Source organism: Oceanobacillus aidingensis, from assembly GCF_042654105.1.
GTDB classification, from domain to species: domain Bacteria; phylum Bacillota; class Bacilli; order Bacillales; family Amphibacillaceae; genus Oceanobacillus; species Oceanobacillus oncorhynchi.
In genome coordinates this window covers 1-230,686 of the sequence record NZ_JBHSFT010000010.1, presented here as the reverse complement: position 1 = coordinate 230,686, position 230,686 = coordinate 1, and the positions used below count along the sequence as shown (strand labels likewise).

The window sequence follows — 230,686 nt, the reverse complement described above, 5'->3', positions numbered from 1 at the left end:
CCCCGTGTGTTTTAAAAATACGGTTTGTTCTTCCTCATCAAGAATAATGTCTTCAGCGTTTATTTTGTTGAGCAAGGATGCAATGGTTTTTGGCGAGGGAACATTCGCATCTTCAAATCCAATGCGCCAAGCTTGAACAAGAGGGCCGATGGTAATGTTTAACGCACTGTCTGCCGGAGTGCTGTGTTTCTTTCCGATTTTGATCAATTGGTACAAGCTCGGATTAACCTTTACCGGTTTTATCCCTGCATTTTGGTTTACTTCCATCAGCTCTGAGCTTGCATCGTGCGCACTAAAACGTTTCTCGTATTCTGTTAATCGAAGAATCAATTCATCCAAAATAAAATCTGCATAGTCATGCTGAACAGATAATTGGATAATTGTCCCCATCCTATGTATTTCACGTGTTTGCATTGTCATACTTGTCACCCTTTTGCATTAAGATACGTTGAATAGACGAAAGGATACCTATCAGAAAATAGCTTCGGTTTTCATGAAGAATCATTCTGCAGCATCGTCTATAAATCAAATAAAGGTTTGAGACAGCACTTGAAAAAGAGGCCGTGTTGACCTCTTTTCCATGAACAATCTTTAGCTTTTAACCGTTGCTCCAGCTACGGTATCTACTTTTGAAGTCGCCCCGGATACCGCATCGACACCGCCTCCGGTTAATTGCTGGCCAGTTTGCTCTAAATACCAATCAATGATTGGCTGTATATCTTGGACATATTCGTTGATGCCAATATAATAATCCTCATCATCACGTACTGCCTGATAGCTGTGGACAACAAATTTATCTGGTCCATGAGTAGGAACCTGCGTCCTTACGACATCCTGTTTTCCGGTACGTAATTGCTGAATGACCCAGGAAACGCCGCTAAATACTCTTTCCGGGTGACATTCTGCTAATGGACTTCCCACTTGTTCCGGTCTGCGTCCTGCCAGCATATCTTCTTTTTCCATGTTGTGGTTATAGTATAAGAATTGGTTATTGCTATCTGCATAAGTCAATTCGGCAGGCATGGAATTCAAGAAATGATTGAGCTGATTGACTGTTAAAAGCCCGCGATTTAATTTAACATACGTATTGCCTTCCACGGCCTGTGTTGCTTCAGCAGCCTGTTCAAGCCAGTCATCGGCGGACATATCGATGCCTTCCACTGTCGTATCAATTGCTCCGGTAGCATATAAATCCTCTGTATCGGATACATCCTGCATTCCTTCAGGTGCATGGATAACCTTGACCACATTGATAAAACGGATAAATTTCTTGATACACGTTTCTAAGAATTGAGCTGTCTGCGCATCTTTCAGGTTTTCGTCTTCATCAAATGCATCATAGACTTCCCCTAATAGAAATTCATTACCTGGCATAACGATAGCATTTACTCCAGGTGCATCTAATATTTGCCGCAAATGTAACTGAGACCGTGAAGATCCCTGGACATCATAAGAAGCTCCCACAATCATCACCGGTTTTTCATCAAGCGGATGTATTTTAAACGATAACCATTCTAAGACACTCTGTAATGCGGATGGAATAGAGTGGTTATATTCCGGTGTAGCAATAATCACGCCATCTGCCTGCATAATTTTATTATTTAAATTTTGAATCACTTCACTATTGGTTTGATCATCTGATTGGTTAAACATTGGGACATCCTTAATATCCAGTACTTCCACATCAACTAATTTCTTGAAATTTTTTGCGATAAAGTTTAATAATATGCGATTATAAGAAAATTCAGCATTTGATCCTACGATTCCAACAAGTTTCATCAATATACCCCCTAGTAATTAATTGGTCTCCCACGAGAAGTTTGCTGCTTGTTTCTGGTGCGTTTCATTTGCGTTGACTAATTGATTGGTGATATCCACAAAATGTATAAAATCATTAAAAATTTGTTCAAGTTCTTCTATTTTTTGTTGGTCTTTTAACGTGCCATTATCATCAAAAGCCTGTAACGAATAACCAATCAAAAATTCAGAGCTTGGCATAATGCGTGCTTTCAATTCAGGCGCATCCAGCATTTGCCGCAAATGACTTTGTGCACGGGAAGAGCCTAATCTTCCATAGGAAGCTCCAGTAAGCATAACAGGCTTATCAATTAATGCCTGATTTGTATAAGATAACCATTCTAACGTGCTTTTTAAAATGGCTGGTACGGAATGGTTATATTCCGGTGAACTGATAATCACGCCATCTGCTTCTCTGATTTTATCCGCAAGTTTTTGTACTTCCTGAGGTGCTGTCTTGTCTTCCGGCTTATTAAAAGCAGGTAAATGTTTAATTTCGAAAATTTCAATGTCAGCTTGATCTGCAAAATGTTTTTGAATAAATTGCAGTAAAATACGATTCGTAGAATAATCCGAATTTGTTCCTAGAATACTTAGAAATTTTTTCATTTTATTGCTCCTTTCTTATTTAGAAAAAAGAATGTGAAGTATATCACAATTTAATTATAATATGTTTTAGCAAGAAATACAAGGGGATGTGAGGAAATGTTTTAAATTATAAGATTTATTTTAAAAGTGTAATAGATAGTGCTAAGATAATGTATAAAATAATATTTAGAATGGTTGTAATGGCTCGTATTATAATTTATTGAGAACGCTTTCTTTAATCCGGTCATTTTTCCGTTTATATGTAGATAGAAAACATTATAGTTTTGATATACCCTTCCTTTTTATTTTGAAACACTATGGGGGCATTTCATAAAATTAAAATCAACAGGAGCAGGATACAAGGGGAGGGAACATGAATAAAGCTTCACTTTATAATAAAAGCATTATAATTATCAATATTTATCAACTTGTGAAAAGAGGTTCTGATTGCTAAAATTAGTTCAATAGTTTGCAAGCATACTTTTTATAGAAATAAATGATATATATTTGTGTGTGTGAATGGTTGTTCTTAATTTAACGATTAAATTAGTTCTACATAAAGGCGATGTAATACAAGGAGTGAATTTGTTGCAGATTAGAAAAGCAAGTAAGAAAGATATAAAGTCCATAGCTAAAGTTTACGTTGATGGCTGGAAAACTACATATAAAGGTTTCGTACCGGGTAATTATTTGGAAAGTTTAACATACAGGAAAGCAGAGCAAAAATGGATGTCATTTTTAAGTAGTGAAAATAATCCTTTTATTTATATAGCAGTTAATGAAGATGGAAAAACAATAGGCTTTGCAGCAGGAAAAGGTTTGGATAGCGACAAATTTGACGGAGAGCTATACGCGCTTTATTTATTGCAAGAGAGTAGAGGATTAGGGACAGGAAAGCAGCTGGTTTCAGCCATTGCTAAGCATTTCACAGAACAAGGCATGAATTCGATGATGGTATGGGTGATGGAACAAAATAGATCCGGGCTTGGTTTCTACGAACGTATGGGAGCCAAGGCGTATCTTCGCAGGAAAAATGAAGTCGGAGGAATGCTGGTAGAGGATGTAGCTTATGGCTGGGAAGATGTTTCGGCATTATGCAGAGAGGGATAACACGATATCTTGTCAGGAAAAATTGCCTGATTCGATAGGTGTGAAATTCTTGGTGTTTAAACAAAAGGAGAATCAAAATGGAAGTAGTATATATTGCAGGCGGATGCCTATGGGGAGTACAAGCTTTTATAAAAACATTACCTGGAGTTACGTTTACAGAAGCGGGAAGAGCGAATGGAACAAGTTACACACTTGAGGGGGACTATGATGGGTATGCCGAGTGTGTAAAAACAGGCTTTGATCCGGAGGTTGTAACAATTAGAGAATTAATGGGATATTTTTTTGAAATCATTGATCCATACAGTTTAAATAAACAGGGGCAGGATATTGGCGAGAAATATAGAACAGGAGTATATAGTGAAAATCCGGAGCATTTAAAAGAGGCGAAAACGTTTCTTGAGAATAGAAATGATTATGACCGAATCGTGGTTGAAGTCTTGCCTCTTACCAACTATGTGAGAAGTGCAGCGGAGCATCAAGACAGGCTGGATAGATGTCCGAATGATTATTGCCATATTCCAGAAGAAATGTTAAGTAAATATAAATAAGGGAAAGGACTTAAATATGGTTTTCGGTCTCCGTTGGATGGTACGCTAAATAGGGACGAGGCGTTTTTTAGAGAACTTAGAATACAAATAGGATGATAAAGGGTGTGGAATGATGAAAGCAATTATTTTTGATTTTGACGGGACGCTTGCTGATACATTACCGGTTTGTTTCTATGCGTTTCAAGCTGTGTTTAAGGAATTTGACAATAAGGAGGTCACCTCCGATGAAGTAAAGGCGATGTTTGGTCCTTCTGAAACAGGAATCATCAAAGAAAATCTCCTGGACTCTAATCAGGATAAAGCAATTGAATTATATTATGAAAAATATAATGAAAAGCATCGAGAGCTTGTTGTTGAAAATGAGGAAATAAATGATTTGCTCCGGTTTTTAAAAAAAGAAGGATATCAATTAGGGATTGTAACAGGGAAAGCAAGAAGAAGTCTGATTATATCTTTAGATTGTCTTCAAATGAATGATTTGTTTGATGTAATCATAACAGGTGATGATGTTACGATGCCCAAGCCTCATCCAGAGGGATTAAACAAGGCATTGGTAAAGCTGCACATAAAAAACACGGAGGCTGTATTTTTAGGGGATAGCGATGCGGATATTCAGGCCGGTAAACAAGCAGACGTAAATACAATCGGAGTACAATGGCTGCCAAATTATCAAACGTTAGAATTTCGTGTTCAACCAGACCTGCTGCTAAACAACGTGAATGAATTTCTGGAATGGTTAAAAAAATGAAGAAAGGGATGATTGTTAATTAGTTTCTATTTAACAATGTGGTTATTTATTTTTAGAAGGAGGAGTGCTGAAAATGACAAACAATCGTTTTGAAGAAGTTTATTCTCAAGGGAAAATGAAGAATACGAAGATTATTCGTGATAATGAGAATGGTGTTTTGTATATGCTGCATCAAGAAGGCTATGGAGCAGGGCTGACTGTTATGGTGGATCAGGAAGGTAACCCCTTAGTGGACAAGGAATTTAATTAGAATAGAAATGATTATAATCGTATGGTGGTTGAAGTCTTGCCGCATACAAATTACGTAAGAAGCGCTGAGGAACTTCAAGAGAGATTAAGCAGGCGCCCAAATAACTATTGTCATATTCCAAAAGAAATATGAAATAAATATAAGGGTTAAACTCTGAATTTTTTCCTTACTATTTTCTGAGGAACAAAAGGCACGCTTCTCCATTCGTAATTAGAATAAGCAAGCGTGCTTTTTAAATAGATTTGGCAAAACTGGAAATGGTTTCTCTCTGAGCTGCCAAACAAAAAATAATCTAAGAGGTGTTTGAATACTATTCGCTTTTTGGTTATTCCATTTATCACGATTGGCAAACAATCAACTTATAATCATCATGATAACTACAATAAACAGAAGAACTAAATAGATTTTGGAAAAGAGTTTATCAGATAATTTTTGAGCCCAGGATCTGCCGATAGGCACTCCAATAAATCCGCCGAGGGTAAATCCAATAAGCGCAGGTATGTATATGAATCCTATCGTTGATGAAGGCATCGCATCTATCTTCAATCCTGTAACTAAATAAGCGAAAGCTCCTACGATAGCAATCGGCAGACCTAATGGAGTAGCCAAAGCTACAGCATGTATCATGCGCATCCCTCTATTTCTGAGATAAGGAATGGTCATTGTGCTTCCGCCAATACCTAATAGAGTGGAAAGAAATCCAATGCCTATCCCGATAAAAGAAGCGGAACGCTGCTTAGGCAGACGAAATGCTTGTTCTTCGATTTCTCTTGTGAACGATTTTTTTAGCATGTTCGAAATCAAGACATAAATTAATAGGCCGATAAATGCATACCTGAGAAAATCGCTCTCAATGTAGACTGCAAGCACGCCGCCTATTAAAGAACCTATTGCAATATATCCTGCTAATCGTTTAAAGACAGACCATGTCACATTGCCTTTTTTGGCATGGTTATATGTTGAATTAAATGAATTTATAATCATAACCGCTAATGATGTACCAATCGCAGTATGCATTAAATACTCGCTTGGAATGGAATCGGGTAAAAATGCAAATAAGATTGGTACGACGACGATTCCGCCTCCAAAACCAAACATGCTTGATAGCACACCAATTAAAATACCGATTAATGAAAACATTAAAAATGAAAATCCCACTAACAATCATCTCTCTTTACTTATATTCATTTGGATTATTTCTTAGATTCTATTAAATCACAAATTGAATGGTGTTACCATAAGGCATTGTGTTGTCTGACCAGTTCAAACTTCACCGGCTATTTGTGCTTTTGTATTTTTGTCCGTGTTCGATAGCGCAAGAGAAAGGATGATGAATACGTAGAAAATAACAAACTAACCACTTGTACTCTATGCAAATCAGCAATTCATGCCTGATAAAGGGGCAAGGAATCCTTCTGCACTCATCCCTCCCGATTTTTCATAATTGGAATGCCTGTGTTAATATTTAGTATTAGAGAGCAATGTTCATCCTTGCTGACACGTTATTAAACTATCAATTAACATGCGCCAATTCACTCTTTTGTAAAGCTGTATTATCGGAGAAAGGAAGTTTTTAAATGAAAAATAATACTAAATTTTTAATGGGCATGTTAGCATTTGTATTTGTTATATTGACTGCTTGTGGAAATGTAACAGAGGATTCGGATGCGGAGTCCAATCGCCTGTCATCAGATAATGATGTGATGCAAAACGAAAATGACAATTTACCTGGACAAGAAAGTACACAAGATTCATCTCCTATCGACCCAGAAACAGAAACCGATTCTTTTTCAGATTGGAAAGGAAAAAGCCAAGATGAATCAGCGGAGGAACAGAGCCAGGAAGAGCCTTTGGAAGAATATGTTCCCAATGAAGATGATGTTGTATACAAAAATAATGAGTTGAAAAATAAAGATATCCTTGAAGCGTTTATGGAGACTGCGGGAGAAAATGGACAGGATAATGAAAGTGAAATCAGAGTGGTGAAGGACGAAGGGACTCAAGGTGTACTTATATATGATTTGAAATCCGGATATGAAGAAAGTGTTGATCAGGCATGGATTATGGTTTATTCAGATTTGAGCCACTACAGAGCCTCAGATGATGAAGTGCAGGATGTTTTTAATACGAATCAGCAATGCGGATATATGTCAAAAGATGAAATAGAAGGAAAGTATAAATTACATGAATGTAGAACCCATTGGGAATACAGGTTACTTCCCACTGGAGAAGATAATGAAATGGAGTGACTGTTGCTTCATTATCTCCTCTCAACAAAAAGGCCGAAGCATGTTAGCTTCGGCCTTTTTGTTGAGAGAATGGATTGTATACTTGATGCGCACGCTTGAATTTTTTAGCTTATAATACTTCCTGTGTCTATTTATTTATGCTTCCCAAAACTCCTTGGTGAACAAAAATTGTATCTCATCCAGTAAGGTTAATTTAATGGTCTTTCAATTATCGGAGGTTATTGTTGAAGAACTTAAGCCTAATTCTTTATTTGAAATACGAAGGAGACAGGTTTTTTGAACTTTTTTTCAACTTGTTATGAGTATAATACAGGTAAATGAATTAAATAACTGATTTTTTTGATTTTTCGATACTATTATCTTGACAGCCCTAAAGATAGCATGTAGATTTTAAGTAAAGGGAGGGATGAAAGATGACCAATTATGACAAAGCAAAGAAAAAGATAGACAAAAGAAAAGAAATGCGGACTCAAGAAATCTCCGAAATGATTGACGAAGGCGGTTTAGGAGCTGATAGATATTATGATGTTATAAAAGGCTCTTCCCCGACTGAGAAAGAAATAAAATCAACGAAAAAATACCAAAAATGATAAAACGAAACTTTACTCAGTGGGAGTTTTTCGATGTACAACTCTTTACGATCGGACGAATAACCACAGTCCCACAACCCTAGAACGTCGCTAACTTAATCTGTTTCCTTCATACTCCCACTGCATTAGCCCTAAGTGATTCAGGGAGTTAGCTCACCTGAACTTCCGCCTAAATAAAGTTTCTTTTACGGACGATTCTCTGTGATAAAGAAGATTAAAAAAGAGAAAAAAAGGTCACTTACATTATAACCCCGAATTATTCATACCTGTAGATTAGAGATACAAACGAAAATTTGTAGTTTATGATTTCTATTTTAAGCGAAAAAAGCTAAAATATCGTAGGAAGCTGGAGGTAAATAGTATTCACAAGAAAAAACAACCGTTTTTGGACAGATCTATCCCTTGGTCTTCCAAGGAATAAAAAGTTTCTTTTTACAATCACTCCAACTGAAGCTATAGTAAAGAGGTATTTGAATGCAAGTCAAAGCAATTCAAAAACGAGACAAGCTTGGCTGAGAAGCAAGTGCATCTTTTCCCATGATTTGCGTAAATACCGGATGGTGCATCAGGACATCTGCTGCATCCTCTTCTGCATATCCAGCGATGATTTGATAGATTTTTTGACGAAGTAAATCTTTATTCGCATACATGTAGCAGCGCCGTTCATTGGTAAGCTGTAAATATTATTCTGCCAAGGCCGCAGAGAATCCGATTTTTTCATCCAATTCACGGAAAATCATTTCACCAGTATCAGAGGATAATTCGCCTCCATCAAGAGATAGTTTTATTTTATGATTAAAATCAAGTGTGATTTGCGGTAAAGCAGCCATTATTAGAACCCTTTCTATTGGTTATTTGCTGGTACTTTTAACCTTAATAGAAACGGGTTCTTTTTCATTTATTTGATGCAGCTTATAACTGTCACAATTACTTGGGAGGTATGAGATAACAAGCTATTTAGATTTTTTTGAATTGTTGATTGTTTTCGAGCCTTCGTAAAAATCCTGTCAACGCCATGTTCTGTAAATGACGTATGGAAGAAAGCATCTTTTGCAGGAAGATTGTATCATTTCCGAATCCCGCGACGTCTTTCTATCATAAAATAACATCAGGGGTTTCAGGCAAAATCTGTCCGCCATCTATAACAAGTGACTGACCGGTAATATATTTTGCTTCTTCTGATGCAAAGAAAGAAACTGTTGTTCCGATGTCTTCTGGGTCTCCTAATCGTTTCATTGGAACAGCTTCCGCACCTTTTTCACTTAACACGCCCAGTTCCTTTTTTAAGGTTTCAGTAGCAATCATTCCAGGTTGAACCGCATTAACCGTAACGCCATATGGTGCATACTCTAAAGCCGCATTACGCATAAATCCAAGAATCCCTGCTTTGGTTGCCCCATAGATCGAACCGCCCGGATATCCGGTAATATCACCCGTGATTGATGATGTCAGGATGACTCGGCCGTAATTTTGCTTCTTCATCGCTTCTAATACCGGTTTGGCAGTGAAGAACATTCCTTTCAAGTTAATGCTTTGAATTTTATCCCAATCGTCTTCTGTCATGTCTGCAATGGATACATCCGGGTAGATACCTGTATTCGCAGCCAGAATATCGATTCTTTCATGTTTTTTTAATATATCCTGAACAACCCGTTCCGCATTATTTTTGTCCGTCACGTCTAATTTATGAAATTCACCACTCACTTCTGCAGCCACTTTCTTCCCTGCTTCTTCATCGATGTCACAGATCATAACGGTTGCTCCAGCTTTTGCTAACGTCTTCACAATTCCTTTACCAATCCCATTTGCTCCACCGGTGACCATAGCGATTCTACGAGTTAAATCAAACATTATATCCCTGCCTTTCAGAATTCAGAATTATTTATAATTATAGATTATCAAGAAACATCGAAAAACTCCATGATTGTGCATACAATACTAGCCTATAACAAATTTGATATGGAACATAAAAACCCTTGTATTCCTAGGGTGTCAAACTAATGAGGATTACTTAACTGCTCTTCAATTGCTTTATATTTCAAATTATTTGATTCTCTTATTCACTAGCAAATAACACCCACTAATCACCAGATGCTAGGCTTACATAAATAAGTAGTTCAGTGTAAACTGAATGTACAGAATTAATTGTAAAGGATTCTTAAACGGGGGAGTATAACTGGTTATAAAATATTAAATTTAGGGGAAATGAGCATGAGACAAATAGAAGCAATCTTTTTAGATCGTGATGGAACAATTGGCGGGGATGACACAGTTCATTATCCAGGTGAATTTGAACTCTTTCCATACGTAGGGAAGGAAATCAAGAGATTAAAACAAGACAATATAAAAATTTTTTCGTTTACAAATCAACCCGGAATTTCAAATGGTTTAGCCGAAAGACAGGATTTCGTACAGGAATTAAAAGATTTTGGTTTCAATGATGTATATATATGCCCGCATAGACATGACGAAGGGTGTTCCTGCAGAAAGCCGAATACAGGTATGTTAATCGAAGCACAGCAAAAACACGAATTGACGCTTGAAAACTGTGTCGTTGTAGGAGACCGATGGAGTAATATAGTTGCCGCAGCAAAGGTGGGAAGTATTAAAATCCTTGTTAAAACTGGGGCTGGAAAGTCTTCCCTAAATGAGCATTTCGATAAATTAAATGATGTAAACATTGATTACATAGCTAATGATTTTAAAGACGCTATAAGTTGGTTGTATCGTAATTTTATTTTAAGCAATAGATTATGAAGTTTATTTCATAAAAGGGCATGATTGTTTAACAATGATAAGCAGTAAATGTGCAACCTTTTCACAAAAAGGAATCTACAAAAAAGAGCTTCCTAAAAGTTAAAATTGTATCTACTGCACATAAAGTTATCATTTCTCAACAGCGGGACTATACTTCTGTTGATATTTTTCTATAACCTTATTTATGTATTTATATATAGTATAAATCTAAGTACGATTCATTTCTATGCAATGGATGAAATCAAATTATTAATTTTTAAGGCTCTTCACCAAAATCTATGGGTGACATAGTAGCTATTAATTTCAATTTATATATTATTGGTTTAGGCGGTAAATATAATCCTGCTAGCCCAGAACCAGATAAATCCTATGGAATTTGGTTTTCAGCTATCGCCATTTTTAATGTACTTGTCATAGTATCTGCTTTTGTGCAGTTGAGGGTAAGAAAAATATGGCTTTTTTTAATAACGATAATAGGTTTAATTGTTTTTTTAATCTACTTTTTACCACAGATTGTGCTTTATTTGGAGAGTTTATTTTAAAGTGGATAATTAATAGTACTGAATCGGATTTGATTTGTAAAACAAATGGGATACCATGTAAGAATAAAGAAGTACTATCTTGTTTTTGACTTTTAAAGTTAGAGAATAAAACTTTTAATATTTTCCCATACAAATTGCTGATAAAATTAAACGTATGAATAAAGTAGTGCAGTAAAAAACACGCTTCTCATTCTGAATTAGAATAAGTAAGCGTGTTTTGGTATAACCAATGATGGAGCCTACGGGAATCGAACCCGTATTATTTGACTGCCAGTCAAACGTAATCCCATTATACCAAGGCCCCGAAATATTTTAATGAAGTATGAGAGGTTAAATACGATTGAAGTATTTACATCTGAATTATACTGCCATTGTTAAATATAAAATAGGTGGAAAATATATCAACAAATAGTATTATATACTTTTCGCAGACTTGCATCAAGTTTTTTTGTTCTATTTGCATCCTGTTTTTTAACGGGACAAATTTGTCCATTGTTTCTGAAAAAATAACATAAAGCACACCAATCCGTATTGGAGAATTTAAAGAGGAGGTTCTATGTATGGCGAATGACGTTATTTTTAATAAGATAGCTATTATGGAAAGATGCCTTATCCGCGTGAAAGAGGTTTATAATGATAATACAGAGAATTTAAAAGATTTCACAAAGCAGGACGCTATTATTCTGAATATCCAAAGGGCATGTGAAGCAGCTCTCCAGCTGGCAATGCATATTGTTTCTGATGAGAGATTAGGATTGCCGCAATCGAGTGAGGATGCTTTTGATAGATTACTGGAAGAAGATATAATTAGTCAAAGGACTGTAATCCGGTTAAGAGAAATAATAGAATTTAAAAATAGTGCAGTTCGTCATTATCCATCATCGTTGAATCTTGATAGGATGAAATCAGTTATAGAGAATCACTTAGATGAATTTACTGCTTATAAAAAAGAAATTCTAAACTATCTACATAAAAGTAACTATTAAAAATACAAGTAAATAAAGTGGTCGAGAAGAATAAGCTTTCTGTTATCAGAAGGCTTATTTATTTGTAATCTTTACTCCTTAAAATCTTGAATGAATAGAAGAACAACCTCCTATTGATTTGTGATAAAATAGATAGACGCTGTTGAAAGCTGGCAGCAAAAAGTGATAAGCCGATTAAGAAACAGAGGAGAATCCAATTTGAATAAAAAAGATATTGCCGATATAAAAAAACAATTCAAAGTAAATAATGATTTATTAAAGATACAGGATATTTTCAATGTATATATCATGAAAGAATCGAGTGAAATCTATCATTATGAAAGTACGCCGTTTGAAATGCTGGAGGATGAACAGAAAGATTTGTTTATGGCGAATTTTAAGAAGGTGCTGACGGGGCAGCTGGATCAAAAATTGTTTGAATTGAAATTCCAGCGTGATGTGGAAGACAGCAGCCAGCTTATTCTTCATAAGGGAATGCTCTCAAATGATACTGGGGAATGGAAGGAGCAGATGCTCGAGCTGGTAGCAAAAATGCTGAAGGATAAACAGTATGAAATGGATATTGTTATTACGTTTATCCATGGAGAGTATGCAAAGCCTACGAAGCGGAGTAATGAAGAATCGGAGGAAAGCAGCAGGGACAGAGTGTATTCCAGTCCATTTATCTTATGCAGCATCAACAAAACAATGGACCCGAAAAAAGAACTGCTTTTTGATTATGTGGAGAAGGAATTTAAATATCATTTTGTGGTGGATCCAGTGATTAATTTAAAACAGCCTATCGGCGGGTTCTTATTCCCTGCTTTTACCGGCGGGGCTGCGGATGTGAACCATGTTCTTTATTCCGCTTCGAAACCGTATGAGCTCGATTATCATTTTATTGAGGAAGTGCTGAACGCGGAGGAAGCAATGACCGCAGAGGACGATAAAATCGTGTTTGAGGAAATTGTTAAGGATGTAGCAGGAGAGCAGATCAATACGACGACATTGGCGAATGTATATGATGAGATTCAGCGTGTGGTGGAAGAAAATGAAGAGCCGGATGCGCCAATGTTAGATTATAAGGATGTAGAGAAGGTGCTGACAAGCAGCGGTGTACAGGATATTGATCCGGATAAAGTAGAGTCTGCTTTTAAAAAGGTTATTGATGATGAAAAGTATGAGCTGAAAGCAACCAGTGTAGTTCCGAAGTATACGTCTAAATCCATTAAAATCAAAACAAAAGTGGCTGACCTTAAAGTATGTCCGCAGGATCTGCGCTATCTTCGCCAGACAACGCTTGACGGTAAGCTTTGTTTAATGATTGAAGTGGAAGAAAACACAGTGATTGAAGGGTTTGAAATGATTCCGGAAGCTATCTTTAATAGAGTGGAAGACGAGGAATAATATAGTAAAGTCTCTTAGTCGAAATAAGGCTGGGAGGCTTTTTAAGAGACTTAGCAAGCTTATTATATTTGTTGCATTTACAACAATAGTCAGTTATTTTACAATAGTAGCAATCATATTTTTTAACAGGATGCAAACAGAGGCAGAGAGGGGAAACTCAGGTGACTTATAAAATCGTAACAGAAGAACAGGATTTACAGAAGGTTTTTGAGATTAGAAAAGAAATCTTCGTAAAGGAGCAGGAAGTGTCCGAAGACGAGGAGTTTGATGCATTTGATTCGCTGGATGCGGACTGCAATCATATTTTAGTATATTACGATAACAAGCCTGTAGGAACAGGAAGAGTGAGAGCGGTAGAAGAAGTCGGGAAGCTGGAACGAATTTGTATTTTAAAGCCTTATCGTAAGTATGGGCTTGGCAAGGTAATTGTGCAGTCTTTAGAAGAGATTGTTTTACAAAAAGGATTAACCCGCGCAAAGCTGCATGGTCAGACGCATGCGGAAGGATTTTATCACAAATTGGGATATGAAACGGTGTCAGATGAATTTTTAGAAGATGGTATTCCGCATTATTTGATGGTGAAGCAGTTTAATTAAAGCATTACATATAACGTCACAACGGATAAGGAGGAGCCATGCAGCCTAAATTAGAAAACAAAGGGGTTATTATTGTTACGCTGGCAACAGGATTTTTATTAACATTCTGCCAGTTCCTATTGATTACGTCTTACCCGGCGATTATGCGGGAATTTCAGATTAATGCCACGGAAGTACAGTGGCTGACGACGATTTATTTATTAACAACCATAGTATTTATCCCGTTGACGGGCTATTTATCTAACCGATTTTCAACCAAAGCGCTTTTAGTATTTGCATTGCTTTGCATGGCTGCCGGTCTTATTGTTGGCGCTTTTTCGCAAAGCTTTATCCAATTGATTCTTGCCAGAGCGATTCAGGCGGTTGGAACTGGCGTCATATTGCCCGTGATTCAAACGATTTTAATTACCGTATTTCCGAAAGAAAGAAGAGGGTTCGCACTTGGACTGCTGGGCGGCGTCATTAATGTCGCTCCGGCAAGTGCGCCGTCTTTGACCGGGATGATTATTGATGTTTTCCATTGGCGCATCCTTCATTGGTTTATGCTGCCATTGGTGCTGATACTTTTGCTGTTAGCGGTTTTCTATATGAAGGATGTATTGAAAAAACAGGCAGCAAGGCTGGATATTCTCTCTGTGATTCTTTCGGCAGGGGCTTTTTCTTTGTTTATTATTAGTATCAGTAATATTAGTGTTGCCGGCATGGACCTGTATCTCGTTATTTTGCCATTTTGTATCAGTGCTGTTTTTTTATATCTTTTTATCCAGCGGCAATTAGCAGATGACGTGCCTGTGCTGAATGTGCGTTTGTTTCAGAACCGCACATTTCTGTTGGCTGTGGTGCTTATATTTATGGATATGATGCTCTTATTATCGGCAGAGACGATTTTGCCGATGTTTGCGCAGAACGTCTTAGAAACGAGCGCCTTTCTATCTGGATTTTTATTAGTGCCAGGCACGATTCTGCTTTGTATTGTCTCTGTTATTTCGGGAAATTTATATGATCGGTATGGCGGAAGGATTTTAGCTGTTATCGGTTTTGCTTTTACGCTTGTGTCCTTAGTACTGATGACAATGCTAAGCATCGACAGCTCTCCATTTTTGATTATGATTTATTTCTGCTTTTTTATGACCGGATTTGGTTTGTCGCTGATGCCGCTAGTTTCTGTCAGTGTCAATGTATTGGATGAAAAGGAAATGGCTCATAATTCAGCGATTGTTAATACCGTGCGTCAATTGGGAATGGCTTTTGGCGTGGTGATTCTGACAACCGTTATTAGTGTAACGACTGCTGTCATGGATGCACCGGAGCGGACAGGAACCTATTGGGGGACGACGTATGCATTTATGATGATGGCTGTGACGGCATTGCTTGGTGTGCTGCTGTCCATGCGGATAAAGGAGAAAATAGAATAGCGGAGCAGCGGTAAAAAGCAGAAATGTTGAATGGAAGACATTTCTGCTTTTTAATTATTTGTAGAAGTTTTTAAACTGGAAAAAGGAACGTGTTTAACATGAAATTAAGTGTACTAGATCAATCTCCAATTTCCATGGGGGAAACGTCAGAAGCGGCATTACAGCATACGCTGGAGCTGGCAAAATGGACGGAGGAGCTTGGGTATCACCGCTATTGGGTGGCAGAGCATCATAATACGAATGGGCTGTCGATTTCTGCTCCAGAAATTGTGATGACGAGAATCGCTTCTGTTACAAGCCGTATTCGTGTCGGCTCAGGCGGTATTTTGCTGCCGCAGTACAGTGCGTATAAAGTCGCTGAGATTGGCAAAACATTAGCGGCGTTTTTTCCTGATAGAATTGATCTTGGCATTGGAAATTCGCCGGGAGGTTCTCCACAGACCAGGGCTGCGCTGACAGATAATCAAAATCGGAGTTTAGCTGAATTTCCGAGACAGGCTGCTGATTTACAGGGGTTTTTGCATAATTCCCTCCCGCGGGACCATGATTTTCGTTTAGTAAAGGCCACTCCGCGTGTGAATCAGGTACCGCCGCTTTGGATACTCGGGTTATCCGCGCGAAGTGCAAACTATGCAGCAGAACTGGGAACAGGATTTATTTTTGGCCATTTTATCAATCCGGAAAAAGGTGTGAAGGCGCTCCAAACGTATCGGGAAAATTTTACACCATCTGTCAGTATGGAAAATCCGCAATCTATCGTATGTATTTTTATAGTCTGTGCAGAAACAGAAGAAGAGGCGGAGGAGCATGCGCTGACACAGGATAAATGGTTATTAAATGTCAGTAAAGGATTAGGAACGAAAGTAACGTCTAGCGAGGCTGTTCACCGTGATATGGATAAACTGAGTGCAGAAGATAGAGAGATAATCCAAAAGAACAGGGAAAGATGTATTATCGGTACACCGGAAACAGTGAAACAACAGTTATTGGAACTGCAGGAGAAATACCAGACGGACGAGTTTATGGTCATTAATAATACATTTGATTTTGAAGCAAAGAAAAAATCCTATCGTCTGTTGGCAGAAGCAATGCTTTAAACTAGTAATGAAATAATAGGAAGTGGAACAAGGATTTGTTATGTCTGTGATCTAATTGAAATTGCTGCCAGTTTACAGTTGATAGGAATTTGATTATAGTAAGAAAGAAAATAATCTTTTCAGAATGGTTAGGAGCTTTTAGTATGAAGAGAAAAGAATGGACGGATAAACGTTACAAAACTGCCAACCGGGAAGCTTGGACCGGTGTAGCGCTTGTGATTTTTAATTTTATCTGGTGGTTTGGATTTGCTTATGGACTTGGAAGCAAATCTCCAGAATCCTATCAGTACATATTTGGTTTCCCGGCTTGGTTTTTCTTCAGCTGCATTCTTGGATTTGTCGTGATGATGCTGTTAACGGTATTTGTTGTTAAATTCTTTTTTAAAGATATGTCTTTAGAAGCCGAAGAGGAATAAACAAAGTATGTCTTATTTTGAGATCAAGGGAGTTTAACCATGAATTGGGAAGCTGTTTTACCACTATTTATATTTATTGCGATTATTTTTATGATAGGAATTTGGGCTGGCAAATTTGTCAGCCGCTCTGATTCGTTTTTACAGGAATATTTTCTGGGCGGCAGAAGTCTTGGCGGCTTTATTTTGGCGATGACACTGGTAACAACCTATGGAAGCGCGAGCAGCTTCTTGAGCGGCCCGGGAACAGCCTATAATGAAGGGCTTGGCTGGGTGCTGCTATCGATGACACAGCTGGCAACGGGTTACTTTGTCTTGATGGTGCTCGGCAAGCGTTTTGCGATTGTCACCAGAAAATATAAAGCCGTTACAATCGTTGATTTTTTAAAGGAAAGATACCAATCCAAATGGGTTGTGATTCTTTCTGCGGCCAGTATTTTGATTTTCCTGTTTTCGGCGATGTCGGCACAATGGATTGGCGGGGCACGCCTGGTTCAATCCTTGACAGGGATTCCATATTTTACGGCGTTATGTATTTTTTCAATAGCTGTTTTAGTATATGTTGTCGTTGGCGGCTTTCGCGCAGTAGCGATTACAGATGGTATCCAAGGTATTATTATGTTTATAGGTACACTTATTTTACTTATAGCCGTAATTATAGCAGGAGGCGGTGTATCTCAGATTATGCATGATCTGTCTGTGGAGAATCCCAATTTGATTACACCATTCGGTGCAGATGGAAGTTTAACCCCTGCTTACGTTTCCTCCTTCTGGATATTGGTCGGTGTCGGGGTTGTTGCCTTACCGCAGATTGCGGTTCGTGCGATGTCTTATAAAAATACAAAGGCGCTGCATCGAGGCATTATTATTAGTACCTTCGTAGTCGGTTTTATTATGCTGAATATGCATTTAATTGGAGTGTTTGGAAGGACTGTACTTCCCGGTATCGAAATCGGTGATACCGTGATGCCGGAATTAGCACAAGCCGTTTTACCGGGCTGGGTTGCCGGAATTGTTCTAGCAGCTCCGATGGCGGCGATTATGACGACGGTTAACTCGCTGCTGTTAATGGTAAGCTCGACGATTGTAAAGGATGTTTATCTAAACTATATCCGTCCTGATGCGAATGATAAGACGATTCGCAAATGGAGTATGGGTGCTACCGCGTTAATAGGAATCATTGTTGTATTGATGTCACTTCAGCCGCCTGATTTGATTATCTGGCTGAATTTATTCTCCATGGGCGGGTTGGAGGCTGCTTTTATCTGGCCGATTATCCTCGGGCTTTATTGGAGAAGGGGAACCAAGCATGGAGCAATTGCTTCGATACTCACCGGTGTACTCAGTTATATTATTTTTGAAACATTTTATCCGCAGCCGTTTGGGATGCATTCTGTGGTGACTTCTATGCTGCTGGCTTTGATTGCATTTGTTTCAGGAAGCTTATTATATGAAAAAGAAGCTATATCAAGCTGAAATCGTATATCTGCAGACAGGGTTTGGTTTATACTAGAGGAGAAGACGCTTCTCCCTGTTTTTAGCTGGAGAAGTTTATCAGACAGTGTCGGAGGTGGGTTATTGTGAAAAAACAGCGGCATGATGCACTGAAGCCATTATCACATCACCATCATCATGCATTAGTACAAGCAATGGAATTAAAGCAGGCCGGTACAGAAAAGACCGATAAATCCTTAGGCGAATCCATTAGAGGTCTTATTGACTATTGGGAAAAGGATGCCGTCCTTCATTTCCGGGATGAGGAAGAGGTTCTGCTGCCGCTTTATGAGGTCTATGCTGAAAAAACGGAAATCGAATTGATGAAAGAAATGCTTTATCAGCACATGCAAATCCGCAGTTTCGTTTATGCGATACGTGAAAACAGAGAGGCCCCATATGAAAAAATGAATCAGCTTGGGGAGCTGTTAGAGAAAAATGTCCGGTTTGAGGAGAGAGAAATCTTTCCAGTTATTGAAGAAGCTGTTCCAGGTAAATACCTGCATCAGGTGTATGGAAAGTTTCATCGTGATTCCTACAGCGGTTTTTAAATAAGAGAAGGAATGCTGATGGAAGGGAGCTTATCCTGCCATCAGCATTTTTCTATTTAGAGAGTTTGATTTGTATAACATAGGGCAGGAATCACACGTTTTCATCTAAAACATAAAGTAATCATAAAACAAATCCATAAATAAACGGAACTGGAAGAATGTTTAATAAATCGATTAAAGGTGAATATAGTAATAAAGTCACTATTAAGGAGAGGCGATTTGATGGATTATTTAAATATAGACCATTTAAAAAGAATTGCAACATGGGGGAAAATTGTTGGAGCGGCATCCATTATCATGGGGGCAATTTCGATTGTTTTAACTTTAACGGTTGATCCGAGCATGATTCTTTCTGGTATTATTTCTATTATAACTGGCTATCTCTTTTATCAAACAGGCGTAGAGGCTTCTAATATTATAGCTTCAGACGATTTTACAGCAGGCAATGTGAATGAGTTATTAAATAAGTATGGAAAATTATTGCTGATTATGGGGATTTTAACAATTATTTCGTTAGTCGTGCTTATTCCATTGATTATTGTATTAATCTCTCTTTGATTTAAAAATAAGGTATTTGTTGAAAAAGCTGATGGAAGAATAACGGCTATCTTCCATCAGCTTTTTTTAGATGTTCTTAGCTAATTCGATAAAATAGTCGAGACTATTCGGATTAATCAGAGAGCCTCGATTAATAACGGCTTCTGCATCCTGACCCATCAAGATTTTCTTAACGGGAATTTCGACTTTCTTTCCATTTAAAGTTTTTGGAAGTTCTTTTACTTCATAAATATGGGTCGGAACATGCCTTGGGGAGCAATGTGTCCGCAGCTGCTGATTAATTTCCTGTTTAATGGTCTCGCTTAATGCTTCGCCGACTTTCATTACAATAAATAAGGGGGTAATCGAATCGCCGTTTCCTTTTGGTAAATCAACCATTAAACTGTCTTCAACAGCGGTAACATAATCCGTGACTCGATATATTTCACTCGTTCCAATTCGGATGCCGCCCCGATTGATTGTTGCGTCTGATCTGCCGTAAATGATAGCTGTATTTCGATTTGTCAGTTTGATATAGTCTCCATGGCACCAGACGCCGGGGAAGGTATCGAAATAGCTGTGGTACATCCGCAGCCCGGAGTCATCGTTCCAGAAATAAATCGGCATGCTTGGAAATGGAGCGGTCAAGACAAGCTCGCCAATCTCATTTGTAATCGAATTTCCGTCTTCATCAAAGCTTTCAATTTTCGCTCCCAGTCCTGCACACTGAATCTCTCCGGCATAAACAGGCTGAATAGGGCAGCCGAGTAAAAATGCGGTGCAAACATCCGTCCCGCCGCTTGCCGAAGCAACCCAGATATCATTTTTGACATGTGTATAGCACCATCGAAATCCTTCTGGAGAAAGCGGCGAGCCTGTTGAACTGATATTTCTTAAAGAAGATAGATCAAATTCGCTTTTCGGCGATACATTATCGTTCATACAAGCTGTGATAAAGCTGGCGCTTGTGCCAAATACATTCATTTTTGTCCGCTCGGCAAGCCGCCATAAAACCTGTTTATCCGGATAAGCAGGGCTGCCGTCATACAAGATAATGGTAGAGCCTGTTAATAATCCGCCGACAAGGAAATTCCACATCATCCAGCCGGTTGTAGTAAACCAGAAGAAGCGGGAGCCGGGGCTTAAATCCAAGTGCAGGTGGAGAGCCTTCAAATGCTCCAATAGAATACCGCCTTGACTGTGCACAATAGGCTTCGGTTTGCCGGTTGTTCCAGAGGAATAGAGTATCCAGAGCGGATCGTTAAAGGCAACAGGTGTATACGACATTTCCAGTTTTTCTTGATGCGCTGTTGCAATATCCCAGGAAATCGGCTGTATACAGTCACCGAAATCTGCCTGCTTGTTTAAGTAAGGAATAGTAATCGTTGTTTTTAAAGAAGGAAGCGCAGATTGCAGCTCCTTGACTACATCTAATCTATTAAATTTCTTGCCGTTATACGTATAGCCATCGACCGTAATCATCGCCTTTGGCTCGATTTGCTGGAAACGCTCCATCACGCTCTGGGTTCCAAAGTCAGGAGAAGCGCTGGACCAGATAGCTCCTAAGCTTGCCGTTGCAAGGAAAGCAACCACCGTTTCATAGATATTTGGCGCATAGCAGGCTACCCTGTCTCCCTTTTCAATTCCTTGCTTTTCCAATGTTTTTTGAAGCGCAGCTGTGTCCTGATATAGTTTCTCCCAAGAAATTTCCTGCAGCTCCCGATTTTCCGATGTATGAATAATAGCAGGGCTTGTTAATGTTTTATTCCGGAATACATGCTCTGTGTAATTGAGGCTTGCTTCGGGAAACCATTTTGTTCCGATGATTTGATTGCCGGAACGCACCGTTTGATAAGGCTGGTGCGACTGGATATTGAAATATTCCCAAATAGATTCCCAGAATGTATCGAGATCCTCCACAGACCATTTCCATAAATGATAGTAATCTTTAGTCTGGATATGTTTATATTCTTGTAACCAAGTACGATAAGAAGTAATATTTGCCTGTTCCACTTGTGTTTTACTTGGTTCAAAAAGCAGCGTACCTTCTTGTGTATCCATTCGTTATGTCCCCCTTCAAGTACTCCGATACTACTATTATAGGAAAACGCTTTCTATACGTAAAGGAATTGAAATGGAAAATATATGTTTTACAGCAAAGAGAAAAATATAAAACGATCAGCAGTGAAGCGTGTAGCTTACAGGAGAAAAGAATATATATTAATGATATGTATCGTCTGTTCCATTTAGATATGAAAAAACTAATCCAGAGCATAGCTCTGAATTAGTTTAGATTCATCTGTGAAAGCATCCTATTTTGATTTTGCTGCCTGCGTCATTTGGTGCCAGACAGAGCCTTTTGCTTTTTCGCCGCCTTGAATACGCTCTAAAGCTAGTTGTATTTGCATGCGTACTTCAAACTCTGGTTCCTCAGCAGATGCTTCTTCAAGAGCAGGAATAGCAGATTCATCGCCCGCCTCATATAAATACATTGCTCCGCGCCAACGGACGATCCGGCTTTTGTCCTTTAATGTTTCAATCATGTTTGGAATCGCCTCTGTAAAGCCCAGGTCTGAAATACAGTCACCGGCTGTTCGACGGACATTCACGGCTTTATCAGCCAAAGCTTCATATAGCAATGGCAAAGCAGCTTTATCCTCCAGCATGCCTAAATAAGCAGTGGCCAAACGACGGATTGATGCTTTTTCATCGTGAATCGCTTTTTCTAAAAGGGCAAGATCGTCCAAGGTCGGATCCAGACGATCCAGTGCTGCATAACGTTCCCGCCAATCCGGGTTATCCAGTTTTTCAATCGGAACATGCTGATAGTAGTTTGTGGCTTTGCTTGTATTTCCATCAGTTTGTAAAGCTAATTTCACAAGGGTATCCAGTCTTTCCTGGTTATAGCTTGCCTTTAACTCTTCTATAACATCCTGACCGATTTCATCCATATTGCCGTAGCGAGGGTGCTGTTCTTCCCATTTTCGGTCCATGATGACATTTTCAGAAGCGGGAGAGGCTTCCATTACGGCTTTGGAAAAACGCTCTGGCAGTCCGTAGCGTTCCTCTTTATCTCCTTCTTCCAGCTTTACCTGCATTGGAATCCCTAAAAATGTTTGAATGAAAACATGAATTTCGCCAAATGTTTCCAAAAGTGCTTCTGCATCAGCAGATAATTCATCGGCCTGGTTAAAAGCTTCGTTTGTTCCCAATACATTCCGGACCTTTGGCAAAAGCTCCTCCCAGGGTGTCTTCGGATTTCGGGCCAAAGCAATAAAATCGACGACACGATAGATGTTTTTGACCCCATCCAAAGCAAAAAGCTTCTGCACATACTCCGGAGCTTGAGCTAAATCGTCCTTGTTACTGTAATTATACGTTTCGTCGGGAGGAAGCGTCTCGTTCACATTGATTTTCATAGAATGCGGACTCGGTGTCGGTTCTATAGAAACAATTTTCATTTGTATACTCCCTTAACGCTGATATTCTTCCATCACTTTAATCAGTTCACGGAGATAATCCGGTAAATCAGGCGGTCTTCTGCTTGAAACAAGGTGACCGTCCGAAACAGCCGGTTCATCAACCCATGTCGCTCCGGCATTGGTCATATCATCCTTGATTCCAGGTGTACTGGTTACGGTTTTACCCTCTAAAATATTGGCAGAAATTAATACCCAGCCGGCATGACAAATTTGGCCAATAGGCTTTTTCTGCTCATTCATATGCTGAACGAACCTGATAACCTCCGGGAAACGACGCAATTTATCTGGAGCCCACCCGCCGGGTACCAGGATAGCATCATAGTCTTCTGGATTCACTTCGGAAAAGGCATAATCTGATTCAGCAGGAACACCGTATTTTCCAATGTATTTTTGATTGGCAGCTTGTCCGACTAAATCTACCTGAGCGCCTTCTTCACGCAGACGGTGAACGGGATACCATAGTTCCAGATCTTCAAAGTCATGATCAACAAGTGCGATAACTTTTTGGTTTTGTAAACGCAAAATAATCCCTCCATTCTTTATAGAAATAGTTTAACAGACTGGCGTAAAAATAACGATTCCGACGACTTTTAACGGAGCTGAAGCCAAGAAAAAGCCATCACCTCGGTTTAACAAGGAAATGGCTTTGGAATACGTATTATTTTAAAGCGTCCTGTACAGAAACATAATCATAATTTAAATCATTGGCAACTGCTTCATTTGTTACATGCCCATTCATTACATTCACACCGCTGGCGATTGGAGCGCTATTTTGAATCGCATGCTCGACGCCTTGTTTCGCAATATTGACTGCATATGGCACGGTTACATTTGTCAGTCCGACCGTTGCAGTGCGTGGAACAGCTCCCGGGATATTGGCAACAGCATAATGAAGGACGTCATGTTTGACATAGATTGGATCTTGATGTGTAGTAGGATGGTCAACGGTTTCAAAGTTACCGCCCTGGTCAATTGCTACATCCACAATGACACTGCCCGGCTGCATCGCTTGAATCATTTCTTCTGATACAAGCTTTGGCGCTTTTCTGCCTGGAATCAATACCGACCCGATAACGAGATCCGAATCTGTGACAGCTTCTTCAATATTTAGCGGGTTTGACATTAATGTTTGAATGCTCGAACCAAAAATTTCTTCTAATTCGCGAAGACGCTGCGGGTTTAAATCAATAATCGTAACGTCCGCTCCAAGACCAATTGCTACGCGCGCTGCGTTCGTGCCAACAACACCGCCGCCGATAACCGTTACTTTTCCTCGTTTGACCCCGGGAATACCGCCAAGTAAAATGCCTTTGCCGCCTTCTGATTTCTCTAAATATTGGGCGCCAATCTGCGTAGCCATACGTCCGGCGACTTCACTCATCGGTGTCAGAAGCGGGAGAGCGTTACCTACAACAATGGTTTCATAGGCGATTGCTGTAACTTCTTTCGCGACAAGCTCTTCCGTTAATCTTGCATCAGCAGCTAAATGAAGATAGGTGAATAATACTAACCCCTTCCGGAAATAACGGTACTCTGATTCCAGCGGTTCTTTTACCTTCATTATCATATCAGACCGTTCCCATACCTCCGAGGCCTCTGCGATAATCTCTGCTCCGGCCTGCTTGTATTCTTCGTCTGTAAAGCCGCTTCCCAAACCGGCTTCTTTTTCAATTAGAATCGTTTGCCCGGATTGAACAAGGTTCACTACTCCGGCTGGTGTCATGGCAACACGGTTTTCATTGTTTTTTATCTCTCTAGGTACCCCAATAATCATGTTATTCGCCCCTTTGTTTATCATTTTATACTTATAATGGTAACGCTTTCTTTGTGAGAATTCATTATGAAAATAAATGAATTGAGTCCAAAACGTTTGTGTATTTACACAAATCCTAGGATTTTTCCAGCTTGTCAGCTAATAACTCTAAATAAACCGCTACTTTCTGATGCGGATTTTTTAAATCAAGATTGCTAATTTCATGAATACGTTTTAAACGATAATTCATGGTATTTGGATGGATAAACAACTCTTTTGCTGTACGATGTACGTTGGAGTCATGCTCCAAAAATTTTTCTAAGGTGTACAATAAATTACTTTGCTGGCGCTGATCATATTGCTGCAGACGTTGAATGTATTTATTTGTATGACGCCGCTTATGACGATGTTCTTTTAATACGTCTATCCACTGAAAAACGCCTAGGTCTTCATAAAGAAAACAAGAAGACAGTTCATCGGGAAACTGCTTTTGCAGGGAATTTGTCTGAAGCGCTTCCTCGTAAGCCCTCGTCATATCTTTTGCAGAACCGTAAATTTGGCTTCCTGCACCGCGCATGGAGGTCAATTGCAGCTGTGTGCTTATTTTTTCCTGAAACTGCTCAATAAACTGATAAATTTTATCGGATGTATCATCCGTCTTCCATAATCGTACCAATAAGATAAAATCTTGATCATCAAATAAACGGAAAATCGTATTCACCTGCATGACCGTTTCTGAAAGGTAGGAAGCGTGCTTTTCAATCTGCGGTGTGATTGCATCTTCAAAATGAAAAACAATGATAGCAAGGCCATCCTGCAGCTTTATATTAAATTGTTTTTCGTAGGATTGAATCGTGCTGGCGCTGACAAAATCTGCTGTTAACAGCTGCCAGAAAAAGTCTTTATAAGCTTGTTCTGTATTTCTTCGGCCAGGCAGCTTCTGCAGGATAAACTTTTTCACCTGCCGGGTAGCTTCACTTAGAATTTCCAAATCATCCTTACTATATTCATTTTCACCTGTATGTGCCCAGATAAAACCTAAAATTTCGTTTTTCTTCCAGATGGATATAGCAATCCGGTTTCCAAGTCCAATTTCTTTGATTTCGGGAATAATGACTGGCTGATTACTATCAATCAGCTTGGGCATTGCTCCGTTTTTCCATAAACCGTTAATAACTTTATCAGGGACTTTTCGATTCATGATGGTGCCGATTCGTGCTTCATCAATATTTTCGGTATGTTTACTATATGCAAGAACATAATGATTCGCATCCTCAATGGTAATAGGACATGACAATACCTCGCTGATTGTATCGGCAAGCTCGTCTAAAGATGAAAAAGGCTGCTTTAATGTTGCTATTTTATTTTTTGCGATATGAGATGAGTTCATAAAGTACACCCCTTTATAAAGATATGGTCTAAATAGAAAATGCATTATTTTGAATAAATTTAATAATTGGTATACTTGCTTTTTATTAGTAGGATAGACTATCATTTTCCATAAGTAATCTTTTTTTATATACTGGTTATAAGTATATACATACTTTCATTTTAGTATATACACAAAAAGATTTCATCTGATACTTATAAGATAAAAAGAACAGAGGGGGAAGCACATGAAAAAACTAATGAAAATCTTTGTAATTGCAAGCGCATTCATAGGGGTGATCGTAGGCGCCGGGTTTGCATCCGGCCAGGAAGTGCTGCAGTACTTTACAAGCTTTGGTACAGTGGGAATTCTGGCTGCATTTGTTTCTACAGTGTTTTTTGCATATGTTGGAATGATGCTGGTCTGGTTAGGGAGCAAGGCACAGACAACTTCTTATAATGATGTTATCTATAAAATCAGCCATTTTAAAATCATTGAAAAAATCACTCGTATTAACCTGATTGGGGTAATAGTAGATGCTGTATTAGTATTTACGCTATTCGGCGTAGGGGTAGTAATGATTGCTGGAGCTGGAGCGAACCTGAATCAGCAGTTTGGGCTGCCTCATGTTGCAGGAGCGATTTTAATGACAGTATTGGTACTGCTGACAGGTATGCTGAAAGTGGATAAAGTGGTTGCTGTAATCAGCAGTATTACACCGTTTTTGATTTTATTTGTTATCGTTATCTCTATCTACAGCTTTTTTACAATGGATGGATCTTTAGCTGAATTAAATAGTACGGCAAAGAGCCATGGACCGAATTTTCCAAATTGGTTTGTTGCAGGCTTAAACTATGCTACCTTTAACACTTCTGTTGGCGCGGCGATGTCCATTGTTATGGGGGGAGCAGTGAAAGATAGAAAAACAGCAGCCATTGGCGGGTTAGTAGGCGGACTGGGACTGGGTGTATTAATTCTTCTTAGTTATTTCGCGATTTTTGCTAAAATTGAAGAGGTCGGAAATTTTGAGATGCCAATGTTGGGGATTGTAAATAATATTTCACCAGTGCTAGGTATTATCATGGCACTTGTACTTTTTGGAATGATTTTTAACACAGCAATTAGTATGTTCTTTGCGTTTGTTACCAGGTTTGCAAAAGTAGAAACGAAAAAATTTAATATATTATTAGCTATCACCCTGGTAGCAGGCTTTATACTTAGCTTTGTCGGTTTTACCGATTTAGTCTCTAAATTTTATTCGCTGATTGGCTATATGGGACTGGTACTGATTGTTGTACTGATTATTACACCATTTAGAATGAAGAATATTGATTTTGATGATAAATGATGCATCATACAGTGTGAAGTAACAGGAAATGTAAGGTGAAATGTAGTGCCGGTCATAGGAATTGGGTGTAAATCGCCTCATTTCCGCTGACTGGCATTTTTAAAGAATAGGAAAGTTATAAAAAAGCTGAAGATAGCCGCTCCAACGGTTTTCATGGGGTGAGTAATCACAACCCCAGAAAAACACTACGCTTTCCATGGGCCCCGAGCTCATCTCCTTTAAAGAAGACTTGCTGATTGGCAAGCCGGCAGGCGCAGACAGAAGCATAGTCGCACTTATGCCCTGCGGGTGAAAAGAAGACTTGCTGATTGGCAAGCCGTCAGGCGCAGACAGAAGCATAGTCGCACTTATGTCCCGATGGTAAAAAAGAAGTTCGCTTTTTTCTGCGGGGTATTCACACTGGGATTGACTGGGATTGGGGCAGCAATTACTTGTCCCATCAAAAAGCGTCGCTAGAATTAGCTTCTTTTCTCTGTAAGAAAGCAAATAAAACATAATTCTTCTTAGATGGGAGCGGAGGGAAGTCGACTCCTGCGGGAAAAGCAACAGCTGAAGACCCCGCAGGAAGCGGTTTTCTTCCGAGGAGGCCAAAGCGTTGCCCGCGGAAAGCGACTTCCCGCAGCGGACATCTCTTCGGCGAGAACACCGATGTTTTAAAGACTAAGCGGTGTTCTTGGCTTTTCTAACATTTACACAATATTAAATGGGAGAAACAACTGCAGATTAGTGGAAAAAATTTTTAAGCTTCGATACGATTCCTTTTGACGGATTGCTGTTTTTTTCTTCTTCATCTTCTTTTTCTTTGGGAGCTGGTTTTTCCTCAATATCTTTAAGGGAAATTTGGTCTATATCTACAGCATAAGGATAGGTGAGCACTAAACCGATCTCTGTATCATTCTCCTGGTTGCTTACCGTAGTATGTGGAATAGAAAAGCGGTCAGCGAGTGCTTTTTCTTCTTTTAAAAATGAATATGAAATATTTCCGTTCAATAAGATTTTTGCCTTCGGATGCTGTTTTAATTGGCGCTCTAATTCAGCGAGCCCTTTATTAGACATCACCTCTCCAATGGTTAAAACAAAGGCAACGCGTTCACGAAAGGTGCCAAGATACATTTTCCGTTCACTTTCATTGGGCAGACACGTTCCATACATTCCTTCTTGAAGGTAATCATCTACATTCTTTTTGCTCATTCGATTTCATCCTTTTAATCTATTTTCAATTGCTGTGCGGTTTGCATCAGCAATTATTACATAATCATTATTCTCCATCTAATGTACCCTATTGTTGAATATCAAGCAAAGAAAATCATTCCTATTTCCTATTTTCTTAAGAGGGTGGATTGGAAAGTAAAAATGAAATATCTGATAAAATCATACGGAGACGTATATTTAAATGTTAAAATAAGAGTATAGTGTGTTTCAATTATTTTGTGGAAGTGAGGGATTATTATGCAGTTGCACTCTAGAAAAACGATGAAGCTTCATCATGGGATTTCACTTATCGATGGTTTTGATTTTGGTGTAAGCGGCAGAACAGGAGCTTATGTCATGGAAGCAGATGAACTTACGATTATTGAGACGGGACCGAGCCCTTCTGTACCGTATATTAAAAAAGGATTAGAAGAATTAGGATATACTTTTGCGGATGTAAAACATATTATTGTTACACATGTTCATTTAGATCACGCTGGCGGCGCAGGACGTTTATTATCGCTTTGTCCGAATGCGCTTTTATACGTTCATCCAAAGGGGAAGAGACATCTTGTTGATCCTAAAAAGCTGGCTGCTGGAGCACGCGCAATTTACGGCGAGCGTTTTTCCGAATTATATGATCCCATTATTCCTGCTGATGAGGAAAGGGTGGTGGAGAAAACAGAAGGAGATACGCTGCAGCTTGAGGAAGGCCGCATCTTAGAATTCTGGGATACACCAGGCCACGCCAGACATCATCTGGGAATCTATGATCCTATAAGTAATGGGATGTTTACTGGGGATACGGCCGGAATTCAATATGAACAACTATTTCCGCATGGGTTGAACTTCTTTTTACCATCTACATCTCCCAATCACTTTGATCCGGAGGCAATGAGGCATTCTTTACAAAGGTTCCGTGAGAAACAATTAGATTATATCTTTTTTGGACATTTTGGAGGAACAGATTTAGTAGAAGAAGTTCTCGAGCAGGCAGAAGCATGGCTGGATATCTTTGTGAGAGAAGGGGAAGCTGCAGTTGCAGAAGGACAAAGCTATGATGAAATTGCCGACCGATTGTTGAAATATGTACAAACCGAGCTTCGTGAGCAGGGGATTGCTGATGACCATGAGGTTTATCAGATGATTAATGTTGATTTACAATTAAGTGCCCTTGGGATGGTAGATTATTTTCAGAAACAATAAACGGGAAGCGGATGCTTCCATATTTATATAATATTCCTTGAATGATAAAAACGAAAAGGAAGCACAAGCTGGTTCCTTTTCGTTTTTCAGGAAAGAGAGGTAGGGTGAGAATGCGAAAAAAACTGCGTATCATTACTGTTTTTTTGTTTGGTCTAATCATTGGACTATTTTTAATACCAGAAATATTTCAGACGTTCGACATTTCCTTTTTCTCCTTTTTTGATTAAACATGGATTGGGTTTATCTGCTGTTAAGATTTATTTCCAGACTCACTGGGCAATGGTCGCTGCCAAGTGTATAACGGTGAATCTCCATGTTTTCCAGATATTTTTCTAATGGACTGGAAACAATCACATAATCAATACGCCAGCCGATGTTTCTTTCACGAATTGTTTTCATATAAGACCACCACGTGAAAATATCATCGCGTTCAGGATAGAAGAAGCGTAAGGTATCTGTAAAACCATTGGCCAGAATCCGTGTCATTTTATCCCGTTCCTCTTGCGTAAATCCTGAATTGCCATGGTTTGTTTTATCATTTTTCAAATCGATTTCCTGATGGGCTACGTTTAAATCTCCGCAATAAATAACGGCTTTTTTCGAATCAAGCTCCTGCAAATAATCAAACATCTTATCTTCCCATTCCAAACGCTCTTCCAGCCGGGTTAAATCTCGCTTTGAGTTCGGCGTATAGACATTGACGAGGTAAAAGTCAGGGTATTCTAATGTGATTATTCTTCCTTCAGGCTCTATCTCGCCTTCTTGAAACCCGTAAGAAACATGAAGCGGCTCATGCTTGGTAAAAATTGCTGTTCCTGAATAACCTTTTCTTTCCGCGTAATTCCAATATTGATAATATCCTTCTAAATCCAACTCAATTTGTCCTGCCTGCAGCTTTGTTTCCTGTAAACAGAAAAAATCTGCATCTATATCATGAAAGAAATCCAAGAACCCTTTACGAACGCAGGCCCGGATTCCATTGACGTTCCATGTAACTAACTTCATTTTGAAAATCTTCCTTCCTGTTAACATCATTCTGATAGCCATTCTACCATATTTGTCTGAAAAAGGGATTGCTTTTGTATGGAGAGAACCGGCTGTTTCACGATGGGTGTTGAAGCGTCGAACAAAATAACACCGAGTATACTTTTATATATTTCCTTTGCTGATGTCAGGTAAATATGAAAAATATCTCTTTTTAAGAAAGAGTCCAGTTTGAAATAAAGAAATACAATCCACCATACATAAAAAATTTAAATTTAACAAAGAAAAGAGTTGTCTTTCTTCTGTATTATGCATATAATACACTTACAAGATGTACTAGTGTATTAATACAGTATACACGAAAGCATGACAAGAATGAGGTGAGAAATTGGATGGATATCCGATTTGATAAACGTGAAGCTGTGTATATTCAAGTGATCAGGTATTTCAAAGAACAGATTGCAATTGGAGAATTAAAGTCTGGTCAGGAAATTCCTTCACGCAGAGAATTAGCACAGCGATTAAAAATAAACCCGAATACTGTGCAGCGAGCTTATAAGGAAATGGAGGAGGAAGGCTTGATATATACGGATGGAAATAAACCAAGTATGATTACAAAGGAAACGGGCCGCATAAAAGAAATTCGTGAAAGTTTAATTGACGAAGCAATTGATCAATTTGTAGATCGTATCACCTCTTTGCAAATTCCAAAAGAACAGGTTTTTGACCTTGTCCAGTCAAAATTAAATGAGCTTGGCAGGGAGGATGAAGAGAAGCATGATTAAATTGACCAATATAGAGAAAAGGTATGGAAGAAAAAAGATACTAAATGGAGTTACTTTTGAGGCAGATAAAGGCCAGATTACCTGTTTAATTGGAATCAACGGTGCGGGGAAAACGACTATTCTTCAATCGATTATGGGACTGACTCCTTACCAAAAAGGCGAGATTACCATTGATGGGGAGAAGCTGTCTCCAAAGATGCTGGAGAAAATAACATATATCCCAGATACAATGACGCTTTTGCCTAAAATGCGGATTAAGGATGCTTTTCAATTTATGGATGATTTCTATCAAAATTGGAATGGGGAGCGGGCAAAAGAGATTTTAGAATTTTTTAAGCTGAAAGAGGATGAACGTATTTCCCAATTATCAAAAGGGAATACAGCGAAAGTGAATCTATTGATGGGATTGGCGATGGAGGCAGATTATATTCTAATGGATGAACCTTTCTCTGGTATCGATATCTTCAGCAGAGAACAGATTGCCGATGTGTTTTCCAGTCATCTGGTAGAAGACCGCGGTGTTATCATCACAACACATGAAATCAGTGATATCGAGCATTTAATTGATAAGGCAGTCTTACTGGCTGATGGAGCGGTGAAAAAAGAATTTATGACGGAGCAGGTAAGAGAAGAAGAGGGTAAATCTGTTATCGATGTGATGAGGGAGGTATATCAGGGATGAAGCTTTTTGGAAAACTGGTAAACTTTGAATTTAGACGGTTTTTACCGATTTATATTATGCTGCTTGCAGCTGTGTTTTTGCTGCAGGCTGCCGGGGTGCTGTATTATGCATTTATGGTGAAATCGGAAATTACCGAGAGTGTCATGAAGCTTGGAATACCTAAAGAGCAATTTCTTCAAGATAATGGTTATGTATCGATAGGGAATATATTGTCGAGTTTTCTGTTTACACTGCCTATTGTCATCGCTGCAGTGACGATATTTATTTATGTTTTATTTATCTGGTATCGGGATTGGCTGGGCAAGAACACGTTTATTTACCGCCTGCTGATGCTTCCGGTGAAACGTATTCAGTTGTTCTTTTCCAAATTGGCGGCGATTCTGATTTTCGTTTTTGGTCTGATTGCTTATCAAGTAGCTGTCCTCCCGGCGTTACAGGTGATATTAAAGCTGATTATTCCGGTTGATTACCGGTTGGATTTAACGATTCAAGGGATGATTAGAAGCTTTTATTATTTAAAATTCCTGCTTCCGGAGAAATTTATTGATTTTGTGATTAATTACGGTTTTGGAACAGCTTTTGTCATTATATTATTTACCATGATTTTGATTGAACGCAGCTACCGTTTTAAAGGTGTATTTATGGCGATTTTTTATGGGATAGGGGCTCTGATTCTGGTCTTTTCTCCATATATTTTGCAGATAATCGTAAAAGGATATTTTTATGAGACGGAGCTTTTATGGATGCAATTTGCTATAGCAATTATCCTTTCCGCAGTATCGGTTTTCTTTAGTAATCATTTGTTAAATAGAAAGATAAGGGTGTGATAGAGATGGATCATTTAAAACGCTATTCGATTATATATATTGCATTCCTTTTCATTTCGGTTATCCTTATCAGTTTTTATGTAATGGATGAAGAAACGCTTGATTTTAAATGGAAAACCGTATCTGGAGATGAAGCTGTTATGAAGGATGTTACGATACTTGGAGATGGGCAAAGTAGTCCCGGCATGGCTTCGTATTACAGTGTGGTGTCAGAACCTTTTCAGTTATCTGTGGATGAATCTAAGCGGATAGATCAATCAAGGGAATCATATTATGGCTGGTATTATTCTGACTTACAAATAGAAAAATATGTGAAAGAGTATAAAAGCTTTATGCGCGGGAAAAACCAATGGAGTGAGAATTTCGCGGAAACAGATAATCAGCTTATTTATGTAGATGGAAATGAAAACAACTGGGATATGAATGAACAGAATCATATTGGCGTAGAAATACTTGATAAAGAAACAGAAAACGTCAGCTCATTCGAACTGGCTGTCGAGGATCAGCAAATCTATGGTGTAAGCTCTATAACTGCTGATAATCATAATAAGTTATACGTCCAATTATATATGGAAGGACAGTATGATGAAATAACAGATGTGTATACGGATGAAAATGGGATTCTTGTGATAGATTTAAATAATCAAACCATAGAGGATATAAGGTTTCCACAAAGGGACATGGAGTCTAAAGAAGGAATAGAACCCTCTTTAACCTATCAGGACAGCGGTCTGATCAATGGAGAAATGCATTATCTCTATACGTATGATGAATATAAAGTCGATCAGAATGGTGTTTACGTAGGGGATTCTCCGCTTAAATATGAACTGCGTTTATACAATGTAGAGCAAGACAGTTTCCAATCCATTGATCTTCAGGAAGCAAACTTTTATGGGGGAGATTTTTTTAGAATTTATGATGGTACTGTTTATGCAGGGATGCTCCAAGGGGAAAATTACTCGTTAACAAAGTTCGATGAGAATTTAGAAGAACAAGAAACCGTTTTTGAAGAAAATGTGTTTGATGCGGAAATGGAAATAGGGCAAGAAGAGGTATATCCATTAACAGATGTTCATAATGGTTATTTCTATGTTGTATTTCCTGCTTATTCTACACTGACAGTGGCGGATATTTCCATCAATGTATTTGATTTGGAAACAGGGGAAAATGTGTATCAGGGCATCATTCAAGCAGCGGAATCTATGAAACAATATCAGTATTTTGATTTGTATCAGATGGAATTTGAGGATAAGTAAAGATAAAAAGGAGCTGTCGCAAAATGCATATTATGCATTTGCTGACAGCTCCTTTTTCTATATGAGATTGCTCGTTTTAAGATTTGTTATTTTATTTTTGGTGATAAAAGGAAAATAGTTCGATTTTTAACGCACTTAAATAAGCCTCGCCTTTTTTTAAATTTTTTAAGCGGTCTTTAATGGATGATAATAAAGATTCAGGCGATCAACTTGGATTTTTGTATGTATTTTATTAAGATTATAACCAAATGCCAGAATCAATAGCTCGTTTCGTACATTACCTGTTCCTCGCGTACGAAACTTCTTCAGTTGGTAATCTTCTTTCAACACGCCGAATGTTCCTTCCACTTGAATGGAACGATTCATACGGTACAGCGTGCCTGTTTCTGTTAGAATATTTTCTTGCGCTGTTTCCCGGTAAGCCAGAAATTCCTTGGCTACATGCAGTTGGCGATTCCCTTTGGCTTTCGTACATTTTTCTTTCAGCGGGCACCCTGTACAGTCTTCACTTTCGTACACAGTTACTTGAGATTGGTAACCGGTCTGCGAGGTTCGCGTGTAGTTTCGAATGGCATGTAATTGCTGGTCATTGGCGCAGGTATAGGTATCTGTGCCTTTGTCATAAGCCATGTTTTCCCGATATTTGATATCCTTTTTGAAAGAAGCTTTTTTCTTGCGCTCATGATTTTGTGGTTTGATATAGGCCGTTTGCTTTTGTTCCTTTAAATAAACGTAATTTTCTTCGCTTTCATATCCGGAATCTGCGACGATATGGCGATACGTGAAAGGAAGATGCTCCTTTAGATACTGAAGGAACGGAATCAAGGTAGTTGTGTCGTTCCGATCGGAAAACACATTGATCCCAACGATAAATTCCGCATCCACGGCAGTCTGGACATTGTAAGCTGGTTTGAGTTGGCCATTCCGCATATGATCGTCTTTCATCCGCATAAACGTGGCATCATGGTCTGTTTTGGAATAGCTGTTTCGTTTCTCTCCCATAATTTCGGAAGCATCGTATTGTTCTTTGCGCTGAAGCATTTCCTTTACTTGTTCATGGTAACGTTGAAGGACATTTTTTCTTTTCCCTTTGCCATATACAAACGTGATGTTCTCTTCTACTTGTATTTTCTCCAGGAAAACAAGCACTTTTTTCAAATCTTTTAAAAACGTCTCATAGGGGCTTGTGAAGAGCTGACAGTACGCCGTATTGATCTGTTCCAGAAGGACTTGCCATTTGGCGTACATCTTAGCTTCATGTTTGGTGATTGCCTTTTTCCATACGAAAGAATACCGATTGGCATACGCTTCGATTTTTGTGCCATCGATATAGAGTGTTTCTCCGGTAATGGCTTTTTGTTCGTAGAGCCACACGACTTGTTGGAAGAAGAGCTGTTCCATCACGGTATCGGTCAGATATTTTTGCTTGAATCGACTGATGGTCGCATGGTCAGGAGCTGCATATCCCTGAAGAAGCCAACGAAAATTGATATCCCGGCGGCAAGCTTTTTCTATCCCCCGGGAAGAATAGATTTTTTGGGAAGCTGCGTAGGTAATGACTTTAAATAGAATGACTGGATCGACTGCCGGTTTTCTCCCTTTTGGAGAGTATGCCTGTAATAGTTCTCTATAATCCATCCTTTCACATAAGAGGCAGTGGAGCCGGACCGAATCATCCATCGGAATCATTTCTTCCACGTCCATCGGTAAATATAATTGATAGTTAGCGGAAGTTTGCGTATAATTGAATTGTATTATTTGTTTATTAGTCATAAGTTAATAATACACGAGAGCAGACCCTTTGTGGTCTGCTTTTTTTGTGTATACAAAAAACTGTTGCACGCTCAGTTTCCTGATTGTGCAACAGCCCCTTTTTATTAAGTAGGAGAGTCATATTTTTTAGCAAAAAGACTGCAACTGCCGCCATCTTGGTTCCAGTCATTATTGAATTAGATCAGCTTGTACTTCATTTATCTAAAAAAACAGGAGCTGTATGTGGCGTACAGCTCCCTCAAGGCATGGGTTGTTGTGATGGTTTGAATCAATGACAACGTTGTCTAGATTCTAATATAGTTTATGCTATAAAGAAATGGTTGTCTCGACACTTATATCAATGCAAACATACATTTATTGCAATGGAGCAGTCAAAAAGCGCCCGATTTGATTGTTTGCTCCATCATGGAGAGAGAAAACGTCGATAAAGATCCAGATTCACTTGATCACGTAGAAGCCCCAAAACACCTGATAAATAAAGTTTCATTTTATCGTACGGTTTCGCCGATCAATTCTTTGATTTCCGTTTGCTTTCCTTCCGCAAATAAGTGGACGATTTTACTACCGACAATGACACCGTCACAATAAGCGGCTAACGATTTTGCCTGTTCTGGATTAGAAATGCCAAATCCGGCTAAGACGGGAACGCTGCTTAAAGCGGTTAGTTTCTTCAAGTAGTCCAATGTATTTTTATCATGCTGCTGACGCTCTCCGGTTGTTCCGTTCACGGAAACAGCATATAGAAAACCTTCTGAGTCCTGTGCAATTTTCTCCAGACGCTCATCCGGGCTGGTCATCGCAGCTAAACGGATAAAGGCAATGGATTGATTAGATAGCGCAGCTGCAATATCTTCTTCCTCTTCCATTGGAATATCTGGAATAATAATTCCATCTACCCCCGCAGTATCACAGTGTTTGGCGAATTGCTCGTAGCCGTAGTTCCAAATAGGATTAATATAGGTCATCAAAATAATTGGAATGTTTCGTGATTCTTTTTGTTTTCTGACCTCATCAAGAACCAGCTTTAGCGTGGTTCCTTCCTGTAATGCACGCAGTCCGGCATCCTGAATTACAGGACCATCAGCTACTGGGTCAGAAAAAGGAATACCTAATTCAATTGCAGACGCACCGCATTCTTCCAGGAATTGAATGCGTTCATTGATTTGGTTGATTCCTCCGTCACCAGCCATCATATAAGGAATGAACAGAGGCTTTCCTGTTGCTTTTAATTCATTTAATGTATTTTCTAGTTTATGCTTCCCCATCGGAATTCTCCTCCAGCTTTGCTTTGACTTGTTCTACATCTTTGTCTCCGCGTCCGGACAGACAGATAACTAACGATTGCTCCGAAGACATTTCTTTTGCAAGCTTACATGCATAGGCAACAGCATGTGCGCTCTCCAGAGCAGGAATAATTCCTTCTAATTTTGCAAGCAGCTGAAAGGCTTCCAATGCTTCCTCATCTGTAATGGAAGGGTAGTTTACCCGGCCAGTATCATGCAAGTGGCTGTGTTCCGGTCCAATACCTGGATAGTCTAATCCGGCAGAGATAGAGGCAGCTTCTTGAATTTGGCCTGCTTCATCCTGCAATAAATAAGTAAACGTGCCATGCAGCATGCCTGGAGAACCGCCTGTTAGGGTAGCTGCGTGCTCATTGGTAGTAACGCCTTTTCCTGCAGCTTCGACACCATACAAAGCAACTTCCTTATCATCGACAAAAGGATAGAACATCCCCATGGCGTTGCTGCCGCCGCCAACGCAAGCTACGACTGCGTCTGGAAGCTTTCCTTGTTTCTCAAGGCTTTGCTGTTTTGTTTCTGCGCCGATCACTGATTGAAAGTCTCGTACAATACGAGGGAAAGGGTGCGGGCCTACTACAGAGCCGATAATATAATGAGTGTCGTGGACATTATTCACCCAATAGCGCAATGCTTCATTCACTGCATCCTTTAAGGTTGCACTGCCTTGAGAGACTCCGACCACTTTTGCACCTAACAGCTCCATACGAAAAACGTTAAGCTTCTGTCGCTTGATATCTTCTGCGCCCATAAAAACGATGCACTCTAAACCAAGCAGAGAACAGACAGTTGCTGTAGCTACGCCATGCTGTCCGGCTCCGGTTTCAGCGACGACTTTCTTTTTACCCATTCGTAAAGTCAGAAGCGCCTGGCCAATCGTGTTATTAATTTTATGTGCTCCAGTATGGTTAAGATCTTCCCGCTTCAGATAGATTTTTGGGCCGCCTAGATGCTTGCTTAATTGTTCTGCTTCATATAGCGGAGTTGTTCTGCCAATGTATTCTGTCAGATAATTATTTAATTCCTCCTGAAAAGAAGGGTCATTTTTTGCTGCTTCATAAGCTTCTTCAAGCTCTAAGACAGCTGGCATAAGTAATTCCGGCACATATCTGCCGCCGAATTTACCGTATTTTCCTGATTTGTCTGGGAACGTATATGATTGCATGTTATCGATTCCTTTCTACAGTTGTTCGTTTTGCTTCCTGAATAAAAGCTTTTATTTTATCTGGGTCTTTCCTTCCATCCGTTTCCACGCCGCTGGAAACATCCACGGCAATCGGTTTTACCTGCTGAATGGCTTCAGCGACATTTTCCGGTGTCAGTCCGCCAGCTAAAATGAGCCGTTCAGAAAACGTATTTCCTTTTAATGTCGACCAGTTAAATGTAACCCCGTTTCCTCCATGTGCATGGGGCAGGGGAGGACTATCCATCAGCAGGTAAGCAGCATCATATTGCGCTGCTTGTTTAACACCTTCTTCTGTGCCAGGAAGTGATTTAATAACAGGAAAGGTAAAGCTGCTGACAGCTTCAGGAGATTCTTCTCCATGCAGCTGTATAAAATCGAGTCCCGTCTCCCGAGCAATTTTTTCTATTTCCTGCTTATCTTTGTTGACGAAAACACCGACACTTTTTACGTGTTCCGGCAATGCTGCGATAATGTTGGCTGCTTGTTCCACGGATACTTCCCGTTTGCTTTTGGCAAAAACAAAGCCTAAAAAATCTGCTCCGGCCTCGACAGCTGCTTCTGCTGTCTCCGGAGATGTGATTCCACAGATTTTGACAAGCATATCAGGAAGCTCCTTTCGTGGAAGAGAGGGGCACCTGCAAGGCCTGCATGTCTGATTCCACATGATTGGAGCGCATTAATGTTTCCCCGACCAAAATCGTATTAGCCCCGGCATCTCTTGCCAGTTCGGCATCCTCTTTCGTACGCATCCCGCTTTCAGAGATAATGGTAAGCTCTCCTTTATCGATTTGCTGAACAAGCTCCGCCGTTGTTTGTAAATCGACTTCAAAGGTTTTTAAATTACGGTTGTTGATTCCGATAATTTTCGGATTCACTGTCAGGGCGTCCTTTAATTCATCCGCATTATGCACCTCGCAGAGCACTTCCAGCCCTTGCTCTGTTGCATAGTTGTAAAGACGCTGGAATCGTTCGAGCGGCAGAGCAGCAAGAATTAATAAGATAATGGAAGCTCCTGCATTTTTCGCATCGTCAATTTGTATTTCATCAATCATAAAATCCTTACAGAGAACAGGGACGGAGACCGCTTCACTTACTGCTTTGAGATCATCTAATGAACCGTGAAAAAAACTTTCATCGGTTAAAACAGAAATAGCAGCCGCCCCAGACTGTTCATATTGCTTTGCCTGTTTCAGTATATCGACGTCCATTTGAATCGCCCCTTTGGAAGGGGAAGCCCGTTTGATTTCAGCAATAATTGATATATGATCAGCTGCTTGAACATTTTGATGGAGAGAGTAAATTGGATTTTTTCGCGTATGCTTTCCGGCTGCTTGTAATTTACGTTCCGCAACCTCCTGCTTTTTCTTATCAATAATTTTTTCTAAAAACGTCATTTATACCACCTCTTGTTTTGCTTCCTGGCTATAGTCGACCAATGTATCTAATTTTGCTTTGGCATTTCCAGAGAATACGCTGTGACTGGCAATTTCCATCCCATCCTTCACGGAATCGACACGTCCGATGGCGAATAAAGCAATCGCTGTATTAAATAGAACGGTATCCAGATAAGCTCCAGGTTCTCCATTTAATACAGAGAGCAAAATTTCTGCATTCCGTTTTGCATCGCCGCCTTCAATCTCTTGGTTGGTATAGACGGAAAGACCGACCTCTTCCGGATGGATGCTGCCTGCTTTTAATTCATTATTCTCCAGTAAAATATAGTTGTTTTCCCCCTGCAGAGAGGCTTCATCCATTCCACCCGCTCCATGAATAACTAACGCACGCTTCCGGCCGAGCGTTTGCAGAGATTTTGCTACAATCGGCAAGGCATCATTTGAATACACGCCAACCAGCTGAGAATGCAAAGCAACCGGATTGGTTAACGGGCCGACCAAATTAAAAATGGTTGGCGTCCGAAGCTTCTGACGTACACCGGCAATCTGCTTCAATGTAGGATGAACATGCTGGGCGAATAAAAAGGCGATTTGATTTTCCTGCAGCATATATTTCATTTGCGACTTGGTTAAATCAAGCGAAACACCAAGCTCTTCTAATACATCAGCACTTCCAGTCTGGCTGGAGATTCGACGGTTTCCGTGCTTTGCAACTGTAACGCCGGCGCCGGCTAAGACAAATGCTGCACAGGTGCTGATATTGAAGCTGTTTGATCTGTCTCCTCCTGTTCCGCAGTTGTCCATTGCGGGAAGCTCCAACTCAAATTGAAAAGGAGAATTGGTATGGATTACTTCTGCTAAGCCGGCCAGTTCTTCTGCTGTCGGCTGCTTCATTTTTAAAGCTACTAAAATAGCGGAAAGCTCTGTATCGGAAACTTCCTCCTGGAAACAAGCATTAAATAATGCCTTTGTTTCTTCAAATGATAAGTCTGTTCCTTCAAGTAATTGATTAAAATGCGGTTTCATTGGGGTACCTCCTCCTTTTGATTCGTCAATTTCTCAACAAAGTGAGAAATAATCTGTTTTCCATCCAGTGTTCCAATCGATTCCGGATGGAATTGCAGTCCGTAAACAGGATATGTCTGATGGGTCACGCCCATAATTTCATCATCATCTAAAGCTGTTGCAGTGATACGCAGTTCGGATGGTACCGCGATATGCTCCGCTGCAAGAGAGTGGTATCGCATGACTTCAACCGGGTTGCTGAGCCCTTGGAACAGCCCGGAGTCATCATGGTGAATCAGCGATGTTTTTCCGTGCTTAATGGTAGATGCCTGAATAACTCTGCCGCCGAGCGCTTCCATGATTACTTGATGCCCTAAGCAGATTCCCAGTATCGGCAGTTTTTTATAAAAAGCCTGCACAATCTGGATGCAATTTCCGGCGTCCTTTGGAGAACCCGGTCCAGGCGAGATAATAATGGCTTTTGGTTCTAATTTTTCAATGGTTTTGACAGTCACTTCATCATTGCGAATCACTTCAACATGTACACCGCATTCGGAAACATATTGGTACAGGTTATATGTGAAAGAATCATAATTATCAATTAATAGAATCAAGTTCAGGCACCTCCATAAATGATCTTCCTTTGTTAATGGTTTCCATATATTCATTGAATGGAACGGAATCATATACAAGACCGGCTCCAGATTGAAAATAAGCTTTGTAGTTCTTGATAACAATCGAGCGGATAGCGAGTGCAATATGCACATCATGTTCAAAGTTGATAAAACCGATTCCGCCGGCATAAGGACCGCGCTTTACGGTTTCCAGTTCATTAATGATTTGCATTGCCCTGATTTTCGGTGCGCCCGATACGGTTCCGGCTGGCAGACAGGAGATAAGTGCGTCAATTCCTGAATAATCCTGGCGCAAGGTTCCGGTTACTTCGGAAACAATATGCATTACATGCTGGTAACGCTCAATCGTCATATAAACGGGAATCTCAATACTGCCGACTTCACAGACACGGCCTAGATCATTTCTGCTTAAGTCGACTAACATCCGGTGTTCTGCCCGTTCTTTTTCATCGGCAAGCAGTTCCTCTGCGAGTGCCTGATCCTCCAACTCGTTCTGTCCGCGTTTTCTTGTTCCGGCAATCGGATTGGTGACAACGTGGCTACCCTTGGTTTCTATCAAGCTTTCTGGAGAAGCCCCGAGTACGGTGTAATCTTGAAAATCAATGTAAAACATGTAAGGGGAGGCATTATGTCTCCTTAATTGTTCGTAAAAAGAAAGACCAAACTCTCTCTCATTTTCCACCTCTCTTGAAAAACGCTGGGATAAAACAACCTGAAAAATTTCCCCTTTTTGCAAATAATCCTTTGCAATCTGCACGTTCTCTTCAAATTTCTGCTGATCCATTTCCGGTATAAAAGCATATGTCTGCGGAACAGGAAGTTCGGTTCTTCTTGCCTGATCAACATACTGTTTCAGCCTTTGAATACGCTGTTCGCGATTTTCTTCTGTTCCGCTGTTCCGGTCTATCGCAACAAAGTGCAGTTTGTTTTCCTCGTGGTCAAAAATAATTGTATCTTCAAAAAGCATGAAATGAATATCCGGCATATTCCGGTCATCAAATGGTGCTGGACCGATATCTTCAAAAGCCTGAATCGTATCATAGCCAATATAACCAATCGCTCCGCCATAGAAGGGAAGGGAAAGAGATAAATCAAGCGTCGGCATCGTTTCTTGTAAGAAATGCAATGCGTGCTGATGAACAACCAGCGGTTCTACATGGGAAGCACTGATTAGCGTTGTTTCTTTTCCACGCCCAATGATTTCTTGATAAGGATGAAGGCCGATAAAGGAATAGCGTCCTTTTTCTTCATGTGGAAAGCTGCTTTCCAACAGATATTTTTTTGCTTTCGGCAAGCTTTGAAAAACCTGAATAGGGATTAATCCATCGATGGAATACGTTTGATGCGTTACCTGTGCCGTCATGATTTCTCTCTCCTTTATAGTTGAAAATTCTGTAAATCATATTTAAGAAATAAAAAAGTCCTCTATAAACACAGTTATGTGCTTATAGAGGACGATAGGGCCGCGGTGCCACCTCTGTTAGAAAGATTCATCTTTCCATCTTTATCAGGTACAGGAAATGTCCGATACCCTATCCGTGTAACGTCGGAAATACGTTTTTTCCTACTCCATTTGCCAGCGGGCATTTTTCGGAAAAACACTCTGAAGTCCATTCAATAATTCCTGCATACTGATATTCCACCAAGCTATCAGCTCTCTGTTATGCATGAAAAATTATTTACTACTCTTCATCATCGTTTGTAATATATTGTCTCATAAAAATCAAAAAGGCCCCTCATCCATATATAAAAGGACGAGGGACCGTGGTACCACCTTTATTAGCTGACGTGCAGCTCACTCTAAAAGAAGATTACTATCTTCTAAGTTTCCATAACGAGAAACGATTCCGCCAAAGCCTACTCCGATATTGTTTCGGTTTGGAGCTCCGAAGTCCATTCATTACAAGGATACTCACTGATTCACAGCAGCCATCAGCTCTCTTTAGAGTTCACCTGTAATTACTCTTCTTCATCAACGCCACTTCATTTAATTGATTGAAATCTATACTAAACGAAAGGACAGGGAGTTGTCAATAGATTTATAGAAAAAAGGTGAAATTATCTGATTTTCCTATCCTTCAAATACTTCAAATTTATCTGCCAATGGGATACGTTCTTTCTCTTCGGGTACTTCGTCAAAGTAACCCATGTGAATAAAACCGGCAATTTTTTCGTTTTCCTTCACACCGAGAATGTCTTTTACTTTTTCATCATAGATATGCGGATTTGTTTTCCAGACAATACCTAGCTTTTCTTCCCATGCCAGCAGCCAAAAATTCTGGATCATTGCGGAAACAGCACCAAAGTTCTCATCCCATTGTTTGGGGATATCGGAGGTTTCCATAATGACGACTAGAATAGCATTTGGCTCGTTCAGATAATTTTCTCGATTTTCCTGTCTTTCTTCAGGATATGTAGATGCAATTTTTTTGGCAAAGCTGGGAAGGTGATCCTTGTCAACGAACAGAAAGCGCCAAGGCTGTCTCATTCCATGGGTAGGGGCCCAGATTGATTCCTCTAATAATTGCATAACTGTTTCTTTGGTCACTTTTTTATTATTATATCCTGTTTTGACAGCACGGCGTTCCCGAATTAATCTTGCAAGTTCTGTTCTACTCATGAAATAAACTCCTATACAATTTAATTGATAATTATTATCAATTAAATTGTACCGAATTTATAAAATTTTTGCAAATGAATTTTTAACCGTGTGTTTAAAGAACCGCCAGTATTTCTAAAAATAATTACAGTTCGCCTAAAAATAATAACGACTATTTTACCATTTGTCCAATGAATTGGAATATTGTAAATTTTATAATATTAAATAGGTGTTTAAAATTCAGCAGATATACGTTTTACTCATTTTTATTTTACCTCACACTATCTTTGCCCTCTATAAAATCGGCGCGAATTCTAATAACTCGACTTTCATACCTAAAAATAAGCATATATATCTTGCTATTCCAGGGGGAACGTGTTCTCCATTATCATGCTTGCATTTTGGTGAAATATCCGGCCTTTTTGGAATTGGTGATGGTGCATAGCTCCGCTCCGGCCAACCACTCCGCTTTCCATGGAGACGGCTTCAGCTAACTTGAAAAGAAACCCGCTTTTCAAGTGGATCTTCAGCTCGCCCTGTTCCCATAGGAGTCTGCGTGGTTGGCCTGCGCTCTGATAGGGTTCTACAGCGAATGAAAGAAATAAGATTTTAATGAGCTGAATGAAATAGTAGCTTTCGTCTGAACAACCCAATCATGACAGGATGGATATGAAATACAGGGAATCGCTTCGAAGCACAGAAAGTAATCTTGGTCGAACATTTTACCATACAGCATGAAAAATATGTTCTATCTGATTAAACTTCTGTTTGGTGAGTTGTTTTTTCACGTATAGAATACCCTACTAGCGGAGGCGGACCGGTGCTTTACACTTCGCCTTCTATATCTTTGTCAAGGGGGTTATCGAAGGAACAATCAACTCCTGTTTCTATAGAAATGACGTTACTTTTTAGGTGCGAAAGTTGAGTTAATAATTAGTTTTTAGAAAAACCCCTGCTTTTGTTGAAATGGTAATTTACTGAGAGCTTGCCACATAAGTATATAATAACTTTCTATTTTAATTAATCTTTTTTGAAATGTATTTTAAAGGAGGTTTGTTTCTTGAGTGATTTATTAAAGAATTTTATATCTGGCGAGGTGCTTACAGCGAATTTTGAGGAAACAAAACCAAGCTTTAACTCCCAAGAGGCATTGGATGAAGCGAATCGCTGCTTATATTGTTATGATGCGCCTTGTATTACTGCATGTCCGACAGGGATTGATATTCCGGGATTTATTAAAAAAATTGCTTCTGGGAACTTGAAGGGCTCTGCAACAACAATTATGGATTCCAATCCGGTTGGAGCTAGCTGCGCCCGAGTCTGCCCGACAGAAGAATTATGTGAAGGAGCTTGTGTCCTGAATGACGCTACGAAGCCCATTCCTATTGGGGATTTGCAGCGATTTGCGACAGATTGGGCAATTAAAAATGAAGCGGTTCTCTTTCAAGCTGGCAAAAAGAATGGAAAAACAGTCGCTGTCGTTGGAAGCGGTCCTGCTGGCTTATCAACAGCCCGCGAATTAGCCCGGCTAGGCTATACAGTAACTATTTTTGAAGCAAAAAGGGAAGCGGGAGGGTTAGATACATTTGGAATTGTTCCCTTTCGTTTGCCTAAGGATATCTCCTTCTGGGAAGTAGAGCAAGTGAGAAATTTAGGTGTAGAAATACGAACGAATACGGAAATTGGCAAGGATATTTTCCCGGCGGATCTTATTGATCAATATGATGCAGTGGTGCTTGCTGTTGGAATGTCCAAAGTTCCAATGCTTGGAATAGAAGGGGAAGAATTAGAGGGGAACTTCGATGCCATTGATTTAGTGGAAAGATCAAAAAATGGGAATTATCCAGAGGATTTTATCGGAAAGCGTGTTGCGGTCATCGGGGCAGGAAATACAGCGATTGATGGAGCTACGACATCAGTCAGACTTGGCGCGGATAACGTAAAGATACTTTACCGCAGAACGGAAGCGGAAATGACTGCTTATGATTTTGAATACGAGTTTGCCAAACAGGAGGGCGTGGAATTTAGATGGCTTACCAATCCGAAACGTCTTATCGGTGATGAAAATGGTCATGTAACACAAATGGAGTGCGTACAAATGGAATTACAAGAGACTGGGAAGGATGGAAGGCCTCGGCCAGTGGAAATTGAAGGATCTGAATTCTTAATGGATATTGATATCGTAGTGAAGGCTATCGGACAAACGAGGCATCAGGGAATCATTGAGGCCTTTGGTCTGGAGCATAGTGGAGGCGTTGTGAAGGTTGATCCAGAAACGTTTATAACGTCTCATCCCAAAGTATATGCTGCAGGAGATGTGATTTTTGGAAAAGGAATTGGAGAAGCAATGGTGGTGACGGCTGCCCAGCAGGGGAAGGATACAGCGCTGGCGGTCCATGAGCGTTTCAAGCAATCTGTAACAGAAAGAACTTAAAAGATATTTCAAGATTAGGAGGATGAAAATGGCTGATATACGTATTGATTTCGCTGGAATCAAATCACCTAATCCGTACTGGCTGGCATCTGCGCCCCCGACCAATACCGGGTATCAAGTACAGCGTGCCTTTGAAGCTGGGTGGGGAGGAGCAGTATGGAAAACATTGGGTGAGCCTATATTAAATGTCACCTCCCGCTTTGGTGCAAGTCACTTTAACGGGCAGCGGGTTGCCGGTTTTAACAATATAGAGCTGATTTCCGATCGTCCATTGGAGGAAAACTTAAAGGAAATCTATGAAACGAAAAAGTTATATCCAGACCGGGTAATTATTGCTTCTTTAATGGTAGAACCCGAGCGGGAAAAATGGCATGAAATTGTAAAGAGAGTGCAGGATGTTGGAGTGGATGGGTTTGAATTAAATCTTGGCTGTCCTCATGGGATGTCTGAAAGAGGGATGGGTGCAGCTGTTGGTCAGCATCCGGATCTGGTAGAAAGAACTACGATGTATGCCAAAGAAGCGGCAGAGGTTCCGGTTATCACGAAGCTCACGCCAAATATTACGGACATAACAGCAACCGCAAAAGCTGCTGCTCGGGGCGGGGCAGATGCCATCAGCTTAATTAATACAATCAATAGTTTGATAGGGGTAGATTTAGATACTTGGAACACGGTTCCAAATGTGAATGGAAAAGGAGCGCATGGCGGGTATTGCGGACCGGCAGTGAAGCCGATTGCCTTAAATATGGTCGGAGAATGCGCAAGAAATCCGGAAGTTAATATTCCGATATCCGGAATTGGCGGGATTTCTACGTGGCAGGATACCGTGGAATTTATGCTGATGGGAGCCGGCGGTGTGCAAGTATGTACCGCAGCAATGCATCATGGATTTCGGATTATTGAGGATTTAACAGAGGGGCTGGAAAATTATTTAGATGAAAAAGGGATAGATGCTTTAAGCGACATCATCGGAAAATCTGTGGAAAAGTACACAGACTGGAGCAATCTGGATTTAAATCATAAAGTGGTGGCCCGTATTAACAATGATGTCTGCATTAATTGTAATAAATGCCATATTGCCTGTGAAGATACGTCTCATCAGTGTATCGACATGCTTACAGATAAAGATGGAAATGCTATTTTACGTGTAAGAGAGGAGGACTGTGTCGGGTGTAATCTATGTTCGATTGTTTGTCCGGTAGAGGGAGCAATCGACATGATTGATTTGACACCAACGGAACCGCCGATGTCCTGGAATGACCGCCAGGCAGCAATTCATATGCTTGAGAAACGCTAATTGCGAGACTTTAGATTTTTACTGGAGGAATCGAAAATGAAAAAAATTATTAAAAATGGAACGATTGTTACAGCAGCAGACATATATCAAGCGGATGTGTTGATTGAAGATGAAAAAGTGAAAGCGATTGGACAGGATTTAAGTGATGTGTATGCAGAAGTTATTGATGCAACAGGACTTTACGTTTTTCCTGGAGGCATTGATCCGCATACGCACATGGAAATGCCATTTGGCGGTACAGTAACAAAAGATGATTATGAAAGTGGAACCATTGCTGCTGCGCATGGCGGGACAACAACAATCATTGACTTTTGCTTAACAGAGAAGGGAAAAACATTAAAAAATGCTCTGGAAATTTGGCATGCCAAATCAGAAGGCAGGGCAGTAATCGACTATGGATTTCATTTGCAAATCGTGGAAGCAAACGAACAGATTTTACAGGAGATTCCTGCGGTTATTGAAGAGGAGGGAGTTACTTCCTTTAAAGTATTTATGGCTTATAAAAATGTTTTGCAAGCAGATGATGAAACACTTTTTCAAACCTTAGTAACTGCTAGAGACCACGGTGGATTAGTAATGGTGCATGCTGAGAATGGGGACGTAATTGAACATTTAACGCAAGAAGCATTAAAAGCAGGGAATACCGATCCAATCTATCATGCGTTGACCCGCCCGCCAGAACTGGAGGGGGAAGCCACGGGCCGGGCAGCAAAACTGACTGCGCTGGCTGATTCCCAATTATATGTTGTGCATGTCACCTGTAAAGAAGCGGTAGAGCAAATTGCGGAAGCCAGAAGTAAGGGATTCTCTGTTTATGGGGAAACCTGTCCGCAATATTTGGTACTGGACCAAACCTATTTGGAAAAGCCTGATTTTGAAGGAGCAAAATATGTGTGGTCTCCGCCATTACGTGATAAATCCAATCAGGAAGTGCTGTGGAATGCTCTGAAAAGCGGGGAGCTGCAAACGATAGGCTCCGACCATTGTGCATTTGACTTTGATGGACAAAAGGATTTAGGAAAAGGTGACTTTACCAAGATTCCAAATGGCGGACCATTCGTTGAGGACCGCTTTAGTATTCTATTTTCAGAAGGTGTGAAAAAAGGACGCATTTCTATGAATCAATTTGTAGACATGGTGTCAACGCAAGCAGCGAAACTGTTTGGTTTATTTCCGCAAAAGGGAACGATTGCTCCCGGCACAGATGCAGATATCGTGTTATTCGATCCAAATGTGGAGCGTACGATATCCGCAGGTACACATCATTCCGCCGTTGATTATAGCGCTTTAGAGGGAATGAAGGTAACTGGGCAGCCTGTTACCGTTTTATCGCGCGGGGAGTATGTCATTAAGGATAAAGAGCTGGTTGCTAAACCAGGAGCAGGCAAGTTCTTAAAACGAGCTAAATTTGATTCTGCGCATACGAACAAGCAGGAAACAGCACCTAGAAGTTAATATAAACAATCCATAGCTGCTTGCGGAATGAGAGGGATGAAGCGGCTTTTTGGATTCATCAAAGAGGAGAGAGGCGATTGCATTGCAGGGAAAGGATAAAAGTAATTCCTACTTAAAGTCTCCAGATTTACTTCCGGTGAAGCATGGTGAGCGAAAGATTGGGGTAATGGGATTTTTTGCGATGTGGATAGGAATGGCCATCCTGCTGGCAACTTTTGATATTGGTGCTTCAGGCATCCAGGGTATATCGCTGCCATGGGTGGTTTTAGCTACGTTGATTGGATGTATAGCAATTGGAGCGTTTATTACCATTATTGGTGATATCGGTGTAGAGCATGGTATTTCCTTCCCGGTTTATATGAGGGCGCCGTTTGGAACGGTAGGGACGCATATTCCTTCTTTAACGAGAGCAGTCACGGCATCGTTTTGGTTCGGGATTAACACCTATTTCGGTGCAACAGCGATTAATGCAATACTGCATACGATGTTTGCCGGATTTGATAATTGGCTGTTATGTTACCTTGTTTTTGCGCTTGTCCAGCTTATCAATACTGCTTCCGGCATCAAATGGGTAGAACGCTTTGCAGATGTAGCTGCGCCAATTATTATTGTCATGTCTTTAATTATTTACCAAACACTAAATGCAGATATTCAGGCACAAGGGGCAGATGTCTGGGCCTGGGTAGCAAGTCCGGTAACCGGGGGAGCTGCATTCACGGCATTTATGGTGGTGCTTTTCGCTAATATGGGATTCTGGGCAACACTGGGCTGCGATATCCCGACCATCTCCCGTCATTTCAAAGCTCCTAAGTATGAAAGAAATTGGTTTAAACGGAATAAAACAACCTTAATCGGCAGTCTCGTCGCTCTTCCTCTTACAGAAGCATTTATGATTATGATTGGTGCTGCAGCATTTATTGTTGCCGGGACTTCGAATCCAGTTACAGCACTGCAGGATACCGCATCTGGGTGGATGCTTGCTATGTTGCTTTTCATGATTGTGTTGACACAGTGGTCCACGAATACAGCTGCAAATGTATTACCTGCTGCTGCTGTTTTCTCTAATGTCTTAGGTCCAAAAGTTTCCCATGCAGTTGCTGTTTTTGTTGCCGGCATTGTCGGTACGGTCATTCAGCCTTGGAGCGTCTATGAAATACTCACGCAGGTTCTCTTGATTATTGGCGCCGTTTTATCCTCGGTCAGCGGTATCCTGTTTGCAGATTACTATTTACTCCGGAAACGACGAGTGAATGTTCCTGACTTATATAAAAATAGGGGCCAATATCGCTTTCATGGCGGCGTGAACATCGTTGGTTTTATTTCCTGGGCTGTTGGCGGCGCTGTTGCTTTAATCTTTATGAATTATTCGTTTATTGTCGGCTTTATAGTTGCTGCAGCAGTTTACTATGTGCTGACGAAATATTGGTACTTCCACAAATTCCCGCAAGCAGAGATTACGGATCCGGATGATGAAAAATATTTGGGGATTACCGTCGGCAGAGATTGGTCGTTAGATGAGGATGCAGAAAAGGATGAAACAGCTGCCAAATAACAGAATGATGGAAAGGGCGAGGAGGTTATTCAGTGTCAAGTTATCAAGAATTTCTACAGGAAAAACAGCTTGTTGATGCGTGGATGAAAAATAATTATAAAATCAAGTCCATTGTCGGGACATTGGACGGTGATAGGGTGGAGTTGGAAAAAGAGAGCGTGCCAGAAAAACAGTCCATCCTGCTAGAGAACGCTGACAGCAGAAAATATATCACGACATTACTGATCAAACATCAGCTGCAAGAACAATAAACGCAGGAGGAGATACAGTGGAAAAACAAAAAATATCCATTCATGGGGAGAGGCTGAAACAAACCATTGAAGATTTTGCAGATTTCGGGAGAACGGAAAATAATGGCGTAACCCGATTGGCATTATCCGACACGGATATAAAAGTGAGAGACCATTTTAAAACGGTCTGTGAAGAACTTGGTCTGACTGTGAAATGGGACGATATGGGAAACATCTATGCAACACTGGAAGGGAGGGAAAATGATAAGCCTCCGGTCGTGATTGGGTCTCATTTAGATTCCGTGGAAAAAGGCGGCAGGTTTGATGGTGTATTAGGTGTTTTAACTGGGCTTGAGGTAGTAAGAACCCTGGTCGAAAGAAATATCAGACCACAGGTTCCGGTAGTTGTGGCGAATATTACAAATGAAGAAGGTGCAAGGTTTGAACCTTCGTTAATGTCCTCGGGAGTCATGTCTGGGAAGTTTGATAAGGGCAACATGCTCCGGTCGGTCGATAAAAACGGGATAACCTTTGCAGAAGCTTTAAAAGAAAGCGGATATGAAGGAAGGAAAGAAAACCGCTTAACAGAGGCAGAAGCTTTTTTAGAGCTGCATATTGAACAAGGTCCAGTATTAGAAAGTGAATCCATTGATATCGGTGTTGTGGAGTGTGTGGTGGGGATGTGCTGCTATGAAATTGAGGTAATTGGTGATTCTGATCACGCAGGAACTACGCCCATGTCCATGAGAAAAGACAGCTTATTTGCTTCTAATAATCTGATTAATGAAATACGGGAGAAAATGAGTAAACTGGATAATGATCTCGTTTACACGATTGGCCGAATGAATGTGAGCCCGAATATCCATACAGTTATCCCGAATAAAGTAATTTTCACGCTGGAGGCACGGCATAAAGAAGCGGCTGTAATCAGCCAAGTGGAAGAAATCATTCAAGGGTTAGCGGAAACGGAGGCCAAAGAAAAATGTGATGTCACAGTAAAGAAGCTTTGGGACCGTGATACCGTATGGTTTAATAACAAATTAGTGGACGCTTTAGAGAAGTCCTGTAAATCCCTGAACTGCTCCTATAAACGGATGGCAAGCGGTGCAGGGCATGATGCACAATTTATTGCGACCTATCTGCCGGCTGCCATGATTTTTGTACCAAGCGTTAACGGAAAAAGCCATGCCGAAGATGAATTGACTGCATGGGAAGATTGTGAACGAGGGGTAAACGTGGTTTTGCAGACTGTTTTGGATTTAACAATGAATTAGATAATAACAAAAACAGGTAAAGGGGTTCTTCCTATACCTGTTTTTGTTATTATCATTTATTTTTACAAGGGATGAAATTGTCCGGATACCCCATCAACAATGAAATCCGACGATTCATCTCTTTCATTCCAAACCACCCAGTAAGGACGATAAAATCTTTGTTGCTGTTCTCTCTTTAGTTCTGGAAATGAAATCATTCTCATTTTTAAAGATAAGGAACGATAGATAAATGATTCAGAAATGGAAGTGCAATCCTCCAAGGAGTACATTTCGGGCATCTGCTGCTCTTTTGAAATTTCAATCGCTTTCCATTTCGGCTTATAATCAATGAGCGATCCCTTGCCGCTAATCGAATCAATGGCACATCCTACTTTTTCATTTAAGGGGAGGAAAAGGCGTTTAGCTTTTACGTTATAACAAAAATAATAATAAGGATAGTAGACGATACGTTCTGCGATAAAATTAGCATGAGGGTGTAGCCTCTTAAAACTTGATTCAATTTGTTCTTTATTAAATTCGACAGATTGTGTTAACACGTTAGCACTCAAGCTATCTACCCCTCTAACCTTAAACCGATTTCAGGTTCTGTTTCGATATCTTTATCCTTTTTTCTCTCAACGGAATTTGTATTATCCTGGTTTTGGATAAACTTAGAAATATTACGTGCTTCCGGTGCAAGGTCTTCAAAAATCCCTTTTTCCAGATTTTTTGGAATCTCCTTACTTTGCTTGGCTAAATCATATGCCTCCAGAATAGGATCGGAAGGAGGAGTGCCAAATTGATTTCCAACAAACATTGCGATGAGAGAAGCAATTAAGCCGGCTAAAAATGGATGTAATCCGCTTGCATTTTGTAAGGCGAACAGCTCCCAAACAATGTTTATTATGGAGCCGCTGATCATAGCACAAAGGATTCCTATTTTATTAGCTTTTCTTGAATAGACGGAAGCAACAAAGGGGACAAGGAATGTATTTCCCAGCACACCAAAGGCAAACACAACAAGAGCAAATACGGTTGGAGGTTCATAAGTTGCAACAATAATACCGATAATGCCTCCAAATAAAATGCATAGTCTGGATACCAAAAGCAATTGCTTATGACTGGCTTTTTTATTGATAAAACGATGATAAACATCCCGTGAAAGTGTCGTACCTGCTTGCATCAGCAGGGAATCACAGGTAGACATAATTGCCGCCATGATGGCTGAAAGTAATATGGCTGCCAATATACCTGGGAAGAATATATATACCAGTTCTGGAATAACCATTTCGGGATCCGATACAACAGGCATAATTACAATAGCTGATAAACCTAAAATATACGGTGTAAATGTGAACAACTGATTAAAGGCAGCAGACCAAATAATTGCATTTTTTGTTGTATTTGCATTTTGCATCGACATATGTCTTACCGTGACATGTGGAAGTCCCATGTAGCCAATGGCATAGATAAGTACAGCTCCTATAATCACTCCCCACTGGCCATAATAAATCAAGTCTTTCCCCCAAATACTTAAATAAGTCGGGTCAATCGCCGCCAATTGTTCATTCAGGCCTGACAGGCCGCCAACCTTTGGCAAGACCATAATACCAATAGCCGTAACTCCAATTAGCATAATAATTCCCTGAATGAAACCACTAACGGCCACAGCAAGATAGCCGCCAGCCACAGTATAGATAACAATAACCCCTACACCAAGAATAAGTGCCCACTCATACGGAAATCCTGACATTGCCGATAATGCTTTACCGGCAGCAATAAACTGGGCAAATGCATAAGCGAAAAGAAATATGATTGCGATAATTGCACCGTAAACGCGTATTCCAAAGCTTTCAAAACGTTTCTCCAAGTATTCGATTGGTGAGAGTGCCCCGAGAAGCTGAGATAATCGTCTCATCCGTTTCCCCAGTACAGATAAATTGACAATAGATCCGCCGGCATCTCCAATGGCATACCATAATGCATGCCAGCCCTCTTGAAAGGCTTGAGCGGGTCCGCCCATAAACATAAAACCGCTCATAGATGTACTCTGCATACTTATTGCAGTGACAGGAGCTCCGATTTTTCGGTTGCCTAATAAATAATGATCAGCAGATGCAGAAGCACTCCTGGTAAAATATAAACCAATCCCAAGCATTCCCAACAGATAGGTGAAAAAAATGATAATATCCAAATTCATTTCATAACCAGTCCCTTCTGTTAACGTCTTATACTTTATTCATTATGATTTTCGCGTTTTTCGTCGCGCCGCAATTTAAAATACATAACCAGAGCCAGCGTAACCCATATGAAAGGCCATGGCAGCATTAATAATACGGTTTCTAGAGGTAAATTAAACATAGACTCACCGCCCTTTTTAGATTGTTTGTTATTTTCCAAAATTAACGTAGTTTAATTTGACTATAAAGAAACTGCTAAATTACCACAATCAGCAAAATGTCAAACGGGTACTAGCGTTATTTTACAAAGTGTCTATGAATTAGATAGGAATCCCTTAAAAGCAATTTAACGCAATATAACTGACTGTGAGCTTTCCGCATGAAGAGAAGGAAAAAGTCAGTTTTAAGCGGGAGCGGGGCAGCCGGTAACGCTCCGATAGTTTAATATTATTCCGCTGGGATTTCTTTTCATCTCATATTTAATGAAGTTTCCTTTTATCAAAGTTCTTTTATATTGGGATACGCTTCCTCCAGCGATGTCCAATTCAATAGATAATAAGCGCTTAATGCCAGTTCGATTGCTTGCCGGTTGATGGGCTCTGCAAGGTTAGTTCTTAGTAACTCTTCAATTTTTTCTAAACGGTGATACAAGGTTTGCCGTACAATATATAATTTGTTAGCGGTTTCTTTTTTGGAGCCCATACATTTCAGATATACAGAAAGCGTGGAAAGCAGATCCGTTTTCATTGTTTTATCATATTGCAAAAGTGCTCCTAAATAATCCTGCACATATACTTCCAGCTTGTTGCTGTTATACATTTCAATCAATAAGCGATAAACACCGATTTCTTCATAAAAATATGTCTCGATTAATTTAGCATTTTGAATGAGTATCGCATCCTTTGCTTCTTTATAACTGATAGGAGAAGTATCGTAATCAAGGTGGATATTACTGATTCCAAAAGTATATGGATTACCATTAAAACTGTCTTTTTGTTGCATATGCTTTAGTTCATTAATAATATCTGTCAATCGATTCATATCTTTTGGGGCATTCTTCTGCTTATAGAAGGCAGCGATAACAGCCGTTTCATTCCGGCCAACAGATACAGCAGGAATAAACCCGTTTTTTCTAAACAGGGAGCGAATGATCATCGCTTGCTGCAGCTTGGCTTCCTCCCAATTATCTTCTTTATTGGTGATATTATAGGTGTTCGTGTCAATCAGAAATAATCGATAAAATAAGTTCTTTGCCGGAGAAGGCAATATTTTTTGGATTTCACTATCATCAATGTCTTTTCCCCTTAACATCCTTCTGACAATCTCTTCTTCTTGATTTTGCTTCCGTTCTTCTATCGTTTTATTCCGAAGCATAATTTGTGCGATTGCCAGGGCTGCCCGATCAATGATAGAGAATGAGAATTTATCTAATGTGTCAGGGGCTATCTGTAAACATAAATATCCCCAGGTATGTCCGAGACCTTTAACAGGAAAAATGGTGTAATCATCCTTGTCCAGTTTACAGCCTGTATAGGGGCTTGGCATCTTGGCATGTTTGATTCGCGTTTTCATCAACTGTGTTTGCTCTTTCATCTTTGGAGGATAGTAATCAGCTTTTGAGTCGAATGATACAAATAAGACCGGTACATTAAAATATGCATATAGTTCTTTTAAAATAGTTAAGGTTCCATTTGGCAATAAGGAAAGTTCATTAAATTTTTCTGAAAAATGATAGAGTTGGCTCAGCATATGGTGATGATGATTAATGATGACGGTGTGAAGATCTTGGGTGATGTCAACGAATTTAACAATTTCGTTGAAGATAATGAAAGGTAAGTCATGATCATTGCCGTATTGAATAATTTCAGGTGCGATTTCTTTAACATGGGTGCCTAGTTCAATGCATATTCCTGCGACATTCTTATTTAGCAATTTGTCCAAGTGGGGAAGGCCTTCTGGAGAGTCAAATTTCACCCCGGAGCCTGTCGTCAGGATTAATTCACCTCCGTTAATGAAAGATTCCATATCTCCGCTTTCCAGTATATGTGTCCATTTAATTTCACGATGTAATCCGTTTTTGCCGGCAACTACGACGGCATGTTGGAATAAATCCCTGGAAAGAACATCCTTTACTTGAATACTCCATTTCTCCATTTATATGAGCCCCCCTCATTTCGTTAAAGCAGAACGTAAAATGATTGACATTTTGTAAAATGAAAAATAAATGAATTGGTTATAGAATAAACTATGTAATATACCTAATATTATGTCAAGTTCAAAAATTTCAGATATGAATCTATGCTGTTTGACCAAATTGTTTTAATTATTTGAAGTACAGAAAGGAGAAGATGGGATGGAATCTGTGCAGAAGAAACAATCTTTAGTGGAAAGAGATCGTCAGAATGTTTGGCATCATATTTCGCCGTATAGCGAAAAAAATCCGCCAATGGTCGTGGAAGAGGGGAAGGGCTCCTGGATTACAGATCATCAAGGAAAACGGTATTTAGACGGAATGTCCGGGCTTTTTTGTGTCAATGTAGGATATGGTCGGGAAGAGTTAGCACAAGCTGCGTATGAACAAATCAAGAAAATGGCTTATGTGCCAATGACACAAAGCCATGGTCCTGCCATTGAGCTGGCGGAAAAAGTAAATGAAATGCTTGGCGGGGACTATGTGATTTTTTATTCCAATAGTGGTTCCGATGCGAATGAAGTAGCTTTCAAAATGGCTCGTCAATATCACCAGCAAAAGGGAGAGGGCACCCGCTATAAAGTGATTTCACGCTATCGTGCCTATCATGGCAGCTCGGCTGGAGCGTTGTCAGCAACAGGTCAAGCATTGAGAAAATATAAATACGAGCCGCTTACTTCCGGATTTTTACATGTTGCTCCACCTGATAATTATCGTAAACCAGAAGGCATGTCTATAGAGGATTATAATATAGCGCGAGCGAGAGAATTAGAAGAAACGATTATTTGGGAGCAGAAGGAGACAATTGCAGCAGTCATTATGGAACCGCTGATTACAGGAGGCGGTGTACTGGTTCCAGATCCTGTTTATGTAGAAAAGGTGCAAGAGGTTTGTAACCGTCACGGCGTCCTGCTTATTATCGATGAGGTTATCTGCGGCTTTGGCCGTACAGGAAAAGCTTTTGGACATCAGCATTTTAATATAAAACCGGATATGGTTACCATGGCAAAAGGGCTTACGAGTGCTTATCTTCCATTATCGATTACAGCTGTTCGAAAAGACATCTATGAAAAATTTAAGGATGGTAAAGAAAATAGTCATTTTCGTCATGTAAATACATTTGGCGGTAATCCCGCTGCATGTGCTTTGGCATTAAAAAACATTGAAATTATGGAAAAAGAAAATTTATTTAACCGTTCAGCGGAAGCAGGGAATCGTCTTTTAAACGGTCTGGATGATCTTCGAAATCTTGACTTTGTAGGTGATATCCGCGGTTTAGGCTTGATTATCGGCATAGAAATCGTTGAAGATAAGCTTACCAAAAAGCCTGCCTCCCCAGAATGTGTAGGAGGATTGATTGCTGCTTGCAAGGCAAATGGATTAATCATTGGGAAAAACGGTGATACCGTCGCCGGGCATAATAATATTTTGACACTCAGCCCGCCATTGTCCAGTACGGATGATGATTTTGATTTTATAATTAACGTCTTGAAAAAAGTATTTCATGAAAAAGTAAATTAATGTTTTTTAAATAAGGAACGAAAGCTTATTACCTAAGAATAAGCATATATATCCTGCTATTCCGGGATGAACATCTTCTAATGGAGAATATTGATTAAAATATCGGGAGGGTTTCAGGTGACTCAAACAAAAGTAAACGAATTAAAAAACTATGTTGGAGGAAGGTGGATGGAAGCAAAGACAGATAAAACGGCACCTGTCTATAATCCGGCAACTGGAGAGACAATAGCAAATGTACCTATCTCGACGCAAGAGGATGTGGAACATGCAATCCAGGCTGCTCACAAAGCTTTTGAAACATGGAAGGACGTGGCTGTACCTAAACGGTCAAGAATCCTATTTAAATATCAGCAATTACTCGTTGCCAATTGGGAGGAGCTGGCAAAATTAATTACCATTGAAAATGGAAAAAGCTATACGGAAGCGTATGGGGAAGTGCAGCGAGGGATTGAAAACGTAGAATTCGCTGCCGGAGCTCCTTCCCTCATGATGGGAGAGCAGCTTCCATCGATTGCCACCGACTTGGAATCTGGTGTGTATCGTTATCCAATTGGTGTTATTGCTGGAATCACTCCTTTTAATTTTCCAATGATGGTGCCGTGCTGGATGTTCCCAATGGCCATTGCAACTGGAAATACGTTTGTCATGAAGCCGTCAGAGCGTACACCACTTTTAGCGAATCGGTTAGCAGAATTACTGGAAGAAGCGGGGTTGCCTGCTGGCGTATTTAACATCGTTCATGGTGCTCATGATGTAGTAAACGGTTTATTAGATCACAAACAGGTAGCAGCGATTTCTTTTGTTGGATCCCAGCCTGTAGCAGAATATGTCTACAAGCGCGGAACGGATAATCTGAAGCGTGTGCAAGCACTTGCTGGTGCAAAAAACCATTCCATTGTATTACGTGATGCGAATTTAGAAAATGCATCGACCCAAATCATGAATGCAGCATTTGGTTCTGCAGGGGAACGGTGTATGGCCGCATCTGTGGTAGCTGTTGAGGAATCTGTTGCAGATGCGTTTATCGCACGTCTCACTCAAAAAGCCAATGAAATTAAAATTGGCAATGGCCTGGACGAAGGGGTTTTCCTGGGTCCAGTCATTCGCGAACAGCATAAAGAGCGGACATTAAATTATATTGAAACGGGAGAAAAGGAAGGAGCAAAGCTGATTCGTGACGGCAGAAAAGACGAAGCTGTAAAACAAAAAGGCTATTTTGTAGGCCCAACCATTTTTGATTATGTCACATCGGAAATGAATATTTGGAAAGAAGAGATCTTTGCACCCGTATTATCAATTGCTCGTGTAAACGATCTGGATGATGCGATAGCTTTAACGAATCAATCACGCTTTGCGAATGGCGCTTGTATTTTTACAAGAGACGGCGGAAAGGTTCGGCAGTTCCGTGAAACAATTGATGCTGGAATGCTTGGCGTCAATATCGGTGTGCCTGCCCCAATGGCATTCTTCCCATTCTCTGGCTGGAAAGACTCTTTCTACGGAGATTTGCATGCGAATGGAAAAGATGGGCTGCAATTTTATACGAGGAAAAAAGTGATTACGACGAAGTGGATTTGACATTCTCTATAGTATATGGAGGAGCTTATCATGATGGCTATTGGTAAGCTCCTTTTTCATTACTTCCGGTTGCGTTTTTTTTGCAAAAAAGATAAAACAGGATCGATAAATAAGAAAAGAAGAAGCAGGTACATGATTGCCAATTCCGGAAGTTCCATCACATATAAAGGATTCAGCGATCGGATAGCGGGGAGTTCATATCCTTTGATAAAATCAATACCTAAGGAAATTCCCGCTAATAAGATGAACATAAACAGAGAAATACCAAGGATTTTCACTTCTATCACTCTCCAATCAGTTCTTTAAACAGTTTTCTATCCATACCTGCTTACTTTTTCCTGTTCTTGATAAAGGCAATGCAAAGAAGGAAGACAGGAATAATAATTTGAAAAGGAAGCTGCGTATAGAGCGGAAATATCTTTAATCCTTCTTCAATATGTTCGGAGTAATTGCTCGCAATAATCATGGATGTAAATAAAACAGTTATTCCAAGCGGGTAAGCCAGCTTCGAGGGTTCTTTGATGTTAAATAAGCTTGCTGTTCCTATAAGGGCACAGTATGTATATACCGCTACTTTGAAAAAACCTCCAATAATCAGAGCAAGAATAAAGATAACGTCCAGCCGTTCTAAAAATCCTCCGACTTGAATAGACTGAATGGTCGTTAATAGAGGGAAGAGGGAACGCTCAATAAGCGGAACGCCGAGAACGCTGATATTCAAAATCGTGGTAAATGCGAGAGCGACACCAGTTATGCTGATTGCCGCCACTCCTGTTTTTCCCAGTTTTTTTGATTGATTTAAATAGGGGAATATCATTGTAAATACGATAATTTCACCAAAGGGAACATAGAGCGTTTCTGTAAAGACCGTTTTTAAAATTTTTGGCGAATCCTCCAAAGCCGGTCTTAAATTGGAGATATCGATTAAGCCTGATATAGCAATAAGAAGAAATAGAAAGAATGCCAGCATAAGCATGACGACAAAAAGCAGTTCTCCTGTTCTGGCAACGACCTCGATTCCTTTATATATCGTGTAAATAACCACCAGAATCATCAGAGCACTCGCAACGAATAGAGGAGTTTCTGGAAAGGCAAAAGAAAGCAGCATGACACCAAATTCCCGTAATACTCTCGCAGCCGAATATAAAAAGAAGAGGATATACAGGAATGCCAATGTTCGTCCTAAAACCTTGCCAATCAGCTTTTCTGTATAGTCCGTCAGCAAGAGTGAAGGATAATACAGATAAAGCGCCCGATAGATAAAAAATAAGAAGATACTTATCGCCGTCGCGATAAGAATCGCTAACCAGCTGTCTCGGCCTGCTCTCATCGCAAGTGGAATCAGCAGCGAATTGCTTAGCTGAAATAAAATCATAACGATAAACAATTGGCTTGTGCTGATTTTTGCCTTTTCCATAAACGAATTCCCTCCTTTTTATTCGCTTTTCTTATTCAAATCAAAAAGATACGGATTGTTTCGCATCCCAGTACGGCGAATAAAGGCTTCCACTGTCACATCGACGTCCAATGCAGGAAAATACACATCTTGCCACTCTTTTTCAAACTGTTGCCACACCTTGGGTTCGGAATGATGCAGCTTTTCACCAAAGCCGAAGATATCCGTTTTGGTTTTCTGTGCTTCCTCAATTGCAGCTTTGGCCTCTGCCTGAATTTTCTGCTGCAATGCTCCCTCAATCCGGAATAATACATGCGGGTTAGTTATATCGACTGGCACCTCTATCACTCGGAGGTCTCCTTCAGCACGGATATGGACGGAAATCGCCGGTTTCCCATCCTTTATTTTTGTCGCTACATTTGTTTTTTGGCGTACTACCTTGTAGGAGATGGCATCTTCATGATTCTCCCAATCAATGTTTACAGGTGCCTGCCGAATTTGATCTAATACCCAAAGTGTTCCTTCACTCTTTTCGCCATCAATCCAATTAACCAGTTTGCCTTCTTTGAAAACGCCCATGCCATTTACTTTAATGGTTGCTGATCCATCTGATGATTGCAGTTGTTCCATCGTTTTCGCTTTTTCAATATCACCCTCCACAGAGAAACCGCTGACCAAAGGCTCTTTTCCTGTCGAAACAGCTGCATTGATGAATTTCTGGAGATTGGTGGCTATATTTTCTCCATACAGTTCTTCAGTGAATTCTAAGGACTTAATTGCTTTTTCAGCAGGGACCTGATCAATCGCCGTTAAAACTTGAACGAACTCACCCGCCTTCACATCCCGGCTAATCACTATCTTCGTCGTTGTCCGAAACTCAATACCCCGCTCCATCGCATCTAAAATAGAGGAAAGCCCTTCTTCTCTGGCAAGCTCTTCGCTGATGACCAGCAGACTGGTATGTGCAAAATAGAGGTCTCTTGAAACAATGGTGGATGCCCGATCAGCTACCTCCAGCGGATTGTCTCCTGTTGCTGTATAGGTGGCAATACTTGGATTTTTCCCGGATGCTCCTCCTTGAAGCGCCCCGGGCACGTTCATTGGATTGATTAGTTGAAATGTGCCAACATATGTGCCATCTTCCTTTTTATCAAGCGCATAAGCCGAGACAATCGCTAATTCTTTTAATTCGATACTGCTCCAACATCCAGAAAGGAAAGGGAGGCAGGCTGCCATGAAAAAAGGAATTATCCATTTACGACTCATTTTTATCTCCTTCTTTCGTCTCCGCTCTCATCATTCCCCGTTTTATCGGAGGCAGAGGTTTTTGATCCGTACCCTGGCGAACTCGATTTTGAGGATTTAAGGACTTCGGTCTTTCGTTGAATGACCATATCGGACCGCGCATAATGGAATCCTTCAAGCTTTTCGGTATCAATGGTGCAAATGGTGCCATATAGGGGATCCCGAATGAACGCAAGCTGACGAGATGAACAATCAGCATAATCAATCCAAGGATGATTCCATAAAACCCGGCAATCGCTGCACCCAGCATAAATGCAAAGCGGAGTAAACGGGCTGAAATAGCGATGTCATAATTTGGAGTAGCTAAACTGGCAATGGCTGTAGTTGCCACGACAATGACCATTGCGGGAGAGACGATTCCGGCCTGAATGACCCCTTGCCCGATAACAAGTGCTCCGACAATCGAGATGGTCGCACTGATTTTGTTCGGCATCCTTAAGCCGGCTTCCCGAAGAATCTCAAAAGTGACTTCCATTATCAGCGCTTCAACAATCGCAGGAAAAGGTACGGATTCCGTCTGTGAGGCAATAATAACAAGCAGGTCTGTTGGAATCATTTCCTGATGAAAGGTGGTAACTGCTACATAAAAAGCAGGGCCTATTAATGAAATCAAAAACATGAAAACGCGCAGCATCCGAATCAAAGTACTAATTGGGAAGCGCACGTAATAGTCTTCCGGTGTTTGAAAAAATTGAATCATAATAGCAGGAACAATCAACACATGGGGGGTTCCGTTGACAAAAATAGCCACCCTGCCCTCCAAAAGGTTTCCGGCAACCGCATCCGGCCTTTCCGTATGAGTAACTGTTGGGAACAGCCCTGAACTTTCATCTTCAATCACCTGTTCAATATAGCCTGAATCAAGGATGGCATCGAGATCGACCCGTCCCAAGCGTTGGCGGACCTCTTTCACTATGTCTTCATCAACTATCCCGTTGATATACATAATCGATAGGTCTGTATTCGTCTGCTTCCCGAGATTCATGGATTCTACCCATAAATTCGGGTTTTTGATAATTCGGCGCACGAGCGCAGTATTCGTGTTAATGGATTCCGTAAATCCCTCTTTGGATCCGCGTAACGTTATTTCGGAATCAGACTGTTCAACGGGACGCCTTTCTCCGCCTCTGGTACTGGCAATCAGCGCTTCGTTTTTTCCATCCAGGAGAATTACTGTGTCACCAGATAGCAGCGATTGAAATAAGGTATCCCAATCGCTAACCGTTTCTAAACTGCCAACCGCAACTACTTTTTCGGTGAAAACGGTAAAAAGATCTTCGTCCTGTAATTTTTCCTGCACGCTATCTTCCATTGTCTGCACCAAAAACTCATTTATCGTAGGATTGTCCACCAGCCCGTCCACGTGAATGATTGCAGCAGATACCTTAGGATCGTGACTAATAGCAAGCGTGCGGATAATGATATCAGGGCTGTTGCCTGTTTTTTGTTTGATGAAGTTCAGGTTTTCAGTAATCGAAGTGTCTATGCTTTTTTGGGTATCGCTTGCTGAATCTGGAATTTGCTCTTTATAATGCATCTTTTTTCGTAATTTACGATAGGACATAGCACAGAACACCTCGTTGTTGGGATTATCCCTAATTTGTTCAGATAATTACTTTTTATGCATGAAATAGACTCTGATATTTAAGTGAGAGATGTTGTTTGGAAATGAGGAAGCAATGTTCTTTAAAGTCTTGTCTAAAAGCTTTATCACGGAGAACCGTCCGACAACTCCCACTGAGTGAAGTTTCATTTTATAAATTATACTTCGGTGATAGTTGATAAAAAGAAGATAGAATGAAACTTTATCAGCTTAATTTAAGTAATACATAATAAATGTATTTCTAAACTGCGTGAAAAAAGAAATTGAAGTTCCATAGCAAAATTCAGATATAATCGGAATAATAAAGGAGACATGAGGATGAAACAACTCTATATAAAGCAAAAAGTATTTAGTTTAAATGAAAAGTTTAGCGTAAAGAATCAGGATGAAAAAGATGTTTATTACGTAGAAGGAAGTTTTATGAAAATTCCCAAAACTTTCTCCATTAAGAATGATACTGGAGAGGAAGTAGCGCTTATAACGAAAAAAACGCTCAGCTTTTTACCGAAGTTTTTTGTGGAGGTAAATGGAAAGGAAGTGTTAGCAATCAAGAAGGGGCTTTCCTTTTTCAAAGCGCGTTATACCATTGATGCGGCAGGGATTGAAGTGCGCGGGAATTGGTGGGACATGAACTTTCAGGTATATCAGCACGGTGAAATCATCGGGGAAGTGAGCAAAGAGTGGTTTAGTTGGGGAGACAGCTATAAGGTGCAAGTTGTTAAGGAAGAGATGGAAACCAGCATGATTGCACTGGTTGTCGCCATTGATTGTGTGAAGGCTGACGAAAAAGGAGCTGCTTCTGCTTCGTCGTTCACGAACTGAAGTTTCAAATTTTGCTCAATGCATAAATAAACTCCCCTCGATTAATCAGAGGAGAGTTTATCCAAATACTGCTTACAGCTTGATATTTATCTTTTCTTTCTGTTTGATTAAGTTAACAACTGCATTGAAAGCCTCGTCTAAATCATCGGCATAGATATGCATTTGTTTGTCTTCTGGATAGTGGTGGAGCGTATGCTCATATCTGGGATCGTAATAATATTCCAGCAGGAGCGCTACAGCGGATGGGAAATTACCCTGCTCCAAGTCCTCCGCTATTTGTTTCGCTACAGGGGTGTGAATATGCTTCCGTATTCGCCCGAAGGCTTCGATTATTTGCGCTTGATGCTCTTCAGGATTGTATTCACGTAATATATTTTCAATTCGTTTCTCTAAAGGCAAATGGATAAACAGCTGCATACTGGCTTCTTTTGTTTCATGTAAAGACAAAGGCAGTGTCGCCTTGCCGATACGTTTGCTTTCTCCTTCCAATAGAACAAAAGGCGCTTGGTCATAGCGTTCCATTTCTTGGACTAATAAAGACTCGAATGTTTTTTGATTATTCGGTTCCAGTCCAATTTGGCCAAAGATAGACCCTCGGTGGTTTGCCATTTCTTCTAAATCAAGCACAGGATAGCCATGCTGCTTTAACCTGTGCAGCAAAATAGTTTTTCCGGATCCGGTATAACCATTCAGCACGTACATATTGGGAGAAAACGGCTGCTGCTCTAACTTGTTTACCACCCATTGTCTGTAAGAGCGAATGCCGCCATTCAATCTGGAAACCTGTTGACCCATTAAATCGACAACGGTGGCAGCGGTTTTACTGCGCATGCCGCCGCGCCAGCAATAAACAATCTTTTCTTTCCCAAGAGATTGAAACTGGGCAATAAATTCCGGCAGCTTGATAGAGAAGATTTCTAGCCCTTTTTCCTTTGCTGCTTCAGGGCCGACTTGTTTATAAACCGTGCCTACTTCAACGCGCTCTTCATTATCAAAAACAGGAATATTGATGCTTCCTGGAATACGAAATGCAGCAAATTCCTGTGGAGAGCGCACATCAACTAAGCAAATAGTCTCTTCTTTTTGTTTTTTTAATAAATCAAGTAACTCTATATCCTGAAACATTTTTTCACTTCCTAATAAACGAATTATTCTTCAACCGTGATATGTCCATTTTTCTTATCAGTGACGCGGCCAATTATTGCTGCCTCGATATTTTTATCCTGCAGATCCGAAAGTAATTTTTCTGCGTCTGCTTCTTTTACAGCAGCCAGCAAGCCTCCGGAGGTAACTGCATCACATAGTATCCACTGGTCAATCTGATCCAGTGATTCCGTAAAGGTAACATCTTCTTTTAAATAGTTAAAGTTATTCTTCGTACCGCCTGGCACAGCACCGCTTTCGGCAAGCTCTTTCACTCTTGGCAAAACAGGTACGTGCTGATTTGAGATTTGGATTTCGACGTTGCTTCCTTTTGCCATTTCCGAAGCATGTCCAAGCAAGCCAAATCCGGTAACATCGGTACAAGCATGTATTTCATAGTTGTCCATTGTTTCCGCAGCCGTTTTATTCAATGCTGCCATGACGTTAGTTACCCGGTCAATTTCTGATTCCTGTAACAAGCCTCTCTTAATCGAAGTCGTTAAAATCCCTACACCAATTGGTTTGGTTAAAATAAGCACATCACCGGGCTTTGCACCGCTATTTGTACGGATTTTATCAGGATGGATTGTTCCAGTAACAGCCAATCCGAATTTTGGTTCTTTATCATCGATGGAATGACCGCCGACTAAAGCTACGCCAGCTTCTTTCAGCTTGCTGTCTGCGCCCTCTAAGATACGGGAAAGAATCTGTTTATCTAAATCAGCAATTGGAAAAGCAACAATATTCAATGCTGTAATCGGCTTTCCGCCCATTGCGTAGACATCGCTGATCGCATTTGCAGCGGCAATTTGCCCGAAAGAATAGGGGTCGTCTACAATGGGAGTGAAGAAGTCGAGTGTCTGAACAATGGCTGTGTCGTCATTTAATTTGTAAACTCCTGCATCATCGCTGGTATCCAAGCCGACTAATAGATTAGGATTATCCGTCGCAGGGGAGAGGGTTTGTAAAACCTGCCGTAAATCAGCCGGTCCGATTTTACATCCGCATCCGCCCTTAGAAGATAAAGCGGTTAGTTTTATAGACTCATTATTATTCACGTAATCAACCCTTCTATATTTCATTTTCCATATCTATGTTAACATATCATAGGAAAAGGAATGTTTTGTGGAGTTTAGAAGCGAATAGTTACTTTCATTCTTATCATCCTGTTCACCGATATGATACGATAAAGTGTATATGAAATGGAGGGGACGATGTAATGGAAAATAAAAAGATACCTGCATGGTTTAAGGCAGATATCTTATTTAGTGTGCTAAAGGTATTTGTGTTACTTTTGTTTATGATATTTGTTCTGTCCAGCAATATGGCAATTGGTTCTGTCTATCTGTTTGTGGCTGTTTTTTCTATTTTGTCGCTGGTGCACTTAATTACGATATATAAAACTGCCGGGAAGATGCGGATTCTTTTGATTATTGAAATGCTGCTTATTCCTTCTCTTTTTGTCTTGATTATCCTTATATTTTAAAAATAAGTAATACGCTTGCAGGTTATTTGATAAAGAGCCACCCTGGAAAACTGCTTTCCAGGGTGGCTCCATCTTTTTATTCAGCTTGTTCTTCATAGTACTCTTCCAGTGTAATCCCTTGTTCGGTTATATACTTCGCCGTTTTTTCACCGACATAGCGAAGATGCCAAGGCTCGTATTGGTATCCGGTAATATCTTCTTTACCCTCAGGGAAACGGATAATAAAGCCATATTCCGGAGCATTTTCAGCAAGCCACTGTCCTTCCTCTGTCTCACCAAATGCTTCTACTAACTCTAAATTGACTTCTGCACTGGTAACATCCATCGCCAGTCCAGTTTGATGCTCACTTTCTCCGGGACGTGCACTGTAGGTATTTGCATAATCCTCCCCATTCTGTGCGGCATTCGCTGCAAAGATATCGTCCTGCCGGTCATAAGAGCGGTAGCCGGATTGGGCAAACATTTCTAATCCCGCTTCTTCAGCACCTTCAAATAATTCCTCTAAGGCATGTGCAGCGTTCTCGCGCAGATATTTTTTAGGTAAGTCCTCTGTGAAAGGAAAGGGCACATCTGGTACAATCAAGTCTTCAGGGATATAATCATCCGGAAGTGCAAAGCTTTTATTCACCAGTGATAATTCATCGTATGGATTACCGACAACTTCTGTTCCAGCTTCTGTCACTTCAAGTTCTTCGGGGGGAGGAGCTAAGCCCTCTCCCGGCTCAATACTTTTTTCGTTTTCATAATAAAGCAGTAACTCTTCTCTTGTTGCTTTATCATAGACACCGGAAATAGCTATGTCATCTGTTTGCAATTGAAAATCTGTTATAGCCCAAGTAAGCTCTTCATCAAATTCATCTGTTGCTTCTAAATCATAACCGATGGCATTTAGTGCTTGCTTTAATTGTAATACAGCATCATCTGTATCAAATTTCTGCAGCACCGCATCAGGCGGCTCTGTTTCTTCTTGTTCTGGTTCTTCCGTCTGTTGTCCTTCTGCTTGCTTATCATCTGTATCCTTTTGCTCTTCAGGTGCTGTTTGTTCCGATGCCGGAGCATCTTCCTGTGATGGGGATGACTCCTGTGGTCCGCAGCCAATCAGTACAAAGCAAATCGCTGAAAGGATAATCCAACTAACTCCTTGCATATCATGATAACTCCTTGCTTTTAATAGAATGAAACTCAAACACTATGATCTGCTAACTAATTTTGAAGTGTAGAGTTATTTTATAAAAAATAATTGCAGGTGATCAGTAACGAGAATGGTTTTCCAATCTGTTTTGAGGTATATGATAACTCGAAAAAAGATGAAAACAATCAGCAGGCTGATTCCCATAATCCTGAAATGATGCAGTATAAATTCTGCTTATTAAACAGTGAACGTAGGCTGCATTTCAATATATATTATATGATGTATGGAAGTGAAAAAGAAAGGAAAGTGAAGAAATAATTTCAGGAAAAAGAACAATAAAAAAACAAGAACCAGTGAAATTGGCTCTTGTTTTTCATCTTATTATGCTTTTTTTTCTGCGAATAAACGGCTGATTTCAACAATCGTTTTTGCTGCTTTTTCCATATTATCGATAGAAATATACTCAAACTTGCCATGGAAATTTTCGCCGCCAGTGAACAGGTTCGGTGTCGGTAATCCCATAAATGAAATTTGTGAACCGTCTGTACCGCCGCGGACTGGATGAATAACCGGTTTAATATCAAGATTGTTCATTGCCTGATCAGCAATATCTACAATATGTTTTACCGGTTCAATTTTTTCACGCATATTATAATATTGATCATTCATTTCTAACTCTACAGCATTCTCTCCATATGCGTTCCTGATTTCTTCTACGTACTTTTTAAGGGTGTCTTTGCGTGTTTCAAATTTTTCCCGGTCATGGTCGCGGACAATGTAATAGACTGTTGATTTTTCTACATCGCCTTCTACAGAAATAAGATGATAGAAGCCTTCGTATCCTTCTGTATGCTCGGGAGATTCTTTATAAGGAAATTTATTAATAAATTGCGCAGCCATCTTTCCTGCATTCACCATTTTGTTTTTCGCTGTTCCCGGATGAACACTGTTTCCGTAAAACGTCACTCTGGCAGCTGCGGCATTAAAGCTTTCATACTGTAATTCACCTAAAGGGCCGCCATCCACGGTGTACGCATAGTCACAGCCGAAGCGTTCTACATCAAATTTATGCGGCCCGCGTCCAATTTCTTCATCAGGAGTAAAAGCAATACGGATTTTTCCATGCTCGATTTCCGGATGATGAATGAGGTATTCCATGGCAGTCATGATTTCAGCAATGCCTGCCTTATCATCCGCTCCAAGTAAAGTTGTACCGTCAGTCACCATTAGCTGGTGCCCCTCATAATTAGAAAGCTCAGGGAAGTCTTTTGGAGAAAGGGTGACTTGTAAATCTTCATTCAATACAATATCCCCGCCCTTATAATCGATTACCTTAGGAGCCACCCCTTTGCCGGTAAAGTCTGTTGCTGTATCGACATGTGCCAAGAAGCCAATCGCCGGGATATCCTTATCCGTATTCGCCGGCAATGTAGCCATTAAATAACCATTTTCATCATAAGATACTTCTTCCAGTCCAACTTCCTTCAGCTCATTCTCCAATAGCTTAATCAAATCCCGCTGACCTGGAGTGGAAGGGGTGGCTTGAGAATGCATATCCGATTGGGTATCTATTTTTGCATAGGTTTCTAAACGCTTGATTAATTGTTCTTTCATCAAAATGGCTCCTTCTAAATAAATTTTTGATTGTTCCTTTGAAGCGAAAATTTCTGCTATTCTAATTTTACAACGCTTTGTATATTTTACCATACTCAACACAAAAACCGTATTCATGCGTGTCCAAAAAGTAACGTATAAAGCTTTAAAACAGTAAAAGTATCTGGACGTGGACATGTTTAACAGAGTTTAAGAATACCCTTTATGAAGCTCAATTATTAATTTCTGCAGAAAATTTTTTCTGTTAAAATAAATAAGGAATGATATGATTAGAAAAATAGCATATGGGAGGGTTAGATTTTGAGAAACATCATTAGCGTAGAGAGATTAAAGAAACGTTTACCGCAAAATAATGTCGTTATTGTAGATGTACGATTTGATTTAATGGATGCTGATGCTGGGCGAAAAGCTTATTTACACGGGCATTTACCTGGTGCTGTCTATATGGATTTAAATAGAGATTTATCCGGCAAAGCAGGTAAGCATGGCGGAAATCACCCTTTACCCGATTGGGATTTATTCGCAAATAAACTTGGAAAACTAGGTATCTCCAATGAGACAACGGTTGTTGTGTATGATCAGGGAAATGATATGTTCGCTCCTCGATTTTGGTGGCTGCTTGATTATTTAGGTCATGAGAAGGTATACCTTCTTGATGGCGGATTGGACAGGTGGGTCGCAGAGGGAGGCGAACTGACATCAACGGTTCCCAATCTTCAGCCGACCATCTTTCGCAGAAACGAGAAGGAAAATCGCTATGTTGATATGGAGGAGGTCAAGGAAAAACTTGAATCTGAAGAAACAACGATTATCGATTCCAGAGCACCTGCAAGATATTTAGGTGACGAGGAACCGATGTATGCTCGTGCAGGGCATATTCCGGGAGCGGTCAATTATTTTTGGAAGGGTGTTTTAAAAGAGAACGGTACTTGGAAAAACGAGGAACAGTTAAGAGAGCATTTTTCCAAATTAGATAAAGATGCGGAGATTATCGTTTCTTGTGGTTCCGGTGTTTCGGCATGCCCAAATATTCTGGCTCTGGATAATGCCGGTTTTAAAAATGTGAAGCTTTATCCAGGCAGCTTCAGCGATTGGATTTCGTATGAAAAGAATGAAGTCGCTATTGGTGAGGAAGATGAATAAGGAACGTTGTGCCTGGGTCAGTGAAGAGCCTGTCTATATCGCATATCACGATGAAGAATGGGGACGGCCTGTTTTTCAGGATGATCGCTATTTATTTGAAATGCTGACATTAGAAGGGGCACAGGCAGGACTAAGCTGGATTACAATTTTAAAACGCCGGGAACATTACCGCCGGGCTTTTGACAACTTTGAAGCCGATATTATTGCTGCTTATTCAAATGAAAAAGTAGAAGCATTGATGCAGGATGAAGGAATTATCCGGAACAGGCGTAAAATTGAATCTGTCATTAAAAATGCAAAGGCCTTCCAGCAGATTCAAAAAGAATTTGGTTCATTCGATGATTATATCTGGAGCTTTGTTGACAGAGAACCAATTGTGAACCATTGGGAACGGCATGAGGATGTGCCTGCTCAAACAGATTTGTCAAAACAGCTAAGCAAGGATTTGAAAAAGAGAGGATTTTCCTTTGTAGGACCGGTGATTTGTTACTCTTTTATGCAAGCGACAGGTATGGTAAATGACCATACTAAAAGTTGTTTTTTGAGTGGGTGAAGAGCCAGCTGACCGGGTATTTTTATAAGCGAATCGTATCCTTATCATAGAACCAAGCACATTCCTTTGTTTTATCTGCCTGTTATTGTAAACTAAAAAATGCATTAGGGACTATTGTGAAACAAACAGAGATAAAATCATTTACAGGAGGTCATCCAGGAATATGAATTACATTACACTTAATAATGGCTTAGAAATGCCGCAGCTTGGTTTCGGCGTCTGGAAGGTAGAAAATGAAAAAGCTATCCCTGCTGTGGAGCATGCATTAAAATCAAATTATCGTTCCATTGATACAGCAAAAGTTTATGGGAATGAAGAAGGCGTTGGACAAGCAATTGCAAACAGCGGTGTCCCTCGTGAAGAAATCTTTCTTACAACAAAGGTGTGGAATGCAGATCATGGTTATGATGAAACCTTAAAAGCTTTTGATGCAAGCTTAGAAAGACTGGGTACAGACTATGTGGACCTTTATTTGATTCACTGGCCGACCCCGGAGCATGATCAATATATCGATACGTATAAAGCGTTGGAAAAAATCTATAAAGACGGCAAAGCAAAAGCGATTGGCGTCTGTAATTTTGAAATAGAGCATTTAGAACGTTTACTAGACGAATGTGAGGTTGTACCGGCTGTAAATCAGGTAGAGTGCCACCCATACTTGCAACAGAAAGAATTGCGTGCCTTTTGTAAAGAGAAAGGTATTTATGTAGAAGCATACAGCCCTCTCATGAATGGAAAAGATGTCTTAAAAGATGAAGCGCTAAAACAAATTGCTGAGAACAAAGAGAAAACCATTGCGCAAGTTATTCTGCGCTGGCACTTACAGTCTGATTTGATTGTCATTCCAAAATCAGTAACACCTTCTCGTATCGAAGCTAACCTGGATGTGTTTGATTTTGAATTAAACGAAGAAGAAAGAAAAACAATCGATGCGCTGGATCGTAATATTCGCAGCGGATGGCATCCGAATGAAATGAATTCACGTTAACAAACTACAATTAAAAAACACCTTCTTTCATTTATTTAAAGAGAGAAGGTGTTTCCTTTATTATTTGAAAAAACGTTTAACAGCCTGTTCAAACTCTTTAAAATAAGAAGGAATCTCATCCGGAGATAAATGAGCATACATTTCTTCTGCGATAGCCTCGTTGTACCATTTTTGCTGCTTGTACCCGGCGTTAAAGTTCTTCCAGATATCATCGCCGAGCTGTTGATGCTCTTTTTCCAATTCTAAAAGATTATCTAATTTATCCGCAATAATCAGATATTTCACTTCCTTTGGAGCATCTTTTAAATGTTCCACTGTCGCTTTTTTTCTGTCCCACCAAGACTTTGATTTATCCTCCGTATGAGAAGCAACAAGGTCAGCAATTTCTTTTCCGAACTGACGTTCAATGTCCTCGATGCTGACATTGGTATCCTCAACAACATCATGCAAGTATCCGGCGCTGATTAAATCATCGGAACAGCCTTCTTTTTCTAGACGTTCTGCAACACGAACAGGATGGGTTATGTACGGTTCATTTGAATTTTTACGTGCTTGACCTTGATGTGCTTTTGAGGCAAAAGCTTTTGCATTATCTCTTTTCATTATATCCTCCTAAAAACTTAAATAAGTAGTCCTATTATAACAGAAAATACAGATATCAACTGAATTTTTTCTTAATGAAGGACAAATGAACGTGAACTTTTGAAACAGCATCATTTGCCTTTCAATTATTGCAGGAAACAAGTACACTAGATGTAAAGATAACGAAGGAAATTAAAAAATCACACCTATATTTATTTAAAAAGCAGGGGGACGAATAATTGAAAATGCCTTTACTCTCTGCAAAAAATAGTTTGATAATTTGAGATAAGCGAGGGACATTCATGGAAAAAGGAATTAACCAACGTAAAACAGAACATATCCGCCTTTGTCTGGAAGGAGACGTAGAGGGTGTAAATAAATCTACAGGATTGGAAGGCATTCACTTTCTTCATAATGCTTTGCCGGAAATTGATTTTGCTGATATTTCATTGAGAACATCATTTTTAGGCAAAGCGCTGCAGGCGCCATTTCTAGTCAGTTCCATGACTGGCGGATCTGAACTGGCGACCACAATCAATCAAAATTTGGCTAGAGCGGCAGAACAAAAAGGCTGGGCACTGGCAATTGGTTCGACAAGAGCATTTTTAGAAAGTGAGCAGCATAAGGATTCTTTCCTTATTCGCAGACAGGCGCCAACTGTGCCATTAATCGTAAACATTGGCGCTGTCCAATTAAATTATGGCTATGGAGCAGAGGAATGCCAGCGTATTATTGATAAGACAGAGGCTGATTCCATCGTTCTTCATTTAAATTCATTGCAGGAAGCTGTGCAGGACGGCGGCGATTTGAATTTCAAAGATTTACTGCCAAAAATTGAACAGGTTTGTAAACAGGTGGAAGCGCCAGTAGGGGTCAAGGAAGTAGGATTCGGCATTGACGGGGAAGCTGCCAAAAGATTGTATGATGCGGGCATCTCTTATATTGATGTTGCTGGAGCGGGCGGAACCTCCTGGAGCCAGGTGGAAAAGCTGCGCTCGAAGGACCCATTAAAGCGGGCAGCTGCGGAAGCATTTAATAACTGGGGAAATCCGACCAAGGATTGTCTGGTCACTGTACGCAGTGAGCTTCCTGAAGCGCCTTTAGTTGCCAGCGGAGGCATGAAAACAGGCGTGGATGCTGCGAAGGCAATTACGATTGGGGCAGATATTATCGGGTATGCCAGACATCTGCTCCAGGCAGCCACAGAATCAGCAGAAGCCGTTGTTCAGACAATGGACCAATTGGAATTAGAGCTGAAGATGACGATGTTTGGCGTTGGCGCAGCCGATTTAAATGAACTAAAAAATACAAAGCGTGTATCCATTAATGGAAAATCGCTGTTAGATGCATAATTTGCAAGCTAGAAGGTGTGGAGAATTCCACGCCTTTTTATTTTAGGTCCCGGAAATATACCCTGCTTCCCGTGACCCCTGAGTTCATCTCCTTTAAAGAAGACTTAGCGATTGGCAAGCCGAGAGGCGTAGACAGAGCTAAAGTCGCACTTATGCGCCAAGGGTAAAAAAAGAAATTCACTTTTTTCCTGTTGGATCTTCACCCTGGGACTGCGATTACCAATGTTGTCAGGTTAGTGAATTTTCTTAAATACTCAACTTTCGCACCTAAGAATAAGCAAATATATCTTGCTATTCCAAGATGAACATGTTCTTCATTACCATGCTTGCATTTTGGTGAAATATCCGGCCTTTTTGAAATTGATGATGGTGCATAGCTCTGCTCCGGCCAACCACGCCGCTTTCCGACGTACAAATGTTTTCGATGGGACGAGTAATCGCAACCCCAGGAGTCACGGGTTTAGCCTGCAAACCACTTAGAAGTCTGCGTGGTTGGCCTGCGCTCTGATAGGATTCTACAGCGAATGAAAGAAATAAGATTTTAATGAGCTGAATGAAATAGCAGCTTTCGTCTGAACAATCCAATCATAACAGTATGGATATGAAATACAGGGAGTCGCTTCCATGCACAGAAAGTAATCTTGACGGAACATTTTACCATACAGCAAGAACACCGATGCTTAAAGGCCAAGTGACGTTTTAGAAGAAATAATTGGCTATAAAAATGTTTAATGTGTTTTGAAAAGGGAAAAGTCCTTATAAAATGACCCTTACAGCTACTTACACTACGGAAAAAGGAGGCATTTTAATGGTTTGGACAATGAATGATTATCCAAGTTCAATGAAAAACCTAGAAAAACCTGTCCGTAAAAAGGCCATTGATATCGCAAATTCAATGCTGGATGATGGCTATAAGGAGAACAGGGCAATTCCAATAGCTACGGAGCAGGCTAAAGAATGGTATAAGAACGCGGATAAAGAAGAAATTCAAAGCTATGAAAAAGGCGGAAAACCGACCCAGCGCTCAAAGGAAGGAAAAGAAAAAACAAATAATCCGGAGCGGCTGGAGGAGGGAGAGGAAGTCTATAAGCAGGAAGAAGGATGGGCTGTCGGCTCTTCCGGTTCCAGTCAGGCAAGTGAACGATTTGATACAAAAGAGGAAGCGGTGAAAAGAGCGAAAGACATTGCTAAAAATAAAGGAACCTCCCTGACGGTTTATCGTGCAGATGGGACGGTTGAAGAGACTCGCAAATATGACTAAAGAAGGAATGCAGATTACTTTGTTCCCAGGTTTCCTTATGCTAAAATAAGTGAGGAAATTGAGGTGAAGATAAATGAAAGTTGAAATTTGGTCTGATTTTGTATGTCCTTTTTGTTATATCGGAAAACGCCGGTTTGAACATGCCTTGGAAAAATTCACACATCGTGAACAAGTAGCAGTTCAGTTTAGAAGCTACCAGCTTGATCCGGATGCACAGCATCTTCCGGGAAAGAACTTCGCAGAAACTTTTTCTGAGCTGAAGGGAATGTCTTTAGAACAAGTATATGAAATGAATAAACAGGTAGCGGAGCAGGCAGCAGAAGTAGGCTTGACCTACCGCTTTGATACGATGAAATACGGGAATACATTTGACGCGCATCGAGTTGCTAAATTAGCTGCCGAGAATGGAAAGGAAGCGGAACTGACAGAACGTTTTTTTCAAGCCTATTTTACTGATTCCGAACAGTTGAGTGATAAAAAGACACTGATTCAGTTAGCGGAAGAAGTGGGTTTGGAGAGAGTGTGTGTTGAAAATGTATTGGACAGCTGTAAATTCCGTAATAAAGTCAATGAAGATATAGATTTGGCAAAGCAGCTTGGTGTCCAGGGCGTTCCTTTCTTTGTTTTTAATGAAAAATATGCCGTGTCCGGTGCACAGCCAGAAGAAGCTTTTACACAGGTACTTGAAAAGGTGTGGCAGGAAGAACAGGAAACGCCTGTTTTGCAATCATTGAACCCAAATGAGAATAAAACCTCCTATTGTACAGGTGATGGTTGTGAGAAAAAATAAACGTAGTAATCTATTCCATATATACCTGTAAATGAATGGGAGTACCCTGATTGAACGAACTATTATCAATAAATTTGACGAAAAATTGAACAGAATAATCAAAAAAACTGCCGGAAACGGCAGTTTTTTTGATTATCGTCATATTTACATAAATCAGCCATTGACGATGGCTGAAAATTTGATATACTAGGTATTGTTGTCTAATTGATAATGAATATCATTCTTATTTAGAACAATTAGAACTTGATAATAATTATTATCTAGATTAATTTAAGTAAAATTTCAGGATAAGAAAGGTTGATGTATTTTTGGTGGAAATGCCTTATATTTAATGAAGCTTTACACTTAACTACATTAGCTATCCTTTTTTCACATACTTCTATTTTATTATTTAATACTTAAAGAAAGTAGGGCGATGACATGATTGATATTAAAGGATTGACAAAGAAATATGGGAATAAATCTATCGTAAATGATATATCGGTTCAAATTCAGCCTAATAAAATTACATCGTTTATCGGACCAAACGGTGCAGGGAAATCAACGCTGCTTTCCATGGTAAGCCGTTTGCTTGATGCAGACACAGGAGATGTATTACTGGACCAAAACAATGTAAAGAATATGAAATCAAATGAATTTGCGAAGCGCATTGCCATTTTAAGACAAGCGAATTTTTTCACTGTGAAACTGACGATTCGCCAATTAGTATCCTTTGGCCGTTATCCTTATTCGAAAGGCCGTTTAAATGAAGAAGATAATCGGATTGTCGATCAAGCCATTGAATATTTGAATTTAACAGATATCCAGCATAAATTCTTAGATGAGCTGTCTGGCGGTCAAAAGCAACGTGCGTTTATTTCCATGGTTATTGCCCAAGACACGGAATATATTTTATTGGATGAGCCGTTGAATAATTTGGATATGAAGCATTCTGTACAGATTATGAAAATATTACGCAAGCTTGTCGATGAGCTGGGGAAAACAGTTGTGATTGTATTGCATGATATTAACTTTGCTTCGGTTTATTCAGATCAGATTGTAGCTTTAAAAGAGGGGCGCCTGGTAAAAAACGGTCCGACACATGAAATCATTAATTCAGAAGCATTAAACGAAATCTATGATATGCATATTCCGGTCCATATGCAAAACGGCTGTCGTTTTTGTGTATACTTTGACTCACATATAAGTAAAAGCGGCTAATTGTTTAAACCCTATATATGATGGGTAAATCCAATAATTGCTTTCTTAAAAATGTCCAAACCTTATGCTTTCTCAATGAATATATCTTTGCTAGTATAACTTAACTTGAGCAGGTGCAGCTGCTTGAAAACGATTGATTTGATCCATGCGTACTCCTTTTGTCAGGAGTACGCATGTCGATGATGTTGAAACATCGTTTTTCAACCAAATAGTTTCACATTCTCATGAAAATCGTGTTTAAGCGGTTTCTTTCCATTGTTTAAGTAATTATTCTCATCTGGATTGTCGCAATTGCAGTTGAGAATAAAACGAGAATAATGGAATTTTTAATTGGTGATAATCGTACAAGAGATAAGATTAAAAAATACAGTTGACAATGTTTTTTTATTTGATATACTTTAAACAAGCTAATTGAGATTGATTATCATTATCAATGTGTTAGGTTATATCAATGCACTATAGTAAAACAGGAATTATTTTTTTAAATCAAGCGCAAAATATAATGCGGGTATTGATTTAATCAATCCAATAGTCTGCTCATCAAAAAAATATACATAGGGGAAGAGGTAGGAGAAATGAGAAAATCAAACTTTTTTAAGTCAACGTTTATTATAGCAATATTCGCAATTTTTGCTTTGGTGTTGGCTGCTTGCTCCGATTCAGGCAGTGAAAACGAAGAAGCCGATGACCAAGGAAATGAGTCTGCTGAAACGGAGGGTTCTTCTGAAGATGCAACGGTTGAAATTACGGATGCTCACGGAACCGTTGAAGTTCCAGTAAATCCAGAGAACGTGGTAGCTTTAGATAATAGAACGTTTGAAACATTATCTGATTGGGGAGTTGAATTAGCTGCTGCTCCAAGAGATTTAATACCTGAGGATATACCTTATGCAAGTGATGAATCAATTGAAAATATAGGAAACCATCGTGAACCAAACCTTGAACTTATCGCAGCTGCAGATCCTGATCTTGTTATTGTGGGCCAAAGGTTTGGAGGATTTTATGAAGATATAAAAGAATTAGTGCCAGATGCAGCAGTTATTGATCTTAATTTTGATGTTTCTGAGGAAGCTGACACCCCCGGAGAAAATTTAGAGAACGGATTTAAAGATATTACAATCTCTCTTGGACAAATTTTTGATAAAAACGAAGAAGCTGAACAATTAATAGCTGATTTTGAACAATCCATTGAAGATGCTAAATCAGCTTATAACGGGACAGATACAATCATGAGTGTTATAGTATCTGGAGGAGATATTAATTTTGCAGCTCCTCATTCCGGCCGGGTTTGGGGCCCATTATATGATATTTTCGATTGGACACCGGCGTTAGAAATTGATCAAGCTTCTGCAGATCACCAAGGTGATGATGTTTCTGTTGAGGCTATTGCAGAAACCGATCCTGATTGGCTTTTCGTCATGGACCGTGATGCTGCTGTATCATCTGAAGAAGAAGCAAGTCCTGCTCAAGATGTAATCGATAATGCACCTGCTCTTCAAAACACAAAAGCTGTTTCTGAAGGACAAATCGTTTATGCACCGGCAGACACGTATACAAATGAATCTATACAAACATTTACTAAATTATTTGAAGATCTTGCAGAAACTTTAGCAGAGTAATTTAGAGGGGTATAACTATAGTGCTTAAAAATACAAAACAAAAAATGTTTGGGGCTGGGAATTCTCAGCCCCTGCATTCTAATCATCAAAAAATATGGACAAAGCCTTTTATATTAGCAATCCTCATTGTTATTATTTTAGGCGTTATTTCCATGTCTGTCGGAGTTTATGACATACGGGGACGCGAAGATGGAATGGATATGTTTTTCATTACCCGTATCCCAAGGACAGCTGCACTCATGCTTACTGGGGCTGCAATGGCAATGTCTGGACTCGTCATGCAGCTTATTACACAGAATCGTTTAGTTGAACCTACCACAACAGGAACGATTGAATGGGCAGGCTTGGGGTTGGTTTTCGTTTATTTATTAATTCCCGCACCATCTTTAGTTGAAAGAATGACTGGAGCAATCATTTTTTCCTTTATAGGAACGATGGTTTTCTTTTTGTTTTTGAGAAGAGTTAAACTTCGTTCGTCTTTAATTGTTCCGATTATTGGGATTATGCTTGGCGCAGTTATTTCAGCAGTTTCCACGTTTGTCGGGCTCGTTTTTCAAATGTCACAAAGTGTTGAAACCTGGTTTGTAGGTTCTTTTGCATCGATTCAGGTTGGAAGATATGAATATTTATGGCTGATTGTTGTAGTTACTTTTCTTATTTTTATCTATGCTAATAGACTGACACTAGCTGGATTAGGGGAGGATGTTACAAAAAGCCTTGGAGTAAGTTATAATACAATTGTTCTTGTTGGTACGGCTCTTATTGCTGTTGCAGTTGGAATTGTTGCCGCTGTTATTGGAAACTTACCATTTTTAGGTTTGATTGTACCAAATATTGTTTCCATGTTTAGAGGCGATGATTTAAGAAGTAACCTGCCATGGGTATGTGTGTCCGGAATGGCGGCTCTAACCGCCGCTGATATTATATCCCGCACCGTTATCATGCCATTTGAAGTACCTGTATCCTTGATACTTGGAACGGTGGGCGCAGTTGTATTTATTGTTATTTTATTAAGAAGAAGGAGGCTGGGATAACGAATTGGAATATACTAATGAAAAAAATGTCAAAATGAATTCTAGCCTTCTTAAAAATGATAAACCATCTAAAGCTTTTCGTTCTAAAAAGGAGGAAAGACGTTATTGGATACTGTTGATAACGCTTATTGGATTAGGTATTCTTTCTTCGTATGGACTTTTAGTTTATAATAACCCGGTTCCAGTAGACTCCCCTTCCTTTATCCCAGTTGCTAAAAGAAGAATGGTAGCTATTGTTTCCATGATTATTGCTGCAGTTTGTCAGAGTCTGGCGACCGTTGCATTCCAATCGATTACGAATAATCGGGTGATCACTCCTTCGCTTTTAGGATTTGAAGCACTTTACTCCACAATACATACGAGTACCATGTTTTTCTTTGGTACCACGGCATTTATAGGTTATATGGGTACTGGATCGTTTTTATTTCAAGTAGCTATTATGGTCGCGATGTGTTTGATACTGTATGGGTGGTTACTTTCCGGAAAGTATGGAAATTTACAACTTATGCTTTTGGTCGGTATCATTATTGGAACAGGACTAAGGTCTTTATCAACGTTTATGAGAAAACTGCTTGCGCCTTCCGAGTTTGATATTTTACAGGCAAAGCTGTTTGGATCTGTTAATAATGCGGATGCAGCATATTTTCCGATTGCGATTCCGATTGTCATCATCGTAGCAGTTCTTCTTCTTGCGTATTCTAAGCGATTGAATGTATTATCGCTCGGAAAAGAGATTTCTAGTTCATTAGGATTGAATCATAAATTTAGTATCATTTATGTTCTTGTACTAGTTTCTATTTTAATGTCCATCTCAACGGCTTTAGTTGGACCGCTTACTTTCTTTGGTTTTTTGGTTGCAACGTTGAGTTATCAGTTAGCACAGACGTATGACCACAGATATATTTTTCCTATGGCTCTTGCTATTGGTTTCTTGGTATTAACTGGTGCATATTTTATTATGAACCATGTATTTAATGCGCAGGGCGTCGTTTCCATTATTATTGAAATTGCTGGCGGGCTAACATTTTTAATTATTATCTTAAAGAGAAAGACGTTATGATAAATAAATTTAAGTTTATTCATATTTTATATCCTCAAACTTGTTAAAAGCAGTATGTGATTGCATTCAACAGGTTTGAGGATTTTTTGTGCGGTCTGTCTATGGGGACATTCTATAAATAGAACTTTTTGGTAAAAAATGCTCTCTTTTCTTATTTTAATTTTTAGAAAATGTAGATAGTACAAATAAAGGTAGTATAATAAATAATATAGTAAACGCTTACCATAGGAGGTGATTATAATCATAAACCGGTTAAACCAAGTAAATCTACTCACCAAGATTCTTGTACTTATTATTGGACTAATCTTATTTGTAACCATATTACTAACGGCTTTTTACAGCTATATGGAAGTAGAAATGACGGAGGAGGAAATTGGTGAACAAGCTTTACAAACAGCGCAAATGGTAGCAAATATACCTTCCATTCGTGAAGGTTTTTCACAAGCATCACCTGAGGAAACGATACAGCCGATCGCTGAAGAAATGAGGAAATTAACAGGGGCTGAATTTATTGTTATCGGAAATACGGAAGGGATTCGTTATTCTCATCCGGATCAGGATAAGCTGGGCAAAAACATGGTAGGAGGCGATAATGATGCGGCGCTTATAGATGGTGAATCCTATGTTTCGCGCGCAGAAGGAAGTCTGGGACCATCTTTAAGGGGAAAGACACCTGTCTGGAATTATGAAGGTGACATTGTTGGTGTTGTTTCTGTCGGATATATGATAAAAGATATTAATGCAACGATTTTATCAAATATTAAAAAATTAATTCTGCCTTCTGTCATTGTACTATTTGTGGGAACAATCGGCGGACTGCTGCTGACTCGAAATATTCGCGGTCAATTAATGGGATTTGAACCTCATAAAATAACTTCTTTGTATCGTGAGAGGAATGCTATTCTTTCAGCGATTCACGAGGGAATGATTGCAGTTAATGAAGATGGAGTCATTCAATTAATGAACCAATCTGCTGAGAAATTGCTCAGCGGCAAGCAAAAGGCATTTTTTAATCAGCCAATTTCAAAAGTTCTGCCCGAGCTTCCATTATCCTCACTGATTAAAAACGGACAAGTATGCCGTAATAAGCAAGTGGAAGTAAATGATCGGCATATCATATTTAATATGGTTCCCATTTATAATCAGAACCAAGTAAGGGGGGCTGTATTAAGTTTTCGTGATAAAACAGAATTGAAAGAAATCATTGATACCTTAGGAGAAGTAAGAAGTTATTCCGAAGAACTCAGAGCACAGACGCATGAATATACGAACCGGCTTTATGTACTTTCAGGGATGCTCCAGCTTGGAAATTTTGAAGAAGCAATTGAATTGATTCAAAAAGAGACACAGACGGTAGAAACGCAAAATAAAATCGTATACGACCAAATCAGCGATAAAACGATACAGGCTATTTTATTAGGAAAGATAGGGAAAGCCTCCGAGTTAAAAATTAATTTCCTGATTGATGATTATAGTTCCCTGTCCGAAATGGCAGATTATATTGAACCGACAAATTTGATTACTATTTTAGGCAATGTGATTGATAACGCTCTGGATGCTGTGAGAGAGACAGAAAACGGAACGGTCCAGTTTTTCTCAACGGATATCGGTCATGACTATATTTTTGAAGTAGCTGATAATGGAGTTGGAATTGGTAAAAAAGATATCCATCGTATTTTTCACCGCAGATTCTCCACAAAGGATAAAACAACGCGCGGGTATGGATTAGCTATGGTTAAGGAAACAATTGAAAATCTAAACGGCAGAATTGAAGTCAAAAGTAATCTGGCTGAGGGAACCATTTTCACCATATTTATTCCCAAGCAACAGGCGAAAAAGACGGGGTGATGAATGTATGATACAAACGCTGATAGTAGAAGATGATTATCGTATCGCTGAGATTCACAGTGAATTCATCGAACATCTCGACAATGTAAAATTGGTTGGCAAAGCATTAAATGGAAAAGAAGCAATTGGATTTGCAGAAAAATATCCAATTGATCTGGTAATTCTGGATCTCTATATTCCAGATATTTCAGGCTTGGAGATTTTAGAGGAATTACGAAAAATCCAAGGAGAAATTGATGCCATTATTATTTCAGCTGCATCCGAAAAAAATATGATTCAGCGGACAGTTCGTAAGGGTGTTTTTGATTATATGATTAAGCCGATTAAACAGGAGAGGCTCATTGAGTCCATTAAACGCTACCAGTTATTTAATGAGCGTTTTAGTAATGAGGAGACGGTTAATCAGCATTTTTTAGATAATCATTTTGGGTTAAAAGGAAGTATAGAAATAGAAGCGCAGCGGACACCAAAAGGAATTGATCCTTTAACCTTAAATAAAATTAAAAAAAAGATTGATCAAACTAAAGAAGGAGTAGCAGCAGAGAAAATGGGAGAGCACATAGGTGTTTCCCGCACAACAGCCCGGCGTTATCTGGAATATCTTACTTCTTTGGGAGAAATAAAGGCAGACTTGGCATATGGGGCTGTTGGCAGACCGGAGCGCAGATATTATCGGTTATAAAACAAAACTTCACTTAAGCTGAAGTTTTACGGCAGTTTATATGAAAAAAATTGCAGGGCAGCTTCCTCTGCAATTTTTTTCTTTTTAAAACAAATGGATAGCGTGAACGAAATGAACAAAATAAACAGAAAGAAATCATTGTGATTAATTTTGAAAACGTTTACATAAATGTGATGCATCCTCTATAGTGTTTTTAAGACAGAAAATAAATTCATAAAAGGGGAGAAAGAAGAATGAAAAAGTTGTTACTTATTGCCTTATTCTTTTTTATTATCGTACTAGCTGCTTGTGGAAACAGTGATGATGCAGATGCTGGCGAATCAGGTGATTCAGGAGAAGGCGGAAGCTGGGAGCCGGAAGAAAGCATAGAAATTGTGGCACCGGCCGGAGCAGGGGGCGGCTGGGATACGACTGCGAGAATGGTTGCTAAAGTATTGGGTGAAGAAGGAATGATTGAAGAGAATATCGGTGTTGTGAATAAAACTGGCGGCGGCGGAGCTGTAGGATGGTCCTATATCGCTAATTATGAAGGAGATCCGCATAAGTTATTTGTTGCCTCCCCGCCGATTATATTGATTCCATTGAATGGGCAATCGGAATACGGTCATGAAGACTTTACACCGCTATCGAATCTAATTGCTGATTATGGCGCATTTGCAGTTCGGGAAGATGCGGAATGGGATGATTTAAATGATCTGTTCGAGGATATGAAAGAGGATCCGGAAAGTGTAACCGTTGTTGGTGAATCAGCTCCGGGAAGTATGGATCATATCCAATTTGTACAGATTGCAAAAGCTGCAGGGGTAGATATAACAAAAATCAGATATGTTTCTGCGCAAGATGGAGAATCACTTACGCAATTGCTGAATGGCAGTGTCGATGTATATTCTACAGGGATGGCTGAGACGGTAGAGCAAGTAAAGGCAGACAATATTAAAGTACTGGGTATTACTGCTCCTGAAAGATTAGAAGGAGAGGTTATCGAGGATTTCCCAACGGCAATAGAACAAGGAATTGATGAAACGTTTGTTAACTGGAGAGGCTTCTTTGGACCTCCAGGAATGGATGAAGCTTCGATTGCTTATTATGAGGATAAATTTAAGGAGTTGAGTGATTCAGAAGCATTCGCAGAGATTCGCGACCAGTTTGGCTGGGATGAAGAATACATGGGGCATGAGGAATACAAGGCATTCTTGGATGAACAAAAAGAACAGGTGCAAGTATTGTTAGATGATTTAGGTTTAAATAACGAATAAGATGCGCAAAGCCAATGATTCGGTATCCATCTGTTTCATTGGCTTTGCCGCCAATTAATTGGATTTGAGGTGATTGCATTGTTAAAGTCAATAAACAGCCGGGTAAGTCTGGTGTTGCTCGTTATTGCTATTGTCTATTTGATTTTCTCGTATCAGCTGCCGTCCTACGCTTATACGGAGGTAGATGCGGATGTTATTCCAAAAGCCTTGGGGTGGCTGTTAGTCTTTTTAGCAATATTATTATTTTTTTCAAAGGATAATGAGACAGAAGCGCAGCGACAAAAAAGAAATATACCTAAAAAAGAAATCGGGATGCTTCTCGGCGTTGGCGCACTCATATTTATATATATTTTCCTTTTAGAAATACTCGGGTTTATTTTGGTATCAGCACTTTTTATTTTTTTCTGTTCGCTGTTTTTAGGGTATAGAAGCCATATCGTTAATGGTATTGTCTCTATTGCATTTTCGGCTTTTATTTATTTTGTTTTTACTTCGCTATTACAGATATCTTTACCATCAGGAATCTTACCTTTATAAAGAGGGAGGGGAAATTTTATGGGAGCTATGGAAGGAATGTTAACAGGGTTACAAACAGCATTTAGTTTGCAAAGTATTTTTTTCGTTATGATAGGGGTATTTATTGGAACGTTTATCGGGATGCTGCCTGGTTTAGGTCCAATTAGTGCAATAGCTGTGATGATACCAATTACATTTGGAATGGACCCGACGGTTGCATTGATTATGATGGCAGGTGTTTATTACGGAGCCATTTTTGGAGGGTCTACATCATCTATTTTATTAAATGCTCCAGGTGTATCCGGAACGGTAGCTACTTCCTTTGACGGATATCCAATGGCGCAGCGCGGAGAAGCAGGGAAAGCTTTAGCGATAGCGGCGATAGCATCGTTTGTCGGCGGAACGGTGAGTGTTGTGCTGCTTATGCTGCTGGCTCCGATGCTTGCAAGCGTGGCTATTTCCTTCTCTCCGGCAGCTTATTTCGCTTTGATGCTGTTGGGATTGACTGCGATTTCGAGCTTATCTGAAGGCTCGACAATAAAAGCATTAATTTCTGCTGTAGCTGGTTTTATGGTCGTCACGGTAGGAATAGATGCTCAATCTGGAACGCAGCGGTTTACATTTGAGAATACAAATTTATTAGACGGTCTTGACTTCTTAGTAATTGCGCTTGGGTTATTTGCTTTGGCAGAAGTGTGTACGTTGATATTAAATAGAAAAGATAAATCGATTCAAAATGCACATAAAATCGGCAGTTTGAAATTAAGCAAACAGGATTGGAAGGATATGACCGGGCCCATGTCCAGGCATTCTATTATCGGGTTTATCCTGGGAGTGCTTCCTGGTGCAGGAGCAACGATTGCATCATTTATTTCCTATATTACGGAAAAAAGAATCTCTAAAAATCCAGAAGAATTTGGAAAGGGTTCTGTCAAAGGATTAGCCGCTCCGGAAACATCCAATAATGCTGCAACCAGCGGCGCATTTGTACCGCTGTTAAGCTTGGGGATTCCTGGATCTGGAACAACAGCTGTATTATTAGGCGCTTTCTTAGTACTGGGCGTACAGCCTGGACCACTATTGATGACCGATCAGCCTGATATATTTTGGGGGGTCATCGTCAGTATGTATATTGGCAATATCTTTTTGCTTATACTGAATTTACCGTTAATTCCTTACATAGCAAAGATATTAATGGTGCCCCGACCGCTGCTGATTTCATTGGTTGTTATGTTTAGTATGATTGGCGTTTATGCAATCAGCTTCAATACGTTCGATTTATACATGCTGCTGCTATTTGGCGTCATCGGATTTTTAATGCGGTTATTTTCATTTCCTGCGCCGCCATTTATATTGGCATTTATCCTGGGAGGAATGCTGGAGCAATCCTTCCGTCAATCGATGACGATATCGAATGGAAGTTTGTCTATTTTCTTTCAAGACCCGATTGCTCTCAGTATTTTAGCAGTAGCGGCATTATCTTTATTCATTCCATTGATTTCAAAAGTTAGAAAAGGAAAGAAAAATAATTAAAAACCGGTTCTGCTTCATATTATATTTCCGGGTCAACCTAAGCAAGAGCAGCGTAAAATCCTGCTCTTGCTTATTTTAAAGAATAAAAAAAGTCAGACAGACTCATACTGTTATAGAACTGTAACAAAAATTAATGCTTGAAAACTTGAAACAGGGAAAGCATGTATGATTGAATGGAACATGACAAATCAAAAAAGCGAGGGATGTTTCAATGAAGAAACTGTCACTAACAATATTGATGATAATCACCATGCTTCTAGCAGCATGCGGAAATGATGATAACGAAGGCGAGCAAGAAGGCGCTGAACAAGGACAAGAGCAGCAAGAACAGGGAGAAGAGCAAGCCGCACCGCAAGAGCCGGATCCGGTAGAATTCTCTGATGATGAATTTTTAGATAAAGAGGAACCAGTTGTTGTTGTAAATGGAGAAGAAGTGAATGGAGCAGCGTATAACGCAGCTTATTCTCTAGTAAAATCAATGTCTGCTCAATACGGTCAGGATGTTTCAGATTTAGAAGCAGTACAGGATCAAACGATTGATTATCTTGTAGAACAAGAGCTTATTATGCAAGAAGCAGAAGATGCCGGTATCGAGGTAAGTGATGAAGAAGTGCAAGAAGAAGTAGATGCGGCGAAAGAAAGCGGCGGAGAAGAAGGCTTTCAACAATCACTGGAGCAGTTAAATTTAACAGAAGAACAATTTGCACAGCAGCTCAGATTTGATTTAGCAACACAGCAATATATGGAAGAAGAAGTAGATACAGAAGTAACAGATGAAGAAGTGCAGGAAATGTATGATCAGTTATCTGCACAAATGGGTGACCAGGAAATGCAAGACCTGGATGAAATTAGAGATGATGTGGAACAAATGGTTATCCAGAACAAACAGCAGGAAGCTTATACCAATAAAGTAGATGAATTAAAAGAATCTGCTGAGATAGAGGAACAAATTTAAAACTTTCTAAAGATGAAGCAATTTATTTTTAGAAAGCAGCAGAGAGAATTTTTTCTGGGAAGGATCGTCAGGGTCGGCGAATGATTGCCTGATACCAGACAGGATGAACCTTTACAGAAGAAAAAAATCTCATGAATAAAAAAGGAAGTGATTCTCCAAAGGGAGAGCACTTCCTTTTTTTCTTATAAAAAGCTGCTGATAGCATCTACTAAACTGTACGTACCGAGAAAGAAAACAACCGCAGTAACCAGACCGCCAATGATATTTAACCATAATGGATTTACGTATTTCCCCATTGCATTTTTCCTGTTCACAACTACCATGATGAAAACTGCAATAAGCGGCAGGATGATTCCATTTAATGCTTGTGCGACAAGCAATACTTCTAGAGGTTCAAAACCAATTGCAGAAGTGATAATTCCTAAAATAATGACGACACTAAAGACCGTTTTATATTTCTTATTAGCAAATCCGCCTTCCCATCTCATAAAGCTGCTTACAGTCACCGCAGCGCCCATAGGAGAAGCAATAGCAGATGAAAAACCGGCTGCAAAGAGACCGATACTAACAAATATTGGAGCTAAATCTCCCATCAGGGGCTCTAATGGGGAAGCAAGCTGTACCACGCTTGTCACCTCTGTACCTTGGATTAATGCACCAGCTGTAATTAATATTGCTGCGGTAATAATACCGCCCACTGTAATGGAAAGGATGGTATCTGTTCTTACTGCTTTTAAATCCTTTACATTGTTCCATTTCTCACTCACTGTAGAAGCATGAATAAAGAAGTTATAGGGAACAACGGTAGTACCAATTAAAGCAATAATCATCAGAATAGATCCGTCTGGAATCGATGGAATAAATGCTCCGTCAAGAACGTGGAGAACGTCAGGTCCGGCGACAAACATCGTGGTAATAAAGGTGATACTCATAATAACGATTAAAAAAATCATGACTTTTTCAATAAATTTATAACCGCCAAGTAAATTGAGCATTAAAATAATAATTCCGATAATTGGCGCAACATAATTTTCAGAGATGCCGGTTAAGTAAGAAACACCTAGAGAGGTTCCTAATAAATCTCCGCTTATGTATGCGGCACAGCCTACACAAACCGCAATAAGGACAATCCATACGGATGCGAATTTTAGAATTTGATTCTGGAATAATTCGCGAATGTTTTCTCCTAAGCCCTGTTTTGTTACAATTCCAATTCTGGCTACCATTTCCTGCAGGAAAATCGTCGCTATAATGGAGAAAATAACTGCCCATAATAAAGCAAAACCAAATCCTGCCCCTGCTCTTGTCGCAGTCGTTACTGTACCGGGGCCGATAAAAGATGCTGTAATGATAGCACCCGGTCCAATGATTTTGAGCTTCTCAACTAATTTTGATTGCGCCAAGTAAAACGCCTCCTTTGTATGATAAGCAGGAAGGGGAAGCTCCCTTTTCCTGCTTACTTGGCTTGCCCGCCATGAACATGACCGGCCAATACATACAGCACGGCTGTCGATACAAAATGTGCTGAATTTTGATTGAAATCCTGCTGCGGATAGACCTCTACAAAATCCATCCCGCAAAGGCCGCGTTTAGCAAATTCATAAATCATTGTCAGAAGCTCATAGGAAGTCAATCCATTTCCGTCCACTGGTCCGCCCGGATTGAAAGCAAAATCAAGCACATCACTGCAAATCGTCAAATAAACAACATCAACGTCCTTGGAAGCCATCTTATAGATTTCATTTGCATATTTCTTTAAATCACTTTGCTCGCGGATGTCATTGATGGTTATCGTTACAGCGCCGGCTTCATTTGCATGCTTGCCTGTTTCCGGTTTATTACGCGGGCCTTTGATTCCTGTATGAATCAAGCTTTCGTTACGTACACCTTCCGTTTCATATAAGCGCATAAAAGGGGTGCTTCTGGCGAACTTATCTCCTTCATGATGCGGCATATTATCATAATGGGAATCAAGGTGAATAATACCTACTTTTTTGCCTGTGTTGGTCAGGCCTTTTACAATCGGATAAGTAATACCGTGGTCTCCGCCAAGTCCGACTAGAAACTTCCCGCTTTTCCACAGATTTTCTGCAAAGTCCTCAATTCGATTCATGGTTTCCGGTACATCATGAGGAACGATGCTGACATCGCCGACATCGCCTAAACTTAGATGGTCTTCTACATTGATATGGTCTAATTCCGGCAGATATGTACTGTATCTGGCAGAGGATAAACGAATTTGCTTTGGACCAAGCTCACAGCCCGTATAATCTCCCCATGTACAGGCGCCTTCCCAAGGTACGCCATAGATTAGTACATCGGTATCAGGATTCTTTTGGTTTGTCAGATTTCTCGCTCCTAACAGCGGCGGTGTATTGCCATAAATATTTGTGCTCATTATCATTCTCCTTTTTTGAATAGAATTCGTTTTATCTGTTAATTCTTAAACAATCATAGAAAATAGATTGTTTATCAAGCCACCGGAATAAGGACAGATTTAAAAATATTCCTTATTTTATATATACACTTCTGAAAAATATATAAACCTTAATTTTCGCTATATAAAAAGCCATTAGAGGATTTCCTCTAACGGCTTTCCATGAACCTATTCTGCTTGGTTAAAATAAATACCTTATTTTTCAATAATGTAATCTATAGCGTGTAATAGCTTCGTCATCTGTTCCTTTGTCCCAATGGAAATCCGTAAATAGTTTTCCAGCTTTGGTTTATTAAAATAGCGGATTAGGAAGCCGGCCTGCTTCAGCTCCATAAACAGTTTCTCAGCCTCTATCCCTGCCGGTGAAGCAAGCACAAAATTGGCTTGAGAAGGAAGGACATGGAAGTCTCTTTTCTCTAATTCCTGCCGAAAGTACTCTCTCGTTTTAATAATTTCGTTTCTCGTTTTTTCAAAATAAGCAGTATCCCGGAATGCTTCCATAGCGCCGGCAATGGCTAACCGGTCAATCGTATAGGAATTAAACGAATCTTTTACCCGCGTTAATCCGTCAATCAGATCTTTATGACCCATCGCCATACCTACACGGAGGCCGGCAAGCGAACGGGATTTAGACAGGGTTTGTATAACAAGTAAATTCGGATAGCTGTCTATCAGGGAAGCAGCTGATGCTTTAGCAAAGTCAACGTATGCTTCATCCACAATCACAATCTGATCAGGATTATTTTTTAAGATTTCTTCTATCGCTTCCAGCTCCATGTATAAGCTGGTCGGTGCGTTCGGATTGGGAAAAATAACGCCGCCTTCTGCGTTAAAGAGTGATGGGGGAGAGATGGTGAAATCATCCTCCAACGCCACTTCCTCTACATCCAGCTGATAAAGCTTTGCATATACAGGGTAGAAGCTGTAGGTGATATCTGGGTATTTAATGGCCTTCCCAGGTTCAAAAAAAGTCATAAAACTAAGCGCAAGCACTTCATCGGAACCATTGCCGATAAAAACCTGTTCTTTTTTTAATCCATAGCAGCCTCCAATTTCCTCTCTGAGATTATCGACAGCAGGGGAAGGGTAAAGCTGCAATTTCGTCCTTGCCTCCTCCTCAATCGCTGCAATAACGTTTGGAGAGGGGGGAAAAGGGTTTTCATTCGTATTTAATTTAATAATGGATGAATCATCTAATTGTTCCCCGGGAATATAAGGTTCCAGCTGTTCGATTAAAGGATTCCAAAATCTACTCACGGTGCTGTCCCTCTTTTTCAATATGGCGTTCGTTCAATATTTTTTTAATATCTTTGGAACTTACGCCTTGCTCCTCCATTAAAACAAGGGAGTGATACAATAAATCAGCTAGCTCATTGGTTAATTCCTCTTTATCATTATTTTTTGCGCCGATAACGACCTCCGTCGACTCTTCACCGATTTTTTTAAGAATCTTATCTAATCCTTTATTAAACAGGTACGTTGTATAAGCGCCTTCCTGCGGGTTTTCTTTACGGTCTTTGATTTTGTCGGTCAGCTCATTAACGATAGAGAATAACGGTTTTTCTGTTTCAGATAAGGTTGTTTCAAAGCAGGTCGTTGTGCCTTTATGGCAGGCAGGGCCAAGCGGCTGTACCTGGACAACTAAAGCGTCCTGATCACAATCCACTGAAATGTTTTTGACTATCTGCTTATTTCCGGAAGTTTCCCCTTTATTCCAGAGCTCCTTACGGCTGCGGGAATAGAACCAGGTTTCCCCGGTTTCTAATGTTTTTACTAAAGCAACCTCGTTCATATAAGCTAAAGTCAATACTTTTCCCGTTGCGTAATCCTGAACAATAGCCGGAACGAGTCCATTTTCATCGTATTTGATTGAAATCTCCATTATGCTTTCCTCCTCATTGGTATTCCTTGTGAGGATAAATATTCTTTTAATTCCGGAATAGGAATCTCCTCGTAATGAAAGACAGATGCAGCAAGTGCAGCATCGATACCTTCTGCAAAAACTTCTGAGAAATGCTCTATTTTACCTGCGCCGCCGCTGGCAATCACAGGGATATTGACGGCATCTGCAATTTTCTTGGTTAATTCGATTTGAAAGCCATTTTTTTCACCGTCTGCATCCATGGCATTGACAACCAGCTCGCCTGCCCCGAGTACTTCTCCGCGTTTCGCCCATTCCACTGCATCTATCCCGGTATCTTTTCTTCCGCCGTTAATAAATACATGGAACGCACCATCTGCTGTTCTTTTTGCATCAATCGAGAGCACGATACATTGACTGCCAAACTTATCAGAGGACTCCTTAATTAATTCTGGACGCTGCACAGCTGCACTGTTTACCGAAACTTTATCCGCGCCGGCATGAAGCACACTGTGAATATCCTGGGTGGTACGGATACCGCCGCCGACCATAAAAGGGATAGCAATTTCGCGTGCAACTTGTTCAACGACATCCAGAAAAATGTTTCGCTCTTCGTTGGAGGCAGTAATATCGTAAAAAACAAGTTCATCTGCTCCTTCACGGTTATAGCGGGCAGCCAATTCCACCGGATTAGCAACGTCCTTGATGTCCTGAAATTTCTTACCTTTAACGACCCGGCCTTTATCTACATCCAGACAGGGGATAATGCGTTTAGCGAGCATGATTGTCCTCCTCTACAACGTCTTCCAGTTGAATAGTACCATCATATAGCGCTTTTCCAATAATTGCCCCGTAAAGGTCAAGTGCCTGAAGGCTGGCAACATCCTCTTTTCGGGAAACCCCGCCGGAAGCAATGATATTCATATTGGTTGCTTCCTGCATCGCTTTCAGCTCCTCCAGATTCGGTCCGCGCAGCATGCCATCCTTTAAAATATCCGTATATACAATCGTTGTTAAGCCGGCTGCTTCTAATTCCTTCGCAAGGTCAGCAGCTTTTTTATCGCTATTTTTTGTCCAGCCATCTGTTGCAATATAACCATTCCGAGCATCGAGAGAAACTGCGATTTTATCTCCATATAATTGAATTGCTTTAGTGAGCATGTCCCAATCAGTGATTGCAGAGGTGCCGAGGATAACCCGGGCAGCACCGCCTTCCACGTACTCTCTAATCGTGTCCAGGGAGCGGATACCGCCGCCGACTTCAACAGGAATGGATAATGCCTGAATGGTTTTAAGGATAATTTCTTTATTTTGGGGGTCTCCTGTTTTAGCTCCGTCTAAATCGACCATGTGGAGGAAGGTGCCGCCTGCTTCCTGCCATCTTTTGGCTGTGTCCACCGGGGAGTCATTATAGGTTGTCTGCTGATTATAATCGCCCTGCTTTAAGCGGACACAGTTGCCATCTTTCACATCAATTGCTGGAAAAATGATCATGAAATCATCTCCTCATAATTTTTCAATAATGCAATACCGATATCCCCGCTTTTTTCCGGGTGAAATTGCATTCCTGTTATATTTTTATCCTGCACGATTGCTGGTACGCGTCCGCCATAATCGGCACTGGCGACCAATGTTTTTTCTTCCAGTTCATCAATTGCATAGGAATGGACGAAATAAACATATGGATTTTCTCCGAGCTGATGTAATAAGCGCTGAGGCTGATTGGATTGCAGGATATTCCAGCCCATATGCGGCACTTTGACCCTGTCTGAAATACGTTTTACCGAACCGGATAGAAGACCAAGTCCTGTACATCCGCCATTTTCTTCGCTGAATTCATAGAAAAGCTGCATCCCAAGACAGATGCCTAAAATTGGCTTGCCGCTTGCCGCTTCTTTTTTCAAAATCGTATCTAATTTGTAGCGCTGTAATGCTTCCATCGCATCCTTGAAGGCGCCGACGCCTGGAAGAATAATGGAATCCGCCTGATGGATTTCTTCCGGATCCATGGTCAATTTAGAGTTTTTCCCTAATTTATCTAATGCAAATTGCAGGCTTTTAATATTTCCTGCACCGTAGTCAATAATGGCAATCATATCCCAGCCTCCTTTTAATCTTATAGGCTTCCTTTCGTAGAAGGAACACCCTTTATGGTCGGGTCAATGGATACCGCTTCACGAATTGCTCTGCCCAATCCTTTGAAGATGGATTCAATCATATGATGTGTATTGGTTCCGTATAAAACTTCCACATGAAGGGTCACCTTGGCATGGCTGGTGAAGCCAATCAGAAACTCTTCCACTAATTCGGTATCGAAATTCCCGACTTTGTCCTTTAACCCGTCTACACGATAAACTAAAAAGGAGCGGCCGCTGATATCGATGGAAATGGAGGAAAGAGATTCATCCATTGGTGTTGTTGCTGTTGCATAGCGTTTAATGCTTTCCTTTGTTCCTAATGCTTCATTAAATGCCTGACCAAGCACAATGCCGATGTCTTCTACCGTATGATGCTGGTCTACCTCTAAATCTCCGTCACATGCGACCTGCAAATCTAATCCGCCGTGTTTGGTAAAGAGAGTCAGCATATGATCTAAAAAGCCGACCCCTGTTTTTAATTCTGATTTTCCTTCTCCATCTACGTTAAGAGCAAGGGATATATTCGTTTCTTTGGTTTGCCGTTCTTTTTCAGCTTGACGCATCGTTGTTCTCCTTTCGAATTCGAATTGCATTGGCGTGGCCGGTTAAGCCTTCCGCTTCAGCAATTGTGATAATGGTATCAGCATAATCCAGCAGCCGTTCCTTTGAATAATGAATGGTGCTCGATTTTTTCATGAAGTCATACACACCGAGCGGGGAGGAAAAGCGAGCGGTCCCATTTGTCGGCAGCGTATGGTTAGGGCCAGCAAAATAGTCACCTAAAGGTTCGCTGGAATACGGACCGATAAAAATAGCTCCAGCATGCTTAATTTTCTCCACTTGTTCTTCCGCATTATTTCCCATTAATTGCAGATGCTCCGGAGCAATCGTGTTAATTAATTCGATTGCTTGTGCTTCATCCTCGCAGATAATAATTTTTCCGTTTGTCTGAATCGATTCACGGATAATAGCTGCCCGCTCCAGTAAAGGAATTTGCCGCTCAACCTCTTTTTGTACTTTCTCTGCATAAGCAGCATCTGTTGTCACACAAATTGAGGCAGCATCCTCTGCATGTTCCGCCTGGGATAATAAATCAGCGGCAACGTAGGAAGGAGGGACGGTATTATCAGCAAAGGCACAAATCTCACTTGGACCTGCAATCATATCAATGGCAACATCGCCAAACACCCATTTTTTCGCACGGGCGACAAATGCATTCCCGGGTCCAACGATTTTGTCAGCTTTAGGGAGACTCTCTGTTCCATAGGCCAGAGCAGCAACAGCCTGAGCGCCGCCAATTTTGAATACCTGATCCGCACCGGCGATTTTTGCTGCTGTCAGTACAACAGGATCAATCGTTCCGTCGGGGCGGGGAGGGGTTGTAATCACAACCTGCTCGACACCGGCAACGACAGCTGGAATCACATCCATTAATACCGTGGAAGGATAGCTTGCTTTTCCTCCGGGAACGTAGACTCCGACACGCTCCAGCGGGGTTATTTTTTGACCAAGACGAATGCCGGGCTGCGGGCTGAACTGAAAACCTTCTTCTTTGGTTCGTCGCTGGTACTGGCGAATGTTTTCCGCAGCTTCTGTTAATGCTTGAAAGAGAGCTGGCTGTTCAGATTTTACTTTATCAAAGGCAATATTCCATTCCTCATCAGAAACGAGCAAGGAGGATAAATCAGCTTTATCAAATTTTTTAGTATATGCAAACGCTGCTTCATCACCGTGCTCCTGTACAGCACGGATAATTTCCAAAACCTGCTCATCTAAATTTCGCTGCATCAGCTGTGTTGCTTTTTCAGTATTTACTGCATTTTGTTTATATGTTTCATAACGGAGAATTTGCATTTTTCTCAATCACAACCTGTTCCAATTTTTTTAGTACATCTTGAATTTCTTTTGAACGTGTTACGAAGCTTGCTTTATTCACAATAAATTTTGTACTGATGGTTTCGATATCTGCTAATACCTCTAATCCATTTTCATGCAGGGTGTTTCCTGTCTCGACAATATCAACGATGTAATCCGCAAGTCCAATTAATGGCGCCAGCTCAACGGATCCATTGAGATGTACGGTCTCAATTGTCTGATTACGTTTGTCAAAAAATTTCTTGGCAATATTCGGATATTTGGTGCCAATCGTTAACGACTGATTATCAGGTAGAGAGACTCCTTTTTTTCCGGCGACAGAGAATTTACATTTTCCAATCCCTAAATCAAGAATTTCATAAACATCTGCTTCTGTTTCAATAATATTATCTCTGCCGACAATCCCGATATCCGCAGCGCCTTTTTCAACATAAATCGGAACATCCATCCCTTTTAAAAAGATTAACCGTAATGTCTTATCTTTATTAAAAAAAACGAGCTTACGGGTTTTTTCATGAAACCCTTCAAAATGGATTCCTGCTGCTTCTAGTAAATCAATCGATTGCTTTGCAGGGCGGCCTTTGGCTAAAGCGATAGTTACTGGCTGCATCATTTAACGTCCTTTCTAAAATACCAATCTAGTAATTCCTGATTTGTCTTAAACACTGCTGCTTCTTTTTGTTTACTATATACTATCTCTTCGGATTTTACGAGTATCTCCGGTGAATCAGAGCGATTTTCCTTTTTATCGAACGCCTTTACAATGACTGTCTGATTTGCTTCCCGGAACAATTCGGCGAGTTGAAAAGCATGCTGGCGTTCAGAAGCTTCATAACGAAGCTGGATTATCTCAGCTTCTGTAAAGATGCCAGGGAGCAGGTCAACAAGCAAATCAACCTCAAAAGCAAAGCCGATTGCCGGCGTTTCCTGATGAAAGGAGCGGGTTAAATAATCATAGCGTCCTCCCATCATAATGGGCTGGCCAAGCCCCTCCGCAAAGCCCTGAAAGATAATGCCGGAATAATAATTCATATGGTTGATCAGGCCAAGGTTGATCGAAATATAGGAATCCACCTGATAATCCTGGAGAAGCTGGTACACTCTTGATACATAGTCCAGTTCTTCACGCATCTTGTCTGATGAGATAATATTCTCCGCTTCATCGATAACAAAGCTTGCATCTCCGTATAACATTGGAATTTTACGAAGCTTTTCAATTAAGGCAGCCTCCAGTCCCAAGTCTTTTAAAAAGGGAACAATCTCCGAGATGTTTTTCGACTGAATATATTGATCCAGTTCTTTCTGCTGCATGGCGTCCAGGTCAGCCTCGCGTAATAATTCTTTATAAAAAGCAGCATGACCAATTTCTATTTTAAAAGAAGGAATCTCTAATTCTTTTAAGCTGGTTACAGCTAATGCAATCAGCTCTGCATCAGCTTCCGGCGTACGTTCTCCAAATAGCTCTACACCTGCTTGTGTGCGGGAGCGTTCTTCTGTCGTGGAACGGAAAATATCCAGCACATAGGAGAGGCGTCCGGTTGCTACTTCCTCCTGCAAATTGGTATAATGTCTGGCAATCGGGATGGTTGCATCCGGCCGCAGTACGAGCACTTTTCCAGAAGGGTCGATCAGCTTCAGCATATCGGCTGTATTGACGGTCCCTTGAACATCGTTATATAAATCATAATTTTCAAAAACGGGTGTCTCCACCTGCTGATATCCAAATTTAGAAAAGCGGCCGGTTAATGTATGGATAACATGACGTTTTTTTGAAAATTGTTTCGGGTAAAACATGTTATGAAGCAGTTGTTTATTTCTCATAAAATTCTCCTTCGTATTCAACACTTTATCAATTTAATGCTTTATCTAATTAAAGTTATTTAGTATTATAGTAATGTTCAGAAAAAAAGTCAATGAAAGGAGCATAACTTTTATGTACGATTTTCATATGCATTCAAGCTTTTCGGCAGATTGTGAGGCAGAGATGGAGGAGATGGTTCAGGAAGCAATAAACAAAGGGATGGAGGAAATTGCGTTCACCGAGCATTTAGATGTGGACTACCCGGATAAGGAGTGGGATTTTAGCTTTGATACAGAAGCTTATCAAAAAAAATTAGAAGGGCTGCGGGAGAAGTATCAGGACAGGATTAAAATCCGCAAGGGAATTGAGGTAGGTGTGCAGCCGCATGTGCTTAAGGAAACTTCCGATTTTATTGAACGGCTGGATCCGGAATTTATCATTTGTTCCATGCACTCTGCGAATAAACAGGATTTGCATTCCGGTGAATTTTTTGAAGATAGAACCGTAGATGAAGCATATCGTATTTATTTTGAAGAGTACTATGAATGCCTGAAAAATTTTAAAAACTATCATATTTTAGGCCATCTTGATTTAGTCAGCAGATATGCCTCTGGGGGCTGGGAGCATGTGCCGCAGGATATTATGGAAGAAATATTAAAACTGGTTATTTCAGAAGGCAAGGGAATCGAATTAAACACATCCGGCTATAAATATGGCATGAATGCACCGCTGCCAAGTAAAAATTTATTGCGCTTATACCGTAAGCTTGGCGGAGAAATTATCACATTAGGTTCTGATGCGCACCGTCCGGAAGAGATTGCTGCTCATTTTGAAGAGGCTAAAGAGATATTAACAGATTGCGGTTTTTCTTATATATGCAGTATGAATGAAGACGAGGTCCAATATCACTCCATAAAATAAAAAGGCAATTCAGCGGGGGTGGCTGCAAGTAGAACTAATTGGTCGTTACTGACTGTTAGAACTTCCGCAATGAAACACCGTATTTCTTGGTTTAGGAGTCGGGATTCTTACAGTCAGTTACACTGCGTAAATTAATGACGCTTTTTCAACACTTCTATTGAACATGTAACCGTTTTAACAGAAATGTGTTACGATAATAGTAGGAATATAATACGAAATAGGGAGGAATAGGGATGAGTATGAATGTATTAGTAGCTTATGACGGCTCCGACCTTAGTAAAAAAGCAATAGAAGAAGCCAAAGAGCAGGTGAAACTTGCTGAAGATGCCGTTGTACATGTTGTTACCGTAATCTCCAATGGAGGGCCAACGGTGAATGCCGCTCTTGCCCGCACTTTTATGAATGATTTGGCAGAGGAAGCGCGCCCTGCCATCCAAGAAGTATATAATGATCTGGAAGCGGATGGGATAACATGTGAAACAGAGGTTTTGATAGATTATTCTTTCCGTAATCCGGGTTATAAAGTAATTGAATATGCCAAAGAGAAGGAAATAGATTTAATCGTTATAGGAAGCCGGGGGCTTGGCGGAGTAGGAAGGCTTCTTCTTGGCAGTGTCAGTACGCAAATCGTTCATCAGGCAGCGTGTAAAGTGCTTGTTGTGAAATAAAGGATAAATAAAAGTCTCAAGCTCCCAGGATATTTGTTCGTGGGAGCTTGAGACTTTTATTTATAAGGGTTGAATCAGGTTTCAGGCCATTTTTGCCCAAACGATTAGTGGAAGCAGAAATCATATCATTCGATCAGCGTAGTATGGCAGCATATTTTCATGTCTATGAAGAATAGTACCTTAAAAAAATCACTTGACCACTAAAAGGCATCTATGTATAATTTTAATCGTAATCGTTACGAAACGTAATCATTACGCATTATGGAAGGAGTGTTTTTTATGAAGAAGTTTTGGCAATTAGGAATTATATTAGGCTTAATTAGTTTCCTGTTTATAGCTGGCTGTCAGTCCGGAAATGAAGAAGCAGATAATCAAGATGAAGGGACAGCCAGCCAGGAAGAGCCAGAAGGAAATCATGAAGAAGAAGAGCATAACCATGATTATGATGACGAAGCGGTTTCCTTCGAGGATGTGCCGGAAAATATCGAAATTGAAGGGTTATCCGACCATTACCATACAGGCGATGTTTTTAAATTAGAGGCAGTAACAGAAGAGGAAGATTTGGATCATTGGCACTGGTACATACGTGATTCTGCTGAAGAGGAATGGACGGTGGCAGAAGATCAATACGGGGATTCTTATATGGGTGATGCAGAAGTAGATGGACAGGAAGTTCTTGCGGTTCTTTACGATGATGATCATAATCCAGTTGCCAAGTCTCCGGTTACAGAAATTACGATTGACGACCATGAAGGCGAGGATCATGAGCATGAAGATGGTGAGGAAGGCGATCATGACCACGATCATGAGCATGAAGATGACGACCATCATCATTAATCATATTATGAATAGAGGGCAATAAAGACTTATAAGCAGAAATGAATTATCGGACGGGATATTTTTATGAACGGATTGCCCAATAATGATTGAAAGCAAATAGAATGCTGTTTAAAAAGCAGATTCTATTTGCTTTCTTTTTATAGATACCCATGGCGGAGGAATGAACAGAGGGCTTCCTGCAGGTACTTATTTTTCAATCATTATTTTCTTAAAATTTGTATTTTAATTCCTGATAAAAAATATGCCAATGAAGTAAAAAAATAAACACATAAAGTAGAAGAAATGGTGTTCCAGCAAAGGAAGGATGTTATAATAGCTATGTACTTCAGAGCATGAGATGTACTTAGATTTACAACAGAAATTGAGGGAAATAAATGAGAAAGAAGATTGCAGGTATTGTCCTGGGTCTCCTGGTTATCTGCGCCATTGCAACAGGTATTTATTTTTACCAGAACGATGAAACGCAAGCAGAGGAGTATACCGGTGCACCGACGATTTTTATACATGGTTATAAAGGAACGGAGAATTCATTTGGTCATATGCTTGACCGTTTTGAAAATATGTACCAATGGGGAAATAAAGGATTTATCTACTATGTGACAGAGAACGGAGATATTGTCGATTATAACTTAAATAACGGGAGATATGCGCCCATGTTTGTACAGATTGTTTTAGAGGATAATCGTGCAAGCTTTGAGGAAAGTACAGAATGGATTGCGGCAGTGCTTCTTCATCTAAAGGAAAATTATCGAGTGGAGGAAGTTAACCTGGTCGGACATTCTATGGGCGGTATTCTTGCTGTGAAATATACGATGGAATATGCAAGGAATGACTATCCATCTGTTAATAAACTTGTAGCCATCGGCAGTCCATTTGATGGTATTTATAATGAAAGATATTTTGAAATTCATCAAGATGCAGCTGCAGAAGATTTGAAACCCGATTCGCATGCGATAAATATGCTGCAGCAGAATATGTTTCCTGCGGATGTGGATGTTTACAGCATTGCCAGTACAGGTGATTCCGTTGCTGTTCCGGAAAGTGTGAAGGCACTGAGGAGTATGATACCCGAACAAAATTTCAAAGAGACGATTATTGATGACCCGCAGCTGACACACAGTGCCCTGCACGAAAGTATGCAAATTGATAAATTGATTCATAGCTTTTTGTGGCAAGATTAAAGTGAATCAACTACAATGGTATAGGATTGATTTATCAAATGATCTTACTTCAGTTATGCGGAAATGCTCAACTGGAGTAAGATGAATGCCTGTTTTTAACAAAGTAGGAAAAGAATGAGAATATAAAGGTCAAATAGAGAAAAGATTTTGACAAATTAAAGGAATGATAGCATGAATAAATACCATCATCTTTATGATCAATTAATTCAACATACGAAAAAAGAGAATGTATTGATGAATGAGCCGATTAGAGAACATACGTATACGAAATTAGGCGGGGAAGCGGATTTTTACATTACTCCGTCCACTTACGAGGAAGTGCAGGCGATTATTCGCTTTGCTAATCAGGAAAATGTCCCATTTACAATGCTTGGAAATGGTTCTAATCTGATTGTGAAGGATGGCGGCATCCGCGGGATCGTTATGAACCTGCAGCAGCTGTCAGCTATTTGGAGAGAAGAAGATAAAGTTATCTCTCAGAGCGGAGCAAGAATTATTGATGCTTCCCGTTTTGCTTTAAATGAAGAGCTTGCCGGTTTAGAGTTTGCCTGCGGTATTCCAGGTTCCGTCGGCGGAGCGCTATATATGAATGCAGGTGCATATGGCGGAGAAATTAAAGATGCGCTGGAAAGTACGGTAGTTGCGACAAAGGACGGCGAACTGCTGACATTAACAGCAGAGCAATTAGATCTCAGCTATCGCACAAGTAACATCCCGGACAACGGTTATATTGTGTTGGAAGCAACATTCGCGTTAAAGCCCGGGAACAAAGAAGAAATTAAAGAAATGATGGATGATCTTACATATAAAAGAGAATCCAAACAGCCGCTCGAGTACCCGTCTTGCGGCAGTGTGTTCAAACGCCCGCCCGGTTTTTTTGCCGGTAAGCTGATCCAAGACTGTAATCTTCAAGGGAAGCAAATTGGCGGAGCAGAAGTCTCCACAAAGCATGCCGGTTTTATTGTAAATAAACAAAATGCAACGGCTTCCGAATATATTTCCTTAATTCAATTTGTTCAAGCGACGGTAAAAGAGAAATTTGATGTGCAGTTAGAGCGGGAAGTGCGGATTATTGGCGAGGATGTGGAAGGATAGCCTCATGGCACAGGTTCTGGCTGTGATAGAGGATGGCTGGGATAAAAAGAAAATTTGACATGCCTTTTATCTATTCTTATAATATGAAGTGTTATTTTAAACTTCAGGCAGAGGTTCTTAGCTTAAACCCTCTATAAAAAACTAAGGACAACTTGCGATTATCAAGCCGTGTTCCTTGGGAGCACGGCTTTTTCTATGTGAGGAAGTTTTGAACTGCAAGGTAATAGAAAATAACTGATTTCTGTTATCGTAATATATCTAAAGGAGGTGACGAGTATGGCAGGAAGAAGTGAGAAGGATCTTCAAGGAATTGAATTGCTGGGGAATAAAGAAACGAAATATGCGTTTGATTATACACCTGAGATTTTAGAAACATTTGATAATCAGCATCCAAATCGTGATTATTTTGTGAAATTAAACTGTCCGGAATTTACAACGCTTTGTCCGATAACGAATCAGCCGGATTTTGGGACGATTTATATCAGCTATATTCCAGATATCAAAATGGTAGAGAGTAAGTCTTTAAAATTATATTTATTCAGTTTCCGGAATCATGGTGACTTCCATGAGGACTGTGTCAATATTATTATGAACGATTTAATTGAGCTGATGGATCCGCGTTATATTGAAGTAAGAGGAAAGTTTACGCCCCGCGGAGGTATTTCCATCGACCCGTATTGCAATTATGGAAAAGCGGGGACAAAATTTGAAAAGATGGCAGAAAACCGGTTAATGCAGCATGATATGTATCCGGAAAAGATTGATAATCGATAGAGGGAAACTAAGATCCTTGCACCTTTGAAGAGAAGGGAACAGGAGAATGTATATTTATTTCACTGCCGTTTTTGTCGGCCTATTATTATTATCGAATATTTTGTCGGTTAAATTATTTGAAATGGGAAGTATTGTATTGCCCGCTGCAGCGATTGTATATGTGATTACTTATTTGATGACGGATGTCATTGGGGAAGTTTATGGAAAAAAGGCAGCTCGGAGAACGGTCCAGGCTGGTTTTCTCACACAGGTGCTTGCCATGGTATTTATTTATATTTCCATTCAGCTTCCGCCGGCTGCCGATTTCCAATCACAGGCTGCCTTTGAAGAGATTTTTAATGGGAGCTTCCGGATAATTTTAGCAAGCCTGGTTTCTTATTTTGTCAGCCAGCACCTGGATGTTTCCATTTTTCATACGTTAAAACAGCGGCATGGAAGGAAAAAGCTGTGGCTGCGTAATAATTTATCAACGATGACGAGCCAGCTCTTTGATACCGTCCTATTTATTACGATTGCTTTTTGGGGCGTTGTCCCGACATCTGTTTTACTGGGAATGATTGTCTCGCAATATATTTGGAAGTTTACCGTTGCAGCGGTTGATACACCATTTGCGTATCTGCTTGTCCGCTGGGCGCGAAAATATGAAGAAAAACATCAGTCGGAGTTATTGAAAGCTTCCTGATGAAGGAGAGGAAGTTTCATAAATTCTTATTTTGCATAACAGGAAAAAACCAGTCAATCCGGCTGGTTTTTTTAATACATTCGTAATATACGAAATCCTTTGCTCCCCTAAGAGCCTTTTCCTCTTATATTATTGCCTTTACGGAATATTTTTCCTTTAAATTATAAGTGAAACTTCAAAATTAAAATATTGATAGGTAACCCATTTGAACCCGTTTAACCAGAAACATAAAATATCTATAAAAACCTCAGCCGAAGCTAAACATGGCTGGGGAGGATTAAATATTTTTCGCTCACCCTCTAAAACGCTGCAAAAAGGATTGAACACGAGGGTTCTCTGAATGCTCGATGACCTCACTTGCTGCACCTTGCTCTGCGATAACCCCTTCATCTAAAAAGAGTACCTTATCCGCTATATCCAGGGCGAAGTTCATTTCATGCGTGACAAGAACCATCGCCATATCATCATTTTCTGCAATATCACGAATAACATTTAGCACCTCTCCGACCAGCTCCGGGTCAAGTGCAGAGGTAACCTCATCAAATAACATGATTTTAGGACGCATCACAAGGGCACGGGCCATGGCTACCCGCTGTTTTTGTCCGCCTGAAAGCTGACTTGGATAATTATCCAGTTTACTCCCGAGTCCTACACGCTCCAGCATTTCTATCGAGCGCTTTTTTACTTCGTTTTTTACTTCGTTTTTCACATGCATAGGCGCTGTCATACAATTTTCTAAAATCGTCATATGCGGAAATAGATTGAAATGCTGAAATACCATTCCAATCTCACCGCGAATAGAGCGCAGATGATTTTCATTCGCATGCATCCATTTTCCGTTCTTCTCCATTTTCCACAAATTGCGGCCGTCTACGATAATGTCTCCAGATGTTGGCTGCTCTAATGTCATCAGCATCCGGATAATTGTTGTTTTCCCTGATCCGCTTGGACCAATGACAGCGACTTTTTCACCTGGATATATATCTAAATCAATCCCCTTCAATATCTCCACATTCCCAAAGGATTTATGAACATTTTGATAGGTAACGATAGGTTCTGGCATTATTGTATTGCTCCTTTGCACGCATTTTTTATTTCAACTTACTAAAAAAGAAACTTCTATCATAAAGAGATTTCCGAGTGATTCTCCGTGATAAACTTTAATAACATACATACTAGAGTTTATACTAAGTCCCAATATGGTACAAGCAAAGGGGAGTAAGTGGTTTCTTATATTGGAGGCGCAGTAACTTACAGCAAAATAGAAATTAATTGAAAAGGCATGCATAGTTTAATAGGATAGAATATAAGAAAAGATGATGGAGGTATATTATGGGGTCCTATATCGCAGTAATTGCTATTTCGGTCATTGTGGTTGCAATGGTTATTATTTTATCCTTGGTTACATTATCAAAAGGGTATGGCTATAAGCATAAAATAGATCCGCTTCCTGGTGAAGAGGAGAAGAAGAATAGCGACGGTAACGGCAATGAGGAGAATCAGAAAGAAGAAAAGAAATAAGGTTATCTAGGAGAAAGCCATGAAGAGTATGGGATTATTTATGATTGCAGCATGTGCAGCTGCCGGTGTTTTATTTACTGTCTGTTCGCTGTATTCTACAAACCAAGTAATTTATGTAGCAATGGATGGAAACGATCAAAATGAAGGTACATTGGAGTCTCCCTTTCAGACAATTGCTAAAGCCAGCTCGGAAGCGGAGGCGGGCGCTACTGTATATATTCGGGAAGGGACGTATAAGGAGCCGCTGATCGTCCAGCACAGCGGCACGAGGCACAAGCCAATCTCCTTTCAAGCGTTTGAAGGGGAAGAAGTTATTATGGACGGCGAGAGTTTGAATACTGTGGATGGAAACCGTGCACTTGTTGTTCTGGAGGATAAAAATTACATAAATATAGAAGGATTGACTATCCAAAATGTAACGACAGATGCAATGGATGAAACGGTAATGGGGCTTTTCATCAGCGGTTCCAGCAGCCATATTACAGTGAGAGACAACTTTGTCAAAGGAATAAAAACGTGGCATGAGGAAGGGAACGGACACGGGATTGCGGTATATGGTACGGATTCAATGAAAGATATAAATATCATAGATAATATCGTTGAGGATTTAAAGTTAGGTACCAGTGAATCGATTGTGTTAAATGGTGATATTGACGGGTTTACGGTAGATGGAAATAGCGTTCAGTTCAGTGATAATATTGGAATCGATCTGATAGGATATGAAGGTGTTGCCAATAATCCCGCTGCGGATTATGTCCGTAATGGGACGGTCCAAAATAATACAGTCCACCATATTTCCTCTTCTACAAATCTGGCGTACGATGGCGAGTATAGTGCGGCGGCTATTTATGTAGATGGCGGAAAAGATATCCTGATTAAGAAAAATGAATTATATGAGAATGATATAGGTATTGAAGCTACTTCGGAACATGCCGGGAAATATGCGGAAGGTATACAAATTATAGATAATCTGATTTCAAATAATTATTACACTGGAATTGCTATTGGCGGCTATGATGAAGAGAGAGGCGGCACTCGTGATACGCTGATTACGAAGAATATCCTGTATCAAAACGATACGAAAGACTTAGACGGCGGCCAGCTTCTGGTGCAGTATAATGTGCATGATAATGAAATAAAGGAAAATGAATTCACTGCCGGTCCATCGCGTATTTTTATTGCGAATTTCTTTCAGGAAAACAGAGATAATCGTTTGATTGAAAATATTTATTATAGAGAATCAGAAGAAGAAGGCATCTGGATTTGGAAGGGTGAAGAATATCGTTCTTTTTCTGCATTTACAGAGGCTTCCGGGGAGGAAACCTCGCAATATATTGCGGAATAAAACGGGCTGTATTGTCTGTTTTAAAGGGGCATCTCCTGCTGTGAAAAACAGACGGTAATCCAAGCCATATTTTTTCCTAATCCAATAGAGAAGTTTTAGACCTCCCAAAATAGGTAATATTTTTATAAAGGAGGTTTCCAAAGATGGCACGAAAGAAATACTATGTAACAGTGGATACGGAGGAAATCCGAGAGGTTTCGCTACCTGAAAACGGAATTGAGTATGAAATATATGCGACACCGGAAGAGGTAAAAGAAGTGGAAGTTTTATTTGCCAGAAAAGAAAAAAATGCAAAGGATGCCGTTAAATTCGTAGGAAAACCATTTGATGAACAGCCTGTCGATGCCAAACGAGATAATTACGAGGGAGATTTGATTGCCCTCTACCGCAAATTATATGATATTGGAACTGATAAAACCAAGAGCGAAATCAAGGAACTTCGTCTGTTTTAAAATAGAATGATAAAAAGAAATGCAGGCAGAAACTTTTTTTCTGCCTGCATTTCTTTTTGTGAAATATATTCGAATATAATAAATCAGACCATCTTATTCTTCTTCAACAGGAGGACGGTACCCCTGCTGCAACTCAGAAATGCTCAAACCAAATGTCATTTGCAGATGCGGGTAATCTGTAAAGCTATTAAAATCTCCGCCCCATTCAAAACCTAATTCCTTTGCAATGTCTGCAACTTCAAACCAATCAGACTCTCCATTGTTATTTCCATCATAATGGATATCCCAAATAACCTCTCCATCATGATTACGAATCGCATAATCGACAGCCAGCCCATAATTATGATAGCTTTCCCCGGCTCTGGCATGGGTAACAATATCTTCTTCATTTTCTCTGCCTCTGGCGTACAGTGTTTCCTGCTCTTCCTCTGTACGCAGACCATCTGTAATAACGACCTCTATATCTATATCATCTGCACGATCAATTAACGTATCCACCGCTTCTTGGACATCGGGATGAAGTTCTGATACTGTTTCTTCTCCATCCACTCTTTCATAAGAAGGGGTTGTCTGCTCGTAAAGCCAGAACAGCAAACCTATAAAAAGAATAATGGCAATCCAAGAAAGCGTAAAATGCTTTAAAGCTTTCATTCGATATTTTGGGCTCCTTTAAAAAGAATCTCTAGCTCTATCATAACATGTACGGGCTTTTGGTGAAGGATTGAGCAGTTAGCGAAATCTGGCAGTTTTGCAAATTGATTTCTTCGCTGATCTAGACATATAATGAGATAAACTTGACAGAAATGGAGGGAAAACAATGTATTATTACCTCATCAGCTGTTTGATTGGCTATATTTTTGGCTGTATTCATGGATCGCAAATCGTTGGCAAGATAAAAAAGCGGGATATTAAGGGGGAAGGCGTAAAGAATGCCGGAGCATCGAATACAACGATTCTGCTAGGCTGGAAATATGGGATTGTTGTTGCGCTTATCGATATTTTTAAAGCGACACTTGCCATTTTGCTTGTTCTCTTTATTTTAAATGAAGCGGGAATGTCGGCTGAGAGAATTTCGCTATCTATTTATTTGACGGCTTTATGTGTTATTATTGGTCATAATTATCCAATTACGATGAAATTCAGTGGCGGTAAGGGCACGGCATCGTTAATAGGCGCACTAATTGCCATTGATTGGCGGGTTGCATTAATTGGAATTGCTATCTTATTATTCTTTACCTTTGCAACGGACTACCTTGTTATTGGTGTGCTGTTTATGTATCTTTCCTTTTTAATTACAACCTATTATTTCTTTGGGAATGGACCTGCGCTGGTAGTGATTTTTTTAACATTGTTATGTATATACAAACATATGGAAAATTATCGCCGTATTCTATTAAAAGAAGAGACCAGGCTATCCAGTATGTTTAAAAAGAGTGCTTAAAGAGAAGGATTTAAAAAGGAAGTTTTTTAAGAAGGAGCGTGGACGAATTGGATATTTTATTATGGATTATCATTATCCTATTATTTATCGCAAGCTTTCTAGGAATTATTTTCCCAATGATTCCATCAGTTATCGCGATTTGGGGCGGATTTTTAGTCTATTATTTCTTTATAAACAGTGACTCCCTGACCTGGTGGTTTTGGACAGGAATGATAGTTATCACAGTTATTCTTTTTGTAGCGGATATTATCGCCAACAGTTATTTTGTGAAAAAATTTGGCGGGAGTAAGGCAGGCGAAAGAGGAGCTGCGGTTGCTGTTATTGTCGGATCATTTATTACACCGCCATTTGGAATTATTTATGTGCCATTTTTTACGGTTCTTGCTATTGAAATGATACAGCGCAGGACAGCAAAAGAAGCAATCCGCGCGTCGATTGGTTCTTTTTTAGGGTTTTTAGGCGGATCGGTTGCGAAAGTAGTATTGCAGCTAATAATGATTGCCTGGTTCTTCATTGCAATTTGGTTTTAACTGGACAGCATATATGAAAAAAATCGTCAGCTTCTTGACTTTCATCAGTGAGAACTATATATTAAAAGCATAGTTGAAATGTTGACGGAGAATAGTACGTTGTAAATGTCTAACACAGAGAGAAAAAGAATGCTGAGACTTTTTCTTAGACAGACAAGGGAACCTGCCTTCTGAGTTCGCCATATAAGGAGTTCTGCTCTGAAATTGGCGCGGTTTTGGACCGTTATCCAATAAAGTGTATATATATGCTGGACGCGTCTATAAAATAATAGATGGCAGCTTATATATAAACAAGGGTGGTACCACCACTAAACCTCGGTCCCTTTTTTTTGGATGGAGGATTTTTTGCGTTTACATGGAAATTTCAAATAATAGAAGAGCAAAATAAGAAAGAGGTGCTTACTTTTGGGTAAGAAGAATAAGCAATTTGTAGAAAAAATTACAGCGATGGAGAATGATTTCGCACAATGGTATACAGACGTCGTCAAGCAGGCGGAGCTTGTGGACTACGGTCAGGTTCGCGGAACGATGATTATCAAGCCATATGGCTATGCAATTTGGGAAAATATCAAAGATGAATTAGATCGTATGTTTAAAGTAACAGGGCACACCAATGTGGCCTTCCCGCTTTTTATTCCTGAAAGCTTACTGCAAAAAGAGAAGGATCATGTAGAAGGATTTGCTCCCGAGGTTGCCTGGGTAACCCATGGCGGAGATGAGGAATTAACAGAACGTATCGCCGTGCGTCCAACCTCTGAGGTGCTTTTCTGTGATTATTACTCAAAAAATATCCATTCTTATCGTGATTTGCCAAAGCTGTATAATCAATGGTCTAACGTGGTTCGCTGGGAAAAAACAACACGCCCGTTCCTGCGTTCTTCTGAATTTCATTGGCAGGAGGGCCACACAGCGCATGCGACAGATGCCGATGCGACAGAAGAAACAAATCGGATGCTTGAAATTTATGCCAAGCTGGTGGAAGACTATCTAGCAATTCCTGTTCTAAAAGGAAAGAAAACAGATAAAGAAAAATTTGCCGGAGCTGAATTCACGTTAACGATTGAAGCGTTGATGCATGATGGAAAAGCCTTGCAATCCGGTACTTCTCATCATTTTGGTTCCGGATTTGCAGAAGCATTTGACATTACGTACCTGGATGAAAACGGTGAAAGCCAATTTGTGCATCAAACTTCCTGGGGATTATCTACCCGGATTATGGGTGCATTAATTATGGTACACGGAGACAACCGCGGATTAGTAGTGCCTCCAAAGATTGCTCCGACACAGGCGATGATTGTACCGATTGCGCAGCACAAAGAAGGCGTACTGGACAAAGCATATGCCTTACGTGACCAGTTAGCTGATATTGCCCGTGTTGATATTGACGGCAGTGATAAAATGCCGGGCTGGAAATTTAATGAATATGAAATGAAAGGTATCCCGGTCCGTATCGAAATGGGGCCAAAGGATATTGAAAAAGAACAGGTTGTTCTTGTCCGCCGTGATACGGGAGAAAAAGAATTTGTCGCCTTAACCGATGTAGAAGAGCGTCTGGCTGCCTTATTGGATGAAGTACAGGCAAACCTTTATAAACGTGCGCTGGAACATCGTGTAGAGATGACACATACTGCGAAGGATATGGATGAATTTAAAACAGAAATCGAAAAAGGCGGATTTGTCAAAGCAATGTGGTGTGGAGATGTTGCTTGTGAAGAACAGATTAAAGAAGAAACATCCGCAACCTCCCGCTGTATCCCATTTGAACCGGAAAGCGTATCGGAAACATGTGTATGCTGTGGTAAAAAAGCAAAAGAATTAGTTTACTGGGCCAGAGCTTATTAATCATAAATAAACAGGTGAGACAAATCTCAGCCTGTTTGTGTAAGAAATAATAAGCACCCGCTTTTACATAAAGTTAAAAGCGGGTGTTCTCTATTACTCACCCATTACATCCGCAATTTCTTCTTGCAGCTTATCGAAAATATCCTGATCGATATCGGATACTTCATCACGATAATATTGATGTACAGGCTCTGCAACCTCTCTAAATTCTTCAATCTGTTCATCTGTTAATTCAATGATTTCTGTCGGACTATCCGTATCTGCTTCAATCGCATTGATACCCTCTTGGTTTTGCGCCGTTTGCTCCTCAAATACCCAATTCTGCATTTCTGCTACCGTTTCGTCGACTACTTCTTTCACATTATCATCCAAGCCGTTATACCAATCTGTATTCACTGTTGTCATGGCAACATAGTTATTATGGTTAGAGACGGTAACGGTATTCTGTACTTCATGGAAGCTCGCTGATTGAATAAAGAAAATGGGATTTTCTTGTGCATCTACCGTTCCGCGGTCCAGTGCTGTATATAATTCATCCCAGCTTAGTGATTGAACAGTTGCTCCATAAGCAGCATATGTTTCACGCATAAGCGGTGATTCCTGAACACGAATGTTTAAACCGCTCCAGTCGTCAGGAGATTCAATCCCGGCGTTACTGGACCAAGCCATTGCTCCTTCTGTCCAGTAAGATAGCGGAGAAATACCATGTTCTTCATACTTGGCACGTAAATCCTGATTCAATGCTTCACTATTTGTCAATACTTCCTGTACCTGCTCTTGATCAGAAGGGAAGAAATAGTGCAGAGAGAAGATTTGTCCATCTTGTACCTGGTTCCCGGTGAAGCCTGGAGACATTACAGCCAGCTCAACTCCGCCCTGCTGAAGTAATTGGGCTTGATCCACTTCACTGCCCAAAGCACCGAACTCCAGCGGTTCAACGGTAATCGCTCCATCTGTTTTTTCGCTGATACGGTTTGCGAATTCCGCGGCGTATTCATATTGAACCTCGCCTTGAAGCTCTTCCGTTACAAACTGCCAAGACTGCTCTTCAAATTCTCCATTGCCGGTATCTCCATTACTTTCTCCATCATCGCTTCCTCCGCACGCTGCTAATAATAAGCTGAGCGCTATAATAGAGGAAAGCATCCATAGAAATCTCTTGTTTAAAATAATAAATACCCCCTAATTTTTATATATAAAACAGAGATAAACCTGTTTTATTAATTAATAAGTACTAATGATAATTGCGGGAAGAAAATTAATAGCACACCAATGAGTAATAAAATCAAAATATATGGCGGTGTACTTCGAATTACTTCCAAGTATGGTTTGTTAAATACCGCACTAGCGGTAAATATATCTACGCCAAATGGCGGTGTTGCAGAGCCTAATGCTGCCTGGAAGGTAATAATAATTCCAAGGTGGATGAGGTCTACTCCTGCAGTTTCTGCTGCCGGTATAAATATTGGTGTTAATACGAGAATCACAACAATCGGATCAACAAACATACAGCCTATAAAGAAAAAGATACTGACAACAATAAGTACATAAATAGCACTTGGATCCGTTCCTAACACTGCTTCGGATATTTGCTGCGGAATTCTGGCGTACCCAAGCACCCATGAGAATAATTGACCGCCGGCTACCAATACAAATACGGCTGATGTAACTAGCCCGGTGGAAAGGGCAATACTCGGAATCTTTTTTAATGGAATGGTCCGGAAAATAAAGACTTCTAGAATAAATGCATAGAGTACCGCAATACCGGATGCTTCTACCGGACTGAATATCCCTGTATAAATACCGCCGACTATGATTACTGGAAAGGCTAAAGGAAGTAAAGCTTTACGAAAAAATTTCCAGCGTTCTCCCCAGCCCTGGCGCTCAGCAAGCGGAATATCCTTTGCCTTTGCATAAATCACACTATAGATGGCAAAAGCGAGAAAAACCATTATCCCTGGAATAATTCCGGCGATAAATAAATCACCGACAGATACACCTGAACCTGCTGCTAGAGCATAAATAATCATGCCGATACTTGGCGGAATGAGCAGGGCAACATCGCTTGCGTTAATAATTAATGCAATTGCACTGGAATCTTTATATCCCGCCTTCAGCATTCTGTCCCGCATCGGACGCCCGATTGCTACCACGGCTGCTTGGGTGGAGCCTGAAATTGCCCCGAATACGGAGCACGCAGCTGCAGTCGTTACAGCATAACCACCGCGAATATGACCAATAAAGGAACCGATAAAATCTAACAATCTATTCGATGTTTTCCCCGAAGTCATAATATCTGCTGCGAATATAAATAAAGGCACACATAGTAAAACAGAAGATGAAATTCCTGTTAGTAACTGTCCCATCAGTAAATCCATATTTAAATTTGGATTAAAGATAAGCATCACAACAACAGGGGCTAACATTAATGGAATCATCATCGGAAAATTCAAAAATAGTAATACAATCATTATCGATAATAATGTCGCTAACATAAGTTTTTCCTTTCTGCACGTTTTCAGTTTACAAATTAATATCTTCTAATTTAATATCCTGCTTTTTTTTCTGATCATTGTAATCTGGAGCATCAATCCCTATATACACGGTATCCTTTGCCTTCGCAGTAAAATTGATATACGTGTTTCGTAAATATTGGATACCTGCTGTTAAGAAGCCAATTGGAATGAATACACCCATTAGATATCTCGGAAGCTCCAGAGAGGTAGTAACAGCACCTGTGTTATATTCAAACATTACAAAGCTGTAAGAGAAGTATGCAAGTATAAACATAAAGATACTTGCAACGAAGTTAATGATAATCATCATTACTTTTCGTACTTTAAAAGGGGCGAAATCATAAAACGCTGACATACTGATATGTCTTCCTTTTCTTGCTGCATAAGCAATCCCCATAAATGTAGCGATAACAATTGCAAATTGACTGACTTCATAAGCGAAATAAAATGCACCTGAATTAAAAACTTCTCTGGCAATAACATTGCCGATAATCATAAAAGAAATCAGTATAATAGCGAAGCTCAGAATAAATTCTTCCAGCTTCATAAAGGCTTTATCAACCCATTGCAAAATTTTCAATATGCTTTTCCTCCTATATACATCGTGTTCTAACGGATCATAAAAAACATCTTTTGTATTTAAGAAATCCATTTTGTATGTATCTTTTTAAATTGTCTCTAATAAAGACTTATCAACTTAATAAGTCAATTATTTTTTATCACGAAGAATCTTCTGTAAACCTCCCGCTGAATGAAGTTTTGTTTTATCACGGAGAACCGTCCGTAAAACTCCCGCCTCAAAATAAAGCGTAAAAATAAATTTATTTAGGCGGGAGATAACGGACGCTAACTCCCTGAATCACTCAACTAACATTCAGTGGGAGAAGAACAAAAACTCCCACTGAATGAAGTTTCGTTTTATGTTACAGAAATGTTTCAATATATTCAAATGGGCTATAAGGCGATTATCCTTCGTAAGACGGGATAACGCTGCATCTAGGATATATAGCAGTTATTAACAGCTATATGATACCAAATACTCTCTGATAGTTAAGAATACGCTCTAGCTTCTTCGGAGAGACTGTGCAGGAATAGTGCTCATTTGTTGAATCGTCATGCAATATGTGTTATAAATATACATGTTGATTTATATATATACATTGAGTGAGGGAATAATAATGAAAGCAAATTTAAAAAATGAATTAGATAAAGTGATACATGATTTAACAGATTTAAGCGATACAATTTTTAATCATCCAGAGTTGGGAGATCAAGAATTTGAATCAATGAAGCGGTTAACAGATTATTTAACAGTACATCAATTTGACGTAGAAAAAGGAATTGTTGGCCGTGATACTGCATTTAAAGCGACCTATTCAAGCGGAAAGCCTGGTCCTCAGATTGCATACTTAGCTGAGTATGATGCGCTTCCAGGAATCGGACATGGCTGTGGACATAATTTAATTGGAACCATGAGTGTCGGAGCAGGCGTGGTATTAAGCAAGCTGATCGATGAAATTGGCGGAACCGTTCATGTATTCGGTACGCCTGCTGAAGAGACAAACGGAGCAAAAGTGCCGATGAGTGAGCAGGGTGTATTTGAAGGGGTAGATGCTGCGATGATTTTACATCCCAGTGATGTTTCGCAGGAGAGCGGTGATTCCTTGGCAATGGATGCGATCCAGTTTGAATATCATGGAAAAACAGCACATGCTGCAGCTGCTCCGGAAGAAGGAATTAATGCATTAGATAGCGTACTGCAATTATTTAATGGCATTAACGCATTAAGACAGCATGTGAAATCAGATGTCCGTATTCATGGCGTCATTCCTGAAGGAGGAGAGGCTGCCAATGTGGTGCCTGATAAAGCAGTTGCTCAATTCTATGTCCGCGCAGCGGATCGCTCTTACCTGAATGAGGTTGTGGAAAAGGTGAAAAATATTGCTGAAGGCGCCGCTTCCATGACAGGAGCAACATTAGAGATATCCAATTATGAATTAAGCTACGATGATATGACAACAAATAAAGTGTTATCCGATCTATTTACAGCAAATTTAAAAGAAACAAGCAGACTACCTGTGCACGGTTCAAAGGAAAGCTATGGCTCCATTGATATGGGAAATGTCAGCCAGGTCGTTCCGGCAATCCACCCTTATATCGGCTTAAACAAAGAAGGGTTGATTGGGCATACGAAAGAATTTGCTGACCAGACGATTACAGAAGACGGGCACTTGGCTTTGTACGAAGGAGCGCTCTCTCTAGCAAAAACAGGCTATGATTTATTAACAAATGAAGAAGCTTTGAAAGCAATGAAAGAAGAATTTAATAAAAATAAAGCGCAGGCTTTGGTCTAACTAGTTAGAAAACAGCGGAGAAGGATGTTATCCTTCTCCGCTGTTTTCCGATTTAAGAAGTGCTTCGATATCCTTTTCCATCGTATCCGGATTTTTTTGCGGACCAAATCGTTTTGCAACTTTTCCATCCGTATCAACGAGGAATTTCGTAAAATTCCATTTGATCTGTTCGCCTAATATCCCTTTTTGCTCGGTCGTTAAAAAATCAAAAAGCGGATGCACATTTTTTCCTTTTACGTCGACTTTGGAAAACATTTGAAATGTAACCCCGTAGTTCAACTGGCAAAATTGGTTAATTTCTTCGTCTGCTCCTGGATCTTGATGACCAAATTGATTACAAGGAAAACCGAGTACTTCAAAATTCTGATCTTTATACTTTTCATATAGTCTTTGTAAGCCTTCAAACTGAGGGGTGAAGCCGCATTTGCTTGCAGTGTTTACGATGAGCAGTACTTTCCCTTCATAATCTGACAGCGATTTCTCTTCGCCTTCCATTGTTTTTGCTGAAAAATCATAGATAGTTGTCATATTACTTCACCTCGAAAAAAATGATAAGATGTACATGCATTAAAAATAATTCCAATTGTATTATAGCAAGAAAGGGCGTTTATTTGTGACTAAAATAATAAAAGATATTCCATTAAAGACGGATGAAAAAAATGCTTATTTACGTTATCTCACTACTACGGATTTACCCGATATTTTAGAATTGCAAACGATTGTTTATGAAGCTTTAGAGGATAAAAAAAGGCTGGAGACGCTGGATGAAAGTGAATTTCGGACGATATTAGAGGGAGAGCCGCTGATGGTCGGTATCTTTCATCAAGACAGGCTGATTGCTTTCCGGGCTTTTCTGAATCCAGCTGCTGATGAAGAAGGGCTAGGAAGCGATATCGGCTTGACAGAAGAAGAATTTGCAGAAATCATTTATTCAGAGATTTCCAATGTACATCCAAATTACCGGGGCAACCATTTACAAACCCAAATGGGCCGATTCATTATGAATCAATTAGATACTTCACTTTTCCGTTATGTCTTAGCTACAGTAGCTCCCGGAAATATTCCAAGCATGAAAGATAAATTTGCACTGGGGATGCGCATTTATAAAGTAAAAGAGAAGTATGGCGGAAAGCTGCGCTATGTTTATTGTAATGATTTAAAATTAAAAGAAATCAGGGCGGAAAATCAAACGGAGATAAATATGAACGATATTGACGGGCAAGAGAAGCTGATTGAAGAAGGTTATATTGGTGTAGAGATGAAGAAGTCAGATAGGGAATGGACAATTACTTATCAGAAATAAGAAACAGGCTGGGGAATCTAAATTCTCCAGCCTGTTTTCATATCTATATGATTAAACCGTTGTTGTTTCTGGAAGTGTTTCCCCAATCGCTGCTAAGCGGGCTTTCACTTCTTCTGTGGATAAATCATGTTCTTTCACATAAAGGTTACGTGGTGTCACCCGGCATTCATGCGTGCATCCGCGTAAGTATTTATGTTCATTTTCCTCAGAAGCAAGCATTTGTCGATTACACTCTGGATTTGCACAGTTTACATAACGCTCACAAGGCTCTCCGTCAAAGTAATCCTTGCCAATGATGACATGTTCTTTTTGGTTAACAGGAACGCTGATACGCTCGTCAAATACATACAGCTGTCCATCCCATAACTCGCCTTGAACTTCCGGATCCTTTCCGTAAGTAACAATGCCGCCATGTAATTGACCTACATCATCAAAGCCTTCATCCTTCAGCCAGCCGCTGAATTTCTCACAGCGAATGCCGCCTGTGCAATATGTTACGATTTTTTTATCTTCAAGCATTTCTTTGTTTTCTTGGACCCACTCGGGCAGTTCACGGAATGTCTTGATATCTGGGCGGATTGCGCCGCGGAAATGTCCCAAATCATATTCATAATCATTGCGGGCATCCAATACGATGGTATCTTCGTCCTGTAATGCTTCATAGAATTCTTTCGGTTCCAAATATTTTCCGGTTGTTTCTAACGGGTTAATATCATCTTCTAAACGCAGTGTAACTAATTCGTTTCTGGGACGGACATGCATTTTTTTGAAAGCATGCTTATCATGAGCATCTACTTTGAATGTCATATCTTCAAAGCGAGAATCTGCATGCATATGCTCCATATAGGCATTTGTCTGTTCCACTGTCCCTGAAACAGTTCCGTTAATGCCTTCTTCAGCTACTAAAATACGTCCTTTTAGCCCAAGCTCGTTGCAATATTTAAGATGCTCAGCCGCAAATGCTTCCGGATCCTCAATATGCACATAATTGTAATAAAGTAAAACGCGATATTCTTGATTTGTTTCCATTTGGTTTACCACCTGTTCATTTATATTTGCAAGATACAAATGAGTCTGGTTTCGTTTATTCATTTTTCGTCTTGCAATTCTTTATTTTAGCATGTTTTATTGCTTGATTCCAGTCCATAAGACAAACGCGCCTCTCATTATTTATCTCGCTGTAGACGTGAGCATAGTCAATCTGAACTTTTTCTCCATAAGATGGAGTATCTATGAAGGAAGGAGATGAAATAATGAGCGAATCATCTAAAGACCCAATGATGTCCAATAAAGTGGTTGAGGTAATGGTAGACAGTATTTTCCGTAAGAACGGGATTAAACCAGAAGAAGTGAAAAATAACCTTTCTGAAAAACAGCGTGAAATGTTAAAAGAAATGGTGACGGATTTAAAAGCGCAGGTAGAGGAGTTTCAGGAAAAGAAGAATGAGTCTAAAGCAGAATAATTTCTATCTAAAATGTGAAGGAAATATATGATTTCTTCACATTTTTTGTGCTGCTTTCCCAAAACGGCAGCATTGCATATTCCCTAAAAATTGGACTAGGTGATTTTGTTATTTTCCGTGTTCTTTGTGCTGGTGTACAGGAAGTATAGTTATCAATACCATAAATTAATTTAGAACTTTAAGAAAGGAGTGTTAATCGATGTCTGTCTACAGAAGTAAAACAGAAGGGACCAACCGTTTCCACGATGACTTATATGGAAACGATTATGCATGTCAACCTGAAGAAAATGCCTGTGACACAAAAGATAATCAATACGCACCGGCTTATTATGATAATTCCTTCAGCCCGAATTTTGGCGAGGCGAGTGTTGTTCAAACTGCAGATGAATTTTCGTATATGGAACAAGAATCTGCAGAGGTTATCTGGGTTAAAGAATCCTGTAATATTAATGTGAATTCAACAGATACGCAAATCGGCGCATCCTTACAAGCAGCACTGCAATTAGCTATTTCCATTGTTATCCGTTTATCCATTGCTGATTCTGGAGATGAGGAAGCGGTAGAACAAGAATTAATGCAAACAATCAGTGCCAGCCAGGTAAATAAACAAAAAATATTTATCTATAATACAAAAGATGCAACTGTGACAACAACCGACACAGATATTTCTGTTAATATTCAGCTGCTTTTACAAATCCTCATCGCTTTGGTAATCATGATTGATATTCTGTAATCCAAATTTGGTATAGAAAGGAGTGTAGACGAACATGATGCACAAAAAAGAGTGGAGAGCCCTAGATTATTGTGATGACGAACGAAACAACCAGGCAGAAGTAGAGGAAGCAGCCAAACAAAAGAATATAACGAAGCAATCCTCTGAGGAATGGATTATCATTAAAGACTCTGAGGGAGTTACAGTAACAACGACAGATACGCAAGCAGCAATCAGTTTACAGGTAGGGATTGAAGTAGCTATTGCTGTGGTGCTCAGCATTACATTGGCTGATTCAGACAAGGCAAAGGCTGTTTTCCAGGATTTAGAACAAGTGATGAAAACGAAACAAAGCAACCGTCAAAAAACTATTGTTGAAAAATCGAAAAATGTAAATATCACTACTACCGATATTGATATTGCTATTAATATTCAGTTATTGATTCAGCTGCTGCTGGCAATTGTAGTAAGTCTGGATATTTTATAAGAACATTAATTGCGAAAAATAACGGTACGTTTTTTACCTGAGCTCCCTTTATAAAACTGTTAAAGGGAGCTCTATTCATTTAAGAATAGATATACAGAGCTGCGGTATTTTATACTTTTCATAGGTGAAAACTATGCATAATTCCTGTTTTTAGCAATTTTAAAAATTAATGGATTTTATAGTGTAGAACGCTATCGTCATATGAAAACGCTTCTTCCGTTGAAAAACATCGAATTTTGTCTAATAATCTTCATCGATATTCACTTGCATTTTTTTATGAAAGGGGTTAAAATAATACTTGCAAAAGGTAATTGGAGTTACAAGAATACTTTACGATCTCTTTTTCAAGACGGTGTAAAAGTATTTAAGTTTCAATGACTTTGCATATCTTGTATAAGGAGGTCATGATAATGACTGGTAAAGTAAAATGGTTTAATGCAGAAAAAGGTTTTGGTTTCATCGAGCGTGAAGACGGAGATGACGTATTTGTACACTTCTCTGCAATTCAAGCTGAAGGATTCAAAACTCTTGAAGAAGGTCAAGATGTTGAATTCGAAATCGTAGAAGGCAACCGTGGCCCGCAAGCTGCAAACGTTGTTCGTCTTTAATTCGAATGATATAAAACGCTGGATAAGCCAGCTAAAAAACCTCGAATGTTTTCTAGAAACATTCGAGGTTTTTTCTGAGGAAAAAGTTTTGTTACAGTGTCATTTCCGCTTCATATGCAAGCAATTTAATCAATGCTTGGGTGCCGCTGTCAGCTTCGCCCATGTCAGCTAATTCTTTATAAAGCTTTAATGCCAATTCCAGTCCAGGTGCTGGCATTCCCATATTATGAGCTGATTCTAAAGCTATTTCCATGTCCTTGATAAAATGCTTTACATAGAAACCGGGCTCATAATCCCGTTCAAGCATTCTCTTACCTAAGTTGGATAAGGAGAAGCTGGCCGCAGCTCCGGTAGAAATAGTGGCGAGTACTTCCTCCGCATCTAAACCTGCTTTTTTTGCATAGATAATGGATTCACTGACCCCAATCATATTGGTCGCAATCGCAATTTGATTTGCCATTTTAGTATGCTGCCCAGCTCCTGCAGGTCCAAGTAAGGTAATTCTTTCTCCCAGGACACGAAAGATAGGTGCAATTTCATCATAAGCTTCTTTATCTCCGCCGGTCATAATAGCCAATGTGCCATTTTTTGCGCCGATATCCCCTCCAGAGACAGGAGCATCTAAAGCGGTCAAACCTGCTTTTTTTGCTTCTTCATAAATTTCGATTGCTAAGCTTGGCTTAGATGTCGTCATGTCAATGACATAAGCCCCTTTATTTGCATGGTTTAAAATACCTTCATCTCCAAAATACACTTTTTCCACGTCTTCTGGATAACCAACCATTGTAATAATGACATCACTTGCTTTTGCCAAGCTGGCTTGTGTATCATGCCAGGCAGCTCCAAGCTCCAGTAACTCTTCTGCCTTTGATTTTGTTCTTGTGTAAACATTAAGCTTGTAGCCTGCTTCCATTAGATTTTTTACCATGCTTTTCCCCATTACACCTAAACCAATAAAACCGATAGTAGCCGTTGATGCCGTTATCATTGTCTCTCTCCTTTGTATAAATGTTGTATCTAAATCTTGTCATGAAAATTCAAAAAACGCAAATAATTATTAAGAAAAAACAGCTGAATTTCCAATAAATTCTTTTCACTCGTTAAAATATACTTGGCAACGATTGCCTTGCATCGAATTTTTCCATTTACATATAGTATAAAACGAAACTTCAATCCTAAATAGATAGAAGGGGAGGATAACGATGAGAGTAGATACGGTAAGGCTAAAGCAGCGGCTGCTTGCGAGACAAGAGGAGTTAATTGAACGAATAAATCAAAAAACAGAAATGAAATATGAATTTAGCCAAGAGGTGTTAGGTGAATTATCCAATTATGATAATCATCCTGCTGATACAGGAACGGAGCTTTTTGAAAGAGAAAAAGACAGTGCTCTGCAGCGACATGCGGAATCAGAATTAGAAGAAATAAATAATTCCATTCATGCGATGGAAGAAGGAACCTATGGAATTTGCAAGGTGTGCGGTGAAAATATTGAACCAGAGCGTTTGGAGGCATTACCGACTGCAGATTGCTGCGCCGAACATGAAAAACAGCGGACATTTCATGGAGAGACACCGCCAAAAGAAGTATTTAAAGTAAGAGAAGATGGCGGAGAAAATAGTTGGGAGGATGTCCAGCAATATGGAACATCCAGCTATACTCCGGATTATCATGACGGTGCAGGGGTGCCGGAAGATGGGGAAGAGAGCTCTGATGATATAGAGGTGGAAGACTTTTTGGCTGCTGATATAGAAGGCAAGTATACAGGCGTGATGCCTAATCATGAGGCGTATGAGGATGAATTGGATAGCGAAGAAGAGTAATTCACAAAAAAATCCGGACGTGACCCTGCTTCTGAAAGTCAATTTGTCCGGATTTTTGAGACTGCATGTTTACATCTGGATATTTATTAAAATACACCCATATACTCAATGGATTCCAATATGCTTACTAAGATATCTAAAATAAAAAAGTGCTGCAGTATTGTAATGATAGCGATGGTAATTGCTAATGATATGACGGTGAAATAAAAGCTTTGCTTGTTTTTTTCTTGGATAAGCGCATATAACATATGAATAACTGGATTAATGTAAATTACAAAAGTAAACAGAACAGTAACAATGAACATTCCAAAAGCCAGCCCCCATGGAAAATTCCCGGATGATCCCCCTTCTAGTTGAAGCATCCACAAACCAAGTTCCATAACATTGATTTTAGCGATTCCAAGCAGGGATAATAGAGCTATTACAACAAAAAATCCAGTGAATGGTACAAGTGTTCCAGTAAAACGGGTGAATTGTTTTGTAAAAGACATGGGATGCTTTGCCAATTTAAACGTAATAAAATTTGCAATTAGTCCAGTAAAGAAAAGAATAATAAAAATAAGCATCCCTTTCAAAATAGTAGAAAAAATAGGCAGATAATTACTTAAGGAATCGTCACTAAAAGATGCTGCAGCCATCGCGTCATTAAATAAAGAGTTAATTAATCCATAACAGAATAAAGTGGCAGCCAGCGTAAGGATAATTGCTGTAACAATCGAATTAATCAAGTGCTGTTCATTATCCTTAAAAGCGACATTCGGATTTTTAATCCGGGTAATAAAATAACTCCAATATTGATTTGAACCTGTTTTTACTTTTTCAAGTGTTGCATTGAATTGCTGTGATGTTTCTGCAGTGGATGCATTTTCCTGTTGTGATGTCTCTGTATGTACCTCAGGAGTATTTTCTTTAGATGGATCCTCTGTTGCTGTTTTTTCTTGTGGATGCAGCGGTGAACCACATTTTGTACAAAACTTTCCTTCCTCCGTTTCCTGATTACATGCTGGGCAAATCAAAAAATCACTTCCTTTTCCAATAATTCAGCAAGATAAATCTTGCTTTGAAAGTTAATTATATACGATTTTTCAGGGAATCGGTAGGGGAAAATAGGTTTATTCTCCTAATATTTCCTTCTGTGTATAGAAAAAGCAGGCTGCTGATATTCAACAGTCTGCTTTTTCCGTTGCTATAGATAGCTTAGTAATTCTTATACCCGCATTCAGTGAGATCACTCCTCGTTGAAGAAAGTGTTCCTTTATGCTGTTTATTGATTTGCTTCTGGTTGGTTGGCTTTTAATTCATCCATTTTTAATGTAATGGAATGCAGTTCTCCATCACGTGCAAATTCGATTTCTACATGTTCTCCAGCCTGCCCTTGATCAAAAAGCTCTTTGCGAAGCTCGATAATGGAAGTGACTGGATTCCCATTTATTTTTGTAATGACGTCAAATTGTTGCAGGTTCGCATTGTCTGCTGGTGAACCAGATTGAACATTTGCAATGACCATGCCGCCTTCTACATCTTCAGGAAGCTCGATTTCTTGCTGGTATTGAGGCGGAACCTGGCTTAATGGCGCTGTAGAAATACCGATTAATGGACGGGAAACTTCACCGTCTGTTTCCAGTTTTTCAACAACTGGCAAGGCTTCGTCAATAGGAATGGCAAAACCGATGCCTTCTACTTGGCTTTGAGCAATTTTCATGGAGTTGATGCCAATCACATCACCGTCTGCATTAACTAATGCGCCGCCACTGTTACCAGGGTTGATTGCTGCATCTGTTTGCAGTACTTCTGTTACCCAATCCGGAGCGCCGTCTCCGTTTGTATCTACTTCAACATTACGATTTAAACCGCTGATGATACCTCTTGTTACACTGTTATTAAAGTCCATACCAAGCGGGTTACCGATTGCCATAACCGTTTCTCCTACTTCAATATCTTCACTGGATCCTAAATTTGCAACTGTATCAACATGCTCTCCATCAATTTCAAGCACAGCTAAGTCTGTTAATGCATCTGTTCCAAGTACAGTGGCATCTACCTGATGTTCTTCATTCAAAGCTACTTGAAGCTGTTCTGCGCCTTCTACAACATGGTTATTTGTGATAACATACGCTTTTCCATCTTCTTTTTTATAGATGATTCCTGAACCAGTACCAGCTTCTTGGCTGTCCTCCCATAAATTTTGCTGCTGCATATTAATAACGCCGACAACAGCTTGGGAAACTTCTGAAATATCAGCAGAAACGTCTGCATCATCAGAAGCTATCGTAGGGATAATAGATTCTGAAGAGGCACTGGATGACGCAGTTTCTCCTCCAGAGGAATCCATTATGCCCTCCGAAGCCGGCAGCAATTGATTTCCTAAGAGCAGGACAACAAGTACGGAAGAAATAATTCCTCCAATTGCTCCGCTAAAAAAACCGCGGAACCAGCCTTTCGATTTTTTTTGCTTTGGCGGATTGGTTTCTGATGAAGCGACATATGTTTGCTGCTTTTCATCGGTTGTTCTATTTTGCTCTGATCTATTATTATCAATTGTCGATGCTTCATCAGTCAAAGGCTCATCATTCTTTTCAAGGTCACCCGATACATTTTCATTTCTTTCATTTTCATAATCGTTGTTGCTCATTGTAAAGCACCTCCAAGTTATTTGATTTAATTTTATTATAGTACCGACCATGGGAAATCCTTTGGTATAATTGTGTAAAAACTGTGTAATCTTAAATCCCGTTTGTCAGAAGCAGGGTGTTCATGTAAAAATAAATAGTATAGAATGAAAGATTGTTGAAAATGGGGATATTCTTTCTTCCTATATTAGAATTACCCGATTTGTTTTTTTTAATAAACGTGAAAACGCCTGAAAAAATCAAGTATATTGCTTTATCACGGAGAATCGTCCGTAAAACTCCCTCTGAATAAAGTTTCGTTTTATTGCTGGAGTCTGCCGAAGCGGCATCTTGCCAAATCCGCAGTTGATAAACTACAATTTAGTACAGGATGAAAGAGGTGGGAAATACATGTCATACCATATTGGTTTAGTAGAAGATGATAAAAACATACAAGATATTGTTGTTGCTTATTTAAAAAAAGAAGGGTATCAGATAACTGTTCTGGACAATGCAGAAGACGGCTGGACATTATGGGAAAATAATCCACCGGATATGTGGGTATTAGATATTATGCTCCCGGGGATGGATGGTTATGAATTTTGCAGGAAAATTCGTAATGAAAGCGATGTTCCCATTATTATTATTTCAGCGAAAGATGAGGAAATCGATAAAATTTTAGGTCTGGAGCTGGGCAGTGATGATTATTTAACCAAGCCATTCAGCCCGAGAGAACTGATTGCCCGAATGAAAAGGCTGTTCAAACGGGTGCAGCCAAAGTCTTCGGAATATAAAGAACCGGACGATCGGGTAAAAGTAGATCAGCTCCTTGTGTATAAAAATGAACGGAGAGTATTTTTTGAAGGAATCGAATATGAAACAACTGCAAAAGAATATGATATGCTGCTCCTTTTAGCAGAGAACCCTAATCGTGCTTTTTCTCGTGAAGAATTGCTGGTAAAGGTATGGGGCGATGATTATTTTGGGAGTGACCGTGCGGTAGATGATTTAATGAAACGGATTCGGAAAAAGATGGAGCATATTCCCCTTGAGACAGTATGGGGATTCGGCTATCGTTTGAGAAAAGATGAGGAAGCATAATAATGAAATTACAATCGCAACTAAATGCTGCTTTTACAGCGCTGCTGCTTGTTATTATGACCACTGCGGGCCTGGTTATTTACTCGCTGGTATTAGATGTGCTCATCCAGGATGAACAGCGTCAGCTTGCAGAAACAGGAGAATTACTTATCAGTTTTCTATCGGAACAGTATGATGATGCAAGTGAATATCGAAATATTGATGACTTCTTGAAGGATCAAGAATTGCAGCTTTTCTTATATGACCGGAACTTAGATACAGTTTTATTTTCGACCATGTCTATTTCGGTTGTGAATGAGTTTTTTCAGGAAAATAATTTTGAGGACAACGAAGAAACACTGTGGCAGCATGGAAATGACCGTTTCGTAACGCAACGAATTATATTTTCTCCGGAGCAGTCCGGGATGGAATTGATTTTATTAACACCCATCAACGATTTACGAGCCGTGCAGCAAAACTTTTTCTTCCGATTAGCGTGGGTATTTTTAATTGGAGCTCTGGCGGCAGTCATTTTAAGCTATTATATGACGAATAAATTGGTAACACCATTATCCTTGCTGAAGAAAGAATTGAAGAAGGTGGAAAACCGCCAATTTGACCAGATGAAGCGGATCCGAGCCAGCGGAGAAATAAAAGAAGTGGAACAGAGTGTCTACGAGATGTCACAGACATTAGAGCAATATATGAAATCGCAGCAGACCTTTTTTCAAAATGCGAGCCATGAGCTGAAAACACCATTGATGACAATCCAAGGCTACGCAGAAGGAATCCGTGATGGTATTTTTGATGAAAAAGATACCGAGAAAGGGCTGGATGTCATGGTCACAGAGGTAAACAGGCTTAAGAAAATCATCAATGAAATGATTTTACTTGCCAAATTGGACTCTCAGCCGGATGTGTACGAGGAGACAGAAATCGATGTGCAGGCTTTTGTGGACGGGATTGTGAGCAAAGCATTGCCAATCGTCAATGAAAATAAATTGGACCTTCATCAGAAGGTGGACGGCTCCATAACGATACATGCAGATGAAGAAAAGCTCCTGCGAGCTGTTTCCAATGTGGTATTTAATGCAATCAGGTATGCCAATAAAGAGATTTCTATCCATGTATATAAGAAAAAAAATATGATTTTCTTTGATATAGAGGATGACGGAAAAGGGATTACCGAAGAAGATTTGGATAAAATATTCCACCGGTTTATCAAAGGAAAAGGCGGAGAAACGGGACTGGGACTGGCGATTGCACGTGCAATTATTGAACAGTCAAACGGGAAGATATATGCCGGGCAGTCGAAAAAATTAGGTGGAGCGAAGTTTACCATGTGCCTGCCTGTTTCTAGTAAGCCGAAAGGAAATAAAAAAATAAAATCTTAATGAATGATAAAAAGACTTCTTTCTTTGCCTGATTGGGCGTGGAAGAGGTCTTTTTTATCGCAGCCCCAGTGTAAATCTCCGCAGAAAAAGCGATTTTCTTTTTCCGCCGCAGGCATAAATATGACTATACTTTGGTCTGCGCCTGTGGTCCCGCAATTAGCAAGGCTTCTTTAAAGGGAGCTAAAGACAAGTCTCTGGAAACCCAGTATATTTCTATAGCGGCTGCTTACGTTAAAATTATATCTGCTAAGTCATCCAGCCATTTTGGTGAAAATCCTTCATGAAATGATAATATAAAATACATTGTTATAATAATACATGAGCAATCAACACATCCTAAAGAAAAGAAAAACAATTTTACAAATTTCCTCATTATATGATATAATAAATTGGTTTTACATTCGATATGTTAGAGGAGCGTACTATTTATGCAATTAAGAAATGATATTCGTAATATCGCAATTATTGCACACGTTGACCACGGGAAAACAACGTTAGTGGATCAGCTATTAAGATATTCTGGGACTTTTCGGGAAAACGAGCACGTAGACGAACGTGCGATGGACTCTGGAGATATAGAACGTGAACGCGGGATTACAATCTTAGCGAAAAATACAGCTGTAAAATATAAAGATTCAACAATTAATATCCTTGATACACCAGGTCACGCCGACTTTGGCGGTGAAGTGGAACGTATTATGAAAATGGTTGATGGTGTTGCCTTAGTCGTGGACGCCTACGAAGGAACCATGCCGCAAACACGTTTCGTATTAAAAAAAGCTTTAGAACAAAAACTGACACCAATTGTGGTATTAAATAAAGTTGACCGTCCAAATGCCAGACCGGCAGAGGTCGTTGACGAAGTATTAGATTTATTTATTGAATTAGGAGCGGACGATAACCAATTAGAATTCCCTGTTGTTTATGCATCTGCGTTAAATGGAACCTCCGGATTAGAGCCGGAAGATCAGCAGGAAACAATGGATCCAGTCTTTAATACCATTATGGAGCATATTCCGGCTCCAGTTGATACAAGAGAAGAGCCGTTACAGTTTCAAGTAACTTTACTGGATTATAATGACTATGTCGGCCGAATCGGAGTTGGACGTGTGGTCCGCGGTTCTATCAAGGTAGGACAGCAGGTTGTTGTATTAAAAGAAGATGGATCACAAAAATCCTTCCGTGTTTCCAAATTATTTGGTTTCATTGGTTTAAAACGGGTTGAAATCCAAGAAGCTGTTTCTGGTGACATCGTAGCTCTGGCTGGAATGGAAGACTTAAATGTCGGTGAAACGGTATGTCCGGCTGAGCATCCTGATCCGCTTCCATGGCTGCGTATTGATGAGCCGACCCTGCAGATGACCTTTGTTGTAAACAACAGTCCATTTGCCGGAAAAGAAGGGAAGTATATTACGTCCCGCCGTATTGAAGAGCGTTTATTAAAAGAATTAGAAACCGATGTAAGCTTACGTGTGGAACCGACCAGTTCACCAGACGCCTGGACTGTTTCCGGACGCGGAGAGCTGCATTTGTCTATTCTTATTGAGAACATGCGCCGTGAAGGCTATGAGCTTCAATTGTCTAAGCCGGAAGTAATCATCAAAGATATTGACGGTGTAAAATGTGAACCGATGGAGCGGGTCCAAGTAGATGTTCCGGAAGAACACACAGGAGCAATTATGGAATCCTTAGGAGAACGTAAAGGCGAAATGCTTGATATGGCTAATCAAGGAAACGGACAAGTTCGTATTGAGTTTAAAGTGCCATCCCGCGGTCTTTTAGGATATACTACAGAATTTATGTCGCAGACACGCGGTTATGGTATTATTAACCATACCTTTGAGGCATACGAGCCTGTTATTAAAGGACAGGTCGGCGGCCGCCGTGAAGGTGTGCTAGTTGCATTGGAAAAAGGGAAAGCATCTACCTATGGAATCATGAACTTGGAGGATCGCGGAGTTATCTTTATTACTCCCGGAACGGAAGTTTATGAAGGGATGATTGTCGGAGAGCATAATCGTGAGAATGACTTAACGGTTAATATCACAAAAGAAAAGCACTTAACTAACGTGCGTTCAGCTACAAAAGACCAGACATCCACTATCCGTAAGACAAGAGATATGTCTCTGGAGGAAGCCCTGCAATATTTAAGTGAGGATGAGTATTGTGAAGTAACACCAGAAACAATCCGTCTTCGTAAGAAAATCTTAAATAAAAACGAACGTGAAAAAGCAGCGAAAAAAAGTAAGTAATGAAGTGGAAGTACAAGCTGACAGAAAAGCCGGTTCGATTTTTACTAGAAATAGTAAGAATTGAACCGGCTTTTTTATATTAGAGAAGTATATAATTTTTAACGCAGAAGAATTCCGAAGCTAACACCAAATTGAATGTAGTTTATCCCCATGGATTTTGATGAAGAACCGTCCATATAAACTCCCAAGGAGTGAAGTTTCGTTTTATGCCATCTAAATAGTCAGTCAGCATAGAAGAAAATATATATGATTATAATTTATTTTGTATTGGAGTAAACGTATAAGAAGTACTACTATTATAATTATAGAAAAAATATGTAAATTAAAGAGAAACAGCTGATAGCATATTATATAAGTTAAAGTCTTCCTGATTTGTATCGAAAAATTTCATTTGAAGCAGGCTTGTATCACCACTAAAAATTATTGGAGGGATAAAATGGCGGGATTAACGAAGGGCAGATTATTTAGCAATGAATTATTAGAAGAAATTAGAGACAGGTTCGCCTATATTGATATGGATCCGTTGACACAGAAAAAGCGGGTGTTTTTAGACAATGCCGGCGGTTCTTTTCGGTTAAAAACTGCCAATCAGAAATTTGCTCAGTACGACTTGATGCCTGACCACCCTTTGCGCAATCATGACACAGCGAAATTTTTATTCGAAGTGGAGCAAAGAGGCATAGAAGATGCAAGAACGATATTTAATGCAAAGCAGGGGAGTATTGCCACTTACTTTACTGCGTCTCAAGCAATGTTTGCAGCAACCGGTGTCATTGCGGAAAATATAGAGGGAAGCAATATTGTGACAACGGAATTAGAGCATCCGTCCGCTTATGATGCTGCCAAGTTTTATGCAAATAAGCTGGGAAAAGAATTTCGTGTAGCTAAAACAAACCGGGTAACTGGAGGTGTGGATGTTGCGGAAATCACCAGACTGATTGATGAGAATACAAGCTTTTTAAGTGTGATTTATGCATCTAATATTTCAGGTACGATTTTAGATATTGAAATGATTGTAAAGGAAGCCAGGAAAATCAAGCCGGATTTATACATTATCGTCGACGCTGTGCAGCATGCTCCGCACGGTATCATTGATATCGAAAAAACCCCTGTAGATGCGATTAACTTTGCACCATATAAATTTTTCGGGGTAAGAGGAAGCGGTTTTGCATATATTTCCCAAAGGGCAGCAGCGCTTCCGCATCAACGTTTAGCTGGAAAGGATGACAGTGATCTGCAGCTGGGAAGCTCCACACCGGGTCATTTTGCTTCTCTTAGCGAAATTGTCGATTATGTCTGCTGGATAGGGAGTAAATTTTCGGAGAAACAGGATAGAAGAAGGCTGTATGAGGAAGGAATGACACGGATCGCTTTACATGAAAGAGCATTGCTGGAAGCGATACTTCATGGCACAGATAAAGTAAAAGGATTAAGAAATATCCCTGGCGTTACCGTCCATTTAGATGATGAAGATTTATCTAAGAGGGATCTGATTATCGGAATAACAATTGATCACTTAGATTATCAAGAGGCTGTTCGACAATATGAAGCGGAGCATATTGTGGTTTATGAGCGTGCTGCTTCCAGTATTTATTCTAAAAGAATGTTAGAGTCTTTTGATCTCGACGGTGTTGTAAGGGTATCTCCCCTACACTGCAATAGTGTGGAGGAAATAGAAGCATTTCTGCGTGTTACACAAAAAATAGCGGAAAGAGTTAAAACAGTAAGTTAACAATTAAATTTTTGCTTGGTGCTCCTCATTCAAGTAAGTGATTCTTTATTTATGGCAGTATGAGTGTCCGCCAATTCCCCTGCTGAGCAGAAGGGAAAAACGGTCACTCCTTTTCCTGCTTCATGTAAATCTGAAATACTTGCTTCTCAGCGCTCTGCAAAATCATTTTTTACAGCGTATTAAAACTCACAGATGATCGATTTTTTTCTCCTTGATAAATGAAATAAAATCTGTGCCGACTTTCGGAAGCGGCTGTGTTTTTTTATAATACAGCATAATATTTTGACGGGCGTTGTCATCATCAATTTTGTAAAAGCATAATTTATTGGTTGCTTCTAAGTAATGCGTGACGCTGGCCCGAACGAAAGCGATTCCCTTTTCATTACTGGCAATGTAATAGGAAGTCAGCATCTGGTCAAGGTACATGGATATGGTTGGTGTGAAACCGGCATTTCTACACATTTTTAAACTTCGCTGGTTTAGGTCATTCCCTTTTTTTAATAGCAGGAAATCTTCCTTCTGAAATTCTTTCAGGTTTATCTTAGGATATCGTTCACTTAAATAGTTTCCATTAGCTATATTTTGAAAGGTGATTTGATAGTTACGAAGCTTATTATTTATTTCATAGCTTGAAGGCACTGCCAGTAAAATATGTTCTTCCGCCCAGACAAAGGAATCAAACATTTTAGAAATGTCCTTTTTCTCGACATCGATTATCATATCAACAATCCCTGTGCGCAGACATTTTATCAGATCATCCGCATTGGCTTCCAGAAGATTTACCTTATAATCGGGATATTCTTCCTTAAACTCTTGAGCGATTTTCGGCAGGATATGTGTGCAAAAGAAGGATGCGCCTCCAACACTGATGGTACCTTGATTATCCTCTGCTAAGTGATTAAAATAACTCCTCATTTCTTTTTCAATGTTCATAATAGTCTCGATGGATTCAATATAATATTCTCCAGCCTTTGTTAATTGGATGGGATTGCTGCTTCTATCGAAAATAGGAAGACCTATCTCTTCTTCCACTTTTTTAATCGTTGCACTGAGTGCCGGCTGAGAAATATATAATTCGCCGGCAGCTTTCGAAAAGCTCTTATTTAAATATACTGCATATACATATTCCAAATTTTTCAGCATTTCATTCCTCCTCAAATTATGTATAGAGAAATACCTATAGTGTTATAAATTATTTCGTATTGGAGTTCGTATTTAAGATGGGATACTATTATAACTATAATGAATTTGCAGATATTTTGTAAAGGTATACTATTTTTCAATTATAGAAAAGAGGGTTAATCATGGATTTGATAGAAGAAAAGTTTTTAAAGCTTGGTGCGGAATATGCTCCTGGTCAAGAAGGACGCCAGAAAACGAATGAAATCGATGTTCCTTTTGAGAAAATTCCCGGTAGGCCGGTGGACTTTTCACATGGGGATGTGGATGCTTTTCAACCAATTCCGGGCTCTTTAGATGCCTTTGTGGAAGGAGTTCATCTTGGAGGGAAGCAGGCCTACACAGAATATCGCGGGGGGATGGATATCCGGGAGAAGCTAGCTGAAAAGCTTGCTGATTTTACGAACACAAGCATTGACCCGGATCAACATGTTATCCTAACATCTGGAACCCAAGGAGCATTATTTCTAGCAATGGGATCAACGGTGGCCAGAGGAGATAAGGTTGCTATTGTAGAACCGGACTATTTTGCCAATCGGAAGCTTGTTGAATTTTTTGATGGGGAAGTCGTTCCTGTCCAGCTGGATTATTACAAAACAGACACATCAGCCGGTTTAGAGCTAACGCAGCTGGAGGATGCTTTTCAATCAGGAGTAAAACTCTTTTTGTTCTCTAATCCAAATAATCCGACGGGTGTTATTTATTCCCGGGATGAAATTCAGGAGATTGCCGGTTTAGCAGAGCAATACGGGGCAACCGTGATTGTTGATCAACTCTACTCGCGGCAAATTTTTGAAGGAAGGACGTATACTCATTTATGTGCGGAGAACCGGATTGATCGAGAAAATGTCATTACGATTATGGGACCTTCTAAAACAGAATCACTTAGCGGATACAGGTTAGGGGTCGCTTTTGGATCGGAAAAAATGATTAACCGAATGGAAAAACTGCAGGCTATTGTATCATTGCGCGCTGGCGGATATAATCAAGCCGTCTTGAAAACATGGTTTTCTGAACCGGCAGGCTGGATGGAGGAGCGAATTAAAGCGCATCAGGCAATCCGTGATGACCTGGTCGCCAAAATACGTGCAGCTGAGGGGTTTCAGGTAAGAGCGACAGAAGCGGGCAGTTATTTATTCCCGAGAATTCCGGAACTGGGTATTTCAATCAATGAGTTTGTGAAAGCACTTCGTCTTCAGGCTGGTGTGACCGTAACACCAGGAAAGGAATTCGGTCCACAATTCGGTGACAGCTTTCGGATAAATTTTTCACAGGATCATCAAGCGGCGGTAGAAGCAATGGAACGTGTTATCCAAGTAGTGGAGGCGTATCGAAATGCATCCATCAAATGAAGGGAATAATCTGATTCCACAGGGGAAATACCTTCCTGCATCCCGGTTTGGAAATATTATTTATACAGCCGGGATGACACCAAGAAAGAATGGTGTGCTGCTTCAGAGCGGAAAAGTTATTGCAGCAGAGCCTGTATCAACCTATTATCCAGCAGTCAGACAAGCAGCTGCAAATGCCTTAACTGCTGCTGTAAACACACTTATGGAGGGAGAACAACTCATGCAGATATTATCACTCACCGTTTATCACGGAGAACCGTCCGTAAAACTCCCGCCTCAAAATAAAGCGTAAAAATAAATTTATTTAGGCGGGAGATAACGGACGCTAGCTCCCTGAATCACTCAACTAACATTCAGTGGGAGAAGAACAAAAACTCCCACTGAATGAAGTTTCGTTTTATGTGAATGCAGAGGAAACATTTCAATCCCATTCAAGTCTGGCAAATGCTGCTTCCGAATATTTATCTGAACAATTGGAGGAGGCGGGGATAGGCAGCAGGGCAGCAATTGGTGTATCCTCGTTACCGGGAAATGCACCTGTTGAAATTCAATTGGTTGCTGGAGTGAGCTTATAAAGAATATACTGGAATTGTTAATTAGAGCAAGCTAAAAAATGAATGTAACTTGATGAAATCTCCTTTATCGAGTTACATTTAAAGCCAAAAATGAAAACGCTTTAATTAACGAGGTTAAATGAAATGATGACGGGTGGATGACATCGAAGCAGAAAAGGTTGAAAAACAAAACTAGACTTGCTTACACTTATTTCAGTCATCCATCCTACGCTTCTTCGGATTGTAAGCAAAGCTAATGATGAAATACTGCCAAAATCAGCCTTTTTTAAAATCTGAAAGTTTGTTTAAACATCATAAACAATGGGGGAGTTACCATGAAAAAGATTTTATTAAGGTTAAAGAATGTCGGTCCAGGCGCTATTGTAGCAGCTGCTATTATCGGGCCGGGAACGATAACAACAGCCAGTCAGGTTGGTGCCCAATTCGGTTTTATCTTGATTTGGTCCTTGCTGTTCTCCGTTATTGCTACCATGGTCTTGCAGGAAATGACCACCCGCTTAGGAATTGTTACAAGAAAAGATTTGGGCACAGCTTTTAGAGAACAGTTTGAAAATCCTTTATTAAGGGTGTTGACAATCATATTAGTTGTCGCTGCTATTGGAGTCGGCAACGCAGCTTATGAGACAGGCAATATCGTCGGCGGTGCTATCGGTCTGACCACCTTAACAGGTTTCCCTATCCAGACATGGGGCGTAATTATCGGTATTTCAGCCGGGTTGCTGCTCTGGTTTGGCACATACAAAATACTTGAAAAAGTTTTCGTTGTATTAATTGGTTTAATGGTACTCAGTTTTTTAATTACGGCAATTGTAGTTAAACCTGATTTATCGGCTATTTTCGAAGGCGCATTTATACCGACAATTCCGGATGGTTCTGTTATCCTTGTGATTTCCTTAATCGGTACAACGATTGTTCCGTATACGCTTTTTTTGCAGTCAGCAACGGTTCAGGAGCGGTGGAAGGATAAAAGCGGGATAGGGGAAAGCCGGTTCGACATTGTTACATCGCTGATTGTGGTCGGTATTGTTACGGCCTCGATTGTAATCACTGCCGCAATGGCTTTTCCTCTTGGCACAACAATTGATAATCCAGCTGAAATGGCTATTCAATTAGAGCCGCTGCTTGGTTCTTGGGCAAAATATGTATTCTCGATTGGTATTTTTGCTGCAGGTGTTACATCAACGATGACGGCGCCACTAGGAGCAGCCTATGCTATTTCAGGAGTTTTTGGCTGGGACAGGAATTTAAAATCCATGAAATTCAGAGCCATTTGGATGGTTATTATTTTAATTGGAATCATTTTTTCAGGTTTGGGATACAGTCCGATTGAAATTATTGTGTTTTCTCAATATGCAAATGGCTTAATTTTGCCTGTTATCGTTCTATTTTTGTTGTTTGTCATGAACAACCGCCGAATGCTGGCCGAGAACGTCAACAAGCTATGGATAAATATTGCAGGCTGGGTTGTATTTGCCATTACGGTACTTTTGGCTTTATTATCATTTAATATAATAGGTTAGCTGGAGGAATTGCTATGCAAAATATCATCTTTCAGCCGTTAGGAGAGGGATACGGGTACAGTTTTGCGAACAGGTTTCCTCCCGGCTAAATAAAAAGATCAGGAGCTTTTGCCTTCTGCTAAAAAAAGAGCGTATTAAAGGTATTGTAGAATGGGTTCCTGCCTATGATTGCGTTTCTGTCTATTATTTGCCGGACCAGCTTACGTATCATGCAATCTGTGAAGAATTATCCACTTTATCCAGTTATGCATCACGGGATAAAGTGGAGCAGAGGAATCGGATATTTATTCCAACTTTGTACGGCGGGGAAGCTGGTTCTGATTTAGACCATGTCGCCGTTTCTAATCAATTAACAAAAGAAGAAGTGATTGAGAATCATTCAGGTACAGATTATCTTATTTATATGATGGGATTTCTGCCGGGCTTTCCTTATATGGGCGGACTGTCTAAATCCATTTGCACACCGCGGCTGGAAAGCCCGAGATTACATGTGCCGGCAGGATCGGTAGGAATCGCCGGGGAGCAAACGGTGATATACTCATTACAGTCCCCGGGCGGTGCAAATATTATAGGACGTACACCTGTCACCTTGTTTGATTCTTCCCAAGAGAATCCATTTTTATTTCAGGCAGAAGATAAAATCCGCTTTGTTTCGATTACGGAAGAGGAGTATGAAGCAATAGAACAAGCGGTAAAGAACGGCAGCTATAAAGTGAGAAAGGAAGTGTTCCATGATGAAACAAAGAAGCATTGATTTAAACAGTGACTTGGGGGAGAGTTTTGGAGCTTATACGATAGGTCTTGATAACGAAATTTTGGAGGTAGTCACCTCTGCAAACATTGCTTGCGGCTTTCATGCCGGAGATTATAATGTTATGGGAAAAACCGTTAAAATGGCTAAAGAAAAGCAGGTAGGGGTTGGAGCCCATCCAGGCTTTCCAGATTTGATTGGTTTTGGCAGAAGAACCATTCAAGTGGATCCAGATGAAGTTTTTCATTTAACAGCTTACCAAATTGGTGCTTTAAAGGCCTTTTGTAATATTCATGAGGTGCCTATGCAGCATGTGAAACCGCATGGAGCTTTGTTCAATATGGCAGCGAAAGACCGGGAGATTGCTGAAGCAATTGCGAAGGCGACAGCTCAAGTAGATGAACAATTAATTCTCTTTGGGTCATCAGGAAGTGAATTGATTCGTGCGGGAAAAAAATACGGATTAAAAACAGCCTCAGAAGTATTTGCTGACAGAACGTATCAATCGGATGGCTCGTTGACAGCTCGAACAGAAAAAAATGCAATGATTACAGAGGTAGAAAAAGCAATTGAACAAGTACGCAGTATGGTTTTTGAAGGAAAAGTCACCTCCGTTGATGGAGAGGAAGTCCAGGTGGAAGCCGACACCATCTGTGTCCATGGAGATGGACAGCATGCCCTTCTGTTTGCAAAGGAATTGCGGCAGCGTTTGGAACAAGAAGGGATTCGGATGAAACGTGTTGGAGAATAAAGCGGAGCAGCAGCCGCTTTTTAAAGTAATTAAACCGGGACTGTTAACAACCATCCAAGACTTGGGAAGAACCGGCTTTCAAAAATACGGGGGTGTTGTCTCCGGAGCAATGGATCCATTCGCTTTCCAGACAGCCAATCTCTTAGTGGGAAATAGAAGAGATGAGGCCTGTCTGGAAATAACCATGATGGGTCCGGAGCTGGTTGTATTATCGGAAGCAACGATAGCTATTTGTGGCGCAGATTTAAGTCCTATGATAAATGGCAAAGCCGCACCGATGTGGAAATCAATCCAGCTTAAAAAGGATGATTATGTGACGTTTGGCGCTCCTCAATCGGGGGTGCGGACTTATTTATATGTTTCGGGCGGGTTTGACTCACCAGTAGTTATGGGTAGTAAATCAACTTACCAAAAAGCTGGAATTGGGAAGCACGTTGAAAAGAAAGATACGATTTTCGGTTATGCGGTGAATGGAAAAGCAGGAGTTGGATTAATGCATACAGAAATCCCCAGGTACCGCAAGGAGGTAGAGCTTCGTGTCGTGAAAGGCCCACATACGGAGCGATTTACAAAGGAAGGAATAGATAACTTTTTCAATAACGTACATCTTGTTAGTCCGCAGGCAGACCGGATGGGGTATCGGCTTCAATCCAAGGCTATTGCTCATAAAAATGGAGCAGGTATTTGGTCGGATGCCATTCCGTTTGGAGGTGTGCAAGTGCCGGTGAATGGCCAGCCAATCATATTGATGGCTGACCGGCAAACGACTGGGGGATATACGAGAATTGCTACAGTTATTTCTGTTGACCTTTCCAAAGTAGCTCAGCTTGTCCCGGGCGGCAAAATTTGTTTCCGGGAGGTAGATGTCGAAGAGGCACAAAAACTTTATAGGGAAAGAGAACAGTTTTTACTTCAAATAAAATATTTTTGCAGAGGTGATAGCAGTGTTAAAGGAAAGAATGGCTATTCGAAAAGGAGAGTGGGCTAAACCCACAGCAGGGCTGGCTCCAACTCATGTACAGGCAAACCTGGTCATTGTTCCAAAGAAGCATGCGTATGACTTTCTCTTATTTTGTATGCGAAATCCGAAGTCTTGCCCATTGATTGAAGTGACGGATGCTGGCTCCTATACACCTGTAAGCTCTGCGCCGGATGCAGATATCAGAACGGATATTCCGAGATATCGAATTTTTAGACACGGGAAGCTGGCAGATGAAGTGATGGATATTACAGAAGAATGGCGTGAGGATTTTATCAGCTTTTTGATTGGATGCAGCTTTACCTTTGAAAATGCTTTAAGGGCGGCTGGAATTCCTTTGAGGCATATAGAAAACAAACAAAATGTTACGATGTATGAAACCAATGTGCCCTGTCATGGGGCAGGGGACTTTCAAGGGAATCTGGTGGTTTCCATGCGTCCGATTCGCGCAGATCATGTGCCCGCAACTGTTCAAATCACATCGGCCTTCCCAACGATGCATGGCGCACCGGTACAGGTTGGTTATCCAGAGAAGCTGGGAATCAAAAACCTGCAGGCCCCTGAATATGGTGATCCTGTAGAAATAAAGGAAGATGAAATTCCAGTGTTTTGGGCGTGTGGTGTAACACCGCAGCTTGTAGCACTTCAAGCAAAAATTGAAATAATGATCACACATGCTCCAGGACATATGTTTATTACAGATTTGCTGGATTCTGAAATAGGAAGATGAGTTTGTAGAACGATTGAAGCTGCCAAAAGCGCCTAATCACTTTAAAGATTACGGCGCTTTGAATCATTTTGCTGGATTCATTGAACATATCTCTCATCAAAATATTCAATATCATCGATGTACCATTTATTATCTATTTTCATCATCGTAATATTGTCGTACAGCTCGTATTTGGAATCCTGATCAGGAATATCGGATGGCAAGGTGATACGAATCTCTGTGCCTACGATTTTATCGTCCTGTGTCAGCCAGGATGATACGCCTTTTCTTCTGGAAGCTTCAATTTGAGAATAGCGGAATCCGTCACCCGTATTTGTTAGAAAAAAAGTGATATTTTCAGGAGTTTCTTCATAATCCGGATTTCCTTCCATGCTGTTTCGGATTTGATAGGCAACTTTTCTGGAAAAATCACCTGAAAAATATTCGCCCAGCTGATCGTCAACTGTTTCGATGACCTCTTCCGGATCATCTGAATCAATAATAAGGTCGCCGTGATTTAATTCATGAATAAAGTCTTCCAGTACGTCCAGGCTTCCCACTTCTGCCTTGTCATGAGAATCAACGCAGCCAGATAATATAATAAAGATACATAAATATAGCACAGACCCAAAAATATTTCGCAAAGCGTTCCTTCCTTCCTTTCTGCCTTCCTTATCTGTCCTTTCCTAATCTTTCTAATTCTTCTCCATTTGAGTCATACTCGGTAATCCAATAGACATGATATTTATCCATTAACGTATCTAAGCTCTCTGCAAATTCTTTATTTTTATCAGCAATTGGCATGCTGTTTTCATTGAATTTCTCCAAAGCAATTTCTGTTTCTGATTCCGTACTGTCAGGGTTTAACTCATCAGCAAGCACTTGGAATAATGCTAATAAATAAGACTCTCTGTCTAATAGTAATTCGTTTAAATCATTAACAGCACGATATTCCAAATCTGTCTGCTCCAGATAGTCAACACTTTTTGTTAAAACAGGCAATATATCGTTTTCGATAATAAGTAACATTTCTTCGGCATCCTCTGCCCAATTAAGAGAGGAGTATGTAGAACTATCTATCTCCCAGTTCTCCATCCAATGATTATAAAAGGCAATCAGTTCATCGCCTTTTTGACTTTTATTAAAACAGCCGGAAAGAAGCAGTATGCCAGCCAATCCAAAGAATAGCCAAACCCTTTTCAACAAAGCCACCTCCTTGCATTGCTAAGTAATAACAGCGCAATACAGAAACAAGATACAGCGTACCTTTTATGTACAAAAATAACGAATGTTTTCATGATGTAATAAATAATAATAAGAATATCGGAACAAGAAAAGAAACAACCACAGCACTGAGTGTCATAGATAAAGCACTGATGGCGCCTTCCATTTCACTGTCCTCTAATACTTTTGCCGTCCCTATTGCATGAGAAGCCGTTCCAATACTGAGTCCTTTAGCAATGGGATGCTCAATCCGGCAAATTTTTAAAATAACAGGCCCAAACATTGCTCCGCTGACACCAGCTAACATAACGAATACAGCAATTAGGGAAATATTCCCGCCTGCTGTGTCCGTAATACTGATCGCAATAGGAGCAGTTACAGATTTAGCAGCAACAGTCTGAATCAGCCAGTCATCAAAACCTAATAGCTTTGCTCCTGCTATTCCAGTAAAAACACCGGTCAGAGAACCGGCAAATATACCGATACCTATCGCACCTGCATATTTTTTGATTAAGTGAATTTCTCTGTATAAAGGAACAGCCAGAGAGACAACGATAGGACCGAGAAAAAGATCAATCCACTGCCCGCCAATCATATAGGTTTCATAAGAGATTCCTGTTAAGGATAAGAAAATGACCATACTTGCCGTACAAAGGAAAATAGGCATGGTAAATGGGCTTGGTTTCCTTCGATATATCCTCTTGGATAACCGGTACAGGATAAACGTTCCTGCAATTGCCGTTATCCCAATAAAGAAATTAGTCATAGGATTTCACCTCTTTTTTTAAGATGAAATTTGTTACAATCCCACTGACACCGATAACAATAAAGGTACTAACAATAACCAATAGAATGGTCAAGCTGCCTTTGCCATAAAAAAAGGTTAAGTACTGGATAATTCCAATGGTAACCGGGATAAAGAAAAATGGGATATCTTTTAAAAGAAAATCAACACCAGCCTGCATCCACGTTAAAGGAATTATTTTGAAAAATAACAGGCTGAAAAGCAGCAGCATCCCAATAAGACTGCCGGGAATACTCAGGGAGAAGAAGCCTTGAATAAGCTGGCCAATAAAATTAAAAAGAAATAAAATACCAATTTGTAAAATCATTATGAAATACTTCACTATAAACCTCCGTTGTTATTCTCCATTTTGAACAGCCTTTAAAAAAGAAAAGATACTAATCATTTTATCAGAAAACGTGTCATTCGTTAAAGGGCGTTTTGAAAGCATATTTCCTTTCTTGAAAATCTTGATAATCTGGAACGCGACCCGTTGATGAAAAAAGATTTTTGTTGTCTGTCCCTTCTAAATAGAAAAAGTAGGATTGCATAAAAAAACAGCCCGGCAAAGCGCTGGCCAGGCTGTTTGTAATCTTAATATTATTACATGATCATCATTTTGTTAATCAATCATATTACTTTTCTTGCTCTTAAGATAGGCTTTATGAACACGCGGTGCAATCCATGGCCGGAAAGTATATCCTAACAGAATAAAGATAGCCGGGAAAATCGCCAGTATAAGGAATCGGTTGTAAACAACAGACCATACAATACCGCCGGTCGCTTCTCTTAGAATATCAATAGCATACGTGAACGGCAGGAATGGGTGAATAGCCTGGAAAAATTCCGGCGCTACTTGGATTGGAAACATTCCGCCGCCGCCTGATAATTGCAGAATCATAAAGATAATCGCAATCGCCTTTCCGACGTTTCCAAATAAGGAAACTAACGTGTATACGATAATCATAAACGCTAACGCAATCAAGACGCTAAAGAGTGTAAAGTAAACAGGGTGTGCCATATAAGCATCGAGTATAAAGATATTGCCGAGCGAAACAATGACCGCTTGTAAAATAGCTACAATCAAGAACAAGGTCATTCGGCCAAGATAAATATCTCTTAAGCTGAATTCTTCTCTATTTTTATCTTTTAGATCCGTTGTAATCAAATTACAAAGCAGTAATGCACCAACCCATATTGCCAGCACAGTGTAGAATGGTGTGTTGGCTGAACCGTAGTTCGGGATAGGGAATAATTTTTCTTCATCCAGTTGTACCGGACGGGAGAAATACTCTGTTTCATCACTCAAGTCATTCTGCAATGCAGCAATTAATTCCTCGATAATTTGATCGTCTTCCATCTGTTTTATCCGGTCATAGGCATTTTGAATATCCTCTTTGTATCCTGGCCAATCATCACGGATAAAGTCGGCCATTTCCCCAATAGCTTCCTGCGCTTCCGGTAAATTATCCTGCACAAGGGAATTCAAATTCTCATATTGGGCAATTAAATCATCCATATCGTTTGTAACAAAGCCGGCTAAATTATTTATTTCATCTTCTAAATGCGGCATATCATTCTGGAAAAAGCCGCTTGCCATATCCACACCATTTTTAAATTCAGGGAAGTGTTGATTTACAGTATCAGAGACATCACTGAATTGTTCTTCATAATATGGTAAGTTCTCATTTAAAAGGTTTAAATAATATTGGGAATCATTAACAACTGTTGCTGCTTCCGATAAATAATTAGAAGCTAAATCAGTATATTCCAATGCGGCACTTAACTTGGAATCTGCATCATTTAACCTATTTTCTAACGTAGTGAAAGCATTATTCACAAATGGTTCTAATGTGTCCTCGTTAAAGGTTTGTAACGTATTCAAATCATTTATGGCGTTATCCTTCACGTCTTCTAACTGGCTAAGGTCTAAATTTCCGTTTTCCAGAAAATCAATGACATTATTTAAATTAAAATCGCCGCTTTCAAGAGCCTCTTGAATGTTATCCAACTCCTCTTTATTCTCCGGAGTTTCTAATAAAGCAAGTGAGTTCTCCGTGCTTGTAATAGAGGATTGAAGCCCTTCAATACTGTCCTGAATCGCTTGAAGTTGCTCTTCTGCATACTCTGCCCGGTCAGGATTTTCCTTCATGGCAATCAATTCAGGCAGTTGCTGTATATTGCTTTTAGCAAGGTCTATATTTTGATCCAATACATTGGAAATTTCATCAAAAGCCTGCATCGTATCGTCATGAAGTTCATTAATGACTTGGTCGATTTCTTCATCACGCTGCTGCGTTTCCGGTGTATCTTCGGATTGCTCTGTTTCTTCTGCAGCATTATCATTATTTTCTTCGCTTTCTTGTTCTGTGTTTTCTTCCGCGTCATTGCTGCTTTTTTCGTTATTCTCTTCGGTACCTTCTTCGGCATTGTCACTATTCTCATCGGTTTCTTCGTTCTCTTCATTTTGTGAGGTATCTGGAACAAATTCAGCATTTGCTAAATCTTCTTTGACCTCATCGAAAGAGGATTGGTAATCAGCTATTGCTTCATTTAACGTAGTTATATCTTCTTCCGTAAAATTATCCGCTTCTATTTTAGTAAGCATATCCTCTAATTCAGCAGAAAGTTCATTTCCTTGCTCTTTTGTTCCGTCAGCAGTACTGCTTAATTTATCTAAGGACTCATTTGATTCCAGACTGTCTGAATTACGAAGCTCTTCTAGCATTTCTTCCAGCTTACCTTGAGAATCACCAACTGAATCCTTTACGTTATTCACAAAATCAGGTGTTACGGATTCTTCTGTATTAAAATCAAAGGAAGGCAGTCCATTGATAATTTCCTCCGCTTCATTGATTCGGCTGTTGACAAGCTCTGATACTTCATCGGTTGCTTGTTCGGCCTCTTCTAACGTGTCCTGTGCATTATCAACCTGGTTTTGATAGTCCTGAATTTGATTATTGATCTCTGGAATACGTTCTTGTACATCTGCTAGCGTATCGCCGGCAGTAATACTTGCTGCATAAGCATCCTCCAGTCCCTGATTAATCGCAGGGAAATATTGCTGGATAGAGCTGATTCGAGTTAAAGCATTTTCGATGTCAGGCATGGATTGATTTAATTCAACCACTGCATTTCCAAGCCGATTGATATCATCCAGATGAGACTGGGCAGTCAGAATCTGATCTCCGCCTTCCCGAATGTTCGACTCGTACTCCTGTAAGCTGTCTAATGTATCTGCATAGTTCTGAATCGTATCTTGATCTTCGTCTAACTGAACAATAAGGTCGCCTGCTTCATCAATATCATCAATGTGATCATGCAGATTATAAACAGCATCTCTTATTTTTTGCATGGTAGGCAGATTTTCTTCAAGCTCTATCCCTGCGTTATTAAATTCTTCCAGCAATGTTTTTGCCGTTGTCTGCACAAATTCATCATTAATGGTTTCTGTGATTTGTGTAGCTCCGGTGCTGGTCATTTTAGGAGCAATGGCATTGACCTTTTCATTCACTTTATATTGGACGATGGCGCTTCTTGGTTCTTCATTAAGTATACTGGCTACATCCTCCGAAAAGCTTTCAGGAATATGAATTGTTGCAAAGTATTCTCCTGTATATACCTTTTCATCTGCTTCTTCAATGGAATCATCGAACTGCCAGCCTAACGAATCATTTTCCTTTAAGTTTTCTATCAGTTCGTCTCCCATATTAATGGATTGGTCTTCCACTTCCGTCCCGGTATCATCACTGACTACGCCAATTTTGATTCCCTCTGTATTGGAGTAAGGGTCCCAGGATGCTTTTATATTAAACCAGGCATAAAAAGAAGGGAGGATGGCTAACCCAATAATTAAAATAAGAACAGAAGGAACCCGAATGATGTTTTTCATATCTTGTTTAGTAATTTTAAAAGCTTTTTTCAAAAAAATTCTCCTCTTTTCTCGATCGGGTAAATAAAAAATTATAAAATGTGTTATTATTTCAGAATCAATGCTAACATCTATAGTTGATATAAAAGAATAAATATGTTGTCTTCCTCTGGCGGTTGCACATAATAAATTCAATGTAGTTTCTCACCTATAGATTTTGGTTATGTGTCTTATTTTATGCTTTATACATACAGATTGAAGTATCCAATGGCTGCCAGAATCAGTACTTTTAATTTTTTAATGTTCATCTTTTACTAGAAGTATGGTATCATAAAAATAAATGAATGACAATCAGTCAGTTTTAAAATTTTCAAAAGGGGGCATAGTAGTGGCTAGAATATCAAATAAAAAAGAGCTTATTTTAGAGAGTGCCTATCAGATTTTTAAAGAAAAAGGGCTGGAAGATACGCGTGTCTCCCAGATTGTGAAAAAAGCCGGGATTGCTCAAGGAACATTTTATTTATACTATAACAGCAAAATGGATGTTCTCCCGGATTTAGCACAGCAAATCATCTCCAATTATACGCAATACCTTACAGAGCATGGAGATATAGAAGCTGGGCTGGATGCTAATTTACGCCTGGCAATAGATCGTATTTTTGAAGTGAACCAGGAAGATAGAACAATCCCTTCGATTGTTTACGCAGGGATTACCAGAAGCGGGGATATCGATAAGTGGAAGGTCATTTATCGTCCATTATATGATCTGATTGCTGACTATCTGAAGGCTGCAAAAGCAAATGGAGAAATCCGGGAAGATATCCATCCGGATTATTATAGTGAATTTGTAATATCTTTAATTGAATCTACGGCAAGAGGCTTGATTTTATTTCAGCATTCTCCGGAGGAAGTGGAAAAATATAAAGAAGAGCTGTCATCCTTTATATTGAATGCTGTGTCTTGGACTCCGATAAAAGTAATTTAAATTAAAAAGACTTCGATTCTAGTATTTTTATAGAAGCGAAGTCCTTTTATTATTCATTCGTATGAACCTTCTTAGCTTAATAATACTTCCTTTTCTGCTTCTAATTGCAATGTGTCATTCATTTCCTTGTTTAAATCAGCAAATAAATCAGGGTGATCGGATAACGAAACACCGTATGATGGAATCATTTCCTTGATTTTCGGCTCCCATTTTGTGAAATGATGCGGGAAGCAGCGCTGAAGTACATCAAGCATGACATCAACAGAGACAGATGCTCCAGGGGAAGCGCCGAGTAAAGCCGCAATCGAACCATCTTCTGCAGTGATTACCTCGGTCCCGAATTGAAGGGTCCCTTTTCCGCCTGTATCGGTATCCTTAATAACCTGTACCCGCTGACCAGCAACTACAATATCCCATTCTCCGCTCTTGGCATTAGGAATGAATTCGAGTAAGTCTTCCATTCTTTTTTCATCTGACAGGAGCACCTGCTGAATAAGATATTTTGTCAGGGCCATTTCCTTCGCCCCGGCTGCCAGCATAGTGGTTAAATTATTTGGCTTGATAGATCCAAATAAATCCAAGTTTGAACCGGTTTTTAAAAACTTCGGTGAAAATCCAGCGAAAGGACCAAATAATAAGGAGCGTTTTCCGTTAATAAACCGAGTATCTAAATGCGGGACAGACATTGGCGGAGCACCGACTTTTGCTTTTCCATAAACCTTCGCGTGATGCTGTTCAACAACTTCCGGATTATTACAAACCATAAATAATCCGCTCACCGGGAATCCGCCAATATGCTTTGATTCCGGGATATTTGTTTTTTGTAATAAAGGCAGACTGCCGCCTCCAGCACCAATAAATACAAATCGTGCTTTATGATAAGAAACTTTGCCGTTGAATAGATTCTTAACTTTCACTTTCCATAATTGATCTTTCGTACGAGTAATCGATTCTACCTCATGCTTAAAGTAGAGCCGTGTCCCGCCTTGTTCCTCCAGTTGATCAAACAGTTTTCGCGTTAAGCTTCCAAAATTGATATCGGTACCTGACTCAATTTTGGAAGCGGCAATAGCCTCATTATCATTACGTCCATCCATCATAAGCGGAATCCATTCTTTTAACTTTTCTTCATCATCCGTAATCTCCATGCCTTCAAATAATGGATTATCCTTTAGAGCTTCTACACGTTTCTTTAGAAATTCCACATTTTTTTCACCTTCTACAAAGCTTAAATGCGGTACGTTTTGAATAAAATCACCAGGGTTTTCTAATATACCCTGTTTCACCAGGTAAGACCAATATTGTTTCGAAAGTTGAAATTGTTCATTTATTTTTATTGCTTTCGTAATATCAAGCGTGCCATCTGCCTGTTCCGGTGTATAGTTCATTTCGCATAGAGCCGAGTGTCCTGTGCCGGCATTATTCCATGCATCCGAACTTTCCCGCGCAGTCTGGTCAAGTTTTTCAAAAACATTAATCTGCCATTCCGGTTGCAGTGTTTTTAATAAGGAGCCAATCGTGGCACTCATGATTCCACCACCGATTAAAATGACATCTGTTTGATTCGTATCTTTCCTCATCATCGTCACAAACCTTCCTAAACTAAAATTCTTGCATGTATACTCTTACAAAATAGAATTCTCTAAAAATAACGGTCCAGCTGTTATTTAAATAAACAGTTACCCATATTAATCTATTATACTCCTTTTTGATAAAAGAAAAAAGATGTTTCACGTAATCGAATGATTATAAGTACAAATAAAGGGTGAAAAGGTCCTGCTAAAGGGGGAAGATGACTGCAAAAAAACTGCGAAAGCTGATCTATTTGCATCAGCGCCCGCAGTTTAAGATGACTTCTTCCGATAAAGGGGAAGCGTACAGCATCGGAAGGATCCTCCGGATTTAATAATTTCAGAAAAAGGAACTTCTATAATATGATAGCCAAGCTCTTTCAATAGATGATTCACCCGTTTATTTTCAGGAAGGCTGATTACTTTTTTATCTCCGATAGACAGGATGTTTGGCGCCATACTGAATTGTTCCTCTTTGGTTACTTCGATTAATGTATAATGCTCCTTCATCATTTGATAGGCAGCTTCACTCATTCCATCCCGGTAAATTAACGCCTGTGCGCCCTCCAGGATATTAAATACACAATCCAAATGAAGAATATCCTCCTGCAATGGAACAGCGGTAACCTCCAGATGAGGGAATTGCTCACAGAGATAATCGATTGCTGCCTGATTTGTGCGCTGGCTTAAGCCAATCCAAATACGATTGTTGTCAAGAATCACATCTCCGCCCTCTATACTTGTGTTGGAAAAAGAAGTATAGTCCAGTTGTTTGTCCCGAAGCCACTTTTTTAAAAGAATGGTTTCTTCCTTGCGAATATCCCGGTCCATATTAGCCGCGAATAATGTATCATGAAGTGTAAAACCAATGTCCCGGGTAAAAACTTGCTCATTTAAATTTGGCTTTGCCGGGAGGGAAATGACTTCGACATCGTTATCCTCCAGCGTTTTTACAAAGAAATCATGTTGTTCGGTTGCTTTTTTTATATCAATATTCTCGGTTGCATAATAAGCCTGTGTTTCATTAATAACCGTTGTAATTTTCATATAATCTGGCGGGACAACGATGACTTGCTGTAATGGGTCAAATTCATTTTGACAGTGAATGATATATTTTTCATTTTCCTTATTATCCATATAGACTGTGCCCCCAATTTTTCCTTAAGGTAACTTGTTTCCGTAAATTTATTATATGTATTAAATGATGAGGATGCAACGAACTTGGTGGGGCGAGTAATCGCAGCAATGATGTCAGAGTAATACGCCGCTGCGAAAAAACACTACGCTTTCCATGGGCTTGTGCTCAGCCTCCTCAAAAAAAGAAGTTCGCTTTTTTTCTACGGGTCTTCACCCTACGCTTTCCCATTCGAGCCTCTGTATTTTTCCTTCGCTAGATAGTTTTTTACTACCCATTTGTAACAAATATAATATTCAATAAACTCATTAACCTGACAACATTGGTAATCGCAGTCCCATACCAACACCAATGCTTAAAAACAAAATTGGTCATTCATACATTATCCGCGGCTTAACTAGCAGTAAAAACTTCATTGATATGTTTCAAGAATCTTTAAGAAATCATACCTTTAAGCAGATATCCTTAGGGTACTAACTTTTAAGCTGATGAGGCAGAAAAACGTTAGAGTGAATAAAATATCGCTTTATCTTATTATGGCGCAGATTGCTAAAAAAATCCATCTATCGTATGTTATGATGAAAATGATAAATTTGTATCGGAAAGAGGATAATGGTTGGAAGATATACGGCACAGAAACAATCGATACAACCTTTGTTGATGAGGAAGGCAATGAGATTAGCGATGCTTATACTGGGATGGAATACAGCGGTCAGGATATCGAACAGCTGGACGGAGAGTATGCCGATGCTATAAAAAAATTAGATTTCAGCTCGGTTGATGATACATTAACCGTAGCGTACTATACGGAAGAAGTGGGTTATGCCATTGCTGATATCATGATTGGAAATAATCCGCTCCAGCAATTAACTGTCGAAGTATTAGCAGATATGAAGGATTATTTGACGATTGAAGAATATATAGATCAATGGATGAGCACGGCAGAGGAATTAGGCTCCGTTGAAATAAATATTTTAGAACAAGAGGAAGATTATGCTATCTTTCCTTCTGGTATGACAGAGGCTACCCCGGAATTTGCAGAGCAATTTCAGGTCAGCAAGGTATATCTTGACGGCAAAGATATTTACACAATCGATTATACCCAACTGAATGACAGTGAAATCGATGATGAAGAAATAGATAGAAGGGTACAGATATTAAAGGAAATGGAGTAATATAAAATATGAAAATCTCCTCGTCACTACAGTACAGTGGATAACGGGGAGATTTTTTTAGATTTCCTTCTTTTTCTTTTTAGAGACTTTTTCATTCGGAATGTATTTTGAAAAGTGTACGGCAAAAATAAGGCATACTAATGCAAGCCCCCATGCAACAACGCCGCTCCAATACAGCTGCAATTTAGCTCCAATATAGATGATAAGAATACTTACTAAAAAAAGAATTAATGTTAAATACCGTTTCATCTTCCTTCCCCCTAAAAATCTGAACACAACGATATATATAATGATGGTTATTATCTAGTTTTTCTTTTCTATTTTAATCTATACCAACAGTATAAAGGATATGTCAATCATCGTCATGATAAAAGCCTTTTTAATATATGTATGCTGCTTTATTTCTGTAAATGATATTTGAACAATTTGTAAATTAATGAATAAAACCTTTTCTAAAGTATATTTTTCTGACCACTTTTGATAAAATAACCTGGTAGTAATGAAATATGAAGGAGAACAAGCATACATGGAATGGAAAAATGTATATCGTGGTTTAATTATGGGTTCCGTAGAGGTTGTTCCAGGAATAAGCGGGGGAACAATCGCTGTATTATTAGGCATTTATGAACAGTTAATTGCATCAATAAGCGGTTTTTTCAGTAAGGATTGGAAGAAGCATCTTAGCTTTTTAATTCCGTTAGGGGTTGGCATGGTTACAGCCATCTTCTTATTTGCCAGAGTGATTGATTGGCTGTTTACACATTACCCAACGCAAACACAATTTTTCTTTTTAGGACTGGTTATTGGAGTAATTCCGTTCTTATATCAAAAGGCAGAAGGGAAAACAAAGTTCCAGGCAAAACAGTATATATTGCTGATTATTGGGTTCATTGTTGTTAGCGGATTGGGAATTTTAAATCCGAATGAGGGACAGGTTATTCAAGATATTAATACAGATACGTATATCTTATTATTTATTGCGGGATTTATCGGCAGCAGTGTGATGATGGTGCCGGGAATTAGCGGATCTATGATAATGATGCTGCTTGGTGTATATCCAACGATAATGGCTGCCATCAGTAATTTTCAGTTTTCTGTTATCATTGTGGCAGGTGCGGGGATTGCACTTGGTTTTATTATTATGAGTAAAATTATTGCTTATTTTTTAAGAAATTATTTTGCAAGTACCTACGCGATTATCATCGGGCTTGTTATCGGTGCCGTTACCATTGTTTTTCCGGGTATCCCGGCAGGCGCTGGAAGTATTATTGTGTGTATCCTTTTATTTATAGGCGGATTAATTGCAGCATTGGCATTGGGCAGATTAGAATATAAATAAAATGGAATGGGAGAGATGATGATGGAAGCAATTAAAACAGAAGCAGCATTTCAAGAAATTATTCAAAGTGAAAAACCGGTAATTATAAAATTCTTTGCAGACTGGTGTCCCGACTGTAAACGTATGGACATGTTCATCGGCGAGGTAATGGAAGAATTCAACGGCTATGACTGGTATGAGGTGAATAGTGATGAAGTGTCTGGATTAGCCGAGAAGTATGAAGTAATGGGCATTCCAAGCATTCTTTTATTCCAAAACGGTGAGAAGATCGCTCATCAGCATAGCGCGTATACCAAAACGCCGGATTCTGTTACAGATTTCTTGAAACAACATCTAGGCTAAAAGGCTTTGACAGCAGGCTTAGACCATGCTTGAATTAAACTGTTTCCCAAAAGGATTGAACGAATAGACAATTCTGCTTGATAAAGCAGAGTGATTTACGTAGGTAATTATTCATTCAGCTGTTTTGGGGACAGTTTTTTTGTATAATTAATTCGTATGCTTTAAATATAAAAAAGTGAAAAAATAACGTACGTTGGACACCCCGGTTAGAGGAAGTGTCATGTTTTCTTTAGAAAGGAGCACAGGCCATGCAGGAACGAATACTTATTGTTGAGGACGAACAAAAAATCAGCCGTGTTTTGCAATTAGAATTAGAATATGAAGGCTACGAAACAATCGTTGCAGCAGATGGCAAACAAGCGCTGGAATATATAGAAGCGGAAGAATGGAGTCTTATTTTATTAGATATTATGATACCTGAATTAAGCGGTCTGGAAGTATTAAGGAGAGTCCGCAGACAGGAGAACGACACCCCGGTTATTTTACTGACTGCCCGTGATGAAGTGTATGATAAAGTGAACGGCCTTGACCTTGGTGCAAATGATTATATAACTAAACCTTTTCAAATTGAAGAATTGCTAGCCCGTATCCGTGCGAATTTACGGAAAACCGTTCAGAGCGGGAGCAGTAATGAAACATTGCAAGTAGGCGATTTACAAATTGACACGGCGGCGCACGAAGTTATCCGGTCAGGTAATATGATTGAATTAACACCTAGAGAATATAATTTATTAGTCTGTCTATTGGAAAATAAAAATAGAGTATTGACACGCGAACAATTAATTGAAAAGGTCTGGGGCTTTGACTATATTGGTGAAACAAATGTGGTAGATGTCTATATCCGCTACCTGCGTCAAAAGATAGATAAAGGATATGATAAAGCATATATTCAAACGATACGTGGCGTAGGCTATTCGATTAAGGAAGGAAGCCAATGACATTACGTAAAAAAATCATTTTATTTTCATCTGTTTTTATGTTTTTGGTGATTGCTATTTCACATACGGCAATTTATTTTCTATTTTACCGAACGGCTTCCAATGGAGAAATCGATCAGCTTCATATCCAGGCAGACGCGTTAGTGTCTACCATTGCCGAAAATAATTCCTTATCGGAAGAAGCAATGGGAGAACTGTTAAAGGCTTATTTGCCAGCGAACGGAATTATTCGAATTATAAATGAAACAGAGAATGATGTTCTTCCTGTGCAGACAAAATCAAATCGTTATACAGACTTGAGTGTAAGTTATACAACATCAGAAACAAGCCGTATTGTCCAAGACGACAACACAGGAAGCAATTTTGCGGTTATCGAAAAACCAATCATTTGGGAAAGTGGCGAAATTGTTACAGTTCAGGTAGCGAATGAACTGGTTTATTTAGATGAAACAATGGGGACATTAACATACGTGCTTTTATTCTCCAGTGCAGTGATACTGATTCCAACTGTTATAGCGAGTATCGTTTTAAGCCGCTTTTTATTAACACCAATTCAAAAGCTAAAGGATACGATGCGACGGAATATCCTTAATAAAAATTGGCAGAAGATTGATGTGGATGAGCGTTCTAAGGATGAGCTTTACGAAATGGAAACCACATTTAATGAAATGATTGACTCCTTAAAAGAAAACTTTGAGAAACAGGAAGCCTTTGTATCCAATGCATCTCATGAACTGAAAACACCTATTCAGATTATCAAAAGCTACGCCCAGCTTATTGAACGTCAAGGAAAGAAGCGTCCGGAATTACTGGATGAATCTGTAGGAGCCATTGATTCAGAGGCTGACCGGATGCAGAAGCTTGTAGAGCAGCTGCTATTATTAGCAAAGCATAAAAATGAGGAACAGAAGCAGGCAGTAAATATACAAACGATAGTAAAGCAGGTTATTCAGACGTTCCAAAAGGCATACCCTGAACGGAGCATTCAGCTGGAAGCCGAAGCTGGAAATTATGAAAGCTTTGGTAATATCGATCAGCTAAAACAAATCCCATATATATTAATTGAAAATGCATTAAAATATAGTGAAGAAGCAGTTCTGGTAACAATGCATACAGATACGGAGAAAACTGTGATTCAATTTAAAGATGATGGGGAAGGTATTGCTCTTGAAGAACAGGAGAAGATTTTCGACCGTTTCTACCGCGTGGATCGTGCCAGAAATCGAGAAACTGGCGGAACGGGCCTTGGATTAGCTATTGCTAAAGAAATCATTGAAAGACATGATGGAGAAATCACCGTGGAGAGTGAAATTGGTCAGGGATCAACATTTACTTGGATTCTTTCCAAATAACATTTTTCTCATCAATTTCTAATCTAGTTATCATGCTTTCATAAAAACTGCTGTTTATACTAGAGAGAAAGGGGGGATAGAGCATGCGTAAAAATATAATCTGGGTGATTGGCGGTCTGATGGTGCTTGGTATTATTGGTTTAACCGTATATCAGACTAATGCTACATCTTCTAATCCGGATCTAAGCAGAGAGGAAATCAGTAACCTTGTCACTGCCCAATATCCCGGTCAACACACAGAACCTGAATTGAGTGTGGAGAATGGGGAACCGGTTTATCAGATGGAAATCACGCAGAATCAAGGTGTCTATTCCTTAAAATTAAATGGAGATACAGGGCAGGTAATTGATTTGACAGCTAAGGAAAAAACAGCTGAACATCATCAAGAGAAAGAAACAGAAAACGATACAGAGCCTGCAAAAGAAGGTGAAAATGAAAATCCAGAATCAAATGAGGACACAGAAACTGCCGAAGAAAAAACAGACAGTAATGCTGATAATCAAGCGGCAGAAAATGATGCTGTGATATCACATGAAGAAGCAATGGAAATTGCCAAAAAAGAATTCCCGGGAGAAGTCACAGATTTGGAAATGGATTCGGATGACGACATTTTAGTTTATGAAATCGAAATTATCAATGGAGAAGATGAAGCTACGATTGAAATTAATGCTTATACGGGGAATATTGTTTCATTGGAAATTGATTTAGATGATTAAAAGTATTATAAAGAAATCCAAACGTATTCTCTTTGAAAGAAATGTGAGAGGTAAACGTTTGGATTTTTAATGAATGAAGAATTTTAGTTGGTAATATGACTAATAAATAGATTCTGTCTCATTCCAAAATAATTCTTTTGGCACATAAGCGTAGCCTTCCATCAAACGCCGGGAGGTTCTAGCTACAGCTGTTTTGTTAAATTGAACCAGTTGACCATTGTCTTTACAGTCGATAGAAAATTCCATAGACCCTGATGGATGGCCAATAATAACTTCATTATAATAAGGATTAGTACTGCATTCATAAACTATGGTTCCCGTCAATTTTGCAGCAGCTGCTGTACAGATTCCGCCAGTAACGGGAAATGTTTTATGCATTTTTTGCATAGACATTGCGCGAGCTGTTAAATGAATTGTTTGATGCTCTATGATATCTCCATGTATATTTGTGTATGTCTGTGACGGAGAAACCATAATAATTTTAGGACTTGATGGGGTTACCTTTGTCGCATCTTCCACACTTTCTACAAAACCTATTTTTTTAGCAGCGGATGAACGGATTATTTCCAAAGTATTCAGCTGCTTTGCTGTTAAATCAGTATGCATCTCTGTTCCAGTAAGGCCTAATTGCTCCGCTTGAATAAATACTGCTGGTGCAGCTATATCAACTATACTGACATTAAAATCTCCCGCTTTTGTATGAAGGATTTCTTTTCGATTACCTGTAGGAAAAAGCTTCCCAGTTTTTGCACCATCAGCATGAAGAAAATTTAAATCTATTTTTGCTCCTTTTCCTGGTACACCATCGATAGTATAGTCTCCTTCAGATACTGATTTTCCAGAGCTGACTGGAACACGAGCTTCAATTATCGTATTTGTATTTGTATTAAAAATCCTTACCTTTGTGTATGGTTTTTGTACAGCAACCAAACCTTCATCGACGGCGAAAGGCCCAACACCGCTTAAAATATTTCCACAGTTTGAATTATAGTCAATTTTCCCTGTTCCAATGCCAACCTGTCCAAATGTAAATTCGATATCTGCATCAGGTCTAGTAGAGACACTTATAATAGCCAGCTTACTAGTTAGTGAATCTGCTCCTCCTAATCCATCAATTTGTCTTTCATCTGTCCCGCCATAGATGGAAAGAATTACTCTGTCTCTAACTTCTGGGTCATCAGGCAAATCGTTTTTTAAGATAAAAACACCTTTGCTTGTTCCACCACGTATAATTACTGAACGTATTTTTTCATAATCTCTCATAAATCATTCTCCTTTGCTTAAAATCCAATTAAATTTGTCGGCCAATAAATATCAAGAGCTGAACTCAACAGGGAGACGCAAATAAGAACAAAAACTACAGAAATCCCGGCTGATAGCAGTTTCATTTTTGATTCGAAAATTAGGAATGTAAATAAGAATATAACTGTTGCTAACAATAATCCTCCGATAAAAATAAGTAATAAGTAACCAATCACCCATCCGATATATTTAAGCGGTTGTAATAAAGGAAGAATTGTTTGATTTTCCTCTTTTTTCTGTTGTTTATAGATTGTAAATACCTGAGCTATGAAATAAACAAACGTTAATATTACACCAGCAACAGAAATATAGAGAGGGAAAAATTGTGCTAATTTACTAAAGGTCAATGCTTCAATTAAAGTGAATGTAAATAAGGAAAAAAGAAATCCGCTAAAAATAAGATTAAGATAATCTTTGTTCATTTTATATTCCCCCTTTACTTTCAAATTTTTTACTAAAACGTTTCATGATTGTTCCTCCTGCAAGAAGAAGCACGATAATAATGGCAAGTGCAATGACTAGTGGATTTGTAAGCCATTCCCATCCGTACCTTTCAATGGATATCCAGTAATATCTTTCAGCAGGGAGGGCGAGCACAAAACCAATAAGTAATGGAGGACGCGGCCAATCTAAGATTGTCATAACGTAACCAAGTAAGCCGATAACAACAAATACAATCAAATCTCCCCATGACATCGTACTTTGGTAGGCACCTACCACTAATAAAACTAAAAGAAAGGGAACAATTTTTTCTCCTGGAACTAAACTGATTTTGGAGATAGGGCGAACTAACAACATACATAATAATGCACCGAAAATATTTGCAAATACGAGCGTCCATACAATAGATAAGGTTACAGGAAGATCGTCAGACAACATTTTCGGTCCTGCTTCCAGACCCATAAGTGTAAGCCCTCCCAGCAGGATTGCGGTAGTTCCACTGCCTGGTATACCGAAAAGTAATGTTGGGACAAGAGAGCCTCCTTCTTTAGCATTATTGGCACTTTCTGGAGCAATTACGCCTCGGATATCACCGCTGCCAAAATAATTATTTTTAACGGTTTTTTGCCCCGCACCATAAGCAATCCAGTCGACAACGCTACCGCCGAGTCCTGGGATAAATCCGATTAGAGCACCAATAACTGCACTGCGAAATACTAAAAATTTATTTTTCAGCGCATCCATAACTCCCTTTAGAATGCCGCTTTGCAATTTAGCGTGACTTGATACACTTCCTTTGTCTGTTAGCATTGTAATAAGAATCGGGAATGCAAAGATAGCCATTGCAACAACGGGTAAAGAAATCCCTTGTGTTAAATAAAGTGTATCCAATGTATATCTGTACTCAGGAACTGCCGGTGCGCTTCCTACAGCGCCAATAAGCAAACCAAGAATCCCGGAGATGATTCCTTTTATTGGTGATTTTCCTGCTAATAATCCTGCCATACTAAGGCCTAACATTGTCAGCATGAATAATTCGGGTGAGCTGAATGAGGTAATTAATGGTCTGGCAAAAGGAATTGTTAAATAAAGCGCAATTCCGCCAATAACACCTCCAATCATGGAGGAGAAAAAGGATGCGCCCATTGCTCTAGAAGCTTCTCCTTTTTTTGTTAATGGGTATCCATCCATAATGGTTGCTTGAGAACCCGAAGTCCCTGGTATACCAAATAGTATGGAAGGGAAGGTATCTCCTGTATGAATTACAGCAATCATTCCAATTAAAAGAGCCATTCCAACATATGGTTCCAGTCCGAAAACGAATGGAAGCAGTAAAGACATACCAACTGTTCCGCTTAAACCTGGCAGTAATCCAACAATGACTCCAATTCCAATACCTAAAAACATATAGATTAGTCTTGAAGGATCTAATACGATCATTAAAGCTTCGATTGCACTTTCAATCATGAAATTACTCCTTTCTATAGCTTATTAATGTCAATATCATAATGAAGTTGTAAATATTCAATGATCCATTTTTTGGTATCTGGTGAAATGGAGAAGGACTGTTCAATTTGATTATTTAATTCCTCTCCCACAAAGGCATCATACCCTTCAAGAATATCCTGTGATTCTTCTTCAAAGCTCGTATCTTCAATTAAATTTTCCATTCCTTGCTGCAGTATTTTTTGGGAATGGTTTGGTGCGTTTTTGTGTACCCAAATAACTTTGTTTAAGCTATAGGAAGCAGCCACGGTTTGCTTATAAGCTTCCCATGCTTCTCCGCTGGGTTCTGTTCCATAGATATCGATATAAATTTCTTCAATAGTAGGAAGCTCGGGAAATTGCGGATCTCTAATAAGATTCCCATCTTGATCCACTTGACCTAAACTATATAAAGGAACAGCATTTCCTTCTTCTACTAAATTTTCTACATTACTTTTATAGGCAGAAGTGGTTTGGTAATCAATATTGCTTTCTCCTTGTTCAAAAGCAACGCGTGATGGACCACGGCCTTCATAACCTAATACAGCTTTGACATCCATCTCTAAAACTTCAAAAGACAGCAGGGTTACCAAATCCAGCCCAGTTGGCGAAATGCCTGCATAATATAGTTCATTCTCTAAAGAAAGCAAGTTTTCCATTCCGTCCTTTGCAAGTTCCGGTTTTGTATAAACAATCCCCCCTGATGGAGCGCCTATTAATGGGGTGAAATCATCTAAATCATAATCTACAGAAGACTGCTCCAATATAAACGGAACGTGTGACGAGGCACTGGAGGTAAGAATATTGAATCCATTTGGTGAACGAGAATTAGCGTATTCATTCGTTCCGGTAATACTTGCACCTCCAGGAATATTTTCTACCTGGACTCGGGGCTCCCCTTCAATATGTTTGGCAAAGTAAGGTGTCATAAATCTAGCAAAAACATCTGTTCCTCCTCCAGCCTGAAAAGGAACAACAAACGAAATCGTTTCTCCATCATAAGAAGTACTTGCATTTTTATCATTCTCTGTTCCTGTTGCTTCCATGGTGTTACAGCCTATTAGCATGGCACTCATCAAGAGTAATAAGATATAAAAAAGATTTATTTTCAAAAGATTCATCCCTTTCCAAATAATAATTGTTTTTATAGTAAACGCTTTCAGAGAATAAGTAAAATAATGATATTTTATTTATCTTCATAAAAAAACTTGATAACCTATGATGTTTTCTACATAATGGGATTTAAATAAATCCAGAGGAGGAATAAGATGGAACAAAAAGATTGGATTTTATTGAAAACGCTTCATGAGGAAAAAAATATGACTCGTACAGCAGAAAAATTATATGTATCTCAACCATCTTTAAGTTATAGACTCAGAAATTTAGAAGGGAATTTAGGGGTAAGAATTTTTTTTAAAACAAAAAATGGAATAGAATTTACTTCTGAAGGAGAGTATTTAGTGAATTATTCTCGAGAAATGCTTAAACAGTTTCAGTTTGTGAAAGATACAATGAGTAATATGAAAGATGAGGTGTCTGGAACCCTGCGAATAGGCGTATCCAGTAATTTTGCCCAGTACTTGCTGCCAAGAGTATTGAAGGATTTTTCTAATAATTTTCCGAATGTTCGGTTTAATGTTAAAACTGGCTGGAGTACACAGGTTATTGAATTTCTTAATAATTCCAGTGTTCATGTAGGCATCTTAAGAAATATACGAGGATGGCATGGAGAAAAAATACTTTTAAAGAGAGAAGCGCTATATCTTATTTCTAAAGAAAAAATAAATATGGATTTTTTACCAGAATATCGCTTGATTAATTATAATACTGACAGCTCATTGAAAGAGAGCATTACAACCTGGTGGGCAGATCAGTTTTCAGAACCTGCGAATATTGAAATGGAAGTAGATCGGCTTGAAACATGTAAAGAAATGGTAAAAAATAATTTGGGTTTTGCTATTGTTCCCGGGATATGTTTGAAACAAGATGATGATTTATACCAGCAGGCAATTTATTTTAAAGATGGAACATTGGTTACAAGAGAAACTTGGCTTGTTTATAACCAATTATTTGAAAATTTGTCAGTAGTTAAGCATTTTGTAAACTATTTAAAACAATGGAATGAAGAAGATTAAATTTATTTATCGTCTTATTAAAGAAAAAAGTATTAGACGTTTATTAAAAGATAAATTATGTTAAAAGCCAAAGCGTGAAAAGGAGGAAAAGAATGACATTATATAAACTTGGTTTATTAGAAGGAGATGGAATTGGTCCAGAAATTGTCCATGCAACTGCTCGTGTAGTAAATGCAGCTATTAAAAAGCAGAAAGTTGAGATCAAATGGGTCCAGCTTCTAGTTGGTTGGAAAGGAATCCGGGAAGCAGGACACCCGCTCCCCGATGAGACGATTGCAGCTTTAAAGCAATGTCATGGATGGATTTTAGGGCCACACGATTCTGCATCTTATCCTGAAAGGTTTAAAGCAATGCGTAATCCTAGCGGTGAATTACGGCATCGATTTGATTTATTTGCGAATATTCGTCCGACAAAAACGTTCCCTGGCATTCATGGAGTAGTGAAGGAAGCGGACCTGATTATTTACAGAGAAAATACAGAAGGTTTTTACGTGGATCGGAATATGTTTCAAGGGGTAGGAGAGTTTCAGGTTACCCGGGATGTTGTACTTACTACAGGGGTCTTCACCAGGCAAGCTATTGAAAGAATTGCTCATGCTGCTTTTCAAAAAGCGATGCAACGAAAAAAAAAGGTGAGCATTGTTCACAAAGCAAATGTAATTCGTATGGGGTCAGGCATGTTTTTGGAAGTATGTAAAGAGGTTGCGAAGAATTATCCAGAGGTGCAAGTAGATGATTATCATATAGATGCAATGTGTGCCCATATTGTTCGGCGAATGTCAGACTTTGATATCATTGTGACGGAAAATATGTTTGGAGATATTCTATCTGACTTAACTGGTGAATTAATTGGAAGTTTAGGGCTTGCACCTTCTATTAATGCTAATAAGGATGTTGCCATGGCGCAAGCAGCTCATGGATCTGCGCCGGATATAGCAGGGAAAGATCTTGCTAATCCAATCGGGATGATGCTTTCTACTGCTCTTTTATTAGAATGGATGAGCAAAAGATTTGCTGATTCCAGATTAAAAAAGGCAGGAGTAATAATAGAAAAAAGTTTATATCAAACATTAGCTGATGGTGTAAAAACAAAAGATCTAGGAGGAAATAAAGGAACCGGAGCTTTCACAAATGAAGTATTGACAAGACTCAAGTCATAAAAAAATTTTATCAACTATACTAAAAAAACAGTATTTTATTTATCTTTTAAGAAGTATTATACTCAGTGTAAATTATAAATAATTTATGGGAGGACAATATGAATAGAAAAGATAACCAGAAATTCGATGTAGTTGTTGTAGGCACTGGAAATGCGGCACTTTGCTCAGCCATTGCTGCGAAGGAAAATGGAGTTAATGTTCTTGTTTTGGAGCGCGGACCCAAGGAGAAACGTGGTGGGAATTCTTTTTTTACAGATGGAGCAATACGTTTTGCTTATCAAGACAAACATGCGTTGAAATCAATTTTAACACAACTAACATCAGAAGAATTCGAAAAAATAAGTATACCAGAATATCAAGAAACTGATTTTCTTCAAGACATTATAGCAGTAACAGAAGGAAAAAGTGATCCCGAGCTATCTAAACAGTTAGTTGAAAAATCTTATGAGACAATTGAATGGATGAAGCAGCAAGGTGTAGGATTCGAACTGAATGAAAACCAGTCATTTGATAACAATGGCGTCCGTCAGTTTTGGGGAGGATTGCCAGTAAAAACATATCGTAAAGGTATCGGATTAGTTGAGGCTTTATTTCAAAAGCTGGAAATGCTTGAAGTAGAGATTCAATATGATTCAAGAGCTCTTCAACTAGAAATTGAAAATAATAAAGTAAGCGGTATCATTGTTGAAGAAAATGGGTTAAGAAAGAAAATTCCTGCAAAGGCTGTGGTCTTGGCATGCGGCGGCTTTGAAGCAAACAAGGAAAAACGTATGAAGTATCTGGGCGAAGAATGGGGGGCAGCGATTGTCCGTGGAAGTGAATTCAATACAGGTGATGGGCTGGACATGGCAATAGAAGCGGGCGCACAACCTTATGGTGATTGGTCAAGCTGTCATGCACATACCACAGATTTTCAAGCTCCAAAAGTTGGTGATTATAAAAAACCTGGTGATATTTATAAGAAATCCTCGTATCCTCTTGGCTTAATTGTAAACGCAAATGGAGAACGTTTTGTTGACGAAGGAGCAGATTTTAGAAATTATACTTATGCAAAATATGGAAAAGAAACACTTCGTCAACCAAAACAAAAGGCGTTTCAAGTATTTGATAATCAGGTACGTCCATTGTTAAGAACGGAATATAATCTAGAAGAAGCAACCTGTTTAAAAGCTGACTCGATAGAAGAATTGGCTGAAAAAATAGGTGTAGACAAAAATAAATTTTTAGAGACTATAAGAGATTATAATGACGCTGTACAGGATGGAGATTATAACCCGGCAATCAAAGATGGTAAGGGGACAAAAGGAATTACACCTCCGAAAAGCAACTGGGCTTTGTCTTTTCAACAAGCACCATTCTATGCTTATCCAGTTACTTGTGGAATTACCTTTACTTTTGGAGGCATTCAAGCCAATAAGCATAGCAAGGTATTAGACGAAAATCAAAATCCAATTCCGGGATTATTTGCTGCAGGGGAAATGATAGGCGGTCTATTTTATGGGAATTACCCTGGTGGTTCAGGTTTAATGTCTGGGGCTGTTTTTGGGAAACTAGCAGGAGAATCAGCAGCAAGCTATGCGGAGCAGTTTGATGAAGTAATCAGTAAATAAGCAGTTGATTTGATAACAACAAAGCTCATATCCAAATAACTGCAATTTCTATTTGAGGGTATTTTCCAAATAACTTATTTCTCATGAAATTCTAATCTTACTCAAAGGGTGTTGTCATTATTAACGGGTAAGATGTAGTTAATAAGAAATAAGGAGGAAAAAATAAATGAATAAAAAAATTGGAATGTTTGCAGGAGCGGTTGTATTAGCAGGAGTTGTCGGAACAGGAATTTACCATGCAGAAGCAGCAAGTTCAAACGAAGGAGAACCCCAAATTGTTGAAGCAGGCAGCTTAAACATGGAGGACGCAACGAAGAAATTGGAAGAGGAATATCAAGGTAAGGTTAAAGAAATGGAACTGGATCGAGAAGGAGATAAGTCCTTTTATGAAGCAGAAATTATTGTCGAAAACCAAGAATACGATGTGAAGATGGATGCTGAGTCAGGTGAAGTGGTTTATGAAGAAATAGACGATAAGGATAGACATGATGATGACAGAAATGATGATGATGTAAATCTGGAAGAGAACCAGCAGGACACAGCGGCAGCAAATGAAAACAATGATAATAAAGAGAATATCATAGCACAAGAAGAAGCAATTCAGATTGCAAAGCAGGAATTTGATGGAGACGTTACAGAAATGGAATTAGATTATGATGATGGCAGATATGTTTATGAACTGGAACTTGTTAATGGACAGCAAGAAGCAGATTTTGACATTCATGCTGAAACAGGAGATATTCTATCTTTAGAAATCGATTATGAAGATGATTGATAAAAAATAAATTTAAAATACAGGTGATAAAAAGGAGGGCGATTTTAGTCCTCTTTTTTGGCAGTTAAAAAAGTATAAACTTTCTTACTACATAAGTGTAACTAAGGTCGTCGCCTAAGGGCTTGGTAACAACCAAGTTTTCTAACGTAAAAGAGTTTCATATATGAGGAAAAAGGGTAATAAAAAATTGATAAATAATTAAGAAGGGATTGATTAGGAGGATTTGTATGAAGAAGGTTACATTATTTATCAGCGAAGGTAGTCAAGCATCGGAAAAGGTAAAAGCATTTCTAGATAAGAATGATGTTACTTATGAACTAAAAAACGTGACAGAAAATAAAATGTATTTAAAGGAATTACAGGAAATGAAGATTTTTGGGACACCGACTCTGTTTATTGATGGTAAGAAAATAGAGGGAAATCAAGAGAATAAAATTCTTTATGAATTAGGATTAGCTAATAATTTGAGTGAGGATGCTTATTTTTTTGAAAATGTGTCCAAAGATGGTTAAGGGCTATGCACGTATCAGCTTTCATTTGCATAAAATGGTAGTAATCTAAAACGTAAATGTAAAGGTTCAATGGTGATGAAAAGAGCCGAATCTACCATGGTCTTAGACGTTCAGGGAATGCCTCGAAAAAAACAACTACCATACAGTATATTTTATAATAGAAATTCCTTTTCCCGAAACGTCATTATAAAAAGGCAAAAGAAGGTGAGAAATGTGCAATATCGAAATTTCCCCCCTAATGGATTTAGTAGAAATAATCCTTATGCACCAGTTTCTTCAACTATTAACCAGCACAATGAAAGACAAGAGCTTACTCCATATGAATTATTTTCAAAACCAGAATTACCGACACAGTATTTAATGTCGCAGCAGCAAATCCAGTCACAGCCAGGTGCAGGCGCCGGCGGAACAAATGAAAATAACCCGTTTAATTTTGATACAATGATTAGCAAAGTAAGTCAGTTAGCAAGTACTTATCATCAAGTTTCCCCGATTGTGAAGCAATTTGGTACGTTTGTAAAAGGGTTCATGTAGGTATATATCAGCCCGATTTAGAAATGATAAGGTTAACCTCCTGCTCTGTGTATCACAGGAGGAGATTCCATTAAGTTTAATTTTATAAAGGGAGTAGAAAATCATGATAGGATGTTTAATTATTCATGGGTATACTGGAGGGCCCTATGAAGTGGAACCATTGGCAAATTATTTAAGAGACAGCACAGATTGGCATATTGAAGTGCCGACTTTGCCTGGTCACGGTACAGAATTAAATTTGAAAGATGCTTCGTATAAAAGATGGATTCAAGCAGCGGAAGAAGAACTTCAGAAACTGATTGACCAGTTTGATACCATTTATGTTATCGGATTTTCTATGGGCGGGATGATTGCTTCCTATTTAGCAGCTAAATATGATATTGCTAAGCTTGTCCTGCTCGCTACATCCGGTAAATATCTATCCTTAAAACAAATAAGCTTAGATGTTGCTGCAGTAGTTGGCGATGGAATACGCGGAACATTAAAAGAAAATGAATTATTCAATCACTATAAAAGGAAAATGGGCGTTGTGCCGCTAAAAGCGCACTTTGAATTTATGAAGCTGATCCGGTTTACCAGAAAATATCTGGATAAGGTGAATTCTCCAGTGCTAATTGCCCAAGGACAGCTTGATGGCATGGTTCCTTATAAAACAGCATATTATCTTGATAAAGAAATTCACTCTGAAAAAAAGGAAGTAGTCTTTTTTGAAAGATCCAAACATTTAATTTGCCTGGGGACTGATAAAGACACATTAAACAATATGGTCTATGATTTTCTGATGGAATCATCTGCATAAAAAATGCTGGGACAAACTCCCAGCATTTTTTTAGTGTTTTTAATAATTAATTTTTGAAGAAAGAAATAACTAGCGCACCTTCACCGCCGTATGTGGAAATAAGCGGTCCTGATTCTTCTATAATAGCATCGTAAAAAGCGTATTTGCTGCGGATTTTCTCAAGTACATTTATCGCTCTTTCTTTATCTCGGCAATAGGTCATCGTGATGATTTTATTCTCGGTATTTTGTGTGTATTCACCAATTTGATCAACGAATCGTTTTAAAGATTTCTTCTCACCGCGTACTTTTTCTGCAACATCAATAGCGCCTTCCTCTGTTGCCTTCATCAATACTTTTATATTTAACGTTTTTGCGATTTTCCCCTTTATTTTTTCTAAACGGCCGCCCAGAACAAGATTATCTAAACTTTTTAATACAAATAAAGTCGCAGTTTGTTCAATGCGTTCTTTTAAATGATGGACGAGATCTTCAAATGCGTACCCTTCCTCGATTTTCTTATTTGCTTCATGCATCAGCAGGCAGATACCGCAGGAAGCCGTCTTTGTATTAAGCACCTCAATAACACGCTCAGGCTCTTCTTCTAAGAGCATATTTTTTCCTGCCACAGCATTTGCGTAGGTGCTGCTTATTTCATTAGATATACTTAACATCAGAATCTGCTTTTCCGGCGGGATTTTTTTATATGCTTCATAAAAATCGGAAGGACTCGGAGCTGCTGAACGCGGAACCTCTCCTAATTCCTTTACTTTCTGATGAAATAATTCAATATCCATTGTTTGCCCGCTTTTGTACTGGCCGTCACTAAAATGAAGATATAACGGAACGATTTCTACATGGAGTTTGTTTTGTAAGAATAGAGGCAGATCAGCAGAGCTGTCTGTCATGAATTGAATTGTCATTGATTCACCTGCTTTAATGCGTATTATTTGTGATTCTTTGTTGAAATAGTAACTTTATTTTTTCGTGATGTACTAAGGATAAATAAAAATAATCCAAATACAATAATGGTTCCTCCGAGAAATTGGGCCCAGGTCGGCGTCTCATTCAAGATAAGAAAAGCAAGGATGCTGGCGCCAATGGGTTCAAACACAATTGCCATGGAAATGGTGGAAGTACTCAACCATTTCAGTGACCAATTAAAAAGAGAATGCCCCAAAAAGGTCGGTATGATTGCCAGGGCAATAAAAATCCACCAATGATTGGCAGGATAAGAGAAGAAACTCTCCTGCCGGATGAGATTAAACAGTGTTAGTATAACCGTACTGATACCATAGACAATAAATGTATAGGTAATTAAAGAAACATTTTTTCGTACATGCTGACCGGATAGAAAATAAATGGTGACAGCGATTGCTCCGAGTAATGCAAGCATGTCCCCGTAAATGACTTCTCCAGATAATTGAAAATCCCCTGAACCGATAATCAATCCGCCGAGTAAAACAATGAAGATGCTGATGATTGCACCAGATGAGAAACGCTCGCCGAAGATAAAGTAGGTCCCGATAAAAGCAAAAATCGGCTGAAGTGATATAAGTACAACGCTGCTGGCGACAGAAGTGTAATTGAGTGATTCAAACCACAAAATAAAATATAGCGCTAGAAAAATGCCGGCAAGAATGGAAAGCCACCAATTTTTTGTAGAAATTCGTTTAAACTCATGCTTGTAATGAAATAAAATAAAAGGCAATAAGAGTAAAACGGCAAATAAAAGACGATAGTTGGCGATAATAGAAGCAGGCGCTTCTATTGCAAGCCGGACAAGAATTGCTGATGTAGATATAGAAAAAACCCCAATGACAACTGCTGCTTTAGGGTTGAAGGCGGACTGACGCATGGTGATAACTCCCTTTTTACATGTTCAATACGATGTATTTTTTCTTCTTTGGTGTTATATAAGTGCAATGTGAAAACTGAATGCAAGCGCATGATAATTTTTTAGAACCTTCGTTGGAGAAGTGAGGAATCTTTAATGAAAAGAAACTGGGAATTCTTAGTGCATACGCATACATAACTAATTACATTTTATCATGATACGAAAAAAAAATCATTTTAATCTGTGTACTGGATATATGGTATATAAGTATGGTATGATTAAGAAAGCATTTTTTAGGGGCCTCTTACCTTATTGAATTGGTTATGCCTTTTTTGTACTTTAAACGTTGATAATGAATAAGCGCTAAAATACGTTATTCGTTTAATTGCTGATGTGGAGTGAAATGTTCATTCAATCAGCAATTTTTAGGTAGTAAATCAGTAATTGTATAAAATATTTGAAGCGGACTTGATTTCAAAAGACTTTGCTTCTTTCACCGGAGTATTGATGATTTTTACTGATTTGTATAATAAAATGAAAAGTATGAGAAACTCTTTATAAGGCCTCTTTTGCAATAAAAAACAAAAAGGAGTCGACGATTACGTGACTAAATTTAACGAACTAGGCGTTTCTGCGCCAATAATGAAAGCTTTAGAAGAAATGGGGTTTGAAGAAGCTACCCCGATTCAAGCAGAAACGATTCCATACGCGCTGGAAGGACACGATGTGATTGGACAAGCGCAAACAGGTACAGGGAAAACCGCAGCATTCGGTATCCCATTGATTAATAAAATCGATCCAAAACTGAAAAAGGTTCAGGGTTTGATCGTTGCACCGACACGTGAGCTGGCAATTCAGGTAGCGGAAGAAATTAACCGTCTATCTAAATTCAAGCGGATACGGGCACTTGCTATTTTCGGTGGTTCTCCAATGGACCGCCAAATTCGAGCATTAAAAGACGGCCCTCAAATCGTTGTAGCAACACCAGGACGATTAATGGATCATATGCGCCGCAAAACGATTCGTATTGATGAAGTGCATACAGCAGTTCTCGATGAAGCAGATGAAATGCTGAACATGGGCTTTATTGATGATATTCGCGAAATTTTAAAAGGTATTCCAGAAGATAGACAAACATTGCTTTTCTCTGCAACTATGCCGAAGGAAATTCGTGATATTGCGACAACGCTTATGAAAGAGCCAAAGGAAGTTAAAGTAAAAGCGAAAGAAATGACAGTAGAGAACATTGATCAATATTTTATTGAGATTCCAGAGAAGTTTAAGTTTGAAACACTAAATAACCATTTGGATATCAATTCTCCTGAATTGGCTATCGTTTTTGCAAGAACGAAAAAACGTGTAGATGAAATCACTGAAGGGCTTCAAGCAAGAGGTTATCGCGCGGAAGGAATCCATGGAGACTTAACACAGGGTAAGCGTATGTCTGTATTGAATAAATTTAAACAGGGACGGGTAGACGTTCTTGTGGCAACAGACGTAGCAGCCCGCGGACTGGATATTTCCGGTGTAACACATGTGTACAATTTTGATATCCCACAAGATCCGGAAAGCTATGTTCACCGTATTGGAAGAACTGGGCGAGCTGGTAAAACAGGGGAAGCTATCTCCTTCATCACACCAAGAGAAATGGCTCATCTCAGCCTGATTGAAAAAACAACAAAAAGTAAAATGAAGCGTCTGACGCCTCCTACTAACCAGGATGCGCGACGCGGACAACAGCAAGTAACCATTGATAAAATGAAAAAGGCGATCGATCAAAAAGATTTGAACCCTTATTATGAAGCGGCGAAAGAATTACTTGATGATCATGATTCCGTTACGGTTATTGCTGCTGCAATCAGCATGATGACAAAAGAAAGAAGAGATACACCTGTACGCATTTCCTCTGCTGCACCAATCAGTGTGAAAAAAGCGAAAGAGGATAACCGTCGTGGAAATAATAAAAAACGTTATTATGGCGGACGTGGCCAAGGTGGACGCAATCAAGGCGGAAGAAACCAGGGCGGCAGAAACCGCAAAAATAATAAAGGGAATTTCCAGCGTAAAAGAAGAGACGACCGTTAATTTAATATCTGTATAAAAAAACATGAGGCAACGTTCTTACAAGAACAATGCCTCATGTTTTTAACTTTGGTGATAAACTTTAGCTCTTAAGACGGAATAATCGCAGCCTTAATGTGTTATAAAGGAACGCGTGATTCCAGTCTTGAAAGAGTATCGCAACGTCAGTAAACAAGCGTAAAAAGAAGCATTCACTTGTCTTTTAGTGAATGCTTCTTTTTAAATAAGATGTTTTTTTATTCAGATAGCTCGGATAATGCATCCTGATCAGCGATAATCGTTACATTTGCATGCTTTTGTAAAATAGAAGCAGGGAAATCTTCTGTAACAGGTCCATTCACTAATTTATCTAACGCTTCTGCTTTTTGTGAACCAGAAACTAAGAGAATAATTTGTTTGGACTGCATAATCGTATCGATACCCATGGTAATAGCTTGTGTTGGTACATCATCGATGGAATCAAAGAAGCGAGCATTTGCTTGACGGGTGGATTCATCCAAGTCAATTACATGGGTTTGCATAGAAAATGGTGTTCCTGGTTCATTAAAACCGATATGTCCGTTTAAACCAATCCCTAAAATTTGAATATCAATGCCGTCAGCTTGTTTAATGGCCTTTTCATAGCTGTTGCATTCTTCCTGTAAATCATTTGCATCTCCATTTGGCAGGTTAACCTGTCCGCTATCAATATCAATATGATTGAACAGAAGATGATGCATATAATAGTAATAACTTTGATCATTTTCTTTGTTAAGTCCGACATACTCATCTAAATTGAAGGACGTCACATCTTTGAAAGAAACATTGCCTGCTTTGTGTTCTTTGATAATTTCTTCGTACAATCCTTCTGGTGTAGATCCAGTTGCTAAACCCAGCACACTGTTTGATTTCTCGTTTACTTGCTCTATCAGTTTTTTTGCTGCCAGCTGGCTCATCTCACTATAATTTTCTGCTCTGATAATATTCATTATGCTCCCCCTATAAGATAAATATAAATTATGATTTATCCTCATTATATAGTTTTTGCAATGCATCTGCCACTGCTTGTACCTGAGTTCCGACAATAATTTGCAAATTATTTTTACTTACTTGCTGAACACCGGGAACTCCTGTTTTCTTAATGCCATCCTGGTTTACTTTATCCATGTCCTGGATTTCCAGGCGCAGTCTGGTTGCGCAATTATCGATAGAATCAATATTTTCTTTTTTACCGAGATGTGTATAGATTGTTTCAGCCATTAATGTATGTTTGTCTTTAGCTTCATTGGCTGATTCAGGATTTGTAGTGGGTTCTTCAGCTAATTCATTATCATCCTGACGACCAGGCGTTTTCAAGTCTAATTTTACGATTAAAAAACGGAACAAGAAATAGTAAACAACAGCAAATGCAAGTCCTTGCAGGATGAGCATATAAGGCTGATTTGCCAATGGCAGCCGGAAGCTCAGGAAGTAGTCTACAAATCCTGCGCTAAACGTAAACCCTGCAGTCCATTGGAAGGCTGCTGCAATGAATAAGGACAGTCCGGTAAGTACAGCGTGAACAAAGTACAATACAGGGGCTAAGAACATAAAGGAAAATTCTAGCGGCTCTGTTACTCCTGTAAAGAATGAGGCAAAGCCAACTGCCATCAATAGTGATGCTGCTTGCTTACGCTGTTTTGTTCTTGCTGTATGATACATTGCAAGCGCAGCTGCTGGAAGACCAAACATCATAATCGGGAAAAATCCAGCCATGTATCTGCCTGTAACACCAGGTTCGCCATTGCCATCCCAAAAATTACCGATATCATTAATACCTGCTACATCAAACCAAAATACATTGTTCAATGCGTGGTGCAATCCCGTCGGTATTAATAAACGGTTAAAGAATCCGTATAGACCTGCGCCGGCAGCGCCTAAATTACTAATCATTGTTCCGAAGCTCACCAGCCAGCCATAAACAACCGGCCAAACAAAAAGAACAGCGATGGAAACGAGCAGCATAGTTGCCGCTGTTAAAATAGGTACAAGACGTTTCCCGCTGAAGAAAGCAAATGCGTCTGGCAATGAAACATGACTGAAGCGATTGTAAAGCGCTGCAGAAATAAGCCCGGCTAAAATTCCAATAAAAACATTTTCGATATTATCAAAAGCCATGTCTACCTGACTTAAATCAATCTGCAGTAAACTAGCGACGCTTTCTGATTCCAATACCTTCGTAATAACGAGATAGCCAACCAGCCCGCTGAGCGCTGCGGCTCCGTCCTTTGCTTTTGTCATTCCTATTGCGACCCCGACTGCGAAAAGAATAGCCAGGGAGGAAAGGATAGCATCCCCGCCGCTGATTAGAAAAGCAGCAAAACGGCTGTCAGCTTCAAAGAAACTGTCTATCCAATGACCAATTCCCATAAGAACCGCCGCTGCAGGTAATACAGCAACTGGTAACATCAGTGATTTACCAAGGTTCTGTAAATATTTCATCATAATTTGTATCCTCCTATAATAATATTTAATACAATTATAGACGAAAAGAATACAAATTGTACATACATTTTTGAGATAGAAAAATGAAATACTTATAATAAAACACCTTGAAAGTATAATTTTTAATATTTGTAATTACAAATATTATGAAGAATTGTGTGTATTATCAGTTATTTAAAGGGCGATATAAAATTAATAACTGAATTTGAATATCAATGATTGAATTTGTTTTATTTGTTATGAAAGTATTTAGATTTGTCCAGGTTGAGCGGGAATACGATTGTGTATTTGTATGAAATAATGATTCGTTTTATATTTATTCAAAACCAGCAGTTTTTTTACATCAGGTAAATAAATTCAAATACCAGTGAATCAGAATATCGCCTGAAAAATAAGAGAGCAGCGCGCCCAAAGCGATAAAAGGGCCAAAAGGAAATGGCTTATTCCGCTGAATGATACTGAAACGAAGTAAAACAATTCCAATTACTGCTCCAGAAATACAAGCCAGCAGAAAGGTTGTAATAATATGAGAGAAACCCAATACAACACCGAGTACGGCCATTAATTTCATATCTCCTGCTCCCATTGCTTCTTTATTCCATAAGATGACGATAAAAATAATCAAAAAACCAGTAAGAGCTCCTGCTACAGAGTCCCACCAAGGGTTTAGCGGTTCTATCAGCCGTACGAGAATAAAAGCAAAAAGGAAAAGAGCTAATAGCTTATTTGGAATGACCATATAATAGAGGTCAGTGATGATGATAAGAATTAATAGGGATATAAATAAAAGAGAGAGAAGCACTTCTGTAGGAGTGGCTGCATGCCAGTAACAAAGGGTAAAGAGAAAGCCTGTGGTAGCTTCTGTCAGCGGGTATAAATAAGAAATGGAATAGCGGCATTTTCTGCAGTGGCCTTTCAGAAGAAGATAAGACAGGATGGGGATATTATCGTACCATGCGAGCTGATAATGGCAGGCGGGACATTTGGAACGTTCATTGGAAAAAGAAATTTTTTGCGGGAGACGAATGCCGACAACCATAAAAAATGAACCAAAAATGGTGCCAAACAGGAAAAAGATGAATGAAGTATAGATTTCCATAAGAAACCTCCTTATTTAATTTTGAGGATAATTGCGAAGTGTTCTTATTATAGCATAAAGCCGGGCCCGTTTTATATTGTATTCATTTTTCACGAAATAAAAAGCTGGTTATGAAAAATTCACAACCAGCTCATTATTCTTATAAAATATTTGCCTGTCCTAATAGCCATAGAACAGCAATGATACCGACAATAATCCATAGCATATTTTTCCGGATAGCCTCTGGCATTTTCCGTTTTTTATTCCATCGATCCGGATCAAATTGCGGGCCGTCGTCATCATCTGCATACTTTCTTTTTCGCGGTCGGTTGCGCGACCAGGGGGAATAACTCTTTACGCCGGCTAAGAGAAGCGGAGCGTAGGTAAAACCGCTGAAAAAACCAAATAAATGTCCCAATATGCTAATGCCGCTTCGTAAAAATGTCATGGCCAACGCAATGGCTACAATGACACCAATGATTTGACTGCTGGATTGATCGATTAAATCTTTTCGGAAAAAGACCATATAAACATAGATTCCGAACAAACCGAAGATTGCTCCGGATGCGCCTAAATGAGCATAGGCAGGAGATTCAATAAAGTAAATAACAATATTTGCTGTCACAGCAGTGCCGATATAGGCTAAAATAAACTTGAATTTACCGAGCATTTGTTCAAGTGCAGGACCGAACAGCACGAGGGAAAAGGAATTAAACAGCATGTGCATGGCCCCGGCATGAAGAAAAATAGGGGTGAATAATCTCCACCATTCTCCTTCTCCAATCCAATAGTTGATTCCCACCCCATAATCTCTTATGTAAGTGCCAATTTGTAAATTTAAAAAATCAATAATAAACCACAGAAATATATTGATCCCGACAATGATGGTTACCACGGGATATAATTCAAAGAATTCTCTGATGCTCCGTTCTGTCCTAATAAACATATTGTGCCTCCCATAGCCAATGCTTTTAAATGAAATAAGTTGTCCTATATACTATAATAATAAGAAATAATACAGATTATGACCATTATAAAGGTGTTACTATAAATAGAAAAATTTTAGGAGCAGTGACCATGATACTTGGAATCGGTGTGGATATCGTTGAATTAGCAAGAATCAAACGATTACTTGAAAAAAATAATCGTTTTTTAGAACGTGTATTAACCAGCACAGAGATGGAACAAGCAGGGCAGTTAGCTCTTCATCGGCGCGTGGAGTATGCAGCAGGGCGTTTTGCTGCAAAGGAAGCTCTGGCTAAAGCAAATGGAACTGGGATTGGAAAACTGAGCTTTCAACAAATCGAAATTAGAAATCATGCCAATGGAGCGCCGGAAATGCAGGCAGAGGGGATGGAGGATATATCTATCCACGTGTCTATATCTCACAGCAGAGAGTATGCAGTAGCACAGGTTTTATTAGAAGAGAGATAGGATAAAGTAAAATGACAGCATTCTAAAAATGCATAATCGCATAGTTTGTCTCATATATTTTATTGCGGTAGGAGGGAACGAATTTGTATATTGTTACCGCGGAAGAAATGTACAAGATTGACCGAGAAACTATTCAAACGATGGGCCTTGATGGAAAGATACTCATGGAGAATGCAGGGAGAGAAGCGAGCAGAGAAATAAAAAAGCGGATAACTAAAGAAGATAAGACAGTTATTTTAATTGGCGGCGGAAATAATGGCGGAGACGGTTTTGTCATTGCCCGTGTGCTTGAAGAAGCAGGTTACGCTATCAAGGTGATCCAGGTTGCGCCGGACGAGAAAATTACAGGTGATGCAGCTCGCCATAAGAAGATTTATCGTCAATTTGGCGGCCAGGTGGCGGATTATAATGAAGGGACGGCAGATACAGTTCTTTCAGAGGCTGATGTGATTATTGATGCGATGCTTGGAATCGGTGTGCGCGGCGGATTAAGAGGCGATATCTTAACTGTAACGAGACAGGTGAATAAACAAGATGCGTATGTGATTTCCATCGATATACCAACTGGGCTGCCGGCAGAGGAAGGCTTCGCGGATTTTCAGGCTATTGAAGCAGATGCAACGATTATGATAGGAGCAGTAAAACAATCGGCTGTCTGTCAGCAAACGTCTTCCTATTATGGTGAATGGATTGTAGCGGATATTGGTTTTCCTGAAAAATTATTCCAAGCGCACACAAAAAAACGCTTGTGGACAACAGCAGATTTTCAGGAAGCTTTTCCAAAGCGGGGCGTCAATTCTCATAAAGGAGATCATGGAAAAGGGCTGATTATTGGTGGAAGTGAGCCGATGCCGGGATCCGTTCTGATGACAACAAAAGCAGCCTTGCGGACTGGAGCAGGGTTATTAACAACGGCTTCTGTGAAAAATGTAATTTCCATGATTGCTGGAAATAATCCGGAGGCTATGTATATTGGCGCATCCGAAACAGATGGCTGTATCACGGGAATCGATAACATTGACTTGTCTGGTTTTGATGCGATTGCTGTTGGCGTTGGTCTGGGCAGAAAAGAAGAAACGGCCAAAGGCATTTTTCCGGCATTGCTCAGGTATAAAGGACCAATCGTTATCGATGCAGATGGTCTTTTTCATCTGAGAGCCTATGCAGCAGATTTTAAGTTAAGACAGGCTCCGCTGATTTTAACACCTCACCCAGGTGAACTTGCTGCTTTAATGGATATATCTGTCTCGGACTTACTTATGGAGCCTTTCCGGCATAGTTCTGATTTTGCCAAGCGGTTGAACTGCTACCTTGTGTTAAAAGGAAAGCATACCATCATTACCGATCCGGATGGTAACCAGACCGTAGAATCAAGCGGGAACCCTGGACTTGCTAAAGGAGGCAGCGGGGATGTGCTGACCGGTATGATTTTAGCAACGGTGATGCAGAGCAAATCGATTTTTGCAGGAATAAATAACGCTTGCTTCTTGCACGGAAAATCTGCAGACTTATTAGTCCAAGAAGAACACTCGGAACAGGATTTGCTGGCGGGGGATGTGATTCAAGGCATTCCAAAGGCAATCCGTACATTTTCTTCATAAAACGGTGTGACGTACTGTTAACAAATCGTTCCCTTTGTTAAATGAGACAAGGGAGATATGCTGATGATAAATAGACGTTTTTTCAGTGTCGTTTTACTATTAGGTGCATTGAGTCTGGTGCTGGCAGCATGTGGAGAAAAAACGCAGGAAGATGTTGTGGAGGAATTGCAGGAGACAGTTGCCGATCTAGAGGGGTATAAAGCCACTGCGGATATGACGATGAATACAGGAGAGCAGGAACAAACATTTTTGATTGATATATGGTATCAGGCTGATGATCAATATCGTGTGAAGCTGGAAAATGAAGCTGAGCAGAATGAAAGTCAAGTCATTTTGAAAAATATGGATGGTGTTTTTGTATTAACGCCAGCTTTGGAAAAAAGTTTCAAATTCCAATCGGATTGGCCAGAGAATAGCAGTCAGCCATATTTGCTTCAATCACTGGTCAATGATGTATTAAACGATCCAGAAGCGCAATTTGAAACAACGGAAGACCATTATATTTTCCGGACGAAAACAAATTATCAAAGCAACAATAATTTACCGGCTCAAGAAATTTACTTTGACAAATCCAGTTATACACCAGCAATGGTCAATGTGTTAAATCAAGATGGGGAACCGCTGGTTAATGTCACTTTTCATGGTTTTGATTTAGATGCAACATTTGCAGAAGATGATTTTACGATGGAGAAGAACATGGAGCAGGAAACAGATGAGGAAAGTGCTGGTGCAGAAGAGGGAGCAGCTGTAGAAACAGCTGCGCAGGAAGTACGGGAGTTGTATCCTACGTTTACAGCTGGAGCAGAAATGGCGGATAAGCAAGAGGTTCCCCTGGAGGATGGAGAGCGAATTATTACAACCTTTGAGGGAGAGAAAAACTTTACACTTGTTCAGGAAATCAGAGAAACAGCTCCAGTGAGCTCAGCTCCAGAAGTAGTCAATGGAGATATTGTGAATCTGGGAGCTACTGTTGCTGGGTTGGAAGATAATGTTTTAAAATGGAGTTATCAGGGTGTTGATTATCAATTGGCAAGTACAGAGCTGACGAAGGAAGAAATGATTGAAGTAGCACAATCTGTCCAAGGACAGTTAACAAAATGATACGGTTAATACAAAAGCAGGCTCTCTGAAAACGGAGTCTGCTTTTGTATGTCCCATTTCCAGTTTAGAGGTATGATTTTAACATATTGGCATATAATTAATAGACAGGTATTTATTTCGTTGCATAAATCAGCTAAAGGATAAAAATCGAATGAAAAATTCAAGGCTTGGTGAACGTTCTTTCATTTTTGAACATAAAATGAAAATTTAATGAAGAAAAATATTGTTTAACGGAGTATTTTCCTCAGCGGCAGTCAGGAAGCCGGGAGAAAAGCAGCGTAAGGGAAAAACGCTCATTTTTAACACTTCAAATAATATAGATACCACAAAATTTAAGGTTTAAAACGACAAATTTACATGATTTTTTTACAAATTCGCCATAACCCCTTTGCAAAAGTATGTTCACAATGCTATCATAATATTAAATTGAATAACGAACGTTAATTGTTGGCGGGGGTGCTTGGTTTTGGCTGAAAATAAAGAAGAAATTTTAGTGAAAATACCGAAAAATTTGCTGAGTGAGGTGGATGGATTAATGAAATATGAGAATAGCTCTGACTTAAGTGATTTCATTTGTGAAGCAACTCAAATTTATTTAAACCATAAAAAAGAAGAACACCTCCAGCGTTTTCATGAAACGATGCAGCGCGGATATGAGGAAATGGCAAGAATTAATCTAACGATTGCTTCAGAGGCTTTTCAAGCTGAAGAAGAGGCTGAAATTACTCTAGAGCGCTCTGTGATCGGGGTGTAACACTTGTGATCGTTCAAAGAGGCGAGGTTTATTTTGCTGACTTATCCCCTGTGGTTGGCTCAGAGCAGGGCGGTGTGAGACCGGTTCTTATTCTCCAGAATGATATAGGTAACCGATTTAGTCCGACTGTGATTGTGGCGGCCATTACCGCGCAAATTCAGAAGGCTAAGTTGCCAACGCATGTAGAGATTGATGCAAAACGTTATGGGTTTGACCGGAATTCAGTTATTCTGCTGGAACAAATTCGCACGTTAGATAAGCAGCGGTTAACGGATAAAATTACAAAATTAGATAAAGAAATGATGGAAAAAATCAATCAATCATTAGAAATAAGCCTTGGCTTACGAGATGTCTACAGTAATAATTAATACTTTTCTGATGCGTAAAAAGACTGTCCTTATATTAGGGCGGTCTTTTTTAATGAAGTTTCATTGGAGAAAGAAAGGAAAGCATATAAAAAGTGGAGGAGGAAGCTCTAACGGGTTCCATAGGGTGAATAATCTCAAGTCTCAAAAAAATACTCCGTTTTCCATAGATCCCGAGCTCCTCTCCTTTAAAGAAGACTTAGCGATTGGCAAGCCGACAGGCGCAGACAGAGCTAAAGTCGCACTTATGCCCAGAGGGTGAAAAGAAGACTTAGCGATTGGCAAGCCGACAGGCGCAGACAGAGCTAAAGTCGCACTTATGCCCAGAGGATAAAATAGAAGTTCGTTTTTTCTGCAGGGATTTATTTGATAAAAGCAGATAGTAATAAGACCGTTGTAACAGACCTCTCCTTGGCAAGAATACCGATGTTTTAAGAAATTATTCTCCTTCGTTAAAAGATATAGTAAAATGAAAAGGAATGAAGGTGGAGGTTGATAACGATGGATACAATCATTTTTGATATGGATGATACATTATATGACCAGGCTGCGACATTTCGAAAAACATGTAAAAAAATGTTGAACGTGGCTTTGTCGGAAGCGGAGTTAAATCATCTTTATCTATTAAGTCGCAAACATAGCGATGCGCTATTTGATGATCAGGTAGCAGGTAAAATTACAATGGAAGAAATGCATATCCGGCGAATCAAAGATGCTTGCGCAGAAATAGGAATACAGATAACAGCAGAGCAGGCTTTAGAATTTCAGGACAGTTACGTCCAAGAACAAGGAAAAATAGAGTTATTTGATGAAGTGGTGGAGCTCCTGGATTATCTTTCAGCGAGTCAGAAGCAATTAGCTGTAATGACAAATGGTGCGGAAGGACATCAGGCAATGAAAATCAAACAGTTAAAGCTGAACAAGTGGATTCCGGAAGAGCGTTTATTTATTTCTGAAACAATAGGGCATGCGAAACCATCCACAGCAGCGTTTCAATTCATGGAGGACAAGCTGGGTTTAAAGAAAGAAAATACAGTGTATGTCGGCGACTCCTTTGCTAATGATATTGTCGGTGCCAAACAGGCAGGCTGGCATGCCGTCTGGATGAACCATCGACAGAGGGAAGAACCGGAAGGAAGAATAAAAGCAGATAAAACAGTAACCAGTGCAGCAGAGCTATATACATTTTTTCGGGAAGAGACGCTAAGCACATAATGGATTAGGTTAATGAAAGTAATTTCATCATATAGAGCCTTGAGGGATTCCTCAAGGCTCTTTTTGTGTAAACTCAAGGGAAGTATTCCGGTAAAGGATACTGCTTCAAAGTGAATATTGAAATTTTCTATATAATGATATGCCAAACTTCTTGATTTTGATTATCGGTCTTTTTGGACACGAAGAATAAGTCCTTACATAAATTATTTATAATAATACCTATTGTAGTGAGAGGAATAGGATGATATACTAATATTCAATTTATAAATCTTTGTAAAATACTCGGGATACTCAAATATAAGTGAGAAAAGAACGCTGCAACTATGGAAAATAGTACACTATTCAGCAAAAAAATAGGTTTTTCTAAAATGAAAATTTAAAAATCTCAAAATATCTGTTAGGTGATGGATAGAAGGAAAGAGAGATCTAAGAAAGCTTAAAAATTACGAGGGAAGGATTTTTTCGTCGTGAATATGCATATGATGTGCTCAGTAGAAATTTGGCGTTAATATTTCTTCCAATCGTAATAAAAAAGAAACGGCAAATCGGGAAGGCTGATTAGAAGTATATTGGTTTTGTAGGGTTATGCTGTATAAAGGAAGGAGAATATTTGTGAGTACAATTGTTGTTATATCAGGAAGTCCTTCAACATTATCCAGATCAGAACGCGTTCTTTATTATTTAGGTGAATTGGCGGAGCAGCAAGGGTTTCGTGTAAAGCATATATCCGTCAGAGATGTAGAAGCAGAAGCTTTGCTGTATGCGAACTTCCAAAGTCCGAAAATCAAAGAGATTGCCGGGGATTTGGAAGCGGCAGACGGGGTCATCGTCGGGAGTCCTGTCTATAAAGCCTCCTATTCAGGCATCCTAAAGTCATTATTTGATTTAATGCCCCAGGATGTTTTACGGGGGACGGTTTCACTGCCTGTTATGACAGGGGGAAGCCTCTCGCATTTATTAGCATTGGATTATGCCTTAAAGCCGCTGCTTGCTACGTTAAAAAGCCAACCCTTAAAAGGGTAATATTTTCAGGATAGTGAAGTTGATAAAACCAAGGATAATCCAATCCTGGATGAAGCCATGATTACTCGGACACATAAACAATTGGATTATTTCCTGGGGAATTTAAAACGAAAAGAATTTGTTTAACTGGTTCTTTTTTCAATACATAAAAGGGTCTGCAGCTAAGCAGGCCTTTTTTTAATGAGGGAGCTTTTGTCAATAAAATGAGAAATTAATAGAAGCGTGTATGCGGGGGAGTGGATAGTGTAACTTGAAAAAATGCTGTGTTTATTTGATATATGGTACAATTGAGGTAAAATGGGAATAGTAGTTTCTGCATACTTAGAAGAGGCTGATACAAAAGTATTTTGACTGGAGTTTTGTAGAAGTTTGTATTAATATGGAAAAATGTTTAGAATTTGGAGGTATCAGGGGATGGATGCAAATCTGAAAGAATTAATGATCAGTAATAGTGATTCTATTGTTGATAGTTGGATGGATGAAGTAGGGAGAATAAAATCAGGGAATTATACAGCGAGTATATCTGATGAACTCTATGAGAATACCAACCGCGAATTTGTGAATGTTATTTTTACAAGTATCCAAAATCAGGGGTCTTCGAAAGTAGTAGAAGAGTTTTCGGAGAAAATGATCAACCTTGGCTGGCCGCTCAGTTATATAACCGATGGGCTGCAGGTTTTTCGTCGTGTTACCATTGAATTTTTACTGAAGCAAGCAGACCAAGTAGATTCCAGTCATTTTTCAAATGTCTTAACAAGCGTAGATGAATGGATAGAACCATTGATTCGACAGCTCGTCAATGAGTATTCAGGAAGCTGGGAAAATATTTTATCTTTACAGCGGGTAGCTTTACAGGAACTATCCGCACCGTTGATCCCTGTTATGGAAGGGATAACCGTCATGCCGTTGATTGGAACCATTGATACGGACAGAGCGAAATTGATTATGGAGAATTTACTGGAGGGGGCAATCAAGCATAACTCCGAAGTTGTCTTAATAGATATTACGGGTGTTCCTGTTGTGGACACCATGGTAGCACATCATATTATTCAGGCAGCGGAAGCGGTCAGACTGATTGGATCTACATGTATTCTTGTAGGCATCCGTCCGGAAATTGCTCAAACGATTATAAATATAGGGATTGATTTAAGTAAATTCCCTACCAGAAGCTCTTTGAAAAAAGGTTTTACCAGAGCGCTTGAAATAACTGGAAGAACTGTTGTGGATTTGCCTTCTAAAAACCAAGGCATTGATGAAATAATGAATGCTCTTAAGGGGGAATAGAGAAAATGCGGATACCTATTTTAAAGTTGCACAATTATTTGCTGATTTCTATTCAGACGGAGATTGATGATCAAACGGCTATTAAATTTCAGGAAGATTTATTAGCAAAAATTCATAAAACAGGTGCAACAGGTGTTGTGATTGATTTGACATCTGTTGATATCATTGATTCTTTTATTGCAAAAGTACTTGGTGATGTTGTGTCCATGTCGGATTTAATGGGGGCGCGTGTTGTATTAACTGGAATTCAGCCAGCTGTTGCAATGACATTAATTGACTTGGGAATACACTTGCAAAATGTCCCGACAGCATTAGATTTAGAACAAGGTTTAGTGAAGTTACATCAGGAATTGGGAGGTTAATATATGAACCCAAGATCCTGTGTCAACATTCATAAAGAGTGGGATATTGTTGGAGCAAGACAGCTCGGACGGGAAATGGCAAAAGAAATTGGCTTTGGAACCGTTGATCAGGCAAGGATTGCTACCGCAGTATCTGAATTAGCTCGCAATATTTATTTATATGCTAAAAATGGACAGGTTTGTTTTGAGTACATTTATACGAACAGTCAAAAAGGAATCTTAATGACAGCTGTGGACACTGGTCCAGGAATAAAAGATATAAGCCGTGTCATGCAAGATGGCTATACGACCTCTGGAGGGCTTGGTGCTGGACTGCCCGGGGTAAAACGCTTGATGGATGAATTTGATATAGAATCCGCAGCGGGGGAAGGAACTAAAATCAAAGCGATTAAATGGATCAGATAATATAATCCTTTTATTTTAGCACCCTTCCTTATTTTATCCAGTACATGCCATTGGTAATCCAGGTGAGAAAAAAAGAAAGAGAAAACAGTTGTGTTTAAAAATCACGAAACACCGGTTTACCAGCTCGGGGAAAGCCTTAAAAAAGAATAAAAGGTTCTTTGAAATAAGGGGGGAGTAACCACAGTGGAAGAAACGATCAGAAAAAATACTGTAAAATACCAGAAATTATTACAAAAATATATTGAAACACAAGATGAGAAATCATTGTATGACCTTGAATTAATCAGCAAAGCTTTTATTAAAAAGAATATCTTGCCGGAAGAATTAATCAATTTGCATATTCAGGCAATGGAGCGGATTTATCCTCAATTATTGGAGGAATATAAGCTGTCGATGGAATTTTTATTAGAAGCTACGGTTTTCTATGGATTGGCATTGCAGGAAGTTGATTATTTAAGACAGGAAAAAGATGTGCTGACTTCTGAAATTTCTGTTGCGGCGAATATGCAAAAGACCTTGCTTGGAACGCAAAGGCCGGAAGTAAGCGGATTAGATATCGGCGTGATTAGTGTTCCTGCTCATCAGATGAACGGAGATTATCATCATTTCACCAAAGGAAGCAATGGGACAATCGGGATTGCCATTGCGGATGTCGTTGGAAAAGGAATACCGGCAGCACTGTGTATGTCGATGATCAAATATGCAATGGACAGTTATCCAGAAGCGACAATGTCACCAAATAAAGTATTAGAAAACCTGAATCGTGTAGTAGAAAGAAATATTGATCCCAGTATGTTTATTACGATGTGTTATGCACATTATTTGCCGGCGGAAAGTAAATTAAGATTATCTTCCGCAGGGCATGAGCCGGGATATATTTTCCGTGCAGAAACGGAAGAATTTGAAGAGGTTCGTGCGAAAGGGATTGTACTCGGCGTGATGCCGGATGCTACTTATCGGGAATATGAATTAGCAATTCAGAAGGATGACCTGATTATCTTTCTGACAGATGGTGTTTCCGAGTGCAGAGACGGCGACCGGTTTATTGAAACAGAAGAATTGTTGGAAGTCATCCGAAAATATATTGATTTACCGGCACAGGAGCTGGTAGAAAATGTGTATCAGTATTTTGAAAAACTGCAGGATTTTCAATTGAGGGATGATTTTACATTAATTGTTCTTCGTAAAGAGGTTTAAAGAAATAAATGCAGGGAATACAATATAATAGTTTATTCTAGTTAAATAAATTTCGTTTCAAATGTTATAGAGAAAATGAATTTATAATGTATAGTCATCTAATCTTATATCTGGATGGCAGAGGGGGTTATTATGAATTTATCAGTAAACGTACAAGAAGACAGCAATGTAAAAGTTTTAGAAGTGAGCGGAGAGATTGATGCATACACAGCTCCGGAGCTGAAAGAAACATTAATGCCGCTGATGAGAGAGAGCGGCAATGAAATCGAAGTAGATTTAGAAAATGTGCAGTATATGGACAGTACCGGTTTAGGAGTGTTTGTCAGCGCTTTGAAAGCCTCTAAGGAAAGCGGAAGCCATTATACGTTGAAAAATGTGCAGGATCGGGTTTTTCGTATTTTTGAGATTACCGGACTTAGTGAGATTATAGAGATCAAAGCAGCGATTCGAGGTGGCAATGAGTGATGGAAGCATTTGATTATATAGAGATGAAAGTACCGGCGAAAGCGGAGTATATTGGAGTAATGCGTCTGACTCTATCGGGGGTTGCCAACCGGATGGGCTTTTCCTATGATGCGATTGAAGATTTAAAAGTAGCTATCTCTGAAGCAGTTACAAATGCTGTAGAGCATGCTTATGAAGAAAAAGAATCTGGTGAAATTACAGTTGGCTTCGGCCTGTATGAAGACCGGATGGAAATTATGGTAGCTGATCGCGGAGGAAGCTTTGATTTAGAAGAAGTAAAGAACGGTACAGGGCCATATCAATCCGATGAACCTGTTGAAAAAATCCGGGAAGGAGGGTTTGGCCTATTCCTGATTGAAGCACTCATGGACGAAGTAAAAATCAACAATAAATATGGCGTAATGGTTATTATGACTAAATACAATAGAGAAGAAGAGGTGGACATGGATGACGACCAAATCTCAACCATTCAATAGAGGGGGAGATGAGGTTTACCAATGGATAAGTACACTTCAGGAAGATCCAACAAATGAAGAATTACAGGAAAAGATTGTTTTAACTTATCAGAATCTCGTTGGATCTATTGCCAGGAAGTACTCCAAAAATAGCGCTATTCATGAAGACCTTGTACAAGTCGGCATGATTGGATTGCTTGGGGCAATTAAGAGGTACGATCCGTCATATGGTAAGTCGTTTGAGTCTTTCGCTATCCCAACCATTATTGGTGAAATAAAGCGATTTATACGAGATAAGACATGGAGTGTCCATGTGCCTCGTCGTATTAAAGAATTGGGACCAAAAATCCGCAAAAGTGCTGATGAACTAACGACTAAAAATCAAAAATCTCCTACCATACAAGAAATTGCAGAACACATTGGTGTACCGGAAGAAGAAGTTTTAGAAACAATGGAAATGAGTAAAAGCTATAAAGCTTTATCAGTTGACCATAAAATTGAAGCTGATTCAGACGGCAGCACTGTTGCTATATTGGACTTAATTGGTAACGAAGACAATAGTCTTAAAAACTTGGAGCAAAAAATGATTCTTGAAAAAGTTCTTCCTGTTTTATCAGAACGGGAGCAGCTTATTTTAGAATGCACCTATTTTAAAAACATGAGCCAGAAAGAAACAGGTGAAATGCTGGGTATTTCTCAAATGCATGTGTCACGGCTTCAAAGACGAGCACTCCGTAAATTGCGAGAAACAATGCAAACAGAAAGTACGGAGGTATTCGATTGATTTCCGGTAAATATGTCGATGTTTCCGTCTATCAACAATCTAAAAAGGGTAATCATTTATGTGGAGACAGTTACTTTTTTATAGAAGAAGACCATATGTTTCTAGGAGTGCTCGCGGATGGTCTTGGAAGCGGGGCAATTGCAAAAGAATCCTCACAGGCAGTAATCGATATTGTGAAGGAGCATAAATTTAAAACAGTAAAAGAAATTGTTGATTTATGCAATAAAAAATTGCTTGGCATGCGTGGTGCAGTGATGGGGATTTTAAAATTAGACTTCATCGATCAGACCTTTACTTTTTCCTCCATTGGAAATATAGGGATTATTATTTTGGAGCGAGGCTGTAAGAAAAAGCGAAATATTCCAAGCTCTGGATATTTGGGATCTCGTTACCGAGGCGTAAAGGCTATGACGGAAAAATTAACCGATGGAACAAATTTCATTGTATTTTCAGACGGCGTAAAAGATAAAGAGTTATCTGCGTATTATTTTAAAGACTACAATGTAGAGCAGATTACGGATACTTATGCGCAGCATAGTGACGGTACCAGGCAGGATGATACAACGTTACTGGCAATTAGATACAAAGGAGAAAAAGGTTGATTTATAATCACAATAACATGAACATGGATTCATTTATTATTGATTATAAATCAATCTTTTTTGTTGTGTCAGAAAGCATTGACACGTTTAATTTGATACAATAGAACGTAGAGTAAGGAGGAGAAGCAACAGTGAGTGCAGATGAAAAATTAATTGCAATCGTATCAAAAGATACCAATATTCAAGGAAACACTGTTTCGAAAGTGATTTCTCTTTTAAATGAAGGGAATACCGTTCCGTTTATTGCAAGATATCGAAAAGAAGCCACAGGCGGATTGGATGAAGTAAAAATAAAAGAGATACAGGATAGGTGGACATATGTCCTTAACCTGTCTGAACGAAAACAAGAAGTACTTCGTATCATTGAAGAACAAGGTAAGCTGACAGATGAATTAAGAAACGACATTGAAAAAGCGACGCAGCTTCAAAAAGTAGAAGATCTGTATCGCCCTTATAAACAAAAACGCCGTACAAGAGCTACTATCGCAAAGGAAAAAGGATTAGAGCCATTTGCCCAAGCTATTTGGGAGCAGAGCGAATCACTTGAGTTAGAACAGGAAGCCACACAATATTTCTCTGAAGAGCATGAGCTAAGCACCGTAGAAGAGGTACTTCAGGGAGTAAATGATATCATTGCAGAATGGATTTCTGATGAACCGGCTTACCGTGAATTTATTCGCAATGCCACGATGAAGCAAGGAACCATCCAATCTGAAGAGAAAAATAAAGCAGCAGATGAAAAACAGATTTTTGAGATGTATTATGAATATAGTGAAACGGTTCGCTCATTAGTTTCCCATCGTATTCTTGCACTTAACCGCGGAGAAAAAGAGGGGATTTTAAAAGTACAGGTAGAACCGCCTGTTGATAAAATAATTGCCTATTTAGAGAAAAAGGTAATTAAAAAAACGTGCCCGCAGCATATGAAGGAATTATTAACAGCAGCTGTAGAGGATAGCTATAAAAGGTTGATTGAACCCTCCGTGGAACGAGAAATCCGCAGTGCACTTACAGAAAAAGCGGAAGCACAGGCGATTGAAGTTTTCTCCGTAAATTTAAGGAATCTATTACTTCAGCCGCCATTAAAAGGGAAAGTCATTTTAGGAGTGGATCCGGCTTTCCGTACTGGCTGTAAGCTTGCGATTGTGGATGAAACCGGGAAGGTCCATCAAATCCATGTGATTTATCCGACTGCTCCAAAGAAAGATGTGAAGGGCGCAGAGAAGGTGGTTATCAGCTTAATAAATCAATTTAATGTAGAGCTGGTTGCGATTGGAAATGGTACAGCATCACGGGAAACAGAGCAATTTATTTCAGATGTATTAACAAATAACAAGCTGGATATTCCGTATATTATTGTAAATGAAGCAGGAGCAAGTGTGTACTCTGCCTCCGCTTTAGCAAGAGAGGAATTCCCTGATCTACAAGTAGAGGAAAGAAGTGCTGTATCTATTGCAAGACGGGTACAGGATCCATTAGCGGAACTGGTGAAAATTGATCCGAAGTCCATCGGCGTTGGGCAATATCAGCATGATGTCAGTCAAAAAGAGCTGTCCAATTCGTTGACATTCGTTGTGGAAACAGCGGTTAACCAAGTCGGTGTTAATGTAAATACAGCCTCTTCCTCTCTTTTGCAGTACGTATCTGGTTTAAGTAAAACCGTTGCAAATAATGTGATCAAAAAACGGGAAGAGGAAGGGAAATTTACCAGCCGGAAGCAATTAAAGAAAATCCCGAGACTTGGGGCGAAAACATATGAGCAGGCGATCGGTTTCTTGAGAATTGTAGATGGGGATACACCGCTTGACCGTACTCCTATTCATCCGGAAAGCTATCCACATGTGAAAGCATTATTAAACAAGCTCAAGTTTGATGAACAAGCTCTGGGGACAGCGCCTTTGCAGCAAAAGATAGAAGGAATAGACAAGCAGGCTGTCGCGGAAGAATTAGAGATTGGACTGCCGACATTAGAAGATATTCTGGAGGCATTAAGCAAGCCGGAACGTGACTTGCGTGATGATTTTCCACAGCCGTTATTAAAGAAAAATGTCATGAATATGGAAGATTTAAAACCTGGCATGGAGCTTCAGGGAACGGTGCGAAATGTGGTTGATTTTGGAGTCTTTGTTGATATTGGTGTTAAACAGGACGGTCTTGTGCATATCTCTAAGATGTCCAAGCAGTTCGTCAAGCATCCCATGGATGTCGCTTCTGTTGGTGATGTAGTCACCGTCTGGGTCGATGATGTGAATGTCCAAAAAGGAAGAATTGCGCTTTCAATGATTCAATAATGTATAAATAAGATAAGGGAGCTTCCATGCTGGGAAGTTCCCTCTTTTTCAACCATAAAAAAAGACGCTCACCATTAGATAAGGAGAGGTCTTTTTTTATTTTTCTATTATTTTACAGATTCTTCGTTTGCAGCTTCCACTTCATCAAGAGAGATGCCAATTGCTTCTGCAACGCCTTTTCCGTATTCTGGATCAGCTTTATAGCAATTGTTGATGTGACGAAGTTTTACTGATTTTGTTGCTGGAGCAATATCATCCGCTGTATTTTGGAAAAGAGCTTGTTTTTGCTCATCAGACATTAAGCGGAATAGCTTACCTGGCTGTTCGTAGTAAAGCGCATCGTCCTCATCAAAATCAAAGTAATCAGCATCTACATCTGTACCCAGCTGTAATGCAGGCTCCTGATGCTCTTTGCTGTCTTCCCATTCTCCATATTGGTTCGGGCTGTAGCTGACTTGTCCGCCAGTGTAAGGGACAACACGCATTGCGCCGTCACGATGATATGGGTGGAAGTTTTTCGCGTTTTTCGGATAGTTAACAGGGATTTGCCAGTGGTTCACGCCTAAACGGTAGCGCTGTGCATCTCCATAAGAGAATAGACGGCCTTGCAACATTTTATCTGGAGAGAAACCAATGCCAGGAACAATGTTTGTAGGAGCAAATGCAGCCTGTTCTACTTCTTCATGATAGTTTTCCGGGTTTTTATTCAGTTCTAATTCGCCAACTTCGATAAGCGGGAATTCATCTTTGTACCATACTTTTGTTAAATCGAATGGATTGTAAGGCATATTTTTAGCTTCTTCTTCAGTCATAACCTGAATGTACATTTTCCATTTAGGGAAGTTTCCTTCTTCAATAGCAGTGTACAAATCACGTTGGTGACTTTCGCGGTCTTCACCGACAACTTTTGCAGCTTCTTCGTTTGTAAGGTTTTCGATACCTTGCTGTGTTCTGAAGTGGAATTTCACCCATACGCGCTCGTTATTTTCATTATATAAGCTGTATGCATGGCTTCCGAATAAGTGCATGTTGCGGTAAGATTTTGGAATCCCGCGATCAGACATAACAACAGTTACCTGATGAAGTGCTTCTGGTAAATTAGACCAGAAATCCCAGTTTGCATCAGCATTCTTCATATTTGTTTTTGGATCACGTTTTACAACATGGTTCAAATCTGGGAAACGTTTAGGGTCTCTCATAAAGAATACAGGCGTATTATTACCGACTAAGTCCCAGTTTCCTTCTTCTGTGTAGAATTTCATCGCAGTACCGCGGATATCGCGTTCTGCATCAGCAGCTCCGCGTTCACCAGCTACGGTAGAGAAACGGATAAACATGTCTGTTTTCTTCCCGACTTCAGAGAAGACTTTTGCTTTTGTATATTTAGTAATGTCGTTAGTAATCGTTAATGTTCCATAAGCTCCGGATCCTTTTGCGTGCATACGGCGCTCAGGAATTACTTCGCGATCAAAGTGTGCAAGCTTTTCAAGAAACCAAAAATCTTCCATTAATAATGGACCACGTTTACCGGCCGTTTTAGAATCATCATCATTTGGAACAGGAGCTCCAAATGCAGTGGTCATTTTTCTTTTTTCACTCATAGATAGTTTCCCTCCTATATATTAAATACAATTATTATAATAACATAATAAATAGTAGATTGCTATTAATATTCTTGTTTAATTTGAATGACATTTTTTTATTTTGATATAGAAGTCCTTCTTGACGGTGGGTATCGTATTTTTAAGCAAATGTTAGTAAAGTGTTGTTTTCTTTTAGAATAAAATAATATATTAGATAAGTGATTCTACTAATTCTCAATTAAGTTTTTTAAATGAGAATAAAACTCTTAGTATAACTGAAATATAAGATAGAGAATAGAAGTTCCGACAGCTTCTTTTTTATGTTAAAATGAGTTGTCATCAGTTAAACAATTTTTGGGAATTTCTGATGGCGTATAATAAAGAAGTATGTTTTGAATTGTCAGGAAGGTAAGAAGAACATTAAAATAATGAAGCTTTCTTTATATATTGGAGGTTGAAACAGATGGACCCAATGCCGGAGGAAGAATTGTACCAGTTAGTTAATCAGCTGTCAGAAGCTTTCTTTAATAAAACGTTTATGGACAAAGTACGATTTAACTCCCGTCTGCGGACAACTGGAGGGAGATATATCCCAAGTAAACGATTAATTGAATTGAATCCCAAATATGTACTGGAATCTGATAAGGAAGAGTTTCACGGGATTATTAAGCACGAGCTTTGTCATTACCATTTGCATATTGAAGGAAAAGGGTACCAGCATCGAGATAAAGATTTTAGAGAATTGCTTGCAAAAACGGGCTCTCCCCGTCATTGTAAACAGCTTCCTTCGAATCAGCAGCGCTACCAGCATATATATGAATGCCAAAAATGTAAAATGGTTTATAAAAGAGTAAGGAAAGTAGATGTATCCAGGTATCGATGTGGAAAATGCAGGGGGAGATTACATCTGATTTAATTTTTTTCAATTAAGTATTGACGAATAATATGATCCATGATAAATTAATGTAGCTGATATGAAATGACAGTTTTCATTCATTGCGAATGACCTGTTCAGCAGCTTTGTCGAATGGCTTGGATTTTTGAATAACTTTCTAAGCGAAAAAAACTTTTTAAGAAATTTAACAGTTTTTGTTGACAAAAAACAGGATATATTGTATGATATTTCTTGTTGTTGCGTAATTAGGATATTACATAGATAGTGACTGATTACTTTTATATTCCACAGTAGCTCAGTGGTAGAGCAATCGGCTGTTAACCGATCGGTCGTAGGTTCGAATCCTACCTGTGGAGCCATTATTTGGAGAAGTACTCAAGTGGCTGAAGAGGCGCCCCTGCTAAGGGTGTAGGTCGTGTAAGCGGCGCGAGGGTTCAAATCCCTCCTTCTCCGCCATTTTAATTTTCATAATGGCCCGTTGGTCAAGCGGTTAAGACACCGCCCTTTCACGGCGGTAACACGGGTTCGAATCCCGTACGGGTCATCTTTCTAAGAAATCAAAATAAATAATTGGTCCGGTAGTTCAGTTGGTTAGAATGCCTGCCTGTCACGCAGGAGGTCGCGGGTTCGAGTCCCGTCCGGACCGCCATTATAGTTGGGCCATAGCCAAGCGGTAAGGCATCGGGTTTTGATCCCGTGTACCCCAGGTTCGAATCCTGGTGGCCCAGCCATTTTCTTTTTAGAAGGAATACATGATAATACTATTACAGATAATAGTATTTTTTTATTGATAGGGACTATAAATAATGACCTGTCATATATAGGAGCCATTAGCTCAGTCGGTAGAGCATCTGACTTTTAATCAGAGGGTCGAAGGTTCGAATCCTTCATGGCTCACCATTTTTATCTTGCGGATGTGGCGGAATTGGCAGACGCGCTGGAATCAGGCTCCAGTGTCCGTTAAGGACGTGGGGGTTCGACTCCCTTCATCCGCACCATTTTTTTATATTATGCGGTCGTGGCGGAATGGCAGACGCGCCAGGTTGAGGGCCTGGTGGGTGAATAACCCGTGTGGGTTCAAATCCCACCGACCGCATCATATGTACAAACCAGTCATATCAAGGGTTGCAGACCTTTGATATTTTTTTATGCACTCATTTTTCTATATGAAATGGATGTTTTTTTATATAGTTTTGACCAGTTTTTGACCATGTGAATAAATGGTAAAAATGAAACGTTTGGATTTAAAAGAAATCATCTAATTTGTCAGCAGTTTTTCTTTGCTTACTAGAGAACAACTAAACATTAATTATCGTAGTAATGGATAAGCGCCCCAGGCGTTCTTTAAAGGTTACGTGTTCTTCGCCTTGAGGAACTAGTAAAGCAGCCGGAGAATACCTTAAATCATGTCAGTAGATAGCTTCAAGGTTAACGTGTTCACCAATTTTTCGATGCGCCTGTTAAAAATATCTCTAGTTACTGGAACATATTGACTTGAAAGAATATAAACCCAATAAACCAGCTCGATAAAAGATTTATAATATTCATAATATAAATCTTTTTTGGTATAATTACTTTAATAAATAAGAATGTAGTGATTTTATAAATGAGTTAAATGAGGCAATCACTGCAAGGTTGTAAATTATTAACGGGTGGTGTGATGCTTATGAAACAGGCTTTATTTCTTATCCTGGACGAATACGCAGATTGGGAAGGTGCTTACTTATCAACAACATTAAATCAGAGGGAGGATTGGTCGGTTCATACGATTTCTTTGGGGATACGGTAAGTTCCATTGGCGGTTTTAGAACTGCTGTCGATTAAATCATTGGTTCTGAACCTGAGGATGTTCATCTATTGGTAATGGTGGGCGGGAATACATGGAATAATGATAATAAAAAGCTTTTGCATCTAATCAAAATGGCATTTCAAAATAATATACCTGTTGGAGCTATGCGGAGCTGTGGATTATTTAGCGAAAAACGGTTTTCTAAATCATTATAATCATACGGGTAACTCTGTTGATGCTTGGAAGGGCTATGAAAATTATCATGCTAAGAGCAGTTTTTTTCAGCAGCAAGCAGTAACAGATAAAAATTTAGTCACTGCAAACGGAACAGCTCCGATTGAATTTACACATTTGATTTTAGAGTTGATCGAATTTGATACCTCCGAAAATATTAAAAAAATGATGTATATGTATAAGCATGGATTTTATAAATACTGTGAAAAATATGGGAATCCATTTAGATAATCTTCGCTTGAAATAAAATGAAAATTATGATTATAGTAGAATTGAGTATAGAGATTGGGGAGAATTGTCCTGAAATGAATATGACAAAAGGTTGTATCAGAATAGCTAGAAGGATTTGTGGAGGGATAACGTGTCAAAAGGATTAAAAATTATCTTGCTTTGGTCGCTTGCTTTCCCTGCAATAATCACCATTGGCCGTATGATAATTGATTTTATTTTAGGCAGGGAAATGGAATTCATCTCATACATGGCTGTTTTTTTAGGCATGGGAGCAGCAGGATTGATTTTTGGCGGACCGCTAGTGTACCTTGTAACTAAATCTAAAGAGGGGAAATATTAATTTTTAAATCTATATAATGTTCTGGACCTGCTGAAATAAAACAAGCACTCATTCCAATAATGGAAAGGGTGCCTGTTTTTTAGTGGAATCATTCTTTTTTACAAACTGTAGGATAATATAACTTATACAAGGCTCTTTTCTTTTCTCACTGATTTAAGCGCATTGGACCAAGCGACAACATCATCAATCATTTCGCCAAATCTTGGTTTATGCACTTCCATTGGTGCGAAAGTTGCCATGTTCTCAAAGTCATTAAATAAGCTGAATGCACCTTGTGGTTCAACTGTAGCTACTTTTAAATTGGATAACGTTGTACGTAATGCAAGGGAAGCTGCAATACCAAGCGTAGAGCCATAGCTTACGATGCCTGCTGCTTTATGATGCCACTCTGAACCTAAATAATCTAAATGATCCTTAAGGGACGAAGGGAAATTTTTATTATATTCCGGTGTAACAAAAATAAACCCGTCAAACGAATCAATTTTTCTTGACCATGCACGCTGTTCTTCTGTTGCGTATTCTTTATTTGTCATAAGCGGGGGGATTGCTTCATTGAAACGTCCAAGACCACTTTCTTTTATATCAACAATTTCAAATTCTGCGTCTATATCTTTATTATCTGCAAAATCTTTAACCCATTCTGCAACTTGTAAATTAACACGTACATCACGTGTGCTTCCTGTAATAATACCAATTCTTGTCATGCTGTAACCTCCGTATAAATTTAGATGTAATGAATCAAATAATAAGTTTGTATTAATTTGATTACAAGAGTTATAATAAACCTAAAGTGCCTTTTTGAGAAGAAGGCACTTTATTTATACCTAGTTACTTTTAGGAAACCATTTGATATATAAGGGGTTCATGCATATATTTATAAAGGAGCGGTTGAAAAGTGAAGAATATAACGACAGGTGAAAATTGTGGAGAGCTTCAAGTTGCGTTAGATATTATTGTAGGAAAATGGAAACCGATTATTTTATTTCACCTTATGGAAAACGAAAAATTGCGTTTTAGTGAACTGCAGCGGGCTATTCCGGAAATCACTAAAAAAATGTTAACTTCCCAATTAAGAGAATTAGAATATAACGATATTGTTCATCGCAAGGTTTATCAGCAGGTGCCTCCAAAAGTGGAGTATTCTATGTCACCGTACGGTCATGGTTTAAAACCGTTATTAGTATCAATGAGAAGCTGGGGGACGGAGCATCTGGAACATTTGGAGAAATTATATGGAAAAGATAATGAAGAGCAGAAGGAACAAATATAATTCCCGATAAGTTGTAATACGAAGCGGAATGGTGTTTTCTATGAATTACTCACTTTGTTGTCCAGTAATAGTATGCTGATTAAGCTTGGATACTTTTGTGCTTTAAAAGTATAAATCATTTATGGATGTATAACAAGGTTATAAAATGTCTTGATCAAAGAAGGGTTACATTAGTAGAGAGTATATCACGGACAATTGCCTGCAATGCTACCGTCTCATATCTGCCTCTGCTTGTAACCCCCTGTATTTTTATAAATTATATTATTGAAATTACCAAACTGATTCAAGTATATGAAGGATGCTTTGACTTAAATATTAGGAGGACGAGATGAATGGAAGGGAGAACGGTTTTGATAACTGGAGCTAATTCAGGAATTGGATTCGCAACAGCTGCTATTTTAGCCAGACAAGGCTGTCGTATCGTCTTAGTATGCAGAAATAAGCGAAAAGGGGAAGAAGCACGTCAAGAATTATTAGCTGCTGCTGATAATAAGGATATAGATTTACTGATCGCTGATTTGTCCTCACACGGAGATTAGAAAGCTGGCAGAGCAGGTTCAGAAGCGCTATTCCAAATTAGATGTTCTCATAAACAATGCCGGCGGTGTATTCGGTCAGTATCAAGTCAATAACGACGGCTTTGAAATGACTTTTGCGGTTAATTATTTAGCACCGTTTTTATTAACTCATCTGCTGCTTGATCAATTGAAGGCTTCCGGTTCAGGAAGAGTGGTTAATATCGCATCTGTCATGGAAGACAAAGAGTTTGAGCCGGATAATGCAGTAAATCAAACTGCTTCTGATTATTCGGGAATGCAGGCATATAAAACTGCAAAAACCGCTGTTCTGATGATGACGTATTATCTGAGTGAGCGCTTGTCAAACAGCGGTGTGACCGTCAATGCACTGCACCCAGGATTTATTTATACCCCTCAGGCAACCCGAATGGCACCGAAGTTTTTAAGACCAGTTATGAAGTTATTTTCAAAAAATCCAGAGCAAGGTGCCACTTTGCCTGCTTATTTGGCTTCATCCAATGAAGTGAAAGATGTTACAGGGAAGTTTTTTAAAGATAATAAAATAGAACAGACTTCCCCTGTTTCGTATAATGAAGAACGCCAAAAAGATTTATATATTAAAAGTCTTCAGTGGACGGGTTTAGAGGAATCTCCCTTTATAGAAAGTAATTAACTTTATGAGCTTCTGCTTTACTGAAGAAGTTTTCATTTTAATAAAGAAGGCAAAATTGCCATCTATGAAATCGAGAAACCGGGGTATAAGCGGTTTTCTGAGAATCAAAGCGGGAATCTAAAAATACTTCCTGGCATGTGCAGCAGCAGAAAAAAGTAAGTGCATGGCTGCTTTTTCAATTAATCATATCAAGGGTATTAAACCCTTGATATTCCACTTAAACTAATTCTTTTGAACGTTTTTTTTATAAGTAAATAAACTACATACATAATGAAAAATAAGACGTATACGAAGGCAGATACAATATAGATAGTCTGATAAGACGCTGCTTCTGCTATTAATCCCAGTACCAATGAGCCGCCGCCTATCCCAATATCGAAAAAATTGAAGAAAGAGGCCATGGCATCTTCATGCTCCTGTTTATCGACTAGGTTGATACACCAGGTTTGTATAGCAGGAAGCAATGCTCCGAAACCTAGACCGTAAAATATTGCTGCTGTAAAAAAGACCGTGTCTGTATTGGCAATATATAAAAGACCTAATCCAATGATTGCAAAGATAGAACCTGGAATCAAGATGACGGCTGGTCCGTGCAAGTCAAACAGCCTGCCAGAAACCAATCGTACTGCAAAGCTGGCTGCCGCTATAACGAAGAAAAACAATCCTACATGAGAAAAATCCTTTTCCAAGGCATATAAAGAAAAGAATGACATGATTCCTCCTGCTGCCGTTCCGACTAATAAAATCAGAAGGGCAGGGAAGAGAACTTTCTTTTCAAGAATTTTTGTCTTTACACTGGCTGTTCTATCTAATTCTCTTCCATTTGGTGCGCGTTTAATCAATATGGCCATGATTACAGCCAGTATCAATACTGCCATTCCGCCTAAGAATAAGCGCTGAAAGTCATATAATTCCAGCGTTAAGATACCTATCATGGGACCGACAGAAATAGCAATCGTTTCACCCAGACCAAAATATCCAATTCCTTCTCCGAGCCGCTTTTTAGGAATGATTTCGGCTGCTAATGTAGCGAAATATGTCGTAATCAACCCAAACCCTGCTCCATGAAAAAGCCGAATAATCAATAGCGTAGTGATATCACTTGAAAGATAATAGGCTCCAGTCGCCAAGGCATTAATTAAAATACCTAGGATTAAGAGGAATTTTTTGTCCATTTTACTTGCTAGAAGACCAGCAAAAGGACGAGTCAGAATAGCAGATAACATAAATATTCCTGTGACGATGCCGACTTGGCTGGCGCCGCCTCCAATTGCAGTAATAAAGAGAGGAAGCGTGGGAAGCAGCATCTCGAAAATCATAAAAACTAAACCGTTGGAAACCACGATAAAGATAAAGGATAATGACCATATTTTGGTGTTTGAATCATGCATTTTTCGAAACTCCTTCTATGTTGGTGCATTTTGATACAAAGGACATTATATCTGATACGGGGCAGATGTAAAGAGGTTGAACGAAAGGATAGTGAATGAATTGTAAAATGGTGATGAATTAGTGATCTAACTGGAGAATGGGAGCTATCAGGCTGAGTCATTTTACAGGCTATGCATTCATGTGTTTTTAGAGATTATGACAGGAATTAAGCGGGGGAGTCATAAAGTAATGACAGAAAGAACAATTGGAAATATCCGATGATATGCACGCTGTAAAAAATATACACCAAAAATGGCACTGCCATTGGGTAAAACGTCTTTGGTATTGCTATTTTTTGTTGTTTTCTCACTTCATAGCAGGTGAAAATTTTCGATAATAACCTTTCTTTAAGGCTGTAGTTTCTTCCTCATTGTTGTTAAAAAAGATTAATACGAAGCAGCATTTCCAATGCAGTTGAAAAGATGACACGATGAACCTTGTTTGAAGGGATATGAAAGTGAAATTCTGATAGAAACTTTCTCATCTATTAGAGTACTAGCAAGCTTCCCTGGCATATGGTACGATATGAAAAGATTAAGCGTATTTTCGCAAATGGAGTTTAATAGATACATAATAAGTCGATTTTGAAAAACATCGTTGTGCAGGGAGGAATCCGCTGCTAACCGGCAAGGAAATAATCAGGGTAAAGGAGCATAAAATTTGAAGTTCAAACAGTTAACCATTCTATTAACAGTCAGTTTACTTGGTTTGATACTCTCTGCATGCGGGGAAACTGATTCTGAATCAGAAGGAGAGACTAGAGAGGAAGCCAGAGATGAAGCGATGCAAACAGCAGAAGAATTTTTATCCTTTTTAAGCGAGGAAGAATTTGAAGAAGCGGCATCCTCTCTGAGTGATAATTCTATCAGTGAATGGACATCAAAAGATTTTGAAGATTTATTTGTTCCAACAGCTGAAATTTATGGTGGATTAAGTAGTATTGATTTAATGGAGGAAGAGGAAGATACATATTCGTCCATCTTTAATTTTGTTTATGAAGGCAAATTTGGTGCGCGTAAGGCGCTCTTTTATATCGGTATTAACAGAAATAATGAAGTATTTAATTTTCGGACAAACATTGATCCAGAATTACAGTTTTCAGAAAAGACCCATGACGTTGCGGAAGGATTTTTAGAATTTGCGAGGGAGGGTGCCTTTGAAGAAGCGGCTGACTTAGTGGAAGATGATATGGAATCAGATATAGCACCGGCAGATATTGCGTCTGATTGGAGCCGGCTGGAGGAAACGAATGGGGAATTCGCAGATATTCATCTTTATGATGAACAGACGTTTTCCAGAGATTCTTCTCTTATTTATGCTGCAACGTTTGGGGAACAGCTGGTTCTTTTTAATATCTATGTAAATGAGGACAATGCAATTACAGGTTATTATTCCCGCAGCTATGATGAAGAAGAGAATTACATCTATCCGGAAGAAGCGCATCAGACAGCCGAGGATTTTTTAACATTTATTGCTGCTGAAGATTATGAAGAGGCGGCAGATCTCTTAGATGATGCTGAAGCAGAGGCCTCTCCTGAAGATTTGGAAAGGTGGCGTAATAATGTTGAGCGGGAGTATGGAGAATGGGTTCGTTTTGAGTTGAATCATGAAAAAGACTATTATGGTCCTTCTGCTGGAAATTATTCGTTTGTATATGATGTGGAGTTTTCGGAACAGCCGGCATCCATCATTGTATATGTGAATCGTGAAAATGAGATCAGCGGATACCGGCACACGGATGTGGAAAGCGAAGAGTAGAGAATGGATTGAAAGGCAAGGGAGTTTGATAAGCAGTGTATCAAACTTCCCTTGCCTTATTTATTTTGTTCCTGAATCCATAAGGCCACCTGCAAAATAAGAGAATCATTGAAAATTTTCGGATTATATCCTGTTTCCCTTGTGATATTATTTAACCGGTAAAGCAATGTATTCCGATGTAAAAATAGGGCATCAGCTGTTTTTTGGATATTTAAATCATGTGCAAAAAATGCTTTTAATGTCATTGCCTGCGTTTCATCTAAACCGTTCAGAATTCGCCTGGAGAACCTTTCTCTCAGCGTCTGGTCAAGCTGATAAAGCAATGCCCGTACTTCAATCTGGCTGAATGAAATTACTTCGATTTCCGGTGCACTGATTTTTAAAGCGAGCTCGCAATCGGAATAAGCCTGATAAAAATGTTTCAGTTCATGAAAAGCCAGACTATTGGCTATTCTGAAGGTAATACCCAGCTTATGAAATAGTGCTTGCAGCGCTTCTACTTTTCGCACGGCTTCGGTCTCTTCCATTTCAGACACGGCAATAAACAGCTGATTAAGGTTTATAAATCCGGCAATAGCAGGACGCTTACCAAATAACCGCTCTATTTTTTGAATCAATTCTTGTTTTTGGATAGTGAGCGTATCTATTTGAATGACGAATGCCATGAATGGAGGCGTTAATTCTATTTTCAGCATATCAAGCCCTTGCTGGATCGTTTTATAAGAGGCATTGCTTTTTAACAGCTGGTCAATAACCATCTCTTTTGTACGCTGTTTCCATTCCAGCTGTGAAGTAATAAATTCCTGGTCAATCATCAGCTCTGTAGTCATTTTCACCAGCTCCCCGATATCCTCCATCTCATCCGGATTGCCGGTAACCCCAATCACCCCGATGATAGTGTCCTGAAAGACGATAGGTAAATTGATTCCAGGCTCCGAGCCTTGCCAGGAATCCCCTTGTTCAGGATAAATAGAGAGTGTTTCTCCGCTGCTCAGCACTTCTACAGCCCCTTCATGAACAGTATGCAGTCTAGTTTCATCCAGAGCGGCAATAATCTCTCCGTTCATATCCATAATATTTACGTTTCGATTTAAACGGAGGGAGGTTTCTCTGACGATGGCATTCGCAATTTCTTTTGTCAACATATCCATAATTCAAGCTCCTTTGTTTATACCCTACAATATTAAACTATATATTCCTCTTATTTTTGTATGATATAGCCATATACAATATAAGTCAATATTCGTATAATTTAAACTACAGATAAAAAAGAAAACGCTTACTAAAGGATGTGATGGAATGAAGATTATCGTTGCTCCAGACTCATTTAAAGGAAGTTTAAGTGCAGTCGAAGCAGCTAATGCCATAGATAAAGGAATCAAAAAAGCTTTTCCAGACGCAGAAACCGTCTTGATCCCTGTTGCTGATGGAGGCGAAGGAACATTAGAAACACTTGTTACTGCTACAGAAGGAGAGATGAAGCATGTCATTGTCACAGATCCATTGGGGAATAAGGTCGAAGCTGGATATGGAATTTTAGGAGATAAGAAAACATGTGTCATTGAAATGGCAGCAGCCTCAGGACTCACTTTACTATCTGAAGAAGAACTTTCCCCATTGGCAGCAACAACCTATGGGACAGGGCAGCTGATTAAACAGGCTCTGGATGATGGTTTTACTTCTTTTGTTGTGGGATTAGGAGGCTCCGCTACGAATGACGGAGGTGCCGGCATGCTGCAGGCGCTGGGGCTAAGGATTTTAGATGCAGAAGGAAATGAAATCGGTTATGGAGGAGACGCATTAGGTAAAATTGCTTCCATAGAAATCGATTCATTTGATCCCAGAATTAAAGATTGTCAATTTTTAATCGCCTCTGATGTAGAGAATCCGTTGATTGGATTAAATGGGGCATCTCATATTTTTGGCCCGCAAAAAGGTGCAACATCGGAAATGATAGAGCGGCTGGATCAAAATCTCGCACATTTTGCGGATCAGGTTGCAAAGGTTACAGGTATCAAGCTGCATGATATGCCGGGTGCAGGAGCTGCAGGCGGCATCGGAGGAGCTTTTCAGGCCTTCTTTCCATGTGAACTGGAAAGAGGAATTGATGTTGTCCTGGAGTATAGTAACATCAACCAATTTTTAACAGGAACAGATTTAGTCATTACCGGCGAGGGAAAAGTAGACGGGCAGACTGCTTCTGGTAAAACGCCGCTGGGAGTAGCGCAAACAGCGCAAAGGCAAGGAGTTCCAACGATTATTTTAGCAGGATCGGCAGGTGATGATACGGCAGTGCTCCATGATTTTGGCGTTGTCAGTATCCACAGTATTGTCAATAAACCAATGACGTTAGAAGAGTCTATGCGAAATGCATCTATCCTATTGGAATTAAGTGCTGAACAGGTGGTTCGTTCTTATTTTTACGCTTTTAATCACATCAAAGGGGGAGCGATTTATGAGAATTAAGGATACAATTGAAAAAGTACCTGGAGGGTTAATGGTAGTTCCACTTCTATTAGGAGCTTCTTTAAACACGATTGACCAAATGCATATACCGGCAGTGATGAGAGTTCTTGAATTTCTCGGAGCACCGCAAACAGAGGAAGGCTACTATGAATTTTTAAGAATTGGCGGATTTTCACAAGAATTATTTAAGGATAGTGCCCTTGTATTGATTGCTTTATTCTTATTCTGTGTGGGAAGCCAGATGAATTTGAAAGTCGGCGGAAAAGCATTAAAGAAAGGGATTTTAATTACAGGTTCGAAGTATGGAGCCGGCTTAGCCGTCGGGATGACTTTTGGATTCTTCTTTGACCCGATGAGCGGACTATTTGGATTATCCACCCTTGCATTAATTGCTGGTATGACAAACAGCAATAGCGGGATGTATGCTGCATTGACAGGAAAATTTGGAAATAGATCCGATGTGGGCGGTCTCTCTATTCTGGCTATCAATGACGGGCCATTTTTGACATTAGCTGCACTTGGGGTATTAGGTACAGCATTTCCGATGATTTCATTTATTGCAGTTCTTTTGCCAATCGGGATTGGAATGATTTTAGGAAACCTGGATCCAAAAATACGAGAGTTTTTAAAGCCGGGAGAAGCGGTTACGATTCCATTTTTCGCCTTTGCTCTGGGAGCTGGCATGGATTTGGCGAACTTCTTCAATCCCTCTGTACTTACAGGCGGATTAACACTTGCTTTTCTTACCTTTTTCTGTTCAGCTGGGGCAGGTATTCTTGTATTTAAATTATTTAGAGAAAAAAGCTTTATTGCTCCTATCTCAGAGGCTTCCACAGCAGGAAACGCCGCCGCAACACCTGCCGCAGTAGCCGCAGCAGCGTCAGTAGCCGTTGGTGCAGGAGCCATGACACAAGCAGAATTTGAAGCGATTCAGAGTATTGTTCCGATGGCGACCGCTCAGATTTCCATATCCACCATCACGACTTCGCTGCTTTGTCCTTTAGGTGTTATTTTAATAGACAAGTATCAGCGGAAAAAAGGAATCGATGGTACAAAAGAAGATTTGGGGTTAAAAGAGGATAAACAGGAAACGAAATATGCGGTTAATGACTGATAGGTTATAAGAAGCAGGTTTTATTCGACAAATCATGTTATTCTGATGATAGAATGATATGTTATTTTACAAATAAATGCTTTTCAGCAGTAACGGTTTGCTGCAAATGTCGTTTAAACCTAAAAAAGTACAGGATATAAGCTATTAAATGAAATGAGGTTTTTGAATATGAGGACGGATTTACTATATGGAAAGAATGGAATTTCTTTAGATTTGCCAGAAAACGCTTTACTTATTGAACCGACCAATCTGCCAAAGATGGAAGATGAAAAGGAAGCAGTCCGTCAGGCTTTGCGAAATCCGATTGGCAGCGCGCCCTTGAAAGAATCTGTCAAGGCTACCGATACGGTATCGATTGTCATTAGTGATATTACCAGACCGACACCAAATCATATCCTGGTTCCGGTATTAATTGAGGAGTTAAGCCATGTTCCTTTAGAGAATTTTGTTATTATTAATGGAACTGGAACACACCGCGACCAGACAAGGGAAGAATTTGTTCAAATGTTAGGAAGCTGGGTTGTAGACAATATTCGAATTGTAAACAATCACTGTCATGAAAAGGATACACTTGTTAATCTCGGGAAAAGTAAATTTGGCTGCGATGTCTACCTGAATAAAGATTATGTAGAATCTGATTTTAGAATTGTAACCGGTTTTATAGAGCCGCATTTTTTCGCAGGCTTTTCTGGAGGTCCAAAAGGAATCATGCCCGGAATAGCGGGGATTGAAACGATTATGACCTTCCATAATGCGCGGATGATTGGAGATCCGCTCTCCACGTGGGGGAATATGGAGAATAATCCGGTTCAGGATATGACCCGTGAAATTAACGGGATGTGTAAGCCCGAATTTATGTTAAATGTTACATTAAATCGGGAGAAAGAAATTACGAATGTGTTTGCTGGCGAGCTTTATCAGGCACATGATGAAGGATGTGCGTATGCAAAAGAGCACGCGATGTTCCATTGTGAAGAGCGGTTTGATGTCGTGATTACATCTAATTCCGGCTATCCGCTGGACCAAAATTTATATCAGGCCGTAAAAGGGATGAGCGCTGCCCATAAAATTGTCAAAGAGGGCGGTTCGATTATTGTAGCATCCGAGTGTTCAGATGGCTTACCTGACCATGGAAACTATGCGAAAATTTTTGATATGGCAAAGAGCCCGCAGGATCTGCTGGATATGATTAATAATCCGGAATTTAAAATGTTTGATCAGTGGCAGGTTCAGAAACAGGCTGTCATTCAGGTCTGGGCGGATGTTTATGTTTATTCCAAGCTGACGGACGAACAAGTAACCAATGCCATGTTAAAGCCGACTCATGATATAGAACAGACGTTAGAAGAGTTAAAGGAAAAGTATGGGGAATCGATGACCGTTGCTGTGATGCCTTTAGGGCCATTGACGATACCTTATGTTGAAGAAAAAGTGAAATCCTGAGCTGAGCGTAGTATACTGGTAATAGAATGAAATGTATTTAGTCAATAAATGGGAAAGTTTTTTATATCCTTTTGTTAGTAAAATCCCCCCCTTCAGTCAGGGGAAATGAGGTGAATAAAATGATGGAAATCAATGAGAAAAATCGTTATTTAGGGAAAACACTGAAGGAAATGGGACGTGTCATGGTGGCATTTTCAGGCGGTGTAGACAGTACAGTTGTTTTGAAAAGAGCGCAGCAGGAGTTAGGAGATAACGTGCTGGCAGTTGTTGTTGCATCAGAATTATTCCGTGAATCCGAATTTCAGGCTGCGGTTCAATTAGCAGAGGATCTGGGTGTGAAGGTGCACCAAACAGAAATAAAAGAATTGAACCAGCCTCAAATTACAGCGAATAACCCAGACAGCTGGTATTACAGTAAAAAATTGCTTTACACCCGCCTGAATCAGCTGGCGGAGGAATGGGATTATCCGTATGTGTTAGACGGAATGATTATGGATGATGAAGCAGATTTCCGCCCGGGGCTAAAGGCAAGAACGGAAGAAGGCATCCGCAGTGTCCTTCAGGAAGCAAATCTATATAAACCGGAAGTCCGCGAGCTTGCGAAGGAATTGGAGCTTCCAGTATGGAATAAATTAGCTTCCTGCAGCTTAGCATCCAGATTTCCGTATGGTACAAAACTGGACAAACAAAAAGTAAATCAGGTTAATCAGGCGGAGCTTTATTTAAAACGTGCCGGTTTTGAAGAAGTGCGTGTACGTTATCATGATAATGTGGCGCGTATCGAAGTAGCAGCTGATAAAATGGTGGAATTACTGGAAAAACGTACAGAGGTTCAACATAAACTGGTATCTCTTGGTTTTGACTATGTATCGATAGACTTACGCGGTTACCGTACAGGCAGCATGAATGAAGTATTGCCAGCAGCTTCGTCAAAACAGCAAATCGCTGCCAATGCTTAAAACACAACTTCATTCCGTGGGAGTTGTTTCCTTTCTCCCCCGGAATTAGCCTGAGTGCCTCAGGGGGGGGGAGTTAGCACCCGCTATCTCCTCTCTGAATAAATTTATTTTTACTCTCTATTTAGAGATGGAGTTTTACGGATGATTCTCCGGATAAATTTAAACATGATCTTTTACGGGAAAGCAGTTGAAAAAACTGCTTTTTCGCGTGAAAAGAGTATAAAGAAGATAAACAAAGGAGTAATTTTCATGAAGATGTTATATTTGGATTGTTTTTCAGGAATAAGCGGTGATATGACAATAGGAGCGCTGCTTGACGTGGGAGGGAGTTTTTCTCATTTGCAAAACGAGTTGCAGAAGCTTCCTTTAGTGGATGAATACGAATTAAATGTTTATAAAGTAGTGAAGAATGGGATTACAAGCACAAAATTTGATGTTGTGCTGAAGAATGAGGAGCATGGACATTCCCGCCATGATCATTCTGAACAGGACGACCATGAGCACGGGCATAGCCATAAGCATGTTCATGAGCATCATCACGGGCATAGCCACGACCATCATCATGAGCACCATCATGGTCACAGTCACGATGAGGGACATCATCACCATCACGATCATAGCCATCATCATCGTTCCTATCGTGATATTGTAAATATGATTCAAGAAGCAGATTTATCAGAAGACGTGAAAGATATGGCGTTGAGGATCTTTAAAAAAATTGGTGAAGCAGAAGGGCATATTCACGGTGTGCCGCTGGAGGATGTCCATTTTCATGAAGTAGGCGCTGTTGATTCGATTATTGATATTGTAGGGACAGCGATTTTATTGGAAGAGCTTGAGATTGATGAAATCAAGTCAGCAGCTGTTCCAACAGGATCCGGAAAAATTCATATTGATCATGGCGTGTATCCTGTCCCGGCACCGGCTACGCTGGAGATTTTGCGTGGAGTACCGATTGCGCAAAGTGACTTGAAAGCAGAATTGACAACGCCGACTGGGGCTGCTTTTGCTGCGGTGTTAGCGGAGGAGTTTTGTGATATGCCGTCTATGAAAGTGGTGAAAGTGGGATATGGTGCCGGTACGAAAACATTTCCGAATCACCCCAATGTACTCCGGGTTATCATTGGCGAAGAGGCATAAACATTGAAAAAGTTTGGAGAGTAGGACAAGTAAATGGAAGAAATTTTAAAGGAAGTCCAAAATGGAACATTAAGCATAGAGGACGCGAAAAAGAAGCTAGCGACTTATGAAGATTTAGGTTTTGCCAAAGTAGATCATCACAGGAAACAACGGCAGGGTTTTCCGGAAGTGATTTACGGAGAAGGAAAAACCGTGGAGCAAATCATAGCTATCCTGCAAGCAATCAAAGCGAAGCAGAATGATATTTTAATTACTAGGATTTCACCGGATAAGGCAGATAAAATTTTAGGGGTTCATCCTGAATTGACGTACCATGATATGGCACAAATCCTATCCTTAAAGGTAGAAGAGAAAAGAGAAAAAAAAGAAGGATATATCGCTATTCTCTGTGCCGGAACCTCTGACTTGCGGATCGCTGAAGAAGCAGCCGTTACTGCTGAAGCATTGGGCAGTAATGTACGCCGATTTTATGATGTCGGAGTTGCTGGAATTCACCGGTTATTAGATCAGGCTCCAGCGATTCAGGACGCAACGGTTTCGGTCGTCATCGCAGGAATGGAAGGGGCGCTCCCAAGTGTGGTCGGCGGTCTTGTTTCGCATCCAGTCATTGCGGTGCCGACAAGTGTAGGCTATGGTGCGAACTTCCAAGGCCTGTCGGCATTACTGACAATGCTGAACTCCTGTGCGAGCGGAATCAGCGTGGTCAATATTGATAATGGCTTCGGCGGTGCATATAATGCCGTATTGATTGACCGGCTGGCTCAAGGAAAAGAGGAGTAGCATTTCGCAATAAGAAGGGAGTTGTCTAGATGGCACCAAAACATCCTCCGAATCAGGAACATATTGATGATAATATGATAAAAGTGGAAGTCAATTTGGATGATATTTCAGGGGAATGGCTTGGATTTGTAATGGACCGCTTATTTGAAGCTGGGGCAAATGATGTATTTTACACCCCCATTTATATGAAAAAAAATCGGCCGGGGGTATTACTGCAATTGCTCTGTTCCAATCAAGCACTTCCTGAAATGAAGGAAATCCTGTTGCAGGAAACTACGACGCTAGGCATCCGTTATTATCCGCTAACTGTCCACCGCATGGAAAGAAAGTTTATTCAAGTGGATACAGCATGGGGGCCAGTAACAGTGAAACAGGGGATCTCGAATGGAGAGGTCTTTCAAAGCTCACCAGAGTATGCAGACTGTAAAGCGATAGCTGAAGAACATGGAATTCCATTGAAACAAGTATATCAGTCAGTTTGGAAGCAATTATAAAAAATACACAGACCAATTTGAATTGGTTTGTGTATTTTTTATTAAAATTTAGTGATTAAAAAGGGAAAGAACTCGCATCTAATTTTTTTCCTTTCTGACAGGAAGATACTGATAGAATCGGTAAAGCTTTGATACGGCATACATGACCCATCTTGGAATCTTTTTTGGGAAATTCGTACGCTGATAATATCGTGCATAAGCCCATTTTAAATCTTCCCATTGCGTACATTTTTTCTCCTGAGAAAAACGGGCTGTATCAATCAGACGCACAGCGCCTTCTTTGGTCAGGATAAGGTTATGCAGATGAATATCTGAAGGATTTAATCCCGCCTCTCTCGCAGCATTTAATCCATTATCCACATCCTTGATATGTTGAGATGTCAGCGGAATACCTTCTGCCAGACATTCAAAAAATGTTTTGCCCTCAATAAAATCCATTACTAAATAGTTACTTCCTGCTTCATATATCGTTGGGTAGTAAGGACTGCCATGTAGCTTTTCGTAATTTAGCTTTTCTTCCATTGCTGTTTTTTCAAAAGACGGGTAGAAAATTTTAATCACTTTATGCTCATTTTTTATTCTGAATACAGCGGCACTCCTCCCCGCCCCATAGAGCTCTAAGTCACTATGATGCCCGAGTATTTTTATACGTCTGTGTTTCTTCGTAAATAAAACGGTGGTTACATAGTGATTGTACATGGATTGTTTCATTATTTTTTAAAACTGCCTTTTCTTTTGGTTAATTCCTTTTTGATCACAGGCAAGGCATGTTTTTGCGCTTGTTTTATTCCTTCTTTTACCATTTTAGACTTGAGAAGCTTCGTAAGTTTAGACATTTCTTTTCCTCCTTGGCTTATGTGCGGCAAAAGCTAATAAAAAAGAGACCTTTGCCCACATATTTTTTGGACAAAGGTCTCGCAAGCAACGAAATGAAACGGTTGCCAGCAGTGCCGAGGATTTCTCCTGTAATGACGACAGCTGCTATTATGCTACTCCCCTTTGGGATTAATTTGAATGTACATTTATTATAGAGGGCTTGTTTCGTAAGCGCAAATTTTAACGTACTTAAATTATCCACGCATGTTTCTCTTTTTTTAATACGTTTGCTATGCAGGAATAGGTGTGATACAGCGCTAATAAAAGCCTTCTTATATACCTTAATTCATCGTTTTCCGGCTTTTATTCAAGGGTAAACACGTATAAAGCACTTTGGAAGGAGCGGCGAACCGTGAAAAACCGTTGGGTCAGTGGACTTTTATATGCTTTAACGGGCTCCGTCATCATGTTTATGGTCAGTATCCTTCTTGGAGGAGAGCCTTATTGGAATGGAATAATTGGTTTTCTGATGGGAGGGTTTACTTATGGGGCATTTTTTCGTCCAGTGATGGAAAAGAAAATGAAATCAAAATAAAGGATGGGTATGCTTCAAAAATCGTATATGCAGAGAGGGAAGGAGGATGTGTTTGCCTGTTAACGCCTCACAGATGGTATGAATCGGAGGTTTTGAGGAAGGAACATCAAGTTTAACTTCATTTGCTACGTGTAATAATTACTATATAAGCATATTCTAATCAGGACAGTATATTATAAGGAGGAAGCAACATGCAGCTTAATGCAGCGCAAAAATTAATTCAAGATCATTTGCTGTCAGGAGAGATGAAGCCCGGAGAAGAGATTGGTTTAAAAATTGACCAGACGTTGACACAGGACGCGACAGGTACCATGGTGATGCTGGAATTGGAAGCGATGGGCATTGATAAAGTGAAGACAGAGGCATCGGCACAGTACGTGGACCATAACCTGATTCAGGAAGATTTTCGGAATGCAGATGACCATCTATTTTTACGGAGTGCGGCACAGAAATTCGGCATTTATTACAGCAGGCCTGGAAACGGTGTCAGTCATCCTGTCCATATGCAGCAGCTGGCACGCCCCGGGAAAACCTTATTAGGTTCAGACAGTCATACATGTGCCAATGGATGTATGGGCATGCTGGCTATGGGAGCGGGCGGAATTGACGTCACGATGGCAATGTCCGGTGAACCTTATTATGTGAAAATGCCGCGGGTTATGGGAATTGAATTAACAGGAAAATTGCCTGATTGGGTCAGCGCCAAGGACGTTATTTTAGAAATGCTGCGCCGCCATGGCGTAAAAGGCGGTGTCGGAAAAATCCTTGAATATTATGGACCAGGTGTGAAGGAATTATCTGCTATGGATCGGCATGTGATTGCCAATATGGGAGCAGAGCTTGGAGCGACCGCCACAGTATTTCCGTCAGATAAAGAAATTAAACATTTTCTAAAAACACAAGGGCGCGAAGACGAATGGATTGAATTAAAAGCAGATGATGGAGCGGATTACGATGAACATGAAGAAATTGATTTATCTGCGTTGGAACCGTTAATTGCAAAACCGTCCAGTCCGGGGAATGTAGTGCCTGTTATGGAAGTTGCCGGAGAAGACATCTATCAGTCTTACATCGGTTCTTCTGCTAACCCGGGATACCGCGATTTTGCGATTGCCAGTGAAATTGTGAAGGGAAAGCAAATCGCAAACGGTACTTCTCTGGATATTAATCCAACTTCCCGTCAACTGCTGGAGCAGCTTGTTGAAAACGGGCATATTGCGAATCTGCTGGCAGCCGGTGCCCGTATGCATCAGGCAGGATGCAACGGCTGTATTGGTATGGGGCAGGCTCCGGCTACGGGTAAGAATAGTTTACGGACGACACCCCGAAATTTCCCAGGACGGTCCGGGACAAGAGAAGACAGTGTGTTCCTATGCAGTCCGGAAACAGCTGCTGCTTCTGTATTAACGGGAGTTATTACAGACCCAAGAACATTGGATATGTCTTATCCGAAAATAAAAGAACCGACTACTTTTTCCACAAAGGGTATGCTGGAAGTGCCGCCGAAGGATAATAGTCAAATTGATTTAGAAAAAGGGCCAAATATCACGACTATCCCAGATTTTGATCCGATTGAGGATAACTTTGATGTTCCTATATTACTGAAAATGAATGATAACATCTCAACAGATGAAATCCTTGCCGGCGGTTCACGCGTCTTGCCATACCGCAGTAATATTCAAAAAATCAGTACCTTTGCATTTGAAATCATTGATGATGATTATTACGAAACGGCAATGAAACAACGTGATGACGGCGGTCATATGGTTGTTGCAGGTTTTAACTACGGACAAGGTTCGAGCCGGGAGCATGCGGCGCTCGCACCGCGTTATCTAGGATTAAAGGTCGTACTTGTTAAAGACTTTGCCCGTATTCATCTGCAGAACTTGATTAATTTCGGTATTTTACCATTAACGTTTGTCAATGAGGAAGACTATGATTTGGTTCGGCAGGAGGATGTGCTCGAATTTCGCCAAATCCATCAAACGATTCAAAATCAGCACACCTTTGATATTAAGCTGAAAGGGACAGAACGTACGATTGCTGTGCAGCATGACCTTACTAAACGTCATCTTGAAATTCTGCTGGCCGGCGGAATTATTAATTGGATTAAAGAAAAACAATAGAAAGGAAGTCAGCAATGGGATCTCAGGAACATGCTTGTAAAGCTTGTGAAGGAACAGGTTTATTAAGAGATGATGAGCAGTGGCAGTATACTTGCACCGTTTGTCATGGTGATGGATTTGTTGCCGCTGTGGAGAAGACGGAAAAGCTTCAAGTCGATGAGAACCACAGGGTCATTGATTAATAATAAACAGTCGGAGCAGTGCTGTTTCTTGATACAGCCACTGCTTCGACTGTTTTTGTATATAAAATCATCAGCCCGGTTATTTTAAAATATATTTCTTTCCACTCAGGAATAACCAGATTTCCAATCCTGTCGACAGAAAGCTTTTGTTGTGAAATAATATATGAAAAAAGTATCGAGGTCATATATACCGTCGGATACAGAAGAGGGTGTCTGTTAGATGATACATATTGCTCCGTTGCAAATAGAAGATGAGGATAAGCTTTATACATTTGAATTACATAATAGAAAGTACTTTGAAAAATTTGTTCCTTCCCGTGGAGAAGCGTTTTACCAAAAGGATTACTTTCATGACAGACTACGTGAATTGCTGAAGGAACAGGCAGATAGTAAATCTTATTTTTTTCTGATCAAGGATGCGGACGGAGAAATTTTGGGGAGGGTTAACTTAACAGATATTTGTCCTTCACAGAAAATCGGCTTTTTAGGATATCGAGTTGGTGAAGCTCATACAGGAAAAGGGATAGCAGGAAAGGCAGTTGAGCTTCTCAAAGTGGAGGCAGAGAAAACATTAAGATTAAAGGGGATCAAGGCGCAAACCACCGCAGAGAATATAGCTTCTCAGAAAGTGTTGGAAAAGAAAGGGTTTGAGGAAATAAACAGGGAAGACACGGTTTATGAAGGAAAGCCTCTTACTTTTGTTTATTATCAATTAAGCTTTTAAAATCAATAGTTGCATTGATAAAATGAAGCAGTCTGATTGGAATTCCCATCAGACTGCTTCATATCGAGTTATTTTTCCAGCCATTGATTCACAAGATTTCGATTATCATTCACCCATTTTTCAGCACCTTCCAGCGCTTCTTTTCCTTCATTTTCAGCCTCACTGACGTAGCTCATCAATTCACCAATTTGTTCATCATCCATTTTCCAATTTTTCAACCATTGATCGACTTCTGGATAATCCTCATGAAAATTTTGGCGGGTTGCGTGATGAATTTTTTCAGCCTCTCCAAAGATATTTTGAGGGTCGTCTAAATATTTTAAGTCCATTTCTGAAAATACACGATGTGGGTTCCATAACGGCACAACAATATCCTCTTCATTAGTGATGGCCTGTTGTAACGCGGTCAGCATAGCGGGTTCGGAGCTGGCCGTGAGCTCATAATCCAGCTCGTATGCTTCCATTGCTTCTTCCACTACTAACATCGTGCCTGCTCCGGCATCGAATCCAGTTATTTCTCCATTTAAACTTTCCTTATTCGCATTTAAATCTTCTATACTATCCAAATAATCCATATAAGCCGGTACGACTAAACCAACTTTTGCATTATCATACCAAGTTTCTTCTGAGAAATTAATAGCATCTTCATATTGTGCTACATATTCTGCATCTTGAACAGGCAGCCATATTTCAGGACTGATATCCAGCTCATCATTTTCAAGTGCCGCCATTTGCGTCCCGATATCTAATAAATGCAAGTTTACTTCATAACCTTCTTCTTCTAGAATGAATTTCCACATATTTGTAATTGCGATATTTTCTTCCCAGCTGATTTGGCCCATATCGAGGCTGTTGGGGTTATCATCTTCTGCCGCGGATTCGTTCGATGTATTTCCGCCGCATGCACTTAATAATAGAATCGAAATTGCTGTGATAATGAGAATATTTATAGGTTGTTTTTGAAAGTTAAAGATGGTATCTCTCCTCTTAGTCTTTTTGGGATGTGTCCTTTGGTAAAAACTCAAAAATTTCTTCGGATCGAATACTGTGTACCAACTGATCCAGCCAGTTGTAATAAACCTTGGACTGGTTTAATAATTCATAATGATGTCTAGCTTCTTCTTTGAAGCTGTCAGAAACATGCTCATCATGAATAATTTCAAGAAGTGGTTTTTCAGCCTGATGGATAGCTTCCATATTTGTATTTGCTTCCCGTTCCCACATTTGGCAGAAGTAGGCCATAAAGGAATGAAAGAAATTTTTCTCCGCAGTATAGGTATGTTTTCTGGAACCACGCTGGAATTTCTTTTTTACCATTCCAATTTGCTGGAGATGGCGTACATTGGTGCTCATACTAGGCTTGCTCATACCAAGCTCTTCCCGCATTTCATCCAAATTCATTTGATTTTCAAAATACATCGTTGCATATATTTTACCGGCAGCTGGTGTTACACCGTATAAGTCCATCGTTTCCGATATCGATTGAATAACCTGATCTTTTGCCTCTTCTATTTGTTCTCTTGCCCTCTCGTCATGGGGATTGTTCAAAATAATGACCTCCTACAGATCAATGTCCATAAAGTTAAATTTTTTCTTAACAAACTTAATGATAGTAAAATAAATAAATTTGTCAAATGATTCGTGGATTCAGAAGCAATATAATTTTTACATATAAGAAGAAAATGGGTTCGTTTGACAGGATTAATTTTATTCGTTATTATTAATTTTGTTCAAAACGTTAAATTTTTTCTTAACAAAGTTAACGTAAGTTAGGAGGAACTCATTTGGATACCAGCAAACAATATATCAATGGGGAATGGGTGCTTGCCCTCTCTGGAGAGACAAGAGAAATAATTAACCCTTTTAATCAGGAAGTCATTGCGCTTGTTGCAGAAGGTAATGAAGAAGATGCTAAAATGGCCGTTGCTGCAGCTAGAAATGTTTTTGACCAAGGTGATTGGTCAGCGACTTCAGCAACTGAACGGGGAAATATCGTTCGTGATATTGCAGCACTGATAGAAAGAGATAAGGAAGAATTAGCAGAATTAGAATCGCTCGATACTGGAAAAACAGTGGAAGAGAGCAGAGGCGATATGGATGATATTGCCGGCGTATTTCGGTATTATGCAGAATCAGCAGATAAAGATGGCGGTGAAATAATTGATTCACCCGTCCCGCATACCATCAGCAAGGTAGTCAAAGAACCTGTCGGTGTATGTGGACAAATTACTCCGTGGAACTATCCTTTATTACAGGCTTCCTGGAAATTAGCTCCTGCGCTTGTTGCAGGAAATACATTAATTATGAAGCCGAGTGAAATTACTCCTTTAACAACCATTAAAGTATTTGAACTCATGGAAGAAGCAGGCGTGCCAAAAGGAGTGGTTAATCTTGTATTGGGAGCTGGAGCAACGGTTGGAGAGGAGTTAGCCATCAATGAAGATGTGGACTTGATTTCTTTTACAGGCGGGATTGAAACAGGGAAACGTATTATGCGGTCAGCCAGCTCCAATGTGAAAAAGTTAGCTTTAGAGCTTGGCGGAAAAAATCCCAATGTTATTTTTGCTGATGCAAATTTTGAAACCGCAGTTGATCAGGCATTGAATGCGGTATTCTTCCATGCAGGACAAATATGCTCAGCAGGAACACGCATTATTGTGGAGGAAAGTATTCACGATGCGTTTGTTGAGGAATTGGTGGAACGTGTGAGAAAGATTCGGTTAGGCAGTGGTTTTGATAAGAATACGCAAATGGGACCGTTAATTTCAAAAATACATTTAGAAAAAGTGATGGCCTATGTAAATAATGGCGTGAAAGAAGGCGCAAAGGTTGCGGTTGGAGGAACTCGTCCTGATGAACCAGCACTGCAAAATGGCTTTTTCTATTTACCAACCGTCTTGACTGGATGTACAACGGAAATGAATGTTGTACAGCATGAAGGGTTCGGTCCGGTTATTACGATAGAAACATTTCGTAATGAGGAAGAAGCTATCCGTCTCGCAAATGATTCTATTTATGGATTAGCTGGCGGGGTCTGGACAAAAGATATTGCGAAAGCAGAGCGATGTGTTGCTAACATGCGGATGGGTACAGTATGGATTAATGATTTTAATGTATACTTTCCGCATGCTCCATGGGGAGGCTTCAAGCAGTCAGGCATCGGCAGGGAATTAGGCAAACTTGGCCTAGAAGAATATCAGGAAACAAAGCATGTTTACCATAATATAAATCCAGAACCGATAAATTGGTTTTGAGGATAGTAGAATATGATTTTGATAATGAAATAGATATTAAATACGTTTTTGGAGGAATGTACAATGAGTCTTCATATGAAAGTAGAGCATATGCATAAATTTCATCAATTTGAATTACCAACAGCGATAAAACATGGAATCGGCGCGATAAAACATGTTGGGGAAGAGGTAAAAAACTTGGGAGTTACAAAAGCTTTATTAGTAACAGACCCGGGGATTTATCAGGCAGGTGTGACTGCGCCGATTGAAGCATCTTTGAAGAATGCCGGCATAGAAGTTGTTCTATTCAACAAAGTAGAGCCGAATCCTCCAGTGCGTTTGATTGCAGAAGGGTCCAGTTTATATAAATCGGAAGACTGTAATGGACTTGTAGCAGTGGGCGGAGGCAGCTCAATGGATACTGCTAAAGGAATCGGTGTAGAAGCGACCCATGATGGAAGCGTACTGGATTACGAAGCAGCGGATGGGAAAAAACCGTTAGAAAATCGCATACCTCCGCTAACAACAATTCCAACAACAGCTGGAACAGGCTCGGAAGTAACGCAATGGGCTGTTATTACAGATGAAGAAAGAGAATTTAAATTTAATACAGGCGGACCATTGATTGCTGCTTATTTAACAATTATTGATCCAGAGCTGCATGTTTCGATGCCACCGCATGTAACAGCAATGACTGGGATTGACGCGTTAGCACATGCCATCGAGTGTTATACCATGCATTATGCCCAGCCGGTGACAGATGCTGCAGCATTACTTGCGATAGAATACGTCGGTAAATATATTCGACGAGCGTATTCAGATGGAAATGATCTGGAAGCACGCTACGGGATGGCACAAGCTGCGATGTTAGCAGGGTTATCCTATGGCAGTGAATCAGCAGGGGCAGCACATGCGATGTCGCAAACACTTGGAGGAATCATTCCGGTAGCGCATGGTCAGGCTGTCGCAGCGATGATGGGCCCTGTTATGGAATATAATTGGAAAGGTCACCCAGCGAAATTTGCACGTATTGCTAAAGGGCTAGGTATCAATACATTTAATTTGACGGAGGAAGAGGCAGCTAAAGCAGCTGTGAATGAAGTTTATCAATTGGTAGAAGATTTAGAGGTTCCCAGCCTAGAAGAACAAGGTGTATCACCAGATATGACCGACCGTCTTGCGAAAGAAGCAATGAAAGATCCGCAAACAATTGGGAATCCGAGAGACTTGAATGAAGAAGGTTATAAATGGATTTATGGCCGCTGCTTCAACCAGGTTGAAAAAACAATATAATATTTTTTAAGAAGAACCTCCAACAGCAGCAGGATTACGTTGGAGGTTTTACATAGAAAACAGAATATTTTAGAGTAATTTGAAGAAAACAGAGAGAGCTGAAAAGTCTCTCTGTTTTTATATGGAATGAAGCGACATCATTACCCTTTAAATTACTCCTTGCAAGCCAACGGTTAAATATTGGTTCCCAGTGTAAGCCCTCCATCTACCACAATTTCAGCACCATTACAATAAGCACTCTCATCCGAAGCGAGAAAAGCAGCTACCTTTGCGATATCGTTAGACTGTCCGAGTCTTTTTAAGGGAATAGCCTCGGCCTCATCTACCTCTAGATTGCTGTTACTCACCATGTTTGTTTGAATAACACCTGGATGAATCGAATTGACTCTGATTCCTTTTGGTCCTAATTCGATGGCAGCAGATTGTGAAAGATTGGACACTGCTGCTTTGGAAGCTGCATAAGCCGCTGCATCATTGATTGGAGAAAAAGCAGAGATAGATACATTATTAATAATGGATCCTTTTTGCTGTTTCTCCATGTAGGGTGCGACCGCCTTTATCCCCATAAAGACACCGAGCTGATTCACTTGGATTAACTGATGAAAATCCTCTGCAGTCGTCTCTAATAAAGGTTTTTTAATGAAAATACCTGCATTGTTAACCAGTACATCTATTTTATTATAGGCTTGAATAACAGATTCAATGGCAGCTGCCCAATCTGTTTCTTTTGTTACATCTAATTGGACAGGAAGACTCTGGCTTTGCCCCATTTCGAAGGAGAGGGCTTCTGCATCCTCCAAATTTCTGGCTCCAAGGGCAACTTTTGCGCCAAGTGAAGCGAAGTGTTGGGCGATTCCATTCCCTTGTCCACGATTTGCTCCGGTTATTAATACAACTTGATCTTTTAAATTTGGCATAATTTCTCCTTTAATGTTGATTGCTTTCTATTTGAATTTATCACAGTTTGTCTATTAGTAAAAATGCATCTACTTAGCCGAGAGAGATGGGGCTAATAATCAGATAGACGAATCCTTTATATTAGCAGAATCCTAACCGTTATTTTGAATTTTATTGAATTTTTTATAAAAAGGTTTTAAAATATTTATTTATAAGATAAAGTATAGGAAAATACTAACACGAAGTTTTTAAATAATTTTATTAATATGAAATACTATAAAAAATCAGGTGATATGTACTTAATCGTCGCCTGATTTTATTAGGTATGTCAATAAAAAAACATGTATTACTTTATGTGGTTGAGTAGTTAGTAAATATCTATGTCATCATGCTAGCATTATCCGGTAATTGTTTCATTTTTGTTGTAAATATAAGAGCCGGCTTCGAAATAGAAATACTCGAATCTCTTCTTAACAAAATAAAAATCACTCTCAGAGGAGGGATAATCATTGAAACAAGGAACCATTAATATCCTTTTAGTAGTATCAATTATTTGCATATCCTTATCAGCAATCTTTGTAAAATTATCGGATGCACCTTCTACCATTATGGTAATGTATCGGATGTTTTTAGCTTGTTTGTTAATTCTTCCTATCGTGTACAAATACCGAAAATCCTTTTTAAAGATTAAAAGAAAAGAATGGGCAGCTATTTCCTTTGCCGGAATCTTTCTAGCGGGTCACTTTGGATTATGGTTCGAATCATTAAATCATACGACGGTGGCAAGCTCTACCTTGATATTGGCACTGCAGCCTGCAATTGCTTTGGTTGGAGGTCTGGTTTTCTTTAAAGAAAAAATAGATATCCGTACCGTGGCAGCAATGGGGATTGCATTTGCCGGCGTGGTTGTTGTCGGAGGCGGAAGTTTTGGCGGCGGCAGCGGAGCCTTGCTAGGAAATATTTTATCTTTTCTTGCTGTCGTTTCTGTAGTGCTGTATTTAATGATCGGTCAACGAAATGTAAAATCTATCAATCACTGGGTGTACAGCTTTTTAGTATTTTTGGTGGCAGGGATTACTGTAGCCGTGTTTAATCTGATAGGCGGAATAGCTTTCACTGGCTATAGTGGGAATGATTGGATGGTTTTCCTGATGCTTGCTATTTTTCCGACCGGGGCACATATTATTTTTAATCTGCTATTAAACTATGTTAATACAACAACAGTTTCAATGAGTACATTAGGAGAGCCAATCGGTGCTTCCATACTGGCTGTTATTCTTTTGAATGAGGTGCTTACTTCGGTGGAAATGATAGGCGGCGTACTAATTATTGCCGGAATATTTTACTTCCTGCGATTGCAGGGCGGTTCGAAACAAGCAGTACCAAAAGAACCGGAAAGCCTGTAAAGTCAAACTTCGCTCGGCGGAGGTTACGATCGGTTCACCATGATAGATAGGGTGTCATTTCCTTCCCGCGGCTTTTATAACCAGTTAATCTACGGTAAAATGAGTGAGCGGATAGTCTTTCATTTCGTTTATCCGCCCTAACGAGGAAGTTTTGATACGAGGAGTGAATGAGATGAAAAGAAGTCCAAGAGTCTGTGTTGTTGGAAGCATCAATATGGACATGGTGACAACAACAGATAAAGTACCTGAACAGGGGGAAACGGTTCTTGGTGAATCGTTTACAACCTATCCCGGCGGCAAAGGAGCAAACCAAGCGATTGCAGCAGCCAGACTGGGAGCAGATGTTGTTATGGTAGGAGCCGTTGGTGAGGATGCTTTTGGAAAAAGCTTAAAAGAACGTTTCCGAAACGAAGGTGCAGATAACGAAGCAATTATTGCTGTTCCTCATGAATCTACCGGCGTTGCCTCCATTATTGTTTCGGACGGGGATAATCGAATTATTGTTGCCCCGGGTGCCAATAAATATGTCACACCTGATCTGATACAAGAGAAACAAGATATAATTCTGTCCAGCGATATTATTTTAATGCAATTTGAAATACCGATGGAAACCATTGAATTTACGGTAAACCTTGCGTATGAGCATCAGATTCCTGTAGTTATTAATCCGGCGCCATTTGCTGATATTTCAGAGACAGTGGCAGAGAAGGCAGCATTTTTAACACCTAATAATTTGGAACTCTCGGAAATGAAGCAGTCGATAGATACTTCCTTGATAAAAGGGAAAATCATTGAAACAAGAGGAGAGCATGGTGTTGTATTTACCCTGTCAGATGGAGAAGAGAAAAAAGTTCCTTCCTTTAAAGCAGAGGTGAAAGATACGACCGGAGCAGGAGATACGTTTAATGGTGCTTTTGTTACGGAATATGCAAAAGAAAAGAATATTGAAAAAGCCATTCTGTTTGCGAATGCAGCCGCATCATTGGCAGTAGAAAAACGCGGTGCGCAGGAAGGGATGCCTGCCAGGGCAGCAGTTGTCCAAAGAATGCAGGAAGCAGACAGGTAAGCGAAAATTTCAATCGATTGAGTGAAAAAGAATAGAGGTTATTTTCTTCTATGGAAGAAGCGATCATCGAGCTGTTTAGTGTAAAATGCTGACAGCTTTTTTTGACAGTTAAAAAAGTATAAACTTTCCTACTGCATAAGTGTAACTAAGGTTGTCATCTAAAGGCGTGGTGACAGCCAAGTTTTCTAATGTGTAAATAAAGATATTAATTTTATTTTTTGAAAACGCTTGCAAAAACATCTTTTTTCAGTATAATTAGTGATAGCAATATTCCAAAAAGTATAAATAATTCCACGAGTTTGAACAACTTCAAATTTTTATTAATTCATTTATCAAATTTTCATTCCTTATAGAGAGCTAAATAAATGTCGTTTTACTTTATAAATGAGAACGGGAGGAACACGAATGGCAGAAATCGTCCTCGAACTAAAAGAGCTGCATACCCATTTTTTTACGGAGAGCGGAGAAATACCTGCTGTCAACGGCGTAAGTATTAAAGTCCATAAGGGGGAGGTCGTCGGGATTGTTGGAGAATCAGGCAGCGGAAAAAGTGTCACTTCACTTTCGGTAATGAAGCTGATTCCCAGCCCGCCAGGAAAAATTGTAAGCGGGGAAATGAATTTTAAAGGAGAAAATCTTGTAAAAGCTTCCGAGAAACGAATGAAAAAGCTGCGGGGAAATGAAATATCCATGATCTTCCAAGAACCAATGACATCTCTCAACCCATTATTTACAATAGGGAATCAGCTTATTGAAGCGATTCGGCTGCATCAAAAAATAACAAAAAAAGAAGCACGAAAAAAAGCGGTCGATATGCTGCAGCTTGTTGGCATACCCAGAGCGGACGAGGTTGCAGGGGAGTACCCGCATCAGTTATCCGGCGGGATGAGGCAGCGGGTGATGATTGCGATGGCGATGTCCTGTGATCCGGAATTATTGATTGCAGACGAGCCCACCACGGCGCTTGATGTAACGATTCAAGCGCAAATCTTAGATTTAATGCGAAATTTAAATAAGGAAGAAGATACAGCTATTTTGCTGATTACGCACGATTTAGGCGTTGTTGCAGAAATCTGCGACAGAGTAGTGGTGATGTACGCCGGACAAATAGTTGAAGAAGGGACAACCAGAGAAATATTAAAAGACCCCGAGCATCCCTACACGCAAGGACTGATTAAGTCACTTCCTAACATGCATGAAAGAGAACAGCAATTATATTCCATTCCAGGTGTGGTGCCGAAGCCAAAAATGAACAGCGTCGGATGTCATTTTGCGCCAAGATGCGAATTTGCTTTTGAACGTTGTTTTCAGGAGAATCCAGGTCTTTATGCTTTGGGTAATCAACGTCAGAGCAGATGCTTTTTACATGAGGATACAGAAGGGAAGGTAAAAAAGCATGCAAAAGCCGATATTGGAAGTTGATGGTCTGAAGAAATATTTTGATATTAAAGGTGGACCTATAGGGAGAAAAGTCGGCGAGGTAAAGGCGGTCGATGATGTATCTTTTACGGTGATGGAAGGGGAAATCCTGGGTATCGTAGGAGAATCAGGCTGTGGAAAATCCACCACAGGAAAGTCCATTTTGCGCCTGATTGAACCGACAGAAGGCAAAGTGAAATTTCAGGATCAGGATATAACCAGCTTAACGAACAGCGAAATGCGCCGTTTGCGAAAAGATATGCAAATTATATTTCAGGACCCTTACGCTTCTCTGAATCCGAGGCATACGGTAGAAAAAATAATTAGTGAGCCATTGCTGGTGCATGGAATGACATCTGCAAAGCAGCGGCTGGACAGAGTAGGCGAACTTTTAGAAGTAGTAGGCTTGAGTCCTTATCATGCGAAAAGATATCCGCATCAATTCAGCGGAGGGCAAAGGCAGCGGATCGGCATCGCGAGGGCGCTTGCCAACAATCCTAAACTGGTTATATGCGATGAGCCGGTTTCCGCATTGGATGTATCGATTCAATCACAAATACTTAATTTAATGGAAAAACTGCGGGATGAATTTAACTTGACTTATATTTTTATTGCGCATGATTTAAGTGTGGTCAAGCATATCAGTGATCGCATCGGTGTGATGTATTTAGGGAGAATGGTTGAGCTTACAGAGAAAAACAAGCTCTATGATAATCCAAAACACCCTTATACACAGGCGCTGCTTTCTGCCGTGCCGCTTCCTGATCCAGATTTGCCGAGGAACAGGATTATTTTGAAAGGGGATGTACCCAGTCCTGCCAATCCACCTTCCGGGTGTGCTTTTCATACAAGGTGTCCGCATGCAATGGATATCTGCAAAGAAGTAAGACCGGCTTTTCAGCCTGTGGAAGATAATCATTTTGTTGCCTGCCATTTATATAAATAAGCGGGATGACAAAATATGAATCTTATAAAAAGAAATTTCATTCAGCCGGAGGTTCTTCTTCTGCTGCATGGGACAGCGATTACTCGTTCCATTGAAAATCGCTGTGAGCGGATTGGTCCAGGGAGTTAGCGGCCGTGAATTACCGCCTGAACAAATTTATTTTTTACATTTTATTTTGAAGCGGGATTTTACGGACGATTCTTCATGATAAATTAACAAAATATGAGGGGGAAAAGCAATGAAATTGAAGTTCTCAATTTTTATTGTCTGGCTGCTTGCCATTTTCTTGGTACTGGCAGCATGTTCAGGTGATGGCGGACAAAATGGAGGAGAATCGGAAGAAGGCAGTGATCCGGATGTTGCAGAAGAAGCAGAAGCGGATACTGGAGATGCGGAAGGAGATCAGGTGTTGATATTCGCCCGGGGCGGAGATTCAGAAAGTCTTGACCCGGCAAGCACCACGGATGGAGAATCCTCACGTATTACCAAGCAAATTTACGAAAGCCTTTTGGAATTTGATAAGGAGTCCTTTGAGGTTCTGCCTGGACTAGCCCATGATTGGGAGGTTTCTGAGGATGGGTTAAGCTATACTTTCTATTTAGAGGAGGGCGTAACCTTCCATGATGGAACAGAGTTTAACGCCGAGGCAGTCAAGGTCAACTTTGAACGCTGGGCAGATCCTGATCATGAGTATGCTTTTGCTGATGACGGCTATGTCTATTCCATGTATGGTACGATGTTTGGCGGGTTTCTAGGTGATGAGAATCATGTTGTTGAAGAGATCAATGTAGTAAATGATCATGAAATCGAATTTGTGTTAAGCCAGCCTCTGGGATTCTTCCTGCAGAATATGGCGATGACTTATTTTCCGATTACTTCCCCGGCGGCACTGGAGGAATATGGTCCAGCCATTAACGAAAATCCTGTTGGGACAGGACCATTTGAATTTGTCAGCTGGGCAAAAGATGATTCCATTGTACTTGATAAATTTGATGATTATCGTATAGAGGGACTTCCGAAGCTCGATCGCGTTGTATTTGAAGTCATTCCAGATAATGCTGCCCGTTTGATTGCGCTGCGTTCTGGTGAAATCGACATTATGGATGGATTGAATCCAGATGATGCAGCAGGCGTGGAAGCAGATGAAGGGCTGGAGCTTTATGAGCGGGCTGAGAATAATATTGGCTATGTAGGGTTTAATGTTCAAAAAGAGCCATTCGATAATAAAGATTTAAGACATGCAGTCAGTCATGCCATCGATAAAGAGGCTATTGCGGAGGCTTTATATGCTGGCTATGCGACTCCTGCGTCCGTTCCGCTACCGCCTAGCTATATGGGATATAACGATGAAGTAGAGAGCTTTGAGTACGATCCGGACACGGCTAGGGAACTGTTGGAGGATGCCGGTTATGCAGATGGATTGGAAATCGAATTATGGACGATGCCTGTAGCTAGACCGTACATGCCTGATCCAGAGACCGTTTCGGAAATTATTCAGAACAACCTGGAGGAAGTAGGTATTACCGTTACGATTGTCAGAGAAGAGTGGGCTCCATATTTGGAAAAAACAATGAATGGCGAACATCAAATGTATATGCTGGGCTGGTCAGGAACAAATGGAGATCCGGATTACTTCCTTAGCAGCTTATTGCATGGAGATAATGTCGGAAGCAGCAACCGGGAATTCTATGATAATGATGAAGTGGATGAATTTTTAAATCAAGCGAAATTATCCATTGACCAGGATGAACGGGCGTCCTTTTACCAGCAGGCACAGGAACTTATTGCTGATGACGCACCAATGGTTCCTTTAGTGCATTCCAGACCGGTGCTTGCCACAACAAATGCTGTAGAAAATTATGTACCGCATCCATCGACAAGTGAATCGTTAGCAGAAGTAGAGCTAGCAAATTAATTAGCAGTAAATGAAGGAGACTCTTTCGCCAGTCAACGTTCTGTCCTCTTCCTACAATCAGCAGGTAGCAATCATAATGGTATTTCTGATTCATTGGAAAAGAGGCCAGATTTTTCTGGAGAGAGTCTCCTGTTTACATTTCACATACATAAAGAAGAATAGAGGTGAAATAATGGTTTCCTATATTATCCGACGATTATTAATGATGGTTCCCGTGTTGATTGGAATGACATTAATCACCTTCTCCATTGTTCATTTGATTCCAGGAAACCCGGCTCAGGTGATACTCGGAGAAACCGCTAACCAAACAGCCATCGCAAATTTGGAAGAAAGCATGGGACTGAATGAACCTTATCTGACGCAATATGGAATATATGTCAAAGACCTGCTGCAGGGGGATTTGGGAACTTCTCTGCGCTCCAATGCGGAAATATCTACAGAAATCTGGCCGTATATCGCTGCTACGTTTGAATTAACTATTTTCGCCATGCTTTTTGCGATTTTTATAGGAGTCAATGCAGGCATTATCAGCGCTTGGAAGCAGAATTCCTGGTTTGATTTTCTTGCGATGCTTTTTGCTTTAATTGGCGTTTCCATACCTGTTTTTTGGCTTGCGCTGATGGAACAATGGATTTTTGCGCAGGAGCTTGGATGGTTTCCGGCCTATGGCAGACAGGACAACAGGGATCCGATTGCTCCTATAACTTATTTATATGTGCTTGATTCTTTCATTCATTTGGATTTTTCCAGAGCAGGGACGATATTGAAGCATTTAATTCTGCCGAGTATCGCGCTTGGTACCATTCCGATGGCGATTATTGCCAGAATGACGAGGTCGAGCATGCTGGAGGTGATGAAGTCGGATTATATTCGTACAGTGCGTGCAAAAGGCTCCGGACAATTTCTTGTCATATACAAGCATGCATTAAAGAATGCATTGATACCGGTGTTAACGGTTATTGGCTTACAGACAGGAGTTTTATTAGGCGGAGCTATTTTAACCGAAACGATTTTCAGCTGGCCCGGTATAGGGAGATATGTATTTGAAGCAATAAGCTATCGAGACTACCCGGTAATTCAATCTGGCATTTTAGTTGTTGCATTTATTTTCGTCATCATTAACCTTGTTGTAGATATTCTATATAAAATCATTGATCCAAGGATTAATTATTAGGGGGGAAGCTGTGATGAAATTAGATGAACGAAAGCCGGAAGAAATCGAACAGCAAATAACAAGCCCCGTTAATAGAGACGACCGACCGGATGTGGAGCAGATAGAAACTGTCTCGCCTTGGAGAGATGCATGGAGGCGCTTGAGAAAAAATCGTTTTGCCATGGCTGGTATGATTATTATTCTCTTTTTTCTTATACTTGCGCTTATTGCGCCGCTTCTTACTTCCTACTCTTATTATGAACAAAACCTGGCCAACCGGCTGCTGCCTCCTTCTGGCGAGCATTGGATGGGGACCGATGATTTGGGGAGAGATATACTTACCAGAATAGCATATGGAGCAAGGGTTTCGTTGCAGGTTGGCTTTTTTGCAGTAATAGGTGCTCTGGTTTTTGGGACATTTCTTGGAATTATTGCCGGCTATTTCGGCCGCTGGGTGGATATGATTATCTCCAGAATATTTGATATTCTGCTGGCCTTCCCAAGTATTTTACTTGCAATTGCCATTGTTGCTATTCTTGGTGCTTCTTTGCAAAATGCATTGATTGCGATTGCCATTATTAATATACCTATATTCGGAAGGATTGTGCGCTCCCGAGTAATTAGTTTACGGGCAGAGGAGTACATTATGGCTGCTAAGGCACAGGGAATGAAGAATGGCAGAATTATTTTTCATCATATTTTACCGAATAGCATCACGCCGATTATTGTGCAGGCAACGCTTGGATTTGGAACTGCCATATTGGAAGCGGCAGCACTTGGTTTCCTCGGACTCGGCGCCCAACCTCCGACACCGGAATGGGGGCAAATGCTTGCCAGTTCCAGAGAGTTTATTCAGCTGGCCCCATGGACGCTTATTATGCCAGGAGTTTCTATTATGCTTGTTGTTCTTGGTTTTAACTTGGTTGGGGATGGCTTGCGCGATGTCCTGGATCCTAAAATGAGGAATTGATGCTGCTGTTTGCTCGTGTTTGTTTAAGAACGATGCTTGGTAATGTGTAAAGCAGAAGTATTTTATGACAGGCATTATGTTATCGTTTTTGCTATATATAAGCTGCCTTTGAGAAGAATGTTTATGCGGAGAACCGTTCGTAAAACTCTCACTGAGTGAAATTTCGTTTTATAAAAAGTATAATAAAAGCCCTCCTCTGCTCTAGAAAATGTGACTTTCCTAGCAGAGGAGGGCTTTTATTTAAACTGAGCAGTTCTATTCAATGTTGATTCCGCCATTACTTGTACGTGCTTTAATCAGTGTTTCTCCATCACCGTACGTGACATCCCAATCCTTTGAATCGAATACACGAATTCTTCCGTTATTCGTCCGTAAATCGAAGGTGGCATTTTCAGGCTTCTGTTCAGAAATAATCGTGATTTTTCCATTACTGGTTTGCAGGTCCATTGGAGTATCGAAGCTTTCAGTATCGATATGGATAGCTGCGTTATTCGTTTTGGCTTTCATTTCCCCGGAAATATCTTGCGCTTCTACTTTTCCATTTGTAGTTTCCACATTCGTATTTCCTTGTATAGAAGCAAGCTCGATTTTTCCGTTATTCGTATTTGCTGTTACCTCACCAACGATATTTTCTAAAGTAATCTTCCCGTTGGAGGTGTTTAAATTAGTATCGCCCTGCACATTTTGAAGTTCTATCTTTCCATTAGATGATTGTATATCGAGGAAGGAAGTTTCTATGTTCTCTCCTTCGATTTTTCCATTGCTTGTATGAAGCTGTAACGCATCGATTTGTAAATCAGCAGCATTTATTTTGCTATTCGTTGTTTTTACTTCCATTTTCTCCATCATGTCATCAGGAACAAAAATATCTAATGCAGCATTTGAATGAAACATAAAATCGAAATCAAAGAAGGGAAAGGAGGTTTCTTTGATTTGAATCGTTAGCTTTTCTCCATTAACTGAGGTGCTGAGTTCTTGCGTTTCACTCTTTCTCCCCGTTGTCGTATATTCAGCGATTGGCTCTTCGACATGAGCCGGCTGGAGACGGATTTGTGTATTTTCTGCATCGACTTCAATCTCAGTAATTTCATCAGCATCGAAAGGGATAGATTCTGATTCTTCATTGAAAGCAGATTCCTTGTAAGAGGAAAAAGTAGCAGCCATCCCGATAATTCCAATAAGAAGCAGGATAACAGCTAAAATAATAATTCGTTTTACATTTATCATGAATGGCTTTCTCCTTTCGCCAGGCGGACATTGAACCCGATATATTTAGAAAATAGACGGATAAAAGCATTTGTAATATAATTTGCAGCTATAAAAATGAATAATCCAGAACCGGCAAATGTAATGGAAGTAAATAATTCAAATAAATAAAATGATTCAGGGTGGATAATCCATTGCACGCCCGCTATCAGCAATTGGGCAACAAAAGAAAAAGCAGTTACCCATGCAGCCAGAATAATTCCGGCAATACCCACAGAAGGACCAAGGACAATAATCAGATTGAAGAAAAAGAGTCCTATGATGATGCCTGTTCTCCGGAGGTGACTCTGTTCACTATGATTTACTTGCACTTTTTCAAATTGCTGCGTGGATTGTAGTTCATTCGCAATCTGCTGTGGAGAACCCAGAGAGCGAACTATTTCCTCATCCGTTTTTCCTTCTGCTCTTCCCATTTCAAAATGTTCTTCAAAGTCTTGAATGATTTCTTCTTGTTCTTGTGACGATAAGTCTTGTAAATAAACCGTGAGTTCCTTTAAAAAGTCTAACTTATTCATTACTTTCCTCCTTCATTAACGAATCAACGCCTCGTGTAAAATTCTCGTATGCTTCTTTAAGCTCCAGGAGATAACCTTTGCCTACATCCGTTAAATGATAATATTTTCTGCTTGGTCCTTCTGTAGACTCTTTAAGATAGGTTGTACAGTACCCCTGTTTCAATATCCGGCGTAATACGGGATAAACCGATCCTTCTGATATTTCAATTTTATTCGTAATTCGTTTAATCAATTCATAGCCATAGAAATCTTGCTTATCAAGGAGCACTAGTACACAAAGTTCAAGAACCCCTTTTTTAAATTGTGCATTCAATAAAGTCACCTTCTTTATAGGTAAGCTGATAAAAACGAACCTTCATTCAGCGAGTGTTTTACGGACAATGCTCCGTGATAAAACCAACTATAGCATGTTGTTCAGTACTATTCAATAACAAGTAGTGATTTAATTATCTTATTATAGAAAGGAATTTGATGGGATAGATTTTTTATCGCAGTGTAACTGGCTTTAGGGCACTTCGTTTAAGGAAAAAGAATACCCCGTTTTTAAACAGAAAACTTTACAGCCGGTAATCGTCCTCTCCATTTCAAATAGAAACGACCTTGATGGGGCGAGTAATCGCAGTCCCAACGGTCTTGACGGGACGAGTTACTGCGCTTTTGGTCTCAAATAAGGCATTTTCTGAAAAACTAGTATTAAAAAATAAAAGATTTTCAAATCTTCCTTTGGGGAGAAATTACTATCTATATATAGAAGATAGCTGAATTGATGAATGGAGGGTAAGTGACTTCACTGCGATGGGGAACAGAAGTTATCTATAATGATGAGAGAACAAGAGCTTCTATTTAAAAGAATAGTTTGATTATAATTTTTGGATGATTTTTTCTTGCAACAATGAAAAGGACGTGCTATAGTATTAAAAGTCGATTGATTGCACGAGCGGTTGAGAGATTGATTGAAAAATATATTTAAAAAAGTAATTGCATCGATTTAAAAGATGTGTTACTATATAAAAGTTCGCTTATAAAGCGCCTGTAGCTCAATTGGATAGAGCGTTTGACTACGGATCAAGAGGTTAGGGGTTCGACTCCTCTCAGGCGCGCCATCGGGAAGTAGCTCAGCTTGGTAGAGCACTTGGTTTGGGACCAAGGGGTCGCAGGTTCGAATCCTGTCTTCCCGACCAGAAGCTTTTAATTTTGACAAGCGGGTGTAGTTTAGTGGTAAAACCTCAGCCTTCCAAGCTGATGATGAGGGTTCGATTCCCTTCACCCGCTCCATAGAATTATGGGCCTGTAGCTCAGCTGGTTAGAGCGCACGCCTGATAAGCGTGAGGTCGGTGGTTCGAGTCCACTCAGGCCCACTCAACAACTTCCGTTTAAAAAGTTGTTGACAATGATTTTGAAACATGGTATATTTATTTGGTCGCTGTTTTTAGGGACGACAAACAAATTGCTCTTTGAAAACTGAACAAAACAACCAGTACGAAAGAAGAAAGACAACCTCGTTTTTCTTAAAAAATAAGTCAGAAGTTGACTTCTGAAAG

Annotated in this window: 221 protein-coding genes, 13 tRNA genes, 4 pseudogenes, 1 riboswitch and 3 other annotated features (1 of these 242 cut by a window edge); of the genes and pseudogenes, 150 read left to right on the top strand and 88 right to left on the bottom strand. The window is 39.7% G+C overall.

Features of this window, described 5'->3' with window-relative positions; all coding sequences use genetic code 11:
* The 3 genes from ACFO3P_RS07840 to ACFO3P_RS07830 all read right to left on the bottom strand — a co-directional run.
* Window positions 1-420: the 5' end (the start) of an FAD:protein FMN transferase gene (locus ACFO3P_RS07840; protein ID WP_212928611.1), read on the bottom strand. 522 nt of this gene lie to the left of the window's left edge; only the first 420 of its 942 coding nucleotides appear in the window; it begins with the start codon at window positions 418-420; its stop codon lies beyond the left edge, outside the window.
* A gap of 171 nt (window positions 421-591) precedes the next feature.
* Entirely contained in the window at window positions 592-1,779 is a 1,188-nt protein-coding gene (locus ACFO3P_RS07835) for an NAD(P)H-dependent oxidoreductase (RefSeq protein ID WP_212928612.1), read from the bottom strand.
* A gap of 18 nt (window positions 1,780-1,797) precedes the next feature.
* A complete protein-coding gene (locus tag ACFO3P_RS07830) occupies window positions 1,798-2,406 on the bottom strand; it encodes an NADPH-dependent FMN reductase (RefSeq protein ID WP_042532119.1) in 609 nt (202 codons plus the stop codon).
* Between the two features lie 498 nt (window positions 2,407-2,904).
* Here ACFO3P_RS07830 and ACFO3P_RS07825 point away from each other — a divergent pair, with 498 nt between their 5' ends.
* The 5 genes and pseudogenes from ACFO3P_RS07825 to ACFO3P_RS07805 all read left to right on the top strand — a co-directional run.
* Window positions 2,905-3,495: a GNAT family N-acetyltransferase gene (locus ACFO3P_RS07825; RefSeq protein ID WP_379542340.1), complete on the top strand. Its 591-nt coding sequence runs from the start codon at window positions 2,905-2,907 to the stop codon at window positions 3,493-3,495.
* 77 nt (window positions 3,496-3,572) lie between these two features.
* The gene (locus tag ACFO3P_RS07820) at window positions 3,573-4,043 is read left to right on the top strand and encodes a peptide-methionine (S)-S-oxide reductase (protein WP_212928613.1); all 471 of its coding nucleotides are present in this window, start codon (window positions 3,573-3,575) and stop codon (window positions 4,041-4,043) included.
* Between the two features lie 109 nt (window positions 4,044-4,152).
* Complete coding sequence (locus ACFO3P_RS07815) at window positions 4,153-4,791, top strand: HAD family hydrolase (RefSeq protein ID WP_042532123.1); 639 nt, start codon at window positions 4,153-4,155, stop codon at window positions 4,789-4,791.
* 73 nt (window positions 4,792-4,864) lie between these two features.
* Window positions 4,865-5,041, top strand: a complete 177-nt coding sequence (locus ACFO3P_RS07810) for a DUF6440 family protein (RefSeq protein ID WP_212928614.1) — start codon at window positions 4,865-4,867, stop codon at window positions 5,039-5,041.
* A 3-nt stretch (window positions 5,042-5,044) separates the two neighbouring features.
* Window positions 5,045-5,173, top strand: a pseudogene (locus ACFO3P_RS07805) (peptide-methionine (S)-S-oxide reductase); the annotation flags it as partial.
* 222 nt (window positions 5,174-5,395) lie between these two features.
* Here ACFO3P_RS07805 and ACFO3P_RS07800 read toward each other — a convergent pair.
* Window positions 5,396-6,181: a sulfite exporter TauE/SafE family protein gene (locus ACFO3P_RS07800; protein WP_193063974.1), complete on the bottom strand. Its 786-nt coding sequence runs from the start codon at window positions 6,179-6,181 to the stop codon at window positions 5,396-5,398.
* Window positions 6,182-6,618: 437 nt separating this feature from the next.
* Between ACFO3P_RS07800 and ACFO3P_RS07795 the strand changes: the two genes are divergently transcribed.
* Together ACFO3P_RS07795 and ACFO3P_RS07790 are read left to right on the top strand one after the other, a co-directional pair.
* Entirely contained in the window at window positions 6,619-7,290 is a 672-nt protein-coding gene (locus ACFO3P_RS07795) for a hypothetical protein (protein ID WP_042532127.1), read from the top strand.
* Between the two features lie 413 nt (window positions 7,291-7,703).
* Window positions 7,704-7,880, top strand: a complete 177-nt coding sequence (locus ACFO3P_RS07790) for a hypothetical protein (protein WP_175297036.1) — start codon at window positions 7,704-7,706, stop codon at window positions 7,878-7,880.
* Between the two features lie 494 nt (window positions 7,881-8,374).
* On the opposite strand, the pseudogene ACFO3P_RS07785 reads toward ACFO3P_RS07790, so the two are convergent.
* Window positions 8,375-8,710, bottom strand: a pseudogene (locus ACFO3P_RS07785) (transposase); the annotation flags it as partial.
* Between the two features lie 265 nt (window positions 8,711-8,975).
* On the bottom strand, window positions 8,976-9,731 hold the full coding sequence (locus ACFO3P_RS07780) for an SDR family NAD(P)-dependent oxidoreductase (RefSeq protein WP_212928615.1): 756 nt from the start codon (window positions 9,729-9,731) through the stop codon (window positions 8,976-8,978).
* A 360-nt stretch (window positions 9,732-10,091) separates the two neighbouring features.
* On the opposite strand from ACFO3P_RS07780, the gene ACFO3P_RS07775 reads away from it, so the two are divergent.
* Window positions 10,092-10,637 (top strand): HAD-IIIA family hydrolase, encoded by a 546-nt coding sequence (locus ACFO3P_RS07775; RefSeq protein WP_212928616.1) that lies wholly within the window; start codon window positions 10,092-10,094, stop codon window positions 10,635-10,637.
* A gap of 775 nt (window positions 10,638-11,412) precedes the next feature.
* On the opposite strand, the gene ACFO3P_RS07770 is transcribed toward ACFO3P_RS07775, so the two are convergent.
* Window positions 11,413-11,483, bottom strand: a tRNA-Ala gene (locus ACFO3P_RS07770).
* Between the two features lie 256 nt (window positions 11,484-11,739).
* On the opposite strand from ACFO3P_RS07770, the gene hepT reads away from it, so the two are divergent.
* From hepT to ACFO3P_RS07725, 9 genes are all read left to right on the top strand, one after another.
* A complete protein-coding gene (hepT, locus tag ACFO3P_RS07765) occupies window positions 11,740-12,165 on the top strand; it encodes a type VII toxin-antitoxin system HepT family RNase toxin (RefSeq protein ID WP_042532135.1) in 426 nt (141 codons plus the stop codon).
* 198 nt (window positions 12,166-12,363) lie between these two features.
* A complete protein-coding gene (locus ACFO3P_RS07760; protein WP_042532137.1) occupies window positions 12,364-13,551 on the top strand; it encodes a DUF4317 domain-containing protein in 1,188 nt (395 codons plus the stop codon).
* 161 nt (window positions 13,552-13,712) lie between these two features.
* Complete coding sequence (locus ACFO3P_RS07755) at window positions 13,713-14,147, top strand: GNAT family N-acetyltransferase (protein ID WP_212928617.1); 435 nt, start codon at window positions 13,713-13,715, stop codon at window positions 14,145-14,147.
* Between the two features lie 38 nt (window positions 14,148-14,185).
* The gene (locus tag ACFO3P_RS07750; protein ID WP_212928618.1) at window positions 14,186-15,562 is read left to right on the top strand and encodes a DHA2 family efflux MFS transporter permease subunit; all 1,377 of its coding nucleotides are present in this window, start codon (window positions 14,186-14,188) and stop codon (window positions 15,560-15,562) included.
* 98 nt (window positions 15,563-15,660) lie between these two features.
* A complete protein-coding gene (locus tag ACFO3P_RS07745; protein WP_212928619.1) occupies window positions 15,661-16,659 on the top strand; it encodes an LLM class flavin-dependent oxidoreductase in 999 nt (332 codons plus the stop codon).
* Between the two features lie 143 nt (window positions 16,660-16,802).
* Entirely contained in the window at window positions 16,803-17,075 is a 273-nt protein-coding gene (locus tag ACFO3P_RS07740; protein ID WP_042532144.1) for a YhdT family protein, read from the top strand.
* Between the two features lie 39 nt (window positions 17,076-17,114).
* Window positions 17,115-18,548 (top strand): sodium/pantothenate symporter, encoded by a 1,434-nt coding sequence (panF, locus tag ACFO3P_RS07735; RefSeq protein ID WP_212928620.1) that lies wholly within the window; start codon window positions 17,115-17,117, stop codon window positions 18,546-18,548.
* 104 nt (window positions 18,549-18,652) lie between these two features.
* Window positions 18,653-19,117 (top strand): hemerythrin domain-containing protein, encoded by a 465-nt coding sequence (locus tag ACFO3P_RS07730; RefSeq protein WP_042532148.1) that lies wholly within the window; start codon window positions 18,653-18,655, stop codon window positions 19,115-19,117.
* Window positions 19,118-19,339: 222 nt separating this feature from the next.
* Complete coding sequence (locus ACFO3P_RS07725) at window positions 19,340-19,675, top strand: DUF5362 family protein (protein ID WP_193063964.1); 336 nt, start codon at window positions 19,340-19,342, stop codon at window positions 19,673-19,675.
* 66 nt (window positions 19,676-19,741) lie between these two features.
* On the opposite strand, the gene ACFO3P_RS07720 is transcribed toward ACFO3P_RS07725, so the two are convergent.
* The 5 genes from ACFO3P_RS07720 to ACFO3P_RS07700 form a co-directional block, all read right to left on the bottom strand.
* On the bottom strand, window positions 19,742-21,715 hold the full coding sequence (locus ACFO3P_RS07720) for an acetoacetate--CoA ligase (RefSeq protein ID WP_212928621.1): 1,974 nt from the start codon (window positions 21,713-21,715) through the stop codon (window positions 19,742-19,744).
* Between the two features lie 251 nt (window positions 21,716-21,966).
* Window positions 21,967-23,115: a conserved virulence factor C family protein gene (locus ACFO3P_RS07715; protein WP_212928622.1), complete on the bottom strand. Its 1,149-nt coding sequence runs from the start codon at window positions 23,113-23,115 to the stop codon at window positions 21,967-21,969.
* Between the two features lie 12 nt (window positions 23,116-23,127).
* Window positions 23,128-23,658, bottom strand: coding sequence for a type 1 glutamine amidotransferase domain-containing protein (locus tag ACFO3P_RS07710; RefSeq protein ID WP_193063961.1), 531 nt, complete (start codon window positions 23,656-23,658; stop codon window positions 23,128-23,130).
* Between the two features lie 136 nt (window positions 23,659-23,794).
* The gene (ald, locus tag ACFO3P_RS07705; RefSeq protein ID WP_212928623.1) at window positions 23,795-24,910 is read right to left on the bottom strand and encodes an alanine dehydrogenase; all 1,116 of its coding nucleotides are present in this window, start codon (window positions 24,908-24,910) and stop codon (window positions 23,795-23,797) included.
* 115 nt (window positions 24,911-25,025) lie between these two features.
* A complete protein-coding gene (locus ACFO3P_RS07700; protein WP_193063959.1) occupies window positions 25,026-26,279 on the bottom strand; it encodes a PucR family transcriptional regulator in 1,254 nt (417 codons plus the stop codon).
* A gap of 226 nt (window positions 26,280-26,505) precedes the next feature.
* Here ACFO3P_RS07700 and ACFO3P_RS07695 point away from each other — a divergent pair, with 226 nt between their 5' ends.
* Complete coding sequence (locus ACFO3P_RS07695) at window positions 26,506-27,606, top strand: YkvI family membrane protein (RefSeq protein ID WP_212928624.1); 1,101 nt, start codon at window positions 26,506-26,508, stop codon at window positions 27,604-27,606.
* A gap of 723 nt (window positions 27,607-28,329) precedes the next feature.
* On the opposite strand, the gene ACFO3P_RS07690 is transcribed toward ACFO3P_RS07695, so the two are convergent.
* Window positions 28,330-28,797: a YueI family protein gene (locus ACFO3P_RS07690; protein WP_212928626.1), complete on the bottom strand. Its 468-nt coding sequence runs from the start codon at window positions 28,795-28,797 to the stop codon at window positions 28,330-28,332.
* Window positions 28,798-29,061: 264 nt separating this feature from the next.
* On the opposite strand from ACFO3P_RS07690, the gene ACFO3P_RS07685 reads away from it, so the two are divergent.
* Window positions 29,062-30,003 (top strand): MBL fold metallo-hydrolase, encoded by a 942-nt coding sequence (locus ACFO3P_RS07685; protein ID WP_379542350.1) that lies wholly within the window; start codon window positions 29,062-29,064, stop codon window positions 30,001-30,003.
* A 240-nt stretch (window positions 30,004-30,243) separates the two neighbouring features.
* Here ACFO3P_RS07685 and ACFO3P_RS07680 read toward each other — a convergent pair whose 3' ends face one another.
* Window positions 30,244-31,008: an exodeoxyribonuclease III gene (locus tag ACFO3P_RS07680; protein ID WP_042532168.1), complete on the bottom strand. Its 765-nt coding sequence runs from the start codon at window positions 31,006-31,008 to the stop codon at window positions 30,244-30,246.
* 371 nt (window positions 31,009-31,379) lie between these two features.
* Between ACFO3P_RS07680 and ACFO3P_RS07675 the strand changes: the two genes are divergently transcribed.
* The 4 genes from ACFO3P_RS07675 to ACFO3P_RS07660 are packed head-to-tail and all read left to right on the top strand — an operon-like array spanning window position 31,380 to window position 34,537.
* Window positions 31,380-31,772, top strand: a complete 393-nt coding sequence (locus ACFO3P_RS07675; protein ID WP_042532170.1) for a GntR family transcriptional regulator — start codon at window positions 31,380-31,382, stop codon at window positions 31,770-31,772.
* The gene (locus ACFO3P_RS07670) at window positions 31,765-32,454 is read left to right on the top strand and encodes an ATP-binding cassette domain-containing protein (protein WP_042532172.1); all 690 of its coding nucleotides are present in this window, start codon (window positions 31,765-31,767) and stop codon (window positions 32,452-32,454) included. The genes ACFO3P_RS07675 and ACFO3P_RS07670 overlap by 8 nt, the downstream gene beginning before the upstream one ends.
* Complete coding sequence (locus ACFO3P_RS07665) at window positions 32,451-33,281, top strand: hypothetical protein (RefSeq protein WP_212928627.1); 831 nt, start codon at window positions 32,451-32,453, stop codon at window positions 33,279-33,281. The genes ACFO3P_RS07670 and ACFO3P_RS07665 overlap by 4 nt, the downstream gene beginning before the upstream one ends.
* Before the next feature lie 5 nt (window positions 33,282-33,286).
* A complete protein-coding gene (locus tag ACFO3P_RS07660; protein WP_042532176.1) occupies window positions 33,287-34,537 on the top strand; it encodes a hypothetical protein in 1,251 nt (416 codons plus the stop codon).
* Between the two features lie 165 nt (window positions 34,538-34,702).
* On the opposite strand, the gene ACFO3P_RS07655 is transcribed toward ACFO3P_RS07660, so the two are convergent.
* From ACFO3P_RS07655 to ACFO3P_RS07615, 9 genes are all read right to left on the bottom strand, one after another.
* Window positions 34,703-36,310, bottom strand: coding sequence for an IS1182 family transposase (locus tag ACFO3P_RS07655; protein ID WP_212928628.1), 1,608 nt, complete (start codon window positions 36,308-36,310; stop codon window positions 34,703-34,705).
* A 488-nt stretch (window positions 36,311-36,798) separates the two neighbouring features.
* Window positions 36,799-37,575, bottom strand: coding sequence for a tryptophan synthase subunit alpha (trpA, locus tag ACFO3P_RS07650; protein ID WP_042532178.1), 777 nt, complete (start codon window positions 37,573-37,575; stop codon window positions 36,799-36,801).
* Window positions 37,562-38,773 (bottom strand): tryptophan synthase subunit beta, encoded by a 1,212-nt coding sequence (trpB, locus tag ACFO3P_RS07645; protein ID WP_042532180.1) that lies wholly within the window; start codon window positions 38,771-38,773, stop codon window positions 37,562-37,564. Before trpB ends, trpA begins: the two co-directional genes overlap by 14 nt.
* Before the next feature lies 1 nt (window position 38,774).
* Window positions 38,775-39,395 carry a phosphoribosylanthranilate isomerase gene (locus tag ACFO3P_RS07640; protein WP_042532181.1) on the bottom strand — a complete coding sequence of 207 codons (621 nt, stop codon included), beginning with the start codon at window positions 39,393-39,395 and terminating at the stop codon, window positions 38,775-38,777.
* Window position 39,396: 1 nt separating this feature from the next.
* On the bottom strand, window positions 39,397-40,188 hold the full coding sequence (gene trpC / locus ACFO3P_RS07635) for an indole-3-glycerol phosphate synthase TrpC (protein WP_212928629.1): 792 nt from the start codon (window positions 40,186-40,188) through the stop codon (window positions 39,397-39,399).
* The gene (gene trpD / locus ACFO3P_RS07630; RefSeq protein ID WP_212928630.1) at window positions 40,189-41,214 is read right to left on the bottom strand and encodes an anthranilate phosphoribosyltransferase; all 1,026 of its coding nucleotides are present in this window, start codon (window positions 41,212-41,214) and stop codon (window positions 40,189-40,191) included. It lies immediately after the preceding gene.
* The gene (locus ACFO3P_RS07625) at window positions 41,211-41,807 is read right to left on the bottom strand and encodes an anthranilate synthase component II (RefSeq protein ID WP_042532187.1); all 597 of its coding nucleotides are present in this window, start codon (window positions 41,805-41,807) and stop codon (window positions 41,211-41,213) included. Before ACFO3P_RS07625 ends, trpD begins: the two co-directional genes overlap by 4 nt.
* Window positions 41,791-43,191 carry an anthranilate synthase component I gene (trpE, locus tag ACFO3P_RS07620; RefSeq protein ID WP_042532188.1) on the bottom strand — a complete coding sequence of 467 codons (1,401 nt, stop codon included), beginning with the start codon at window positions 43,189-43,191 and terminating at the stop codon, window positions 41,791-41,793. Before trpE ends, ACFO3P_RS07625 begins: the two co-directional genes overlap by 17 nt.
* 84 nt (window positions 43,192-43,275) lie before the next feature.
* Window positions 43,276-43,533: a binding site (T-box leader), on the bottom strand.
* Between the two features lie 42 nt (window positions 43,534-43,575).
* Window positions 43,576-43,813 (bottom strand) — a binding site (T-box leader).
* A gap of 86 nt (window positions 43,814-43,899) precedes the next feature.
* On the bottom strand, window positions 43,900-44,448 hold the full coding sequence (locus ACFO3P_RS07615; protein WP_193065229.1) for a nitroreductase family protein: 549 nt from the start codon (window positions 44,446-44,448) through the stop codon (window positions 43,900-43,902).
* Window positions 44,449-45,487: 1,039 nt separating this feature from the next.
* Here ACFO3P_RS07615 and ACFO3P_RS07610 point away from each other — a divergent pair.
* Genes ACFO3P_RS07610 through ACFO3P_RS07585 form a run of 6 tightly spaced genes read left to right on the top strand, consistent with a single transcriptional unit; the run spans window position 45,488 to window position 52,669 of the window.
* Entirely contained in the window at window positions 45,488-46,861 is a 1,374-nt protein-coding gene (locus ACFO3P_RS07610) for an NAD(P)-dependent oxidoreductase (RefSeq protein WP_212928631.1), read from the top strand.
* A gap of 28 nt (window positions 46,862-46,889) precedes the next feature.
* On the top strand, window positions 46,890-48,158 hold the full coding sequence (gene preA, locus ACFO3P_RS07605; protein ID WP_212928632.1) for an NAD-dependent dihydropyrimidine dehydrogenase subunit PreA: 1,269 nt from the start codon (window positions 46,890-46,892) through the stop codon (window positions 48,156-48,158).
* Window positions 48,159-48,194: 36 nt separating this feature from the next.
* Complete coding sequence (gene hydA, locus ACFO3P_RS07600) at window positions 48,195-49,613, top strand: dihydropyrimidinase (RefSeq protein WP_212928633.1); 1,419 nt, start codon at window positions 48,195-48,197, stop codon at window positions 49,611-49,613.
* Window positions 49,614-49,662: 49 nt separating this feature from the next.
* On the top strand, window positions 49,663-51,165 hold the full coding sequence (locus ACFO3P_RS07595; protein WP_246528988.1) for an NCS1 family transporter: 1,503 nt from the start codon (window positions 49,663-49,665) through the stop codon (window positions 51,163-51,165).
* 32 nt (window positions 51,166-51,197) lie between these two features.
* Window positions 51,198-51,416 (top strand): hypothetical protein, encoded by a 219-nt coding sequence (locus ACFO3P_RS07590; RefSeq protein WP_212928634.1) that lies wholly within the window; start codon window positions 51,198-51,200, stop codon window positions 51,414-51,416.
* A gap of 17 nt (window positions 51,417-51,433) precedes the next feature.
* Window positions 51,434-52,669, top strand: coding sequence for a Zn-dependent hydrolase (locus ACFO3P_RS07585; protein ID WP_379542338.1), 1,236 nt, complete (start codon window positions 51,434-51,436; stop codon window positions 52,667-52,669).
* A 62-nt stretch (window positions 52,670-52,731) separates the two neighbouring features.
* Here the strand turns inward: ACFO3P_RS07585 and ACFO3P_RS07580 are convergent, their stop codons facing one another.
* The 4 genes from ACFO3P_RS07580 to ACFO3P_RS07565 form a co-directional block, all read right to left on the bottom strand.
* Window positions 52,732-53,217, bottom strand: a complete 486-nt coding sequence (locus ACFO3P_RS07580; protein WP_379542337.1) for a hypothetical protein — start codon at window positions 53,215-53,217, stop codon at window positions 52,732-52,734.
* 5 nt (window positions 53,218-53,222) lie between these two features.
* Entirely contained in the window at window positions 53,223-54,848 is a 1,626-nt protein-coding gene (locus ACFO3P_RS07575; protein WP_379542336.1) for a sodium/proline symporter, read from the bottom strand.
* 35 nt (window positions 54,849-54,883) lie between these two features.
* A complete protein-coding gene (locus ACFO3P_RS07570) occupies window positions 54,884-55,009 on the bottom strand; it encodes a hypothetical protein (protein WP_276325300.1) in 126 nt (41 codons plus the stop codon).
* A 317-nt stretch (window positions 55,010-55,326) separates the two neighbouring features.
* The gene (locus ACFO3P_RS07565; protein WP_289584777.1) at window positions 55,327-56,982 is read right to left on the bottom strand and encodes a PucR family transcriptional regulator; all 1,656 of its coding nucleotides are present in this window, start codon (window positions 56,980-56,982) and stop codon (window positions 55,327-55,329) included.
* 199 nt (window positions 56,983-57,181) lie between these two features.
* Here ACFO3P_RS07565 and ACFO3P_RS07560 point away from each other — a divergent pair, with 199 nt between their 5' ends.
* Both ACFO3P_RS07560 and ACFO3P_RS07555 read left to right on the top strand, forming a co-directional pair.
* On the top strand, window positions 57,182-58,540 hold the full coding sequence (locus ACFO3P_RS07560; RefSeq protein ID WP_289584776.1) for an aspartate aminotransferase family protein: 1,359 nt from the start codon (window positions 57,182-57,184) through the stop codon (window positions 58,538-58,540).
* Between the two features lie 117 nt (window positions 58,541-58,657).
* Window positions 58,658-60,118 (top strand): CoA-acylating methylmalonate-semialdehyde dehydrogenase, encoded by a 1,461-nt coding sequence (locus ACFO3P_RS07555; RefSeq protein ID WP_289584775.1) that lies wholly within the window; start codon window positions 58,658-58,660, stop codon window positions 60,116-60,118.
* Between the two features lie 59 nt (window positions 60,119-60,177).
* On the opposite strand, the gene ACFO3P_RS07550 is transcribed toward ACFO3P_RS07555, so the two are convergent.
* From ACFO3P_RS07550 to ACFO3P_RS07535, 4 genes are read right to left on the bottom strand one after another with little or no spacing between them, the layout of a single operon-like run.
* A complete protein-coding gene (locus tag ACFO3P_RS07550) occupies window positions 60,178-60,396 on the bottom strand; it encodes a YczF family membrane protein (protein WP_289584774.1) in 219 nt (72 codons plus the stop codon).
* 50 nt (window positions 60,397-60,446) lie between these two features.
* Entirely contained in the window at window positions 60,447-61,535 is a 1,089-nt protein-coding gene (locus tag ACFO3P_RS07545; RefSeq protein ID WP_289584773.1) for a GerAB/ArcD/ProY family transporter, read from the bottom strand.
* An 18-nt stretch (window positions 61,536-61,553) separates the two neighbouring features.
* Window positions 61,554-62,780, bottom strand: a complete 1,227-nt coding sequence (locus ACFO3P_RS07540; RefSeq protein WP_289584772.1) for a Ger(x)C family spore germination protein — start codon at window positions 62,778-62,780, stop codon at window positions 61,554-61,556.
* Window positions 62,770-64,383: a spore germination protein gene (locus ACFO3P_RS07535; protein WP_212928636.1), complete on the bottom strand. Its 1,614-nt coding sequence runs from the start codon at window positions 64,381-64,383 to the stop codon at window positions 62,770-62,772. The genes ACFO3P_RS07540 and ACFO3P_RS07535 overlap by 11 nt, the downstream gene beginning before the upstream one ends.
* 357 nt (window positions 64,384-64,740) lie before the next feature.
* Here ACFO3P_RS07535 and ACFO3P_RS07530 point away from each other — a divergent pair, with 357 nt between their 5' ends.
* Complete coding sequence (locus tag ACFO3P_RS07530; protein ID WP_289584771.1) at window positions 64,741-65,244, top strand: LURP-one-related/scramblase family protein; 504 nt, start codon at window positions 64,741-64,743, stop codon at window positions 65,242-65,244.
* 72 nt (window positions 65,245-65,316) lie between these two features.
* Here the strand turns inward: ACFO3P_RS07530 and mnmH are convergent, their stop codons facing one another.
* Window positions 65,317-66,369 carry a tRNA 2-selenouridine(34) synthase MnmH gene (gene mnmH, locus ACFO3P_RS07525; RefSeq protein ID WP_212928637.1) on the bottom strand — a complete coding sequence of 351 codons (1,053 nt, stop codon included), beginning with the start codon at window positions 66,367-66,369 and terminating at the stop codon, window positions 65,317-65,319.
* A 23-nt stretch (window positions 66,370-66,392) separates the two neighbouring features.
* On the bottom strand, window positions 66,393-67,445 hold the full coding sequence (gene selD / locus ACFO3P_RS07520; RefSeq protein WP_379542333.1) for a selenide, water dikinase SelD: 1,053 nt from the start codon (window positions 67,443-67,445) through the stop codon (window positions 66,393-66,395).
* 161 nt (window positions 67,446-67,606) lie between these two features.
* On the opposite strand from selD, the gene ACFO3P_RS07515 reads away from it, so the two are divergent.
* A complete protein-coding gene (locus ACFO3P_RS07515; protein WP_379542332.1) occupies window positions 67,607-67,873 on the top strand; it encodes a hypothetical protein in 267 nt (88 codons plus the stop codon).
* A 76-nt stretch (window positions 67,874-67,949) separates the two neighbouring features.
* On the opposite strand, the gene ACFO3P_RS07510 is transcribed toward ACFO3P_RS07515, so the two are convergent.
* The gene (locus ACFO3P_RS07510) at window positions 67,950-69,020 is read right to left on the bottom strand and encodes a D-alanyl-D-alanine carboxypeptidase family protein (RefSeq protein ID WP_379542331.1); all 1,071 of its coding nucleotides are present in this window, start codon (window positions 69,018-69,020) and stop codon (window positions 67,950-67,952) included.
* A 366-nt stretch (window positions 69,021-69,386) separates the two neighbouring features.
* Window positions 69,387-70,619: a peptidase T gene (gene pepT / locus ACFO3P_RS07505; RefSeq protein ID WP_379542330.1), complete on the bottom strand. Its 1,233-nt coding sequence runs from the start codon at window positions 70,617-70,619 to the stop codon at window positions 69,387-69,389.
* 300 nt (window positions 70,620-70,919) lie between these two features.
* Between pepT and ACFO3P_RS07500 the strand changes: the two genes are divergently transcribed.
* The 3 genes from ACFO3P_RS07500 (at window position 70,920) to ACFO3P_RS07490 (ending at window position 73,303) form a co-directional block, all read left to right on the top strand.
* Entirely contained in the window at window positions 70,920-71,762 is an 843-nt protein-coding gene (locus ACFO3P_RS07500) for a sulfurtransferase (protein WP_042532230.1), read from the top strand.
* The gene (locus tag ACFO3P_RS07495; RefSeq protein ID WP_256705754.1) at window positions 71,755-72,315 is read left to right on the top strand and encodes a DNA-3-methyladenine glycosylase I; all 561 of its coding nucleotides are present in this window, start codon (window positions 71,755-71,757) and stop codon (window positions 72,313-72,315) included. The genes ACFO3P_RS07500 and ACFO3P_RS07495 overlap by 8 nt, the downstream gene beginning before the upstream one ends.
* A 163-nt stretch (window positions 72,316-72,478) precedes the next feature.
* Window positions 72,479-73,303 carry an aldo/keto reductase gene (locus ACFO3P_RS07490; protein ID WP_042532234.1) on the top strand — a complete coding sequence of 275 codons (825 nt, stop codon included), beginning with the start codon at window positions 72,479-72,481 and terminating at the stop codon, window positions 73,301-73,303.
* 60 nt (window positions 73,304-73,363) lie between these two features.
* On the opposite strand, the gene ACFO3P_RS07485 is transcribed toward ACFO3P_RS07490, so the two are convergent.
* Window positions 73,364-73,906: an HD domain-containing protein gene (locus tag ACFO3P_RS07485; protein WP_256705756.1), complete on the bottom strand. Its 543-nt coding sequence runs from the start codon at window positions 73,904-73,906 to the stop codon at window positions 73,364-73,366.
* Between the two features lie 281 nt (window positions 73,907-74,187).
* Here ACFO3P_RS07485 and fni point away from each other — a divergent pair, with 281 nt between their 5' ends.
* The 13 genes from fni to ACFO3P_RS07420 all read left to right on the top strand — a co-directional run bounded on the left by fni (window position 74,188) and on the right by ACFO3P_RS07420 (window position 88,991).
* The gene (gene fni, locus ACFO3P_RS07480) at window positions 74,188-75,237 is read left to right on the top strand and encodes a type 2 isopentenyl-diphosphate Delta-isomerase (protein ID WP_042532238.1); all 1,050 of its coding nucleotides are present in this window, start codon (window positions 74,188-74,190) and stop codon (window positions 75,235-75,237) included.
* 808 nt (window positions 75,238-76,045) lie between these two features.
* Entirely contained in the window at window positions 76,046-76,498 is a 453-nt protein-coding gene (locus ACFO3P_RS07475; protein ID WP_042532242.1) for a DUF2188 domain-containing protein, read from the top strand.
* Between the two features lie 73 nt (window positions 76,499-76,571).
* Window positions 76,572-77,288, top strand: coding sequence for a DsbA family oxidoreductase (locus tag ACFO3P_RS07470; RefSeq protein WP_193064434.1), 717 nt, complete (start codon window positions 76,572-76,574; stop codon window positions 77,286-77,288).
* Between the two features lie 420 nt (window positions 77,289-77,708).
* A complete protein-coding gene (locus ACFO3P_RS07465) occupies window positions 77,709-78,488 on the top strand; it encodes an iron ABC transporter ATP-binding protein (protein ID WP_042532246.1) in 780 nt (259 codons plus the stop codon).
* Window positions 78,489-79,063: 575 nt separating this feature from the next.
* Entirely contained in the window at window positions 79,064-80,107 is a 1,044-nt protein-coding gene (locus ACFO3P_RS07460; protein WP_042532248.1) for a siderophore ABC transporter substrate-binding protein, read from the top strand.
* Window positions 80,108-80,151: 44 nt separating this feature from the next.
* Window positions 80,152-81,141, top strand: a complete 990-nt coding sequence (locus ACFO3P_RS07455; protein WP_042536011.1) for an ABC transporter permease — start codon at window positions 80,152-80,154, stop codon at window positions 81,139-81,141.
* 34 nt (window positions 81,142-81,175) lie between these two features.
* Window positions 81,176-82,201 carry an iron chelate uptake ABC transporter family permease subunit gene (locus ACFO3P_RS07450; RefSeq protein ID WP_042536012.1) on the top strand — a complete coding sequence of 342 codons (1,026 nt, stop codon included), beginning with the start codon at window positions 81,176-81,178 and terminating at the stop codon, window positions 82,199-82,201.
* A 357-nt stretch (window positions 82,202-82,558) separates the two neighbouring features.
* On the top strand, window positions 82,559-84,049 hold the full coding sequence (locus ACFO3P_RS07445; RefSeq protein ID WP_244882370.1) for an ATP-binding protein: 1,491 nt from the start codon (window positions 82,559-82,561) through the stop codon (window positions 84,047-84,049).
* 7 nt (window positions 84,050-84,056) lie between these two features.
* Window positions 84,057-84,731, top strand: a complete 675-nt coding sequence (locus ACFO3P_RS07440) for a response regulator (protein ID WP_042532250.1) — start codon at window positions 84,057-84,059, stop codon at window positions 84,729-84,731.
* Window positions 84,732-84,964: 233 nt separating this feature from the next.
* Window positions 84,965-85,987 carry a tripartite tricarboxylate transporter substrate binding protein gene (locus tag ACFO3P_RS07435; protein WP_042532252.1) on the top strand — a complete coding sequence of 341 codons (1,023 nt, stop codon included), beginning with the start codon at window positions 84,965-84,967 and terminating at the stop codon, window positions 85,985-85,987.
* A gap of 78 nt (window positions 85,988-86,065) precedes the next feature.
* Window positions 86,066-86,524, top strand: a complete 459-nt coding sequence (locus ACFO3P_RS07430; protein WP_256705764.1) for a tripartite tricarboxylate transporter TctB family protein — start codon at window positions 86,066-86,068, stop codon at window positions 86,522-86,524.
* A gap of 18 nt (window positions 86,525-86,542) precedes the next feature.
* Window positions 86,543-88,036, top strand: coding sequence for a tripartite tricarboxylate transporter permease (locus ACFO3P_RS07425; RefSeq protein WP_289584768.1), 1,494 nt, complete (start codon window positions 86,543-86,545; stop codon window positions 88,034-88,036).
* A 211-nt stretch (window positions 88,037-88,247) separates the two neighbouring features.
* Window positions 88,248-88,991: a SurA N-terminal domain-containing protein gene (locus ACFO3P_RS07420; RefSeq protein WP_042532259.1), complete on the top strand. Its 744-nt coding sequence runs from the start codon at window positions 88,248-88,250 to the stop codon at window positions 88,989-88,991.
* Between the two features lie 182 nt (window positions 88,992-89,173).
* Here the strand turns inward: ACFO3P_RS07420 and ACFO3P_RS07415 are convergent, their stop codons facing one another.
* The 11 genes from ACFO3P_RS07415 to hisZ form a co-directional block, all read right to left on the bottom strand.
* Window positions 89,174-90,394, bottom strand: a complete 1,221-nt coding sequence (locus ACFO3P_RS07415; RefSeq protein WP_042532261.1) for an Nramp family divalent metal transporter — start codon at window positions 90,392-90,394, stop codon at window positions 89,174-89,176.
* 53 nt (window positions 90,395-90,447) lie between these two features.
* Window positions 90,448-91,389: an agmatinase family protein gene (locus tag ACFO3P_RS07410; RefSeq protein WP_042532262.1), complete on the bottom strand. Its 942-nt coding sequence runs from the start codon at window positions 91,387-91,389 to the stop codon at window positions 90,448-90,450.
* A gap of 234 nt (window positions 91,390-91,623) precedes the next feature.
* On the bottom strand, window positions 91,624-92,685 hold the full coding sequence (hisC, locus tag ACFO3P_RS07405; RefSeq protein WP_042532264.1) for a histidinol-phosphate transaminase: 1,062 nt from the start codon (window positions 92,683-92,685) through the stop codon (window positions 91,624-91,626).
* Window positions 92,678-93,310, bottom strand: coding sequence for a bifunctional phosphoribosyl-AMP cyclohydrolase/phosphoribosyl-ATP diphosphatase HisIE (gene hisIE, locus ACFO3P_RS07400; RefSeq protein WP_042532266.1), 633 nt, complete (start codon window positions 93,308-93,310; stop codon window positions 92,678-92,680). The genes hisC and hisIE overlap by 8 nt, the downstream gene beginning before the upstream one ends.
* Complete coding sequence (hisF, locus tag ACFO3P_RS07395; RefSeq protein WP_289584767.1) at window positions 93,310-94,071, bottom strand: imidazole glycerol phosphate synthase subunit HisF; 762 nt, start codon at window positions 94,069-94,071, stop codon at window positions 93,310-93,312. Before hisF ends, hisIE begins: the two co-directional genes overlap by 1 nt.
* Window positions 94,061-94,783: a 1-(5-phosphoribosyl)-5-[(5-phosphoribosylamino)methylideneamino]imidazole-4-carboxamide isomerase gene (gene hisA, locus ACFO3P_RS07390; protein WP_042532269.1), complete on the bottom strand. Its 723-nt coding sequence runs from the start codon at window positions 94,781-94,783 to the stop codon at window positions 94,061-94,063. Before hisA ends, hisF begins: the two co-directional genes overlap by 11 nt.
* Window positions 94,780-95,385 (bottom strand): imidazole glycerol phosphate synthase subunit HisH, encoded by a 606-nt coding sequence (gene hisH / locus ACFO3P_RS07385; protein ID WP_042532271.1) that lies wholly within the window; start codon window positions 95,383-95,385, stop codon window positions 94,780-94,782. Before hisH ends, hisA begins: the two co-directional genes overlap by 4 nt.
* Window positions 95,386-95,405: 20 nt before the next feature.
* The gene (gene hisB / locus ACFO3P_RS07380) at window positions 95,406-95,990 is read right to left on the bottom strand and encodes an imidazoleglycerol-phosphate dehydratase HisB (RefSeq protein ID WP_042532273.1); all 585 of its coding nucleotides are present in this window, start codon (window positions 95,988-95,990) and stop codon (window positions 95,406-95,408) included.
* Complete coding sequence (hisD, locus tag ACFO3P_RS07375; protein WP_379542349.1) at window positions 95,977-97,281, bottom strand: histidinol dehydrogenase; 1,305 nt, start codon at window positions 97,279-97,281, stop codon at window positions 95,977-95,979. The genes hisB and hisD overlap by 14 nt, the downstream gene beginning before the upstream one ends.
* On the bottom strand, window positions 97,262-97,912 hold the full coding sequence (gene hisG, locus ACFO3P_RS07370) for an ATP phosphoribosyltransferase (protein ID WP_379542328.1): 651 nt from the start codon (window positions 97,910-97,912) through the stop codon (window positions 97,262-97,264). Before hisG ends, hisD begins: the two co-directional genes overlap by 20 nt.
* Window positions 97,912-99,123, bottom strand: a complete 1,212-nt coding sequence (gene hisZ, locus ACFO3P_RS07365) for an ATP phosphoribosyltransferase regulatory subunit (RefSeq protein WP_379542327.1) — start codon at window positions 99,121-99,123, stop codon at window positions 97,912-97,914. The genes hisG and hisZ overlap by 1 nt, the downstream gene beginning before the upstream one ends.
* 112 nt (window positions 99,124-99,235) lie before the next feature.
* Here hisZ and ACFO3P_RS07360 point away from each other — a divergent pair, with 112 nt between their 5' ends.
* From ACFO3P_RS07360 to ACFO3P_RS07330, 7 genes are all read left to right on the top strand, one after another.
* The gene (locus tag ACFO3P_RS07360) at window positions 99,236-100,024 is read left to right on the top strand and encodes a histidinol-phosphatase HisJ family protein (RefSeq protein WP_193064433.1); all 789 of its coding nucleotides are present in this window, start codon (window positions 99,236-99,238) and stop codon (window positions 100,022-100,024) included.
* A 233-nt stretch (window positions 100,025-100,257) separates the two neighbouring features.
* Window positions 100,258-100,692 carry a universal stress protein gene (locus ACFO3P_RS07355; RefSeq protein ID WP_193064432.1) on the top strand — a complete coding sequence of 145 codons (435 nt, stop codon included), beginning with the start codon at window positions 100,258-100,260 and terminating at the stop codon, window positions 100,690-100,692.
* A gap of 279 nt (window positions 100,693-100,971) precedes the next feature.
* Window positions 100,972-101,529: a hypothetical protein gene (locus ACFO3P_RS07350; protein ID WP_379542325.1), complete on the top strand. Its 558-nt coding sequence runs from the start codon at window positions 100,972-100,974 to the stop codon at window positions 101,527-101,529.
* 377 nt (window positions 101,530-101,906) lie between these two features.
* Entirely contained in the window at window positions 101,907-102,713 is an 807-nt protein-coding gene (locus ACFO3P_RS07345; RefSeq protein WP_379542324.1) for an alpha/beta fold hydrolase, read from the top strand.
* Window positions 102,714-102,884: 171 nt separating this feature from the next.
* The gene (gene murB, locus ACFO3P_RS07340) at window positions 102,885-103,808 is read left to right on the top strand and encodes a UDP-N-acetylmuramate dehydrogenase (protein WP_379542323.1); all 924 of its coding nucleotides are present in this window, start codon (window positions 102,885-102,887) and stop codon (window positions 103,806-103,808) included.
* A gap of 104 nt (window positions 103,809-103,912) precedes the next feature.
* A riboswitch (PreQ1 riboswitch) is annotated at window positions 103,913-103,959 on the top strand.
* A 125-nt stretch (window positions 103,960-104,084) separates the two neighbouring features.
* Window positions 104,085-104,582: a preQ(1) synthase gene (gene queF, locus ACFO3P_RS07335; protein WP_193064429.1), complete on the top strand. Its 498-nt coding sequence runs from the start codon at window positions 104,085-104,087 to the stop codon at window positions 104,580-104,582.
* A gap of 46 nt (window positions 104,583-104,628) precedes the next feature.
* Window positions 104,629-105,264, top strand: coding sequence for a queuosine precursor transporter (locus tag ACFO3P_RS07330; RefSeq protein WP_042532289.1), 636 nt, complete (start codon window positions 104,629-104,631; stop codon window positions 105,262-105,264).
* A gap of 292 nt (window positions 105,265-105,556) precedes the next feature.
* Here ACFO3P_RS07330 and ehuA read toward each other — a convergent pair whose 3' ends face one another.
* Window positions 105,557-106,327 carry an ectoine/hydroxyectoine ABC transporter ATP-binding protein EhuA gene (gene ehuA / locus ACFO3P_RS07325; protein ID WP_042532291.1) on the bottom strand — a complete coding sequence of 257 codons (771 nt, stop codon included), beginning with the start codon at window positions 106,325-106,327 and terminating at the stop codon, window positions 105,557-105,559.
* Between the two features lie 269 nt (window positions 106,328-106,596).
* Here ehuA and ytzI point away from each other — a divergent pair, with 269 nt between their 5' ends.
* The 3 genes from ytzI to ACFO3P_RS07310 all read left to right on the top strand — a co-directional run bounded on the left by ytzI (window position 106,597) and on the right by ACFO3P_RS07310 (window position 108,582).
* Entirely contained in the window at window positions 106,597-106,785 is a 189-nt protein-coding gene (gene ytzI / locus ACFO3P_RS07320; RefSeq protein ID WP_379542322.1) for a YtzI protein, read from the top strand.
* A gap of 19 nt (window positions 106,786-106,804) precedes the next feature.
* A complete protein-coding gene (locus ACFO3P_RS07315) occupies window positions 106,805-108,130 on the top strand; it encodes a right-handed parallel beta-helix repeat-containing protein (RefSeq protein WP_379542321.1) in 1,326 nt (441 codons plus the stop codon).
* Window positions 108,131-108,273: 143 nt separating this feature from the next.
* Window positions 108,274-108,582 carry a hypothetical protein gene (locus tag ACFO3P_RS07310; protein WP_289584764.1) on the top strand — a complete coding sequence of 103 codons (309 nt, stop codon included), beginning with the start codon at window positions 108,274-108,276 and terminating at the stop codon, window positions 108,580-108,582.
* A 93-nt stretch (window positions 108,583-108,675) separates the two neighbouring features.
* Here the strand turns inward: ACFO3P_RS07310 and ACFO3P_RS07305 are convergent, their stop codons facing one another.
* On the bottom strand, window positions 108,676-109,233 hold the full coding sequence (locus ACFO3P_RS07305; protein ID WP_289584763.1) for a M15 family metallopeptidase: 558 nt from the start codon (window positions 109,231-109,233) through the stop codon (window positions 108,676-108,678).
* Between the two features lie 166 nt (window positions 109,234-109,399).
* On the opposite strand from ACFO3P_RS07305, the gene ACFO3P_RS07300 reads away from it, so the two are divergent.
* The 3 genes from ACFO3P_RS07300 to proS all read left to right on the top strand — a co-directional run bounded on the left by ACFO3P_RS07300 (window position 109,400) and on the right by proS (window position 112,395).
* Window positions 109,400-110,023: a glycerol-3-phosphate acyltransferase gene (locus tag ACFO3P_RS07300; protein WP_289584762.1), complete on the top strand. Its 624-nt coding sequence runs from the start codon at window positions 109,400-109,402 to the stop codon at window positions 110,021-110,023.
* A 47-nt stretch (window positions 110,024-110,070) separates the two neighbouring features.
* Window positions 110,071-110,553 carry a DUF456 domain-containing protein gene (locus ACFO3P_RS07295; RefSeq protein WP_042532301.1) on the top strand — a complete coding sequence of 161 codons (483 nt, stop codon included), beginning with the start codon at window positions 110,071-110,073 and terminating at the stop codon, window positions 110,551-110,553.
* A gap of 72 nt (window positions 110,554-110,625) precedes the next feature.
* Window positions 110,626-110,880 (top strand) — a binding site (T-box leader).
* A gap of 78 nt (window positions 110,881-110,958) precedes the next feature.
* Entirely contained in the window at window positions 110,959-112,395 is a 1,437-nt protein-coding gene (gene proS / locus ACFO3P_RS07290; RefSeq protein ID WP_289584761.1) for a proline--tRNA ligase, read from the top strand.
* 93 nt (window positions 112,396-112,488) lie between these two features.
* On the opposite strand, the gene dctP is transcribed toward proS, so the two are convergent.
* The 3 genes from dctP to ACFO3P_RS07275 all read right to left on the bottom strand — a co-directional run bounded on the left by dctP (window position 112,489) and on the right by ACFO3P_RS07275 (window position 115,491).
* On the bottom strand, window positions 112,489-113,541 hold the full coding sequence (gene dctP, locus ACFO3P_RS07285; RefSeq protein WP_193064422.1) for a TRAP transporter substrate-binding protein DctP: 1,053 nt from the start codon (window positions 113,539-113,541) through the stop codon (window positions 112,489-112,491).
* A 74-nt stretch (window positions 113,542-113,615) separates the two neighbouring features.
* Window positions 113,616-114,890 carry a TRAP transporter large permease gene (locus ACFO3P_RS07280; RefSeq protein WP_042532306.1) on the bottom strand — a complete coding sequence of 425 codons (1,275 nt, stop codon included), beginning with the start codon at window positions 114,888-114,890 and terminating at the stop codon, window positions 113,616-113,618.
* A gap of 28 nt (window positions 114,891-114,918) precedes the next feature.
* Window positions 114,919-115,491: a TRAP transporter small permease gene (locus tag ACFO3P_RS07275; protein WP_042532308.1), complete on the bottom strand. Its 573-nt coding sequence runs from the start codon at window positions 115,489-115,491 to the stop codon at window positions 114,919-114,921.
* Between the two features lie 598 nt (window positions 115,492-116,089).
* On the opposite strand from ACFO3P_RS07275, the gene ACFO3P_RS07270 reads away from it, so the two are divergent.
* Window positions 116,090-117,265, top strand: a complete 1,176-nt coding sequence (locus ACFO3P_RS07270; RefSeq protein ID WP_042532310.1) for a M20 family metallopeptidase — start codon at window positions 116,090-116,092, stop codon at window positions 117,263-117,265.
* Window positions 117,266-117,292: 27 nt separating this feature from the next.
* Here the strand turns inward: ACFO3P_RS07270 and ACFO3P_RS07265 are convergent, their stop codons facing one another.
* Window positions 117,293-117,793: a glutathione peroxidase gene (locus ACFO3P_RS07265; RefSeq protein ID WP_042532312.1), complete on the bottom strand. Its 501-nt coding sequence runs from the start codon at window positions 117,791-117,793 to the stop codon at window positions 117,293-117,295.
* An 85-nt stretch (window positions 117,794-117,878) separates the two neighbouring features.
* On the opposite strand from ACFO3P_RS07265, the gene ACFO3P_RS07260 reads away from it, so the two are divergent.
* Entirely contained in the window at window positions 117,879-118,568 is a 690-nt protein-coding gene (locus tag ACFO3P_RS07260; protein WP_226895019.1) for a hypothetical protein, read from the top strand.
* Between the two features lie 51 nt (window positions 118,569-118,619).
* On the opposite strand, the gene trhO is transcribed toward ACFO3P_RS07260, so the two are convergent.
* Window positions 118,620-119,597 carry an oxygen-dependent tRNA uridine(34) hydroxylase TrhO gene (gene trhO, locus ACFO3P_RS07255; RefSeq protein WP_042532314.1) on the bottom strand — a complete coding sequence of 326 codons (978 nt, stop codon included), beginning with the start codon at window positions 119,595-119,597 and terminating at the stop codon, window positions 118,620-118,622.
* A gap of 224 nt (window positions 119,598-119,821) precedes the next feature.
* On the opposite strand from trhO, the gene ACFO3P_RS07250 reads away from it, so the two are divergent.
* The 4 genes from ACFO3P_RS07250 to ACFO3P_RS07235 all read left to right on the top strand — a co-directional run bounded on the left by ACFO3P_RS07250 (window position 119,822) and on the right by ACFO3P_RS07235 (window position 121,838).
* A complete protein-coding gene (locus tag ACFO3P_RS07250; RefSeq protein WP_042532316.1) occupies window positions 119,822-120,031 on the top strand; it encodes a hypothetical protein in 210 nt (69 codons plus the stop codon).
* Window positions 120,032-120,230: 199 nt separating this feature from the next.
* On the top strand, window positions 120,231-120,764 hold the full coding sequence (locus ACFO3P_RS07245) for a spore coat protein (protein WP_042532318.1): 534 nt from the start codon (window positions 120,231-120,233) through the stop codon (window positions 120,762-120,764).
* A gap of 34 nt (window positions 120,765-120,798) precedes the next feature.
* Entirely contained in the window at window positions 120,799-121,230 is a 432-nt protein-coding gene (locus ACFO3P_RS07240; RefSeq protein ID WP_084612924.1) for a spore coat protein, read from the top strand.
* Window positions 121,231-121,637: 407 nt separating this feature from the next.
* On the top strand, window positions 121,638-121,838 hold the full coding sequence (locus ACFO3P_RS07235) for a cold shock domain-containing protein (RefSeq protein WP_198048619.1): 201 nt from the start codon (window positions 121,638-121,640) through the stop codon (window positions 121,836-121,838).
* Between the two features lie 91 nt (window positions 121,839-121,929).
* Here ACFO3P_RS07235 and ACFO3P_RS07230 read toward each other — a convergent pair whose 3' ends face one another.
* A complete protein-coding gene (locus ACFO3P_RS07230; protein ID WP_042532321.1) occupies window positions 121,930-122,826 on the bottom strand; it encodes an NAD(P)-dependent oxidoreductase in 897 nt (298 codons plus the stop codon).
* A gap of 214 nt (window positions 122,827-123,040) precedes the next feature.
* Here ACFO3P_RS07230 and ACFO3P_RS07225 point away from each other — a divergent pair, with 214 nt between their 5' ends.
* Window positions 123,041-123,661 carry a TraR/DksA C4-type zinc finger protein gene (locus ACFO3P_RS07225; RefSeq protein WP_042532323.1) on the top strand — a complete coding sequence of 207 codons (621 nt, stop codon included), beginning with the start codon at window positions 123,041-123,043 and terminating at the stop codon, window positions 123,659-123,661.
* Between the two features lie 86 nt (window positions 123,662-123,747).
* Here the strand turns inward: ACFO3P_RS07225 and ACFO3P_RS07220 are convergent, their stop codons facing one another.
* Both ACFO3P_RS07220 and ACFO3P_RS07215 read right to left on the bottom strand, forming a co-directional pair.
* Window positions 123,748-124,677 carry a zinc ribbon domain-containing protein gene (locus tag ACFO3P_RS07220; protein WP_042532325.1) on the bottom strand — a complete coding sequence of 310 codons (930 nt, stop codon included), beginning with the start codon at window positions 124,675-124,677 and terminating at the stop codon, window positions 123,748-123,750.
* Between the two features lie 248 nt (window positions 124,678-124,925).
* Complete coding sequence (locus ACFO3P_RS07215) at window positions 124,926-126,293, bottom strand: S1C family serine protease (protein WP_042532327.1); 1,368 nt, start codon at window positions 126,291-126,293, stop codon at window positions 124,926-124,928.
* 388 nt (window positions 126,294-126,681) lie between these two features.
* On the opposite strand from ACFO3P_RS07215, the gene ACFO3P_RS07210 reads away from it, so the two are divergent.
* The 4 genes from ACFO3P_RS07210 to ACFO3P_RS07195 all read left to right on the top strand — a co-directional run bounded on the left by ACFO3P_RS07210 (window position 126,682) and on the right by ACFO3P_RS07195 (window position 132,728).
* Entirely contained in the window at window positions 126,682-127,371 is a 690-nt protein-coding gene (locus ACFO3P_RS07210; RefSeq protein WP_042532329.1) for a response regulator transcription factor, read from the top strand.
* A 2-nt stretch (window positions 127,372-127,373) separates the two neighbouring features.
* Window positions 127,374-128,744 carry a sensor histidine kinase gene (locus ACFO3P_RS07205; protein WP_042532331.1) on the top strand — a complete coding sequence of 457 codons (1,371 nt, stop codon included), beginning with the start codon at window positions 127,374-127,376 and terminating at the stop codon, window positions 128,742-128,744.
* 428 nt (window positions 128,745-129,172) lie between these two features.
* On the top strand, window positions 129,173-130,996 hold the full coding sequence (typA, locus tag ACFO3P_RS07200) for a translational GTPase TypA (protein ID WP_042532333.1): 1,824 nt from the start codon (window positions 129,173-129,175) through the stop codon (window positions 130,994-130,996).
* 436 nt (window positions 130,997-131,432) lie between these two features.
* The gene (locus ACFO3P_RS07195) at window positions 131,433-132,728 is read left to right on the top strand and encodes an aminotransferase class V-fold PLP-dependent enzyme (RefSeq protein ID WP_042532335.1); all 1,296 of its coding nucleotides are present in this window, start codon (window positions 131,433-131,435) and stop codon (window positions 132,726-132,728) included.
* A gap of 186 nt (window positions 132,729-132,914) precedes the next feature.
* Here ACFO3P_RS07195 and ACFO3P_RS07190 read toward each other — a convergent pair whose 3' ends face one another.
* Window positions 132,915-133,871 carry a LysR family transcriptional regulator gene (locus ACFO3P_RS07190; RefSeq protein ID WP_379542320.1) on the bottom strand — a complete coding sequence of 319 codons (957 nt, stop codon included), beginning with the start codon at window positions 133,869-133,871 and terminating at the stop codon, window positions 132,915-132,917.
* Between the two features lie 161 nt (window positions 133,872-134,032).
* Between ACFO3P_RS07190 and ACFO3P_RS07185 the strand changes: the two genes are divergently transcribed.
* The 8 genes from ACFO3P_RS07185 to ACFO3P_RS07150 all read left to right on the top strand — a co-directional run bounded on the left by ACFO3P_RS07185 (window position 134,033) and on the right by ACFO3P_RS07150 (window position 140,565).
* Window positions 134,033-135,259 carry a pyridoxal phosphate-dependent aminotransferase gene (locus tag ACFO3P_RS07185; protein WP_379542319.1) on the top strand — a complete coding sequence of 409 codons (1,227 nt, stop codon included), beginning with the start codon at window positions 134,033-134,035 and terminating at the stop codon, window positions 135,257-135,259.
* Window positions 135,243-135,551, top strand: a complete 309-nt coding sequence (locus tag ACFO3P_RS07180; protein WP_052484987.1) for a RidA family protein — start codon at window positions 135,243-135,245, stop codon at window positions 135,549-135,551. The genes ACFO3P_RS07185 and ACFO3P_RS07180 overlap by 17 nt, the downstream gene beginning before the upstream one ends.
* 109 nt (window positions 135,552-135,660) lie before the next feature.
* Entirely contained in the window at window positions 135,661-135,834 is a 174-nt protein-coding gene (locus ACFO3P_RS07175) for a RidA family protein (RefSeq protein WP_379542318.1), read from the top strand.
* Between the two features lie 314 nt (window positions 135,835-136,148).
* The gene (locus ACFO3P_RS07170; RefSeq protein WP_289584754.1) at window positions 136,149-137,354 is read left to right on the top strand and encodes an Nramp family divalent metal transporter; all 1,206 of its coding nucleotides are present in this window, start codon (window positions 136,149-136,151) and stop codon (window positions 137,352-137,354) included.
* Between the two features lie 49 nt (window positions 137,355-137,403).
* Window positions 137,404-138,108 (top strand): 5-oxoprolinase subunit PxpB, encoded by a 705-nt coding sequence (gene pxpB, locus ACFO3P_RS07165; RefSeq protein WP_379542348.1) that lies wholly within the window; start codon window positions 137,404-137,406, stop codon window positions 138,106-138,108.
* The gene (locus ACFO3P_RS07160; RefSeq protein WP_379542347.1) at window positions 138,089-138,856 is read left to right on the top strand and encodes a 5-oxoprolinase subunit PxpA; all 768 of its coding nucleotides are present in this window, start codon (window positions 138,089-138,091) and stop codon (window positions 138,854-138,856) included. The genes pxpB and ACFO3P_RS07160 overlap by 20 nt, the downstream gene beginning before the upstream one ends.
* The gene (locus ACFO3P_RS07155; RefSeq protein WP_212929098.1) at window positions 138,846-139,844 is read left to right on the top strand and encodes a 5-oxoprolinase subunit C family protein; all 999 of its coding nucleotides are present in this window, start codon (window positions 138,846-138,848) and stop codon (window positions 139,842-139,844) included. Before ACFO3P_RS07160 ends, ACFO3P_RS07155 begins: the two co-directional genes overlap by 11 nt.
* Window positions 139,816-140,565, top strand: a complete 750-nt coding sequence (locus tag ACFO3P_RS07150; protein WP_212929103.1) for a putative hydro-lyase — start codon at window positions 139,816-139,818, stop codon at window positions 140,563-140,565. The genes ACFO3P_RS07155 and ACFO3P_RS07150 overlap by 29 nt, the downstream gene beginning before the upstream one ends.
* A 77-nt stretch (window positions 140,566-140,642) precedes the next feature.
* On the opposite strand, the gene ACFO3P_RS07145 is transcribed toward ACFO3P_RS07150, so the two are convergent.
* The 5 genes from ACFO3P_RS07145 to ACFO3P_RS07125 all read right to left on the bottom strand — a co-directional run bounded on the left by ACFO3P_RS07145 (window position 140,643) and on the right by ACFO3P_RS07125 (window position 146,477).
* Window positions 140,643-141,188, bottom strand: a complete 546-nt coding sequence (locus ACFO3P_RS07145; RefSeq protein WP_212929097.1) for a hypothetical protein — start codon at window positions 141,186-141,188, stop codon at window positions 140,643-140,645.
* 28 nt (window positions 141,189-141,216) lie between these two features.
* Window positions 141,217-141,747, bottom strand: a complete 531-nt coding sequence (locus ACFO3P_RS07140) for a hypothetical protein (protein WP_212929096.1) — start codon at window positions 141,745-141,747, stop codon at window positions 141,217-141,219.
* A 91-nt stretch (window positions 141,748-141,838) separates the two neighbouring features.
* The gene (locus ACFO3P_RS07135; RefSeq protein ID WP_042532351.1) at window positions 141,839-142,534 is read right to left on the bottom strand and encodes an LrgB family protein; all 696 of its coding nucleotides are present in this window, start codon (window positions 142,532-142,534) and stop codon (window positions 141,839-141,841) included.
* Complete coding sequence (locus ACFO3P_RS07130; RefSeq protein WP_042532353.1) at window positions 142,527-142,895, bottom strand: CidA/LrgA family protein; 369 nt, start codon at window positions 142,893-142,895, stop codon at window positions 142,527-142,529. Before ACFO3P_RS07130 ends, ACFO3P_RS07135 begins: the two co-directional genes overlap by 8 nt.
* 279 nt (window positions 142,896-143,174) lie before the next feature.
* Window positions 143,175-146,477, bottom strand: a complete 3,303-nt coding sequence (locus ACFO3P_RS07125) for a YhgE/Pip domain-containing protein (protein WP_289584752.1) — start codon at window positions 146,475-146,477, stop codon at window positions 143,175-143,177.
* 334 nt (window positions 146,478-146,811) lie between these two features.
* Between ACFO3P_RS07125 and ACFO3P_RS07120 the strand changes: the two genes are divergently transcribed.
* On the top strand, window positions 146,812-147,408 hold the full coding sequence (locus ACFO3P_RS07120) for a TetR/AcrR family transcriptional regulator (RefSeq protein ID WP_052484989.1): 597 nt from the start codon (window positions 146,812-146,814) through the stop codon (window positions 147,406-147,408).
* 71 nt (window positions 147,409-147,479) lie between these two features.
* Here ACFO3P_RS07120 and mqo read toward each other — a convergent pair whose 3' ends face one another.
* Window positions 147,480-148,988: a malate dehydrogenase (quinone) gene (gene mqo / locus ACFO3P_RS07115; RefSeq protein WP_289584798.1), complete on the bottom strand. Its 1,509-nt coding sequence runs from the start codon at window positions 148,986-148,988 to the stop codon at window positions 147,480-147,482.
* A gap of 264 nt (window positions 148,989-149,252) precedes the next feature.
* Window positions 149,253-150,116 carry a dimethylarginine dimethylaminohydrolase family protein gene (locus ACFO3P_RS07110; RefSeq protein ID WP_256705788.1) on the bottom strand — a complete coding sequence of 288 codons (864 nt, stop codon included), beginning with the start codon at window positions 150,114-150,116 and terminating at the stop codon, window positions 149,253-149,255.
* A gap of 507 nt (window positions 150,117-150,623) precedes the next feature.
* Here ACFO3P_RS07110 and ACFO3P_RS07105 point away from each other — a divergent pair.
* Window positions 150,624-151,289: a hypothetical protein gene (locus tag ACFO3P_RS07105; RefSeq protein ID WP_289584751.1), complete on the top strand. Its 666-nt coding sequence runs from the start codon at window positions 150,624-150,626 to the stop codon at window positions 151,287-151,289.
* A 57-nt stretch (window positions 151,290-151,346) separates the two neighbouring features.
* On the opposite strand, the gene ACFO3P_RS07100 is transcribed toward ACFO3P_RS07105, so the two are convergent.
* A complete protein-coding gene (locus tag ACFO3P_RS07100) occupies window positions 151,347-151,538 on the bottom strand; it encodes a hypothetical protein (protein ID WP_042532362.1) in 192 nt (63 codons plus the stop codon).
* 277 nt (window positions 151,539-151,815) lie between these two features.
* Here ACFO3P_RS07100 and ACFO3P_RS07095 point away from each other — a divergent pair, with 277 nt between their 5' ends.
* From ACFO3P_RS07095 to ACFO3P_RS07075, 5 genes are all read left to right on the top strand, one after another.
* Complete coding sequence (locus tag ACFO3P_RS07095; protein ID WP_379542317.1) at window positions 151,816-152,628, top strand: DUF368 domain-containing protein; 813 nt, start codon at window positions 151,816-151,818, stop codon at window positions 152,626-152,628.
* A gap of 21 nt (window positions 152,629-152,649) precedes the next feature.
* Window positions 152,650-152,970, top strand: coding sequence for a thioredoxin family protein (locus tag ACFO3P_RS07090; protein WP_042532366.1), 321 nt, complete (start codon window positions 152,650-152,652; stop codon window positions 152,968-152,970).
* 248 nt (window positions 152,971-153,218) lie between these two features.
* Complete coding sequence (locus ACFO3P_RS07085; RefSeq protein ID WP_042532368.1) at window positions 153,219-153,908, top strand: response regulator transcription factor; 690 nt, start codon at window positions 153,219-153,221, stop codon at window positions 153,906-153,908.
* A complete protein-coding gene (locus tag ACFO3P_RS07080; protein WP_042532370.1) occupies window positions 153,905-155,260 on the top strand; it encodes a sensor histidine kinase in 1,356 nt (451 codons plus the stop codon). The genes ACFO3P_RS07085 and ACFO3P_RS07080 overlap by 4 nt, the downstream gene beginning before the upstream one ends.
* A gap of 83 nt (window positions 155,261-155,343) precedes the next feature.
* Complete coding sequence (locus tag ACFO3P_RS07075; RefSeq protein WP_379542315.1) at window positions 155,344-155,976, top strand: PepSY domain-containing protein; 633 nt, start codon at window positions 155,344-155,346, stop codon at window positions 155,974-155,976.
* 99 nt (window positions 155,977-156,075) lie between these two features.
* Here ACFO3P_RS07075 and ACFO3P_RS07070 read toward each other — a convergent pair whose 3' ends face one another.
* Genes ACFO3P_RS07070 through ACFO3P_RS07055 form a run of 4 tightly spaced genes read right to left on the bottom strand, consistent with a single transcriptional unit; the run spans window position 156,076 to window position 160,316 of the window.
* On the bottom strand, window positions 156,076-157,239 hold the full coding sequence (locus tag ACFO3P_RS07070; protein WP_193064402.1) for a 2-methylaconitate cis-trans isomerase PrpF family protein: 1,164 nt from the start codon (window positions 157,237-157,239) through the stop codon (window positions 156,076-156,078).
* A 17-nt stretch (window positions 157,240-157,256) separates the two neighbouring features.
* Window positions 157,257-157,700: a tripartite tricarboxylate transporter TctB family protein gene (locus ACFO3P_RS07065; RefSeq protein WP_042532376.1), complete on the bottom strand. Its 444-nt coding sequence runs from the start codon at window positions 157,698-157,700 to the stop codon at window positions 157,257-157,259.
* Between the two features lies 1 nt (window position 157,701).
* A complete protein-coding gene (locus ACFO3P_RS07060; RefSeq protein ID WP_193064400.1) occupies window positions 157,702-159,186 on the bottom strand; it encodes a tripartite tricarboxylate transporter permease in 1,485 nt (494 codons plus the stop codon).
* 14 nt (window positions 159,187-159,200) lie between these two features.
* Window positions 159,201-160,316 (bottom strand): hypothetical protein, encoded by a 1,116-nt coding sequence (locus ACFO3P_RS07055; RefSeq protein ID WP_379542314.1) that lies wholly within the window; start codon window positions 160,314-160,316, stop codon window positions 159,201-159,203.
* 156 nt (window positions 160,317-160,472) lie between these two features.
* Between ACFO3P_RS07055 and ACFO3P_RS07050 the strand changes: the two genes are divergently transcribed.
* From ACFO3P_RS07050 to ACFO3P_RS07020, 7 genes are all read left to right on the top strand, one after another.
* Window positions 160,473-161,339, top strand: coding sequence for a LysR family transcriptional regulator (locus tag ACFO3P_RS07050; RefSeq protein ID WP_042532382.1), 867 nt, complete (start codon window positions 160,473-160,475; stop codon window positions 161,337-161,339).
* A 92-nt stretch (window positions 161,340-161,431) separates the two neighbouring features.
* A complete protein-coding gene (locus tag ACFO3P_RS07045) occupies window positions 161,432-162,499 on the top strand; it encodes an isocitrate/isopropylmalate dehydrogenase family protein (RefSeq protein ID WP_042532384.1) in 1,068 nt (355 codons plus the stop codon).
* 98 nt (window positions 162,500-162,597) lie between these two features.
* Window positions 162,598-164,109 (top strand): FAD-dependent tricarballylate dehydrogenase TcuA, encoded by a 1,512-nt coding sequence (gene tcuA / locus ACFO3P_RS07040; protein ID WP_289584745.1) that lies wholly within the window; start codon window positions 162,598-162,600, stop codon window positions 164,107-164,109.
* A gap of 166 nt (window positions 164,110-164,275) precedes the next feature.
* Complete coding sequence (locus tag ACFO3P_RS07035; protein ID WP_289584744.1) at window positions 164,276-164,884, top strand: PepSY domain-containing protein; 609 nt, start codon at window positions 164,276-164,278, stop codon at window positions 164,882-164,884.
* 227 nt (window positions 164,885-165,111) lie between these two features.
* Complete coding sequence (locus ACFO3P_RS07030; RefSeq protein ID WP_042532390.1) at window positions 165,112-165,396, top strand: glutaredoxin family protein; 285 nt, start codon at window positions 165,112-165,114, stop codon at window positions 165,394-165,396.
* 213 nt (window positions 165,397-165,609) lie between these two features.
* Window positions 165,610-165,930, top strand: a complete 321-nt coding sequence (locus tag ACFO3P_RS07025; protein ID WP_042532392.1) for a hypothetical protein — start codon at window positions 165,610-165,612, stop codon at window positions 165,928-165,930.
* Window positions 165,931-166,033: 103 nt separating this feature from the next.
* A complete protein-coding gene (locus ACFO3P_RS07020; RefSeq protein ID WP_379542313.1) occupies window positions 166,034-166,729 on the top strand; it encodes an alpha/beta hydrolase in 696 nt (231 codons plus the stop codon).
* 46 nt (window positions 166,730-166,775) lie between these two features.
* Here ACFO3P_RS07020 and ACFO3P_RS07015 read toward each other — a convergent pair whose 3' ends face one another.
* Together ACFO3P_RS07015 and ACFO3P_RS07010 are read right to left on the bottom strand one after the other, a co-directional pair.
* Window positions 166,776-167,630, bottom strand: a complete 855-nt coding sequence (locus tag ACFO3P_RS07015; protein ID WP_368901102.1) for a DegV family protein — start codon at window positions 167,628-167,630, stop codon at window positions 166,776-166,778.
* 23 nt (window positions 167,631-167,653) lie between these two features.
* Window positions 167,654-168,565, bottom strand: a complete 912-nt coding sequence (locus ACFO3P_RS07010; protein WP_042532398.1) for a DMT family transporter — start codon at window positions 168,563-168,565, stop codon at window positions 167,654-167,656.
* Window positions 168,566-169,147: 582 nt separating this feature from the next.
* On the opposite strand from ACFO3P_RS07010, the gene ACFO3P_RS07005 reads away from it, so the two are divergent.
* Entirely contained in the window at window positions 169,148-170,629 is a 1,482-nt protein-coding gene (locus ACFO3P_RS07005; protein WP_042532400.1) for a degradosome RNA helicase CshA, read from the top strand.
* A gap of 233 nt (window positions 170,630-170,862) precedes the next feature.
* On the opposite strand, the gene nagB is transcribed toward ACFO3P_RS07005, so the two are convergent.
* The 4 genes from nagB to ACFO3P_RS06985 form a co-directional block, all read right to left on the bottom strand.
* Window positions 170,863-171,594, bottom strand: coding sequence for a glucosamine-6-phosphate deaminase (gene nagB / locus ACFO3P_RS07000; RefSeq protein WP_042532402.1), 732 nt, complete (start codon window positions 171,592-171,594; stop codon window positions 170,863-170,865).
* Between the two features lie 28 nt (window positions 171,595-171,622).
* Window positions 171,623-173,089 (bottom strand): N-acetylglucosamine-specific PTS transporter subunit IIBC, encoded by a 1,467-nt coding sequence (nagE, locus tag ACFO3P_RS06995; RefSeq protein WP_042532404.1) that lies wholly within the window; start codon window positions 173,087-173,089, stop codon window positions 171,623-171,625.
* Between the two features lie 343 nt (window positions 173,090-173,432).
* A complete protein-coding gene (locus tag ACFO3P_RS06990) occupies window positions 173,433-174,188 on the bottom strand; it encodes a prepilin peptidase (RefSeq protein WP_193064390.1) in 756 nt (251 codons plus the stop codon).
* 139 nt (window positions 174,189-174,327) lie between these two features.
* A complete protein-coding gene (locus tag ACFO3P_RS06985; protein WP_042532408.1) occupies window positions 174,328-175,113 on the bottom strand; it encodes a rhomboid family intramembrane serine protease in 786 nt (261 codons plus the stop codon).
* Between the two features lie 131 nt (window positions 175,114-175,244).
* Between ACFO3P_RS06985 and acpS the strand changes: the two genes are divergently transcribed.
* The 16 genes from acpS to ACFO3P_RS06905 all read left to right on the top strand — a co-directional run bounded on the left by acpS (window position 175,245) and on the right by ACFO3P_RS06905 (window position 189,505).
* Window positions 175,245-175,601: a holo-ACP synthase gene (acpS, locus tag ACFO3P_RS06980; RefSeq protein ID WP_193064389.1), complete on the top strand. Its 357-nt coding sequence runs from the start codon at window positions 175,245-175,247 to the stop codon at window positions 175,599-175,601.
* 83 nt (window positions 175,602-175,684) lie between these two features.
* Window positions 175,685-177,202 (top strand): NAD(P)H-hydrate dehydratase, encoded by a 1,518-nt coding sequence (locus tag ACFO3P_RS06975; RefSeq protein ID WP_193064388.1) that lies wholly within the window; start codon window positions 175,685-175,687, stop codon window positions 177,200-177,202.
* Between the two features lie 63 nt (window positions 177,203-177,265).
* Window positions 177,266-178,303, top strand: a complete 1,038-nt coding sequence (locus ACFO3P_RS06970; RefSeq protein ID WP_042532414.1) for a LolA family protein — start codon at window positions 177,266-177,268, stop codon at window positions 178,301-178,303.
* 535 nt (window positions 178,304-178,838) lie between these two features.
* Window positions 178,839-179,057, top strand: coding sequence for an antitoxin (locus ACFO3P_RS06965; protein WP_374705761.1), 219 nt, complete (start codon window positions 178,839-178,841; stop codon window positions 179,055-179,057).
* A 5-nt stretch (window positions 179,058-179,062) separates the two neighbouring features.
* The gene (locus tag ACFO3P_RS06960) at window positions 179,063-179,425 is read left to right on the top strand and encodes a type II toxin-antitoxin system PemK/MazF family toxin (RefSeq protein WP_042532419.1); all 363 of its coding nucleotides are present in this window, start codon (window positions 179,063-179,065) and stop codon (window positions 179,423-179,425) included.
* Window positions 179,426-179,923: 498 nt separating this feature from the next.
* Window positions 179,924-180,637: an HAD family hydrolase gene (locus ACFO3P_RS06955; protein WP_042532423.1), complete on the top strand. Its 714-nt coding sequence runs from the start codon at window positions 179,924-179,926 to the stop codon at window positions 180,635-180,637.
* 612 nt (window positions 180,638-181,249) lie between these two features.
* The gene (gene ssuE / locus ACFO3P_RS06950; RefSeq protein ID WP_256705801.1) at window positions 181,250-181,660 is read left to right on the top strand and encodes an NADPH-dependent FMN reductase; all 411 of its coding nucleotides are present in this window, start codon (window positions 181,250-181,252) and stop codon (window positions 181,658-181,660) included.
* A 414-nt stretch (window positions 181,661-182,074) separates the two neighbouring features.
* Entirely contained in the window at window positions 182,075-182,944 is an 870-nt protein-coding gene (locus tag ACFO3P_RS06945) for an RsbT co-antagonist protein RsbRA (protein WP_042532426.1), read from the top strand.
* Between the two features lie 5 nt (window positions 182,945-182,949).
* Entirely contained in the window at window positions 182,950-183,306 is a 357-nt protein-coding gene (locus ACFO3P_RS06940; RefSeq protein WP_042532428.1) for an STAS domain-containing protein, read from the top strand.
* Window positions 183,307-183,309: 3 nt separating this feature from the next.
* Window positions 183,310-183,711, top strand: coding sequence for an anti-sigma regulatory factor (locus ACFO3P_RS06935; protein WP_042532430.1), 402 nt, complete (start codon window positions 183,310-183,312; stop codon window positions 183,709-183,711).
* 183 nt (window positions 183,712-183,894) lie between these two features.
* Entirely contained in the window at window positions 183,895-184,908 is a 1,014-nt protein-coding gene (locus ACFO3P_RS06930; RefSeq protein WP_193065074.1) for a PP2C family protein-serine/threonine phosphatase, read from the top strand.
* A 132-nt stretch (window positions 184,909-185,040) separates the two neighbouring features.
* Window positions 185,041-185,373 carry an STAS domain-containing protein gene (locus tag ACFO3P_RS06925; RefSeq protein WP_042532434.1) on the top strand — a complete coding sequence of 111 codons (333 nt, stop codon included), beginning with the start codon at window positions 185,041-185,043 and terminating at the stop codon, window positions 185,371-185,373.
* Window positions 185,373-185,849: an anti-sigma B factor RsbW gene (rsbW, locus tag ACFO3P_RS06920; RefSeq protein ID WP_042532436.1), complete on the top strand. Its 477-nt coding sequence runs from the start codon at window positions 185,373-185,375 to the stop codon at window positions 185,847-185,849. The genes ACFO3P_RS06925 and rsbW overlap by 1 nt, the downstream gene beginning before the upstream one ends.
* Window positions 185,821-186,612, top strand: coding sequence for an RNA polymerase sigma factor SigB (sigB, locus tag ACFO3P_RS06915; protein ID WP_042532438.1), 792 nt, complete (start codon window positions 185,821-185,823; stop codon window positions 186,610-186,612). The genes rsbW and sigB overlap by 29 nt, the downstream gene beginning before the upstream one ends.
* Window positions 186,609-187,214: a PP2C family serine/threonine-protein phosphatase gene (locus ACFO3P_RS06910; RefSeq protein ID WP_042532440.1), complete on the top strand. Its 606-nt coding sequence runs from the start codon at window positions 186,609-186,611 to the stop codon at window positions 187,212-187,214. The genes sigB and ACFO3P_RS06910 overlap by 4 nt, the downstream gene beginning before the upstream one ends.
* 131 nt (window positions 187,215-187,345) lie before the next feature.
* On the top strand, window positions 187,346-189,505 hold the full coding sequence (locus ACFO3P_RS06905; protein ID WP_193065073.1) for a Tex family protein: 2,160 nt from the start codon (window positions 187,346-187,348) through the stop codon (window positions 189,503-189,505).
* Between the two features lie 107 nt (window positions 189,506-189,612).
* Here ACFO3P_RS06905 and ACFO3P_RS06900 read toward each other — a convergent pair whose 3' ends face one another.
* A complete protein-coding gene (locus ACFO3P_RS06900) occupies window positions 189,613-191,106 on the bottom strand; it encodes a catalase (RefSeq protein WP_042532443.1) in 1,494 nt (497 codons plus the stop codon).
* Window positions 191,107-191,551: 445 nt separating this feature from the next.
* Here ACFO3P_RS06900 and ACFO3P_RS06895 point away from each other — a divergent pair, with 445 nt between their 5' ends.
* From ACFO3P_RS06895 to ACFO3P_RS06845, 11 genes and pseudogenes are all read left to right on the top strand, one after another.
* On the top strand, window positions 191,552-192,004 hold the full coding sequence (locus tag ACFO3P_RS06895; protein ID WP_042532445.1) for a SprT family protein: 453 nt from the start codon (window positions 191,552-191,554) through the stop codon (window positions 192,002-192,004).
* Window positions 192,005-192,267: 263 nt separating this feature from the next.
* Window positions 192,268-192,342: transfer RNA gene (locus ACFO3P_RS06890), tRNA-Asn, on the top strand.
* Between the two features lie 6 nt (window positions 192,343-192,348).
* Window positions 192,349-192,439 (top strand) — tRNA-Ser (locus tag ACFO3P_RS06885).
* 16 nt (window positions 192,440-192,455) lie between these two features.
* A tRNA-Glu gene (locus ACFO3P_RS06880) sits at window positions 192,456-192,527 on the top strand.
* A 28-nt stretch (window positions 192,528-192,555) separates the two neighbouring features.
* Window positions 192,556-192,632 (top strand) — tRNA-Asp (locus ACFO3P_RS06875).
* 7 nt (window positions 192,633-192,639) lie between these two features.
* Window positions 192,640-192,714 (top strand) — tRNA-Gln (locus ACFO3P_RS06870).
* Window positions 192,715-192,807: 93 nt separating this feature from the next.
* Window positions 192,808-192,883: transfer RNA gene (locus ACFO3P_RS06865), tRNA-Lys, on the top strand.
* A gap of 10 nt (window positions 192,884-192,893) precedes the next feature.
* Window positions 192,894-192,981, top strand: a tRNA-Leu gene (locus ACFO3P_RS06860).
* 14 nt (window positions 192,982-192,995) lie between these two features.
* Window positions 192,996-193,079, top strand: a tRNA-Leu gene (locus tag ACFO3P_RS06855).
* 570 nt (window positions 193,080-193,649) lie between these two features.
* Window positions 193,650-194,237: pseudogene (locus ACFO3P_RS06850) on the top strand (type 1 glutamine amidotransferase family protein).
* Between the two features lie 130 nt (window positions 194,238-194,367).
* Entirely contained in the window at window positions 194,368-194,577 is a 210-nt protein-coding gene (locus ACFO3P_RS06845; RefSeq protein ID WP_193065072.1) for a hypothetical protein, read from the top strand.
* A gap of 122 nt (window positions 194,578-194,699) precedes the next feature.
* Here ACFO3P_RS06845 and ACFO3P_RS06840 read toward each other — a convergent pair whose 3' ends face one another.
* The gene (locus tag ACFO3P_RS06840; RefSeq protein WP_042532449.1) at window positions 194,700-195,281 is read right to left on the bottom strand and encodes an NADPH-dependent FMN reductase; all 582 of its coding nucleotides are present in this window, start codon (window positions 195,279-195,281) and stop codon (window positions 194,700-194,702) included.
* A 200-nt stretch (window positions 195,282-195,481) separates the two neighbouring features.
* On the opposite strand from ACFO3P_RS06840, the gene ACFO3P_RS06835 reads away from it, so the two are divergent.
* Together ACFO3P_RS06835 and ACFO3P_RS06830 are read left to right on the top strand one after the other, a co-directional pair.
* Window positions 195,482-195,847 carry a winged helix-turn-helix transcriptional regulator gene (locus ACFO3P_RS06835; RefSeq protein ID WP_042536035.1) on the top strand — a complete coding sequence of 122 codons (366 nt, stop codon included), beginning with the start codon at window positions 195,482-195,484 and terminating at the stop codon, window positions 195,845-195,847.
* A gap of 356 nt (window positions 195,848-196,203) precedes the next feature.
* Window positions 196,204-197,038 (top strand): annotated as a pseudogene (locus ACFO3P_RS06830) (SDR family oxidoreductase); the annotation flags it as partial.
* Between the two features lie 197 nt (window positions 197,039-197,235).
* Here the strand turns inward: ACFO3P_RS06830 and ACFO3P_RS06825 are convergent.
* Complete coding sequence (locus ACFO3P_RS06825) at window positions 197,236-198,429, bottom strand: MFS transporter (protein WP_193065070.1); 1,194 nt, start codon at window positions 198,427-198,429, stop codon at window positions 197,236-197,238.
* 700 nt (window positions 198,430-199,129) lie between these two features.
* On the opposite strand from ACFO3P_RS06825, the gene ACFO3P_RS06820 reads away from it, so the two are divergent.
* Window positions 199,130-200,227 carry a DUF3887 domain-containing protein gene (locus ACFO3P_RS06820; RefSeq protein ID WP_042532455.1) on the top strand — a complete coding sequence of 366 codons (1,098 nt, stop codon included), beginning with the start codon at window positions 199,130-199,132 and terminating at the stop codon, window positions 200,225-200,227.
* 56 nt (window positions 200,228-200,283) lie between these two features.
* On the opposite strand, the gene ACFO3P_RS06815 is transcribed toward ACFO3P_RS06820, so the two are convergent.
* Complete coding sequence (locus ACFO3P_RS06815; protein WP_042532457.1) at window positions 200,284-201,378, bottom strand: CdaR family transcriptional regulator; 1,095 nt, start codon at window positions 201,376-201,378, stop codon at window positions 200,284-200,286.
* Window positions 201,379-201,526: 148 nt separating this feature from the next.
* Here ACFO3P_RS06815 and ACFO3P_RS06810 point away from each other — a divergent pair, with 148 nt between their 5' ends.
* From ACFO3P_RS06810 to larC2, 7 genes are all read left to right on the top strand, one after another.
* Window positions 201,527-202,693, top strand: a complete 1,167-nt coding sequence (locus tag ACFO3P_RS06810; RefSeq protein ID WP_193065069.1) for a glycerate kinase — start codon at window positions 201,527-201,529, stop codon at window positions 202,691-202,693.
* Window positions 202,683-203,807 (top strand): 2-keto-3-deoxygluconate permease, encoded by a 1,125-nt coding sequence (locus ACFO3P_RS06805; RefSeq protein ID WP_193065068.1) that lies wholly within the window; start codon window positions 202,683-202,685, stop codon window positions 203,805-203,807. Before ACFO3P_RS06810 ends, ACFO3P_RS06805 begins: the two co-directional genes overlap by 11 nt.
* Window positions 203,808-203,975: 168 nt before the next feature.
* Window positions 203,976-205,250: a nickel-dependent lactate racemase gene (gene larA, locus ACFO3P_RS06800; RefSeq protein WP_193065067.1), complete on the top strand. Its 1,275-nt coding sequence runs from the start codon at window positions 203,976-203,978 to the stop codon at window positions 205,248-205,250.
* Between the two features lie 119 nt (window positions 205,251-205,369).
* The gene (gene larE, locus ACFO3P_RS06795) at window positions 205,370-206,209 is read left to right on the top strand and encodes an ATP-dependent sacrificial sulfur transferase LarE (protein ID WP_042532465.1); all 840 of its coding nucleotides are present in this window, start codon (window positions 205,370-205,372) and stop codon (window positions 206,207-206,209) included.
* Between the two features lie 249 nt (window positions 206,210-206,458).
* Window positions 206,459-207,349: a nickel pincer cofactor biosynthesis protein LarC gene (gene larC, locus ACFO3P_RS06790; RefSeq protein ID WP_193065066.1), complete on the top strand. Its 891-nt coding sequence runs from the start codon at window positions 206,459-206,461 to the stop codon at window positions 207,347-207,349.
* A 33-nt stretch (window positions 207,350-207,382) separates the two neighbouring features.
* Window positions 207,383-208,129 carry a nickel pincer cofactor biosynthesis protein LarB gene (gene larB / locus ACFO3P_RS06785; protein WP_042532467.1) on the top strand — a complete coding sequence of 249 codons (747 nt, stop codon included), beginning with the start codon at window positions 207,383-207,385 and terminating at the stop codon, window positions 208,127-208,129.
* A gap of 29 nt (window positions 208,130-208,158) precedes the next feature.
* Complete coding sequence (larC2, locus tag ACFO3P_RS06780) at window positions 208,159-208,623, top strand: nickel pincer cofactor biosynthesis protein LarC2 (RefSeq protein WP_042532469.1); 465 nt, start codon at window positions 208,159-208,161, stop codon at window positions 208,621-208,623.
* A 78-nt stretch (window positions 208,624-208,701) separates the two neighbouring features.
* Here larC2 and ACFO3P_RS06775 read toward each other — a convergent pair whose 3' ends face one another.
* Both ACFO3P_RS06775 and ACFO3P_RS06770 read right to left on the bottom strand, forming a co-directional pair.
* A complete protein-coding gene (locus ACFO3P_RS06775) occupies window positions 208,702-209,334 on the bottom strand; it encodes a protein kinase family protein (protein WP_193065065.1) in 633 nt (210 codons plus the stop codon).
* On the bottom strand, window positions 209,334-209,459 hold the full coding sequence (locus ACFO3P_RS06770; protein ID WP_256705811.1) for a hypothetical protein: 126 nt from the start codon (window positions 209,457-209,459) through the stop codon (window positions 209,334-209,336). Before ACFO3P_RS06770 ends, ACFO3P_RS06775 begins: the two co-directional genes overlap by 1 nt.
* A gap of 392 nt (window positions 209,460-209,851) precedes the next feature.
* Here ACFO3P_RS06770 and ACFO3P_RS06765 point away from each other — a divergent pair, with 392 nt between their 5' ends.
* The 4 genes from ACFO3P_RS06765 to ACFO3P_RS06750 all read left to right on the top strand — a co-directional run bounded on the left by ACFO3P_RS06765 (window position 209,852) and on the right by ACFO3P_RS06750 (window position 213,066).
* The gene (locus ACFO3P_RS06765; protein WP_042532476.1) at window positions 209,852-210,034 is read left to right on the top strand and encodes a hypothetical protein; all 183 of its coding nucleotides are present in this window, start codon (window positions 209,852-209,854) and stop codon (window positions 210,032-210,034) included.
* A gap of 191 nt (window positions 210,035-210,225) precedes the next feature.
* Window positions 210,226-212,160, top strand: coding sequence for an aconitate hydratase (locus ACFO3P_RS06760; protein WP_193065064.1), 1,935 nt, complete (start codon window positions 210,226-210,228; stop codon window positions 212,158-212,160).
* A gap of 14 nt (window positions 212,161-212,174) precedes the next feature.
* Window positions 212,175-212,342, top strand: a complete 168-nt coding sequence (locus ACFO3P_RS06755) for a hypothetical protein (RefSeq protein ID WP_175297038.1) — start codon at window positions 212,175-212,177, stop codon at window positions 212,340-212,342.
* 220 nt (window positions 212,343-212,562) lie between these two features.
* Window positions 212,563-213,066 carry a GNAT family N-acetyltransferase gene (locus tag ACFO3P_RS06750; RefSeq protein ID WP_193065063.1) on the top strand — a complete coding sequence of 168 codons (504 nt, stop codon included), beginning with the start codon at window positions 212,563-212,565 and terminating at the stop codon, window positions 213,064-213,066.
* A 68-nt stretch (window positions 213,067-213,134) separates the two neighbouring features.
* Here ACFO3P_RS06750 and ACFO3P_RS06745 read toward each other — a convergent pair whose 3' ends face one another.
* The gene (locus tag ACFO3P_RS06745; RefSeq protein ID WP_226895164.1) at window positions 213,135-214,091 is read right to left on the bottom strand and encodes a glycine betaine ABC transporter substrate-binding protein; all 957 of its coding nucleotides are present in this window, start codon (window positions 214,089-214,091) and stop codon (window positions 213,135-213,137) included.
* Complete coding sequence (gene cudC, locus ACFO3P_RS06740; RefSeq protein WP_042532482.1) at window positions 214,054-214,614, bottom strand: choline uptake/conversion transcriptional regulator CudC; 561 nt, start codon at window positions 214,612-214,614, stop codon at window positions 214,054-214,056. The genes ACFO3P_RS06745 and cudC overlap by 38 nt, the downstream gene beginning before the upstream one ends.
* 236 nt (window positions 214,615-214,850) lie before the next feature.
* Between cudC and betB the strand changes: the two genes are divergently transcribed.
* Both betB and ACFO3P_RS06730 read left to right on the top strand, forming a co-directional pair.
* Complete coding sequence (betB, locus tag ACFO3P_RS06735) at window positions 214,851-216,320, top strand: betaine-aldehyde dehydrogenase (RefSeq protein ID WP_042532484.1); 1,470 nt, start codon at window positions 214,851-214,853, stop codon at window positions 216,318-216,320.
* A 63-nt stretch (window positions 216,321-216,383) separates the two neighbouring features.
* Entirely contained in the window at window positions 216,384-217,592 is a 1,209-nt protein-coding gene (locus ACFO3P_RS06730) for an iron-containing alcohol dehydrogenase (RefSeq protein WP_042532486.1), read from the top strand.
* A 173-nt stretch (window positions 217,593-217,765) separates the two neighbouring features.
* On the opposite strand, the gene ACFO3P_RS06725 is transcribed toward ACFO3P_RS06730, so the two are convergent.
* Window positions 217,766-218,509, bottom strand: coding sequence for an SDR family NAD(P)-dependent oxidoreductase (locus tag ACFO3P_RS06725; RefSeq protein ID WP_193065061.1), 744 nt, complete (start codon window positions 218,507-218,509; stop codon window positions 217,766-217,768).
* Between the two features lie 489 nt (window positions 218,510-218,998).
* Between ACFO3P_RS06725 and ACFO3P_RS06720 the strand changes: the two genes are divergently transcribed.
* The 7 genes from ACFO3P_RS06720 to nikC all read left to right on the top strand — a co-directional run bounded on the left by ACFO3P_RS06720 (window position 218,999) and on the right by nikC (window position 227,364).
* The gene (locus ACFO3P_RS06720) at window positions 218,999-219,895 is read left to right on the top strand and encodes a DMT family transporter (protein WP_042532489.1); all 897 of its coding nucleotides are present in this window, start codon (window positions 218,999-219,001) and stop codon (window positions 219,893-219,895) included.
* A gap of 172 nt (window positions 219,896-220,067) precedes the next feature.
* Window positions 220,068-220,961 carry a ribokinase gene (locus ACFO3P_RS06715; RefSeq protein WP_193065060.1) on the top strand — a complete coding sequence of 298 codons (894 nt, stop codon included), beginning with the start codon at window positions 220,068-220,070 and terminating at the stop codon, window positions 220,959-220,961.
* A 405-nt stretch (window positions 220,962-221,366) separates the two neighbouring features.
* Window positions 221,367-222,383, top strand: a complete 1,017-nt coding sequence (locus tag ACFO3P_RS06710; protein ID WP_193065059.1) for an ABC transporter ATP-binding protein — start codon at window positions 221,367-221,369, stop codon at window positions 222,381-222,383.
* On the top strand, window positions 222,358-223,326 hold the full coding sequence (locus ACFO3P_RS06705) for an ABC transporter ATP-binding protein (protein WP_193065058.1): 969 nt from the start codon (window positions 222,358-222,360) through the stop codon (window positions 223,324-223,326). Before ACFO3P_RS06710 ends, ACFO3P_RS06705 begins: the two co-directional genes overlap by 26 nt.
* Before the next feature lie 238 nt (window positions 223,327-223,564).
* A complete protein-coding gene (locus tag ACFO3P_RS06700; RefSeq protein ID WP_193065057.1) occupies window positions 223,565-225,241 on the top strand; it encodes an ABC transporter substrate-binding protein in 1,677 nt (558 codons plus the stop codon).
* A 172-nt stretch (window positions 225,242-225,413) separates the two neighbouring features.
* Entirely contained in the window at window positions 225,414-226,415 is a 1,002-nt protein-coding gene (locus tag ACFO3P_RS06695; protein WP_042532499.1) for an ABC transporter permease, read from the top strand.
* Window positions 226,416-226,428: 13 nt separating this feature from the next.
* Complete coding sequence (gene nikC, locus ACFO3P_RS06690; protein ID WP_042532501.1) at window positions 226,429-227,364, top strand: nickel transporter permease; 936 nt, start codon at window positions 226,429-226,431, stop codon at window positions 227,362-227,364.
* A gap of 255 nt (window positions 227,365-227,619) precedes the next feature.
* On the opposite strand, the gene ACFO3P_RS06685 is transcribed toward nikC, so the two are convergent.
* From ACFO3P_RS06685 to ACFO3P_RS06675, 3 genes are read right to left on the bottom strand one after another with little or no spacing between them, the layout of a single operon-like run.
* Window positions 227,620-228,591, bottom strand: coding sequence for a DUF4097 family beta strand repeat-containing protein (locus ACFO3P_RS06685; RefSeq protein WP_193065056.1), 972 nt, complete (start codon window positions 228,589-228,591; stop codon window positions 227,620-227,622).
* On the bottom strand, window positions 228,588-229,145 hold the full coding sequence (locus tag ACFO3P_RS06680; RefSeq protein ID WP_042532505.1) for a DUF1700 domain-containing protein: 558 nt from the start codon (window positions 229,143-229,145) through the stop codon (window positions 228,588-228,590). The genes ACFO3P_RS06685 and ACFO3P_RS06680 overlap by 4 nt, the downstream gene beginning before the upstream one ends.
* Window positions 229,138-229,458 (bottom strand): PadR family transcriptional regulator, encoded by a 321-nt coding sequence (locus ACFO3P_RS06675; RefSeq protein WP_193065055.1) that lies wholly within the window; start codon window positions 229,456-229,458, stop codon window positions 229,138-229,140. The genes ACFO3P_RS06680 and ACFO3P_RS06675 overlap by 8 nt, the downstream gene beginning before the upstream one ends.
* Window positions 229,459-230,171: 713 nt before the next feature.
* On the opposite strand from ACFO3P_RS06675, the gene ACFO3P_RS06670 reads away from it, so the two are divergent.
* The 4 genes from ACFO3P_RS06670 (at window position 230,172) to ACFO3P_RS06655 (ending at window position 230,503) form a co-directional block, all read left to right on the top strand.
* Window positions 230,172-230,248: transfer RNA gene (locus ACFO3P_RS06670), tRNA-Arg, on the top strand.
* Window position 230,249: 1 nt separating this feature from the next.
* Window positions 230,250-230,326 (top strand) — tRNA-Pro (locus tag ACFO3P_RS06665).
* Between the two features lie 20 nt (window positions 230,327-230,346).
* Window positions 230,347-230,420: transfer RNA gene (locus tag ACFO3P_RS06660), tRNA-Gly, on the top strand.
* Between the two features lie 9 nt (window positions 230,421-230,429).
* Window positions 230,430-230,503: transfer RNA gene (locus ACFO3P_RS06655), tRNA-Ile, on the top strand.
* The last annotated feature ends 183 nt before the right edge of the window (window positions 230,504-230,686 follow it).

Bases quoted from the DNA above. Each gene is read 5' to 3' on its own strand.
- ACFO3P_RS06940 (WP_042532428.1), top strand. From the start codon at position 182,950: ATGCGGATACCTATTTTAAAGTTGCACAATTATTTGCTGATTTCTATT.
- ACFO3P_RS07050 (WP_042532382.1), top strand. From the start codon at position 160,473: ATGGAACAAAAAGATTGGATTTTATTGAAAACGCTTCATGAGGAAAAA.
- ACFO3P_RS07540 (WP_289584772.1), bottom strand. From the start codon at position 62,780: ATGAGTCGTAAATGGATAATTCCTTTTTTCATGGCAGCCTGCCTCCCT.
- ACFO3P_RS06705 (WP_193065058.1), top strand. From the start codon at position 222,358: ATGCAAAAGCCGATATTGGAAGTTGATGGTCTGAAGAAATATTTTGAT.
- ACFO3P_RS07250 (WP_042532316.1), top strand. From the start codon at position 119,822: ATGAGCGAATCATCTAAAGACCCAATGATGTCCAATAAAGTGGTTGAG.
- hisH (WP_042532271.1), bottom strand. From the start codon at position 95,385: ATGATTGCCATTATTGACTACGGTGCAGGAAATATTAAAAGCCTGCAA.
- nagB (WP_042532402.1), bottom strand. From the start codon at position 171,594: ATGAATATTATCAGAGCAGAAAATTATAGTGAGATGAGCCAGCTGGCA.
- hisF (WP_289584767.1), bottom strand. From the start codon at position 94,071: ATGCTCGCTAAACGCATTATCCCCTGTCTGGATGTAGATAAAGGCCGG.
- trhO (WP_042532314.1), bottom strand. From the start codon at position 119,597: ATGGAAACAAATCAAGAATATCGCGTTTTACTTTATTACAATTATGTG.
- ACFO3P_RS07800 (WP_193063974.1), bottom strand. From the start codon at position 6,181: ATGTTTTCATTAATCGGTATTTTAATTGGTGTGCTATCAAGCATGTTT.
- ACFO3P_RS07425 (WP_289584768.1), top strand. From the start codon at position 86,543: ATGGGAGCTATGGAAGGAATGTTAACAGGGTTACAAACAGCATTTAGT.
- ACFO3P_RS07190 (WP_379542320.1), bottom strand. From the start codon at position 133,871: ATGCTGAAAAATTTGGAATATGTATATGCAGTATATTTAAATAAGAGC.
- rsbW (WP_042532436.1), top strand. From the start codon at position 185,373: ATGGAAGCATTTGATTATATAGAGATGAAAGTACCGGCGAAAGCGGAG.
- ACFO3P_RS06925 (WP_042532434.1), top strand. From the start codon at position 185,041: ATGAATTTATCAGTAAACGTACAAGAAGACAGCAATGTAAAAGTTTTA.
- ACFO3P_RS06770 (WP_256705811.1), bottom strand. From the start codon at position 209,459: ATGTCTAAACTTACGAAGCTTCTCAAGTCTAAAATGGTAAAAGAAGGA.
- ACFO3P_RS06725 (WP_193065061.1), bottom strand. From the start codon at position 218,509: ATGCCAAATTTAAAAGATCAAGTTGTATTAATAACCGGAGCAAATCGT.
- larB (WP_042532467.1), top strand. From the start codon at position 207,383: ATGGAAGAAATTTTAAAGGAAGTCCAAAATGGAACATTAAGCATAGAG.
- ACFO3P_RS07790 (WP_175297036.1), top strand. From the start codon at position 7,704: ATGACCAATTATGACAAAGCAAAGAAAAAGATAGACAAAAGAAAAGAA.
- ACFO3P_RS07135 (WP_042532351.1), bottom strand. From the start codon at position 142,534: ATGACTAATTTCTTTATTGGGATAACGGCAATTGCAGGAACGTTTATC.
- ACFO3P_RS07510 (WP_379542331.1), bottom strand. From the start codon at position 69,020: ATGCAAGGAGTTAGTTGGATTATCCTTTCAGCGATTTGCTTTGTACTG.
- ACFO3P_RS07830 (WP_042532119.1), bottom strand. From the start codon at position 2,406: ATGAAAAAATTTCTAAGTATTCTAGGAACAAATTCGGATTATTCTACG.
- ald (WP_212928623.1), bottom strand. From the start codon at position 24,910: ATGATTATTGGGGTACCTAGAGAGATAAAAAACAATGAAAACCGTGTT.
- ACFO3P_RS07695 (WP_212928624.1), top strand. From the start codon at position 26,506: ATGAAAAAACTAATGAAAATCTTTGTAATTGCAAGCGCATTCATAGGG.
- ACFO3P_RS07310 (WP_289584764.1), top strand. From the start codon at position 108,274: ATGGCACGAAAGAAATACTATGTAACAGTGGATACGGAGGAAATCCGA.
- ACFO3P_RS07240 (WP_084612924.1), top strand. From the start codon at position 120,799: ATGATGCACAAAAAAGAGTGGAGAGCCCTAGATTATTGTGATGACGAA.
- ACFO3P_RS07160 (WP_379542347.1), top strand. From the start codon at position 138,089: ATGAAACAAAGAAGCATTGATTTAAACAGTGACTTGGGGGAGAGTTTT.
- ACFO3P_RS07475 (WP_042532242.1), top strand. From the start codon at position 76,046: ATGGTTTGGACAATGAATGATTATCCAAGTTCAATGAAAAACCTAGAA.
- nikC (WP_042532501.1), top strand. From the start codon at position 226,429: ATGAAATTAGATGAACGAAAGCCGGAAGAAATCGAACAGCAAATAACA.
- ACFO3P_RS07030 (WP_042532390.1), top strand. From the start codon at position 165,112: ATGAAGAAGGTTACATTATTTATCAGCGAAGGTAGTCAAGCATCGGAA.
- ACFO3P_RS07565 (WP_289584777.1), bottom strand. From the start codon at position 56,982: ATGGAGAAATGGAGTATTCAAGTAAAGGATGTTCTTTCCAGGGATTTA.
- ACFO3P_RS06805 (WP_193065068.1), top strand. From the start codon at position 202,683: ATGAGAATTAAGGATACAATTGAAAAAGTACCTGGAGGGTTAATGGTA.
- ACFO3P_RS07725 (WP_193063964.1), top strand. From the start codon at position 19,340: ATGGATTATTTAAATATAGACCATTTAAAAAGAATTGCAACATGGGGG.
- ACFO3P_RS06895 (WP_042532445.1), top strand. From the start codon at position 191,552: ATGGACCCAATGCCGGAGGAAGAATTGTACCAGTTAGTTAATCAGCTG.
- ACFO3P_RS07280 (WP_042532306.1), bottom strand. From the start codon at position 114,890: ATGTTAGCGACATTATTATCGATAATGATTGTATTACTATTTTTGAAT.
- ACFO3P_RS06685 (WP_193065056.1), bottom strand. From the start codon at position 228,591: ATGATAAATGTAAAACGAATTATTATTTTAGCTGTTATCCTGCTTCTT.
- ACFO3P_RS07690 (WP_212928626.1), bottom strand. From the start codon at position 28,797: ATGAGCAAAAAGAATGTAGATGATTACCTTCAAGAAGGAATGTATGGA.
- ACFO3P_RS06700 (WP_193065057.1), top strand. From the start codon at position 223,565: ATGAAATTGAAGTTCTCAATTTTTATTGTCTGGCTGCTTGCCATTTTC.
- ACFO3P_RS07670 (WP_042532172.1), top strand. From the start codon at position 31,765: ATGATTAAATTGACCAATATAGAGAAAAGGTATGGAAGAAAAAAGATA.
- ACFO3P_RS07270 (WP_042532310.1), top strand. From the start codon at position 116,090: ATGAAAGCAAATTTAAAAAATGAATTAGATAAAGTGATACATGATTTA.
- hisIE (WP_042532266.1), bottom strand. From the start codon at position 93,310: ATGGAGATTTCAATCAAATACGATGAAAATGGACTCGTTCCGGCTATT.
- ACFO3P_RS07560 (WP_289584776.1), top strand. From the start codon at position 57,182: ATGGAATCTGTGCAGAAGAAACAATCTTTAGTGGAAAGAGATCGTCAG.
- hisD (WP_379542349.1), bottom strand. From the start codon at position 97,281: ATGCAAATTCTCCGTTATGAAACATATAAACAAAATGCAGTAAATACT.
- hisG (WP_379542328.1), bottom strand. From the start codon at position 97,912: ATGCAGCCAGTAACTATCGCTTTAGCCAAAGGCCGCCCTGCAAAGCAA.
- ACFO3P_RS07570 (WP_276325300.1), bottom strand. From the start codon at position 55,009: ATGTTTAATTTACCTCTAGAAACCGTATTATTAATGCTGCCATGGCCT.
- ACFO3P_RS07360 (WP_193064433.1), top strand. From the start codon at position 99,236: ATGTACGATTTTCATATGCATTCAAGCTTTTCGGCAGATTGTGAGGCA.
- ACFO3P_RS07245 (WP_042532318.1), top strand. From the start codon at position 120,231: ATGTCTGTCTACAGAAGTAAAACAGAAGGGACCAACCGTTTCCACGAT.
- ACFO3P_RS07775 (WP_212928616.1), top strand. From the start codon at position 10,092: ATGAGACAAATAGAAGCAATCTTTTTAGATCGTGATGGAACAATTGGC.
- ACFO3P_RS07835 (WP_212928612.1), bottom strand. From the start codon at position 1,779: ATGAAACTTGTTGGAATCGTAGGATCAAATGCTGAATTTTCTTATAAT.
- ACFO3P_RS07035 (WP_289584744.1), top strand. From the start codon at position 164,276: ATGAATAAAAAAATTGGAATGTTTGCAGGAGCGGTTGTATTAGCAGGA.
- ACFO3P_RS06840 (WP_042532449.1), bottom strand. From the start codon at position 195,281: ATGACAAGAATTGGTATTATTACAGGAAGCACACGTGATGTACGTGTT.
- ACFO3P_RS07445 (WP_244882370.1), top strand. From the start codon at position 82,559: ATGACGGAGGAGGAAATTGGTGAACAAGCTTTACAAACAGCGCAAATG.
- ytzI (WP_379542322.1), top strand. From the start codon at position 106,597: ATGGGGTCCTATATCGCAGTAATTGCTATTTCGGTCATTGTGGTTGCA.
- hisZ (WP_379542327.1), bottom strand. From the start codon at position 99,123: ATGAGAAATAAACAACTGCTTCATAACATGTTTTACCCGAAACAATTT.
- ehuA (WP_042532291.1), bottom strand. From the start codon at position 106,327: ATGCCAGAACCTATCGTTACCTATCAAAATGTTCATAAATCCTTTGGG.
- trpE (WP_042532188.1), bottom strand. From the start codon at position 43,191: ATGACGGCACAGGTAACGCATCAAACGTATTCCATCGATGGATTAATC.
- pepT (WP_379542330.1), bottom strand. From the start codon at position 70,619: ATGAAAGAACAATTAATCAAGCGTTTAGAAACCTATGCAAAAATAGAT.
- ACFO3P_RS06815 (WP_042532457.1), bottom strand. From the start codon at position 201,378: ATGGATATGTTGACAAAAGAAATTGCGAATGCCATCGTCAGAGAAACC.
- hisA (WP_042532269.1), bottom strand. From the start codon at position 94,783: ATGATCATTTTTCCAGCAATTGATGTGAAAGATGGCAACTGTGTCCGC.
- ACFO3P_RS07070 (WP_193064402.1), bottom strand. From the start codon at position 157,239: ATGAGAGATTATGAAAAAATACGTTCAGTAATTATACGTGGTGGAACA.
- ACFO3P_RS07455 (WP_042536011.1), top strand. From the start codon at position 80,152: ATGTTTGGGGCTGGGAATTCTCAGCCCCTGCATTCTAATCATCAAAAA.
- ACFO3P_RS07745 (WP_212928619.1), top strand. From the start codon at position 15,661: ATGAAATTAAGTGTACTAGATCAATCTCCAATTTCCATGGGGGAAACG.
- ACFO3P_RS07350 (WP_379542325.1), top strand. From the start codon at position 100,972: ATGAAGAAGTTTTGGCAATTAGGAATTATATTAGGCTTAATTAGTTTC.
- ACFO3P_RS07740 (WP_042532144.1), top strand. From the start codon at position 16,803: ATGAAGAGAAAAGAATGGACGGATAAACGTTACAAAACTGCCAACCGG.
- ACFO3P_RS07420 (WP_042532259.1), top strand. From the start codon at position 88,248: ATGAAGAAACTGTCACTAACAATATTGATGATAATCACCATGCTTCTA.
- ACFO3P_RS07010 (WP_042532398.1), bottom strand. From the start codon at position 168,565: ATGCGTCAGTCCGCCTTCAACCCTAAAGCAGCAGTTGTCATTGGGGTT.
- larA (WP_193065067.1), top strand. From the start codon at position 203,976: ATGAGGACGGATTTACTATATGGAAAGAATGGAATTTCTTTAGATTTG.
- ACFO3P_RS07515 (WP_379542332.1), top strand. From the start codon at position 67,607: ATGGAAAATAAAAAGATACCTGCATGGTTTAAGGCAGATATCTTATTT.
- ACFO3P_RS06755 (WP_175297038.1), top strand. From the start codon at position 212,175: ATGGGATCTCAGGAACATGCTTGTAAAGCTTGTGAAGGAACAGGTTTA.
- ACFO3P_RS07060 (WP_193064400.1), bottom strand. From the start codon at position 159,186: ATGATTGAAAGTGCAATCGAAGCTTTAATGATCGTATTAGATCCTTCA.
- ACFO3P_RS07660 (WP_042532176.1), top strand. From the start codon at position 33,287: ATGGATCATTTAAAACGCTATTCGATTATATATATTGCATTCCTTTTC.
- ACFO3P_RS06900 (WP_042532443.1), bottom strand. From the start codon at position 191,106: ATGAGTGAAAAAAGAAAAATGACCACTGCATTTGGAGCTCCTGTTCCA.
- ACFO3P_RS06715 (WP_193065060.1), top strand. From the start codon at position 220,068: ATGAAAAGAAGTCCAAGAGTCTGTGTTGTTGGAAGCATCAATATGGAC.
- ACFO3P_RS07020 (WP_379542313.1), top strand. From the start codon at position 166,034: ATGATAGGATGTTTAATTATTCATGGGTATACTGGAGGGCCCTATGAA.
- larC2 (WP_042532469.1), top strand. From the start codon at position 208,159: ATGGCACCAAAACATCCTCCGAATCAGGAACATATTGATGATAATATG.
- trpA (WP_042532178.1), bottom strand. From the start codon at position 37,575: ATGGGGAAGCATAAACTAGAAAATACATTAAATGAATTAAAAGCAACA.
- ACFO3P_RS07090 (WP_042532366.1), top strand. From the start codon at position 152,650: ATGGAAGCAATTAAAACAGAAGCAGCATTTCAAGAAATTATTCAAAGT.
- ACFO3P_RS07185 (WP_379542319.1), top strand. From the start codon at position 134,033: ATGGATTTGATAGAAGAAAAGTTTTTAAAGCTTGGTGCGGAATATGCT.
- ACFO3P_RS07265 (WP_042532312.1), bottom strand. From the start codon at position 117,793: ATGACAACTATCTATGATTTTTCAGCAAAAACAATGGAAGGCGAAGAG.
- ACFO3P_RS07180 (WP_052484987.1), top strand. From the start codon at position 135,243: ATGCATCCATCAAATGAAGGGAATAATCTGATTCCACAGGGGAAATAC.
- ACFO3P_RS07535 (WP_212928636.1), bottom strand. From the start codon at position 64,383: ATGTCCTATCGTAAATTACGAAAAAAGATGCATTATAAAGAGCAAATT.
- queF (WP_193064429.1), top strand. From the start codon at position 104,085: ATGGCAGGAAGAAGTGAGAAGGATCTTCAAGGAATTGAATTGCTGGGG.
- ACFO3P_RS06775 (WP_193065065.1), bottom strand. From the start codon at position 209,334: ATGAAACAATCCATGTACAATCACTATGTAACCACCGTTTTATTTACG.
- ACFO3P_RS07615 (WP_193065229.1), bottom strand. From the start codon at position 44,448: ATGAGTAGAACAGAACTTGCAAGATTAATTCGGGAACGCCGTGCTGTC.
- ACFO3P_RS07545 (WP_289584773.1), bottom strand. From the start codon at position 61,535: ATGGAAAAGGCAAAAATCAGCACAAGCCAATTGTTTATCGTTATGATT.
- ACFO3P_RS07110 (WP_256705788.1), bottom strand. From the start codon at position 150,116: ATGGATAATAAGGAAAATGAAAAATATATCATTCACTGTCAAAATGAA.
- sigB (WP_042532438.1), top strand. From the start codon at position 185,821: ATGACGACCAAATCTCAACCATTCAATAGAGGGGGAGATGAGGTTTAC.
- hepT (WP_042532135.1), top strand. From the start codon at position 11,740: ATGGCGAATGACGTTATTTTTAATAAGATAGCTATTATGGAAAGATGC.
- ACFO3P_RS07655 (WP_212928628.1), bottom strand. From the start codon at position 36,310: ATGACTAATAAACAAATAATACAATTCAATTATACGCAAACTTCCGCT.
- ACFO3P_RS07720 (WP_212928621.1), bottom strand. From the start codon at position 21,715: ATGGATACACAAGAAGGTACGCTGCTTTTTGAACCAAGTAAAACACAA.
- ACFO3P_RS07665 (WP_212928627.1), top strand. From the start codon at position 32,451: ATGAAGCTTTTTGGAAAACTGGTAAACTTTGAATTTAGACGGTTTTTA.
- ACFO3P_RS06750 (WP_193065063.1), top strand. From the start codon at position 212,563: ATGATACATATTGCTCCGTTGCAAATAGAAGATGAGGATAAGCTTTAT.
- ACFO3P_RS06965 (WP_374705761.1), top strand. From the start codon at position 178,839: ATGAAATATGAGAATAGCTCTGACTTAAGTGATTTCATTTGTGAAGCA.
- ACFO3P_RS07170 (WP_289584754.1), top strand. From the start codon at position 136,149: ATGAAAAAGATTTTATTAAGGTTAAAGAATGTCGGTCCAGGCGCTATT.
- ACFO3P_RS06985 (WP_042532408.1), bottom strand. From the start codon at position 175,113: ATGTTTATTAGGACAGAACGGAGCATCAGAGAATTCTTTGAATTATAT.
- ACFO3P_RS06955 (WP_042532423.1), top strand. From the start codon at position 179,924: ATGGATACAATCATTTTTGATATGGATGATACATTATATGACCAGGCT.
- acpS (WP_193064389.1), top strand. From the start codon at position 175,245: ATGATACTTGGAATCGGTGTGGATATCGTTGAATTAGCAAGAATCAAA.
- ACFO3P_RS06710 (WP_193065059.1), top strand. From the start codon at position 221,367: ATGGCAGAAATCGTCCTCGAACTAAAAGAGCTGCATACCCATTTTTTT.
- hisB (WP_042532273.1), bottom strand. From the start codon at position 95,990: ATGCGTCAAGCTGAAAAAGAACGGCAAACCAAAGAAACGAATATATCC.
- ACFO3P_RS06810 (WP_193065069.1), top strand. From the start codon at position 201,527: ATGAAGATTATCGTTGCTCCAGACTCATTTAAAGGAAGTTTAAGTGCA.
- nagE (WP_042532404.1), bottom strand. From the start codon at position 173,089: ATGATGAAATATTTACAGAACCTTGGTAAATCACTGATGTTACCAGTT.
- trpD (WP_212928630.1), bottom strand. From the start codon at position 41,214: ATGAAACCGCATTTTAATCAATTACTTGAAGGAACAGACTTATCATTT.
- ACFO3P_RS06680 (WP_042532505.1), bottom strand. From the start codon at position 229,145: ATGAATAAGTTAGACTTTTTAAAGGAACTCACGGTTTATTTACAAGAC.
- ACFO3P_RS06935 (WP_042532430.1), top strand. From the start codon at position 183,310: ATGAACCCAAGATCCTGTGTCAACATTCATAAAGAGTGGGATATTGTT.
- fni (WP_042532238.1), top strand. From the start codon at position 74,188: ATGGAAAAAGGAATTAACCAACGTAAAACAGAACATATCCGCCTTTGT.
- tcuA (WP_289584745.1), top strand. From the start codon at position 162,598: ATGAATAGAAAAGATAACCAGAAATTCGATGTAGTTGTTGTAGGCACT.
- ACFO3P_RS07815 (WP_042532123.1), top strand. From the start codon at position 4,153: ATGATGAAAGCAATTATTTTTGATTTTGACGGGACGCTTGCTGATACA.
- ACFO3P_RS07675 (WP_042532170.1), top strand. From the start codon at position 31,380: ATGGATATCCGATTTGATAAACGTGAAGCTGTGTATATTCAAGTGATC.
- ACFO3P_RS07820 (WP_212928613.1), top strand. From the start codon at position 3,573: ATGGAAGTAGTATATATTGCAGGCGGATGCCTATGGGGAGTACAAGCT.
- ACFO3P_RS07700 (WP_193063959.1), bottom strand. From the start codon at position 26,279: ATGAACTCATCTCATATCGCAAAAAATAAAATAGCAACATTAAAGCAG.
- ACFO3P_RS06730 (WP_042532486.1), top strand. From the start codon at position 216,384: ATGAGTCTTCATATGAAAGTAGAGCATATGCATAAATTTCATCAATTT.
- mnmH (WP_212928637.1), bottom strand. From the start codon at position 66,369: ATGTTTCAGGATATAGAGTTACTTGATTTATTAAAAAAACAAAAAGAA.
- ACFO3P_RS07065 (WP_042532376.1), bottom strand. From the start codon at position 157,700: ATGAACAAAGATTATCTTAATCTTATTTTTAGCGGATTTCTTTTTTCC.
- ACFO3P_RS07465 (WP_042532246.1), top strand. From the start codon at position 77,709: ATGATTGATATTAAAGGATTGACAAAGAAATATGGGAATAAATCTATC.
- ACFO3P_RS07810 (WP_212928614.1), top strand. From the start codon at position 4,865: ATGACAAACAATCGTTTTGAAGAAGTTTATTCTCAAGGGAAAATGAAG.
- ACFO3P_RS06825 (WP_193065070.1), bottom strand. From the start codon at position 198,429: ATGCATGATTCAAACACCAAAATATGGTCATTATCCTTTATCTTTATC.
- ACFO3P_RS07210 (WP_042532329.1), top strand. From the start codon at position 126,682: ATGTCATACCATATTGGTTTAGTAGAAGATGATAAAAACATACAAGAT.
- ACFO3P_RS07450 (WP_042536012.1), top strand. From the start codon at position 81,176: ATGAATTCTAGCCTTCTTAAAAATGATAAACCATCTAAAGCTTTTCGT.
- ACFO3P_RS07085 (WP_042532368.1), top strand. From the start codon at position 153,219: ATGCAGGAACGAATACTTATTGTTGAGGACGAACAAAAAATCAGCCGT.
- ACFO3P_RS07305 (WP_289584763.1), bottom strand. From the start codon at position 109,233: ATGAAAGCTTTAAAGCATTTTACGCTTTCTTGGATTGCCATTATTCTT.
- ACFO3P_RS07330 (WP_042532289.1), top strand. From the start codon at position 104,629: ATGTATATTTATTTCACTGCCGTTTTTGTCGGCCTATTATTATTATCG.
- ACFO3P_RS07495 (WP_256705754.1), top strand. From the start codon at position 71,755: ATGAATAAGGAACGTTGTGCCTGGGTCAGTGAAGAGCCTGTCTATATC.
- typA (WP_042532333.1), top strand. From the start codon at position 129,173: ATGCAATTAAGAAATGATATTCGTAATATCGCAATTATTGCACACGTT.
- ACFO3P_RS07355 (WP_193064432.1), top strand. From the start codon at position 100,258: ATGAGTATGAATGTATTAGTAGCTTATGACGGCTCCGACCTTAGTAAA.
- ACFO3P_RS07215 (WP_042532327.1), bottom strand. From the start codon at position 126,293: ATGAGCAACAACGATTATGAAAATGAAAGAAATGAAAATGTATCGGGT.
- murB (WP_379542323.1), top strand. From the start codon at position 102,885: ATGAATAAATACCATCATCTTTATGATCAATTAATTCAACATACGAAA.
- ACFO3P_RS06970 (WP_042532414.1), top strand. From the start codon at position 177,266: ATGATAAATAGACGTTTTTTCAGTGTCGTTTTACTATTAGGTGCATTG.
- ACFO3P_RS07715 (WP_212928622.1), bottom strand. From the start codon at position 23,115: ATGAAAATTGTTTCTATAGAACCGACACCGAGTCCGCATTCTATGAAA.
- ACFO3P_RS07825 (WP_379542340.1), top strand. From the start codon at position 2,905: ATGGTTGTTCTTAATTTAACGATTAAATTAGTTCTACATAAAGGCGAT.
- ACFO3P_RS07530 (WP_289584771.1), top strand. From the start codon at position 64,741: ATGAAACAACTCTATATAAAGCAAAAAGTATTTAGTTTAAATGAAAAG.
- trpC (WP_212928629.1), bottom strand. From the start codon at position 40,188: ATGACGTTTTTAGAAAAAATTATTGATAAGAAAAAGCAGGAGGTTGCG.
- ACFO3P_RS07095 (WP_379542317.1), top strand. From the start codon at position 151,816: ATGGAATGGAAAAATGTATATCGTGGTTTAATTATGGGTTCCGTAGAG.
- panF (WP_212928620.1), top strand. From the start codon at position 17,115: ATGAATTGGGAAGCTGTTTTACCACTATTTATATTTATTGCGATTATT.
- larE (WP_042532465.1), top strand. From the start codon at position 205,370: ATGATGGAAATCAATGAGAAAAATCGTTATTTAGGGAAAACACTGAAG.
- ACFO3P_RS06945 (WP_042532426.1), top strand. From the start codon at position 182,075: ATGGATGCAAATCTGAAAGAATTAATGATCAGTAATAGTGATTCTATT.
- larC (WP_193065066.1), top strand. From the start codon at position 206,459: ATGAAGATGTTATATTTGGATTGTTTTTCAGGAATAAGCGGTGATATG.
- ACFO3P_RS07460 (WP_042532248.1), top strand. From the start codon at position 79,064: ATGAGAAAATCAAACTTTTTTAAGTCAACGTTTATTATAGCAATATTC.
- ACFO3P_RS07015 (WP_368901102.1), bottom strand. From the start codon at position 167,630: ATGACAATTCAATTCATGACAGACAGCTCTGCTGATCTGCCTCTATTC.
- trpB (WP_042532180.1), bottom strand. From the start codon at position 38,773: ATGCAATCATATACGTTCCCAGACAAATCAGGAAAATACGGTAAATTC.
- dctP (WP_193064422.1), bottom strand. From the start codon at position 113,541: ATGCTTTCCTCTATTATAGCGCTCAGCTTATTATTAGCAGCGTGCGGA.
- ACFO3P_RS07230 (WP_042532321.1), bottom strand. From the start codon at position 122,826: ATGATAACGGCATCAACGGCTACTATCGGTTTTATTGGTTTAGGTGTA.
- mqo (WP_289584798.1), bottom strand. From the start codon at position 148,988: ATGAGGAAAGATACGAATCAAACAGATGTCATTTTAATCGGTGGTGGA.
- ACFO3P_RS07680 (WP_042532168.1), bottom strand. From the start codon at position 31,008: ATGAAGTTAGTTACATGGAACGTCAATGGAATCCGGGCCTGCGTTCGT.
- hydA (WP_212928633.1), top strand. From the start codon at position 48,195: ATGAAAAAAATTATTAAAAATGGAACGATTGTTACAGCAGCAGACATA.
- ACFO3P_RS07080 (WP_042532370.1), top strand. From the start codon at position 153,905: ATGACATTACGTAAAAAAATCATTTTATTTTCATCTGTTTTTATGTTT.
- ACFO3P_RS07575 (WP_379542336.1), bottom strand. From the start codon at position 54,848: ATGAATTTGGATATTATCATTTTTTTCACCTATCTGTTGGGAATGCTT.
- ACFO3P_RS07075 (WP_379542315.1), top strand. From the start codon at position 155,344: ATGCGTAAAAATATAATCTGGGTGATTGGCGGTCTGATGGTGCTTGGT.
- ACFO3P_RS07490 (WP_042532234.1), top strand. From the start codon at position 72,479: ATGAATTACATTACACTTAATAATGGCTTAGAAATGCCGCAGCTTGGT.
- ACFO3P_RS07470 (WP_193064434.1), top strand. From the start codon at position 76,572: ATGAAAGTTGAAATTTGGTCTGATTTTGTATGTCCTTTTTGTTATATC.
- ACFO3P_RS06695 (WP_042532499.1), top strand. From the start codon at position 225,414: ATGGTTTCCTATATTATCCGACGATTATTAATGATGGTTCCCGTGTTG.
- preA (WP_212928632.1), top strand. From the start codon at position 46,890: ATGGCTGATATACGTATTGATTTCGCTGGAATCAAATCACCTAATCCG.
- ACFO3P_RS07045 (WP_042532384.1), top strand. From the start codon at position 161,432: ATGACATTATATAAACTTGGTTTATTAGAAGGAGATGGAATTGGTCCA.
- ACFO3P_RS07195 (WP_042532335.1), top strand. From the start codon at position 131,433: ATGGCGGGATTAACGAAGGGCAGATTATTTAGCAATGAATTATTAGAA.
- ACFO3P_RS07205 (WP_042532331.1), top strand. From the start codon at position 127,374: ATGAAATTACAATCGCAACTAAATGCTGCTTTTACAGCGCTGCTGCTT.
- ACFO3P_RS07345 (WP_379542324.1), top strand. From the start codon at position 101,907: ATGAGAAAGAAGATTGCAGGTATTGTCCTGGGTCTCCTGGTTATCTGC.
- ACFO3P_RS07795 (WP_042532127.1), top strand. From the start codon at position 6,619: ATGAAAAATAATACTAAATTTTTAATGGGCATGTTAGCATTTGTATTT.
- ACFO3P_RS07640 (WP_042532181.1), bottom strand. From the start codon at position 39,395: ATGCTTGTCAAAATCTGTGGAATCACATCTCCGGAGACAGCAGAAGCA.
- ACFO3P_RS07750 (WP_212928618.1), top strand. From the start codon at position 14,186: ATGCAGCCTAAATTAGAAAACAAAGGGGTTATTATTGTTACGCTGGCA.
- ACFO3P_RS07780 (WP_212928615.1), bottom strand. From the start codon at position 9,731: ATGTTTGATTTAACTCGTAGAATCGCTATGGTCACCGGTGGAGCAAAT.
- ACFO3P_RS06760 (WP_193065064.1), top strand. From the start codon at position 210,226: ATGCAGCTTAATGCAGCGCAAAAATTAATTCAAGATCATTTGCTGTCA.
- ACFO3P_RS07485 (WP_256705756.1), bottom strand. From the start codon at position 73,906: ATGAAAAGAGATAATGCAAAAGCTTTTGCCTCAAAAGCACATCAAGGT.
- ACFO3P_RS07225 (WP_042532323.1), top strand. From the start codon at position 123,041: ATGAGAGTAGATACGGTAAGGCTAAAGCAGCGGCTGCTTGCGAGACAA.
- ACFO3P_RS07410 (WP_042532262.1), bottom strand. From the start codon at position 91,389: ATGAGCACAAATATTTATGGCAATACACCGCCGCTGTTAGGAGCGAGA.
- ACFO3P_RS07300 (WP_289584762.1), top strand. From the start codon at position 109,400: ATGTATTATTACCTCATCAGCTGTTTGATTGGCTATATTTTTGGCTGT.
- ACFO3P_RS07435 (WP_042532252.1), top strand. From the start codon at position 84,965: ATGAAAAAGTTGTTACTTATTGCCTTATTCTTTTTTATTATCGTACTA.
- ACFO3P_RS06990 (WP_193064390.1), bottom strand. From the start codon at position 174,188: ATGGAAATCTATACTTCATTCATCTTTTTCCTGTTTGGCACCATTTTT.
- ACFO3P_RS07150 (WP_212929103.1), top strand. From the start codon at position 139,816: ATGGCTATTCGAAAAGGAGAGTGGGCTAAACCCACAGCAGGGCTGGCT.
- ACFO3P_RS07100 (WP_042532362.1), bottom strand. From the start codon at position 151,538: ATGAAACGGTATTTAACATTAATTCTTTTTTTAGTAAGTATTCTTATC.
- ACFO3P_RS07315 (WP_379542321.1), top strand. From the start codon at position 106,805: ATGAAGAGTATGGGATTATTTATGATTGCAGCATGTGCAGCTGCCGGT.
- ACFO3P_RS07440 (WP_042532250.1), top strand. From the start codon at position 84,057: ATGATACAAACGCTGATAGTAGAAGATGATTATCGTATCGCTGAGATT.